Here is a 228,383-nt window from a genome sequence, read left to right as displayed (position 1 = left end):
GGCGAGTCGAACACGCGGTGCATCGCCAGCGTGATCTCGACCATCCCGAGGTTCGGACCGAGGTGGCCGCCGGTGCGGCTCACGGTCTCGACCAGCACATCCCGGATCTCCGCGGCGAGATCGGTGAGCTGCTGATCACTCAGCTTCTTCAGGTCCGCCGGACCGTCAACCGTCTCCAGCACGCCCATCGAGCTCCTCCCGCAGGTCTTCCTCGAATGCTTGAGTCTATGCACGCCTCGCCCGGAATCCGAACTGGGCGACAGCGCGCTGCGCCGGTGTTGCGCAATCTCACACCCCAAGACGTTCCCCGGGAGTCGCTGGTTCGACGTGCTGTGCGTCTCACCTAGGGTGATCGGCATGGAGATGGTGACGACCCTGTTCCGCAAGTACGACGGACAGCCGCACCGCCTGGTCGAGGCGGTCCGCCTCGGCGAGGACGAATACGGCCTCTGGGTCGGCTCCGTCCCCGGCACCCGCGGCCAACGCGCCGACGGCAGCTGGACCACCATCGACCACCACCGCGTGCGGCTGTTCCCACACGGTCAGTGGTGGAGCGCGCTGTTCAACGACACCCCGCACAACACCGCGATCTACTGCGACATCACGATGCCGGCGGAGTTCGGGGTCGACACGGTCACCGCTGTCGACCTGGATCTCGATATCCGGCTGCTCCGCGACGGCACGGTGCACGTGATGGACGAGGACGAGTTCGAGGCCCACCGGGTCCGCTACGGCTACCCACCCCAGGTCGTCGCGACGGCCGAGGCGGTCTGCCACCAACTGGCGGCCACGATCACCACCACAGAACCCTTCACCACGGCCTACAAGCCCTACCTCGAACAAATCCGCTCCCTCGCAACCTGAGCCACGACTCACCGAGCAAGCACCCCTCCAAACCCCATCCACCGCCGAGTCGTGAGCCCTGGCTGACGAAACCACGCCACAACCCACGACTCGCCGATCGGGGCAGGGACCAAACGCCACGACTCGTGGGCGTGAGTGGAGGTTGGAGGGGCGCGGGGAGCTTGGGCGCGGTAATCGACCCCCGTCGGCTAGGAGCCCCCCTGAGCCGACGAGGGCCGATTGCGATGACGGCCAGGGCCGGCACCTCACCCATGCTCCGTCGCATTGCGCTACCGGTCCACTGCCCACAGCAAAGTTGCATCAACCTGCAAAGGTCCGGGGGCGCACCTGTCGCGGGATAGGTTGGGGGCCATGCGTGATGTCCGGGTGGTTTATCGCAAGTACGACGAGAAGCTGCACTGGCATCAGTGGATGCGCTACCTGGGTGAGGACGAGTACGGCGTTTGGCTCGGCGCGCCCGCCGGATCGGTGTCGCAGCGGGGAGACGAACCGGTAGTGACCCAGGAGCAGGCGCACGTACAGCTGTTCCCGCGGGACAAATGGTTCACCGCGATCTTCAACGACGAACCGCGGTACACCGAGATCTACGCCGACATCACGACGCCCGTCGAGTTCTCGGACGACGTGGTGACGATGATCGATCTCGACCTGGACGTGATCAAGCGCCGGGACGGGACCGTGTTCATCGACGACGAGGACGAGTTCGCCGAGCACCAGGTGCGGTACGGGTACCCGGCCGACGTGATCGCCACCGCGCGGCAGACTTGCGACTGGCTGTTCCACGCGGTGTCGACCGACGAGCCGTTCCTGACGGTCTACAAGACCCACCTGGACAAGATCCGCTGACTCAGGGCACTAAGGGCCGAACGCCCAGTCGACCATCAGCGGGAGTTCCTCGCGCCAGAACGGGTCGCCGTGTGAGCCCTTCCGCTCGGTCATGACGACGTCGGCGTCCGCGTCGCGTAGCGCATCGGCCCAGCGTGCCGCGTTCTCCTGGAAGAAGGGCTCTTCCGTGCCTGCCACGAGATACGTCCGCGGCAGCGTGCTCTGCATGTCCCCGGGCGGCTTGTAGCCCCCACCGGGCGACGCGCAGAAGATCGCGCCGTAGAGGTCCGGATGCCGCAGCCCGGCAGCCAGCGCCAGCTCACCACTCGCCGACACCCCGAACACCGCCGTACGGTCGGCCGGCAGCGTGGCGCCGAAACGCGAGCGGACCCAGGCGCGGACGTCCTCGACGAAGAACTTCTCGTGGGCCGCGAACCGTTCCGCGTCGAAGATCGGCGAGTACTCGTGCAGCCGGTCCATCTCGTCGTCCAGCCGGTCCGCGGCGACGATCATCGTCGGTACGCCGGACCTCGCGGCGACGTACTCGCCCCACTGCGAGATCAGCTGACCGTCACCGGCGTACACGATCGCCCCCGGTGTCTCCGACGGCACGTACGCCGTGACGCGGCGGCCGCCGTCGTACTCGAAGGTCTCGGTGACGAGCTCTGCCATCGTGCTACCTCCCCAGATGCACGCTCAAGGTCCCGTTCTTGAGCATCATGGCGCCGGGTAACGGGCCGCGCTGACCGGCGTACATGTCGGCGACCGGCGCGACCGTGAGGTACAGGTTCTGCCCCGCGGGGACGTCGACCGCGATCGCCGGGAGCTCGATCGTGCGCTGCACACCCCGAGCGGTGTGCTTCTCGCGCAGCGGCATGGTGTTGTTCTGGACGACCTTAGCCGTCAGTGGGCTCTTGCCGACGCTGAGCGCGAAGTACGCCGCGGACTGCGGGATCACCGTGTAGACGGTCGCGGTCAGCTTCGGAGTACCGGCGACGGTGAGCGGGCCCTTGGCGATCGGCAGGTTCACCGGCAGGCCGACGCCGGTCGGGACGACGATCTTGCCGAGCGGGTAGCGCTTGTTCGGCGTCAGGCTCCGCTGGGTGAGGCACCGGCCGCCGGCGGTCGACAGGTGGTACGAACCGAACCCGCTCAGCCCGGTCGACTTGTGCTGCAGCCGCAGCTGCATGAACCGGATCGACAGGCTGGAGAAGTTCGCCGACCCGAGTGCGATCGAGCACGGGTCGCCGGCGGTCGCATACCCCGGCGGTACGACGGCGGGCAGCGTGTGACCGCCGTTGTACCCGACGAAGAGCGAGCGGGCCCGGGCTCGGGACGTGAGCGCCCGGTCGAAGTTCGTCAGCCCCTGGTTCAGGTTGAACAGATTGTCCGAGATCCCCTGTCCGAACAACACCGGGATGTCGAGCTTCCGGCCCTCCTTGACGTGCCACGCCGGTCCGTTGTGCGCGAAGAACGCGTCGAGATCCCGCCCGGCCTTCCCCGCGGGCCACGCGCCGGTCGCGATGAGCGCGACGAACGCCGCCGACACCGCGGGCGGTAGGTGCGTCCCACCACCCGCGAACAGGATCGACAGCCACATCGTCCGGGCGGCCTCCTGCGGCGCGAGACTCTGCTTGAGATCCCACCAGGTGATCTCCGGAGCAAGCGCGTCGAACCGGGTCCGGCCGCTGTCCCGCAGCTCGGTGAAGGCGCCGGCGAACTGGTACCCGCCGCCGTACGAGCCACCGATGGCCCCGATCAACGGGTCGCCGGGACCTTGCTTCGTCACCCAGTCCAGCCCGGCGACCAGGTCCACGAGCTTGACCACGTCGCGTCCCTCGAAGTCGGGGTTCATCACGTGCGCGACGCCGGTGCTCTCGCCGAAGCTGCGCTGATCGAAGCTCAGTACGCCGAATCCGGCGTCGAGCCAGTCCTTGAACGCGGCCGGGTCCTTGGTCCGGCTGCCGCCCCACCCGTGGCTGTGGAAGATCAGCGGCACGGTGTGCTGAGCCGAGGCGCCGGCCGGTTCGAAGAGCGAGTAGCAGATCCGTACGGGCGTCGTCGTACCAGGCTCGGGGACCGACTGGATGCATCCATTGGTGACCGTCGTCGCGGCGGCGGCCGGGACGACCGGCGACAGCAGCAGCACGACCACTCCGAGCAGGCTCAGCACACGACGACGCATCAGTCACTCCCGGTGATCCATGGCTTCCGCTCCGCACACGCTAGAGGACCGGCTCTCCGGTGACCAGCCCCGGCGCGGATCGAAGAACCTGCCGCGGGAAGACCAGTGAGGGAACCAGTGAGCGGGCCAGTGGGCGGAACGGCGTCCGCGCTGGGACACTGTGCGCGTGCATATCGCGATCGAGGTCGTGGCCCTCGTCGCCGTCGTCGCGGCGGGCGCCGCGCTGGCGCGGCGGATAGGGATCTCGGCTCCCCTGCTGTTGGTGGTCATCGGGATCGCCGCGTCGTACCTGCCGTTCATCCCGCGGGTCGAGCTCGCGCCCGAGGTGGTGCTGGTCGGCTTCCTGCCGCCGCTGCTGTACTCGGCCGCCATCAAGACCAGCCTGCTGGACTTCACCAAGCACCGGCGATCGATCGGGCTGCTGTCCGTCGGCCTGGTGGTGTTCACCGCGCTCGGCGTCGGTGTGGTCGCCTGGTGGCTGCTCGGCGCGGTCGCGGAGTCGATCGGCCAGGAGCCGCTGCCGTTCTGGGCCGCGTTCGCGATCGGCGCCGTGGTGGCGCCGCCGGACGCGGTCGCCGCGACCGCGATCGCCAAGCGCGTCGGGATGCCTCGCCGGGTGGTCACGATTCTCGAGGGCGAGAGCCTGATGAACGACGCGACCGCGCTGGTCTGCCTGCGGACCGCGATCGCCGCGGCCGTGGTGGCGCCGACGGTGCTGCACGTCGGGCTGGACTTCCTGCGCGCGGCCGGCGGCGGCGTCCTGGTCGGCGTCATCGTCACGTTCGTGCTGGCGAAGATTCGGCGCCGGTTCACCGACCCGGTGCTGGACACCACGTTGAGCCTGACCGCGCCGTTCATCGCCTACATCGCGGCCGAGAACCACTACGTGCACGCGTCCGGCGTACTCGCGGTCGTCGTCACCGGACTCCTGCTCGGGCACAAGGCGCCGATCATCCAGTCGGCCAAGTCGCGGATGTCGGAGCGGACCAACTGGCGGACGTTCCAGTTCCTGCTGGAGAACACGGTCTTCCTGCTGATCGGCCTGCAGACCCGGTGGATCCTGGACGACCTCAGCGCGAGCCCGCTGCCGGGCTGGCTGATCGCGACGTCGACGATCGCGGTGTTCGTCGCGGTGGTGCTGCTGCGGCCGATCTGGATCGTGCCGACGACGCTGTTGTCCCGTCGCTTCCTCGGACCGTCGCGGCCGGGTCCGGTGCCGTTCCGCGCACTGATCGTGGTGTCGTGGGCCGGGATGCGCGGCGTGGTCACGCTGGCCGCGGTCTTCACGCTCCCCGAGGCCACCCCGCATCGCGAAGTACTCGTGTTCATCGCGCTGGCCGTCACCGCGGGAACGCTGCTCGTCCAAGGCTCGACCCTGCCCTGGCTGGTACGGCGCTTGCGGCTGCCCGGGCCCGATCCGGCGGAGGACGCGCTGCAGGAGGCCGCCGTACTGCAGGGTGCGCACCGGGCCGCGATCGAGAGACTCGACGAGCTCGCGACACCATCCGATCCGCCGGCTGTTCTCGACGTACTGCGGCAGCGGGGCGAGGCGCGGGCGCAAGCGGCCTGGGAGCGGCTCGGGCGGCCGGAGAGCGAGTACGAGACCCCGAGTGAGGCGTACCGGCGGTTGCGGATCGCAATGCTCGAGGCGGAGCGCTCACACATCCTCAAGGTCCGCGACGCCGGCCTGGTCGCGGACGAAGTACTGCAGCGGGCGCAGAACGCGCTCGACATCGAGGAGTCGATCCTGGACCGCGACGAGGACGACGACGTCGGCGGGCGCTCGGAGGACCTGCGGCCGAAGACGACGCCCGGCGGGGCCTGCGAGCACCTGGAGCACTCGCCGATCGTGGTCACCCCGAACACGCCGGAAGGCTGCGAGGAGTGCCTGGCCGAGGGCGGGACGTGGGTCCATCTGCGGCTGTGCCTGGGCTGTGGTCACGTCGGATGCTGTGACTCGTCGGTCTCGAAGCACGCCAGTAAGCACTTCGACGCGACCAAGCATCCGGTGATGCGGAGCTTCGAGCCCGGCGAGACGTGGCGCTGGTGCTTCCTCGACGAGAAGCTGGGCTAGGTTGAACTGGTGGCCGACTGTCTGTTCTGTTCCATCATCGCCGGGACCACGCCGGCGCAGATCGTGCTCGACACCCCGGAGGTCGTCGGGTTCCTGGACGTCCGCCCGGTGTTCAAGGGGCACACGCTGATCGTGCCGCGCGAACACGTGCCGACGTTGGTGGAGCTGTCCGACGACCTGACGGTCCCGCTGTTCGGCGCGGCCCGGTCGGTCGCCGCCGCGGTGCGGACCGCGTTCGACGCGCAGGGCTCGTTCGTTGCCGTCAACAACGTCGTGTCCCAGTCCGTGCCGCACCTGCACGTGCACGTCGTACCTCGCACGAAAGGCGACGGTCTGCGCGGTTTCTTCTGGCCACGCACGAAGTACGCCGACACGGCCGAGGCCGAGGAGTACGCCGGCAAGCTCCGCGCGGCCCTGGCCGGCTAACGCGCACCGCGCTCGTACTCGACCTGTGGGAGCGGGTTGCCGTCGCCGAAGTCGCGGGTCTGGGTTGCGCCGGTCTCGGCGAAGCCGCACTTCGTGTAGAAGCGACGAGATTGCGGGGTGTCTCGCAGCGTCCACAGGTGCACCCGGTCGAAGCCGTCCGCCGCAAGTTGGCCGAGGGTGGCTTGCATGAGGGCGACGGAGACACCGCTCCCCCAGCCGTCGGGGTGCGTGTAGAAGCTGTAGATCTCCACGAACCCGGGGCGGGTCTCCGACGGCACGGACCACGACATCGCCAGTGGTCGATCGTCGACGAACCCGAGCATCACCAGTCCCTCTGCACCGGCGAGCCGCTCGTGCCAGCGGGTCTTACGACTCTCGATCCCGGTCCGGGCGAAGTCGTCGGGGAACAGCGGCGCGTAGGCCGCGGCCCACGACGCAGCGTGAATCTCACCCACAACCGCGCCGTCGGCCGGCGTCGCGCGGCGAGCTGAGACTCCACCGGTGATTCCGGGGTGTTCAGTGGACGGGCCGGTCAAGGCGTTCCTCCAGCTTCTCGAGCGCACGCTCGACGGCGGCGCGGACGGTCTGATCGGGGTCCTCGGCCAACGGCCGGATTGCGTCCGCGTGCTCGAACTCCCCCGCCGCTCCGATCGCCCGGACCGCCGCGACCCGAACCCGCGGCAACTCGTGCTGAAGCATCGGCAGCAGCGCGTCGACGAGCTGGCCGAGCTCACGGTGCGCGGTGATCCGCGCGACATGCTCGCGGACCCGCCAGGCCGGATCGTGCGCGGCGACCAGCAGCGCGTCGACCACGTCGTCCCGCCAGACGTACAGGAACGCCCGGGCCGCCCACACTCGGACCCAGTAGTAGTTGACGGGGTCGACCGGCGCCTTCCACCCACCCGGGTTGTCCGAGCCGGTGATCGCGACGAGCTTCGGCAGCTCAACGCCGTACGCCGCCTCGCCGTCGACCTCGCCGGTGAGAAAGGCGACACACCAGTCGATCACCGCGTCCACGCCGTACTCCGCGCACGCCGCAAGGACCACGTCCTTGGGTTTCTCCCGCTCCACAGCCACGACCCCAGTAAACCGGCACCCACCGACAACTGCCGATCCCGCTGACCCGAGTCCTCATCAGGCTCGCCGGACCAACGGGGCCGAGCGGGTGGAGCGTCAGGCCTTGACCCAGTCGGCGCGGTAGTCGTAGCCGTCCTGGCCGGGGTTTTCCCAGCGCACGCGGACGGTGGCGCCCTCGGTCAGGGAGCGGTAGCCGTCGGCCTCGATGACCGAGTAGTGGGTCCAGCAGCCGCCGGGAGTGCTGGGGCAGTCGATGACGCCCCAGCCCTCCTCCTCGTGCCAGAACCTGACGAAGCCGTAGTCCTCGCCGGTCCGGCGATCCATCCGTCAGCCGGCGATCAGCGACCGCAGCACGTACTGCAGGATGCCGCCGTTGCGGTAGTAGTCCGCTTCGCCGGGGGTGTCGATGCGGACGACCGCGTCGAACTCCTGCACCGCGCCGTCGGGCGACGTCGCCTTGACGTGCACCGTGCGCGGGATCGAGCCGTTGTTCAGCTCGGTCACGCCGGTGATGTCGAAGGTCTCCTCGCCGGTCAGACCGAGGGATTCCGCGGTCTCACCCTCCGGGTACTGCAGCGGGAGCACGCCCATGCCGATCAGGTTCGACCGGTGGATGCGCTCGAAGGACTCGGTGATCACGGCCTTCGCCCCGAGCAGCGCCGTACCCTTGGCGGCCCAGTCACGCGACGAGCCCGAGCCGTACTCCTTGCCGGCCAGGATCACCAGCGGGGTGTTCTGCTCGGCGTACGCCTGGGCGGCGTCGTAGATCGTCGTGACCGGGGCGTCGTCCTTGGTGAAGTCCCGGGTGAAGCCGCCCTCGGTGCCCGGCGCGATCTGGTTGCGCAGCCGGATGTTTGCGAACGTGCCCCGGATCATCACCTCGTGGTTGCCGCGGCGGGAACCGTACGAGTTGAAGTCCTTGCGGTCCACACCGTGCTCGGCGAGGTACTTGCCCGCCGGGCTGTCGGCCTTGATCGAACCGGCCGGCGAGATGTGGTCGGTGGTGACCGAGTCTCCCAGCTTCGCGAGCACGCGCGCGCCGGCGATGTCGGTGACCGGCGACGGGTCCTTCGCCATGCCCTCGAAGTACGGAGGCTTCCGGACGTACGTCGACTCGGCGTCCCAGGCGAACGTCTTGCCCTCGGGCGTCGGCAGCGACTGCCAGCGCTCGTCACCGGCGAACACGTCCGCGTAGTCCTTCGCGAACATCTCCTTGTTGATCGAGTTCGCGATCGTCGCCTCGACCTCGTCGGCGCTCGGCCAGATGTCGCGCAGGAACACGTCGTTGCCGTCCGTGTCCTTGCCCAGGGCATCGTTCTCGAAGTCGAAGTCCATGGTGCCGGCGAGCGCGTACGCGATCACCAGCGGCGGGCTGGCCAGGTAGTTCATCTTCACGTCCGGGTTGATCCGGCCCTCGAAGTTCCGGTTGCCGGACAGCACCGACACGACCGCGAGGTCCGCCTCCTGGACACCGGCCGAGATCGGCTCGGGCAGCGGGCCCGAGTTGCCGATGCAGGTGGTGCAGCCGTAGCCGACCAGGTGGAAGCCGAGCTTCTCCAGGTACGGCGTGACGCCGGCCTTCTCGTAGTAGTCGGTGACGACCTTCGACCCCGGCGCCAGCGACGTCTTCACCCACGGCTTCGACGCCAGACCCTTGTCGACCGCGTTCTTCGCGAGCAGCGCGGCGGCCAGCATGACCGACGGGTTCGACGTGTTGGTGCAGGAGGTGATCGAGGCGATCACGACATGGCCGTGGTCGAGCTCGATCTCCTGGCCCTCGAGCGAGACCGTGGTCTTCTTCGACGGACGGTCCTTGGCGGCCGCGACGTCGTGCGGGCTGTCGTCCGGGTGGCCGTGGCCGTTCGGCGCGTCGCTGGCCGGGAAGCTCCCGGTCTCCGACGGGTCGACGTCCTTCTCCTCGGCCGCGTAGTCCGGCAGCACGCCACGGAACGACTCCTTGGCCTTGCTCAGCTCGATCCGGTCCTGCGGCCGCTTCGGGCCGGCGATCGACGGCACCACCGTCGACAGGTCGAGCTCCAGGTACTCCGAGAACCGCGGCTCGACGGCCGGGTTGTGCCAGAGGCCCTGCTCCTTCGCGTACGCCTCGACCAGCGCGACGTCGTCGTCGGAGCGGCCGGTCAGCCGCAGGTAGTCCAGCGTCACGTCGTCGATCGGGAAGATCGCGCAGGTGGAGCCGAACTCCGGGCTCATGTTGCCGATCGTGGCGCGGTTCGCCAGCGGGACCGCCGCGACGCCGTCGCCGTAGAACTCGACGAACTTGCCGACCACGCCGTGCTTGCGCAGCATCTGGGTGATCGTCAGGACCACGTCGGTCGCGGTCGCACCGGCCGGGACCGCCCCGGTCAGCTTGAAGCCGACGACCTTCGGGATCAGCATCGACACCGGCTGGCCGAGCATCGCGGCCTCGGCCTCGATACCGCCGACACCCCAGCCGAGCACGCCGAGGCCGTTCACCATCGTGGTGTGGCTGTCGGTGCCGACGCAGGTGTCCGGATACGCCTGGCCGTTGCGGACCATCACGGTGCGGGCCAGGTGCTCGATGTTCACCTGGTGCACGATGCCGGTGCCCGGCGGGACGACCTTGAACTCGTCGAACGCGGTCTGGCCCCAGCGCAGGAACTGGTAGCGCTCGCGGTTCCGCCCGTACTCGAACTCGACGTTGCGCTCGAACGCGTCCGGCGTACCGAACACGTCGATGATGACGGAGTGGTCGATGACCAGCTCGGCCGGCGCCAGCGGGTTGATCTTGGTCGGGTCGCCGCCCAGCTCGCCGACCGCCTCGCGCATCGTGGCCAGGTCGACCACGCACGGGACGCCGGTGAAGTCCTGCATGATCACCCGGGCCGGGGTGAACTGGATCTCGGTGTCGGGCGCCGCGTTCTGGTCCCAGTTGCCGAGCTTGGTGATGTGGTCGGCGGTGATGTTCGCGCCGTCCTCGGTGCGCAGCAGGTTCTCCAGCAGCACCTTCAGGGAGTACGGCAGCGTGTCCGCACCCTCGATGCCCGCCAACCTGAAGATCTCGTACGACTGCCCGTTGACCTCGAGTGCCCCCTTGGCACCGAAGCTGTCGACGCTCGCCATCAACCCGCTCCTCTGTCAGTCCTGTGTTCGCTCAGGCCCATCCTGCCGAGCGCAGCGCCCGGCCGCGAGGTCAGGTTGCCCTAACCTCGCGCCGCAAACTCTCTCGACATCAAGATACACGACATCGAGTCACTTCCGGTACGACGCTCGGCCAGAAACCGGGGCCGTGAACAGGAACTGGTGGCCTGGGACAGGAAATAACCTGTCCCAGGCCACCGGACGCTGTCCGCGGCCCCGACTCGCGGCGAGTGTCAGGAGACCTGGGGCAGGACCTCGGCCGCGATCACGTCGAGGTGGTCGAGATCCTGCAGGTCCATGATCTGGACGTACTGCCGGTCCGAACCCACCGCGGCGAACCGGCCGAGCCGCTCGACGACCTCGGCCGGGGTGCCGGCGATCGCGTTCGCCTTCAGGTCCTCGACGTCGCGGCCGATCGCCTCTGCACGTTGCTTCACCTGAGCATCGTCCTTGCCGACGACAACGGTGTGCGCGGTCGAGAGGGCGAGCGTCTGCGGGTCGCGACCCACCGCCGTACAGGCCGCGCGGACGCGTTCGAACAGCGTGCTCGTCTCGTCGACGCCGCGGAACCCGGCGTTGAATTCCGCCGCGTACCGCGCTGCGAGAGCCGGCGTACGCTTCTTGCCCGCGCCGCCCACGATGATCGGCGGGTGCGGCTGCTGGACCGGCTTCGGCAGCGCCGGCGAGTCGGTGATCTGGTAGTGCTCGCCCTGGAAGTCGTAGGTCTTCCCGAGCGGCGTGTCCCACAACCCGGTGATCAGCTCGAGCTGCTCGGTGAGGATGTCGAAGCGGCCCTTGGTGTCGGGGAAGGTCAGGCCGTAGGCCTGGTGCTCCCTCTCGTACCAGCCGGCGCCCAGACCGAGCTCGGCGCGGCCGCCGCTCATCTGGTCCACCTGGGCGACCGAGATCGCGAGTACGCCGGGGTTGCGGAACGTGGCCGAGCTGACCAGCGTGCCGAGCTTGATCCGGCTCGTCTCACGCGCCAGGCCGGCCAGCGTGATCCAGGAATCGGTCGGCCCGGGCAACCCGTCACCGCCGCCCATCACCAGGTAGTGGTCCGAGCGGAAGAACGCGTCGAAGCCGTTCTCCTCGGTCTTCTTGGCGACGGCGAGCTGATCATCGTAGGAGGCGCCTTGCTGAGGTTCGATGAAGATCCTGAGAAGCATGGCGCCAACGCTATCTCGCGCTGGTGTACAGCTTCTCCAGGTACGACGGTTGCCACTCCGGGCCGCGGTTGTACAGCCGGCGTACCAGCCCGTCGACGTCGAGGCGCTCCTCGACCGGGTTGTCCCACCAGTCCGGCACCTGGTCGTACCACCGGTCGATCCGCAACGTCCTCCCGGCCGCGTCGATCCGCGCGAACAGCCAGCCACCCTGCTCGTTCTGCGCCTCCGTCAACCAGAGGTCACCGAGCAGACCGGTCAGCTTGCCGGCCGCGAACTCCGGGTCGTCGACCTCCGGCGGCTCCAGGTCGAACCGGTACGACGGCGCGTTCGGATCCAGCACCTGCACCTGGATCGTGAACCCCGACGGCACGATCGCCGTCCGCGCCCGGCACCAGTCGTGCAACGCCCGAAACGCCTCCGACTCCTCAGGCCGCGGCCGAGGCCGCTCCACCTCGGCCCGCATCGCCTCTTCCAGCGATCCGGCCGGCGGCACCACTCGAGGCCCCCCGCCGCCGATCAACCCGAGCCCCGGCACCACCATTCCCGCCACGGCGGCCACAACATCCCCGGCGCCGTCGAACCCGTTGGCATGCCCAGCGCTCTTGTCGCTCCGCGCATCACCTGCGCCGCCGCCCTGCTCCGCTCCCAGGCCGTAGGCATCGCTCTCGCGATCCCTGTCCGCAGCGCGGTAGCTGTCGCCCTGGTGATCCGTGCCGTCGCGGTCCCGCTCGCGGTCCTCGCCACCGTCGGCGGCGTCCCAGGCCGACTCGTCCGGCTCACCGAACTCATCGGCAAACCCGACAGCCTGCATCGCACCGGTGTGCTCGTCGTCCTCCACCACCGGAACGAACCCCGTGGGTACGTCGTCATCCGGATCCGCGCCGTACCCACCAGCCCCATCCGACGCGGACTCGTCGGCGTAGGCCGATGCAGGTTCAACGTCGCCGGACGGCGCGGCCTCCACGTGGCGATCAGGACGCGAGGTTGGGTCGGACCCGGGCTCGGGCTGCGGGATCCGCTCCGGGTCAGGATGCGGCGCAGGCCAAGGCTCGGGCTCCGGCTGGGGAGCCGGCTGCGGCTCAGGCTCCGGCATCGGCTCCGGATCAGGCTGCGGCTCAGGATCGGGCTGCGGTTCCGGATCGGGCTGCGGATACGGCTGTGGTTCAGGCTCCGGCTCCGGCAGTGGTTCCGGCAGTGGTTCCGGTTCCGGATCAGGCACCGGCCGCGGAGTCGGCTCAGGCCCCGGGAACGGCTCAGGCCCCGGTCCCGGAACCGGCGCAGGACTCGGACCCGGACCCGGAGTCGGGATCGGGCCTGGGGTCGGCTCGGGGCGGCCTGGGAACGGCTCGGGAGCCGGTTCCGGGGTCGGCGGAGTCGGCTCGGGCCACGGGGCCGGGTGGGGTTCTGGCTGCGGCCACGGACCCGGCTGGGGTTGCGGCTGCGGCCAGGGCCCGGGTTGAGGGTGAGGTTCTACTTGACCTCGAGCCTCATGCCCCAAGGCATCAAGTCCAGCACCGGCCGCACCAAAGCCCTCATCCTCGCCAGAATCCAACGCGTCAGACCAGTACGTCGGCCGAGCCATCTCATCCGCAGACCCATCCGACTGCCGCTCCGACGCCTCGACCGAGGGCCGCTCGGACGCCTCGACCGACTGCCGCTCGGACGCCTCGACGTACGCCGGTGCATCCAGCGGCTCCGTCTCCCCCGGCACGTCGACCACCGCAGGAATCTCCGCGGTCTGATCCTCCGCATCGAGATCCGCATCCAGCTCCACGCCCACCGGATCCGATGCCTGCTGCCCCGGCACCTGCGCAGACGTCGTGGGCTCGTCCTGCGCTACCGGAGCAAACGGCGACGGACCGGTAAAGGACGCCGGCTCCTCCTCGTCACCTGCCGGCTCGACATCGAGAACCGCCTCGATCTCAGCCGTAGGCGCGTCGTCATCCTCAAGCTCCGAGCCGTCGCCGTACTCCGAGCCCCCCGCCCCCGCGTCCCGCCCCGATGCAAACGGCGAGTCCGTCGGCAGCGCATCGTGAGGTGCCGTCGGCCCGAACGACGAGATCCCGGAGGCCCCGTCACCAGACGAACCCAGCGCGAACGGCGAGCTCGCGGGAGCCGCGTCACCAGCTGAGCCCGGTGCAGACGGTGCATCCGCACGACCCACGTCTCCACGGGCGCTCGGCGCGAAGCGGGAGTCCGCGACCAGCGCGTCGTGAGCCGCGGTCGGCGCGAACGGCGAGTTCGCGGGGGCTGCGTCTCGAGCCGAGCCCGGTGCAGACGACAGCTCTTCACCGTCAGCCTCTCCGCGGGCGCTCGGCGCGAAGCGCGAGTCTGCGGGCAGCGCGTCGTGAGCTGCAGTCGGCGCGAACGGCGAAGTCGCGGGTGCCGCGTCACCAGCTGAGCCCGGCGCGAACGGCGAGTTCGCGGGGGCCGCGTCACCAGCTGAGCCCGGTGCAGGCTGTCCGTCTGCATGGCCTAGGTCGCCGCGGGCGCTCGGTGAGGGGCGGGACTCGGCGGGTACGGCGTCGTGGGGTGCCGTCGGGGCGAAGGGGGAGGTTGTGGGGGTTGTGGGCTCGTTGAGGGCGGCGGGGTCTTCTACCCATTCGCCGTTGATCCAGGCCGGGCCGGTCCACTCCGCGTGTGGGGGGCGGGCCGGGGGCTGGGGGGTGGCGGGTGGGTGGTTGGTGGTGTCTTCGGCGAAGGGGTCGTACTGGCTGGTGGATTCCTGATCGGACCAGGAGGGTTGTTCGGCGGTTTCCCAGTCCTGGTCCGCGGTGGGGGTCGCGGGGGCGGGAGCGTCGGCGAAGAGGCTGTTGTAGAAGTCTTCGCCTTCGTACTGGCCGCCGCCTACGCGTGGAGGTTCGGAGGACGGGAGGATCGGGTTGTACGGCGGGTGCGCGGTGGGGAGGCCGGGCGCGGAGATGCCCTCGGGGAGGTACGCGCCGGGCGCGGCGGGGTCCTGGGGGCGGGGTGGGTACGTTCCGTTCCCGGAGTGCGGGCCGGCGTGGGCCTGAGGATCGTGCTGCGCGTGCGGACCGAAGTACCCCGGATCCTGCTGGGCGTGCGGGCCCGCGTCAGCGCGCGAGTCGTGCTGCGCGTGCGGGCTGAAGTACCCAGGGTCCTGGCGTGAGCCAGGTTGCGCTTGAGGTCCAGCGTCGGCCCGCGGGTCGTGCTGCGGATGCGGACTGGAGAACCCCGGGTCCTGGCGTGAGCCAGGTTGCGCGTGGGGTCCAGCGTCGGCGCGCGAGTCGTGCTGGGTGTGCGGGCTGAATAACCCACGTTCCGGCTCGGAGGATGCGGCTGGGTGGGCGTGGGGGGTGTGCGCCTCGGACTCGGGACCGCGGTTGAGGTCCGCGCCGGAGTCGGGTTTGCGGCGGCGGAGCCAGCCTTGTTTCTTGGATGTGATGCCGTAGTCGTCTTCGGGAGGAGACGACGGGGTGGGTCGGGGACCTGGGGGCGGCGGGTCGTCGATGGGTTGGCCGGTGAAGGGGCTGATGCCAGGAGGTACTACGAAGGACTCTTCGTCCTCCGGCGGCCGCGGGTCTCCGATCACGGGATCTTCAACGACCGAGACCTCGGCCGTGTCAGGGTCTTCGGGGAAACTTGCCGGTACTGCAAAGTTTCGGGTGAAGTCCTCGGCCGCGACCGCACCGGCCGCGAGGTCCGGCTGGACCGGGGACCGCGGGTCGATCCCGAAGTGCGCGAAGAACGCCCCGAGGGCCTCGGCCGGCACCCCCGAACCCTTCGCGGCGTGGATCAGTTCGACGCCGTACGGGCGGAGTTCGTCGAGCCCACCGAGATAGTCGGACCACTCGGCGACCCACTCGATCATCTCGTCCGCGGCGGCCTCGTCGGACGTGATCCATTGCCCGATCGCCGCGAACCCGTCCTCGGCCGGCTGCCACGGATCGCCGGGGTACGACGCCCGCGCCCACGTCCCGTTGAACGCGCCGTACACGAACCCCAGCTCCCCCGCCGACTGCCGCTGCCGCACCTCGGGTTGTGCGATCCAGTCGGGTGAGCCGGCCAGCAGGTCCGCGCCGGCGGTCTGGCTGTGCTGGGTGTGGAAGCCCCACAGCACCACACGCCCGTCACCGAGCCGGACCATCCGGAGCACCGAGGCGGTCTCGTCCTGGTGGTGGTACCCGTCGTCGTCGGCGTACCACCGCCGATCGAAGCCCGTGGCATGGGCGACCGCGGCGAGGGCGGTCCAACGAGCCCGCAACTCCTCCGGGTCGTCCAGGTCAACGAGCGGCATCAGGTCTCCAGCGCATTGGAATCCAGGGCCAGAACGCTACCCGAGGCCCCCTTGACTCACCACTTCCGGTCATGGGGCCTCCCGTCCTGGACTGAGGAGCGGAGGGAGCGAAGCGACCAGAGCGACGAGGGAAGGACGGGAGTTACAGCCCCATGACCCGCCGCGACGGAGTCGCGGCATCAGCAGAGTCCACAGGCTGGAGAACAGCCACGCACTCTATGTGGTGGGTCATGCCGAAGAGGTCGAAGGCGCGTAGTGACGCGATCCCGTAGCCGAGCCGCCCGAACGTCTTCAGGTCCCGCGCCAGCGCTGCAGGATCGCAGGCGACGTACGCGATCCGTCGTGGTCCGAGGGCCGCGATCCGCCGTACGACGTCCTTCCCGGCCCCGGTCCGCGGCGGGTCGAGGACGACCAGATCCACGTGCTCCAGTCCCTGACCGACCGCGGCGTTGAGCACCCGGTCGACGTCGCCGTTCTCCAGGGTCACGCCGTCCAGGTCGTGCAGGTTGCGCCGGGCGTTCCGGACCGCGTCCTTGTCGCCCTCGATCGCGAGCACCGGGCACCCGGCCTCGGCCAGGAAGGCGGCGAACAGCCCGACCCCGGAGTACAGGTCCAGCGCCGTCTCCCCCGCGACCGGTTCCAGCCCGCTCAGTACGGCGTCCACCAACATCTCCGGCGCCGCCGGGTGCACCTGCCAGAACCCACCGGCCTCGACCAGGAACCGCCGATCCCGCACGACCTCGACCAGGCGCTCACCAGGGTCCTGGTCGGTCTGTACGGCGGTCTTCCCCTCCGACGACACCACGGCCTGCACCGAGGACACGCCCGGCCAGCGCTCCGACAGCACGTCGGGTGTCCCCGGGTGCGCGATCAGGCAGTGCTCGACCGGCACCAGGTCGTGCGAGCGGTGCGCGTACATCCCGGGGCGGCCGTCCACCACGGCGTACCGCATGCGGGTCCGCCAGCCGAGCCCGTCGTCGCCGGGTGACTCCATCACGACGGTTCGCTCGATGCCACCGATCCGCCGGAGGGTGTCCGACACCACCGTCGCCTTCAGCCGGCGCTGCTCGACGATGTTCGCGTGCTGGAAGTCGCAGCCGCCGCACAGGCCGGGGCCGGCGTACGGGCATGGCGGCTCGGTCCGTTGCGGCGACGGTGTCAGCACCGAGACCGCGTCGGCCCGCAGGTACTTCGCCGTCTGCTCGGTGATCCGCGCGTGCACCAGCTCCCCCGGCAGCGCGTGCCGGACGAACACCACCTGCCCCTCGTGCCGGGCGACGCAGTGTCCCCCGTGCGCGACTGGCCCTACCTCCAGCTCGACTACCGTCCCGATCAGACTGTCGTCGTCGTTCTCGTCCCTCACCGATCTCCTGACGCCTTGCGGGCACCGCGCCGTACCTGGCCGGCCACCCGTTCCACCCGGTCCTGCCGCTCCTCGGCCCCCTGCGACGAGAGCAGCTGGTAAGGAACGGACGTAACCATCACACCAGGTGTGAACAAGAGCCGCCCCTTGAGCCGGAGTGCGCTCTGGTTGTGCAGGATGTGTTCCCACCAGTGCCCGACGACGTACTCCGGGATGTACACCATCACCACGTCCCGCGGCGACTGCCGCCGGATGTCCTGCACATACTGCAGGATCGGCCGGGTGATCTCCCGGTACGGCGAGGCGAGTCGCTTCAGCGGGATCGGGATACCGCGCGCGTCCCAGTCGGCCTGCAGCGCGTCGGACTCGTCCCGGTCGACGTCGACGGTGACCGCCTCGAGCGTGTACGGCCGGGCCGCCTTGGCGAACGCCAGCGCCCGCAGGGTCGGCTTGTGCAGCTTGGAGACCAGCACGATCGAGTGCACCCGGGACGGCAGCATCAGCGGCTCGGCGTCCTCCGCGGACATCTGCCGGCCGACCGTCTCGTAGTGCCGGCGGATGCCCTTCATCAGCACGAACAGCGCGGCCATCGCGATGATCGCGATGTAGGCGCCGTGGGTGAACTTGGTCAGCAGCACGATCACCAGCACCACGCCGGTCATCGTCAGGCCGATCGCGTTGATCACCCGGGAGCGGTACATCTGCCGCCGCTTGGCGGCGTCGGACTCGGTCTTCAGGTGCCGGGTCCAGTGCCGGATCATGCCGAACTGGCTGAGCGTGAAGCTGACGAACACCCCGACGATGTACAGCTGGATCAGCTTGGTGACCTGCGCGTCGAACGCGACGATCAGGGCCGCCGCGCAGAGCGCCAGCAGGATGATCCCGTTGCTGTACGCGAGCCGGTCGCCCCGGGTGTGCAGCTGGCGCGGCAGGTAGCCGTCCCGGGCCAGGATCGAGCCGAGCACCGGGAAACCGTTGAACGCGGTGTTGGCGGCCAGCACCAGGATCAGCATCGTCGCGCCGATCACCAGGTAGAAGGCCGGCGGGAAGTTCGAGAACACCGAGTCACCGATCTGGCCGATCACGGTCTTCTGGGTGTAGCTGTCGCCGACCGGCTGCCCGTTGCGGTACAGCTGCGTCGCGGGGTCCTCGGCGTACCGGAGCTGGATCTTGTTGGCCAGGAACAGGATGCTCATCAGCATCGTGACGGCGATCGAGCCGAGCAGCAGCAGCGTGGTGGCCGCGTTCCGGCTCTTCGGCTTCCGGAACGCCGGTACGCCGTTGCTGATCGCCTCGACACCGGTCAGCGCCGCACAGCCGGACGAGAACGCGCGGGCGAGCAGGAACACCGCCGCGAGCCCGGTGAACACCTCGTGCCCGGACTCGGCGCGGACCTCGAAGCCGGCGCTCTCGGCCAGCGGCAGGTTCCCGGCGCTCAGCCGGATCAGTCCCCAGATCGCCATCCCGATGATCGAGAACATGAAGATGTACGTCGGGACCGCGAACACGGCTCCCGACTCGCGGACCCCGCGGAGGTTCATCGCGGTCAGCAACAGCACCAGGCCGACCGCGAGCGGTACTTCGTGCCCCTCCAGGAACGGCAGCGCCGACTTGGCGTTCTGGACGCCGGAGGAGATCGACACTGCGACGGTCAGTACGTAGTCGACCATCAGCGCGCTCGCGACGGTCAGGCCGGCGGTAGGCCCGATGTTCACCGTCGCGACCTCGTAGTCACCCCCACCCGACGGGTAGGCGTGCACGTTCTGCCGGTACGACGCGACCACGACCAGCATCACGAACGCGACCAGCAGGCCGATCTTCCAGGAGTAGCTGTACGCCGCCAGTCCGGCGATCGACAGCGTCAGGAAGACCTCGTCAGGTGCGTACGCGACCGACGACAGCGCGTCGCTCGCGAACACCGGGAGGGCGATGCGCTTCGGCAGCAGGGTCTCACCCAGCTGGGTGCTGCGCAGTTTGCGCCCGAGCAGCAGCCGTTTACCGATATCGCCTAGAGCGGGAGTCACACCGGTGATGTTAGAGGGCCCCCCGTTCCGGTGTAGCGTCTATCCCTGCCGAACCGAGCCAGCAGCCCCGCAACGGGGCGAGGAGTGATCACGAAGTGCACGTCGTCATCATGGGCTGCGGCCGCGTCGGGTCGATGCTCGCGCGCGGTCTGGAACGCCGCGGTCACACGGTCGCGATCATCGATCAGACGGCCGACGCGTTCCGCCGGCTGAGCCCCAACTTCACCGGCCGCACCATCGTCGGGATGGGCTTCGACCGGGAGGTGCTGATCGAGGCCGGCATCGAGGACGCCGAGGCCTTCGCCGCCGTCTCGAACGGTGACAACTCGAACATCCTGGCGGCGCGGGTGGCCCGGGAGACGTTCGGGGTCAGCAACGTGGTCGCCAGGATCTACGACCCGGGCCGCGCCGAGGTGTACCAGCGGCTCGGCATCCCCACCGTCGGCACGGTCCGCTGGACCGTCGACCAGATGATGCGCCGGCTGCTCCCCGAGGGCTCCGAGCCGGAGTGGCGGGACCCGTCGGCCACCGTCCGGCTCGCCGAGGTGCATGTGCACGCGGAGTGGATCGGCCGGCTCGCGTTCGACATCGAGAAGGCCACCGGGGCCCGGGTCGCGTTCCTGACCCGGCTCGGCGAGGGCCTCCTGCCCCGCGCCGACACGGTCATCCAGGAGGGTGACCTGGTGCATGTGGTGATGCTGGAGCGGGACGCCGCCGCGATCGAGTCCCAGCTCGGCACCAAACCTGAAGAGGCCTGAGGAGCTGAGATGCGGGTAGCCATCGCCGGAGCCGGCAACGTCGGTCGTTCGATCGCCGGTGAACTGCTGGAGAACGGCCACGAGGTACTGCTGATCGACAAGGACCCGCGGGCGATCAAGGCCGAGTCGGTGCCGCGCGCCGAGTGGCTGCTGGCCGACGCCTGCGAGCTCTCGTCGCTCGAGGAGGCGGCGCTGCAGCGCTGCCAGGTCGCGATCGCCAGCACCGGTGACGACAAGGTCAATCTGGTCGTCTCCCTGCTCGCCAAGACCGAGTTCGGGGTCCCGCGAACCGTTGCCCGGGTCAACCACCCGCGCAACGAGTGGATGTTCAACGAGGCCTGGGGCGTGGACGTGTCGGTCTCGACGCCGCGGATCATGTCCGCGCTGGTCGAGGAGGCCGTCTCGGTCGGCGACCTGGTCCGGCTGTTCACCTTCCGCCAGGGCGACGCGAACCTGGTCGAGCTGACCCTGCCCGAGGACTCCCCGATGATCGGCCAGCGGGTCGGCGACGTCGACTGGCCGCTGGACACCGCGCTGGTGGTGATCCTCCGCGAGGGCCGGGTACTGCGCCCGGACCCGGAGGGCACGCTGGAGCTCAACGACGAACTGCTGTTCGTCGCGGCGGACGAGACCGAGGAACAGCTCGAGGACATGCTGTCCCCGCACCACCGCAAGGCGGAGTGAATGAGAGCGCCCCGGCCGATCGATCGGCCGGGGCGCTCTCATCGAACTACTTGGTCTCGGACTGTTCTTTCTCGGGCTGGACCTCGGGTTTCGTCCCTCGCAGCAGGTGGGTGAAGTTCTCCTTGACCTCGTCCCACTTGTCCTCCGGCATCGAGCCGCGCAGGACGGCGTACGCCGCCCACAGGGTCACCGCGTAGAACGGGAGACCGAGCGCGATCTTCGCGATGCCGAGGGCGTCCACGTTGTGCACCAGGTACAGCGGGACCATGATCGCCAGCCGGGTCCCGACCTGGGCGGCGAACACGATCGTCACCCGGTTCAGCGCCCGGAACAGCACCGGGTCGTCGCGCCAGGCCATCCAGGTCTGGGTGATCGCGCCGTACAGCACGCCGAACAACGGGTACCTGGTCAGGATCGTGACCAGGTAGATCACGCCGAAGACCGCGTTCAGCAGGATGCCGGGCAGGAACGCGTCCTCTGCCTGACCGGTGTGGTGTGCCGTCCAGGCGGAGATCAGGACGCCGACGAAACCGGCGATCACGCTGGCGATCGGCTTGCGCCGTACCAGCCGGAACAAGGCCACCACGCCGGCCGCCGAGATCGCGACGATCAGCGCGAGTTTCAGGTTGTGGTCACTGAACCCGTAGACCAGGGTGAACGCGATCCAGGGCAGGCCGACGTCGACCAGCATCCCGACCCAGCCACCGATCTGCTGCGAGCCGGACTTCTTCGCCGCCTCAGCCATGAGCTTCCTGGGGACGGAGCTCGTAGCGCGGATTGAACATCACCCGGTCGCCGTCGACGACCCCGATCCGGCCGGAGGCGATCAGCTCCGAGCCGGCGTGGATCCCGCCGATCTTGCGGCGGCCGAGCCAGATCAGCTTGACCGTGCCGGTTCCGTCGTACAACTCGCCCTCCAAAGCCGGTACGCCGCCGCGCGGACTGAACGTGATGGTGCGCAGCGTGCCGTACAGCGTGACCAGCTCCCGGTCGTGGCAGCCGGTGATGGACCGCGCGCCGCAGTCGTGCGCGAAGTCCTGAAGGACCTCGGCGTCCTGCTGATCGCGGTCTCCGGCCAGCCCTCGGAAGGCACGCTTCCACAGCCCCGCGGGTTTGTTGCTACCCATGATGTCGAGTGTAATCCGCTCAGGCCTCTTCGGGGACGTTCGGCTGGGCGCCGGGGGGCATCTGCAGCGGCAGCGACTCGCGCGCGATCATCGGCTCGTCGCCGCGGACCACCACGACGTTGCGCAGCGTCTCCTCCATCGGCGCCGCGGCGTCCGGCTCGACCGCGGCGCGGCCCAGCACGGTGCCGCGGAGCAGCCAGCGCGGGCCGTCCACACCGATCACCCGGGAGGTCTGGCTGAAGATCTGTCCCTGCGGGTCCTCGACCGGGACGACCAGCACCAGTTCGGTGCCGAACGTGCCCTCGGTCTCGGTCGCCGTACCGCCCATCCGGCTGGCCTCGGCGGCGATCTCCTGGCGGACCTCGTCCCAGATGCCGCTGGTCTTCGGCGCCGCGAACGCGCGCAGCTCCAGGGCCGAGTCCTCCAGCATCAGCAGCACCGCCTGGACGACACCGCTCTGCTCGTCGACCTGCAGGCCGAGCTCCATGCCGGGCATCCCGGTGATCACCAGGGCGCCCAGGTCGATCCGCTCCTCCGCCTCGAGCACGTCGGCGCCGACCTCGGAGGAGTCGAACGGCCCCTCGGCGCGGACGTCCACCGGCGCCTCGTCGGCGGCGGTCCCCGCGTCCGTCTCGGGATCTTCGTTCTTGCCCTTACGGCGGAAGATCACAGCTGTTGCCTACTTCCTTGATGTTTGTCCGGCCGCTGGTACAGCGCCGTAGTCTCCCGCATCCGCCAGGTCAGCGGGTGCACCTGATCAGCGTGTCACATCTCCGAAGCCACCGGTCGACCCGTGTCCCCCGTCGCCCCGCGCCGATCCGGGCAACGTGGTCACCTCGACGAACCGGGCCTTCTCGACCTGCTGGACGACGAGCTGGGCGATCCGGTCGCCGCGCCGCACCGTCACCTCGGCGTGCGGGTCGAGGTTGATCAGGTTGATCTTGATCTCGCCGCGGTAGCCGGCGTCGACGGTGCCGGGCGCGTTCACGATCGAGACGCCATGCTTGTGGGCCAGGCCGGAGCGCGGGTGCACGAACGCGGCGTACCCGTCCTGAAGGGCGATCGCGATGCCGGTGCCGACCAGGCCGCGCTCCCCCGGCTTCAGGGTCAGGTCGGCGGCCGCCACCAGGTCCGCGCCGGCGTCGCCGGGATGCGCGTACGACGGGATCGGCAGGTCGGGGTCGAGTCGCTGGATCAGTACCTCGGTCACGAGAGGTGACCCTATCGAGCGCGCCGGAGCAGGTTCGTGCCAGGCTGGCCCCGTGGGTACGTATCGGGAGAGTCTGCGGGTGCCGGTGTCCTGGTGGATCATCGCCGCCGCCGCGGTCGTCACGCTGTTCGTCATCGTCGCGGTGCCGGTGTCGGTACCGGCCGGAGCGATCGTCGCCGGACTGGCCGCCGTACTGCTGCTGCTCCTCTTCGTCCGGTACGGCGGTGCGCGGGTCGAGGTCGACGACCGGCACCTGCGCGCCGGACGCGCCGAGATCGACCGCTCGTACCTCGGGACCGTCGAGGCGCTGACGGGTGAACAGGCCCGGCTGGCGTTCGGGCGCGACTGCGACCCGAAGGCCTACCTGGTACTGCGCAGTTACCTGCGTGGCGCGGTCCGGGTCCAGATCACCGATCCGGGCGACCCGACGCCGTACTGGGTGATCGCCACGCGCCACCCCGACCGGTTGGCTGCCGCGCTCAGCGGGCACAGCGTGGGAAGATCCTGACTGTCAGGAGTCGTGTTAGGAGGGTGCAGTGGTCGGAGCGAAGATCGGCTGGAAGCTGGTACAGGCCGCGTTCACGATCGTGGTCGGCCTGGCCGCGAGCAAGGCGGTCAGCACGGCCTGGAAGCTCGGATCCGGTGGGAAGCCGCCGAAGCACGGCGAAGGCGGGTACGCCGAGGTGATCACCTGGGCGGCGACCAGCGCCGCCGCGGCGGCCGCCGCGAAGCTGTTCGCCGAGCGCCGGGCCGCGGCCTATTGGCTGAAGTCCACCGGGTACGCCCCGCCCGGCTACGAGCAGGCCGCCGCTGACGGAACGTTGCTGAAGAGCATCAGCAAGAAGTCGGACGACGAATAGTCAGCGAGTAGTACGTCGATTCAAGCGAGTGGTCGGTTCAAACGCCTGACCGGCCGCGGACGCACAACAGCGGGACCAGCCCACCAGGAGTGGGCCGGTCCCGCTGTTGCGTTCGTGACGAAGCAGGGCCGCTCGGTCAGGCTGCGCAGTCGCGGCAGATCAGCTGCCCGTTCTTCGTTTCGGCGAGCTGGCTGCGGTGATGAACCAGGAAGCAGCTCGAACAGGTGAACTCGTCGGCCTGACGCGGGAGGACCCGGACTGCCAGCTCCTCGTGGCTCAGGTCCGCGCCGGGCAGCTCGAAGCTCTCCGCGGCCTCGGCCTCGTCCTCGTCGACCTTGCCGGAGTTCTTGTCGTGACGGCGAGTCTTCAGCTCCTCGATCGACTCTTCGGAAGCGTCCTCGTCCGTCTTGCGCGGGGCGTCGTAATCAGTCGCCATGGTGTTTCCCTGCCCTCTTCGTACCCGTGGTGTTGCCTGCTGAGCCCTTGAACGGGTGGAGCGGCCGAGAAATTCCGCGTCGGCGCACCGCGCTGAATCTTCGTCCCCCGAAACCCTTGACAGCCAGGCCGGGACCGGCAAACACCGTTCCCGAGGACGGGATTGTGCCCTATAACGCTCCGCAATGCACGACTGGGTCCATGCTGTGGCCCGCGTGTCGCGACAAATGTCAGGACCGAACACCAGAATGCTCGTTAGTGCGCGATACTGCGCATGAACGAGCACTCTTCAACGATCAAGCGCGCAACGGGTTCGCGGCGGCCAGCAGATCGTGGAACGGCCCGAACAGCGCCGGACTGGCCGCGATCGACATCTCCGGCGACACCGGCGCACCGTGCAGCCCGCCGACCGCGGCGCCGGCCTCGGCCGCGATCAGCGCGCCCGCGCCGTAGTCCCACGGGTTCAGACCGCGCTCGAAGACCACGTCCAGCCGCCCGCAGGCGACGTAGCAGAGGTCGATCGCGCCGACGCCGATCCGGCGGATGTCGCGGACCTGGGTGATCAGGTGCTGGATCACCTCCGCCTGCACCTGGCGCCGCGCCGGGTCGTACCCGAACCCGGTCCCGACCAGGGCCTTGGCCAGCTCGGTCTCCCCCGACACCTCGATCGGCTCGCCGTTCGCGAACGCGCCGCCACCCTTGGTCGCGGTGAAGACCTCACCCTTCGGCGCGTCAACCACCACGCCGGCGACGGTCTCCCCGGCGTACTCCACCGCGATCGAGACGGCGTACGTCGGGAGGTCGTAGAGATAGTTGACGGTGCCGTCGATCGGGTCGACGACCCAGCGCACGCCGCTGGGGCCGACCACGTCGTCGCCCTCCTCGCCGAGGAACGAGTCGTCCGGGCGGGCCTGCAGGACCCGGGCCCGGATCAGCTCCTCGGACTCCCGGTCGACGGCGGTGACGACGTCGGTGACGGTGCTCTTGGTGTCGGCGACGGTGATCCGGCCGCGGCGGCGTTCGACGATCAGGCTCGCTGCCTCCTCCGCCACCTCCACGGCCAGCTTCAGCAGGTCCTGGGGGCTCTCGGTGCTCTCAGGGCTCATACGGCTTCCTTCGGGGTCGGTCGGCGCAGGGCAGGGCAGCAGTCGGGGCGGCAGTCGTCCCAGGCGGGGCCGAGCTTGCCGACGCAGGGCCGGACGGGCTGCTCGCCGCGCTCGGCGGCGGCCCGCTCGACGACCAGGTCGCGGAGCATCGTGACGAACTTCTCGTCGGTTCCCGGGGTCGCGGCGCGCGCCATCGGCAGCCCGAGCTTCGCGGCGGTCTTCGCGGCCTCGGTGTCGAGGTCGTAGATGACCTCCATGTGGTCGCTGACGAACCCGATCGGTACGACGGCAACACCGGGCACGCCCGCGGCGGCGAGTTCCTCCAGGTGGTCGTTCACGTCCGGCTCGAGCCACGGCACCCGCGGCGGACCGGACCGCGAGCAGTAGACCAGGTCGTTCCGCAGGGTTCGCCCGGTCCGGCGCTCGAGCTCGGCGGTGATCTCGGCGGCGACGTCCAGGTGCCAGTCGACGTACCCGTTGCCGTCCGGGCCGCTGGTCGCGTTCATCGCGGTCGGGATGGAGTGCGTCACATACGCGATCGCGGAGCCCTCGGGCAGCTTGCTCAGCGCCTCGGCGGTCGACTCCACGAACGACCCGACGAAACCGGGATGGTTCGCGTAGTGCCGGAGCTTGTCGATCCGCGGCGCGTCCGGGACCTCACGGGCGGCGTCCTCGAGGTTCTCCCGGTACTGCCGGCAGCCGGAGTACGACGGGTAGGCGGACGTGACGATGACCACGGCCCGGCGTACCCCGTCGGCGGTCATCTCGCGCAGCGTGTCGGTCAGGTACGGCGCCCAGTTGCGGTTGCCCCAGTAAATCGGCAGGTCCAGCCCGATCTCGTCGAACGACGCCCGCAACGCCGCGAGCAGCGCCCGGTTCTGGTCGTTGATCGGGCTCTTGCCGCCGAACGAGTAGTAATGCTCCCCGACCTCTTTCAGCCGCTCGTCCGGGATGCCCCGGCCGCGGGTCACGTTCTGCAGGAACGGCAGGACGTCGTCGGGCTTCTCGGGGCCACCGAAGGAGAGCAGGAGGACAGCGTCGTACGGGGGTGCGGCGGGTGACATATTCCAAGCTTCTCAGACGGCCATCCCTTAAGGTGTTCCCGGTCTCTCATGCTCAAGCCTTACGTTCACCTCATGCGCCGGCCCGGCGCCGGCGCGTTCTTCTCCGCCGGCATCCTCGGGCGGATGCCGATCTCGATGATCGGGCTCGGGATCGTCATCCTGATCGCCCAGGAGAGCGGCTCGTACGGTCTGGCCGGCGCGATCTCCGGCGTGGCCGTGATCGCCGGAGCCCTGACCGGTCCGATCCAAGGCCGCCTCGTCGACCGCTTCGGCCAGCGCGGCCTGCTGCTGATCGGTTCGGTGGCCTGCACCGTCGCATTGGCCGGGCTGCTGCTCGCGGTGCGTGCCGGTGCGGCTACCTGGGTCCTCTACGCGCTGTCGTTCCTTGCCGGCGGCACCCGTCCCCAGGTCGGCTCGTTCGTCCGGGCCCGCTGGACGCATCTGCTCGGCCGCGGGCGCGCCCTGCAGACGGCCTTCGCGCTCGAGGCTGTCGGCGACGAGGTGGTCTTCATCGTCGGCCCGGTCCTGGTCACCACCCTCGCGACCCAGATGAGTCCGTACGCCGCCCTGTCCGCGGCCGGCGTACTCGGGCTCGCCGGCGGGCTCTGGCTGGCGCTGCTGCGCGGCTCCGACCCGCCGGGACGCGGCAAGTCGAACGGCGCCGAGCAGGCGCCGCTCCCCTGGCTGTCGATCATGCTGCTCAGCCTGATCGGTCTCGGTCTCGGCGCGACCCTCGGTGGCGCAGAGGTCATCACCGTGGCGTTCACCACCGAGAAGGGCCAGGCCGGGCTGTCCGGCGTCGTACTCGCGGTCTGGGCGTTCGGCAGCCTGCTCGCGGGCCTCTGGTACGGCTCGGTGCACTGGCGGGCGCCGGTCGAACGGCGACTGCTGTTCGGGACGATCGCGCTCGCCATCACCCTCGCACCACTCCCCTGGGTCACCAGCGTGCCGATGCTCGGTGTGGTGCTGTTCTGCTGCGGTATGACGATCGCTCCGACGATGGTCGCGGTGACGGCGTGTGTCGAGGAGTGGGTGCCGCCCGAGCGCCTGACCGAGGCGATCACCTGGACGGTGACGGGCATCCTCCTCGGCGTCGCCCCCGGTAACGCGGCGGCCGGTCATGCCGTCGACGTCTGGGGCCCGTCGAACGCCTATTGGGTCCCGTTCAGCGTCGGCATCGCGTGCGCGATCGTCGCCGCGATCTCCATCACCTTCGCTCGGCCCAAGGAAAGGTTCGCCCACAACTGATATGGCGTGAGTTTTTCAAGTGGCAGGTCGTGGCACCGTTTTGGTGGTTCACCTCAGAAATGGTCCGTTCCCCAGCGGCATGCCAACTGCTCAGGGACAACATCAGGGGTGAACCGATAGCGAGCCACAGCACTCAGGGGGATCCTTAGGCTTGTATCTCCTGTTGCGGGAGGTGTGAGGGTGGCTGGCATGGACCACTCGATCGGTGCGGTGGCGCGGTTGGCCGGGGTGTCGGTGAAGACCGTGCGGTACTACTCCGACCTCGGGCTGCTGACGTCGCGTCGTACCAATGCCGGCCACCGGCGGTACGACGGGAGCGCGGTGGCGCGGCTGGAGCTGATCCGCACGCTGCGCGCACTGGGCCTGGACCTGGAGACCGTGCGGACCGTACTGGAGCAGGAGCGGACGCTGGCCGACGTACTCGCGGCCCACGCGGAGGCACTCGCCGTACAGATCCGGACGCTGCAGGCACAGCATGCCGTCGTCGCGGTGGTCGCTCACCATCACTCGACCCCCGAGGAGCTCACTCGCATGCACGACCTGACCGCACAGTCCGAGCAGGACCGCCGCGCGCTGATCGCCGGCTTCCTCGACAGCGTGATCGGCGACGATCCTCGCCTCGCCGCGATGCGTCAGAACCTCACGCCGGTCCTCCCCGACAACGCCGAGCCCCGCCAGGTGCAGGCCTGGCTGGAGCTCGCCACGCTCGCCTCCGACGAGGACTTCCGGGCAGCGGTACGCCGGATGGCAGTGGGCTACCGCGCACTCGCGGGAGACGATCTGCTGTGGTCCGACCCGGAACTGCGCGGGCGGCTGATCGAGTTACGGCGTACCACCGGCGGACCGCGATGGCACCGGTACGTCGAGTTGGTTGCCCTGGTCAACGGATGGGCGGCGCCGTCACGCGTCGCGGGATAAACCACGAGCGCGGCCGGGTCCGTGCTCCTATCGTGTATGGGATGAGCCGCGCCCCCGACGTCGACTACTCCGCCACCTCAGCCCGCCCGGACTGGACCTCGCTGCCCCGGGCGCTCCAGGAGTCGATCGCCGCCGCGCTCGGCGCGAAGGTCAGCGCGGTCGCGCGTCCGGTCAGCTCGGGTTTCACCGGCGGCTTCGCGGCCCGCGCCGAGCTGGCCGACGGCCGCCGCGTCTTCATCAAAGCCGCGCCGGCCGGGCAGCACGCGTACGACGCCTACCGGCGCGAGGCCGAGGTGGTCCCTGAGCTCCCGGCTTCGGTGCACGCTCCGTCCATCGTCGCCACCGTGCAGGAGCACGACTGGTTCGCGGTCGCGTCCGAATGGGTCGACGGCCGGATGCCCGGCGATCCCTGGACCGCGGCGGACTTCGCGCGCGTGACGGCCGCCTGTGAAGCGATGGCCGACGCCTTGCGGCCGAGTCCGCTGGCAGGGCTCGACAGTTTCACGGAGCTGGTCGTGGAGGACATCACGGTTCCGACGGAGATCCTCGCGGGCGACATGCCGCTGCCGGCCGGTCTCCAGGACTGGGTACCGGGAGTGCTCCCGGAGCTGGCCGACCTGACCGCCGCTGTTCCCGACGTACTCGTCGGCGATACCGCGACGCACTCCGACCTGCGCCCGGACAACCTCCTGATCGACGACGCCGGCACCTGCTGGACGGTCGACTGGAACTGGCTGACGCTCGGCCCGCGCTGGGTGGACTGGGTCGGCCTGCTGCCGCTCGCCCAACACCACGGCATCGACACCTTGACCGCGCTCACGCGCAGCCCGCTGACGGCCGACGTACCCGGTGATCAGCTCGACTGCCTGATCGCGGCGATCGCCGCGTGCATGATGCGGAGGGCCGATACGCCCCCGCCACCGGGATGTACGCCGGCGTTGCGCGAGCACCAGCGGCTGTCCGCGTGGACCGCGCTCGACTGGCTCGCCGTGCGCCGGGGCTGGTGAGGCGGCCTACTGTGGGGGCATGAGCAAAGGGCCTACCACCAGGTTCAAGGTCGAGGTGCTCGACGGTGACCGGACGTCGCGCCGGGAGGACCTGGTCACCACCGAGGAGCCGCTGGAGCTGCGCTTGGAGTGGCCGGGCCGGCCGCCCGAGCCGCTCGTCGTCACGATGCGTACCCCGGGCGCGGACTTCGAGCTCGCCGCCGGCTTCTGCCTCGGCGAAGGCTTCGCCGTCCGCCCCGGTGCGATCCATACCGTTGCCTACTGCACCGATGTGGCGCTGACCCGCGAGCAACAGTTCAACACCGTCACGGTCGCCCTCGACGGTCCGCCGGACCGCGAGCCACCCCAGCGGTACGGCGTGACGTCGGCCGCCTGTGGTGTCTGCGGCCAGCAGAGTCTCGACGAGCTCGCCGAGCGTGAGTACGACCCCGTCGATCCGGTCGAGGTCCCGCTCGGCGTCGTACGCCGGCTGCCCGATCTGCTCCGCGAGGCGCAGCCGATGTTCAGCCGGACCGGCGGACTGCACGCGGCGGGCCTGTTCGCCACCGACGGACGGAAGGTCGTCGTGAAGGAGGACGTCGGCCGGCACAACGCGGTCGACAAGGTCGTGGGCTGGACCGTCCTGAACCAACACAGCCGCAGCGGGCTGGTGCTCGCCGTCAGCGGCCGGGTCGGCTACGAGATCGTGCAGAAGGCGGTCGCCGCGGGAGTCGGGATGATCGTGGCGGTGGGTGCGCCCTCGAGTCTCGCCGTCGAACTGGCCCGCCGGTTCGACGTCACGATCGCCGGGTTCACCCGGGGTGAGCGCTGCGTCGCCTACAGCGCACCGGAGCGGATCATCCGCCAGGTCTGATGTGCCCGTCCCCACCGCCGCCGGATCGTGGAGGCGGAGGGGGAATCATGAAACGTCGCTACGCCGCCATCGCCCTACCGATCCTGGTCTGCGGCGCGACAGTCGCCGGCGCGGCCCCGGCCTCGGCCCGCGCCATCGATCCCGACGACCCGCACCATCCGCAGCGGACGATCGTCCAGCACCCGGAGACGACCGTGGTCATCCAGGTCCCGGTGGACGACACCGCCAACGAGATCGCGCAGACCATCGCCGGCGCCGTCGTCGGCGCGGGGCTCGCGAGCGGCGCGCTGTGGTACTACTACCGCCGCCACCCGTACGCCCGCTGATCGGCTCAGTCGTCGAGCTTGATGAAGGTGGCTTTCGGGACGTACTCGTAGCGGTCCGGCATGCAGGTCAGGATGATGATCTGACCGTGGTCCCCGGCGCGGCCGAGGAGCGCGCCCATGTCCCGCAGCCGGGCCTTGTCGGACCAGCCGAGCGCATCGTCGAAGATCACCGGCACGCTGGAGTCACCGGTGCTCACCAGGTGACTGATCGCCAGCCGCGTGATGATCGCGAGCTGCTCCTGCGCACCGGTGGACAGCGCATCGACCCGCAACCGCGTGCCCTCCAGCTCGCGCTCCGCGACCGCGAGATCGTCGTCCAGCCAGACCCGGAACGACGGTCCGTACACGCTCCGCCCGAGCGCCTCGATCCGGCTCTGCAAGGGCTCGGAGTACTTCGTCTGCGCCTCGGCCCGATGCCGGCTCAACGTCTCGTGCACCCGCCGGGCCGCCTCCGCGCGACGCTCCAGGCTGTCGTGCTCCGCCCGTACGGCGGCCAACTCCAACTCGGCCAGATCGCGCCGGGTCGCGAGCCCGTCCCGCCCGGACTGCTCCAGGCGGCCCTCCGTCGTACGCAAGGCGTCGCGCAGCGTGTCCCGCTCCCCCTGCAACCGGGCCGCGACCGCCAGCGCGTCCGCCAGCTCGCCCGCGACCTGATCCGCCCCGGCCGCATCCGCCTGCTGCTGTACGGCGGTCAGCTCCTCGAGCACCGCTTCGACATCGGCCGTCGCCTCGGTCTCCGCCGCGGCCACCGCCTCGTCGTCGAGCACCGCGCGGGCCGCGTCCAGCTCCTCGACCGCGGCCGCCAACCGCTCCCCCGCCAGCTCCGAGCGAGCGCGCGCGTTCTGCGCCTCGGACCGATCCTCGTCGGCCGCCTTGCGGGCCTGCGCGGCCGCGAACTCGGCGTCCGCCAGCAGGCGCTCCGCCTCGGCCAGCCCGTTCCGGGCCGCTTCGAGCGCGCGTTGCGCTCCCGCGAGATCGTCCGGCCGCGGCGCCGGCTCCTCGACATCGTCGAACAACGTGTCGTGCGCCGACGCGAACTCGGTGAACTCCGCGAACAGCGACATCTGCCCTGGCACGCCTTCGACTGCCGGCTGTTTCGGGCCGCTCTCCTCGGCGTCGTCCGCCGGACCGGGCCCGAGCCGCGCCGTCAGCACCGCGATCCGCTCGCCCGGATCGCCGCCGGCCGTCAGGGATTTCTCGGTCCGCCGGGCCTCGTTCAGCTCGGCGCTCGCGGTGTCCGCCTTGCGCAGCAACTCGCGCGCGGCCGCGACATCCTTCACGCCGGCCTTCTTCAGCAGGTCCTTCTCCCGCCGTACGGCGTCGTCGACGCGGGACCGCAGCGTCGCCGCCTCGCCACCCGCGCGGACCGTGACCTCGACCTGCCCCGGCACACCGACGACCAGCTCACCGGAGACCAGCACCTCGGTGGTCTCGTCGAATCCGAGCTCCGACGGCACGGCACCCCGCGACCCGTCGAGCCCGGTCCCCGACAACTCCACCGGCTCCGCGCCAAGCCGCCGTACCGTCACCTCGGGGACGCCGGCGGCGAGCGCCGCGCGGGCCTCGACGACCGCGGCGCGAGCGTCCTCCAGCGCCGCCACGATCGCGTCGTCGACCTTGATCCGGTCCAGGATCGTGCCGGCCGCGGCGATCCGGGCACGGACGTCGACGAGCTCGCTCTGCTGACCGAGCAGCCGGTCGAGCTCGGCGCGATCCATCAGGTCCGAGACCCGCCGCTCCGCCTCCTGGACGTCGGTCCGCCGGAGGTCCTTGAGCTCGACCACCTCGGCCAGCGTCGCCTCGGCGGCGTGCACGGTGTCCGCGGCCGTCTTCGCGACCAGCTCGGCGTCGGCCCGCCGGGTCGCGAGCTCGGCCTCGGCCTTCACGAACCGCTCGACCTCGTCGAGCAGCCGCTCACGTTCGAGCCTGGTCCGGGTGTGGTTCTCCAGCCGGGCCCGCGCGGTCTCCGCCCGCGAGCGGATCGAGTCGCGGCGGAGCAGGATCTCGTCGGTCGCCTGCTTGCGCTCGCGCAGTTCCTCCAGGCCGGCCAGGTGGTCGCCGAGCCGGCTCGACACGTCGTCGAGATCGAGGTTCAGCCGCTCGGCCCGGCGGATGTCGGACTGGACCTCCTCCATCGCCTGCAGGGCCTGCGCGGCGGTGAGCTCGGCCGCGGCGACCGCCTTCGCGGACCTGGCGAAGTCGCCGGTCGGCTTGCCACGCGGCGTCCAGTACCGCAGGTACTCGTGTTCGACCGCCGACACCAGCGGCATCGACGCGCCGTCCACCGGAGTGCCGGACTCCGCGGTGACCGCGGTGATCAACGGCTCGGCATCGGCCGGCGTTGGGAGCACCAACGACTGGCCCTGGCTGACCATCAACGTCTGCCAGAGCACCGGGTCGACGTGCGAGTGGAACAGCCGCTCGGCCTCGTTGTGGGCCTCGCGCCCGGTCCAGGACTGCCGGCGGCCGTCCGGCTCGACGACGGTCAGCTCGGTGGAGCGGTTCTTCAGCCAGCGCTTCGCGTACGTCAGCTCGCGACCACCGAGGCTCAGCTCGACGGTGACCTGCGGACCGACGTCCTGGCCGACCGGCTGGATGTCGCGGATCCGGGTCGACTTCGAGTCGTCGGGCAGCTCGAAGACCAGCCCGAACGCCTCGACCAGGCTCGACTTCCCGACCTCGTTGTCGCCGACCACGACCGTGGTGCCGAGCGTGCGGAACCGGACAATACGGTCCTTGACGCCACGGAAGTCCCGTAGCGCCAAGCTGTGTAATCTCATCCCGCGTCCCGTGCCAATCGGTGCATCAGCGAGAGCGCGGCACCGGCGCCCTCGTCGCCGCCGGCCAACGCCTGCCGCAGCTCCTCCATCGCGGCCCGGGCGGGACCGCTCAGCTGCAGCGACTCCAGGTCGGCCGCGTCCGGCGCGGGCCGCACGGTCCAGAACTTGACCCAGCGCTCGACGCTGGCGAACACCTCGCCCTGCGCGTCGATCATCGCGTCCAGCCGGCTGAGCGACGGCAGCGGCAGCGACCCGTCGCCGGCCAGCCGCACGTACGTCCGCTCCTTGTCCGGCAGCTCGGCGAACCAGTCCTCGAGCGCCTGGATCGCCTCCTCGTCGAACAACTCGACGCGGTGGTCGACCATGTGCCACGCACCGACCCGGACCGGCTCGACGTCGATGTCGCTGTGGCCGACCGTCACCTTGAGGACGTTGCCCGGAGCGTCCTCCTCCGGCGACGTGACCTCCTGCGTCCCCGAGAACCAGATCCGGTCGGTCACCCGAGTGGTCGAGTGCCGGTCGCCGAGTCCGACGTACTGCAGGCGGCCGTCGGCGACCGCGGCCTCCAGCGCCACCTGGTCGATGGTCGGTACGTCGGACATGCCGCCAGACAGACTCGTCAGCTGCCCATGGGCGAGCAGGATCCTGATCGTGCCGGGGTCGGCCGAGAGCTCGGCGTACCCCGGAGCGGCAGGATCCGAGAGCGGGCGCCGCGACCGCCACGGGGCGCCGACGATCTCGACCCCCGGCAGGATCTGGAACGGCGTCGTTTCGGTCAGGACCGTGACGTGCTCCGGTGCGTGCGCCTGCCACTGGCTCGACGTCCACAACGAGCCGGGCTCGAGCGCGTCGTGGTTGCCGGGCAGCAGCACGACCGGGACCGGGATTCGCTTCAGCGCCTCGCAGGCCCGCAGGATCGTCTGCCGCTCGACCTGGTTGTGCTCGAACACGTCCCCGGTGACGACCACGAACGCCGCCCCGGTGCGCTCCGCGACCTCGCCGATCCGCGCGACAGCATCCAGCCGCGCCTGACCCCACCGGGCCTGGCCGTCCGGCCCCAGGAACCGGCGCATCATCCCCAGCTGCCAGTCCGAGCTGTGCAGAAACGTGATCGAGTCGTCCATTGCGGGAAGAACGCTAACCCGAGCCACCGACAGTCGCACACTCAACACACAGAATCGCCACACACCGCCCACACTCCGGACACGCCTTCGCCCGCGCCGACCCGCCCTCACCCGCCCTCTTTGTGCACCAGGTCCGCGGGACGCGGCCCTCGGCATACGGACCTCGTGCACGAAGATGAGAAGGTTCGGGGGTGGCGGCGAGGTTGGAGACGGAGCGGTTGCGGTTGCGGCGGTTCGGGACCGGCGACGTCGAGTTGCTGGTCCTGCTCGACTCGGATCCAGCGGTGATGCGGTTCCTGACCGGTCAGCCGACCCCGCGCGCCGAGATCGAGCGCGTGATCCTGCCGGGGATCCTGCAGGTCTACGCCGAACATCCGGGGCTGGGGACGTTCGCGGCCGAGGAGAAGGTCGGCGGGGCGTTCGTGGGGTGGTTCGGGATGCAGCCGACCGACGACCCGGCGACCGTCGGCGTCGGGTACCGGCTGGTGCGGGCCGCCTGGGGCAAGGGGTACGCCACCGAGGGGACGAAGGCGTTGATCGCGCACGCCTTCGCACTCGGCATGGAACGGGTCGTGGCGGACACGATGGCGGTCAACCACCGCTCCCGCGCGGTGATGCGGCGATCCGGGCTGCGCTTCCTGAAGGTGTACCACGAGCACTTCGACGACCCGTTGCCCGGAACCGAGTTCGGCGAGGTGCTGTACGGGACCGATCGACGGACCTGGGAGGCTGGTACCCATGAGTGACGACCGGCCGTACGCCGTACTCGACATCGACGCGACGCTGTCCGACACCAGCCGGCGGATCCACTTCATCGAGCGGAAACCGAAGGACTGGGACTCGTTCTTCGCCCACGCCAAGGAGGACGCGGTCCTCGACGAGGGTCTCGCCGTCGCGACGACGCTGGCCGCGGACCACGTGATCGTCTACCTCACGGGGCGCCCCGAGCGGCTCCGGCGCGACACCGAGAAGTGGCTGAAGGACAACGGCTTCCCCGACGGCAAGATCTACATGCGCGGCAACACCGACCGCCGCCCGTCCATGCTGATGAAACTCGGCCGCCTGAAACGACTGTCCGAGCAACGCCCGGTGGCCGTGCTGGTCGACGACGACGAGAAGGTCGTCACAGCAGCCCAAAAGGCCGGCTACACGGTCATGCGAGCCGACTGGGGCCTCGACCCCGAGTCCCAGCCCACCCTCTTCGAAGCCCAAGAATCCGAGGGCCGCACCTGAGCCGGATGCCGTCTGTGCCGTGCACTGGTTCGACGCTGCCGGCACCCTCCAGCGCGGCTCGCGCGTAGGCGCCGGCATGAGACGAATCCCCGGAACGAGTGACTTACTCGGGCGCCGCCGGCGAGTCGCGCGCCCCGGCTTTCCGCACGGCGCGGCTTGACAGCTTCGAGGGTTATCCGCTCGTGTTGGGGGTTGTTCGGTGATGTAACAGCGGAGAACCCCCAAGGCGGACGGATAACCCCGCTTGTTGGAGCGGCGGCGAGAGCCTTCGATCCCGGCGCCAGCCTGCAACCTCCCCCACACCACGGCCCTCGGGACAAGTGCTTACTCATCCCGGGGCCGGTGTGGCGTGCCTGTTACTTGCTCAGGCCGATGATCAGTTGGTTGGGGTACGGCGGGTATGAGGACAGGTAGAAGTTCTGCACCTTCGAGCCGTGCAGGAACGCGTTGCGGGCATAGACCAGCGGGACGACCGGCGCGTCTTGCAGGATCTGCTTGTCCAGCGCGGCCCACAGGCCGGCGGCCTTGTCGCGGTCGGTCTCGGCGGTCGCGGCCGCGATCCCGGAGTCGACCGCGGGGTTGGAGTAGCGGGAGATGTTGTACCCGCCGTTGCCGATCTCCGAGGATGCGAACAGCGGCTGGATGTTGCCGATCGCGCTCGGGAAGTCGGGCAGCCAACTGGACACCGTCAGGTCGAAGTCGGGCTTGTTGCCGGTGATCAGGTCGGTCAGCGGCTCGCTGTCGAGCGGCTTGATCTGAACAGTGATGCCGGCCCGCTTCAGACCCTGCTGGATCGCCTGCGCGACGTCCAGCCCGGTGCTGTTGTCGGCCACCAGTACGAGGTTCAGGTTGCTCACCCCGGCCGCCGCCAGCATCTGCTTGGCCTTCTCCGGGTCACCGGCCGGCGGCGCCTGGTACAGGTCGAACTTGTTGTACCCCGGGATGCCCGGCGTGATCAGTGTGCTCGCGATCTCACCGCCGAATTCCGGTCCGCCCTCGGCGACCTGGACCGCCTGCTTGTCGACGGCGTACTCGATCGCCTTGCGGACCGCCGGGTTGGCGAGCGCCGGGCGCTTGGTGTTCATCGCCAGGTACTCGAGCGCACCGGCCGGCGAGGTCGCGACGCGGGCCTTGACGGCAGGGTTGCCGTTGACCGTCGGGATCAGCGAGGCCGGGACCGACGTACCGGTGGTGGCGGCGAACTTGTCGTCGCCGGCGTCGGCGATCAGCCGCTGGTTGACCACGTTGGGCTGCAGGCCCATGTCGAGCACGATCGAGTCCGGCAGGCCGGTGCGGGCCTGGTCGGTGGACTTGTCCCAGTTCGGGTTGCGCTCCAGCTCGAGCTTCGAGCCGGGGGCGTACGACTTCACCTGGTACGGACCGCTGGCGACCGGCTTCTCGCCGTAGTGCGCCGGGTCGGTGTCGGCCTTCTTCGGCACCGGCGAGAACGCCGGCATGCTGGCGACCCACGGCCAGTCGCCGTACGGCTTGTTCAGCTTGAAGACGATCGTGGTGTCGTCGGGGGTCTCGACCGACGCGAGCTCGCCGCCCTTGTACGGACCGGTGTACTTGTCACCGCCGACGAGCAGCGACTTGTGGTAGCCGAGACCGCCGGACAGTTCCGGCGCGAACGACCGCTCGATGCCGTACTTGATGTCAGCGGCAACGATCGGCGAACCGTCGGCGTACTTCAGACCGGGCTTCAGCTTGTACGTCCAGGTCTTGCCGCCGTCGCTGACCTGACCGGTGTCGGTGGCCAGGTCCGGGACCAGTTCGGCCGCCTTGTCCGGCGAGGTCTTCCACGACGTCAGGCCGCGCAGCACCAGGTGGATCGAGCTGATCCCGAGGTTCTGGCTCTTGGCCGGGTCGAGGCTGATCTCCTTGCTGGTGGTCAGGATGTGGAAGGTTCCACCCTGCTCCGCGGCGGCGGTGCTGCCGGCCCCGGAGGTGCTCTTGTCGTTGGCATTGCACGCGGCCGCCGCCAGCGCCAACGCGGCAGCGACCGCTACCGCTCGGGTTATGCGTTTCATGGGGTCCTCTCAGGGGTGGGGGGCTCAGGGAAGTAGCAGGCGGCCCGGTGTTCGGTGGAGCCCTCGACGAGCTCGAGCACCGGTCGTTCGGTCGCGCACACGTCCTGCGCCTTGTAGCACCGGGTCCGGAAGGGGCATCCGGACGGCGGCGAGATGGGGGTGGGTACGTCGCCGGTCAGCACGATCCGATCCCGGACCACTCCGGGTTCGGGCACGGGTACGGCGGACAGCAACGCCTTCGTGTACGGATGCGCCGGGGCGTCGTACACCTCCGCGGCGGGGCCTTCCTCGACGATCGTGCCGAGGTACATCACCGCGATCCGGTCGGCGACCTGGCGTACGACGGCCAGGTCGTGCGCGACGAGCACGTACGACAGACCGAGCTCGTCCCGCAGGTCGGCGAGCAGATTCAGCACCTGGGCCTGCACCGAGACGTCCAGCGCCGACACCGGCTCGTCGCAGACCAGCAGCTCGGGCTTCACCGACAGCGCTCGGGCGATCCCGATCCGCTGCCGCTGGCCGCCGGAGAACTCGTGCGGGTAACGCTCGAGGTGCTGCTCGGCGAGTCCGACCTGCTCGAGCAGTTCGACGAGCTGTGCCCGCGTGGGGCGGATACCCTGCGCGCGGAACGGCGTACTCAGGATGGTGCCGACCGACTGCCGCGGGTTGAGCGAGGCCTGCGGGTCCTGGAACACCATCTGGACCCGGCGGCGGATCGGGCGCAGCCGGCGGCCGCGGACCGTGGTGACGTCCTCGCCGCCGATCTCGACCCGGCCCTGGGTCGGGTCGAGCAGCCGGGTGGCGACCCGGGCGAGCGTCGACTTGCCCGAGCCGGACTCGCCGACCAGGCCGAGCGTCTCGCCCTTGCGGACGAGCAGGCTCACACCGTCGACCGCGCGCACCGCCTGCGCCTTCTGCCACGGCACGCCGCGCAGACCGAAGTACTTCTTGACGTCCTTCAGATGCAGCAGCTCGTCCGTATCCCGCCGAGTACTCACGGTGCTCACAGGATCACCTCCGGACGGCGGCCCAGATGACAGGCGGCCTCGTGGTCGCCCTCACCGGGCCGCGGCGTCAGCTCCGGACGCTCGGTGATGCACCGCTCACCGACCAGATGCGTGTAGGCGCAGCGCGGCTGGAACGGGCAGCCGGTCGTGATCGCACCCGGCGTCGGCGGGCTCCCCGGAATCGTGGTCAGCCGCGGCTTCGGCGGTACGTCGACCCGCGGCATCGCACCGAGCAGGCCCAGGCTGTACGGGTGCGCCGCTCGGAAGAACAGGTCCCGCACGGTGCCACGCTCGGCCGCGCGCCCGGCGTACATCACCAGCACGTCGTCCGCGACCTCGGCGACCACCCCGAGATCGTGCGAGATCAGGATCAGGGCCGTCCCGAACTCCGCCTGGACGTCGTCGAGCAGGCGCATGATCTGCGCCTGCACGGTGACGTCGAGTGCGGTCGTCGGCTCGTCCGCGATCAGCACTCTGGGGTCGTTCACCAGAGCCATAGCAATCACGACCCGCTGCCGCATTCCCCCGGAGAACTCGTGGGGGTAACTGTCCGCCCGCCGGGCGGCGTCCGGGATGCCGACCTTGTCGAGCATCTCGACGGCCCGCTGCCGCGCCACCTTCTTGGAGACGTCGTGGTGCAGCCGGTACGCCTCGGCGACCTGCCAGCCGACGCTGTAGTACGGGTTCAGCGCGGACAGGGCGTCCTGGAAGACCATCGCGATGTCGTTGCCGCGGATCTTGCGCAGGTCGTCGTTCGGCAGGCCGTTCAGCTCGCGGCCGTTGAGCAGCACCTCGCCGGTGACCTCGGCGTTCGACGGCAGCAGCCCCATCACCGCGGCCGAGCTGACGCTCTTGCCGGAGCCGGACTCGCCGACGATCGCCAGCGTCTCCCCCGGCGCGACCGCGAAGTCGATGCCGTCGACGGCCGGCACCGGGCCGCCCTCGGTGCTGAACGTGACGCGCAGGTCGTGGACCTCGAGTACCGGCTCAGCCATGACTCACCCGCGGGTCGAGCACACCGTGCACCACGTCCACCACCAGATTCGCGAGGATGATCAGGAACGCCGAGAACAACGTGACGCCGACGACCACGGCCACGTCGAGCTGACCGACCGCGGTGATCAGCAGGTCGCCGAGACCCTGCATGCTGAACACCTTCTCGGTCAGGATGGCACCGCCGAGCAGCGCGCCGAGATCGAGGCCGAACAGCGTCACCACCGGCACCAGTACGCCGCGCAGACCGTGCGTCAGCACCACCCGCGCCTCGCCGGCCCCCTTCGCCCGGGCGCTGGTGATGTAGTCGAGGTTCAGCTCCTCGAGCATCTGCGACCGGGTCAGCCGGATGTACGACGCCGCCTGCAGGATCGCCAGCACGATCCACGGCGTGATCAGGTGCCAGGCCCAGTCGACCGGGCTCTCGGTCAGCGGCACGTAGCCGTTCACCGGGACCATGTTCAGCCAGAACCCGAACACGAGGATCGCCAGCAGACCGAGCAGGAAGGACGGCGTCGACACCCCGAGCAGCGCGACCCCCACGGCCGCCCGGTCGAGGAAGCGGCCCCGGTTCAGCGCCGCGACCACGCCGAGCGAGACACCGAGCACCAGCCACAGTACGGCGGCACCGAGCGCGATCGAGGCGGTGATCGGCAGCCGGTCGAGGATCAGGGTGGTGACCGGTCGAGCCAGCGGGAACGAGTACCCGAAGCACGGGGCGTCGCAGTGCACAGCCGCCGTACCGTCGCCGAAGGTGCGGCCGGCGAAGATGCCCTTGAGGAAGCTCAGGTACTGCTGCAGGGTGCTCTGGTCGAGCTGCATGAAGTGCCGGGCCTGCTCGAGGCGGTCCGGCGTACAGGGCTTGCCGCACGCGAGGTGGGCCGGGTCGGCCGGGATCGCGTAGAAGACCAGGTAGACGGCGAGGCTCAGCGCGAGCATCACCAGCAGCGCGGCGAACAGGCGCCGGATGACGAACCAGACGAGACCGGGCATCAGTTCGTCCTCCGCAACCGGACGTCGAACGCGTCCCGCACCCCGTCACCGAGCAGCGTGAAGCCGAGCACGGCGAAGAACAGCATCATGCCCGGGAACAGCAGGAACCACGGGTCGGCGCCGGTGTAGACCCAGGCGATCGAGTCCGAGATCGAGCGGCCGAGACTCGGTGTCGGCGGTGGTACGCCGACGCCCAGGAAGGACAGCGCGGCCTCGGCGCCGATGTACCCCGGGATCGCCAGCGTCGCGATCACCAGGACCGGGCCGAGCAGGTTCGGCAGCAGTTCGCGGGTGATCACCATCCAGCCGGTCGAGCCGACGCTGCGGGCCGCCTCGACGAACTCGCGGGCGACCAGCGAGCGCGCCTGGTTCCGGATCAATCGGGCCAGGCCGGCCCAGCCGAAGAAGCTCAGCACCAGGATCAGCAGCAGCCAGCGCGGGAACCGCGCCGGAACGATGATGCCGAGGGCAATCATGAAGACGAGCTGCGGGAACCCGAACAGGAAGTCGAGCAGCCGCGACACGACCGCGTCGTACCAGCCGCCGAGGTACGCCGCGCTGATCCCGACCAGGGTGCCGACCACCGTCGTGATCGCGGTGACCACGACCGCGATGAACAGCGACGTACGGAGGCCGAGGACGACGATCGCGAACAGGTCCCGGCCGGTCAGCGGCTCCACCCCGAACCAGTGGCTGCCGCTCACCCCGCCGAGGGCGCCCTGCGGCGCGTTCCCGCGGGCCGGATCGAGCAGATCGATGTGGTACGTCGTCGCGTCCTGACCCGACAGAGCGACCAGCAGCGGCGCCGCCGCCGCGATCACGACCAGCAGACCGACCAGCGCGACGCCGATCCGCGCGCTGCGGTCGCGCCGTAGCCGGCGCAACGCCTGCCGGGTGGGCGATACGGTCCCGGCGACCGAGGAACTCACAAGTACTCCCGACAGGTTCGAAGCTGCAGCCGACAAAACCTAGGCCGCATCCTTCCACCACCGTGCTCGCATCTCGAATTCCGAGAATCTCAGGTCGATAACTCCAGATTCGGTTAGCTCTGGTCGGCCGGTTACGCTCCGCACGTGGAGGGACTCCTGCAGGTCGGCGACCGGATCGTGCTGTACGCCGTTTACGGCACGGCGGGCGGCCTTCCCGCACTCTCCTTCGGTGGCTCGCCGAGCACGCGCTGGAAGCGCCCGGACGCGGTCGAGGCGATCGAGGCCTCCGGCCTGTGGATGGCAGTGCCGGACCGGCCGGGGTACGGCGGATCCACGCGCCGGCCCGGCCGGACAGTGGCGTCCGTGGTCGACGACGCGGTAGCCCTGGCGGACGCCTTCGGGTGGGAACGCTTCGTCGTCACCGGCGGCTCGGGAGGCGGACCGCACGCGTTGGCCTGCGCCGCCCTGTTGCCGGACCGCGTCACCCGCTGCGCGATCACCGGCAGTATCGCACCGGCCATCGTCGACGGTCCGGAGCCGACCGAGGACGAGGAACGAGCTGATCCGCGCCGCAACCGCACCTCGTGGCTGGCTGCGCCGGTACTACGTGGGCGGTCACATCCCGCCGGCAAATGCGTACCGTGAACTCCTGCGATGGCTGACACTGTCCTGATGGACCTGGCACGCCAACTCGTCGACGAGCTGTATCCGGACGCCCGAGCCGCGTGGCTGGGCGGAAGCGTGGTGCGTGGCGACGCCGGTCCGACGTCCGACCTGGACATCACCGTGCTGCTCGACGGCCCGCCGGCGCCGCGACGACGGTCGCTGGAGTACGGCGGTTGGCCGGTCGAACTGTTCGTGCACACCGAGAAGTCGCTGCGTTATTTCGCCGACAAGGACCACGACCGGCGGCAGCCGACGATGATGCGGTTGGTCGGCGAATCCGTCGTACTGCTGGACACGGATGGAACCGGGGCGCGTCTGCTGTACGAGTTCCGGGCCGAGGTGGTGGCCGGTCCCCGTCCGTTGTCCGCGGACGAGTTGGACCTGTTGCGCTACACGATCACCAACCTGGTGGACGATCTGGCCGATGCGACAGGTGACACCCGCCTGGCGATCGCGTCGGTCCTGTGGCAGGACGCGGCGCGGCTGTTGCTGACCGGCGCCGGCCACTGGTCCGGCACCGGCAAGGGGTTGCTGCGCGAGGTCACGGCGTACGACGTTGCACACGGCACCGATCACGCGGCGGCGCTGATGACCGGCCTCCGATCGACGGACTTGGTGGACGAGGTGGACCGCATTCTGGCGCCGTACGGCGGCCGCTTGTTCGACGGCTTCGAACTCGCGGCTCGGCTGTAAGCCTGGGGATAACCTTCGTGGCTTCGGCGAGCAGCTGTATAAGGTCGGTTTCGTGCCTGATATCGACGCAGCATTCCTCGCTCTCCCCCGGCAGGAGCTGGCCGCGGCCGCCCTGCAGCGCGCCCGCGATCTCGGCGCGACGTTCGCCGAGTTCCGGCTGGAGCGGATCCGGTCCGAATCCATCTCCCTGCGTGACAGCGTGCTGGAGAGCGCCAAGGACGACGAGGACCTCGGCCTCGCGGTGCGCGTCATCCACGACGGCACCTGGGGCTTCGCCGCCGGAGTAGCGCTCACGGTCGACGAAGCGGTCAGTCTCGCCGAGCAGGCGGTGAACATGGCCCAGGTGTCCCGGCCGATCAACGCCGAGACGATCGAGCTCGCCGACGAGCCCGTGTACGACGACGTCACCTGGATCTCGGCGTACGAGATCGACCCGTTCAGCGTGCCGCGGGCGGAGAAGGTCGCGCTGCTCACCGACTACAGCGACCGGCTGCTCACGGCGGACGGCGTCGCGCACGTGAGCGTCCACGTCGCCACGATCCACGAGTGCAAGTACTACGCGAACACGGCCGGGACGTCGTACACGCAGCAGCGGGTCCGGATCGGCCCGGACATCACCGCGCACGCGGTCGCCGAGGACCGGTTCGACTCGATGTCGTCCACCGCTCCCCCGGCCGGCCGCGGCTGGGAGTACATGACCGGCACCGGCTGGAACTGGGACGACGAGCTCGCCCGGATCCCCGGCTGGCTGGCCGAGAAGATGGCCGCCCCGACCGTCGAGGCCGGCGCGTACGACGTCGTCATCGACCCGTCGAACCTGTGGCTCACCATCCACGAGTCGATCGGCCACGCGACCGAGCTGGACCGCGCGCTCGGCTACGAGGCGAACTACGCCGGCACCAGTTTCGCCACCCTCGACAAGCTCGGCACGCTGAAGTACGGCTCACCGGTCATGCACGTCACCGGCGACCGCACCGCCGAACACGGCCTGTCCACCGTCGGGTACGACGACGAGGGCGTGGCCGGCCAGCAGTGGGACCTGGTCAAGGACGGCATCCTGGTCGGCTACCAGGTCGACCGCCGGATGGCGAAGAAGAACGAGGACGTGCTCGGCACCCCGCGCTCCAACGGCTGTGCGTACGCCGACTCCTCGGGCCACATCCCGATCCAGCGGATGGCCAACGTCTCGCTGCAGCCCGCCGCCGGCGGCCCCTCGACGGAGGAGCTGATCAGCCGGGTCAAGAACGGGATCTACATCGTCGGTGACAAGTCGTGGTCGATCGACATGCAGCGGTACAACTTCCAGTTCACCGGCCAGCGGTTCTACAAGATCACCGACGGCAAGCTCGACGGTCAGCTCCGCGACGTCGCCTACCAGGCCACCACGACCGACTTCTGGGGCTCGATGGAGGCAGTCGGCGGCCCGCAGACGTACGTCCTCGGCGGCGCTCTGAACTGCGGCAAGGCCGAGCCGGGTCAGTCCGGCGCCGTCAGCCACGGTTGTCCGTCCGCGCTGTTCCGCGGCGTCCGCATTCTCAACACCACTCAGGAGGCCGGCCGGTGACGGGCATTCAACTCACCCCGCAGGACACCATCGAGCGGGGTCTCGCACTCGCCGCGGCGGAAGGCGCCGACGGCTGCGTCGTGATCGTCGCGGAGACCTCCAGCACCAACCTGCGCTGGGCGAACAACACGCTCACCACGAACGGCGCGATGCGCGGCTCGAGCGTGACCGTGATCGCCACCGTCGGCTCCGGCGAGGGTACGGCGGCCGGCGTCATCGGCCGCTCGTCGGTCACCGAGGACACGTTGCGCGAGCTCGTCTCGGCGGCCATCGCGACCGCCCGCGCGGCCGGCCCCGCCGAGGACGCCCGCCCGCTCGTCGACGGCACCGTGACCGCCGACTGGGACCTGGAGCCCGAGGTCACCACCGTGGGCGTGTACGAGAAGTTCGCGCCCACACTCGGCGAGTCGCTGAAGCGCGCCGACGCGGAGAAGCGCCGCCTGTACGGGTTCGCGAACCACGAGGTCGTCACGCTGTACGTCGGCTCCTCCACCGGACTGCGGCTGCGTCAGGCGCTGCCCCGCGGCTACGTCTCGTCGACCGGCAAGAACGCCGACCTCAGCCACTCGGCCTGGGTCGGCACCGCGACGCGCGACTTCAGCGACGTAGACGCGCTCGCCCTCGACGCCGAGCTGACCCGCCGGCTCGGCTGGGCCGGGCGCTCGGTCTCGGTCGACGCCGGCCGGCACGCGACGATCCTGCCGCCCGCCGCGGTCGCGGACCTGATGACGTACCTGTTCTGGCAGCTCGACGGGCGGGACGCGTTCGAGGGCCGGACGGTGTTCTCGAGGTCCGGCGGCGGCACCCGGCTCGGCGACACCCTGTCGCCGCAGCCGGTGTCCCTGCACTCGGACCCGGCGCTGGCCGGCCTCGAGACGTTCGCGTTCGCGGTGGCCCGCTCGTCCGGCGGTTCGTCGAGCGTGTTCGACAACGGGTTGAGTCTCGCGGCGACGGACTGGATCCGTGGCGGGAAGCTCGAGCACCTGATGACGAGCCGGTTCACGGCTGAGCTGATCGACGTACCGACGGCGACGCCGGACATCGACAACTACGTCGTCACGGTGGACGGCGCGAGCGGTTCCACCGACGACCTGGTGGCCGGACTCGACAACGGTCTGTTGCTGACCTGCCTCTGGTACATCCGGATGGTCGACCCGCAGACGCTGCTGCTCACCGGTCTGACGCGCGACGGCGTGTACCTGGTCGAGAACGGCGAGGTGACCGGAGCGGTGAACAACTTCCGGTTCAACGAGAGCCCGGTCGACCTGCTGGCCCGGTTCACAGGCGCGGGCGCCACGGTGCCGTCGTTCTCGCGGGAGTGGGGCGACTACTTCTCGCGGACGGCGACGCCGCCGCTACTGGTGCCCGACTTCAACATGTCGAGCGTCAGCCAGGCCAACTGACGCAGAACGCCCCCGCGACCGGTTCGGTCGCGGGGGCGTTCTTTTCTGCGCTTGCCGTCGTACTCCGTCAGACGGTCGGGTAGCCCGGCTCGGCCGGCCCCGCCTGGCCCGGGCCGCCGAACCGCTCGGCACCCTTCGGGTCCGGACCGTACTGGTTGTCACCGGCGGTCCCCTCCTGGGCCGCCAGCACGATGAACCAGATGAACCCGACACACGGGATCAGGTTGATCAGGATCCACCAGCCGGAACGGTTGGTGTCGTGCATACGCCGGATCGCGACACCGATCGTGGGCAGCAGGACCGCGAGGCTGTACAGCGTCGAGAGCCAGCCGGACGAGCTGTTGCCGCCGAAGTCGAGCCCGAGGATCTTGTCCAGGATGGACAGGATGATCGAAACGATCGCGCTGAAGAGCACGAACATCCAGTACTCTTTGCGCCGGGCCCGTCCGTCGAACACGGCGTACTTCTTCAGGACGTCGATGTACCACTGCATTGCTGTATCTCCGATGCTTGAAGGTGAGACGCGGACAGAGCCTGTCGGAACCGGTCCGGTTCGTCAATGCAACTTTTCGCTTTGGTGACCACACCGCAATCTGGCGCGCCGAAACCCGAGACAACGTCACCTGTTCGGAACCGGCGCTCCTAGACCCGGCTTCAGCTTTACTCCTGCTTCGTCATCGTGACCCGGAGCATCCGCCGCTGCCCTTCCTGGTACGGCGTCGCGTCGTCGAGCCGCCAGTTCTCGCCGAGCTCGGTCACCAGCGCGTCGTCGAAGAACCGCCCCACGAACCCGTCGTGCATGGACAGGCCACCGTCCAGTTGCTGCCAGTGCTGCGAACACGGGTCGTCGGTCGACCACACGGCGTACACGAACCGGCCACCCGGAGCGAGCACCCGGCGCGTCTCGGCCACCAGCGAACGCAGCTCCGACGGCGAGAACGCCATGTTCAGCAGGAGATTCGCGAACACCGCGTCGACCGTGGCATCGGCCGGCGGCAACGGATCCCGGACGTCGTGCAGCGCGGCGGTCACGCGGTCGTCGAAGCCCTCACGCTGCGCCTCCTGCCGCAACTGGTCGAGCGCCGCCTCGCTGAAGTCGGTGGCGTGCACACTGAATCCCTGTCTGGCCAGGAAGAACGCGTCCCGCCCGTGCCCCGCGCCCAGCTCCAGCACGTCATCGATGCCGGCGGCACCGAAGACGTCGACCGCCCACCGCGCCGCCGCCGAAGGCTCCGTCCCGTGCAACCGCGGCTGCCGCGCGTACGCCGACTCCCACCGCTCCTGCTGAGCTCTCGCAAGCTCGACATGCCCAGTACTCATCGTGCTCCCCGTGTTCGCCCCACCGACCTGGCCGATCGACAGACCGCAGCAGCCTACGTCACAACACCAACCAGACGCACCCAACCGCCATCCCGTTCCCACACCCGAACACCCCGCCTGCATTTGTCCACAGACTTACCCACACCCCGAAAATCTTTGCCTGCCGCAACAAAACGGGATCGGATTTCCGGGCAGCCGATCACTGCGAGCGAAATCGGCAGGAATGGGCGACGCGCTGGCACCGACGGCGACCGGCCCTGCGCCGCCGCATAATGGCTATATTGACCTCGCGGTGCGAGGCGTGCGCGAGACTCGCCAGTCTCATAATATCTCGAAACGGGCCATAGCACACCTGCTCGGTGGGAGCGAATGATCGACGGCAGAGACAGTCAGGCAGACAAGGTGCTGCTGCTCGCCGGCATGCTGGAGAAGCTCCGAACCCATGACGGCCTGACCCTCGAGCGACTCAGCTCGGAACGAGCCGGCCTGACGGCGCCGTTGATCGAACTCGCCGCGACTCGTCATTACGCCACTCTTCACCAGCTCGACGACCTGGCACTGGCGGCTTTCAAGCTGGTCCAGAGCTGTGTTCGTGAAGACCTGGTCGGGACGCAGCAGATCATCGCCGACGCGATTCTCGGCCTCAGGCTGCATTTGGAGGCGTACGCCGCAGCCGGCCTCGAGGTCCACGTCACTCGCTCGCTGTACAACCCTTCGGTGACGCGCCGCCGGCAGGCCTTGCTCAACAACTGGCATCGCATCCACCGGGCCCTCGGCACCGAACCGGAGGCGGCTCCCAGCGACCGCTCATTACGTGGCAGCACCGAGCCCGCCGTACTCCGAAGCCTGGCCGGATCCCTGATCCATCGCAACTACGTCGACGAACCTAGCCACAGTGCGCAGCCCGACACCGTCGTGGCCGGCAACGGAGAATCAGCAGGTAGCGTCGTCATCGTCGGCGGGGCGGTCATGGACGTCATCTTCCGGGCGCGAAGCCTGCCTGATCCGGAGACCTCCACTGAGGCGTACAGCTTCGATCTGACTCCAGGTGGAAAGGGCCTCACCCAGGCCGTCGCAGCTGCTCATCTGGGTCTGGACACCTATCTCGTCGCCGCTGTCGCCGACGATCGCTTCGGCGACGAAATTCTCGAGTACCTGCGGCGCAAGCGCGTCAACACGTCTCTCGTCAAACGCGTTCGCGGCGCTCGCACTCCTTTCACCGGGGTCTTCGAAAAGGAACTCGGCGACAGCATTGCCGTGAACTGGCGTAACGATGCCGAGATCCATCTCTCCCCCGGCGACCTGCGTGACTGCCAGGCTCAGATCGAGGCCTGCGATGCGGTGCTCATGACGTTCGAAGTACCCCGCGATACCGTCCAGGAAGTGCTCTCCATCGCTCATCGCGTGCGGGAGAGCCGTCCGTTGACGATCGTCACTCCGGGCCAGCCCTACAGCAACGAACGCATATCGCACGAGGCGCTCTCCCGGATGGACTACATCGTCGCGCATCCGTGGGAACTCGGGCCGTTCGCTCAGGGGCAAGCACCATTCAACCCGGATCCTGTCGCGCGGAATCTGCTCGCCTTCGGAGTCGACACCCTGTGTCTGCTCGTCAACGGCGGCTGCACCGTCTATTCGAACCGTGCCAAGGATCCGATAGGTGTTCCCACAGTGCCAACGATCTACAAGGAGACCTCCGCCGCACGCGACGCTTTCTGCGCTGCCCTCGCAGCCAAGCTCATCGACAGCAACGGCGTCTTCTCGAGCGAGGTCGCCCTCTGGGCAGCCGCGGCCATGTCCTGTGCGGCGGCCAACTATTCGCAGCCTGACTGGATGCCTGCACGAAGCAGTATCGACGCGCTCCTAGGCCGGTCGTTCCGCATCAACGAAGCCAGCACCACCTCGCCTGCGTCAGCGCCGGATACGGCGCCGCTGGTCGGCCGGAACGGGTTCGGTGACCTCGCGCAGACGGCAGCAGAAGATCAGCGAATCCAGTAGCTTCGCGCGACTCTGCTCGAAGACGGTCTTGCGATACTGCCCACGCAACTGCGTGAGGTTCGCGCCGCCCCAATGGCTGCGAAGTTGCCGCGGGCTGGCGTAGGCACCATCGACGTAGAGATAGGGTCGCGCCTCGATCGACATCCATTGCTGCCAGTTCGCGGCGCGGTAACTGGTCCCCAGGAATCCGAGGTTCGGGTCGACCGCCGTGGTCAGGACCTGCGCCTCCGGAACCTCCCGCGCCATCACCTGCCGAACGCGCGACAAGAGGTGCGAAATCGCGAACTTCGGCGCGACGCTGTGCGAGTAGACACGGGACACATCCCAGGCCGCGCCGCTCGGAACAGCGAACTGCGCCTGTAGCCGTTTGCCCACCTTGGCCCAGTCCAGAGGAGACACGCTGCACAGCGTCACCGGCAGATGATTCAGCGGGTCCACCAGCGCGAAGTTCATCGAGCCGGCCCGTGCGCTGCGCAGGTAGTGAAGCTTGCTGAATATCTGATCCGCTTGTCGCCCGTCGATCGCGGCGAAACGCAGATCGGAAAGCAAGAATTCATCCTCCGGAACGAGATCCTTGATTTCCCAATGGTCGGTCCGCAACCGTTCCGCATTGCGCCTCAGTTCAGCGAATACCGCACCTGAGGACATACTTCCGTCGGCGCGGGCAACGCGCGGTAAATGCAGCAGTGTCCGCACTTCGAGGGCCCGCCAGTAGACGTCGTACTCGGTCGCGACCCGGGACAACAGGCGCTCGAACTCGGGATCTTGCTTTCGGCAATCATCGAGCATAAGTCGGGGACGCCTGGACCTCCGGTCCTCGGACACGGAAGGCAGGCTGACGGACACCTTGATGCCCTGCTCCGGCGCAGTCGTCGACACAGTGGGAGACTATCCGACTGCCGCTCATCCGGAGCAACCATCCGCATGACGAGTTTTGGCCCGCCGGCCACCCGATTCCTGCCAGTTGGCACCGCCGCGTTGCCAACTGGCAGGCAGTAGTACGGCGGCCTTCGCCAGCGTATCGTTCCGCATTCGCCAAATCGTCGGGACCGGCCGCCGGCCGGGCAATACCAAACGCATTTGGCGCGTTCTCCGCCGCCAACTCCTGTGGATTGACAGCCGATTGTCGTCGGGTGGAATAGAAGTGCGGCTACTTGGATGAACGCCACCCTCCGGCCGGACGGTGCCAACGACAACACCTCGAGGAAGTGACAGAGAAGAAGAGAGGGACATCATGCATCACACGCAGATTCTCGCAACACTGGTGGCGCTTTCGAGCGCGGTGCTGATGGTCTCACTGTGGAAGCAGTTGCTCACTCTGGTTCTGGTAGGCATTGTGTTGATCTTCTGCTTCGGTCTTTACAACCTCGCGACCATCATGACGCACTGATCACCTCTTGACAGCCGACGCCCGTCCGGGAATTCCGGGCGGGCGTCGATTCCTCAGGCGAGCGGCGGGATGGGTTTGGCGGCGTGGAGGGGGTTGGGGATGGTGCCGGTGGTGGGGATTGGGGGGCGGGTGGCGAGGTCGGTGTAGCCGAGGGTCAGGCGGTAGGTGTTGAGGGGGTAGCGGGTGAAGGTTTCGGCGGTTAGGGCGGTGGCGGTGAGGCGGGCGGTGTGTTCTGGGTGGGCGGTGGCGTAGCGGTCCACCTCGCCGCGGACCAGGCCCCAGAAGGTTTGTTCAGGGATCAGGGCGAGGGCGGAGAGGGGGTTGAGGACGCCGAGGAGGAGGGCGTCGACGACGTACTGGCGGAGGATGGGCCAGGGTTTGCGTGGGAGGACCCGGGCATGGGAGTCGGGCTCGGGGCCGCGGGCAAGGATCTTGTCGGTGGAGATGTTGATGTCGTCGACCAGGTCCTTGATCACCAGGCGGGCGGGCAGGCCGTTGGGCGCGCAGATGATCGCGAGGTTCTCACCGTGGGGATTGACGGTGATGCCGTAGTGGTGGAGGAGATGGAGAAGCGGCCGGAGGATGGTGGCCAGGAGGTGGCTGAGCCAGGTCTGCGGGTCAGCCCCGCTGTGGCTGATCGCGGTCGCGGTGAAGCCTGGGTGGAGTACTGCGGCCAGCGGCCACACGGTCTCGCCTTCACGCAGGCGAGCGTCGACGGGGTCGCGCCAGATGCAGCCGAGTGTCTCGGTCCACTGGTACGGGATGCCGGCGTGGGTCGAGAGTTGGGGGTGCCGGACGGTCACGGAGGCGACCTCACCGAGGAGTTCGGTGCCAAGGGCACGGAAGGTCTCGTCGCGGGACCACAGGCCGCGCAGCCACTGCGTGATCATTGGTGCGGCCAACGTGCAGTGCTCGGGGATGCCCCGGTACACCGAGGTGTTGAGGATCTTCAGCGGCAGCTTGACCTGGTAGCGGTCGGGCTGCGCGACGTTGACCATGGTGCGGATCGACTGGGTCGGGAGGTAGTCGTCCGGGCTCTCCCCCAGGACGACGATCTCGCCGGTCGCCAGCTCGCGCGCCCATTGGGTCCGGACGACGTGGTCGAGTTGCCAGGGATGACACGGCAGCCAGACGTAGGCGTCCGGATCGTCCAGCTTCGCGCGGAACGCTTCCGCGGTCGCCGGGTCAAGTTCCCGCCCGATGACCGAGTGCTCCGAGAGGTCCGGCGTACCGCGGAACTCGGCCAGGCCGCGGCGTACGGCGAGCCACGTCAAACGCAAGGGTGTGCGGGCCTCGGGAGCGTAGCGTTCGCTGTCGGCGGCGGAGAAGCCGAGACGGCCCTTGTTCGCCACGAGCAGCGGATGACCGGTCAGGTATCCCTCCAGCCGGCTGTGATGCAGGCCCAGGAGTTCCGCGGCCGGCGCAGTTGACGTCGCCATCCGTACGTCGGCCGCCAGCGTGCTCGTCAGCTCGGCGACGTACCCGGCCACCGTGGACCCGTCGAGCCCCAGTACGGCGGCAGCCTCGACGAAGAACTGGATCGGGTCGGTGGCGATCTCGCTCTCGTCGTTGCCGAGAATGCCGGAAGTGGTACGCCGGATCGACTCGGGATCGACCCGCCAGCTGCCGAATCCGCCACGGGTCGCCTCGAAGACATACGACACCGCGCCGAAGCTCAAACGATTGCCCTCAGGTTCCAGCAGTCCCTCGGTGCAGAACTGTGAGATCAGCTTCGCGAGTAGCTCCGACGACGAGCGGGTCCAGACGTCGTTCATGCGGGGATGCCGAACGTCGTGAACGCGGTGGACTTCGGGAGCCGGAAGATCTCCCGGGCGGCGATGGTGTTCAGGATCGTGGCGTTGCGGATGGCACCGATCCCCAGGTCGGGGGCCGCGACACCGTGAGAGTGCAGGTCCGCGTTGGCCACGAAGATCCGGCCCGCGAGCGCCTCGGAGGCATCGACGCTGTGGTCGCGATTGATCACCCACCGACCCGCAGCGTCGTGGTGCAACTGCTCCTGCACGCTGGACAGGAACGGCAGCGGCCGGTTCCGGTACCCGGTCGCGGCGACTACCGCGTCAGTGGTGTGCTGGAATGTCCTCCCGCTGTCTGCGTGCAGCATCGTCAGCTCGAGCCCGTCGGCACGGGCGACTGCCGACACAACCGCCACGCCGCACTGCAGCTGCACCGGTGCAGCGCTCAGATCCCTTGCGTACAACGCATCGTGGATGTCGTCCAGCGTCTCCGACGAGATGCCTTTGTAGTGCCGCCACTGCTCTTTCACCAGGCGGTCACGCGTCGGCTCGTCCAGTCCGTGGAAGTAGTCGACGTACGACGGTGTCGTCATCTCCAGCACGAGCTTGGAGTAGTCCAACGGAGCGAACGACGGTGTACGCGTCAGCCAGGACACCGCTGGGCCTTCGGACCGCAGCAGGTCCAGTGCGCATTCAGCACCCGATTGGCCCGAGCCAACGACAGTCACGTGATCTGTGCGCAGCAGGTTGTCTCGTCGGAACAGGTAGTCCGCCGAGTGCAGGAAGCGTTCAGCAGGCAGTCCGGCTAGCGCTGCGGGCACGGACGGCTCGGTACCGACGCCAACGACCAGATGCCGCGCCTCGAACTGCTCAACGCTGTCACCGCGTTCCACGGTCAGCTCAAACGATGCACCATTCCAGACTGCGTCCCGCACGTGGTGACCGAAGTGCAACGAGTCCAACTGGGCCGCACACCACCGCAGGTACGTCTCGTACTCACGGCGCGTCGGATGGAACTTCTCGCGGACGTAGAACTGATACAGCCGCTCACTGTCCTTCAAGTACGACAGAAACGACAGGTGGTGCGCCGGCTCGACCAACGACACCAGGTCGGCAAGGAACGACACCTGCAGCATCGCGTCTTCGAACATCAGCCCGCGGTGCCAGGTGAACTCCGGCCGACTGTCCAGGACAGCGAGCTCGATGTCGTCGACCTCGGACGCCAGCGCGGCGAGTCCGAGGTTGAACGGCCCGCAGCCGATCGCGATCACGTCGTACATGTCACTCCTCCACAGTCCGGGTGCGGACCATCAGTAGGGCGGTCTTTTCGGGCAGCTGTAGCTCCCCGTGCCGATCGAAGCCCGCTGCGAGGAAGGCCCGGACGGACGGTGTGTTCTCGATGTCAGGCTCGGCGACGACGCGTTGACAGGCCGGTTCGTCCGCCAGCACCGCGTCGGCCACTGCCCGCAGCAGACGACGTCCCAGACCCCGGCCGACGCGGGTGACGTCACCGATCGCCACGTGAACGCCCCAGTCGTTCTCGTCGTACGGGTAGTACTCCGCTAGTCGGTCGTGACGGACGCGGTACAGCTCGACGTACCCGATCTCCTCTGCGTCGGCAGTGGCCACGCAGGGGACGGAGTGGTCGCCTGCCGCCTGTCGCTCGATCTCCTGCGCCCAGCGCTCCACCGACCAGCTCTGGTGCCACCAGCGGAGCACGTGAGGCTGTGACATCCACAGTGCGATGCGAGGCGCGTCAGCAGGTACTGCGGGGCGTAGCTCGAACAGATCACTCATCGCAGCGGGTTCGGGATGTCAAGGTAGACGGACTGCGCGTCCAGCGGCGCTACTACCTCGTCGATACCGCGCAGCCGAGTCAACATGTTCGCCTTGCACGGCAGCGTGTCCGCTTCGAGCCATCGGCGCGCCAGGCGGTCACCGTCCGGCCCAGCTGCCTTCAGCAACGGCAAAGCGAGTGTCAGCCGATCCCGCACCACTCCGAGCAGTTCACCCTCCTCGGCGACGCCATCCGCCGCCAGACAGCCGACGACGGCAAGCGCCTGGTTGTGCAGCAGGTAGTAGGTGAGCCGGTCGTCGACGATCGGGTCGTCCACGACCGCGAGTGTCGAGTCATGCAGCCCGGTGACCGCCAACAGACCCTTCAGGTACGACGACGCGAGGTAGTACCCCTGGTTGTCCCGATACGCACCGCCCGTGATGCGCCCCAGGCCGTCCAGCCGCACCAGGGTGTTCTGCTGATGTGCCTCGAGCCCGATCCCCGTCTCGGCGTACAGGTGCAGCATCGGGATCAGCACGTTGTCGATGTACGCCGCGGTCCACCCGGCCGGATCTTCCGCCGCAAAGGCGCTCAGCCGGCTCGCACCACCTGGACGCGGCGCGACGAGTCCCGCCAGACATTGATAACTGTTGACGTCTGTTGGCACCTCTCGTACCGCAACGTCAAGACCGGTCAATGTGGGTCCACCCTCGTCAAGAGCAACCCAGGCCGGGTCGCGGACGATCGTGAACCGAGGATGCGCCGTCGCCGTCCCCGCGTTGTACGCCGCGTCGAGCAGTCGGTTGATCTCGAGACCACGCCGGAGCTCGGTCGCCGTCGACTCCCGCCGCGAGTTCGTGATCCGCAGACCCAGCGACAGCTTCAGCATCACCGGCAGATCCGGATGGAAGACAGTCCGCAAGGAAGACGTCGGGTACCACTGCGCACCCTGCGGCCCCAGTGCCTTGACCCGACCGGCAGCGATCAGGCCGGCCACCCGCGGCCGCGAGGCCACCGCCGCGGCCTGCCACGGGTGGGCCGGGATCAGCACGCGGCCGGACGACGGAGTGATACCGGCCAGCGCGCCCATCAGCTGCACAGCGTCCTGTCCCTGCAGCGAGGGCGCGCCGGCCACCTGGTCCGACGACACCAGCTCGGCGTCGGCCTCGAACCAGTGCACCGCGAAACGGCCACCAAGCTCCGGCGAGTACGCCGCCAGCTCGGCACCGCTCAGTCCGTCCCGGCTCTTCGGCGCCGGATGATGCAGATGACCGAACAGCAACGCCTGCTCGGTCTCGAGGAACCGCCCCGGCCCGCGCTCGCCGTCGGCCGCGGCGACGAACACGTCGACGTTTCGCACCGACTCCGCCGTCCGCGCCACCAGGTCCTCGATCTCGGCCGGATCCGCATCCGCCGACAGCACCCGCACCAGCTCCTCTGGCGCCGGCTCCACACCGTCCAGCCGGACGTCGCCGAACCGATGCAAACCAGTCCTCGACGCGTGCTCCACCCGCGCGGTCACGGTCGAGCCGCCCACCTGGAAGCTCAGCGGGCCGGCAGCCACAGGCACAGCCGCCTCCCGCGTGTAACACCGCAGGATCGCATTCAAATGCGCAAGAACAGCAGTTGAGGTCATGGGGCCTCCCGGCCTGGACTGAGGAGCGGAGGGAGCCCGGTCGTGGGGCCTCCCGGCCTGGACTGAGGAGCGAAGGGAGCCCGGTCGTGGGGCCTCCCGGCCTGGACTGAGGAGCGGAGGGAGCGAAGCGACCAGAGCGACGAGGGAAGGACGGGAGTCACAGCCCAATGACCACGCCGGCGCCGAAGGCCCGGCCAAAAGCACGGTCACGCTGCTCCTTCGCCGGTCAGGATGTCGAGGCCGGTGGCCACGACCTGGTCGAGCAGGTCGTCGATGTCCGTTGCGGTGGCGTTCGGGTTCAGCAGCGTCAGCTTCAGCGCGACCGCCGCCGGGCGGCTGCCGCGGGCCGGCACCTTGGTCCGGCCGATCAGCACCCGTCCCGACGTCAGCAACCGGCGCCGGACCTCACCCTGGAGCGCGTCCAGCGCGGCACTGTCTGCGCTGTCTGCGCTGTCTGCGCTCTCTGCGCTGTCTGCGGCCCCCAGTCGCTGTCCGGCGACCCGGAACAGCACCGTGGTCAGGGTCACCGGCGCCAGCAACTCGAGGTTGCTGTCGGCAACGACGCGGGCCGCGGCGGCATGCGCGAGCTCGTGGCAGGTGTCCAGCATCGTGCCCAGTCCGGCCCGCCCGTATGCCGTCAGCGTGGTCGCAACCTTGACCGCATCCGGACGCCGGGTCGTCTGCAGGCTCCGCCCGAGCAATCCGTCCAGACCGGAGTCGATGTCGTCGGCCGGGTTCAGGTAGTCCACGGAGCGGTCGAACGCGGAGAAGCGGGTCCGGTCGGCCACCAGCAGCACGCTGGTCGCCGCGGGCTGCCAGCCGATCTTGTGCAGGTCCAGCGTCACCGAGTCCGCCAGCGGGACCTCGGCCAGCAGCGGTGCGAGCCGGTCGGAGAACAGCGCCCCGAACCCGTACGCCGCGTCCACGTGCACCCAGGCGCCGTACTGCCGGGCCAACGCGGCGACCTCCGCGATCGGGTCGACCGACCCGAAGTCCGTCGTACCGGCGGTGGCGACGACCGCGACCGGAGTACGGCCGGGCTTGGCGAGCTCGTCGGCGAGGACGTCGGTACGCATCCGGAAGTTCTCGTCGGAGGCGATCGTGATCGCGGCCTCCTCGCCGAGCCCGAGCGCGGCGCAGGCTCGCTGGACCGAGAAGTGCGCGAGTTCGGAGCAGAAGACGACCGGACGGTCGAGCCCGCGCAGACCGTCCCGCCGTACGTCGACACCCGCGGCGGCGGCCGCACTGTCGCGGGCGATCAGCACCGCGAGCAGGTTCGAGATCGAGCCGCCGGGGGTGAGGACGCCGTCGGCTCGCGGACCGAAGCCGGCCAGGTCGGCGAGGGCCCGAACGACCCACTGCTCGATCGCGAGCGTCGCCGGACCGGAGTCGTAGGTGTCCATCGACGCGTTCGACGCCGAGGCCAACGCGTCCGCGTCGACCGCGACCTGGAGCACCGGCGGTTGCAGGTGCGCCGCCGCGTGCGGGTGGCTGAGGTCGATCCCGGTCTCGTCCAGCAGACCGGCGATCAGGTCCAGCGCGGCGGACTCCCCCACCCCGGTCGACGGCACCCGCGGCTCGCCCAGGACCTCGGCCGCCCGGCGCAGTACCGCTCCCGGCGAACCGTGCGGCAACGGTCCACGCTCACGGTCCGAGACCGCCGAGGCCAGCGGCCAGCGAGCCGCGAACGGGTCACGGACGTGGATGGAGGCGGGGGCGGGCAGCGCGGTCAGGCGCGCGGGCTGCGACATCCAGATCTCCCGGGAAGTTGTCGAGTAAGGCAACCCTTACTAAGGCAGCCCTAACTTTTGCCCGGCTCACTCACCGTGTCAACTCGGGCACCCGAGACGTGAACATCCTCACGGACCCACCGGATCCGGCATGCACCAGTGCGGTCTGGCACTCCAGCCGAGCAGGCGGCGCCCGCCACTCGTCCGGCCCTTCGCGTCGAAGCACTCCCCGGCGAGCACCTGCCGCAGGCCGACGACGGCCGGCGCGAAGCGTGGACCGAGGACACCGGCGCGATCCTCGAGCTCGGCCACGACGTCCTGCTGCGCAACCGGGGTGCAGAAGCTCAGGAAGAAGATCGCCTGTCGCCACGCGTACGCCGTGTTCTTGATGCCCTGGAGCGCGCTGATCCAGGTCGGCGCCGGCTGGGTCTGCCGCTGAACCGCCCACGCGAACGCGCGTCCCGCCAGCTCGGGCGCGGCCGCACGCAGCCAGTCGGTCTGATCCAGGGCGTCGACGAGAGCGGCCAGCTTGTGCGAGGTCAGGATCTGCGCCTGTTCGAGCACGGTCCCGTTCTGGGCGACGTACCCGGGCTTCTCGGCGCTCTGTGCCTCCTGCGCGCGGAGACGGCAGGCCTCGGCGAAGTCGTCCGCGGTCGGCTTGCCCCACCGCTTGCGCCAGCCCTTGGGCTCCTCGACGGCCGGCCAGGCGTGCGGCAGGTCGTAGTACCGCGCGTACGTCGTACCGAACAGCACGCGACTCGCGATGCAGCTCGCGGAACGCCACTTCACGGTGAAGGTGCCCATGAAGATGTCCGCGGCGACCTCCTCGACGAGCGGGAGCTTGAGGTCGGCCTGCGCGGCGAGTGCACCGAGCTCCCGGACCAGCGGGTTCGGCAGGATCGCGTGGGGGAAGGCGCTGAGCGCCACCACCGTCGTTTCGCGCAGCGACTGCGCGGCGGCACGGGCCGACCGCTCACGCCGGTCACGGTACGGCGCGACGGCCTCGACCCACGGCAGTTCGTCGAAGCGCACCTGGTGCTTGAGGTTGAGCAACAGCAGACTGCGCCGGCGCCGGAACGCGGCGTACGTCTGCGCGTAGGCGGCGGCGAGCGATGGGTCCTCGATGTTCGCCGCGAGCAGCTGGGAGGTGATCTGGGGCAGCACGCGGGCCAGGACCTCGCCCGAGCTGATCACGCCGCGATCGACCAGCTCGCCGATCGGAGCCTCGACGGCCCGCGCGGCCTTCGCCAGGAGGTGCGGTGGGATCGCTTCTCCGGCGGCGGCCGGCGCCTCGTGACCGTCGACCTCGCCGGCGATCGGGTCGAGCGACGGCAGGCCGCCGTCGCGCGGGAAGCGGTCGAGGCGGGCGCCGAGGATGTGCGCCAGAGTCGCGTACGCCGGGCGTGCAGCTACCGCGCGTTGCGTCGTACGGAGGGCCGCGCGGGGCTCGGAGCCCGGGGCTCCGTGGGCGCTGACCGTGTTGGCGAGGGCACGCCGGATCCAGCCGACGTCGCGTCCGGTGAGGGCTGAGCTGTCGACCGGGCACAGGTCCAGGGCTGCATGGAGACGGGCGAAGTTGCTCTTGGCGTGACGCTGGGAGGCTCGATGGACGTCGGCCGCGGCCGCGTAGTCGTCGAGCCACTGACGCCGCCGCTGGACCCAGTCATCCGGCCAGACCCGACACGGCCAACCCCCGACGACCGAAGCGCCCGGCACCGGACCTCCGGGCTCTGGGCCGGCTAGTTCTGGGCCGGCTAGTTCTGGGCCGGCTAGGTCTGGGCCGGCTAGTTCTGGGAGGTCGCCGTCGACTGTGTCGCACCAGAGGGCTACCAGGCGGTCGTACAGCGGGTTCCAGACGCGGAGGGTTTCGAGTTGGGCGGCGATCTGCGGCCGGACTGTTGCCCGCCGCAACATGTCCCCGACCTCCCCCACCGACTGTAGCCGGACGACCGCCCCGGACGGCATCGACGACGGGCTGAACGTCGGCGTGAACCGCAACCGATGCAGCAGCGGGCGAAGCTCCGCCACGAGATCGAGTGCCGCGGCGTGATGCCGGTTCTCCAGCAGCCACGCGACGACCAGCAGCGCCGACTCCTCCGGCACATCCACCCGGTACCGCCGGGTCCGCAGCGCTTCCCCGAGCTCGGCCAGCCCTTCATCGCCGAGATACCAGAGGTTGACCCGCTCGCGATCCGTCTCCCCCGGAGCGTCGGCCGGCACCCGGGCGAGCTCCTCCGGATCCACCGGAACCTCTGCGAGGTACCGCCCGGTTGCGAATCCACCGTGCGCCACCTCGAGCGTGACCCACGCGGGAGTGTCGGCGACCGGCGTCCGCGAGCCGACCGCCAGCCGCCCCGACGCCATCCCCTCGAGAACGTTGCGCCAGGCATCGACCCGGGCCGCGGCGCGGCGGCGTACGGCGACATCGTCCGCGACCAGGGCGCGTTCGAGAGCGTGCTGCAGGCGGCCGATCGCGTACTCGGCCGACGCACTCGCCGATGGCTCGTCCGGCATCCGGAACCCCCGTTCTCTGGATGAGACAGCAGACTCACATCAGACATGGAGGCAGGACTCGAACCTGCGCCCTCCCGGTAAGCAGCCGGGTGATCTACCCCTGATCTACTCCATGTGGTGCGTCACAGCATAGTGTCCTGAGTCGGAAGTTGGGCGAGCGATTTCGGTGGTCAGGTGCGTGCATCGCGGTGCGTGGTCAGTGGCCTCGATGCGGAGCATCGTGGGCGCTGGGCACGTGCCGTGAGGTGCGTGCCTGGGCGCCGAAAGCGCCGTCTAACTTCCGACTCAGGACACTAGCTGCCGTACGGCGTCCTGGTCAGGACAAATGTCGCCGCGTCGAGATGCACGATCGTGTCGCCGTCGCGGACGACCCGGACCTTCTCACCCGCCAGGTAGCCGTCACGACCCACGTACAGGTCGGGTCCGAGCGGCGAGAGCCGGGTGCTGAGACCACCGGAGAGCTGCAGAATTCCGGCCGTCGCGGAGATCGTGAGCGGCGTGTTGCCCCAGTACCAGTGCCCGAGCAGCTCGGCGCCCTGCGCGAGTGGCGGCTCCGGGACCCACTCCTGGGCGATCGGCGGTTCGTGACGCATCAGGATCCGCACCAGCTCAGGCGCCAGCGACGCGACCCGGCCGTACGTCGCGTTGCCCAGCGTGACCGCGCCGACCCGCCGTACCCGGTCGACGAACAGCCCCGCGAGGAAGCCCGGCATCGAGCCGGTGTGACCGATCAGCAGATGCGGGTCGTCCGCGATCAACCGCAGCCCCAGCCCGTACGACGCGGTGAGTCCCTCCCGCGGGTCGGAGGCGACCGGAGTGGCCATCTCCTCGACCGACTCCCGGCTGAGCACCTCGTGCACCGGATCGATCCAGAACGTCGCGTACCGCGCCAGGTCCTCGATCGTGCTCCACAGCTGCCCGGCCGGCGCCATCGCCCCCGAGTCGTACGCCGGCTCCGGCACCAACTGCCCGCTGAACGGGTCCACGGAGAACCCCTCGGCCGCCGGGCGCGACGGGAAGTACGTCGTCCGCCTCATGCCGAGCGGGTCGAGGATCCGGGTCTGGGTCAGCTCGAACCACGACGTACCCCGTAGCCGGGCGACGATCTCGCCGAGCAGGCCGTACCCGAGGTTCGAGTAGTGGTGCCGGCGATCCGCCGGCCCGACCGCCTGCGAGTCGTCCATCGCCGCGGTCAGCTCGTCGAACGTGACGCCCGGGTTCCGCTCCCACCACGGACCGGCCGGCTCGGCGTTCATCCCGCCGCTGTGCGCCAGCAACTGCCGGATCGTCCGGTCCCCGAACGCGATCCCCGGCAGGTGCTTGCCCACAGCATCGTTCAACGACAGCAACCCGTCGTCCCGGCACTGCATCACCAGGATCGCCGTCAACGTCTTGGTGATCGACCCGACCCGATACTGCACATCGGGCCCCGGGGCCGCCCCGTCCCCGGTCGCGAACCGCCCCCGCGCCCCGCTCCACACCAAGTCCCCGTCCCGAACCACCCCGGCGTTCACCGACGGCAGCCGCCCCTCACTCTGCGCCGCCGCAATCTCCGCGAACAAAGCGGCGGCAGTGTCCGAACGCAGGGTCATTACTCGAAGGCCTCCGGCGCCGGGCAGGAGCAGATGAGGTTGCGGTCGCCGTAGGCGCCGTCGATGCGGCGGACCGGGGGCCAGTACTTCGAGGCGCGGTCGACCGAGCGCGGGAAGGCCGCCTCCTCGCGGGTGTAGGCGTGCTCCCACTTGTCGTTGATCACCGACTCGGCGGTGTGCGGCGCGTTCACCAGCGGGTTGTCGGCGGCCGGCCACTCGCCTGCCGCGACCCGGTCGATCTCGTGCCGGATCGCGATCATCGCGTCGCAGAAGCGGTCGAGTTCGCCGAGGTCCTCGGACTCGGTCGGCTCGACCATCAGCGTGCCCGCGACCGGGAACGACATCGTCGGCGCGTGGAACCCGTAGTCGATCAGCCGCTTCGCGACGTCGTCGACCGAGATCCCGGTCTCCTTCGTCATCGGCCGCAGGTCCAGGATGCACTCGTGCGCGACCAGCCCGTTCTCGCCTGTGTACAGCACGGGGAACGCACCCTCGAGCCGTTTCGCCACGTAGTTCGCCGTCAGTACGGCGGCCTTCGTCGCGGCGGTCAGCCCCTCGGCACCCATCATCCGGATGTACGCCCAGGAGATCGCGAGCACCCCGGCCGACCCGAACGGCGCCGCGCTGATCGGCCCGACACCGGACTCGGGACCGGCCTGGTCGAGCAGCGGGTGGTTCGGCAGGTACGGCGCCAGGTGCGCCGCGACCGCCACGGGACCAACACCCGGACCGCCACCGCCGTGCGGGATGCAGAACGTCTTGTGCAGGTTCAGGTGGCTGACGTCGCCGCCGAACTCACCCGGCTTCGCCAGCCCGAGCAGGGCGTTCAGGTTCGCGCCGTCGACGTACACCTGGCCGCCGTGCTCGTGGACGATCGAGCAGACCTCGCGGACGCTCTCCTCGTACACACCGTGCGTGGACGGGTAGGTGATCATGATCGCGGCCAGCCGGTCGGCGTGCTCGGCGGCCTTCGCGCGCAGGTCGTCCAGGTTGATCGTGCCGTCGTCGTTGCCCTTGACAACGACCACCTTCATGCCGGCCATCACCGCGGACGCGGCGTTCGTGCCGTGCGCGGACGCCGGGATCAGGCAGACGGTGCGGTCCTGCGAGCCCTGCGCGTGGTGGTAGCCGCGGATCGCGAGCAGCCCGGCGAGCTCACCCTGCGAGCCGGCGTTCGGCTGGATCGAGACCTTCGCGTAGCCGGTCACCTCGGCCAGCCAGCGCTCCAGCTGGTTGATCAGCTTGGCGTAGCCGGCCGCGTCCTCGATCGGCGCGAACGGGTGCAGGTCCGCGAACTCCGGCCAGGTGACCGGCTCCATCTCGGTGGTCGCGTTCAGCTTCATCGTGCAGGAGCCGAGCGGGATCATTCCGCGGTCCAGCGCGTAGTCCATGTCGGACAGCTTGCGCAGGTAGCGCAGCATCGAAGTCTCCGACTGGTGCGTGTTGAACACCGGATGGGTCAGGTACTCCGACGTCCGGGCGACCGCGATCGCCGGCGCGCCGAGCGTGTCGTCGTACTGGCCGCCGAAGGACTGGCAGACCCGGGTCAGCGTGGCGACGTCGGTCTTCTCGTCGCAGGAGATGCCGACGTGGTCCGCGTCCACGAGCCGCAGCCAGATCCCGTTCTGGCGGGCCGCGTCGACAACGTCGGCGGCCTGCCCCGGGACCCGCGCGAGCACGGTGTCGAAGAAGTCGTCGTGCACGACCTCGATGCCACTGGCGCGCAGCGAGGCGGCGAGCTTGCCGGCGTACGAGTGCACGCGCTCGGCGATCGCCCGCAGTCCGTCCGGACCGTGATAGACGGCGTACATCGACGCGACCACGGCGAGCAGGACCTGCGCCGTACAGATGTTGGAGGTCGCCTTCTCGCGGCGGATGTGCTGCTCGCGGGTCTGCAGCGCCAGCCGGTACGCCGGGGCGCCGTCGGAGTCGACCGAGACGCCGACCAGGCGACCGGGCAACGACCGCTCGAGACCGGACCGCACCGACATGAAGCCGGCGTGCGGACCACCGTAGAACAGCGGTACGCCGAAGCGCTGCGAGGAACCGATGACGATGTCGGCGCCGGCCTCACCCGGTGCCTCGAGCAACGTCAGCGCGAGCAGGTCGGAGGCCACGGCAACCAACGTGTCGCGCCCGTGCGCCGCCTCGATCAGCGGCTTCAGGTCGCGGACGGCTCCGTTGGACCCCGGATACTGCACCAGGAAGCCGAAGAAGTCACCGTCCGGCAGACCGCCGGTGGTGTCGGCGACCACGACCTCGATCCCGAGCGCCTCGGCGCGCGTCCGCACCACCGCGATGGTCTGTGCGAAGCAGTCCGCGTCGACGAGGAAGCGGTCGGACTTGCTCTTCTTGTTCGACCGGTGCGCCAGCGTCATCGCCTCGGCGGCCGCGGTGCCCTCGTCGAGCAGCGACGCGTTCGCGGTCGGCAGGCCGGTCAGGTCGGAGACCACGGTCTGGAAGTTCAGCAGCGCCTCGAGCCGGCCCTGGGAGATCTCCGGCTGGTACGGCGTGTACGCGGTGTACCAGGCCGGGTTCTCGACCAGGCGGCGGACGATCACCGACGGCGTGAACGTGCCGTAGTACCCCTGGCCGATCATCGAGGTGGCGACCGTGTTGCGGGCCGCGAGCTGGCGGAGCTCGGTGAGCGCGTCGACCTCGGAGGCCGGTTCGGGCAGCCGCATCGCTTCGGCGGACCGGATCGAGGCCGGGACCGCGGCGTCCACGAGCGCGTCCACGTCGTCGTACCCGAGCAGCTGGACCATCCGGGCGATCTCGTCCGGGCGCGGACCGATGTGCCGGTCGGCGAAGGTTGCCGAAAGGTGGGGTGAGTTGTTCATCTAGAGGCTCCGTTGCTGACAGTGCGTCCGGTCGCCTCCCCCTCTGTCACACCCTGCCGTGCGGGCAGTACGCTCCAGAGTCGCCTGTGACACTCGGTCCATGGGCCTGAGAGGTTCCGGGGAGGAATTGCCCCTTCGGCGCCCGAACACGGGTCTCTCCCGAGTGTTGTGTACGGCTGAACCTGAGGCTACCAGGAATCTTCGAACAGTTCGGGCAGCAGCCGGCGGGCGTCCGGCCGCGCCGCCGCTACCTGCGCTCCGAGCACCTGGGCCTGGGACTCCAGGCGGGTGAAGTCGATCGAGTCGTCCGCGTTCAGCGGTAACAGCAAGGTCGCCCACACACCGCGCAGCGAGTTGGCGGTGAGTGGGCGCACAGGAGGGGCGGAAAAGGGCCGAAGGCTGGGTCAGCCCGTCATCCGGGCGCGGCGGCGGGCGGCGAGCTCGTCGCCCGCGTGGCCGTCCTCGTCCGACTCGTCGTGACCGTCGGCACGTTCGGTGGGCAGCTCGGACAGCGAACCCTCGACCTCGCGCCAGACACCGCCGAGGGCGATACCGAACACGCCCTGACCGCCGGCCAGCAGGTCGATCACCTCGTCGGGCGAGGTGCACATGTACACCGACGCGCCGTCGCTCATCAGCGTGATCTGAGTCAGGTCGTCGAAGCCGCGCTTGCTGAGGTGGGCGATCGCGGTCCGGATCTGCTGCAGCGAGATCCCGGCGTCGAGCAGCCGCTTGATCACCTTCAGCAACAGCACGTCACGGAAGCCGTACAGCCGTTGGGTGCCGGAGCCGGTCGCGGGGCGCACGGACGGCGAGACCAGACCGGTACGGGCCCAGTAGTCGAGCTGCCGGTAGGTGATCCCGGCCGCGGCACACGCGGTCGGACCGCGGAACCCGACATCCTCCGGCATCGGCCGCAGGTCGTCGTCGAACAGCAGACCCTGAACGCCGGCGGTGGCAGTGGCTTCGGCCACGGCCTCGGCATGCGCGTCGGACGTCGACGTCAGATCCGTGTCGCCGGTGCGTGTCACGCCTGAGCCTCCCTGGTACCGATCGGAACGAACCATCTCCGTGGAGTGACAACACCCCACGACTCCTTCACGGTAAGCCGCGGCCTGAACCGGGTCAACGACAACCGCGTCGAGCCGGGAGCGTGTCGCGACTGCCGCACGAATCGTTACCTAGTCGCTCTTGTATCACCCGAGGCACATCGGCGGGTCGCAGTTGACTTCGGACCCGGATCAACTCTTGTCGAAATCCTCCGGGGTGACCTGGTCGAGGAACTCCCGGAACCGCTCGACCTCCTCTTCCTCTTCGACCTCGTCGGCGCCGGTGGTCTCGCTCTCCGGCACCGGGATCCCGGCCTCGGCGAGGATCTCCTCGGTGCAGAACACCGGCGTCCCGGTGCGCAGCGCGAGCGCGATCGAGTCCGACGGCCGCGCGGAGATCTCGGTCTTGTCGTCGAAGACCAGGATCGCCTCGAACACGCCGTCGGTCAGGTTCACGATCCGGACCTGGCTGAGGGTGTGACCGAGCACCCGGATGGTCTCGGCGAACAGGTCGTGGGTCAACGGCCGCGGTGGCTCCATGCCCTGCTGAGCGAACGCGATCGCGCTCGCCTCGGCAGCACCGATCCAGATCGGCAGGTACCGCTCACCTCCGACCTCTCGCAACAGCACGATCGGCTGACTCGAGGGCATCTCCACCCGGACTCCGACCACGTCGACTTCGCGCACACCTTCAGCCTACTCCGCAGTCAACCCACCAGCAGTCCCGCGGGGTGTGCCACGGTCCGCACAACCGTGCGCGCCGTTCGCCAGGTCAGCGGGGCAGGCGGGAGCGGACCAGCGCGGTATGGAGACGCACGGTGAGGGCCGCCAACTCCGCTGTCTGTTCGGTCCGGCGGGGCCCGGTGACCTGCTCGATCAGGCCGACCTCCCGATCGGCCGCCGTACGGAACGCGCGCAGGTGCCGCGGCTCGAGACCGTACGCCGCCAGCTCGGCGGCGACCTGGGCGACCACGATCGCGTCGCCGCCGTAGTGGTTGCCGCTGGCCACCACCAGGCCATGACTCTCCAACTCGCCCAGCAGCTCCGCGGACACGCCCGCGGCGGCCCGCAGCTCGTCGCGGGTCATCCGCAACTCGGTGCCCGCGGCACCGAAGTCGTCCGCGACCGGCTGGCCCGGAGGCTGCGGCGACGAGCTCGGCGCGACCGGTGGGCCCGCGGCCGCCGGCCGCAGGCCGCGATCGATCGCGCCGAGATACTCCTTGATCACCTTCAGCGGCAGGTACTGGTCGCGCTGCGCGGTAAGCACGTAGCGCAACCGCTCGACGTCGGTGGCGCTGAACTTGCGGTAGCCCGAGGGCGTCCGCGCCGGCGTCACCAGACCCTCGGCCTCCAGGAACCGGATCTTGGAGATCGTGACGTCCGCGAAGTCGGCCTGCAGGAGCTGCAGCACCTCTCCGATGCCGCGGCCGTCGACAGGCCCCTCGGCGGTGGGATCAGGCTTGGCCACTGGCGTAGTACACCAACCGGTACTTGCCGATCTGGACCTCGTCGCCGTTGTTCAGCTGGACCTCGTCGATCCGGTCCCGGTTCACGTAGGTGCCGTTCAGGCTGCCGACGTCGCGGACCTTCACGCCGTACGGGTCCCGGCGGAACTCGGCGTGCCGGCGGGACACGGTCACGTCGTCGAGGAAGATGTCGCTGTCCGGGTGCCGGCCGGCGGTGACCACGTCGACGTCGAGCAGGAACCGGCTGCCCGCGTTCGGCCCGCGCTGGACGATCAGCAGGGCGGACCCGGCCGGCAGCGCGCCGACGGCGGCCACGTCGTCGGCCGACAGCGGATCACCGGTGCGCTCCGGCTCCGGCTCGGCGCCGATCGGGGTCAGCATCGCCGTGTCGGTGACACCGGGCTGAGGCTGTGGGTTCGCCGGGGCTGCCGCCGGGCGGTCCGCGCCAGGCAGCATCGCTCCGCACTGCGAGCAGAACCTGCTGCCCTCGGAGTTCTCGTGCCCGCACTGGTTGCAGAACGGCATGCTGTGATCCTCCCGATCGCCGGCGGTCCGGCGACGTTTTCGATAGACCCCGTATGAACAGTGTGACGTGCTGGAACAAGATGAGGGGACCTCAACCCTCGACCAGCGGTTGAGGTCCGGTAACGCTATCAGCTGACGATCAGCTCTGGTCGAGCTGTCCCTGGTAAGCCTCGGCGTCCATCAGCGCCGCGACCTCGGCCGCGTCCTCGACGTCGATGTCGATCAGCCAGCCCTCGCCGTACGGGTCGCTGTTCACCAGGTCCGGCTGGTCGGCGAGCGCCTCGTTGACGGCGGTCACGGTGCCGTTCACCGGGGCGAACAGGTCGCTCACGCTCTTGGTCGACTCCAGCTCGCCGCAGGCGTCACCGGCGCGCACCGTGCTGCCGACCTCGGGCAGCTGCACGTACACGATGTCGCCGAGCTGGTCCTGGGCGAAGTCGGTGATGCCGACGCGTACCGGGCCTTCCTCGCCGGCCTTCAGCCACTCGTGCTCGGCTGTGTACTTCAGGTCTTCGGGGTACACCTTCGTTCCTCTTTCGCTCAGGACAGCTACGAGTACAACTCAGCGTTCGGACTACTTGGTCGGGCTGGGCGCCGGGCGAGCGTAACGATGCTCCTCCGGGGCGTGCAAGGCGGTCACGGTCAGCGAGCCGAGCTCGGTCACCTCGGCGGTTCCACCGACCTGCGGACCGGTCACCTCACTCACCAGGCCGCCCGGGAAGTTGGCCGCCTCGGACAGGTTGTGCGACTCCCCGATCGCCTCCACGACGTACGGCGAGTTCACCTTCCGGCCGTCGATCCGGATCCCCGGCGCGTCGTCCACGAAGTCGGTACTGGCGACCACCCGGACCGCTCCGTTGATCTGGATCGCCTCGGCCCCGGCGTCCCGCAGTTCCTCGATCGCGTCCAGCAGGTTGCTCGAGGTCATCTTGCCCTGCGGGTCGTTCAACGTGATCCGGACCCCCGGGCCCTGCGCGGGCAGCGTGCCGGCCAGGATGCCGAGCGTCCGCACCTGCGCCTCGGCCTGCTCGCGGGCGGTCTGCGCCTTGTCGGCGCTGGAGGACAGCGAGTTCTTCCGCTCCTCCAGGTCGGCGATCTCGCTCTCCAGCCGCCGGGTGTTCTGCCCGAGGCCGTCGAGGATCGCGATCAGGTCCTCGCGGCGGGCGTTCTGGTAGCCGTCGTCGGCCCGGTTGACCCGGACCTGGACGACCGCCACACAGGCGACCAGGGCGAGTACGACGGCGACGATCGCCTGCCCGCGGGACGGCTTGAACCCCGCCCGCAGCCGGCGCAGCGCCAGGTTCGGCGTCTTCGGCTTCGGCATCGGCGTCGGCACCTCGGGCTGCTCCGCCGCGGGCTCCGGCTCGCCCTTCGGCGCCGGCTCCGCGTCGTGCTTCGGCTCTGGCTTCAGATCGGGCCTCGAGTCGGGCTTGGAGTCGGGCTTGGAGTCGGGGGGCTTGGGGCCGGGTTTGTCGTCGCTCATGTCAGGCCCGGAAGATGTGCCGGCGGATCGCCGCCATGTTGGTGAAGATGCGGATGCCGAGCACGACGACCACACCGGTGGACAGCTGCGAGCCGACGCCGAGCTGGTCACCCAGGTAGACGATCAGCGCCGCGATCAGCACGTTGGACACGAACGAGACGACGAACACCTTGTCGTCGAAGATCCCGTCCAGGAACGCGCGCAGCGCGCCGAACACCGCGTCCAGCGCGGCCACCACCGCGATCGGCAGGTACGGCTGCGCCCACTCCGGGACGTCGGGCGCGACCAGCAGACCGATGACGACACCGATCACCAGCCCGAGTACGGCGATCATCTCGTTCCCACCTTCGCGTAGCGCAACGCGATGGTCGCATCGGCCGGCACCAGCAAGGAGTCCTCCGTCGTGATCGTGCTCCGGACATCGAAGTTGCTCACCAGGTACTGCACCCACTGCCCGCCGGAGCTCTGCGCGAACCGGGCCGGCATCGTCGCCGTGTCACCGATCGCGAGCACCGTGTACGGCGGGGTGAGCGAGCTGTAGTCGACCGTGATCGCACTGCCCGCGCCGCGGATCGCGGTCAGCGAGGTGATCCGGTGACCGTTCACCGAGATCGCCTCCGCGCCCGACGTCCACAGACCGTTGACCAGCTGCTGCAGGTCGACGTCGAGCAGCCGGCCTTCCTTGGCGTCGGCGTTCTTCGCGTCGTCGATGACCGCTTTGAGGCCGGGGCCGGTGACCGCGATCGCTCCGGTCTGCAGCTCCAGGTCGTCGAGCTTCTGCTGCAGTGCGGCGCCCGTACTGTCGTTGCTCAGTCCGCTGGCCTGCAACCGGCGTACCTCGTCGGCGAGGTTGGACTGGTTGTTGCGCAGACCGGTCAGCCGGGAGTCGGCCTGGTTGATCCGGTCGACCAGCTCGTTGCGCTGCTTTTCCGCCTCGGGCGCACTGCGGTAGTTCTGCGCCGCGGCGACCGCGAGCAGGAAACCGAGCACGACCGTGGCGGCCACCAGCATCACCCGGTGCCGGGACCGGAGCGGCCGGTCGCCCTGGGTCGACCGGGTCCGGGCGGCGACGGCGTACCCCTCGTCGAGCGGGTGCGCCATCAGGTTGTTCAGCAGCGACATCGACGCGTCGACGCGCCGCGGCTGCTGCGGCGCCCGCTGGTTCGGCGGCTGCGTCGGCTGCTCGGGAGCTTGCTGTGTCACGGGTCTACCCGGCCGCGTCCTTGATCGGTTTCACCGTCTGGACCAGGTGCCGGAGCTGGGCGAAGTACAGCGCGCCGGCCCAGTAGTACAGACCGGTCCCCCAGATCGCGAACGCCCAGCCGAAGACGCGGGCCAGCAGGTTGAGCGTGCTGTCGCCGTCGCCGAGCAGGAGCAGGGGGAACGCGTACAGCAGGCAGAACGTGGCGGACTTGCCGAGGAAGTGCACCGGCAGCGCGTTGAAGCCGCGCCGGTGCAGCGCGGGCAGGGTGAGCGTGAGCAATACGTCCCGCAGCGGCAGCGCGATCGCCAGCCACCACGGGATGATGTCGCGCAGCGCCAGGCCGATCACGGTGGCGAAGATGTACAGCCGGTCGGCGACCGGGTCGAGCATCTGGCCGAGGCGGCTGGTCTGGTTCATCCGGCGGGCGATCTGGCCGTCGGCCCAGTCGGTGAACCCGGAGATCGCCAGCACGAGCAAGGCCCAGCCGTCCTCCTGCGGACCGAGGACGAGCCACAGGAACAGTGGCACCCCCAGCAACCGCAGGAAGCTGAGCGCATTCGGGATCGTCCACACCCGGTCGGACACTTCCAAGTCCGGCACGCGACCCCTCCCTCTCTCACCCTGATACCCGTCGTAACTGTACTGGGGAGCGTCGACAGGTTTACGCCCGGCCATGCCGGGGCAGGCCCGGAGTTTCCCCTGATACCTGAACGCGCCCGGCAGCAGGCCGCTACGGGTACAGCGAACCAGTGACCCGATCGATATCCAAGGGTGATGCTCCGACCCAGGACACTAGGCTGAGGAGATGAGGTTCCTGGTGCTGATTTACGGAAACCCGGAGTCCCGCGCCGTCTGGGACTCGATGACCGACGAGCAGAAGCAGGAAGGCATGGCGGGGTACGCCGCTCTGCACGAGGCACTCGCAGCGCGCGACGAGCTGGTCGCGTCGGAATCGCTCGAAGACCCCGCGCTGACCAAACAGGTGTTGGTCCGCGACGGCAGGCCGATGACGACCGACGGCCCGTTCGCCGAGGTGAAGGAGCAGCTGGCCGGGTTCTACCTGCTCGACTGCGAGTCGATGGACCGCGCCGTGGAGATCGTCGCGCAGATCCCGGAGGCCCCGTTCAGCGTCGTGGAGGTCCGGCCGGTGCGTGATCTCGGCGCGTACACCTGATGCTCGAGGAACTGCTCCGCGAGCAGGCGCCCCAGGTGCTGGGCGCGCTGGTCCGGCGGTACGGCGACTTCGACTCGTGCGAGGACGCCGTACAAGAGGCCCTGCTGGCCGCGTCGCTGCAGTGGCCGGGTGAAGGGGTGCCGGCGAATCCGCGCGGCTGGCTGATCACCGTCGCGTCCCGGCGGCGCATCGAGGTACTGCGGAGTGAGGCGGCGCGCACGCGACGTGAGGAGACTGTCGCGTCGTGGAGCCCGCCAGAGCCCGTGCCGGCGGACGACGACTCGCTGACGTTGCTGATGCTGTGCTGCCACCCGGCGCTGACGCCGCAGTCGCAGGTCGCGCTCACGTTGCGTGCCGTCGGCGGACTGACGACGGGTGAGATCGCCCGTGCGTTTCTGGTGCCCGAGGCAACGATCGGGCAGCGGATCAGCCGGGCGAAGGCGAAGCTGCAGGGCGCGCGGTTCGCGATGCCCCCGGCGTCCGAGCAGCCGGAGCGACTGGCCGCCGTACTGCATGTGCTGTATCTGATCTTCAACGAGGGCTACACGGCGTCGTCGGGTGACGCCTTGCATCGGGTCGAACTGAGCGCCGAGGCGATCCGGCTGACTCGGCTGCTGCGCGCGCAACTGCCGTCCGAGGGCGAGGTCGCCGGACTGCTCGCCTTGATGCTGCTGACCGATGCGCGACGGCCGGCACGGACGACGGCGGACGGTGCGTTGGTGCCGTTGCCGGAGCAGGACCGGACGCTCTGGGATGCCAACTCCATTGCCGAGGGCACCGAGTTGATCACGTCGACGCTGCGGACCGCACCGGTCGGTGCGTACCAGCTGCAGGCCGCGATCGCGGCGGTGCACGACGCGGCGAAGAACGCGGACGACACCGACTGGCGCGAGATCCTGATGCTGTACGAGCTGCTCGAGGCGACCGCGCCGGGCCCGATGGTGACGCTGAACCGGATCGTCGCGGTCGCGATGGTGCACGGCGCCGCGGCCGGGCTGGCGTTGCTCGACGACGTGGATCCGGCGCTCCGGGACCACCATCGGCTGGCGGCTGTCCGTGCGCATCTGTTCGAACTGTCCGGCGACACGGCGGCCGCCCGGGAGGCCTACGAGGTCGCTGCCCGGCTGACCCAGAGCGTTCCCGAGCGGCGCTACCTGCAGTCCCAGGCGGCTAACTTGGGAGCTTCGGCCGGCCCCAACTGAGCTCCGCCTCGATCGTCAGGTCCAGTACGCCGTCGTGTGCGTACGGGCTCAGCGCCTCGGTCACGCCCGCGTCGAAGGCGGCGGCCTCGTCGGCGGGCATCAGGCCACGGGCCAGGCTCGACGTGGAGTGCAGCTTCTCGATGTAGTCGGTGACCTGCTGCTGGTACGTCACGCGCTCGGTTCGCGCCGTACCGCCGAGGTCGAGCAGGCCGCGTTCCCGGATGGCGTCGACGACGTTGTAGTTCGGGTCGTGGTTCTTCTTGCGGGTGTGCCGCTCGATCACCGGGATCAGCCGGTCCCACCAGGGCTCGTCGACGGCTCCGTGCTCGATCACGACGAGCTGCGCGTTCGGCGTCAGGTGCGGGACGATCCGGGCGAACGTCTCCTCCCACGGCATCCAGTGGATGCTCGCGCCGGCCGTCACCAGGGCATACGGCCCGGCGAGGTCCGCGGTCTCGATCGGGTTGACCTGCCAGCTGATGTTCGGGTGGTCGCCGCCCGGACGCCGCCGGCCCGCGTCGACCATCGGCTCCGAGAAGTCGATCGCGTCCACGTGCTCGACCCGCGGCGCCAGCGGCCGCGCGATCGCGCCTTCCCCTGCTCCGATGTCGAGCACCCGGCGCGGCTCGTCGGTGATCAGTGCGACGAGCCGGTCGAACACCTCGTCCGGGTACGGCGGCCGGTGCTGGTAGGCCTCCGCCACTGCCTGCTGCTGGAACGTCGCCGCGAGTTCGGTCATGTTCCGGAGCCTAGACCCGGATCCGTGCTGTTCAGGCGGTTTCTGCTCCCGGCCTAGCCCGGAACTCCGGCCGCTCCAGGCTCGTTGACTCACTCCCAAACGGTCGAGCGCTTCTCGAAATCCTCCGGGTCGCTGTGCACCGGGATGACGCAGAGCAGATGACCGCCCGGCGCCCGGAGCGTGTGGCAGCCCTGCCAGTCGGCGATCTCGACCGCGCCGAGCCCGACCAGCCGGGTGACCTCGGCCGGTACGTCGTCGGTCTCGATGTCGAGGTGGTAGCGCGGCTCGTCGTCGACGGACTGAATGGCGGTCACGTACCCCGGCACCGCGTCGTGCAGCGAGATGAACTGCGGCTCGCCCTCCGGGGACGACGTACGGACGCCCAGGGCCTGGGACCAGAACGTGGCGGCCTGGTCCACCTCGCTCTGCTTGACGTCGATCAGGAACGTGGACACTCGGCTCCGATGCATATCGACCAACCTATCCGGACGCGAGTCGTCCGGAAATGGGATTACCGTGCTGCGCATGCAGGTGATCGAGGCGTCACAGGTGACCGTCGCACCGGCGAACGAGGTGCCGTGGGAGGACCTGCAAACTGTCCTCGGTACGGCGGACGCGGGCCAGTGCCAGTGTCAGCGGTTCAAGATCCGCGGGTGGATCTGGCGGGACTCGACGCTGGACGAGCGGATGACGAGACTCCAGGACGAGACCGCGTGCGGCGTGCCGGACGCGCCGTCGACGAGCGGGCTGGTCGTGTACGTCGACGGCGAGCCGGCCGGATGGGCCGCGGTCGAGCCGCGAACGGCGTACCCGAAGCTGCGAACCTCGCGGGTGCCGTGGACGGACCGCAGCGAGGACAAGGACGACGAGAGCGTCTGGGTGGTCACCTGCCTGGTCGTCCGCAAGGGCTACCGCGGTCGCGGACTCAGCTACCACCTGGCCCGCGCGACCGTGCCGCACGCTCGCGCCCGCGGCGCGCGGGCGCTGGAGGCCTATCCGATGTTCACCCAGCCCGGGAAGACCATCACCTGGGGCGAGTTGCACGTCGGCCCGCACCAGGCCTTCGAGGAAGCCGGCTTTCGCCAGATCAGTCACCCGACGCTCCGGCGCACCGTGATGCGCATCGATTTCGAGTAGGTCAGTCGTAGGTGGCCTGGGCCTGCCAGGCGGCTCGGTGGAGGGTGAAGAGCCAGGCGCGGGTGTCGGCGGTCTGGAACTGGAAGCGGGCCTGCCGGGACTCGCTGCCGGGGTCCCACCAGCGCTCGGACGTGAGCCACGGACCGGCCCAGGCGGTGATCGGATGGATCTTGTTGCTGTCGGCAACTTGGACGCCGCGGGCGGGGCTGGACAACAGGGAGAAGGCGGTGGGGACACCGGACAGCTCGCCCCGGGCACTGACCGACACCTGGGTGCCGTCCGCGGCGAACACCTTCGCGGGGATCGGCTCCGGGAAGACCATGGTCGGTGCGAGCGTCGGCCAGCGCTTCGGGTCCGCGGCGGTGATCGCGCCCGGCCACGGCTGGTCCGGTGATCGGGCCGGCGTCGGCGGATCGCCCCACGGGACCAGCGTCTGCCGCTCGGCGAACCCCCGCCCGCCACCGATCACCACCGAGACCACGGCACCGTGGCCGAGCATGCTCTGCACCCGCGACAACGCGCGGTGGATCCGCTCGTCCGGCCCACCACCCCACAGTCCGTCGACATGGGCGCCGACCGGGTCCGCCTGGTCCGGGATCAGGCGGATCCGGACGACCGGTGACGTCAGCTCGCTAGTCGCCGTACCGCTGCCTTGGAGTTGCCAGCGCACGCGGTCGACCACGTCGGCCGCGGTGAACCAGCGTGGGTGCAGCCATTCGCGCTCGTGGATCCGCCCGGACTCGGTGCCGACCTCGACCCGCAGCGTCGTACACACCAGGCCGAGCTCGGTCAGCCGGGCGATCAGTTCGTCGGCGATCGCGCGGACCGCGAACGCGACCTGGTCGACCCGGTCCACGGCCGGCTCGAAGTCGAGCGACCTGGTGAGCTCCGGCGGGATCTCCCGTCCGGTCACCGGACGATCGTCGCGGCCCCGGGCCAGGCGATGCGCGAAGGCGCCGTCGGGGCCGAACCGGGTGAGCACCTCGGTCCCGGACAGTTGGGCGAACGCGCCGAGCGACCGCAGTCCCAACCGGCGCAGCAGATCGGTCAGTGCCGGCTGCTCGAGCAGGTCGACCGACAGCGGCGCGAGGAACTCCGGTGAACCGCCGGGCGGCACCACCTGCACGCGGGTCTGCGCGGAGCTCACCCGCGCCGCCTGCTCCGCGGCGAACGGGCCGTCGGCGATCCCGATCCGGCCGCCATGGACGTCGTACGTCTCCAGGCGGTCGAGCAGCTTCTCCGCGGCCGCCTCCTCACTGCCGTAGAACCGCGCCGGACCGCGGGCCTTCAACGCACACATCCCCGGCCGGATCACCTGCACACCCGGCGTGATCGCCTCCAGGCAGGAGATCACCGGGTCGAACGCGCGCGCGTCGATCACCGGGTCGTACTTCAGCACCACCAGCTCCGGGCACCTCGACTGCGCGTCCCGGGCCCGCTGCCCGCGACGCACCCCTTCGCGGCGCGCGGCGGCAGAGGTGGCGAGCACCTTGCCCTTCTCCAGCACCGCGATCGGCTCCTCCGGTGACCGTCCGGTCGCCACCGCGGCCGCCGCCACCGGCCAGTCCGGCACCCAGATCACCATCGTCCGGGTCGGTCCACGGCCACTCATCAGCCCACCGCGCCGATCTGTTCCGCCCACTCTCCCTGGCGGCCGGGGGCTTCTTCGCGGGCGCCCTCGGCCGGCCCGGCGGAGCGGATGGTGCCGTCGGGGGCGGGCAGCCAGAGGTGTTGCCGGGCACGAACGGCGGCGCGCCGGCCGGTCACCGCGACCGTCGCCTTCCGGGCGGTGAGCAGGCCTTCACCGTCGCCGAGCCCCGTCCAGGTGCTGCTCTCGATCTCGAACCTGGCTTCGCTGCCGGGCCAGGAACCGTACGCGATCAGCATCGCGCCGCGGGTCCGGAGCCGGGCGGCGAGCCGGGACGCCTCCCCCGGTGTCACCTCGCCGGGCGGACGAACGACGACGACGGTCAGCGCGTCGACCAGCGCGGCGACGACACTGAGCCAGTCGTGGCCCGGATCCGGGACCAGGACGAGGCGGTCGAGGTCGACGCCGAGCCCCCGTGCCGCCTCGGCGCCGAAGGACGGGACACCGACGACACCACACCAGGCCCCCTCCGCCGACGGTCCGGCCATCAGCGCCATCACGAGCGCCGCACTCCCCCGGACGGAGTACGCCGATCCGCCGCGCAGACTCGCCCCGGCCAGCAACTCGCTCACCGCCGGATGGGTCGGCAGCTCGCGATCGACTCCCGCCGTGTCCAACGCCTGCTGCACCTTCGCCACCGATGGCAGCCGGGTCGCCCCGTCCACCGACGCCAGCCGCACTCCGGCGTGCTCCTGCTCGGGATGCGTTGGGTAAGTGTCTGGATCGAAGCTGGTGACAGTCGCGAGCCGGGCGGGCTGATCGTGGTCGTCCGGCAGCGGCTCGGCGGCCAGGAACTCGGCGAACGCAGGCTCGGCCGCGGCCTTCTGCGCCTTGGCCTGGGCAAGGAGCAGGCGGGCCTGGTCGAGCGCCGTGACCCGGCTCCGTGATGCCTCGCTCCCCGTCATAACCCCATGTTCGAACACCTGTTCGAACATGTCAATGTGGTCATCCACAGGGCCCTCGCCTGACTAGAGTCCGGGGTATGCGACGCGTCGAACACCCTCGGTTCACCACCGCTCTCCACCAGATCGAGGCCAGTATCGACGCCGCCTGGGACAGTTTCCGCGCGACCTCCGGGGTACCGGACGGAACCTCGGAAGCCCGCGAACTCGCCGAGATCGTGCTCCAGGACACCTCTGAGTTCGACTGGCGAATCGTGGACGGCGCGCTGAACCAACTGACCTGCTCCGACTGCGGCGCCACCCTCGGCGCCGGCGCCGAGGGATGCCCGAGCTGCGACAAGGCGAACGGCTTCCGTTTCGCGGCACGGGAGACCGACCGTCCCGGCGTACCGCCCGGGAACGAGCACGCGATCCGCGTCTCCTCCGCGGTGGCGCGGACCCGGCACCGGTACACCCCGCGGGCCCGGGCCGGGTACGAGCTGCTCCTTCCGGACCTCCTGCAAGGTGTGCTTCCCACGACCGCGCAGGCGCAGCGACTGAAGCATCTGGTCAATCAGTTGAGCGACGACGAACTGGAGTGCCTGGTCGCGCCGGCGGACCTGACCGGGCGCATGACCGGGCGCATAAGGTGAGACCCATGCCGAGGACTATTGCGACGAACACCAAGGTCGAGCTGGACGGGTTGCTGGAGTTTGTGCGGCCGCGCCATCACATGCTGTTGCTGACGACCCGCGCGGACGGGACCGTGCAGGCGTCGCCGGTGTCGGGTGGGGTGGACACCGAGGGGCGGATCGTCATCTCGTCGTACCCGGAGCGGGCCAAGAGCACGAACGTGAAGCGGAGCGGCAAGGCCAGTGTGGTCGTGCTGTCGGACGAGTGGAACGGCGCCTGGGTCCAGGTGGACGGCAGTGGCGAGGTGATCGAGCTGCCGGACGCGGTGGAGCCGCTGGTCGACTACTTCCGCGCCATCTCCGGTGAGCACCCGGACTGGGACGAGTACCGCGAGGCGATGGTGAAGCAGGGCAAGTGCCTGATCCGCATCACCCCGGAGCGCTGGAGCCCGGTCGCCACCGGCGGATTCCCCGCGCGCCTCGCCGACTGATGCGTACGGCGCTTGTCGTCCATGCGCACCCGGACGACGAGGTGTTCGCCACCGGCGCCGCCACCTCGGTTCTCAGCGAGCAGGGCTGGCGCGTCGTACTGCGAGTCGCGACCGCAGGTATGCATGGAGCCGCCGACCACCTGACACCCTCCTGCGCACTACTAGGGATCGACGAGTGGGACTGGCTCGGCGCTGCGAACCAGTGGATCGACGACGGCGGCAAGGACGGACCACGCACACTGGCCGCCGCACCGACGGAGGACATCGCCGCAGCGATCGAGGCCGCCGCACTGGCGACCAAGCCCGAGCTGATCCTCACCGTCGGCAGCGACGGCCTGACAGGTCACCCGGACCACATCGCCATCTCGCAAGGAGTCCAGCGAGCACTCCGCCGTATTGACTGCCGTGCATTGGGTGCACGCGTCAGAACCCAGGACGTGCGTGCTGGTGAGCAGTTGGTCCAGCAGATCGCCCCAGGCCAGCAGATCGGCTCTGGAAACATCAAGGGCTGCGAAGACGGCACATCGCTCGTCGAGATGAGCGGAGCGTCCGAGCAGCGCAGGCGGCAGGCTCTGGACAAGTACTACGACGGTCTGGGCAGCAAGCCACTCGCAGAGCTGCTCGGCGTCCACCGTTCGACCAGCGACGGCCTGCTGCTCCGGGCCGTGTACGACGCGTCGGGTTGGCAGCTGGACCGGTTCGAGGAGCTCACTGCTTCGAGCGACGCTCCATCGTCTCGGTGATGCGCTGCATAGCGCCCTCGAGGTGTTCGCGGAGCGCAGCCTCCGCGCCCTCCTCGTCGTGCGCCGTGCACGCGTCGAGGATCGCCTGGTGCTCCCGGCGGGTCTGCTCGATCCGGGCCTTCGTCTGCCGGGAGCCGAACCGGTACCGCTCGCTGTTCTGCCAGACCGGCTCGATCGCACGCGGCAGCCACCGCGAGCCGCCGGCCCGGTAGATGGCGAAGTGGAACTCGGTGTGCGCCTGCCGGGAGGCGATGTTGTCACCGGCCTTCGACAACCGGACGTGCTCGGCCAGCGCGGACCGGGCCGTCGACGCATCCGAGTCGGAGAACCGCGTCGCGGCGGCACGCACTGCCAGCGACTCCAGCGCCAATCGCGTCGCGTGCGTGTCGCGCAGGTCTTCCATCGACAGCTCACGGACCCACGCGCCCTTGTGCGGGACGATCTCGACCAGTCCAAGCGCGGCCATCCGGCGCAGCCCTTCCCGGATCGGCATCTGGCTCATGTCCAGCCGTTTGGCCAGCTCCTCGAGCCGGAGCGCCGTACCACTGGGGAGCTCGCCGGACAGGATCAGCTCGTGCAGCTCGGCGGCGGCTTCCTCGGCGAGCGTACGACGGCCGGTCGGCCCCCCAGGCGTGAGCTCGAGTCGTCGGATCATCAGTAGCAGGCTGCCTCTCTCCTCCACGCTGCGTACAACTCTGGAGGTACCGTAGCCGCCGACCGGGTATCTGGAGGCCTTCGACGACGGATTGCTCAGCCCAGGGCCTCACCAACGCCTGTGGTCTAGGCCACCTAGCCGAAAGCAGGCAGCGTCAGCGCAAGGCCGTCAGGTCCAGCAGAACCCGTCCGGTCTGCCGGTCCAGGACGTCGCCGGCGCGGTCCGCCGGGACCACGTCGTAGTCCGCTCGCCAAGGCACCGATGCGATGTCCGCCAACGCCTGACCCACCGCATCCGGTGCCAGCGTGGTCCGCTGCAGATTCACCGGCAGCACCCGCAGGTCACGGCCGATCAGCTGGTGCAGGTCGATCGTGGTGAACTCACCGGACTTGTAGCCCAGTACGGCGATCCGCCCGCCCGGAGCGATATGCCCGAGCACCCCACCGGCCACCGGACCACCCATGGTGTCGATGGCCGCATCGCACCACTGCAGCTCCCGACCGACCTGACCCAGTCCGTCGACTCGGACAACCTGGTCGACCAGTCCGGTCGTGCTGTCCACGGCGTCGCCCTCCGACACCAGACCGATCACCCGAGCCGCGCCGGCCGACCGTGCGATCACTGCACACATCCGCCCGATCAGACCGTTGACGCCAGTGACCACCACAGTCTCGCCGGCCAGCACCTGCGCAACCCGACGTACGGCGGTGTGCGCAGTCAACGCAGGCGTCAGCAGTGCAAGCGCCACGGCCGGCTCCAACGACACAGGCAGCCGATGTACGGCGGTATTCGGCACAACGGCGTACTGGCCCCACACGCCCGGCTTGGTCGCGCCGACACCCTCGCCACGGACGACCACCGCCGTACCGGGCTCGACGACGTCCGAGCTCACCACCACACCGGTCCCCTCGGAACCGGGAACGAACGGCCCGCTCGACCTGGCCGGCTGCTTGCCGGCCAGCGTCGTCCGGTCGACCGGAGTCACGGCAGCCAGCCGCATCTCCACCAACGTCTCACCCGGACCGGCGGCCAGCTCGACCTCTTCGGCCTTCAGTTGCTCCCCCGGTCCGTGACTGCGCAACACAGTCCCCCGCGTACTCATGCCTCATCCCCGTTCAGATCCACCAAGATTTGATATCTGATCACGACCTCGACCAGACGAAACACACGTCTCACCACGCGACAACCTCCGTCGCGAGCGGCCGGGTCAGTACCTCGGCCGCCGCGGACCGCGCGGCGGACACCCCGTCGCTGCCCATCGGGAACGGCCAGTCACTCCCGGCCAGCACCCGTTCGGGCCCGAACGTCTTCGTCAGCAGTTCCAGTACGGCGTCGTCGTGCACCAGATCGTCCACGTAGAACCGGCGCAGCGCCTCGGCCACCGGCAAGGACACCGGCGCGATCCCGGGCCGGGCCTGGTCGATCCCACGCTGCCACCGGCCGGCCACCGCCGCCGTCACACCACCCCCATGGCACAGGCAGAACCGGATTCCCGGAAACCGCCCCGGCACATCCGCGAAGACGAGCGAAGCCGCGGCCACTCCGGTCTCGTACGGATTTCCCAACAGGTTCGACAAGTAAAACGAATCAAGCCGCTTGTCGTCACTGGCCCCCGGGTGAATCAGCGTGAACGCCTCGGCCGCGTCCAGCACGCCCCAGACCGGATCCAGGCCCGCGTAGCTCGGCGTACCGAGCGCGAAACCGCTGAAGACGCCCTCGGCTGCCAGCCCGGCGGCGACACCAGGCGCGGCCGCGTCGAGCAACGGTAGGTGCGCCAGCACGCGCAACTGGGGCGTGGCGAGCTCACGGAGGCCCTGGTTCACCAGCTCGGCCCACTCCACGCCGGCGTCGTACCGGAAGAGCGCAGGGGGCACCGACACGACCGCGCCGTCGAGGTCCTGCTCGGCGATCCAGTGCAGGAGCGCGGCAGGATCGGCGAGCCGGCCGAGCGGGAGCCGCTCACCGTCGACAACCAGGGAACCGTTGTCGACGGTGAGCCCGAACTCGCCCCGGTGCGCCGCCGACAGCACGGTCGGCGGGATCAGGTGCGTATGGACGTCCCATCCGGCCATGTCAGCGGGCGTCCTCGTCGTTGTCGTAGAACTCCGGCCGCTCCGGGTAGTGCGGCCCGTCGTACACCTCCAGCAGGACGGAGGTCTCCTCGGCGCGCGTCGGACCGTGGACGACGCCCTTCGGGTTCCAGTAGAAGCTGCCCTTGGTCAGCGTCGTCCCGGTCGGCAGGTACACATACCGGCCGGACAGACAGAACATGAACTGGTTCGAGGCGTGCTTGTGCTCGGACGGGATGCCCGCGCCCTTCTCGAAACGCACCAGCGCGATCGACGCCTCGGTCTCCGGGTCCCGCCAGAGCATCTTGTGGGACAGCCCGGCCAGCGACTTCTCCACCCACTCCAAGTCGTCCGTCTGCAGCAAGATCTCGCGCAGCGGCTCGTCAAAAGCTCTCATGGCACCTGCCGACCAGTGATGTGGGTGTACAGCTCTTCGGCTACTCCGGTACCCATCGGAGCCACGGCAGCGACGTGTCCGTCCGGACGGATCAGTACGACGCTCTCGGGCGGTACGCCGTACCGCTTGGTAGCGACGCTTCCCGGATCGAACAACGCACGATCGCGCAGACCGGAGTCGTGCGGAGCGTCCCATCGCGACACCGCGTAGTGCTTCAGCGCGGGCGACTCGTTCACCGGAATCTCCGGACGCCGCCGGACGTCGGTGAAGTACAAGGCGACGAACGAGTCGCGGGTCAACTCGTGGATCGACGTACGACCGGTCGGGCTCTGGAGCACCAGGTCGGGCGCCCGGTCACCGGCCCGCACCGCGGGCGGCGTGGCCGCGTTCGCCACCATCGACCAGTCCCCGGACCCGTCCACGTCCAGCCGCACGCTGAGCAGCGTGCGCGTGTACGCCGTCGCCCAGTCGCTGGTGCCTTCGGTGACAGCACCCTGCTGGAAGGACATGTACTTGCGCGCGGCCTCCGCCATCTCGCCCGAGCCCTCGATCGCGACGGGCCGCTGCTCCTGCTCGTACCCGTCCAGCAACTCCGGCGTCGCCCAGCCACGCAGTACCCAGGCCAGCCGCCACGGCAGGTTGGACGCGTCCAACGCACCGGTGTTCAGACCGAGCGCCCACATCGGCGTGATCAGGTGCGCGGCGTCCCCCATCAGGAACACCTTGCGGTCCTTGGTCCACTGCTCGGCGACCCGGTGGTGCACGTTGTAGACGACCGAGCCGAGCAGCTCGATCCGGTCCACCTCACCGATGAACTGCTTCACCTTGACCAGCAGGTCCTCGTCGTCCGGCGCGTCCGCACCCGGCGCCAGCGGGAACAGGAACCGCCAGTTGTCCGGCTGCCGGATCAGCACCATCCACTCGGACTTGTCCGCGAAGTAGGCGAGGTACGGGTAGTCCCTGGCGTTGTTCACGTCCAGGTCCACCACGACGTCGATCAGCATGTACCGCTCGGGCAGGGTCTCCCCGACCACCTTCACACCGAGCGCGTCCCGGATCCGCGACCGCCCGCCGTCACAGGCCAGCAGGTACGACGCCTCCAGCTCCTGCGGACCGTCCGGCGTCTCCAACTGCAGGACGACGCGGTCGTCGCGGACGTCGAACGACGTCAGCCGGTGCTGCGTCCGGACCGGCTCCGGGAGCGCCGCGGCGAGCAGCGGCTCCATCTTCTGCTGCGGCAGGTTGATGACGAACGGGAACTGGGTGTCGTTCACCAGCTCGGCCAGCTGCACCGAGGCGCGCGGGGTGTTGGTGGCCCGGTCGATGTCACCGATCTCGTCGATCCGCAGTGCGGCGCCGAGGATGCGGTCGACCGCGCCGTACCGGTTCCAGATCTCCAGCGTCCGGCTCAGCGTCGTACCGGCCTTGGTGTCGGACGACAGGACCGCGTCCTCCTCCAGCAGCACGTACGGGATGCCGTAGTGCGCCAGACCCAGCGCGGTGGTCAGACCGATCGGTCCGGCACCCACCACGGCAACAGGCAGCTGTTCAGTCACTCATCACTCCGTGCAGATCAGTGAAGCTCGTGAGTTTGGCAAAGGCGCGCTCACGGGTCAGTACTGACCCGGTCATCGCCGCCGCGTCGGACAGCAGGAACAGCAGCGGACCGACCACGTCGTCGGGGTCGCCGATACCAATGGTGTCCTGCCAGTGCTCCCGGTCCGCGCCGACGTTCGCACTGCGGAACTGGTCCGTGTCGATCACTCCGGGCGCGACGACGTTCACCCGCACCCGGTCACCGGCCACCTCGCTCGCCAACGACTTGGCGAACGCCACCAGCGCCGCCTTGCTCGCCGCGTACGCCGCAGCGCCCGCGTACCCGGTCGACGCCATACCGGAGGTGAACACCACCACCGACCCGGACCGCTGCGCCACCATGTGCGGTACGACGGCCTGACACACCCAGACCACGCCGTCGAGGTTCACCTGCAGCGTCCGGCTCCACTCGGCCGCGTCCATCTGCAGCACAGCGGAACGCGGCTGAACGGCCGCACCGGCCACCAGCCCGTCGATCCGCCCGTACCGCTGCAGCACGCCTTTGACGGCCACCTCGACCGCAGCCTTGTCCGCGACATCCACCTCGACGTACTCGATCCCATCCGGCGGTGCAGTCACGTCCAGGACGACCGCCATACCGCCGGCGGCGTTGACAGCTGCGGCCAGCGCGGCGCCGATGCCGCGGGCGCCGCCGGTGACGAGAACGACCTCACCTGTCGCATCGAAGCGCACCTTCATGGCGTCTCCTTCTGCTTGGACGTCATGGTCTCCGTGATCCGCTGGAACGCACCGGCCAGGTGACTGCGCAACGCCAGCTCGGCAGCGTCCGGGTCGCGCGCCACGCACGCGTCCAGGATCGCCTGGTGTTCCAGTCGGCTGCGCTCGATCAGGAACGCGGTCGGCCGGCTCCCGAACCGGTAGCGCTCGCTGTTCTGCCACACCGGTTCGATGGCCCGCGGCAACCACTGCGAACCGCTGGCCCGGTAGATCGCGAAGTGGAAGTCCGCGTGCGCCTCGCGAGCGCCCGCGGAGTCCTCCGCCCGGGACAACCGCAGGTGCTCGGCCAGCGCGGCCGCCGCCTTCACCAGGTCCTCGTCGGTGAACCTGGCCGCAGCCGCCCGTACGGCGAGACTTTCCAGCGCCAGCCTCGTCTCGTGCGTGTCGCGCAGATCCGACACCGACAGGTCACGCACCCAGGCGCCGCGGTGCGGGATGATCTCGACCAATCCGAGCGCCTCGAGCCGCCGGAGTCCCTCACGGACCGGCATCTGGCTCATCTCGAGCCGACTGGCGAGCTCGACGAGACGCAACGGCGTACCGCTCGGGAGCTCGCCGGACAGGATCAGCTGGTGCAGCTCAGCCGCGGCGTGCTCGGCGAGCGTACGGCGACCTCCCTTGCCACCACCCGGCAACAACTCCAGTGGACCGCTCATGCGCGGGTCACCTTGTTCCGCAGCTCGCCGAGCTTGTCGGACCTCGTGACGACCACGTCGCCCTCCTGCAGGAACACCTGCGGTTCGCGGGCGTTGCCGATGCCGGCCGGCGTACCGGTGAGCAGCAGGTCTCCGGGGCGCAGCGTCATACCGAACGAGAGCTCACTGATCAGCGTGGCCACGTCGAACGCCATCTGCCGCGTCGACGCGTCCTGGCGGACCTCGTCGTTGACCAGGCACTGCAGGCGCAGGTCCTGCGGGTCACCCACCTCGTCGGCGCTGACGATCCACGGGCCGAGCGGCATGGTGTCGTCGATGCTCTTGCCCTTCAGCCATTGCCCGCCGTGCGCACGCTGCAGGTCCCGCTGCGACACGTCGTTGGCCAGCAGGTAACCCCAGACGTGGTCGAGCGCCTCACCGACACCGATGTTCTTGCCGGTCCGGCCGATCACCAGCGCGACCTCGGCCTCGTAGTCCCATTTGGCGGAGATCGCGGGATCCCAGGCGATGTCGTCGTACGGACCGATCACCACGTCCGGGCCCTTGGTGAAGAACGTCGGGTGCTCGGGCCGGTCGACGTCCTGGCCCTCGCGCTTGCCCTTGCTCTCCTCGAAGTGGTCCCAGTAGTTCCAGCCCGTGCAGAGGATGTCCCGCCGGAACCGCCGCAACGGCGCCCGCAGGGCGCTTTCACTGAAAGGGATTTCCACCCCGGTGGGCGATCCACCACCGGTGATCACTTCCGTCAGATCTGTTGCCTCAAGCAACACAACGGTGTCACCCCGGAGCACACCGGGCACGTCCCGCCCGGCATGCTCCACCATCACGTACCGCATCTCAGGTCCACTCGACGCCGCGCACAACATCACCCCTCACTCGTCCACGTCCTCGCTCCGCTCCGGGCGCGGACGAGGCACCGAGCGGACTGCGTTCGATGATGAACTCGCTCCGCTCGTTCATGCGATCACCGCGATCGCGTTGATCTCGATCAGATAGTCGGGATGCGCGAGCTTGCTGACCTCGACCATCGTCGAGGCCGGCAGCGGCTCCGCGAAGTACTGCGCCCGGATCTCGTGGATCTTGGCGAAGTCCTCCATGTTGCGCACGTACACGTCGACCCGGCACACGTCCGCGAGCGTGCCGCCGGCGGCCTCGACCGCCGACTTCACGTTCTCGCACACCTGCCGGGTCTGCTCCCGGACGTCCCCGACCCCGGCGATACTCCCGTCGGGGCGGCGCGCGGTCATCCCCGAGACGAACACCAACCGGCCGGTCGCCTCGATCGTGGTCGCCTGCGAGAACACCCCGTTCGGGCTCCGCAGCGCCTCGGTGGACACCTGTGTCTTCGGCATCAGCTCAACACCCCTCCTGCCGGGACGACGGCACCGACCGCGCGGGCGGCCGCCAGCAGTCCGTCCAGTCCCGATCGCTCGATCCGTACGCCGTTCCGCCGCTGCTGTTCGGCGCGCTCGGCCTCGATCTCCCCCGGCAGGTACAGCCGGTTCACCCCGGGAGCGGTCGCGCTCCCGCGGACCCGCGCGGCGAGTCCCGAGGACCGCCGCCGGAAGTCCTCCACGCCACCCATCAGCTCCGGGTCGATCGCCAGGAACAGGTGCGCGCAGTCGTTCGGCCGGTCCGGCTCCCGGTACAGCGGGCGGACCTCGTCACCCCAGCCGCCACCGCTCAGCACCCCGGTGAGTACGTCGATCATCAACGCCAGCCCGAAGCCCTTGTGACCGGCGGCCGGCAGCAACATGCCGAGGACCGCCTCGTCCGGATCCGTGGTCGGCGTACCGGAGGCGTCGGTCGCCCAGGTCTCCGGGATCGTCCGTCCCGCCGACGCCGCCAGCCGGATCTTGCCCAGCGCGACGGCCGACAGCGCCATGTCCAGGACGATCTCCACTCCCGCGGTGGTCGGCACGGCGATCGCGAGCGGGTTGTTGCCGACGATCCGCTCGGCGCCACCCGGGGCAGGCATCAGCGGGGTGGTGTTCGACATTGCGATACCGATACACCCGGCTTCGCCGGCCTGCATCGCCCAACGGCTCGCGGCCCCGAAATGGTGCGCGTTGCGGACCGAGACGATGCCGATCCCGTACCGGCCGGCCCGCTCGATCGCGTGCCCCATCGCCTGCGGGCTGGAGAGCTGGCCCATCCCGCCGCGGGCGTCCACCACCATCGCGGCGCCGGCGTCGAAGAGGATGTCGAGCTCCCGCTCCCGGGTCACACCGCCGGCGTTCAGGCGTTCGACGTACATCGGGACGAGCATCACGCCGTGCGAGCTGACCCCGCGCAGGTCGGCCTCGACCAGCGCCGCGGCGATCACGGCCGCATCCTCGGACTCGAACCCGAGCGCACCGAACACGGCGGTGACAGTCGCTTCGAGCCACTCGGGCCGGACCAGCACCCGCCGATCCGCGTCGGACGCCTGCGCGGTCATCGGGCCTCCCAGCCTGGACTGAGGAGCGCAGCGGCCGGAGCGACGAGGGAAGGCTGGGAGGTGCAGCCCGATGACCATGCCGGCGCCGGAGGCCCGGCCACAAGTACAGTCATCGGATTTCCCGGGCCCAAGGCAGGAGCAGGTGCTCCAGCAGGGCCAGGCCGTAGAAGAGCACGATGCTCATGATGCTCAGCAGGGCGATCGCGGCGAACGCGAGCGTGGTGTCCGCGCTCGCTCCGGACTGCTGGATCACGTACCCGAGCCCCTTGGTGGCACCAACAAATTCGGCGATCACCGAACCGATCACCGCCAGCGAGATCGCGACCTTGAACCCGGTGAAGATCTGCGGCATCGCGTACCGCAGCCGGAGCTTGAAGAACTCCTGCGACCGGCTGGCGTTCAGCGAGCGCATCAGCTCGACCAGCTCGGTCGGCGTCGACTTCATCCCCTGCGCGGTCGAGATGACGATCGGGAAGAAGCACATCAGCAGCACCATCACGACCTTCGGCCACTGACCGAAGCCCATCCACACCACCAGCAACGGCGCGACCGCGACCTTCGGGATCGAGTTCACCATCAGCAGCAGCGGATACACCAGCCGCTCGAGGATCACCGAGCGGACGATCACCAGCGCGATCGGTACGCCGATCACGATCGCGAGCAGGAAGCCCTCGATCGTCTCCAGCATCGACGTCCAGGTCTCGGACAGCAGGCTGCCGGGCTGCTCGAAGAACTTGGCCGCCACGTCACCCGGGCTCGGCACCAGGAAGGGCTCGATCGCGAACACCACAACGGCGGCCCACCACAGCCCGATCGCGAGCACCAGGCCGATGGCCGGCAACAGGATGGCCGCACCGGTCGAAGTGGCCAGCCAGGATTTGCGCTTCATCGCGACCGCACCTCGTCCACCGGGCGGACCTCCTTCTCGGCGAGCAGCGCGTGCAGCCGCGCGCTGATCGTGGCGACCTCGGTGACGTGGTCATCCTGGCCGAGGCTGCGCGGCCGCGGGATGTCGATGTCGACGACCTCACGCATCCGGCCCGGCCGCGGCGTCAGCACGACGACCCGGTCGGCCAGTACGACGGCCTCCTCGATCGAGTGCGTGACGAACACGATCGTGGTGGACAGCTCCATCTTGATCCGCTGCAGTTCCTCGGACAGCTCGGTCCGGGTGAGCGCGTCGAGCGCCGAGAACGGCTCGTCCATCAGCATCACCTGCGGGTCGCGGATCAGCGACCGGCACAGCGACACCCGCTGCTGCATACCACCGGACAGCTCGTGCGGCAGCCGCCGCTCGAACCCCTGCAGCCCGACCAGCTCGAGCAACTCGTGGGCCCGGTCCCGGTACGCCGCCTTGCTGCGATCGCCGGCGCCCTTGTCGATCTCGACCGGCAGCAGGACGTTCGACAGCACCGAACGCCACGGCAGCAGCGCCGGGCGCTGGAACATGAAGGACACGTCCCGGCGCGGTCCGGTGACGGGCTCGCCCGCCACCTGGACCGTGCCGGACGTCGGGGGCAGCAGTCCCGCGATCAGCCGGAGCAGCGTGGACTTGCCACAGCCGGACCGGCCGATCAGCGTGACGAACTCACCGCCGCGAACGTGCAGGTCGATCTTCTCGAGGGCAGTCACCTGGCCCTCGCGTCCGTCGAAGACCTGTCCCACGCCGTCCAGGCGAATCATCTGTTGCCGGTTCTCCTAGCTCGTCGGGGCCAGGCTGGTGGTGACGACGTCCTGCGGGGTGAGGGCGCCGGCCGGGACCGCCTTGGACTTCTCCAGCAGCGCGATGATCTTCTTCACCCGCTCCACGTCGACCTCACCGAGCGATCCCTTGAAGGTGGACGGCTTGGTGTAGTCCTTCATGATCTGGAGTTCCTTGGTGGCGACCTCGAGATCGGTGTCCGGGACGTACTTCTTCAGGATCGCCGCCGACCCGGCCGGGTCGTTCACGGTGTCCTGCAGGCCCTTGAGCAGCGCGGCGGTGAACTTCTTCACCTGGTCCGGGTGGTCCTTGGCCAGGTCGCTGCGGGTGATGATCGCGTTGCCGTACAGGTCCGGCAGTTCCTTGCCGTAGGACAGGAAGACCGCCTTGCGGTGCTGCGGGTCGGCCTTCTCGATCAGCGGCTGGCCGACCACGAACTGGCCGATCACCGGGACCTTCTTGGTGGCCAGCAGCTGCGGCAGCGCGGGCGGCGGCGACGGGATGAAGGTGACCGACTTCGCCGGGATGCCGACCTTCTCCGCGTAGACGCCGAACATCACCGTGTTGGTCGAGCCGGGCTGGTCGCCGACGCTCTTGCCGACCAGGTCCTTCGGCGTGTTCACGCCGTACCCCTCGAGCGACATCAGACCGGCCAGCGAGGCCTGGTGGATCATCCCGACCGTGGTCACCGGCAGCTTCTGCTTGGCGAGCGTGATCGCGACCGCGGTGAAGTCGCCGATGCCGTAGTCGGCCTGACCGCCGGCCACCAGCTTCATCACGTCGACGGTGCCGGATCCGGGGCTGATCTTGACGTCGAAACCGGCGTCCTTGAAGTACCCCTTGTCCAGGGCGACGTACGCGTACGCCTCCCGGCCGAAGGTGTTGAAGGACGTCAGGTAGTTGACCTTCTGCAGGCCGCTGCCCGCGTCCTTGCCGTTGTCGTCGCCGGAGTTGCACGCACTGACCAGGGCGAGCCCCAGGACCGTCACCAGCGCGATGACGGAACGCCTCAACCTCATATCGACCTCTCTCGTCCCGATATTTGATCAAACATCAAATATTGAAAGGTGGTCAATCCGCCCGCGGGGTCTTCACGGGGACTTAACGTCCGCCGCGCCGGGCCCTCGCAGACCTGCTGGCCACCCGTCCTGGAGCTTTTCCCCATACCCGTCCGTCACCGACCGGGCACCCGCCCCGACCACAGACCGTACCTGCCTGAGCAGCAGATCGCGACGCCCGCGAGGGCAGAACCGGGCCGGACACCGTCAAATTTGCGTAAACCCTCAACTTCTTGGTGAGACAGCACACGTCCGGCGGCCGCTCCCTCGGCGGAGGGAGGTGACGCGCCCCCGGCTTTGACACGATGTCACTGTGACAGACGTGGTGCGACAGCTGTGGCGGGCGCTCGGCAGCCTGTGGCGCCCGTCGACGTACCTGCGCTGGGTGTACCTGCTGCTCGGGGCGGCGCTCGTCCTGGCGTTCATCCTGGTCGACAGCGCACTCGGTGCCGTGGTCTCCGATCTCGGGCTGCCGAAGGTTGCCACCGGCATCATCTGGGTGGTGATCGGGCTGCTGCCGCCGATCGCGCTCGGGCTGCTGCCGGCGGTCCGCGAGGTGGAGGGCATCGCGGTCGAGTCGCTGCTCGCGGTGCGGTTCGAGGAGCGGCCGCTCGGCCCGGCGCGGACCTGGGCGCAGCGACGGCGGACCGCGCTGTGGTTCTGCCTGCATCTGCTGGCCGGTGGCGTGGTCGGGATCATCAGCACGATCGTGGTCGGTCTCGGCGCGGTCTGGCTGGCGGCGCCGTTCCGCTCCCCCGGTTCCCGCGACATCGTCCCGGGCTGGGCGTACGACGTCCGCGGCGACTGGACCGATCTCTGGATGCCCGCGGCAGCGATCGGCGGACTCGCCGGGCTGTTCTTGTTGTCCGCAGCCGTCGGCGCCCTGCTGGCGTACCTCGCGCCACAGGTCCTCGGGCCGACCGCGGCGGAGCGGATCGAACTGCTCGAGAAGCAGACCGCGACACTTGCCGAGCGCAACCGTCTCGCCCGTGAGTTGCACGACAGCGTCGGGCACGCGCTCAGCCTCGTCACCATCCAGGCCGCGGCCGCCCGGCGGGTACTGGCCAGCGACCCGGAGTTCGCCGAGAACGCGCTGGCCGCGATGGAGACCTCGGCGCGCGCCGCGCTCGCGGACCTCGACCATGTCCTCGGCCTGCTCCGGGACGACCGCCATCCGGGTTCACGGACCACGCCACAGGCGACGCTCGGCGGTCTGGACCGGCTGGTCGAGGCCACCGAGGCCGGCGGGATCACCGTCGAGGTCGAGCGCTCCGGCGACCTCGACCAACTCCCCGCAGCGGTCTCGCGGGAGGCGTACCGGATCGTCCAGGAAGGTCTGACCAACGCGATCCGGCACGCCGGTCGCCCGGCCGGCGAGCTCGCCGTCGACCTGTCGATCCAGCTCGACACATCCGGTCTGCGGCTCGCCGTCACCAATCCGGTCAGCGGCCGGCCCGACCACTCCGTGCACACCGACCGGTCCGGTGGTGGCCGTGGCCTGGCCGGGATCCGTGAAAGGGTCGCCGTACTGCGGGGCACGGTCGACGCCGGCCCGGTGAGTTGGCGGGACGGCCCGGGCTGGCGGTTGGCGGTCCGGTTACCGGTGAGCATGACGACGAAGGGATGACATGAACCTGTCGGTGGTCGTGGTCGACGACGAGCCGCTGATCCGCAGCGGGCTGCGCGCCATCATCAACGCCGAGCCCGACCTGACGGTCGTCGGCGAGGCCGGTGACGGCGCGGAGGTGCTCCCGGTGGTCCGCCGGACCGGCGCCGACGTCGTACTGATGGATGTCCGGATGCCCGCGGTGGACGGCATCCAGGCGACCCGGCTGCTGCTCGAGAGCCTCGACCCGGCGCCCCGCGTCCTGGTCGTCACGACGTTCGAGAACGACGACTACGTGTACGACGCGCTCCGGGCCGGCGCGTCCGGCTTCCTGCTCAAGCGGACCCCGCCGGACGACATCATCGCGGCGATCCGGACGGTCGCACGCAGCGAGTCGCTGCTGTTCCCGGAAGCGATCCGATCACTGGCGATCGCGCACGCGGGGTCGCGGACGCCGACCGGTCTGGACGAGTACCAGCTGACCGACCGCGAGCAGGAGGTGCTCCGGCTGATGGCCCGCGGGCTGTCCAACGCAGAGATTGCCGGCGAGCTGATCCTCGGGCTGCAGACGGTCAAGACCCACGTCGCCAACGTGCTCGCCAAGCTCAACGCCCGGGACCGCACCCAAGCCGTGATCCGCGCCTACGAATCAGGCTTCGTACCGCTGCACTGAAGGGCTCCGCCGCCGGTCGGCGGCCTCGGCCAGAGCGCTACGTCCGCGCCGGGTCCTCTGCCTCGGCCAGGGTGCACGCGTTGTGGAGCGGGTCGACGGCGTTGGCCTTCATCGCGAGCCGCTGCAGCAGCATCCGGAAGCTCGCCCGCTCGGACTCATCCAGGATGCCGAGCATCTCGTCCTCGGTCGCGCGCAGCCGGCGCTCCAGGTCGCAGAGCGCTTCCGTCCCCTGGTCGGTCGGCGCGATCAGCCGCGCCCGCCGGTCGGCCGGGTCGGGCCGGCGCTGCACCAGACCCGCCTTCTCCAGGTCGTCCAGCAGGTAGGTCATCACGGTCCGGTCGACGCCCAGCTGCGCAGCCAGGTCGAGCTGCCGCTTCGGGCCCTCGGCCGAGGTCGTCGCGAGCACCTGGTAGCCGCGCGGACCGCCGGGCAGGCCCTCGAGCGCCGCCGCGGACGCCTTCGCGTACCGCCGGAACATGACGCCCAGCGCCCAGCCGAGATCGGCCTCCACGGGCGCACCGCCGGCCTCACCGGGCTCGACACCGCGCGCACCCCGGGCCGCGACCTCGGGCGAAGTACTGGACATGTCCCCATCGTACGTGGTCTACGCCACCCGGAATACGATCTGACTTGTATATGTTCTGCCACACAGATTATCTTGGAGGCAGCTCAACCCGAGCACGCCCCTCAACTCGATGGAGACAGAACGTATGAGCACCCTGCTACGCGTCGACGCCAGCATCCGGCTGGACGGTTCGGTGTCCCGCGCCCTGGCGGACAGCGCGGAGGCCGCCTGGAAGGCGGAGCACCCGGACGGTGTCGTGGTACGGCGTGACCTCGGGCAGCACCCGCTGCCCGCGACCCTGTGGCCGACGCTGGCCGCCGCGCAGGTCGGTCAGGAGCCGGTCGCCGATTCCGAGCGGATGCCGCTCGCGGAGGCCCAGGCGCTCGCGGACGAGCTGAAGGCCGAGATCGTCAACGCCGACGCCGTCCTGCTCGCCGTGCCGATGTACAACTACGGCATCGCGCAGAACGTGAAGACCTGGATCGACGTGCTGGTGATCGACAAGGACCTCGCCTTCGGTTCACGCCCGCTCGCCGGTCGGCCGGCGATCTTCGTGATCGCCCGGGGCGGTGGCTACGGACCGGGTTCGCCGAAACACGGCTGGGACCACGCCACGCCGTACCTGGAGCGGATGTTCGGTGACGTGTTCGGCATGAACATCCGGACCGCCGCGGCCGAGCTCACCCTCGCCCCGGTCACCCCCGGCATGGAGGAGCTGATCGACGCGTCCAAGGTCTCGGAGTCCGAGGCCCACGGGCACGCCGAGAACCACGGCACGGTCGTCGCCCGCGAAGTGATCGGGCGCGCTGCCTGACGGAGCGGACCTCCAGCACTCCACAACCTGCGTCGGCGAGCGCCGCTGAGCGTGGGCTGCCGGCCGTCATGCCGATTGATGAGTGCTGGAGGTCCGCATCCACGTCGAGAGCGTCACCGACAACGTCACGATCGCCGGCTCCGGCAGGACGGCGATCCGCTGCAACAGCTCGCGGTAGTTCAGGTGCCGCGCACTCGGCGTCATCAGCACCAGCTGCTCCACAGCGGTCCGGTCGAGCGCCATCGTCTCCTCGACCACTTCGCTGCCGGTCCGGACGAACTCCTCCTCCAGCGACTGCCGCAGCCGCCGCTCCTTCTCGTCGTCCACACTGACCATCCCGAGCACGTCGACCAGCTCGATCAGGTGCCGTTGGTTCGGCGTGACCACGAGCAGGCGGCCGGTCGGCGCGAGTACGCGCGCCATCTCGGCGGCGTTCCGCGGGGCGAACACGTTCAGCATCAGCTGCGCCGACCCGTCGACCAGCGGGAGCTCACGCCAGGCGTCGCAGACGACCGACGCGATCCGCGGATCCACCTTCGCTGCCCGCCGGGCCGCGTACTTCGACACGTCGAGGGCGATGCCCCGGCGCTGCGGGGACAGCCCGAGAACACCCGCCAGGTAGTAACCGGTGCCGGCGCCGACCTCGACGACCAGGTCGTCCTCCCCCAGCTCGGCGTTCAGGATCAACGCGTCCCGGATCGGGCCGTAGTGGCCGGTGCCGAGAAACACCGTGCGGGCGCCCACCATCGCGGCCGAGTCACCGTCGATCCCGTTCGAGGCCGCGGGCAACAGGTTCAGGTACCCCTGCTTGGCGAGGTCGAAGGCGTGGCCGCGCGGGCATCGCGCCGTACGGTCGTCCAGCGCCAGCCCGTCGGCACAGACCGGGCAGCGCAGGACGGCAACGAGGTCGGCTTCCATGCCGCCTACGTTATGTCGCGACTCGTGATCCTCGCCCAGGCAGCGGCGTAGAAGACGACGACGTAGCCCGCCTGGAGCAGCAGGTTGCGCCCGATCTCGTGCCAGTACGGCGGATCTCGGAGCAGGTCGGCGAAGGACTGCCAGCGGAACATCAGCAGCCACGGGTGGATCGCGTGCAACTGCGGGATGGCGGTCAGGATGCCGAGCATGATGAAGCTGCCGAAGGTCGCTGCCATCGCGGCCAGCGGGGTCGAGGTCAGCGACGAGACGAACAGTCCGATGGCGGCCAGGCCGAGCAGCGACAGCGAGATCACCAGCGCGATCCCCAGCGCGCGGAGCAGGCCGTCGCCGAGCGAGACCGTCGTACCGGAGAGCAGCAGGACGTCGCCGACCGGGAACAGGATGAAGCCGACGATCAGGCCGGAGATCCAGATCGTCATCGTCGCGACCAGGCAGAAGACCGCGAGCGCGACCATCTTCGCCGCGAGCAGGCGGGAGCGGCCGGCCGGTGCGGTGAGCAGGTTGCGCAGGGTGCCGAGGCTGGCCTCGCCGGCCAGTGACTCCCCCGAGATCACGGTCACCGCGGTCGGCAGGAAGAACGGCAGCGACAGGCCGAGGCTGGCGACGATGAGGAACAACCCGTTGCCGGCGATCTGTGCGATGAACCCGCCGGCATCACCGCCGGCGCCGGCGATCTTGACCGCGACCCCGATCAGCACCGGCACGGCGGCGAGCACCCCGAGCCCGACCTGCGTCCGCGCCCGCCCGAACACCAGCCGCAACTCCGAGAGGAACAAAGCCAAAGCATGCCGCCCAGCACTCGGCCCCACGCCCGACCCGGCGGCAACAACTGCGGCGGGACGAGCAGCAGCCGCACCCGCGAAATCGGCGGTGGTGGAGTGGGTGGACCCGGGCTCGGAGCCGGCGGTGGAGTGGGTGGGCTCGGCTGTCGTGGAGGCGGGCTCGGCGGTGGAGCGGGTCGGCTCGGTGGGCGCGGGGCGCGAGGGGGCCGTGGTGGGTGGGGTGGGGTCGGGTGAGAGTTCACTCGGCGACATCGAAGCCCTCCCCGGTGAGTGCTACGAAGGCGTCTTCCAGGCTGGGGCGTTCCAGGCCGAAGCCGTGGATGCGGACGTCCGCGGCCACCAGCGCGGCGGCGAACTTCTCGATCGGCAGGTCGCCCGGATCGCCTTCAACGGTCTCGGGCGTCGTCTTCAGGTCGGTGACCCCCAGACCCTGCAGCGTCTCGGCGGCCGGTGCGAGATCCGGCGTACGGACGACCAGGCGGGGGCGGAGCTCGGCGCGCAGATCCGCGACGGTGGACTGGCGCAGGAGTTTCCCGCGGCTCATCACCGCGGCGTGCGTGCAGACCTGCTCCACCTCGGCGAGCAGGTGGGTCGAGGTGAAGACCGTCGTACCGTCGTCGGCCAGCTCGCGGATCAGATGCCGGACCTCGCGGGTGCCCTGCGGGTCCAGTCCGTTGGTCGGCTCGTCCAGCACGAGGAGCTCGCGGCGCTGCATCAGCGCGACCGCGATCGCGAGCCGCTGGCGCATCCCGAGCGAGTACGCCCGGACCTTCTTCCCGGCCGCGTTCGACAGGCCGACCCGCTCGAGCGCCTCTCCCGCGCGCGCCTTCCGGGTCTTCGGGTCGGCGGTCCGGTCGGCGGCGTCGAAGCGGAGCAGATTCGCCTGGCCGGTCCAGAACGGGTAGAACGCCGGCCCCTCGACGAGCGCCCCGACCCGCGGCAGCACCCGCAGGTGTGCCTTCGGCATCGGCTCACCGAGCAGCTCGACGGCACCGGACGTCGGCGCGATCAGTCCGAGCAGCATCCGGATCGTGGTGGTCTTCCCCGACCCGTTCGGGCCGAGGAAGCCGTACACGCTGCCGGCCGGGACTTCCAGGTCGACCGCGTCGACCGCCACCTGCCCGCCGTGGAACCGTTTGGTCAGGCCGTGGGTGACGACCGGCGCGCTCGTCATCGTGCTGTTCAGCGCGGAGCCTTCGCCGCGGCGGCCTGCAGGGTGTCCGGGGTGACCAGGCCGACGAAGACCCGGCCGTCATCGGTGATCAGCGCGCTCACCATCTTGCTGGTCAGCACCTTGCCCTTGCCCCACGAGCCCTGGACGGTCGGCGCCTTCGCGAGCAGCTGGGCCAGCGGGCCGTTACCGGTCAGGCCGGCGGTCTGCACGCCCTTGACCATCGCGACGCTCTCCCAGCCCGTGCCGATCACGGTCGGTTTGGCCTCGGCCGCCCCCTGCGGGGTGACCTGCTTCGGCATGACCGGCTTCGGCGTGAGCTTGCCCGGGGCCGCGCCCTTCGACGGGAGCTTCTGGTCGGTGACCTTCACACCCTGCGGCGGGGTGAAGGTGAAGGTGCTCGCCGCCGGTGCGCCGAACGAGACCGAGGTGAAGCCCACCTCGACCGCCGGGTCGTTGCCGCTGCGCGGCATCACGGTCACGTCGAGCGGGACCCAGGTCTTGGAGTCGATCGCGAGCGTCACCGAGCCGACGGTCGTCTTGTCGGTCTTCGGCACCAGGCGCAGCTTGTACGCGTCCCGGCCGGCGACCTTCTCGGTGCCGCTGACCTGGACCGTGGTGGTCGGGTCGATCGCGGCGAGGAACCGCTTGGCGACTGCCTGCGGGTCGTAGTTGCTCGGCTTCGCCTTCTCCGGCGCGGTGGAGTGCGCCGGGACGGTCAACCTGGTGGCCTCCCGCTTGGCCGAGTCGTACGCCCAGGCGGTCTTGCCGTCTGTCGTCCAGACTCGCTCCGACTGGTTGTCCAGGATCGAGACGCGGGCCTTGTCCGGGCTGGCAAGCGCGACCCGCGCGGTGTGCTCACCGCTGAGCAGCTCGGTGACCTGCTCGCTACCGGCCGGTGCGCCCGGGATCGCGGGCAGGCCGAGGTCAGCGGTCGAGCGGACCGTGCCGCTCAGGCCGTCGACCTTCGCGGTCTGCACCTTGGCCAGCAGATCCTGCGCGGTGATGGTCGGCAGCTTGGGCGAAGCGTCCGCGACCATCGGCCCCAGCGTCCCCACCCCCGCGACCACCGCGACTGCCGCAAACGGAACCAACCACCGTCGACTGCGCTGTGCTACGCCCATGGGTACAGCCTCGCACCGGCGGCAAGCGGAACCAAGGGTAGTCAGGGAAGGTTCACCCGAAAGAGTGAGACCGGCGTACGACCGTGGTCGTACGCCGGGGTCTCAGCGTGACTGCAACGCGTCCAGGGCGACCGTCATCGCGGCGGCGACCCGGAAGTCCAGCCGCTGGTCCTGGACCGTGATCCGGTACCGGTCCCGGACCGAGATCTTCCGCTCCACCGAGAGCACCGCGTTGCCCGACTCGGCGTCGGTGAAGTCGAAGTGGAAGATGAACGGCAGCGGGATCTCCCCGACGAACGGGACGAACTCCCAGATCCGGCGGACGACCGCGATCGTCGCGTTTCGCTCGGTGCCGCTCGCGTTCAGCTGCCCGCTGGACAGCAGCCAGCTGGATCGGAGCAGGCTCTTGCCGAACTCCTTCTTGAACCAGCCGATCGGCTGCCCGTCGGCGTCGAACACGTCGTACCCGGAGCCGAGGTCGATGGTCTTGCGGGCCTTGAACGAGAACACCGGCTGCGTCTTGGTGTCGTCGGTGTAGAACGTCACCTGCTCCTTGAACGCCATCCGCTTCTGCTGCGCGAACGCGAGCAGCGGCCCGTCGCTCCCGTCCGGATTGGTGGCGATCAGCTCGTACTTGTTCGCCATCAACGTCACCCGCTGCTTCATCGAGAACGCGGGCACATACGTGGGTGCTTGCGAGGTCATGCGGAGGAGTGTGACAGACCAGAGGCCGACGCCCCGGCCGCCAGACCTTGGGCCAGGGCCTGAGCGGTGGCTGAGAGGTCGGCCAGGTGTACGACGAGTTCGCCAACGCCTTGCAGGGCCAGGTCGCGGGCGATCTCGACGCCCAGCTCGACCGCCTCGGCGGGAGTACGGGCAGGTCGCCACAGCACTCCGAAGTCGGCGTGCGGGCGCTCGGCGGAGAGGTCGACGACCAGCGCGTCGCGCTGCCGCAGATCCATCGCGTTGCCGCCGACGACAACGCGAACCTTCTGCCCCGTCGCCGGTACCGCGTTCGCGCCCGCCCGCACCGCGTCGTCGACGATCGACGTCGTACGGCGTCCCCATGCCTCGTGGTGGACCGCCCAGGTCAGCGGCCGGCGTCTCGCCCACCCGGAGCGCACCAACTCGGGTGCCGCCGCGAACTCGTCGACGTACCCGACGCAGAGGTAGCCGACCAGCTCGATGTGGGCGGGCAGGTCGAGTACGGCGGCGACCTCGGACGGCTCGAAGAAGGAGACCCAGCCGACGCCCAGTCCCTCGGCGCGGGCGGCGAGCCAGAGGTTCTGGATCGCGATCGCGGCGGAGAACCAGGTCGTCCGCGGATCCGCGTGCCGGCCGAGGACGTGCCGGCCGCCGCGACCGGGGTCGCAGGTCACGGCGATGTTCAGCGGGGTGTCCAGGATCGCCTCGATCTTGAGCCCGTCGAACGCGGCCCGGCGGTCCTGCGGCAGCGACGCGGAGAACGCGTCCCGCTGCTCGACTGCGAGATCGTGCACCTTGCGGCGGGTCGCGAGATCGCGGATCAGCAGGAAGTCCCAGGGCTGGCTGAGTCCCACGCTCGGCGCCCGGTGCGCGGCCTCGAGGACGCGGGTCAGCAGGTCGTCGTCGATCGGGACGTCCAGGAATCCCCGGCGTACGTCGCGGCGCTCGGCGATCACGCGATGGACAACCGACCGGTCGTCTTCCGGGTACCCGGGCGCGGGGAGGCGGCCGACGGCGATGGTCGCGTTGGTACTGCGTTGTTTCGGGGTGACAAGGTGCGCGCCGCTGGCGAGGACGGCTGCTTCGGCGACGCTGGGAACGCCGGCGAGTTGCTCGACCTGTTCGCTCGGGGTTGGTGCGGGTTGGCCGGCGAGCTCGTCGGTTGTGAAGGTGCGTAGCTCTGCGCCGAGCTGTTCGACGAGTTGCTGGAGTGCGGGTTCGGTCTCGCGTCCGGCGATGGTTACCACCAGCTGTACTTCGGCGTTGACGGTCTCGCTGACCAGGCCGGCGAGCTCGGAGTACGGCGTACCGGAGCGGAGGCCGACGCCCAGTACCAGCCTCATCGGACCCGCTCGCGGGCGGCGGCGACCAGGCGGGCCGGGACGTCGGGGGTGGCCGTCCAGTGCAGGTGCAGGTACGACGCGTGGACGTGCGGGAGCGTGACGCCTTCGACGCCGGCTGGGAGATACCAGGCCGGGTGTACGTCGGTGTCGAGGTCGACCGTGGTGCGGTGAAACTCGTGACCGTGGACTCGGCGGCCCTCGTCGAAGAAACTCGTGGTCGTCGCGGCGATCGCCGTGCGGTAGCCGAGGGTCAGGCGCGGGGTCATCCGGGCGGTTGCCGGGAGTACGCCGGTCATGGGGTGGCCGTCGAGTTCCCGGCAGAGGTAGAGGAGGCCGGCGCACTCGGCGATCACGGGGAGACCGGCGGCGACTTCGGTGGCTACCTGGTGGCGCAGTTCCTTGTTGGCGGACAGGGCCTCCGCATGCAACTCCGGGAAGCCGCCGCCCAGACAGAGCGCCGCCGTTGCCTCAGGCAACGTGTCGGTCAAGGGGTCGAACGTGACAACCTCGGCCCCGGCCGCGGTCAGCAACTCCGTCGTCTCGGTATACCGAAAAGAAAAGACAGGACCCCCCGCAACCGCAACCACCGGCCGCCCGCGTGATGGGGCGGGAGGGGGCGCGTTCTCGGACCCCCGAGCTGCGTGCGGCGCGGCGAAAGCGGGCGGGGCTTCTCGCCCCGGGGCGGCCTGTGGTGGGGTGGCGGGCTCGTTCAGGGCGGCTAGTTCGGTGGAGGGGTTCCAGGGGGTGGCCTGGTGGTGGGGGGCGGAGTTGGCGGTGCTTATCACTTCTTGCAGGTCGACACCTTGGCGGACGAGTTCGGCGGCGGCTTCCACCGCGGCCTCGGCTTGGGCTCGTTGTTCCTCGGCGGGGATCAGGCCGAGGTGGCGGCTCGGGACAGTGAGCCTCGTGTCGCGGCGCAGGACGCCGAGGACCGGGACGCCGGTCGGCGCGACACCGGCGCGTACTTCGGTCTCGTGCCGGTCCGAGCCGACCTTGTTCAGGATCACCCCCGCGATCCGAACTTCGGTGTCAAAGGCAACAAAACCCTGAACGACCGCTCCGACACTCCGCCCCGCCGCCGACGCGTCGACCACCAGCACCACGGGCGCCTTCAACAGCTTCGCGACATGCGCGGTCGACGAGAAACCCTCGGTTCCGAGCGCACCGTCGTACAGACCCATCACGCCCTCGACGACCGCGAGGTCCGCGCCGGCCGAACCATGCGCGAACAGCGGACCGATGCGCTCCTCCCCCGACAGCATCGGGTCGAGATTGCGTCCCGGCCGCCCGGTGGCGACCGCGTGGAACCCGGGGTCGATGTAGTCCGGTCCGACCTTGAACCCCGCGACCACGTGCCCGGAGTTCCGCAGCGCGGCCATCAGCCCGACCGCGACCGTCGTCTTCCCGGCCCCGGACGCCGGTGCCGCGATCACCACCCGCGGGATCACCACTCGATACCCTTCTGACCCTTCTGGCCGGCGTCCATCGGGTGTTTCAGCTTGGTCATCTCGGTCGCGAGATCCGCCGCGTCGAGGAGCTTCGGATGGGCGTCGCGGCCGGTGATCACGACGTACTGATGACCGGGCCGGTCGACGAGGGTGCCGACGACCTCGTCCACGTCGACCCAGCCCCACTTGATCGGGTACGTGAACTCGTCGAGGACATACAGGTCATGGGTCTCGGCGGCGAGCCGGCGCTGGATCTCCCGCCAGCCCTCGAGCGCGTCGGCGGCGTGATCCGCCTCGGTACCGGCCTTGCGGGACCAGCTCCAGCCCTCACCCATCTTGTGCCACTCGACGGGCCCGCCCTGCCCGGTCGCCGCGTGCAGCTCGCCGAGCGCCTTGAACGCGCTCTCCTCGCCGACCTTCCACTTCGCGCTCTTCACGAACTGGAAGACCCCGAGGTTCCAGCCCTGGTTCCAGGCCCGCAGCGCCATCCCGAACGCGGCGGTCGACTTCCCCTTCATCTCGCCGGTGTGCACCATCAGCAGCGGCCGGTTGCGGCGCTGCCGGGTGGTCAGGCCGTCCTCCGGTACGGCCACCGGCTGCCCCTTCGGCATCAGGCCACCTTCCGTTCCGTGACCGTCCGCACGAGGTTGCCGGCGGCAACGTCTCCGAGGTCGAGGTACTCCGCGCCGAGGTCGGCCGCGAGCTCGGCGGCGAGACCGAGGCGGACACCACGACGCGGTTCGCAATCCACGACGACGGTCGCCAGGCCGTGCTGCGCCAGCCAGCCGGCTGCCTCACGGGCCCGGGCGAAGGCGTTCTCGCCGTACGTGGCACGGCCGTCGGTGACGAGCACGAGGAGCGGACGCCGGCGCGGGTCGCGGATCGCGGCGATCCGCAGTACCTCGCCGGCCTGCAGGAGACCTTCGGCGAGCGGGGTACGGCCGCCGGTCGGGAGGGCTTCGAGGCGTCGTACGGCGGTCTCGACACTGCCCGTCGGCGGCAGCGCGACCGTGGCGGTGGGGCCGGCGAACGTGACGAGACCGACCGTGTCGCGGCGCTGGTACGCGTCGAGGAGCAGCGAGACGATCGCGGTCTTCACCTCGCCCATCCGCTTCTTCGTGCCCATCGAGCCGGACGCGTCGACGCAGAACAGGACGAGGTTCCCCTCGCGGCCTTCGCGAACCGCCAGCCGGACGTCGCCGGTGCGCACCACCAGACCCGGGCCGCTGCGGCCGCGAGCGTGCTGGTGCGGGGCGGCGGTCCAGATCGTGCCCAGTAGGTGCGGTCGGCCCGGCTCGCGGCCGACGCGTGCGCGGTCGCCGACGACTCGGCCGGCCTCGGTGATGGCGCGGGAGCGGCGGCCGGCTACGCCGAAGCCTGCCGCCTGCACGCGCAGGAGGCGCGCTTTGTAGGGCTCGGAGCTCCCGGCGACCTCTCCGGCAGGAGTCGCGCCTGGCTGACCGCTCTCGCCGTCGCCGGGCGCGCCTTTCGTGGACCGGCCGCTCGGATCCCCAGGCGCGGCGTGGTCCTGGCCGTCGTGGGTCGGCTCCTGGCGCGTCGAGTCCCCGAGCTCGGAGTCGTTCGCAGCATCGTTCGCCGGGCCGCCGAGCGCCGCGTCGCTCGCCCCCTGCGCGTTCGTGCCGTCTGCCTTCGCCTCCGCGTTCGCCGGGTCCTCGGCGCCGCCCGATCCGCCCGGGCCGCCGGAGGGATCGTCGTCGGGGTCCTCCGGTGGCGTGCTGTTGTTGATCGCGTCCTCGAGCTGCTGCTCGTCCAACCCCGGTGCGTCGAACGGGTTCCGCCGCCGCCGATGCGGCAACGCCAGCTTCGCCGCGGCCCGCACATCCTCGACCTCGACCACGGTGCGCCCGGACCACGCCGCATGAGCCACTGCGGTCCGAGCCGTCACGAGGTCGGCCCGCATGCCGTCCACGTCGAAGGACGCGCAGATCTCCGCGATCTGCCGCAGCGCGGAGTCGGTCAGGATCACCTCGGACAGCAGGTCGCGCGCCTTCACGATCCGCTCGGCGAGTTCCCGCTGCGGACCGTCGTACCGGGCGACGAACGTCTCCGGATCCGCCTCGTACGTCAGCCGCGCGCGCATCACTTCCACGCGGACGGCGGGATCGCGGCTCGCCACCACGTCCACGGTGAGACCGAACCGGTCGAGCAACTGCGGCCGGAGCTCGCCCTCCTCGGGGTTCATCGTGCCGACCAGCACGAACCGCGCCGGGTGCGTGACCGAGACGCCGTCCCGCTCGACCGTCGCCCGTCCCATCGCGGCGGCGTCGAGCAGTACGTCGACCAGATGATCGTGCAGCAGATTGACCTCGTCGACGTACAGCAAGCCCCGGTGCGCGGCAGCCAGCAGCCCCGGCTCGTACGCCGTGACGCCTTCCGCGAGCGCCTTCTCCAGGTGCAACGACCCGAGCACCCGGTCCTCGGTCGCGCCGACCGGCAACTCGACCAGCCGGGCAGCTCGCATCTCGGCACCGTCGTGAGGCGCATCCGGGCACGCCGGGTCGGGGCGTTCCGGATCACAGGAGAACCGGCAACCGGGGACGACGTCCACCGGCGGCAGGATCTCGGTGAGCGCGCGGACGGCCGTCGACTTCGCCGTACCCTTCTCGCCCCGGATCAGCACGCCGCCGATCGCCGGCGAGATCGCCGCGAGGATCAGCGCGAGCTGGAGATCGTCCATCCCGACGATCGCGGTGAACGGAAAGCTGGTCGACTGACCCGGTGAACGCACGGCCCGCATCGGCGGAGATCCCTTTCGTCGAGCGGGTGTCCACGCCCGCTGCGGCACTGGTACGCCGACCGAGCGGAACTCCGTAGGCCGGCGGACGACCGCGGATGTCCTGGCTCCCAAGCCGCAGCGTCAGCTGGGCCTGGTCACAGTGGCGGGACCGCCCCGGATTCACACCGGTGTTCCTCCACGAATCGTCCGCCCGATCATGGCACACCTCCCCACCCCACAACCCACCCCGGCCACGTGGGAATCACCACGTCGCCGAGTGGCGGCTTGTGTGACCGCTGGCGGGTTGCAGGGCGCTGGCGGTGCAACAACCCGCCAGTCGGGTCAGCGGTTCAGGCGTTTGGCCAGGGCGTTGGCGGCGGTGTCGTCGGCGACCTCGCGGATGCCGACGATCGGCGTGACGGTGACGAACCCGGCGGCGAGGAGGGCCACGTCGGAGTCCGGGTCCGGATCCGGATACGCCGGCCCCAGCAGGATCATCGGCTCCCCGGTCGGCGCCGTCGAACGGACCAGCCGGGAGTGCGTCAGCGGCGCCAGCGAGGCGTGGCGGACCCCTGCCACCTGGTCCAGCGGACGGTCCGGAACGTTGATCGTCACGACCGTGCCGGCGGGCTCGGCCGCGATCCACCCGAGCGCCTCACCCGCGATCGTCGCCGCGGTCGGCCAGTACTGCGGGTCGTCCGAGTCGAGGCTGACGGCGACCCCCGACGTACCGTAGCCGGACGCGGTCACGGCCGCCGCGACGGTGCCGGAGTGGAAGATCGACACGCCGACGTTGAGCCCGCGGTTGATCCCGGACAGCACCAGGTCGGGCGCCGGACCGAACGCGCCGAGGGCTGCCAGCGTCACCGCACCCGCGGGCGTTCCCTCGATCCCGATGTAGGTGACGCCGTTCTCCTCGTCGGACGCGGTCCGGATCGGGCGGCCGAGCATGGCGGCGCGGGCCGAGCCGACGCCGCTCTCGTCGAGCAACGGTGCGACCACGACCACGTCGTACCCGAGCTGGGCGATCGTCGGTGCCAGCGCCCGGATTCCCGGCGCGAGATACCCGTCGTCGTTGGTGATCAGGACCCGCGGTCGCTCAGGCAGCATGCCTCAACCCAATCAGCCGCGGTCCTCGATGTCACCTTCCGTCTCAAGTACTGCGCTCCGTAGCGTCTCGAGGGCCTCGTCCGACGGCTCCGCCCAGAGTCCGCGCTGCGCGGCCTCGAGGAGCCGTTCGGCGATGCCGTGCCGGGCCCACGGGTTCGACTTCCGGAAGAACTCGGCCATCTCGGTATCCGCGACGTACTCGGTGGTCAGCGACTCGTACATCCAGTCGTCGACCACGCCCGCGGTCGCGTCGTACCCGAACAGGTAGTCGACGGTCGCCGCCATCTCGAACGCGCCCTTGTACCCGTGCCGCCGCATCGCCGCCATCCAGCGCGGGTTCACCACCCGCGCCCGGAAGACCCGCTTCGCTTCCTCCTCCAGCGTCCGGGTCTTCACCTGCGCGGGGACGGCGGAGTCGCCGACGTACGCCTTCGGGTTGGCGCCGGTGAGGTGCCGGACCATCGCGATCATGCCGCCGTGGTACTGGAAGTAGTCGTCGGAGTCCATGATGTCGTGCTCGCGGGTGTCGGCGTTCTTCGCCGCGACCTGGATCCGGGCGTAGGCGCGTTCCATCGAGCCGCGGGCCTCGGCACCGTCCAGGTCCTTGCCGTACGCGTACCCGCCCCAGACGGCGTACACCTCGGCGAGCTCGTCGTCGGTCCGCCAGTTGCGCGCGTCCACGAGCGGCAGCAGACCGGCGCCGTACGACCCCGGCTTGGAGCCGAAGACCCGAGCGGTCGACTGCCGTACGTCGTTGCCCGCGGCAACGTCAGCGTCGACGTGCGCCTTCAGGAAGTTGCCGGCCGGCGACTCGTCCAGCGCGGCGACCGTCCGGACCGCCTCGTCGAGCAGCGCGACGACGTGCGGGAACGCGTCCCGGAAGAACCCGGAGATCCGGATCGTGACATCGATCCGCGGCCGGCCGAGCTCCTCGAGACCGACCACCTCGAAGCTCGTCACCCGCCGGGACGCCTCGTCCCAGACCGGGCGGCAGCCGAGCAGCCAGAGCACCTCGGCGAGGTCGTCGCCCTGCGTCCGCATCGCCGACGTACCCCAGACGGTCAGGCCGACCGAGCGCGGATACTCCCCCGTCTCGGCCCGGTGCCGCGCGAGCAGCGAGTCGGCGAGCGCGACGCCGACGTCCCAGGCGTTGCGGCTCGGGATCGCCTTCGGGTCGACCGCGTAGAAGTTCCGGCCGGTCGGCAGTACGTTCACCAGACCGCGGGTCGGCGACCCGGACGGTCCGGCTTCGACGAACCGCCCGTCGAGGGCCCGCAGTACGTTGGCCAGTTCGTCGCCGGTGCGCGCCAGCCGCGGGACGACCTCTTCGGCCGCGAACGTCAGCGACGCCGTCACCTGAGCGGATTCCCGGCCGAGCACCTCGGCGACGACGACCGGGACCTTCGTCGCGTCCCAGCTCAGCGTCTCCATGCCGACGACGAGCTTCCGGGCGACGGCTTCCAGGATGTCCACGCCGTCGGCACCACTGACCGCCGGCAGGTCGGCCAGCGTCGCGAGGTCGGTGAGGTCGGCGGACGCACCGGGGTCGGCGAGCAGCTCGGCCTCGTCCACGCCGAAGGTCTCCCCCAGCGCGGTCCGCAGCCCCGGGATCGAGTACGACCCGCCCCACAGCTGCCGCGCGCGGAGAACGGCGAGCACCAGGTTCACCCGCGCCTCGCCGTCCGGTGCCCCGCCCAGCACGTGCAGCCCGTCGCGGATCTGCACGTCCTTGATCTCGCACAGATACCCGTCCAGATGCAGCACGAACTCGTCGAAGTCCTCGTCCGAGGGCTTGTCCGAAGTGTGCAGATCGTGGTGCAGCTGCGCCGCCTGGATGAGCGTCCAGATCTGCGCGCGCAGCGTCGGCACCTTCTCCGGGTCGAGCGCCTGCACAGTGGCGTACTCGTCGAGCAGATACTCGAGTTTGGCCATGTCGCCGTACGTCTCGGCCCGCGCCATCGGCGGCACCAGGTGGTCGACGACCGTCGCGTGCGCGCGCCGCTTCGCCTGCGTGCCCTCACCGGGGTCGTTGACGATGAACGGGTACACCATCGGCAGGTTCCCGAGTACGGCGTCCGGCGCGCAGTCGGCCGCCATCCCGATCCCCTTGCCCGGCAGCCACTCCAGCGTCCCGTGCTTGCCCAGGTGCACGACGGCCTGGGCGCCGAATCCGCCCTCTTCGACGGGTGCTTCCAGCCAGCGGTACGCCGCGAGGTAGTGGTGCGACGGCGCCATGTCCGGATCGTGGTAGATCGCCACCGGGTTCTCGCCGAACCCGCGCGGCGGCTGGATCATCAGCACCACGTTCCCGAACCGCAGCGCGGCCAGCGCGATCGCGGGTTCGGCACCCGAGCTGTCGACGTACAGGGAGCCGGGGGCCTCGCCCCACGCCTCGGTCATTGCCGCACGCAACGTTTCGGGGACTCGCTCGAACCAGGTCGAGTACGTCGAGAGCGGGACCTTGGCCACGGCGGTCTCGAGCTGCTCGTCGGTCAGCCAGTCGACGTCGTGACCGCCGGCCGCGATCAGCCGGTGGATCAGCCCGTCCGCGCCATCCGCACCCTGCAGCTCGCTCAGCTCGAGCCCACCGAGGTCGTATCCGGCCTCCTCGAGCTTGCCGAGCAGCTGGACCGCGGAGGCCGGGGTGTCCAGGCCGACCGCGTTCCCGATCCGCGCGTGCTTGGTCGGGTACGACGACAACACCAGCGCGATCCGCTTCTCGGCGGCCGGCACGTGCCGCAACCGGGCGTGCGCGACCGCGATCCCGGCCAGCCGCGCGCACCGCTCGGTGTCCGGCGCGTACCGGGCCAGCCCGTCGGCGTCGTACGACTTGAACGAGAACGGGATCGTGATCAGCCGGCCGTCGAACTCCGGGATCGCGACCTGCGTCGCGGCGTCCAGCGGGCTGATCGCCGCGTCGCTGTCGACCCACTGCTCGCGGGTCGAGGTGAGCGCGAGGCCCTGGATCAACGGGATGTCGAGTGAGGCCAGCGCACCGGCGTCCCAGGCGTCGTCGGCACCGCCCGCGCTCGCGTTGGCCGCGACCGAACCGCCGGCGGCGAGCAGCGTCGTGACGAGCACGTCGCACTTGCGCAGCAGCTCGAACAGGCCCGCGTTCTCGTCGCTGGTCGGGTCGAGCCCGCGCAGCGTCCCGCAGTACACCGGCAGCGGCTGGGCGCCGGTCGCCTCGACCGCACTGGCCAGCGCATCGACGAAGGCGGTGTTTCCGGAGATCTCGTGGGCGCGGTAGTAGACGATCCCGACCACCGGCCGGTCGTCCTCGATGTACGTCCCGCGCACGCCGTACGCCGGGAGCGCGCGCGGCGGCTCGAACTCGTCGCCGGTGAGCAGCAGCGTGTCGCGCAGGAAGCCGGCCAGGTTCCGGAGGTTGTCCGCGCCGCCCTCGCGCAGGTACGCCAGCGCCTCGGTGACAGCGCCGGCCGGCACGGTCGACAGCGACATCAGCTCCGCGTCAGGTGCGGCCTCGCCACTGACCACCACCGTCGGTTTGCCCGCCGCGAGCACCGCGTCAAGCCCCTCCTCCCAGACCCGGCGACCACCGAGCAGCCGGACCACCACGACGTCGGCCGTCGCCAGCAATCCAGCAAGCTCACTGAGCTCGAGGCGGGCCGGGTTCGCGACCTTCCACCCCGCGCCGGACTCGGCGGCCGCCAGCAGATCGGTGTCGGCGGTGGACAACAAGAGCAGGTTCGCAGGCATGCGCGACCGTTCCTTCCCGGGGTATCCACGCCCCGATTCCAGGTACGACGGCGGCAGTTCCTGACTTCCCTCGCGGGTCACAGTGGCGGGACCGTCCCGGACTCACACCGGGTTCCTGCTGATGCCGTCGAATGACTTAGGTGACTCTAGCGGTGCATGGCGTAGTGGGCGGCCAGTAGGTCGGTGCCCCAGTCGTTGCGGAGGTCTCGCCAGACGGAGTGGATGTGGTTGGCGTTGTCCTGGGTGTTGTCGTACTCGGCGAGGAAACTGGGGCCCGCGATCGAGTAGTAGTGCCGGTGGCCCACGCCGGGCTGGGTCTCGCCGGCCCAGGCGAAGGTGAGGCGTTCGATGCCGTGCTCGGTGATGTCCTGCCAGGTCTGCAGGCCGATCGGGCCGGCGGCGCGGCCGACGTACTGGCCGATGAGCAGGCTGAGGAGCTGACGCTGGTTCTCGGTCATGTCGCCGTACCCGAGGCCGCGGTGCAGGAGCGAGGCGTCGGCGACCGGGTCGTGACGGGTCAGCATGTCGTCGGGGGCCTCCGGTGAGACGTGCGCGATCTCCAGCTGGCCCGGCTCGAGGGCGTGCAGGAGCTGGAAGCCAAGGTCCTGCTCGGCCGCGAGGAACCGCCGGCCCGCCTCCGGCCCGGTCAGTACCTCGGCCGGGTTCGACCCGATGAACTGCGGGGTGAATGCGACCGCGCCGTCGACGAAGGTCACGTGCAGCGCGAGGTGGTGCCCGTTCAGCCGCCAGGCCCACGGCTCGGTGCCGGACGGGTCGCCGAGCACCCGGAGGAAGTACCGGCCGCCGAGGACGGAGCCCTCCCAGTCACCCGACTCCGGCAGCGCCGGGATCCCGCGCAGGATCACCTCCGCGTCCAGGACCGCCCACGAGTCGGCCGCGCCGCGCTCACTGCACCCGAGCTCGACCAGGCGCTTCGCCAGCAACTGCTGCGCCGGTGTCAACTCGGACAACGGCAGACCGGGCCGGTCCCCCGGCAGGTACGTCCACTCCTTGTGGTCCGCGGTGTCGAACGGCGCCCTGATCTTGTCCAGCTGCGCGGGCGTGAGGCTCGCCAGCAGGTCGAGTACGGCGTCCCGCGTCTGCGCTACAACCATGCCGATCGCTCCCGTTCCGTCGGTTCGTAGGCTGTCCACTGCTCGAACGGCCGGTCCAGCTTGTACCGGAAATCGGGTTGCCGCAGCAGGACGCGTGTTTCCGCGTTGCCCGGGTTACGCAGCGACTCGACGAACCCGACCGACCAGTGGAACCACCGCATGCAGAACAGCCTCATGGTCAGCCCGTGCGACACCAGCAGCACGTTCCGCGGCGCGTTCGGCGACTCGAAGTCGCGGTGCATCGTTTCCAGGAACGTCGACACCCGGTCGTACACGTCCGCGCCGGACTCGCCGTGCGTGAATCGGTAGAAGAAGTGCCCGAACGAGTCCCGCAGCTGCTCCTGCCGCTCGATGTCCTCGGTGTCCTGCAGGTTCGCCCAGTCCTGCTCGCGCAGCCGCGGCTCCTCGCACGGCATCCCGATCAGGTCGTCCAGCCCGAGTGAGTCCAGCGTCTGCAGGGCCCGCAGGTACGGCGAGACGTACACCCGGACCGGCTCGTTCTCGAACACCTCCCGCAGCTCCTTGCCGGCTCTGGCCGCCTGCTCGTGCCCGCGCGGCGTCAGCCGGACCGCGTGGTCCGGGACGCGTTCGTAGATCCGCTTGTCCAGGTTCGCCTCGGACTCGCCGTGCCGGATCAGCGCGATCCGCAACGGCCGGTGACTCAGCCCCATCGCTCTCCCTTTCGGAGTACGGCCACGATCGCTGCCAGCCCGGCCGCCGCGATCCCGACCCGGGTCGCGAGTGCCGCCGTACGCCGGACGTCGGTCACCGTCGGCGCCGGCCCGTCACCGAGCGTGCCCCGGTCCTCCCGGTAGCTCCCGTAATCGTTCGTCCCACCGAGCGTCAGCCCGAGCGCCCCGGCGAACGCCGCCTCGACCGGACCCGCGTTCGGACTCGGATGCCGACCCGCGTCCCGCTGCCACATGCTGATGGCATCCCGCGGCCGACCCGCCACCAGACCGGTGAGCAACGCGCACACCCGAGCCGGGAGCAGATTCAGTACGTCGTCCAGTCGCGCCGCCGCCCACCCGAAGTTCTGGTACTTCGGCGACCGGTAACCGACCATCGCATCGAGCGTGTTGGCCGCGCGGTACCCGAGCAGTCCCGGGATGCCGAAGACGCCACCCCACAGCAGCGGCGCGACGCAGGCGTCCGAGGTGTTCTCGGCGACGGACTCGACAGTCGCCCGGGCGAGTTCGCCGGCCTCGAGATCGGTCGCGTCGCGGGCGCACAGGTGACCGAGGCGGTCGCGGGCCGCCGGGATGTCCTTCTCCTCGAGCAGACCGGCCATCGTCTCGGCCTCACGGTGCAGACTGCGCGCGCCCAGCACGGTCCACGTCGCGGCGGCGGTCGCGATCGTGTGCAGCACCGGATGATCGCGGGTGGCGCGTTCGGCGGCCATCCCGGCCGCGGTGGTCGCGCCGACCAGCAGCACCGTGTACGCGGCACCGGCCGGACGCGAATCGGCGTACAGGTGCTGCTCCAGCCGTGCGGCGGTCCGGCCGAAGCCGGCCACCGGGTGGAAGCGCCGGGGGTCGCCGAGAAGGCGGTCGGCGGCGAAGCCGAGGAGAACACCGAAGGCCCGGGACACCCTTGGAAGTCTGCCAGGTCCCTGCCTGTGATTGGGTGAGCGCCATGGGAATCGCGGAGCTGCTCCGAGAGGTCGACGGGAGCGGGGAGTTCGGGGTCTGGCTGGGCCGCTTGGACGGCGTACCGGTGTTCGAACACGAGGCGGAGCGCGGGCACTACTCCGCGAGCACGATGAAGCTGCCGGTGGCGATGGCGATGCTGCGCAAGGTCGACGCGGGCGAGTTGGCGCTCGACCAGCCGGTGACCGTGCACAACGACTTCGAGTCCGCGGCCGGCGGCCGGTTCGGGGTGAATCCGGACGAGGACGAGGCGCAAGCGACCTGGGAGCGGATGGGTTCCGAGGTGCCGCTCAGCTGGCTGGCCACCGAGATGATCACCCGCTCCAGCAACCTGGCGACAGACCTGGTGCTCGAGCAGGTCGGCGTCCCGGCCGCCCACGCGGTTCTCGCCGAGTCGACGCTGCCGGGTTCACCGGCGCCGGAGTCCAAGATCCAGCGCGGGATCGATGACTCGGCCGCCCAGCGCGCCGGGATCAGCAACCTGATGAGCCCGGCCGGCCTGGCCGGCGTACTCGTTGCGGTGGGCAACACCGAAGGTGCCTCCGGCGACTACCTGCGCGACCTGTTGGCCGGCAATCAGTGGAACGGCGAGATCCCGGCGCAACTGCCGGCCGGCACCCGGGTCGAGCACAAGAACGGCTGGGACACCCGCATCCGGCACGACGGCGGCATCGTCCGCCCCGCGGACGCCGACCCGTTCGTCCTGGTCGTCTGTACGACGTCCGACCTGCCGGACGCGGCCGCGCAGAAGCTGATCGCGGCGATCGCCCTCGAGGCGTGGAACCATCGGCACAACCTGGAGGCAGTTCGGTGAAGATCACCACCCACCTGGTCTCCGCACCGCTGCACACTCCCTTCGTCACCGCCCTCCGCACCGCGACGCACGTCGAGTCGCTGCTGGTCGAGGTGAGCGACGGTGAGCTGAGCGGCTGGGGCGAGGCTCCGCAGGTCTGGAAGGTGACCGGCGACTCACTCGCCGGTGCACAGGCCTGCATCGAGGGCCCGATCACGACCGCTCTGGACGGGCTCGGTCCGGACGACCTGACCGAGGCGCTGCGCCGGGTCCAGGGTGCGGCGGTCGGCAACCTCGGCGCGAAGGACGCGGTCGACGTCGCGTTGCACGACCTCGCGGCCCGGCGGCGCGGTCAGACGTTGCACGAGTTCCTCGGGTCGACGGCCGACGTGGTGCAGACGGACGTGACGTTGTCGGTGGGCGATGCCGCCGCGCTCGCCGAGGCCGGCCGGGCGCGGATCGCGGACGGGTTCGACGTGCTGAAGATCAAGGTCGGGACCGACGCGGCCGGCGACATCGAGCGGGTACGGCGGGTTCGCGAGGCGATCGGTCCGGAGCCGCGACTGCGGCTGGACGCCAACCAGGGATGGACGCGTCGCGAAGCGGTCACCGTGATCCGGGCGCTCGAGGACGCCGGTTGCGCGATCGAACTCGTCGAGCAGCCGGTCGCCGCGGCCGACCTGGAGGGGATGGCCTGGGTGACCGACCGGGTCTGGACGCCGATCCTCGCCGACGAGTCCGTGTACGGCGTCCGCGACCTGGTGGCGGTGATCCGGCACGGCGCGGCCGACCTGGTGAACGTGAAGCTCGCGAAATGCGGCGGCCTCGCGCCGGCGCGCACCCTGCTCGAGCTGGCCCGTGAACACGGGCTGGGCGCGATCGTCGGCTGCATGATGGAGAGCCACGTCGGCGTCGGCGCGGCGGCCGCGCTGGTGTCGGCGTACCCGACGACCACGGTCAACGACTTGGACGCCGCCTGGTGGCTGCGCGCGGCGCCGGTGACCGGCGGGATCCGGTACGACGGGCCTCTGATCCACCTGCCTTCTGCTCCTGGACTGGGCGTGACAGGCTTGACCGCATGAAGTTAGCCGCCACCAAAGTCCCGGTCAGCACGGTCTGGACCTCGCCGGACGCGCCGCGCGACATCGACGCCCCGGCGGCCGCCGCCCAACCCGACGTCGCCGGCTGGGCCAAGTCGATGGACACCGAGACCCGCCTCGGCCTGCACGGCCGGACCCTCACGCAGCTCCTGTTCGCCGAGCCCGTCCTGGTGCGCTCCGAACGGGACGGCTGGTCCGAGATCGTCGCGCCGTGGCAGCCGTCGTCCCAGGACGAACTCGGGTACCCGGGCTGGGTCCCGTCGAGTCATCTGGGCGAGCTGCCGACCAGCGCGACCGACCCCGTGGCGGTCGCCGTACCGACCGCGCCGCTGCTCGCCGAGCCTGGCGGCCAGCCGTTGGCGGAGCTGTCGTTCGCGACCGTGCTCGCGTCCGATGAACACACCGACGGTTACACCCGGGTGGCCACGCCCGATGGTGGCTCGGGCTGGCTCGCGGACGCCGTACTGCGCTCTGTGTCGGAGCCGTCGGACGTCGAAGAGCGCCTGCGCCTCGGCCGGCAGTTCCTCGGCCTCGAATACCTGTGGGGCGGTACGTCGGCATACGGGCTGGACTGCTCCGGGTTGATCCACGCCGTCAGCCGGGTGCTCGGGCTGCGGACGCCGCGCGACGCGCACGATCAGGCGGACACGCTCCCGAACATCCCGATCGACGAGGCCCGGCCGGGCGACCTGTACTTCTTCGGCCGCCCCGGCAAGGTCGTGCACCACGTCGGGTTCGTCTCCACCGCCGGCATGCTGCATGCGTCGGAAACCGGCAAACGCCTGGAGGACGGCCCCCTCACCGACGACCGCCGCGCCACTCTGGTCCGAGCCGCCCGCTTCTAGACGCGGCGTGCGATCAGTTGGCGGAGTTCGCGGAGTTGGCGCGGGGGGCAGTTCCAGCCGAGGACGCCGACGACTGTTCCGTTCTCGCTGTAGGTGGCGGCGAACGTGAGGTCGTCCAGGTCGCCGTACACGATGGTCACCGCGGCCCCGGCGGGGAAGATCCCGTAGGCCTGGAGGCGGGCGTCGTACTGGTTGCTCCAGAAGTACGGGACGGAGGCGAACGGGCGGTTCGCGCCGAGCAGGTTCGCCGCCACGGCCGCTCCCTGCTCGGTCGCGTTGAGCCGGTGTTCCACCCGCATTCGCCTGTCGAACAAGGGGTTGTACCAGGACGCGACGTCACCCGCAGCGTAGATCCCGGGCGCTGCCCGGCACTGGGCGTCACACTCCACACCGTCCCCGATCCGCACACCGGAGCCCGCGAGCCATTCCGTCGCCGGCTCCGCGCCCACCGCGACAACCACCACGTCCGCACCGACCGCTGTCCCGTCGTGGAGCTCGAGTCCCGTCACCCGGCCGCGTACTGACGTGAACCGCCGTACGCCGCTGTTCATCAGCAACCGCACCCCACGATCACTGTGCGTCGTGGCAACCAGGTCCGCGATCCGGGCCCCCAACGGACGCTCCAACGGAGCGCTCCGCCGGCCGACGAGCGTGACGTCGAAGCCGAGCCCCCGGGCAGCCGCCGCGATCTCGGTCCCGAGAAAGCCTGCCCCGACCACGACCACCTTCGCTCCGGCCCACAACGCAGCACGCAGAGCCAAGGCATCATCCAGACCCCGGACGGAGTAGACGCCCTCCAGTCCATCCCCGGGGAGCCGCCGCGTCCGCACTCCAGTAGCAACAACCAGCGCATCGAACCCAACCTCCCCTTGCTCCAGCAGCAGTTCACGACGAGCCAGGTCGAGGCCAACTGCCGTGTCGCCCAGGCGAAGGGTGATGTCCAGCTCGGCGATCTTCTCCTCGTCGCGGAGCCGCAGGCGAGCCGGTTGCCACTGGCTGGTGAGGAACTGTTTGGACAGGGGTGGTCGGTCGTACGGCAGGTGCGGTTCTGCTCCGACCAGGGTGAGCGTGCCGTCGTACCCCTTGGCTCGCAGGGATTCGGCCGTGGCGAGTCCCGCGGCCGAGGCGCCGACGACGACGATGCGTCGAAGCACAGGCCGAAGCACAGGTCGAAGCACCGTCAGCCCTCGAGCGTGATCGCCAGGGCGGGACAGCCGGCTGCCGCATCCTCGACGTCGGGCCGGCGGTCGTCGGACGGGCTGTCGTCCAGCACCGTCGCGATCCCGTCCTCAGCACGCTGCCCGAACACGTCGTCCGCGATCAGTGCACACTGCCCGGACGCCATACACCGGTCCTGGTCCACGAAAACCTTCATCACTTGCCTCCTCGGTCGGCACGGGCGGGGGTGGGCTTACGGCGTTCCAGCAGGTAGTCCGCGAACACCAGCAACAGCAGCGGACTGAGCCAGACGCCGATACTCGTGGCGGCGAAGTGCAGCATCTTCTCGTCGCCGCCGAAGGTGCTGTCCAGGCTCGGCATCAGCGCGATCGTGGCCGCGATGTTGAACACCCGGCTGAGCGCGATCGACATCGCCAGCGCGAAGCTCCGCGACATCCACCGGCGGTGCGCGTCGAACCGCTTCTGGCGGGCGGCGCGCAGACCGGCGTACGTGAAGATCAGCCAGAGTGCCGAGCCGGCCAGGTTGGCGACCCGGACCGACGGGCCGGCCGCGGTGTGCCAGCCGATGTAGAACCCGAGCAGCCCGGCCGGCAGCACTCCGGCGAATACGTAGATCCGGCCGGTGATCCGGTGACCACGCCGGTAGCGGGCACGGAACGCGGGCCAGACCTGGAAGCACGCGGTCGTCATCGCGACCGTGCCGAACAGGACATGCGCGGTCAGCAGCGGGAAGTAGATCGAGTTGCCCGGCGGCGGCTCCAGCCGGGAGTTCGCCGGGTCGAAGGTCAGGTAGGGCGGGACGGAGAACGCCAGGAACGCCGCCACCACCGTCATCAGCGGGGCGATCCACGGGCGGCGCCACCAGACCACCCGGCGGCTGTGGGCGGCCGGTGAGCGCGGCGGATTCAGGGTCGAGGTCATAACTGTCCGTTCGTGATGGAGTCGGGCAGTAACTATGTATAGCATACGTTTTATGTATGGCGTACATAGATTTAGGATGACCTGGAACCGAGAGCGACCCCGGGATGGTGGATGACAACCGAACCGAACAACCCAGACCTCGAGCGCAGCCTGACGTTGCTGTGGTCCGGACGGGGGCGCGGCCGGCGCGGCCCGCGGGCGCAGCTGAGCGTGGAGCGGATCGCGCAGGCGGCGGTCGACATCGCGGACGCCGACGGGCTCGAGGCGCTGTCCATGCAGCGGATCGCCAAGGAGCTCGGCTACTCGCCGATGTCGCTCTACAACCACGTCCCGAACAAGGACATGCTGCTGGAGGTCGCCGCGGACATCGGAGCCGGTACGCCGCCTGACCTGACCGGCGTCGACGACTTCCGGCAGGCGGTCCGCAGCTGGGTCTCCGCGTTGTGGAGCGGTCTGCAGCAACGCCCCTGGATGATGCGGGTGCCGCTCGACCACGCGTCGATGGGGCCGCACCAGTTGGCCTGGCTGGAGCAGCTGATGCGACACCTGCTGGCTGCCGGCCTCGCGGGCCGTGAGGCCACCGTCGCGGCACTGCACCTGACCGGTGTCGTCCGCGGTACGGCGCAGATCAGCGTGAACCTGACGAGTGCACGCAAGGCCGGTGACGGTACTCCGCGCCCGATGACCGACGTGGCGCACCTGCTCGCCGGGTATCTCGACACGGAGCAGTTCCCGGCCCTGACCGCCGTACTGGCTGGTGAGACCGCGCCGCCGGAGGTCGACGAGGATGGGTTGCCGTTCGAGCTGAGCTTCGGGATCGACCGGTTCCTGGACGGCGTCCAGTCCTGGGTCGAACGCCGGTCGAACTGACCGGAAGGGCCCCGGACCAGGTCCGGGGCCCTTCCGTCAGGACTCCTTGTGGTGCAGCTCCTGCTCCTGCACTGCCGCCTGCTCCTGTGCCGGTGCTTCGACGGCCAGCTTGCGGGACTTGTGCAGGCTCAGGATCGTCGTGATGCCGAGCGTCACGATGATGAAGCCGAGGGAGAACCAGATCGGGATCTCCGGCGCCCACTCGATGTGGTGGCCGCCGTTGATGAACGGCAGCTCGTTCACGTGCATCGCGTGCAGGACCAGCTTCACGCCGATGAAGGCCAGCACCACCGACAGCCCCAGCGACAGGTACACCAGGCGCTTCAGCAGGTCACCGAGCAGGAAGTACAGCTGCCGCAGACCCATCAGCGCGAACACGTTCGCGGTGAAGACCAGGAACGGCTCCTGCGTCAGGCCGTAGATCGCCGGGATCGAGTCGAGCGCGAACAGCAGGTCCGTGGTGCCGAGGGCAATGATCACGATCGCCATCGGGGTGACGAGGCGCTTGCCGTTCTTCTTCAGCGTGAGCTTGACGCCGTTGTACTCGTCGGTCGCGTTCAGCCGCTTCTTCGCGAACCGGATGACCGCGTTCTCCTTGAAGTCGTCGTCGTTCTCACCCTGCTTGGCGAGGTGGATCGCGGTGTAGACCAGGAACGCGCCGAACAGGTAGAAGACCCAGGAGAACTGGTTGATCGCGGCCGCGCCGACGGCGATGAAGATGCCGCGGAACACCAGCGCCAGGATGATGCCGACCAGGAGGGCGGTCTGCTGGTATTTCCTCGGCACTCCGAACCTGGCCATGATGATCAGGAAGATGAACAGGTTGTCGACGCTCAGGCTGTACTCGGTGAGCCAGCCGGCGAAGAACTCCCCGGCGTACTGCCCACCGGAGAACCACCAGACGCCGAGGCCGAAGACCACCGCGAGGCCGATGTAGAACGCGATCGCGGTCGCCGACTCTTTGGTGCTCGGCTCGTGCGGGCGGCGGCCGATGACGAAGACGTCGAACGCGAGCAGCGCGAGCAGCACGCCGACGGTGATGTACCAAACGTAGTCAGCAACGTGCACAGAATCCTCCGGAGCTCAGACGAGAACATCTACTCCGAAGGTCTCTTCCGCGTCACGCTGAGTGACGCCGGGGGCACCGGGTCCGGGATGACCTGGACCGTGATGACGATGCCGCCGCGTAAGGAATACTCCCCTTCTCAGCACCCATTCTGACGGCTGAATGTCCACAACTCCAAATCCGGCAGGCCGTGTCCGCCTGTCGACATCGTCACAGCTTGATCAGGGAATAGTTGCAGCGCGTGATCTATTGGCCGGTAATCAATCGCCACCGGCCGGTCGCGACCGTGGCATGACTGTCGTCCGTCAACTGTGGGAGACGACCTCGACGTTGTTTCCGTCCGGGTCGCGCAGGAAGACCGCGTAGTACCCGGGGTGGTACTCCGGCCACTCCTTCGGCTCGTGGAGCACCTCGGCGCCGAGCTCGCCGACGGCCCGGTGGACGGTGTCGACGGTTCCCCGGTTCGGCGCGGTGAACGCCAGGTGGATCTCGCGCTGCGCCCCACCGGTGTTGTGTCCACCGAGCCAGAACTTCGGTACGCCGTCCGCACCAGCGAGCCCGAGTACGTCCCCGAAATCCAGCGACACGCTGATGCCGAGCGGACCCAGCACGGTCTCGTAGAACCGCCGGCTCGCGGCCAGATCGTCACACTGCAGCGACACGTGGTCGAACATGCTTCCTCCCCTGAACGCCGTCCCCTGAAGGCCCCGTTTCTGCAGACTAGACCGCGGCGGCGACAGAACTACGCTGCTCGCCATGACCTCAACTGTCGTCGTTGCCGCCGTCCAGGCCGGATCCACGCTGTTCGACACGCCCGCGACGCTGCAGAAGGCGGAGCAGTACGTGCGCGAGGCGGCGGCCGCCGGCGCGCGCCTGATCGTGCTGCCGGAAGCGTTCCTCGGCGGCTATCCGAAGGGCGAAGACTTCGGCATCGTGGTCGGCTCGCGGTCGCCGGAGGGCCGGGAGCTGTTCCGTCGTTACCGGGAGGCAGCGGTCGCGTTGGACGGGCCGGAAGTGGCGCGGCTGGCCGAGCTCGCCGCCGAACTCGCGGTCCACCTCGTCGTCGGCGTGATCGAGCGCGACGGCGGAACGCTGTACTGTACGGCGGCGTTCATCTCACCCGAGGCCGGTCTGGTCGCGCACCACCGCAAGCTGATGCCGACGGCCGCCGAACGCTACCTGTGGGGTCAAGGCGACGGCTCGACGATGCCCGCCGTACGGACCGACGTTGGTGTGCTCGGCGCGGCGATCTGCTGGGAGAACTACATGCCGCTGTTCCGGCAGTCGATGTACGCCAAGGGTGTTCAGCTCTGGTGCGCGCCGACGGTCGACGACCGCGACCAGTGGCAGGCGACCATGCGCCACATCGCGCTCGAAGGCCGGTGCTTCGTGATCAGCGCCAACCAGTACCTGACCGGCGACGAGGGCGCCGTCCTGATCAACGGCGGCAGCACGATCATCTCCCCGCTCGGCGAGATCCTCGCCGGTCCGTTGCGCACCGGCGAGGGCATCCTGGTCGCGGAACTCGACCTGGCCGAACTCGATCGCGGGTACTTCGACTTCGACTCCGTCGGCCACTACGCCCGGCCGGACATCTTCATGCTGTCCGTGGACGAGTCACCACACCACACCGTCGTACGCCGGAGCTGACCCTCGGCCCCGGCGTACGGGCCCTCCTCTGGGCTACTTGGCGCCGGCGTTCGTCATCTGGCGGAGCTCCTTCTTCAGTTCGGAGATCTCGTCGCGGAAGCGGGCCGCGACCTCGAACTGAAGCTCGGCGGCGGCGTTGTGCATCTGGTCCGTCAGCTGCTGGATGAGGTCGGCCAGGTCGGACGACGGCAGGCCGCCGGCCAGCTCCTTCGCCTTCTCCCCCGCCTTCGCCTTACCACCACCCGGCACCGGAGCCTTGCCGCGCGACTGCGTGCGGCCGGAGCCGAGCAGCTCGGCGGTGTCCGCGTCCTCGCGGGCCAGCATGTCGGTGATGTCGGCGATCTTCTTCCGCAGCGGCTGCGGGTCGACGCCGTGCTCCTCGTTGTACGCGATCTGCTTCGCGCGCCGCCGGTTCGTCTCGTCGATCGCCTGCTCCATCGACGGCGTGATCTTGTCGGCGTACATGAACACCTGGCCGGAGACGTTTCGCGCCGCACGGCCGATGGTCTGGATCAGCGAGCGGCCGGACCGCAGGAAGCCTTCCTTGTCGGCGTCCAGAATCGCGACCAGCGACACCTCGGGCAGGTCCAGGCCCTCACGGAGCAGGTTGATACCGACCAGGACGTCGAACTCGCCCATCCGCAGCTCACGCAGCAGCTCGACGCGGCGCAGCGTGTCGACCTCGCTGTGCAGGTACCTGGTCCGGATCCCCATCTCCAGCAGGTAGTCGGTGAGGTCCTCGGACATCTTCTTGGTCAGCGTCGTGACCAGCACCCGCTCGTCACGCTCGACCCGGAGCCGGATCTCGTGGATCAGGTCGTCGATCTGGCCCTTGGTCGGCTTCACGATCACCTCGGGGTCGACCAGACCGGTCGGCCGGATGATCTGCTCGACGTAGCCGTCGGACTTGTCCTGCTCGTACTGCCCCGGGGTCGCGGACAGGTACACGGTCTGGCCGATCCGCTCCAGGAACTCCTCCCAGCGCAGCGGCCGGTTGTCCATCGCGGACGGCAGCCGGAACCCGTGCTCCACCAGGGTCCGCTTCCGGGACATGTCGCCCTCGTACATCCCGCCGATCTGCGGGACGGTCACGTGCGACTCGTCGATGACCAGCACGAAGTCCTCGGGGAAGTAGTCCAGCAGGCAGTGCGGCGCCGACCCCGGCTCCCGGCCGTCGGTGTGCCGCGAGTAGTTCTCGATCCCGGAACACGTCCCGATCTGCCGCATCATCTCGATGTCGTACGTCGTCCGCATCCGCAGCCGCTGCGCCTCCAGCAGCTGCCCGTTGCGCTCGAGCTCCGCGAGCCGCTCCTCCAGCTCGGCCTCGATCGAGGTGATCGCCCGCTCCATCTTCTCCGGCGCGGTCACGTAGTGCGTCGCGGCGCCGATGTAGAGCTCGTCCTCCTCGCTCAGCACCTCACCGGTGAGCGGGTGCAGCGTCATCAGCCGCTCGATCTCGTCACCGAAGAACTCCACCCGGACCGCGAGCTCCTGGTACACCGGGAAGACCTCGAGGGTGTCGCCGCGGACCCGGAAGGTCCCGCGGGTGCCGGCCAGGTCGTTGCGCGCGTACTGCACCCCGACGAGCTTGCGGAGCAGGCCGTCGCGGTCCATCTCGGTGCCGACCTTCACGTGGATCATCCGGTTCAGGTACTCGTCCGCGGAGCCCAGGCCGTAGATGCAGGAGACGGTCGCTACCACGATCACGTCGCGGCGGGTCAGCAGTGACCACGTGGCCGAGTGCCGGAGCCGCTCGACCTCCTCGTTGATCGAGGAGTCCTTCTCGATGTAGGTGTCCGTCTGCGGGACATACGCCTCGGGCTGGTAGTAGTCGTAGTACGAGACGAAGTACTCGACGGCGTTCTCGGGGAAGAACTGGCGCAGCTCGTTCGCGAACTGGGCGGCGAGCGTCTTGTTCGGCTGCAGGATCAGCATCGGGCGCTGCACCCGCTCGGCCAGCCAGGCCACCGTCGCGGTCTTACCCGTACCCGTCGCGCCGAGCAGCACCACGTCCTGCTCGCCCGCGTTGATCCGCCGCTCGAGGTCCGCGATCGCGGCGGGCTGGTCACCCGCCGGATCGAAGTCCGACACCACCTTCAACGGGGCGACCATCCGCTGGAGATCCGACACCTGTCTCATGCCCTCCACCGTACGGTGGCCCGCCGACAATTTCTAAAGAACCCCAGGTCAGGGCCCGGCCAAGGTGCCGTCAGAAGCTCTTCACGAGGGTGTTGTTCATGTAGATGAGCTCGTTGACGCGGCGCTTGTAGACCCGGGTCTCGAGCGCCGCGTCGGTCGCCGTGACCCGGTCGAACTGGTCCTGGTACGCCGTCACGAACCCCTGCATCGCGATCTTCCGGCCGTTCTTCGCGACCCAGACACCCGTGTACGAGAGCGCGTAGCAGGCCTTGATGTTCTTGCTCGGCGACTTACAGACCACGCCCTTGCCGATCCGGACGCCCTGCATGCCGTTGGACTCGACGTCGACCAGGTGCTCCGCGAATCCCTTCGCGTCGTACAGCTCGGTCTGGCGGACCCAGTAGTACCCGTCGATCAGCCCGCGCGCGTTGAACTGCTGCAGGATGTAGTTCTTCCCGGCCTTGGACTTGTCCCAGTCCGGCAGCCAGCCCTTGGCCGGCGTGAACCAGACGCCCCAGCCGACCTCGACGCCGACGTCGTTCGCGCCCTTGGAGTCGTTCGGCGTCGGGGTCGGTGACGGCGTGTACAGCGTGCCGACCGGGTTCGGGGTCTGCTGCGAGGCCGGCTTGTCGTCCTTGCCGCCGCCGGTGACGAGCAGCACCACTCCGGTCGCCACCAGCAGCGCCGCGACGATCGCACCGGCCATCAGGATCCATGCGGTCCGGTTCGACTTCTGCGGCCGGTTCGGGCGCGTCGGCCCGGGGCCCCAGGCACCAGGGGTGGCGGGCGCGGGCGGCGGGCCCGGCTGGGTGCCGTACTGCTGACTCATGGCTGTTCCTCGCGGTAGTTCTGTGGATCCGTCACAGGCTGTCGAGCACGGACTTCTTCATCGCCGCGGCGTCCGCCTCGGCCTTCGGTGCGAAGTCGACCCGGGTCCGGAAGTCCAGCGCGGTGACCACGTTGTCCTTGCGCCGGTACACCTCGACCGAGCCCTTGACCTTGACGTCCTCGCCGTTCTGCTTGGCCGTGGACGTGTAGTCGATCGCGACGCACTCCACCAAGACGTCCTTGGGGCACGGCAGGTTCCGTACGTTGCCGAGTTGCGCGACCTCTTCCTCGGTCTCGCCCTCGACGATCCCGAGCAGGTACGCGTTCGCGGTGACGTTCTGCTTCTGGCGCACCCAGAAGAAGGCCCGCGCGTTGGTCTTGTCGTTCGGTGGGTAGGTCGCGACCTCCTTGCCCTGGGTCTCCGCGGTGACCACGACCCAGCCCTGCGCGGGCACGAGCGACACCCCGAACCCGACCGGGAGCGCGTTCGGTGGCGGCTGGTACGACGACTTCGGCGCGGTCGGCGTAGCGGCCTGGGTGCTCGGCGTCGGGGTCGGGCCGGCCTCCTTGTCGCCGCCGGACAGCAGCACCAGCGCGACCGCGACCAGCACGACCACGATCAGGCCGGCGCCGACCGGGATCATCAGCGGCGGGACCTGGAACTTCTTCTTCACCGGCGGCGGCCGCCGCAGTGACGGCGGCCCGACCTTGTCACCCCATGCCGACGAGGTCTCGGTCGCCGGGCCCGGCCCCGGACCAGGTCCGGGGCCGGGTGCCTCGTTGCTCCACGGCGACGGCGGCGGCTGGACCTCGAGGTTCCACGGCGACGGCGGGAGCTGGTTCTCCGGTTCGCCGGTCTCCAGCTCCGGCCCTGGGTCGTTGACCCAGGGATTGCTGCCGCTCTTGTCGCGCTTGCCGCTCACTGACTCTTGACCACCGACAGCAGCATGGCGTCGGAGTCCGTCCGGATCGACGCCACCTTGTCCTTACGCCCGTACACCCGCACGATCGTGATCACACCGTCGTTGCGCTCGATCACGCCGACGAAGCCGACCACCGGCATACTGCCGTTCTGGCTGGTGGAGACCGCGTCGAAGTTCTGGGTGGTGACGACCTTGACCGGGGTCTTGTCGTCCGGCCCCGGCTTGGTCACCTTCGGATCGCCGGTCTTCACCGAGGACAGGTCCTTGGTCTCGGCGTTCAGCAGCTTCGGCAGCACCGTGTCGGTGGTCTCGCCGTCCTCGGCCTTCCAGGCGTTCACCATGAAGTACGCCTCGCCCTGCTTCAGCAGGTAGACGCCGTTGAACCCGTCCAGGCTCTTGCGGATGTAGCCCGGCTGCGGCTTCACATAGACGCCCTCGGCAACCTCGATGCCCTCGTCGCCGCTCGACGGCTCGGTGGTCTGGCCCGTCGTCGGCTTCGTGGTCGGCTGACCCGTCGGCTGGGTGGTCGGGGTCGGACTCGGGTCGGCCTTCTTGTCGTCGCCGCCGAAGACGAACGCCAGGATGACACCGATCACCGCGACGACCAGGAAGCCACCGCCGGCGAGCAGCAGGGTCTTGTTCGGGCCGCTCTTACGCTGCGGCCGCTGACCGAACTGCTGACCGCCCCACTGCTGCTGGCCGCCGTACTGCTGCTGACCCTGGTACCCCTGCTGGTACTGCTGCTGCCCCGGGAACGTCTGTCCCTGCTGCGGACCCTGCTGCGGGTACTGCTGCTGCTGTCCAGGCTGCTGGCCGTAGCCCGGCTGACCCTGTGGCTGCTGGCCGTAGCCAGGCTGTCCCTGAGGCTGGCCCTGCGGTTGCTGCCCGTACCCCGGCTGCTGGCCGTACCCGGGCTGCCCCTGGGGCTGCTGGCCGTAGCCAGGCTGGCCCTGCGGCTGCTGGCCCGGTCGGCCCTGCGGAGCGGGCTGCCCCGGCTGACCGCCGTACGGCGGTTGTCCACCCTGACCGCCGTACGGCGGCTGCTGGTTGCTCATGCCTGCGTCTCCCCAGTCGTCGCTTCGTACCCACTGGCGCCGATCGGTGCCGCCACTCCGCGAGCGGACTTCGGCACCGACCGCACCGAGTTGCCACAGGCGGAGCAGAAGTCGGACTGCGGAAGCAGCGGCATCTCACAGCGCGAGCAGAACGCCAGGTCGCCGGACGCGTGGTTGGAGCCACCGCGGGCAGCCGACTCCAGCGCCGCCTCGAGCAGACCCTTGTGCAGCACGGTCCGGACCCGGATGATCAGCGCGCCGAGCAGCATCAGGCCCCAGACGACTCCGAGGACCGAGCCGATCGTCGAGCCGTGTCCGCCGACGAAACCGAGCAGGTAGACACCGCCCTGGAACAGCGCGTTGACCACCATCGCCTGGAGCAGACCGGCCACCCAGCGCGGCGTGAACCCGTCGTACCCCTCGCCGAGGCCGGAGAACTCCGCGCCGGCCAGACCGGTGGCCGAGCCGTACACCAGCGGCTTGATGAAACCGTGCAGCAGCACGATCGAGATCCACGTGCCGGCGCTGCTGCCCGGACCGGCGAAGCCGCCGCTGATCCAGCCCCAGTGCAGGACGAGCGTCTCGAAGCAGGCGTACCCGACGCCGGCGACCACACCGAAGGTGAAGCCGTCCATCAGGTCGTCGTACCGCGGCCGCGAGGCCAGGTAGAGCGGGCCGATCTGCCGGATCAGCTCCGACACCACCGGTACCAGCAGGAGCAGGATCAGCAGGTCCCGCACGGACGGACCGGCGCTGTTGCCGCCGATCGTGTCCAGCGAGAGCGCCAGCTTGTCCTTCCACAGCCAGGTGAAGACAGCCGCCAACACGCCGGTCAGCACGAACGCCGCCGCGACGACCGGGATCGGCTCGTCCTCCCAGAGGTTCACGTCGTACAGGTAGATGATGTAGACGATCGGGATGGCGAAGGCCGCGATCATGATGGCGACCGGCAGCGCGCCGAGCGCGGCGGTCAGCACGGTCAGCACCAGGGCCAGGCCCAGCGCGACCTTGTAGGTGTACGGCTGTTTGCCGGACCCCTGGGGCATGATGGTCGAAACCAGTTTGAACGACGCCACCGGCTCATCTGGCCTGGCGGCGTACGCCTTCTTGCGCTCGGCATCCCCGGTACGCATGTCGTTGCCACAGTGGTGGCAGAAGTGCGACACCTCGGGGACGTCAGAGCTGCAGCGCGGACAAACCACGCCATCCTCCCAACCTCGGACGTCCGGACCGGCGCGGGGCGCGCCGTCGGTGGCCGGCCGGGACGCGCAGGGTCGCACCGGGCCGAACCGGGACAGATTCTCTAACAGCCGGTCCCGGAATCATCATTTACCGCGCGAGGGTCACCTTTTCGTGTCCGGACCGTGGCCTTGGCGGTCTTCGAGTGTGGCCCACACCTCGTCCAGGCGGCGGTCCAGGTCCGCCAGGCTGCCGGAGTTGTCGACGACGACATCCGCGGCGGCGAGCCGGTCGGTCCGGGAGGCCTGGCTGGCGATCCGCCGTTCCGCTTCCTCGGCGGCCATGCCGCGCTGGGTCGTCAGCCGCTCCACCTGGACCTCGACCGGTACGTCGACGACCAGGACCAGGTCGAACGAGCCCGCCTGGCCGGTCTCCACCAGCAGCGGGATGTCGTGCACGACGATCGCGTCCGGCGTGGCGGCGGCCTCGATCTCGGCGGCCCGGGCGCGCACCCGGGGATGGATGATCGCCTCGAGCTTCCGCCGCGCGGGCTCGTCGCCGAACACGATCTGCCCCAGCGCCGGCCGGTCCAGGTCGCCGTCGGCCGTCAGCACGCCGGGCCCGAACGCCGCGACCACCTCGGCCAGCCCGTCGGTGCCCCGCGCAACCACCTCGCGCGCGAGCACGTCGGAGTCGATCACCACCGCACCCCGCGCGGCCAGCCGCGCCGACACCGCACTCTTGCCGGCGCCGATACCCCCGGTCAGTCCCACTCTCAGCACGCCAGCACCCTATCGACCCACTCCGGACGGCGGATGAGCCCACCGTCCCGGAGAATGTTCATCAGGGGTTTGGTCAGGGGAGAGTCCGACGGTCGCAGGGGGCGAGGCGTGGAGATCCGGCTTCTGGGACCGGTCGAGGTGATCCGCGACGGCACGCCCGTCGCACGGCTCACCGGGCGGCCCCGGGCCTTGCTCGCGGTGCTCGCGCTGGCAGCACCCGAGCCGATCCCGGTCGACGCCATCGGTCGCCGGATCTGGGGCGACGACCCGCCCGAGAACCTGCGCCCGAGCGTGCAGTCGCTGGTGTTCCGTCTGCGCCGGCTACTCGATCCCGACGCGGCCATCGAGCACGTCGGCGGCGGCTATGCCCTCCGGATCGCGCCGGAGCAGGTGGACACGTCACGCTTCGCCCAGCTGACCGCAGCGGCCGCCCGGGCCGCCGAGCCGGCCGAGCAACGCGAGCTGCTCAGCGCGGCGCTCGCGCTGTGGCGAGGCGAGCCGTTCGGCGGTGTCGAGTCGGAGTGGCTCGACCAGCTCCAAGTGCCCAGGCTGACCGAGAGCTACCTGTCCGCCGTCGAACGCCGACTCGACCTGGACATTGCCGCCGGCGAGTACGAGCACGTCCTGCCGGAGTTGCGTGAGCTCGCGGCAGCCCATCCGCTCCGCGAGTCGCTGTGGTTGCGGCTGCTCACCGCGCTGGACAAATGCGGCCGGCCGGCCGAGGCGCTCACGCAGTACGAGGAACTGCGGCGCCGGTTGGCCAACGAGCTGGGCACCGATCCCGACGCGCGCCTGCAGGCCCTGTACGCCGAGCTGCTGGCGGCAGCCCACCCTCGGACACCCGACCGGACCACGCCGGTACCTCGCCAGCTCCCACCCGCGCCGGCGGGATTCACAGGACGGGAGACAGAGCTCGCCGAACTCGACCACCTGACCTCCGCACCGCGGCCGTCGAGCGCTCCGGCGATCGTCGCCGTCCACGGACCGGGCGGAGTCGGCAAGACGGCACTGGCACTGCACTGGGCACACCGCGCCGCCGACCAGTTCCCCGACGGTCAGCTCTACCTCAACCTGCAGGGCTACGGCCCGGGCAGTCCGCTGGACGCCGACGCCGCGCTGGACCTGCTGCTGCGCGGTCTCGGGGTCTCCGGCGCCCAGATCCCGTCCGGCCGCCAGGCTCGGTCGGCGCTGCTCCGCACCGTCCTGGCCGACCGTGAGGTGCTGATCGTGCTCGACAACGCACGGGACGCCGACCACGTCCGCCCGCTGATGCCTGGGCCCGCCGGACTGGTCCTGGTCACCAGCCGCAGCCAGCTGCGTTCGCTCGCAGCGCGGGAGGGTGCGCAGCGCATCCGTCTCGAACCGTTCGACGACCAGGACGCCGCGGCGTACCTGAACCAGACCCTGGCCTCGCACGACGTCCACTGCGACGCGGAGGAGCTGGCAGAGCTGACGCGTCTGTGCGGTCACCTGCCGCTGGCCCTGGCGATCGCCGCCGAGCGCCTCACCCGAGAACCGACGGACAGCGTCCGGGCGTTGTCCGCCGAGCTGGCGCATCATCCGGACCGGCTGGCGCTGCTCGATGTCGGAGAGGACGCCGACGGTGCGCTGCGGGCGGTCTTCGACTGGTCGTACGACGTACTCACGCCGCCGCCGGCCAGGGCCTTTCGGCTGCTCGGGCTGCACCCGGGGCCGGATGCGAGTCTGGAGGCCGTCGCCGCGCTGGTCGCCGTACCGCCTGACGAGGCCCGGCAGACGCTCGACCAACTGCTCGGTGCGCACCTCGTCGACCAGCCCGCCCAGCGGTACCAACTGCACGACCTCCTGCGTGAGTACTCCGTCCGGCTCGGCCACGAGCTCGAACGACCTGAGGAGCTCACCGCCGCTCGCACGCGCCTGCTGGACTGGTACACGTTCTCGGCCCTGAACGGGAAAGTCACCCTCGAGAGAACCGAGTCGATGCTCGATTTCGGCCGTCCGGTCGACGGTGTGCGGCCGATGTCCTTCGAGTACCCCGGAGCGGCCGTCGAGTGGTTCACCGGCGAGCGGCAAGGTCTGGTCGCCGCGGTGCACAGCGCGATCGAGCACGGGCACGACCGAGCGGCGTACCGGCTCGGCTACGCGCTGTGGCCGTACCTCGTCTATCTGCGCGCGCTCGACGACCTGTTCGAGACCCAGTGCCTGGCGTACGACGCCGCGCGGCGAGCCGGCGACGACGACGCCGAGGCAGTGACGTCGCATTCGCTCGGTCGGGCCTACCTGTTCCGGTCCGACGCGGACGCCGCCTCCAAGCTGCTCGACGAGGCCCTGCGGCTGTTCGAACTGCTCGGCGACGAGCGCGGCCGCGGCGCGACGCTGACCGATCTCGGCCGGACGGCCCGTCGCCGGGGCGAGACCGACGCGGCCGTCCGGTACCACCGCTCGGCGATCGAGGTGCTCGGACCGCTGCACGACACGGCCAAGGTCGCGCACAACTACCTGAGCGTGGCCGAGACGTACCTGATGGTCGACCGTCCCGGCGACGCGGTCGAGGCGGCCCGCGAGTCGGTCGCGCTGAACCGGCTCGCGGGTGAGCGGCGCGCCGAGTCGTTCGCGCTCGAGACCCTGGCGAGTGCACTGCTGCGCCGCGGCGATCACGACGACGCCGCCCGCGTCGCATCGGAGGCGCTGGAGCTGAGCCGCGACCTCAACGATCGCTGGTCCGAGGTCGGGGCCCTGACCAGCCTCGGTCAGGCGCTGAACGCCCGCGGCGACACCAGCCAGGCACACCGGCAGTGGCAGCAGGCACTCGACATCCTCGAGGAGACCGGCATGCCCGGCGCCGACCACCTGAACCGCACGACCCTCACACAGCTGCTCGGCGGCACCAGCTGACGGCAGCTTGGACACGCGAGACCCCCGCACCCAGAACTGGATGCGGGGGCCTCGAAGGGTGGAACTGATCAGCCCTGGCCGGTCAGCTTCTCGCGGAGCGCCTGCAGCGCCTCGTCGGAAGCGAGCGCACCCTCGACGGGAGCGTCGTCCTTCGGGGCAGCGGCCGAGGAGTACGACGATGCCTCGCCGGCCTCCACGTCGGCCGTCTTGGCGTCCTCGATCTGCTTCTTGTGGGCCTCCCAGCGCGTGTGGGCCTCGGCGTACTGCCGCTCCCACTCCTCGCGCTGCGCGTCGAAGCCCTCGAGCCACTCGCCCGTCTCCGGGTCGAAGCCCTCCGGGTAGATGTAGTTGCCCTGGTCGTCGTACGTCGCCGTCATGCCGTAGAGCGTCGGGTCGAAGTCGTCCGAGACCGGGTCCACACCCTCGTTCGCCTGCTTCAGCGACAGCGAGATCCGGCGCCGCTCCAGGTCGATGTCGATGATCTTGACCATGACGTCGTCGTTGACCTGGACGACCTGCTCCGGGATCTCGACGTGCCGCTCGGCCAGCTCGGAGATGTGCACCAGACCCTCGATGCCCTCCTCCACGCGGACGAACGCACCGAACGGAACCAGCTTGGTGACCTTGCCGGGCACGATCTGGCCCATCTGGTGGGTCCGGGCGAACTGCTGCCACGGGTCTTCCTGGGTCGCCTTCAGGGACAGCGAGACACGCTCGCGGTCCATGTCGACGTCCAGCACCTCGACGGTGACCTCCTGGCCGACCTCGACGACCTCGGTCGGGTGGTCGATGTGCTTCCAGGACAGCTCCGAGACGTGCACCAGACCGTCGACGCCGCCGAGGTCCACGAACGCACCGAAGTTGACGATCGAGGAAACGACACCCTTGCGGATCTGGCCCTTCTGCAGCTGGGTCAGGAAGTTCATCCGCACCTCGGACTGGGTCTGCTCCAGCCAGGCGCGGCGGGACAGGACCACGTTGTTGCGGTTCTTGTCCAGCTCGATGATCTTCGCCTCGATCTCCTGGCCGACGTACGGCTGGAGGTCGCGGACCCGGCGCATCTCGACGAGCGAGGCCGGGAGGAAGCCACGGAGGCCGATGTCGAGGATGAGTCCACCCTTGACGACCTCGATGACGGTACCGGTGACGACGCCGTCCTCTTCCTTGATCTTCTCGATCGTGCCCCAGGCCTTCTCGTACTGGGCGCGCTTCTTCGAGAGGATCAGGCGGCCTTCCTTGTCCTCCTTCTGGAGAACGAGGGCCTCGACGTGATCGCCGACGTTGACGACCTCGTTCGGGTCGACGTCGTGCTTGATCGACAGCTCGCGGGAGGGGATCACGCCTTCGGTCTTGTAACCGATGTCGAGCAGGACCTCGTCCCGGTCGACCTTGACGATGGTGCCCTCGACGATGTCGCCGTCGTTGAAGTACTTGATGGTCTGATCGATCGCCGCGAGGAAGTCTTCCTCCGACCCGATGTCATTGACCGCTACCTGCGGGGTGCTGCGTACTGCGGGGTCGAGGGGAGCCTCGATGCTGGCCGTCATGTGGTGGGTTGCTCCGTGGACTGGTGGTGTCGTGCGGTTGCGTCATGAACCTTTGGATCGCACCAAACCGCGGGATTGCCTGAAGACGACAGATTCACCACCGACTGCTGCGAGTCACGAGCCTGCTCGGTCCGAGGTCGCGCGGGCCCATAGCGCATCTCACAGAATACCGGCCTTGACGAAGACAGCACAACCTGGGGCCTCCGGCTACTGCCGGACGCCCGCCGAGGCCTGTCGACGTATCACTGATCTCAATGTACGACGTCCACGCCAGGCCGGCCGCCGGCGAGTGTTTCGGTGTCCGCCATCCGGGAGACCAGGCGGTGCGCCGCGGCCGCGACCTCGTGCTCGGCGGCCCGCGCGGCGAGGTCCAGCAGCGCCCACAGGTCGGCCGCCCGGCCGAGGTCCAGCAGCGGTTCCCCGAGGCCCAGTCCACCGAGTGGGTCCAGCACGGCCCGGGCGAGGATCGGGTCCTCGTTGAACCGCAGCAGGTTGCCGAGATCGGCGTACGGCGATCCCGCGTGGCTGAACTCCCAGTCGATCAGGCCGGTGATCCGCGCCGTACCGGGGTCGACGAGCAGGTTCTTCGGGTTGAAGTCGCTGTGCACGAGGCAGACCCGGTCGACGCCGCCGGCCAGCAGGTCCTCCGCCTCGTCGATCACGATGGCGAACCCGTCGCCAAGGTCCAGGTTCAGTCCCGCGATGTATTCGGTGAGGTCGCCGAGGCCGAACGGCTCGATCGCCAGCTCACCGCCGCGGAACATCCCGCTCCGGAGGAACGGCATCCCGCTCAGCCGCGCCAGCAACTCCCCCAGCTGCGTCCCGACCGACCGCCGCTGGTCCTCCGTCGCGGTCTCCAGGAACACCTGCAGGTTCACACCGGGCAGCCGCTCGGTCAGCAGGTACGGCGGGTCCTCGTACGACCCCTCCCGCTTCAGCTCGAGCACCTTTGGCACCGGCAGCAGCCCCCGCACGAGCTGGAGCAGCGCGGCGTCGACAACAGCCCGCTCCGGGTCCTTCGCGTAGAACTTCAGTACGGCGTCCTCACCACCCGCGCTGACCGCGAACGTCTGTCCGCCGTACCCACCCGTCAACGGAACGGCACTGGCTGCGAAGTCGGTCATGTCGCCGACACTAGAGTGTGCGGCGTGAATGAGCCGGTACGGGTTGAGTTGAGCGAGGTGGAGACCTCGCTGGCCAGTCGGACGTACTGGGACCAGGCGGCGCACGAGTACCTGGCGGAGCACGGTGAGTTCCTCGGGGACGACAGGTTCATCTGGTCGCCCGAGGGCGTCGACGAGGAGTCGGCGCAGCTGCTCGGGCCGGTGCGTGGCAAGCGGATCCTCGAGGTCGGCTGCGGCGCCGCCCAGTGCTCCCGCTGGCTCGTCACCCAGGGCGCCGACGTCGTGGCGTTCGACATCTCGGTCGAACAGCTCCGGATCGCCAAGACGCTCGACGAGCGCACCGGCACCGCTGTCCGCACAGTGGCCGCCGACGCCGTCGCACTCCCCTATCGCGACGCAGCGTTCGACACCGTCTGCTCGTCGTTCGGCGCCCTCCCCTTCGTGGCCGGCGCGGGTACGGCGTTCCGCGAGATCGCGCGCGTACTGAGGCCAGGTGGTCTCCTGGTCTTCTCGGTAACCCACCCGTTCCGCTGGACCATGCCCGACGACCCCTCACCGGCCGGTCTGCGGATCACCCACTCGTACTTCGACCGGACGCCGTACGTCGAGGTCGACGCCGCCGGTACGCCGGTCTACGCCGAGCACCACCGCACCACCGGCGACTGGATCCGTGAACTCACCGGCGCCGGCTTCGTCGTCGACGACCTGCTCGAACCGGAGTGGCCGGCCGGACATCAGCTGATCTGGGGCGGCTGGGGCCCCGAGCGGGGGCAGTTCGTCCCCGGGACAGCGATCTGGACCGCTCACAAGGGAGCAGGCGGATGACCCGCTTCCCAGCGGTGGACGGGCTACGGGTGATCGCCGCGCTGGCAGTGGTCGTGTCGCAGGTCGGGCTGCAGACGCATGCTCCGTTCGCGGGCGTGGTGTCCCGCCTGGACGTCGGCTGGGCGATCTTCTGCGCGGTGTCCGGGTTCCTGCTCTACCGCCCGCACGTGCTGGCGTGGTTCTCCAGCACCGAGCCGCCGCTGATGTTGCCGTACCTGCGTGGGCGCGCGCTGCGCATCCTTCCCGCCCTGCTCATCACCGTGGCGCTCTCCGTGGCGTTCGTCGAGCACCCCGCGACGACGTACCTCGAGTGGGCGGTTCTGACGCCGTTCCTCTTCTACCTGCTGCTGCCCGGTCTGGGCCGGCTGCTGACCGGGTACGAGCGGCCCACGCGCCGGAGCGTCCAATGGCGACTCCTCGTCCTGGTCGCCCTCACCGTCCTCGGTCCGGTCTGGATGGCCGCGGTCACTGCCACCGACCACCCAGATGCCGGCCTGTGGCTGCCTGGGTACCTCGGCTGGTTCGCGGTCGGCATGGGAATGGCGCTCTGGCAGGTCGCCCGCGCCACAGGCCGGCTCGGACCGTCCACACTCGACACACTGACCAGAGTCCCTGGAACGCTCTGGGGAATCGCCGCCGCGCTCCTCCTGATCGCTGCGACCCCGATCGCCGGGCCGTACGACCACGCCCCGGCCACACCGGCGCAGGCACTCGTCAAGAGCCTGCTCTACACGCTCATCGTCGCCTGCGCGCTCTTCCCGATCCTCACGCCGACCGCCGGCACGGTCCGCCTCCTCGGCGGTCGCCCGGCGCGGATCGGCGCGCGACTGTCGTACGGCGTCGTGGCGTACCAGTTCGTCGTACTAGGACTGTTCAAGGGACCGCTCGCGCTCCAGCTACCTCTGACGCTGCTGCTCGCCGCGCTGCTCGCAGCGGTGAGCTACCGCTTCGTCGAGCGTCCGGTGGTGCGCTTCGGCGTACGACGGAAGAACAGCGCCGTCGCCAAGACCGACAACAGTGCGACGAGTCCGAGCAGCAGTCCGGCCCGGTAGGTCCGGTCGGGCATGAATCCGGCCGTCACCGCCTGCTCCGGGCCGGGCGGCACGATCCACCCCTGCTGCCACCCGCCGACGCGGATCGGCGTCAGCTTCCGGCCGCTGCCGTCGTACGCCTTCCAGCCGTCGCTGTAGTTCTGTGCGATCGTCAGCACCGACTGCTCGGTCGCACCCGGCACCTCGGCCGTCAGCTCGGTCGGGTTCGGACGCCAGACCTCCACGCCCTGCACCGGAGTCACCGACACGTCACCGAACCCTGCCTTCGCCAGTGTGGTCTCGGTCGGCACCAGCCCGCCGTTGGCCAGGACCTCGACCTTGTGATGCCCGGACCGCAGCGGGAGGGCCGGAGCCGGAGCACACAGGCTGTAGGTCACCGGTCGGCGCTGCAGCAGGTCCCGCATCGTCGCCGCGACCTCGGTACGTGCCTGTACGCCGTCCACGCGGACAGCCGGCCCGTTTCCGCAGTACGACGGCACTCGCCGGCTCGGGTCGACGGCCTTACGCAGGTCGTCCGCGCCGAGCACCTCGATCTCGGTCACTCCGACCGGGCTGCGCCGGGTGTCCTGTAGCTGCTTCGTCGCGGTGAAGTCGATCTGGATCGTCCGCACCGGCCGGGCGGTGAACCGCACGGACCCGTCGGCGCCGACCGTGAGCCGGACCGGCGCGCCGCCGTCGAAGCGCAGGCTGACCTCGGCCGGCTCGGAGCCGTTCAGGTAGGCGTCGGACCCGAACCGCAGCCCGTGCACAACCCTTGCCGCCGGCAACTGCAGCGTCAGGCTCGGCGTCGGGTCGTCGGGACTCGCCGTCCAGCTCGTCCCTGGATCACGGTCGACGGCCGCCCTGGGCCGCCCCTCCGGCGCCGGGACCGCCCGCGAGGACGCCGTGGCAGTGATCGCCCCCGGCACCGCCAGCAGTCGTTCCAGCGTCTCGCCGTCCTGGGGCATCGCGATCCCCCGCAGCTGGTACGACGCGGCTTGCGGCAGCTCCACGCTCCGGGACAGGCCGTTCGGCTCGTCCGAGTCCTTGGCCTGGTCCGGATCGCACACCGCGCGCGCACCGACGTGCAGACAACTGGACCGGCCGATCTCGCGGTTCCGCAGGACCACCGCGCTCGGCGGCTTGCCGCTCGCCTGGTCTGGAGCGTCGGTCGCGATCTGCGGCAGACCCTCGAGCTTGCCGTCCGCGTCGGCACCTAGTACCGCTCCCCCGTCACCGCCGAGCGCGGTCACCACGGTCGGTACGTCGTCAGCGGTGCCGCCGACCGCCACGATCCGGGACTGCGGGATCAACCGCCCCGCCGAAGTCGCACCGACGTCGTAGATCTCGACACTTGGGTACGGCAGGCGGGTCTGGCCGGCCGGACCGAAGTACGCGACCCGCGAGATGCCTGCGTCGGCCAGGCTCTCGTGGATCGCCAACGACGGCGTACCGTCCTCGGCGTCGTTGCGTACCACGACGTAGCGGACTCCGTTGCGGGTGAGTTCCTGCCGCAGCGCCTCGTCGCCGACAGCAGAGTCGACGCGGCTCCTGACGTCCTCCGTGAGCGCTGCCATCGGCCGATCGACCAGCGCGGCAAGCGGTTCGGTCTCCGTCGACAGGAGCAGCACGCTGCCCGGAGCAGACTGCGCGTCCAGCCACGCCGCTGCCTCCTCCCAGTGCTTCGGAATCGCTGCGAGCGCCGCGTCCTGCCGGGTGAAGACGACCGGCACGGCCGCCGCGACTGCCAGGCAGGTGGCCAGGACGGGTACGGCGCGGCGGTGCAGTCCTCGTGAAACCGGCACAGTGGCCAGTCGCCGTAGGTAGTGCGCGACGACAAGCGCCAGCGGCAGCCCGAGGACCACACCAACGACCGGCGCCCACCGCGGTCCTGCAGGCGCCGCGTCGTACCGGATCAGCAGTGCGAGTGGGACCAGCCACCAGATCGATGCCGCGACGACGAAACCGAGCCAACCGAGCCCGAGTCGCAGCTTGTGGTGCCGCGCCAACCAGACCGCCGGTACGACGAGAGTCGCCGCGCTCGCGACCGGATTGGCCGCACCGATCAGTGCGAACGCCACAGCGGACCAACTGGCCCGCCACCAGCCGGACCGGACGCGCGGTGAGACGAGAGGCAGCAGCACCCACGGAGCCATCGCCATCGGCCACACCTCGATCGGGAGCTCACCGAACGTCCGAGGAACGAGTGCGTAGAGCAATGCGGCGACGAGACGCGTCCACGGGACGCCGTACTGCAGGACGTTGCAGAGCTTCCAGATGCCGAGGAACGCGACGCAGACGACCAGAGACCACCAGAGGCGCTGGATGACCCAGTCCGGTACGGACAGGGTGTCGAGCAGCCAGTGGAACGGGCCGATCGGGAACAGATAGCCATAGGCGTCGTTTTGCAGCTGCCCGAACGCGGTGTGTGGATCCCACAGGTGCAGAGCGCGAGTCAGGACACCGCGGGGACCAGCGGTCAGTTCGAGCCTGCTGTCCGGAAGAACTTTGCCGGGAGCCTGCTGGAAGCACAGGGCGATCAGAGCCAGGCATCCGAGCACCAGACGTGCCCGCCAGACGACCTGCTCCGAACTACCCGCTTTCAGCCTCCTCACCGGCGGGACATTAACGGATCCGGCGGCTCCCCGTGGGCATCGTTGCCGTACCGTGAGGTCCGGCAACGTCATCGAACGATCCGAGGCAGCGGCAGTATGACTTCTGGCACCACCCCGACGCCGCAACCGCAGGCTCCCCGCACCTCCTTCCTGCGCAGTGCCACGGTCGTCGCCGTCGCGATGGCGATCATGAACATCGCCGCCTACGGATTCACGCTGATCGCCTCCCGCCGGCTGATGCCGGAGCAGTTCGGGGCGATCACCGCACTGCTGGGTCTGCTGCTGATCGGGAACGTCGCGTCGCTCGGTCTGCAGGCCACCGGCGCCCGTCAGCTGGCCACTCACACCGGCGAGGGCGCCAAGGAACTCGCCGACGCGACGCTGCGCGCAGGCCGCCGCTCCGCGCTCGGCCTGACGCTCCTCTGCTTCGTGCTCACGCCGCTGTTCATGTGGCTGCTGAACATCGACTCGTTCGTCGCGATCGTGCTGCTCGCGCCGACGCTCGGCGGCCTGACGCTGATGGGCTCGCAGCTGGGCGTACTGCAGGGCAGCCAGCGCTGGACCGAACTCGCCGCCGTCTACACCGCGAGCGGCATCGGCCGGCTGGTGCTCGGCGGTGGGGCGCTGATCGTGCACCCGTCGCTCGACTGGGCCATGGCCGGTCTCGCCCTCGGTGCCGCCGTACCGGCCCTGCTGGGGCAGTTCTTCCTCCGCGGCTCGACCGGCGCGACCCGCAAGGAGATCCGCGAGGTACTGCGGGAGACCGTGCACGGCACGCACACCCTGCTCGCCTTCTTCGCACTCGCGAACGCCGACGTACTGATCGCGCGCGCCCTCCTCGACGAGAAGGACAGTGGGTACTACGCGGCGGGTCTGATCATCGCCAAGGCCTGTCTCTTCCTGCCCCAGTTCGTGATCGTGCTGGTGTTCCCGTCACTCGCCAACTCCCCCGGCGACACCGGCCGGCTGCGGCGCGCGATCGTCGCCGTCGCGGGCCTGGGCGCCTGCGCCGTCGCCGGGACACTGATCCTGCCCGGACTGGTCGTGGAGGTGATCGGCGGCAAGGAGAAGTACGCGCCACTCGGTCCGTACACCTGGCTGTTCGCGGTCGCCGGCTCCGCGTACGCCGTACTCCAGCTGGTCGTGTACGCCGCCATCGCGCAGCAGGAGAAGCGCGCGGCGCTCGCGATCTGGATCGGGCTGGTCGTTCTCGTGGTGGCTGCCGTGATCGTGCTCGGCACCGGCACCGCCACCGGTCTGAACGGGGTGAAGGTGCTGGCCGCCATGACCAGCACCTGCGCCCTGCTCCTCGCAGCCGGCCTCGCGACCGGTCTGCATCGTCAGTCCACCGAGTCCAGCTGACTCACCACAGGCTGGACTTCGAGAACCGCCGCGCGATCGTGTTCGCCATCACCAGCAGCGCGAGTCCGATCACCGACCGGAAGAGCCCGATCGCCGCGGCGTAGCTGAACTGCGGCACCTGCGACGCGAAGCCCAGCTTGTAGACGTAGGTGTCGATGACCTCCGACGTCTGCAGGTTGAGCGTGTTCTGCAGTAGCAGGACCTTCTCGAAGCCGCCGGACATGATCGACCCGATGCTCAGGATCAGCAGGATCACCGCCACCGGCCGGATCGCCGGCAGGTCGATGTGCCAGATCCGCCGCAGCCGGGACGCGCCGTCGACGATCGCCGCCTCGTGCAGCTCCGGCGACACACTGGTCAGCGCGGCGAGGTAGATGATCGCCGAGAAGCCCATCGTCTGCCACGCGCCGGACCAGACGTACAGGTGCCGGAAGTAGCTCGGGTCGCTGAGGACGTCGATCGGCCCGATCCCGAAGTGCCCGAGGAACTGGTTCAGTACGCCGCTGTTCGGGTCGACGATCACCACGATCAGCCCGACCACGACCACCGTGGAGATGAAGTGCGGCGCGTACGTGATCAGCTGCACCGACCGCCGGAACCAGCGCCGGCGCGCCATGTTCAGCCCGAGCGCCAGCAGGATCGGCGGCCAGAACGTGGCCAGCAACTCGTAGGTGTAGAGGACCAGCGTGTTCTTCAGCAGCCGCCCGAACTGGTACGACTCGACGAACCGCTCGAAGTGCTTGAGGCCGACCCACCGGCTGCCGAAGATGCCGTCGACCACGTTGTAGTCCTTGAACGCGATGATCGCGCCGTACATCGGCCAGTACGCGAACAGCGCCAGCCAGATCAACGGCAGCGCGAGCATCGCGTACAGCTGCCAGTGCCGCCGCATCCGCGCACCGAGCCCGACGCCTTCCTTCTTCGACGGCCGAGCCGAGCTGTGCGCCGGCGTACGTCGTACCAGGGTGTCTGTAGCCATGGCGTGTCAGCCCTTCAACGAGCCGACCATGGCCCCCTTGACGAAGTGCTTCTGCACGAAGGGGTAGATCAGCAGTGGCGGAATGGTGGCGATCACGATCAGCGAGTACTTCAGCTGCTCCTGCAGTTCCTTCATCCGGATCAGCTCGGCGGTGTCGCGGACCTGGGACGGGTCGAACTGGTTCTGGATCAGGATCTGGCGGAGCACCATCTGCAACGGGAAGAGGTGCTCGTTGGTCAGGTAGATCAGCGCGCTGAACCAGGAGTTCCACTGGGCGACCGCGTAGAACAGCAGGTTCACCGCGATGATCGGCTTGCTCAGCGGCATCACGATCCGCCAGAAGAAGCCGAAGTCGGTGCAGCCGTCGACCTTCGCGGCCTCGACCAGCTCCTCCGGGATCGTCGACTGGAAGAACGTCCGGGTGATGATCATGTTCCAGACCGCGAGCGCGCCCGGCAGGATGATCGCCCAGCGGGTGTTCATCAGCCCGAGCCGGTCCACCACCAGGTACGTCGGGATCAGCCCGCCGCTGAACATCATCGTGAACACGAACAGCCCCATGATCAGGCCCTTGCCCGGCAACCCCTTCCGGGACAACGGGTACGCCGCGAGCAGGGTCAGCGCGGTGGCGACCAGCGCACCACCGATCGCGTAGATCACCGAGTTGCTGAAACCGCTGACGATCGAGTCGTAGTCGAAGATCGCCTTGAAGGCCTCGGTGCTCCAGCCCACCGGCCAGAGCCAGACCTTGCCCGAGACAACGTTCTTCGGGTCGCTCAGCGACGCGCTCAGGACGTAGACCAACGGATAGAGGACCGCCAGCGTGAACAGGCCGAGGGCGGTGTAGTTGCAGATCGACACGATCCGGTCGGACCGGGTTTCCTTCACCGGAGCGGGCGCGCCGCCCGGTGTGGCGGTTGCGGTGGCCATCAGATCACCCCTGGTAGGTCTCGTAGGCGGCTTGCTGGATCTCCAGGTAGGGCGCGAGTCCGATCCGGTTGATGCGGTCCTTGTAGTCGTTCCACTGGCCGTCGTCGTTGGGGTCGAGCTTGCCGGTGACGAACTTCGCCAGGGACGTGGTCACCTCGCCCTTCAGGTTCAGGCCGATCTCGGCGTCCTGCGCGGCCTGGTCGGCCTCCAGGGTGACCGGCGGGAACTGCTGCTCCATCGGCTGCTTGTGCGGGAACAGGTAGTCCCGGCTCTGCTCGTAGAGCGGCGACTCGAACGTCGGCTTCTTCGGGTTCACCCGCTCCGCCAGCCGGAAGTCGCCCGAGCGGTACATCACGCCGAACTGGTCCCAGGTCTTGCCCTTGGTGGCGTCGGTGTTCCAGGAGTCGTACCCGTAGATCGACTGCTTGCCGTTGATGCCCTTGTCACCCTTCGCGGACCAGCGGATGTCCGGACCGGCGTACGAGCGGAGCACGACCTCGAGGTCCATCTGGTAGTCGGCCCAGCGGACCAGCAGGTCGGGGCGCTTGCACTTGCGGGTGACGACGAGCGTGGAGACCTCGAGCCCGACCTTCAGGTAGTCCCACGGTGCGACCTGGACGCCCTCCGGCCCCTTCAGCGGCTCCATCGTGCGGTACTGCCGCCAGCGGGCGTTCGGGTCGGACAGGTCGAGCGTCATGCACGAGCCCCAGTAGTAGACCCGGGCGCCCCCGAGGATCGGGCCGCCCGGGTTGTCGCCGTACCGTTTGATCTGGTCCTCGTTCGCGGTGAAGATGTCCTTCGCCAGCAGGCCGTCCTGGTACAGGCCGTGCAGGTACTTCAGGCCCTCGCGCCACTCGTCCTTCAGGTAGCTGACGCCGACCTTGCCGTCGTCGACGACCAGCCACGGGTCGCCGGGGTTGTAGACGAACGCGTTCATGAAGTACGTGTCGAGCGGGGCGTCCTTGTAGCCGCCGAACGGGATGCTCTTGCCGCCACCCGCGAGATCGGCCTTCTTGAACGCGGTCAGCACCTCACGGAACTCGTCGGTCGTCGTCGGCATGTCCAGGCCGACCTTGCGAATCCACTCGGTGTTCAGCAGCGCGCGGCCGTTCGACGCGCGGCAGTGGTAGCAGTCGTTGATGTCCGGGAAGCTGTAGATGCCCTTGTCCGGCGACACCATCAGCTTGCGCGCCTCGGGGTAGTCCTTCATCGCGTGCTGCAGGTTCGGCGCGTACTTGTCGAGGTACGGGTTCAGGTCGACGAACAGGTTCTGCGCGCCGTACAGGTACAACTGCGAGCGGGTGAAGGTGATCCCGAGGAACGCGTCCGGTACGTCGCCGGCGGCGATCATCGCGTTGATCTTGGTCATCGTCTCGGCGTCGTTGCCCTTGCCGGCCACCTGACGCCACTGGATCCGGATGCCGGTCTGCTGCTCCATCCAGCGGGTGAACTCGTTCTTCGCCCAGTCGCCGACGGTCAGGCTCTGCGGTACGACGATGGTGAACGTAGTCGGTTCGGTCACGATGGCGCGGCGCTCGCGGGCCCGCGGGCCGACGTACCCCGGCGGGTAGTTGATGCCGGTCCGCTCTCGGCCGAGCTCGGTGGGCGGCGCGCTCAGGCTGTCCGCGGCGGCACCGGTCGCGGCCGCACCGGAGCTGCAACCGCTCAGCAGGCCACTGCCGCCCGCTGCCGCGATCCCGAGCGCTCCGGTGACGACTGCCCGTCGTCTCACCGGAGTGGTCCTCAGGTCTTCCCGCATCCCGCCTCCCGATGCTGATAGGGGATATCCGATAGGATCTCGGATCTTTGCCCGGGAGGATGACATAGATCAGGACGCTACGGAAGAGGTTGGCGGTCACCGACCGGAATCGGCCGGCCACTGTCCGGATCTTGCATGAAAGCGTTTGCCGCTGAACGTTTCACCGGTCACTTTCTTGCAGCCGCCACCCAAGCTGGACCTGCGACCTGGCGGGCGGTGAGAAGGACGGACAGCGCAACCCGTGCTGGACGCGTCAGGCTGTGGGCAGGACGGTCTTCGTGAGCTCCTCGGAGATTCGCCAGCTGTGCTCGGCGTCCGCGCGGCTGCGGAGCGGCCGGTACAGCTGATGCTCGGCCGGAGCTCCGCCGAGCTGGCCCAGGCCGCCGGGCCCGTAGAAGGTGCCGGGGCCGGTGGCGGCCATCAGGGCCGGGAGCTTCGCGGTCTCGACAGTGCCGATCAGGACGCCGCGGGCCGAGAGTGCCCGGATCAGACGGACCTGCGGCGTGTCCTGGCTCCGGCCGAGCTCGGGGCGCGCGGCGAGCAGGCTGGTCGGAGCAACGCCGGGGTGGGACAGGTTGCTGGTGATACCCCACCCGAGCGCCTTGCTCCGACGGTCCAGTTCGAGGCCGAACAGCCCGAGCGCGATCTTGGACTGGCGGTACGCGCGCATGCCGTCGTACGAGCGTTCCCAGTTCACGTCGTCCCAGTTGATGGCGCCCCGACGAGCAGCGATGCTGATCTGCGACGTGACGCGGGCGCGGCCGGCGCGAAGCAGCGGGAGGATCTGGCCGACGAGGGCGAAATGACCCAGGTGGTTGGTCCCGAACTGCAACTCGAACCCGTCGGCCGTGGTCTGCCGGCTCGGCGGCGTCATCACGCCGGCGTTGTTGATCAGGAGGTGGATCGGCTGCCCCTCGTCACGCAGACGCTCGCCGAGGGCCGCCACGGACTCCAGCGACGACAGGTCGAGGCTGCGCAGCGACACGCTCGCAGCCGGTACCGCCCGCCGGATCGCGGCGATCGCGGCCTCGCCCTTGCGCGGGTTGCGGACGGGCAGGACCACCTCCGCGCCGGCCGCGGCCAGCCGCGTGGCCATCCCCAGTCCCATTCCGTCGCTCGCGCCGGTGATCACGGCGCGCTTCCCCGACAGGTCCGGAACGCTGATGTCGATCGGCGTACGTCGCATTGGCTGTGCTCCTTCTCGTGGTGGTCCCCGTACCGATCCTCGGGCGGCGGCGGAGCGGTAACCACGGCCTCCTGATCCCAGGCTCGTCACAGCACCGACCCGCCGGGCACAGGGGGATCGGCAATCCGTGGCTACTACTGCCCGCAGACGGTAGAAACGAGGCAGCACCCCGAGGAGGAGATGCGTCGTGATCGATCGCACCGGGCTGGCGGAGTTCCTCCGCCGCCGTCGCGAGCTGCTGCAGCCCGAGGACGTCGGCCTGCCGCGCGGGCAGCGCCGCCGGACGAGCGGGCTCCGGCGCGAGGAGGTCGCCGTGCTGTGCCACATGTCGACCGACTACTACTCGCGCCTCGAGCGGGAGCGCGGACCGCAGCCGTCCGAGCAGATGATCGCCTCGATCGCGCAGGGCCTCCACCTCTCGCTCGACGAACGCGATCACCTGTTCCGGCTGGCCGGGCACAACCCACCGACCCGCGGTACGACGAGTGAGCACATCAGCCCCGGTCTGCTCCGCATCCTCGACCGCCTCGACGACACCCCGGCGGAGATCGTCACCGAGCTCGGCGAGACGCTGCGGCAGACCACGCTCGGCGTCGCGCTCACCGGCGACACAACGAGCTACACCGGCCCGGCCCGCAGCATCGGGTACCGATGGTTCACCGACACCACCACCCGGCAGCTCTACGCTCCGGAGGACCATCCGTTCCTGACGCGCATGTTCTGCTCTGGCTTGCGGCAGATCGTCACGCTCCGCGGGCCGGATTCCCGCGCCGCGGAGTACGTCCGGCTCCTGCTGGCGCAGAGCGAGGAGTTCCGGCGGGTGTGGGACGACCACGAGGTCGGCGTCCGTCCGAACGACGTCAAGCGCTTCGTCCACCCCGAGGTCGGCGCGCTGGAGCTGACCTGCCAGTCGTTGCTGGACCCGGAGCAGTCACACCGCTTGCTCGTCTACACCGCCCATCCCGGCAGCGAGAGCTACGAGAAGCTGCAACTGCTGTCCGTCATCGGAGCGCAGGCGATCCACTGACAGCGACGCCGGTAGGGTCGGGCGTATGCCGACCCCGAAGTTCATCCTCGAGCTGCGCGAGAAGATCGGGCATGACCTGCTCTGGCTCACCGGCCTGACCGCGGTGGTGCTGAACGACGCGGACGAGGTGCTGCTGGTGCGGCGCGCGGACAACGGTCGCTGGTCCCTGGTGGCAGGAATCCTCGAGCCCGGAGAGCAGCCGGCGATCGGTCTGATCCGCGAGATCCAGGAGGAAACCGCGGTCGAGGCAGCCATTGACCGCCTCGTCAGCCTCGAGTCGCTCCCACCCGCCAGCTACCCCAACGGCGACCAGGTCCAGTTCCTCGACATCTGCTTCCGGTGCCGCCCCCTCCGCGGCGCGCCCCGAGTCAACGACGACGAATCCGTCGACGTCCGCTGGTGGCCCCTGAACGCCCTGCCTGACCTGACGGACCGAGAACACACCTGCATCAAGCACGCCCTCTCCCCCGACCCAACCCCGATCTACCTCACCCCCGAAAGCTGACCCAGCAGGTCCGTCCCGGCGCGCGTGGCGGGTTATGTGACCGCTGGCGTGCTGCAGGGCGTCATTGAACACATAACCCGCCAGCGGCTCGGTCGGCCGGCTCGGTCGGCTCGGTCGGCCGGCTCGGCGTCATGGGTCAGTGGGCGGCCTCGTGCCAGGTGCGGCCTACGCCTACCGAGACGTCGAGGGGGACGGCCATCTCGACGGCGTGGCCCATGTCGTGGCGGACGAGTTCTTCCAGGGCCTCGCGTTCGCCGGGGGCGATCTCGAAGACCAGTTCGTCGTGGACCTGGAGGAGCATCCGGGACTTCAGGCCGGAACCGCGCAGCGAGCTGTCGACCTTGAGCATCGCCATCTTGATGACGTCCGCCGCCGAGCCCTGGATCGGGGCGTTCAGGGCCATCCGCTCGGCCATCTCGCGGCGCTGGCGGTTGTCGCTGGTCAGGTCCGGCAGGTAGCGCCGGCGGCCCAGGATCGTCTCGGTGTACCCGGTCTTCCCGGCGTCGATCACGATCGACCGCAGGTAGTCCCGGACCCCGCCGAAGCCCTCGAAGTACTCGTCCATCAGGCCCTTGGCCTCGTCCACACCGATCTTCAGCTGCTGACTCAACCCGTACGCCGAGAGGCCGTACGCGAGCCCGTAGTTCATCGCCTTGATCTTCGCGCGCTGCTCCTGCGTCACGTCGGACGGCTCCACGGAGAACACCCGGGACGCGGTCACCGAGTGGAAGTCCATCCCGGAGTTGAACGCGTCGATCAGGCCCTGGTCCTGCGAGACGTGCGCCATGATCCGCATCTCGATCTGGCTGTAGTCCGCCGACATCAGCGACTCGTTGCCCTCGCCGACCACGAACGCCTGCCGGATCCGGCGGCCCTCCTCGGTGCGGATCGGGATGTTCTGCAGGTTCGGCTCGGTGGAGCTCAGGCGGCCGGTCGCCGCGATGGTCTGGTTGAACGTCGTGTGGATCCGGCCGTCCCGCGGGCTGATGGTCTTCAGCAGCCCCTCGACCGTCTGCCGCAACCGGGTCGCGTCCCGATGCGCCAGCAGGTACGCCAGGAACGGGTGCTCGGTCTTCTCGAACAGCGCCTGCAGCGAGTCCGCGTCCGTGGTGTAACCGGTCTTGGTCCGCTTCGTCTTCGGCATCTGCAACTCGTCGAACAGCACCACCTGCAGCTGCTTCGGCGACCCGAGGTTGATCTCCTTCCCGATCACCTCGTACGCCGCCGTCGCCGCCTCCCGCACTCCGGTGGCGAACCGCTCCTCGAGCTCCTGCAGGTACGCCCGGTCGACCGCGATCCCGTCGCGCTCCATCGAGGCGATCACGTGGATCAGCGGCAGCTCGACGTCCGCGAGCAGCGCCGTACCGGCCTGCTTCTCGAGCTCGGCGTCCAGGGTGTCGGCGAGATCGGCGATCGCACGGGCGCGGAGCATCGTGTGGTCCGCGGCCGGGCCACCCTCGACGTCGTCGAAGCTGAGCTGGCCGTTCTCCGCCTCTTCGTTGCGCAGCTCGCGCTTGAGGTACCGCACGGTCAGGTCGGCGAGGTCGTAGGCACGCTGGTCCGGACGGACCAGGTACGCGCTGAGCTGGGTGTCGGAGCTGAGGCCGCCGAGCGTCCAGCCGCGCTCCAGGAAACCGAGCAGCGGACCCTTCGCGTCGTGCAGCGCCTTCGGGTACTTCTCGTCCGCGAGCCAGGCCTGCCAGGCCGACTCGTCGTCGGGCGTCATCGCGGTCGGGTCGAACCAGGCCGCCGCGCCGGACGTCGTCGCCAGCGCGAGCCCGGTGATCTCGCCGGTGCCGCCGCCCCAGCTGCCCTGCACCGCCACGCCGACCCGGTCGCCGCCACTCACGTGCTCCTTGAGCCAGGCCGCCACCTCGCCCGGCTTCAGCTGCACACCGTCGAGCTCGAAACCGTGGTCGACGGTCGCGTCGACCTCCTCGTGCTCGGCGACCAGCCGCTCGCGCAGCACCCGGAACTCGAGGCTGTCGAACAGCGTGTGCACCTTGTCCCGGTCCCACGGGACGCGGGCCAGGTCGTCGACCGTGACGTCCAGGGACAGGTCGCGGACCAGCTCGTTGATCTGCCGGTTCCGGATCACGTCGGCGAGGTGCTCACGCAGCGACTCACCAGCCTTGCCCTTGATCTCGTTCACCCGGTCGATCACGTCGTTCAGCGAGCCGAACTGGTTCAGCCATTTCGCCGCCGTCTTCGGACCGACACCGGGAACGCCCGGCAGGTTGTCGCTCTGCTCGCCCACCAGCGCGGCGAGATCCGGATACAGCCGTGGGCCGACGCCGTACTTCTCCTCGATCGCGGCCGGGTCCATCCGGGCGATCTCGGACACGCCGCGCTTCGGGTACAGCACCGTGACGTCCTCGCTGATCAGCTGGAACGAGTCCCGGTCACCGGAGCTGATCAGCACCTCGAAGCCCTGCTCGGACGCCTGCGTGGCGAGCGTCGCGATGATGTCGTCGGCCTCCCAGCCGTCGATCTCCGTGGTCGGGATCCGGAGCGCCTCCAGCACCTCCTTGACCAGCGAGATCTGGCCGCTGAACTCGTCCGGCGACTTCGACCGGCCGGCCTTGTACTCCGCGTACTGCTCGGTGCGGAAGGTCTTGCGGGAGACGTCGAACGCGACGCAGATGTGGGTGGGCTGCTCGTCGCGGAGCATGTTGATCAGCATCGAGGTGAACCCGTACACCGCGTTGGTGTGCTGGCCGGTGGTGGTGGAGAAGTTCTCCACCGGGAGCGCGTAGAACGCCCGGTAGGCCAGCGAGTGCCCGTCCAGCAGCAGGATCCGCGGTCGCCCGGTGCCCGGGGCCGCAGTGTCCCCCGCGGACGGAGCTGTCATCGTCGAGGTGTTGGTATCTGGAGCCACACACCGACTCTAGTGGGTCCCACGGACACTTCTGGCACACTGCTTCCGTGACAGATGAAATGAGCCTCGGGCCAGGGATGGGCATGGAGGGCACGCTCCTCCAGCTGATGGGAATCGTTGTCACCGAGGCGGCACCGGACCGGGTGGTCGCCACGATGCCGGTCAAGGGCAACACCCAGCCGTACGGTCTGCTGCACGGCGGTGCGTCCTGCGTGCTGGCCGAGAGCCTGGGCTCGATCGGGTCCGCACTGCACGCGGCGACGTACGGGAAGGTCGCGGTCGGCGTCGACATCAACGCCACCCACCACCGGGCGGTCCGCGAAGGCGTGGTGACCGGCGTGGCGACCCCGATCTACCTCGGCCGGACGACGACGTCGTACGAGGTGGTCGTCACCGACGAGCGGGACAAGCGGGTCTGCACCGCGCGGATCACTTGCCAGCTGATTCAGGCTCCGCCGGGGAGCTGACCGCGCCGAGCTGCGCGCGCCGGGCCACCGCGGAGCGTCGCGACGAGAGCAGGGCGAGCAGGCTCGGCGCCTGCTCGGACGCCAGCCGGCGACGCACCGTGTGCGTGTTCGCATACCGCAGTACGCCGGCCTGGCCGAGACCGAGACGGGCCAGGAACCGGTTCGCCTCGCGGGCGCTGGCGGGCGCGACGACGGCGAGATGGGCGCAGTTCTCGTGCTCGGCCCAAGCGACCGCCTCCGCGATCAGCGCCTTGCCCAGGCCGTGCCGGCGGGCAGTGTCACTGACGTGCAAATACTCGACGGTGACTGTGGTGTCCTCGTGCAGCGGGCTGACCGCCGTACGGCGCAGGTACGCCATCGCGTGCACCTGACCGTCCAGCTCGCCGACCAGCAGCCGGCCGAACGGATCTCCCAGGTGTTTGCTGACGGCAACCTCCGCGGCGGCCGGCGACGGCGCGGCGGGGAGCCGGGACGGCAGCCCGGCGGCGGTGGTCAGCTCACCCCACAAAGTGACGAGGGCGCCGGCATCCCCCGGCTGGGCGTCCCGCACCTCGATGGCTGCCACCACAGCGACCCTCCTGCTCAGGTCCACCCCCGAGGTGAACAGACGGGCCGATACGCTCGTCCTCGCGCAACAGTAGGCCGTCGGGGGTCACATGCAAAGCTGACCAGAGCTGTCCGGAGGGACCAGGGTGTTCATCGGAATCGGGACCGTCGTGAACGTCGCGACGGTGCTCGTCGGATCGGTACTCGGCGTACTCGTCGGGCACCGTCTCAGTCACCGCACCAGGGACCTGGTCACCGACGCGATCGGACTCGTCACACTGCTGATCGCCATCTCCTCCGCGCTCACTGTCGGGGACAAGGCGCTCAGCGACGCGGTCGGCGACAGCGCACCGATCCTCATCGTGCTGGGCGCGATGCTGATCGGCGGGATCATCGGCTCGTTGCTGCGGATCGAGGAACGGCTGGAGGAATTCGGCGGCTGGATGCAGCGCCGGTTCGACCGCGGCGAGGGGCGGAGCACGTTCGTCGAGGGCTTCGTCTCGTCGTCGATGGTGTTCTGCGTCGGGCCGCTGACGTTCCTCGGCGCGCTCTCCGACGGTCTCGGGCGCGGGGCGGACCAGCTGTTCCTGAAGGCGGTCCTGGACGGGTTCACGTCGATCGCGTTCGCCGCGTCGTTCGGCTGGGGAGTCGCGGCATCCGCGCTGGTGGTGCTGGTGGTCCAGGGGTCGATGACCGCGGTCGGTGCGCTCCTGGGCGACGTATTGCCGGATGCGCACGTGACCGCCCTCGGCGCGACCGGTGGGGTGATGCTCATCGGCGTGGCACTCAGACTGCTGAAACTCAAGCAGGTCGCGGTCGCCGACCTGCTGCCGGCGCTGATCGTCGCGCCGCTGCTGGTTCAGTTACTCGTTGTCATCCGCAACTGAACCAGCAGCAACGCCTCGTCAGTCCTCGCCGAGGTAGGCCTTGCGGACCTCGTCGTTGACCAGCAGGTCCCGGCCGCTCCCGGACAGCACGATCTTCCCGACCTCGAGCACGTACCCGAAGTCGGCGCGCTTCAGGGCCGCCTGCGCGTTCTGCTCGACCAGCAGGATCGTCGTACCCTGCTTCTGCAGCTCGGTCACCGTGGACATGATCCGCTTCATCATGATCGGCGACAGACCCATGGACGGCTCGTCCAGCATCAGCAGCTTCGGCCGGCTCATCATCGCCCGGCCCATCGCCAGCATCTGCTGCTCACCACCGGAGAACGTCCCGGCCGGCTGCTTACGCCGCTCCCCCAGGATCGGGAACAGGTCGTACGCCGACTGCAGGTCGGTCCGCACGCCCGCGGGATCGCGGCGCGCGAACGCCCCGAGCATCAGGTTCTCCTCGACCGACAGCCGCGGGAAGATCCGCCGGCCCTCGGGCGAGTGCGCCAGACCGCGGGTGACGATGTCGTGCGCCGCCACGTGGTCGATCCGCTCGCCCTGGAACCAGATCTCCCCGCCGGTCGGCCGGAGCAGACCGGAGATCGTCTTCAGCGTGGTGGTCTTGCCGGCGCCGTTGGTGCCGATCAGCGACACCACCTGCCCCTGCTCCACGCTGAAGCTGATCTTCTTCACGGCCTGGATCTTGCCGTAGGCAACTTCCAGGTCCTTGACCTCGAGCATCGCGGTCATGCGCCCGCCTCCCCCGGCGTCGAGTCCTGCGCCCTCGAGTCCTGCGGTTCGTCGTCCTCGTCGTCCTCGCCGGTGCCGATGTAGGCCTCGATCACCCGCGGGTCGGACTGCACCTCCTCCGGGGTGCCCTCGATCAGGGCCTGCCCCTGGACCAGGCAGAGCACCCGGTCACACAGGTTGAAGATGAACCGCATGTCGTGCTCGATCACCACGACCGACAGCCCGGAGTCCCGGATCTTGAAGATCAGGTCCATCGCCTGCCGGGTCTCCTGCGGGTTCATACCGGCCGTCGGCTCGTCCAGCAGGATGAGCTTCGGGTCGGTGGCCAGCGCCCGCGCGATCTCGAGCCGGCGCTGGTCGCCGTACGGCATGTTCCGGGCCAGGTGCTCGGCCGACCGGCCGAGGCCGACGAACTCGAGCAGCTCCTGCGCCCGGACCCGGGTGGCCGCCTCCTCGCGGCGGAACTTCGGCCCGCGCAGCACCGAGGTGAGCGCGCCCGCGCTGGTCCGGCAGTACCGCCCGACCATCACGTTCTCCAGCGCGGTCATGTTCGCGAACAGCCGGATGTTCTGGAACGTCCGCGCCATCCCCGCCCGGACCACGGCCCGCGGCTTCGGCGGCAACGGCGTCAGCGGGGCGAGCGGCTGCACCGGCACCGCCGCGCTGCCCTCGGCCTCGGTCTTCGAGACCTTCGGGGCCTTCGGCGCCTTCCGCGGTACGCCGGCGAACCGGACCTGCCCGCTGGTCGGCTTGTAGAGCCCGGTGAGGCAGTTGAAGAACGTCGTCTTGCCGGCGCCGTTCGGGCCGATCAGACCGACGATCTCGCCCTCGCGGACGGTCAGGTTGACGTCGTTCACCGCCAGCAGACCACCGAACCGCATGGTCACGCCGGAGGCCTCCAGGACCGGCTCGCCGATCGGCCGTGCGGCCGCGGGCCGGCTTTCGGTCACCGTCATCTCGCCTCCTCGACAGCCAGCCGTTCCTCTTCGACTTGGACGGCGAGTTGCTCGTCCTCCTCGTGGAACTCCAGTTGCCGGCGTTTACTCGCGACCAGACCCTCCGGCCGGAACCGCATCATGAGCACCAGCAGCAGACCGAACAGCAGCAGCCGGTACTCCGAGAAGAACCGCAGCTTCTCCGGCAGCAGCTTCAGGATCGTGGCACCCAGCAGGACACCGGCGATGGTGCCCATACCGCCGAGCACGATCGCGGCGAGCAGGAACGCCGACTCCAGGAACTGGTACTGGTCCGGACTGACCGCGGCGTCCTGGTGGGCCTTGATGGTGCCCGCCAGACCGGCCAGGAACGCGCCGACCGCGAACGCCAGCAGCTTCAGCCCGAACGTGTTCACGCCCATCGCCTCGGCGGCCTTCTCGTCCTCCCGGATCGCCACCCAGCCACGGCCGATCCGGCTGTTGTTCAGCCGGGCGAAGACCAGGATGACGAAACCGATCAGCAACAGCAGGAGGAAGTAGTAGTTCGAGAAGCGGCCGAGGTCGATCCCGGCGATCGTGTGGTCCTTACCGAAGTCGAACCCACCGACCTTCAGGTCCGGGATACCGGGCACACCGTTCGGTCCGTTGGTCAGGTTCGGGCCGTTGTTGCCGTCCAGGTTGCCCATCGAGAACCTGAAGATCTCACCGAAGCCGAGCGTCACGATCGCCAGGTAGTCACCCGAGACCCGCAGTGTCGGCGTACCGATGATCAGGCCCAGGATCGCGGCCACGCTGGCACCGACCAGCATCACGACCAGGAACGGCGGCTTCCACCCGACGGTGGCGAACGCCGAGTTCGACAGTACGGCGGCCGTATAGGCACCGGCGCCGAGGAACGCGACGTACCCCAGGTCGAGCAGACCGGCCAGCCCGACGACGATGTTCAGGCCCATCGCGGTGGCGCCGAAGATCAGCACCTGGTTCGCGATCGACATGTTCGCGTCGGACCCGTTCTGGGTGAACGGGAACAGGAACGCGACCACGAACGCCGCGAGCGTCAGCACCCGCTTGTGCCGCTGCGAGGCGAACCCGAGCCACGTCAGTACCCCGGTCCGGAACAGCGCCACGGCGACCACCGCGACGAACACCAGACAGAGGATGAACGACCACGCGTCCTGCAGGCCGAGCGCGTACGCGGCGACGAACAGGATCGCGGCCATCAGTACGGCGATCGCGAGGATCTCGAACCAGCCCGGAAGCTTCGCCTCGCTCAGGTCCCGCAGTTGCCGCAACGGCATCAGCCAGCCCGACACCGCGATCAGCAGCGCACCGACGAGCGAGACGTACGCGCCCGGGTTCACGTTGATCAGGCCGGCGGACTCGGTGCCGATGGCAACGAGGATCAGGACCATGTAGAGGGAGAGACCGGCCCCGAGGGTCCGCAGTCCGAGGGTCGCGTCCAGCCAGGACCCGAGCCTGGTCAGCGGGCCCTTCTCGGCCAGCAACAGCACGAGCGCCAGCAGCGCGCCGACGATCGTGAGGATCTGCAGGCCGCCCGGGTAGAAGTTGATCGACAGGTCGTTCAGGATCGTGCCGTCGTAGCTCCACGACAGGAACGAACCAACGATCACCAGCGCCACGCCGGCCAGACCCAACGGCCAGGCGATCGGCTTGCCCGGCTTCTTCACCGCGCCCGCGGTCGCCTGATCCACAGGCGTCTTGACGTCCGTCATGCCCGGTCCACCACCCTCGCGCCGAGCAGGCCCTGCGGCCTGAACACCAGAACCAGAATCAGGATCACGAACGCCCAGACGTCCTTCCAGGTGCTCCCACCGAACTGGCCCGGAATGTACTGCGTGGCCATCGCCTCGATCACGCCGAGCACCAGACCGCCGACGACCGCGCCGAACACGTTGCCGATACCGCCCAGAACCGCGGCGGTGAACGCCTTCAGACCGGCCAGGAAGCCCATCCGGAACTCGATGTTGTTGTTCTGCAGACCCTGCGAGACACCGGCGATCGCCGCCAGTACCGCACCGAGGGCGAACGCGACCACGATGATCCGGTCGACGTTGATACCCATCAGGCGGGCGGTGTCCGGGTCCTGCGACACGGCCTGCATACCGCGACCGAGCCGGGTCCGGTTGATGAAGAACCACAGGATGACCGAGCACACCACGAGCGCCCCGACCGTGAAGATCGCGGACCGCTGGATGGTCACTCCGCCGACCTGCAGCGCCTGGCCGGTGACCACGTCGATCTGCGGGAACGGGATGCGCTGCTTCGCGCTGGGCCAGTCGACCTGGTTGATGAACTGCTTGAACAGGATCCAGCCGAGCTCCGCGGCGACCGCGGACACGACGGCCGTGACGGCCACCGTCTGGGCGCTGATCTGTACCTGCGCCCGCGGCTTGGTCAGGATGCCGGTGAGCAGACCCAGCACGGTGCCGATGACCGCGCCGCCGACCATGGCGACCGCGACGTACAGCACGGTCACGTCAGGGCTGAGCAGCCGCAACACGATCCAGAACGCGATCGCACCACCCGCGGCGCCGAGCAGCGGGCCACGGTCGTACCACTTGGTGACCGGGTGGTCGAGGTTCGACTTCACCTGCCGGCTGCCGATGAAGTACCCGCCGCCGAGCGCCAGACCGGCGAACACCACCGCGGTCCAGCCCGGACGTTCGTAGAACAACCGGACGAACTCCTGCAGGAACACCGAGATACCGATCGCGGTGATCAGTGGTGCCAGGCGTGGCGCGTTCCGCAGGGGACGGTACGCGACACGTTCCATCGACACCGCCGTGCCGACCGACGCGATCATGGCGCCGACGATCATGATCGGCAGGATCCACAGGTTGGTCTTGCCGTTGAAGAACAGCAGGTACGTCGTCAGTGCGCCGAACGCACCGATCATGAACACCTCGCCGTGGGCGAAGTTGATGAGCTGCACGATGCCGTAGACGACGGTGTATCCGACGGCGATCAGGGCATACAGCGAGCCCAAGGTCAGCCCGTTGACGAGCTGCTGGAAGAACTGGTCCACGTCGACCTCCCATCTGCCTCAGTTATGACACGCCACGGGGGTGGGAGGATCGCTCCCACCCCCGAGACATGAGGTCGACTTTGCTTACTTGTCTTCGAACGCCTTGGTTTCGACGGTGGCCCACTTGCCGCCGGCAACCTTGTAGACGGTCAGCACCTTGGAGGTGGTGTCGCCGTACTGGTCGAAGGCGACCTTGCCGGTCACACCGTCGAACGAAACCTTGCTCATGGCATCGACCGTGGCCTGACGCGCGGACTCGACGTCCTTGGCGTCCTTCAGCGAGGTCTTCAGCGCGTTGATGATCGCGTTCGCGGCGTCGTAGGAGTAGCCACCGTAGGCGGCGTACGGCTCCTTGTAGTTCTGCGCGTTGTAGTCGGAGACGAACTTCTTCGCCGACTCCAGCGTGTCGACCGGGGCACCGACCGAGGTGGCCAGGTCACCGTCGCTGGTCTTGCCGGCCAGGCTGATGTACTTCGGGTCGAAGATACCGTCACCGCCCATCAGCGGGACGTTCAGACCGGCGGCCTTCATCTGCTGCGAGAGCGGACCGGCCTGCGGGTACTCACCGCCGTAGTAGACGGCCTGCGGGTTCGACGGCTTGATCGCCGAGATCACGGCCTGGTAGTTCGAGTCGTCCGGGTTGATGGTCTGGGCCTGGACGACCTGACCGCCGAGCTTCTTGAACTCCTCGGTGAAGGTGCCGACCAGACCCTGGCCGTAGGCCTTCTTGTCGTGGATGGTGGCGACCTTGGTGATCTTCGCGGTCTCGTACAGGTACCGGGCCGCGAACGGGCCCTGGACCGCGTCGGTCGTGCAGGTCCGGAAGTACGTCGGGTACGGGCGCTTCGGGTCCGTCTGCCAGTTCGCACCCTGGGTCAGACCCGGGCCGGTGTTGGCCGGCGAGACCTGGACGATGTTCTTCGGCGCGAGCACCGGCTGCACCTGCTGGCTGACACTGGTGTTCAGCGTGCCGACCACACCGATCACGTCGGGGTCACCGGCCAGCGCGGTGGCGGCGTTCTTACCGGGGTCCGGCTTCGCCTCGTCGTCCTTCGGCACGACCTCGAGCTTCCAGCCCGGGATCGCGTTGGAGTCGTTGGCCTGCTTCACGGCCAGCTCGACGGAGTGCTGGATACCCAGACCCAGGGCCGACAAGTCTCCGGACAGCGGTGCGATGACGCCGATCTTGGCAGTCTTCGTCGACCCTCCGGAGCTCCCCCCGGAGTCGTTGCCACTGCGTGAACCGCAGGCAGTCAGGGCCAACGACGCAACGATCAGCGACGCGCCGACCCTTACTACGGAACGCTGGTGCACTGTTCCTCCCATGTCTGGATAGTCCGGCAAATCCCCGGACTCTCGCGTTTGCCGCGAGCACCCGCAGGTTAGACCTCGGGCGGCTCTTCAAGCGATGTCACGGAACGTGTGTTGTGAGGTCGTTACAGCGGTAAGCAGCATGGGTTCAATTGGTTGCTGTACGCCCGCTCAGCGCTGATGAGCGGAGAGTGATTCAGTCGCTACTGCCCGCCTCGTCAACCACCAACTGCGCGACCTGGCGCATCGAAACTCTTTTGTCCATGGCGGTTTTCTGGATCCACCGGAACGAGTCCGGTTCGGACAGCCCGAACTTCGTCTGCAGGATCGACTTCGCCCGGTCGACCAGCTTGCGGGTCTCCAGCCGGTCGGCCAGGTCCGCGACCTCACGCTCCAGCTCCGCGAGCTCGACGTACCGGGACGCGGCGATCTCGATCGCGGGCAGCAGGTCGGCCTTGGAGAACGGTTTCACCAGGTACGCCATGGCGCCGGCGTCGCGGGCCCGCTCGACCAGCTCCCGCTGCGAGAACGCGGTCAGCATCAGCACCGGCGCGATCCGCTCCCCCGCGATCTTCTCGGCGGCACTCAGCCCGTCCAGCTTCGGCATCTTCACGTCGAGGATCACCAGGTCCGGCCGCTGCTCGATCGCCAGCCGGATCGCTTCCTCGCCGTCCCCCGCCTGCCCGACGACGTCATACCCCTCTTCCGCGAGCATCTCGGCCAGATCCATCCGGATCAACGCCTCGTCCTCAGCGATCACCACACGCTTAGCAGTCACACCCGACACCTTATCGATCCCCCACTCACGACTTCGGACCGACGAACGTGTCGAGCCTCGCGACCCCCTCCTTCCGGCTGACCGCGATCACGTTCCGTCGCGACTGGCGCCAGGCGATCCCGAGCAGGTCCAGAGCGTCGGTGAGAATCCCGCGAATGTCCTCCGACTCGTTCGAGAACATGTACCGCGGGTAGTAATACCGCTTGCCGTCCGCCGTACTCGCCCAGTTCAGGAACCGGCACCCGTCGGAGTGGAACAGCCCGCGCAGCAACTGTTCGGGGTACTTGGCGACAATCTCCCGCTGCCAGTCGACCAGCTCGATCTTCCGCAAGTGCTTCCGCCCCGGCCCGTGCTGCGGAAACAGACAGGGCCAGTGCTTCCACCTGGCCTCGACCCGGATCGCGCCCCTCCCGCCGCGCAGACACGGACTCGCGGTCGGCTTGACGCGCCGGATCGTCGCGGCAATCTCCTGATTGAGATCGGCGTACCGCTCGTCGTTGATGATCTGCAACGTGAACACCCCGCGTCTGGCCCGAGCGATCGACCCGTCTCCCAGGTACCACCCCAGCAACAACGCGTACGCCGCCTCATCGAGCTCGGCGCCGTCGCACCGAGGACAAGGCGTTCCCTGGAACCCCGTCCCCCGCGGCAGCCCGCGCCGCTGATACAGCCGCCGCCACCGCCGGATGGTCTTGATCGCCACACCATGGATCTCGGCGTTGACCCGATCAGTCACCCCCGCGTCGGACATCCGCAACGCGGAGTCCACCGTCTCCTGCGACCTGATGTACCCCATGCCTCATGCTCCAGGAGAGCACCGACAGTTTTTGGACGTCGTGCCGATGCACGAGCACCGATGGCGATGCGCTAACATCTGATTCACCACGCCCTGGTATTCCAATTGGCAGAGAATGCGGATTCAAAACCCGTAAAGTGTGGGTTCGAGTCCCACCCAGGGCACAGAAAGTGTCGGCGGCGCCCGCGAGACTTCGTTCATGTACGACGAACGCGTGCGGGCGATCGCACTCGCGGCGATCTCCGCAGGCGAGAGTCTCAACTCGATCAGCAAACGTCTCGGGCCGAGTCGATCCACCCTGCGTGACTGGCGCGATGGCGATCGGTGCCCGCCGCGTCCGAATGACTGTCCGATCTGCAGTGACGAGACGCCGCCTGCGCCGTCGTACTCGCATCTGCTCGGGTTGTATCTGGGCGACGGCTGCCTGTCCGAACACAGGCGCGGCGTCTATGCGCTACGGATCGCGTGCGACGACGCGTACCCGCGGCTGATCGATGAGGCCGCCGGCGTCATGTCCGCCGTACATTCAAGTCGGCCGGTCCACCGGGTCCAGGCGATCGGCTACACCTCGGTCGTTTCGTACTGGAAGCACTGGCCCTGTCTGTTCCCGCAGCACGGGCCGGGACCGAAGCACCAGCGGACGATCGAGCTGGCGCAGTGGCAGCGCCAGATTGTTGCCGAGTACCCCGAAATGTTCCTGCGCGGGCTGTTCAACTCGGACGGTTGCCGGGTTGCCAACTGGGCGACGCGCAGGGTCGGCGGTCAGACGAAGCGGTACGAGTATCCGCGGTACCAGTTCTCCAATGAGTCCGCGGACATCATGGGCCTGTGTCAGTGGGCGCTCGATCTGCTCGGCATCCCCTGGCGGATGCCGAGGCCGAACGCACTCTCCGTAGCCCGCCGCGAAGGAGTCCGCAGGCTCGACGCCTTCATCGGGCCCAAGGGCTGAACATGCGCGAGGCGGACGGTCCGTGGACCGTCCGCCTCGGCTTCAGCCGTCTGTGCTTACGGGTTGGGGCTGCGGTAGGCGGGGGCGATGCCTTCGATGGCGTCGCCCATGCGGTGGACTCGGAGGGCGTTGGTGGAGCCGGGGATGCTGGGCGGGGAGCCGGCGACGATGACGACCAGGTCGCCCTTGGAGAGGATGCCGAGTTCGAGGAGGCGCTGGTCGACCTGGCGGACCATCTCGTCGGTGTGGTCGACGGTCGGGACGATGTGGGTCTCGATACCCCACACCACGCTCAGCCAGGAGCTGACCGACGGGACCGGCGTGAACGCGAGCAGCGGGACCTCGGTGCGGTAGCGGGCCAGCCGGAGCGCGGTGTCGCCGGACTGGGTGAACGCGATCAGGTACTTCGCGTCCAGCCGCTCGGCCACGTCGGCGGCCGCCCGGGCGATCACGCCGCCCTTGGTCTTCGGCTCCCACTCGATCGACTGGACCCGGCTGAGGCCGTGCTCCTCGGTCGACTCCACGATCCGGGCCATCGTCTTGACGGTCTCGATCGGGAACCGGCCGACGCTGGTCTCACCGGACAGCATCACCGCGTCGGCACCGTCGAGGACGGCGTTCGCGACGTCGGACGCCTCGGCGCGGGTCGGCCGCGGCGCGGAGATCATCGACTCCAGCATCTGGGTGGCGACGATCACCGGCTTCGCGTTCAGCCGGGCCTGGTCGATGATCAGCTTCTGGACCAGCGGGACCTCCTCGAGCGGGAGCTCCACGCCGAGGTCACCGCGGGCCACCATGAACCCGTCGAACGCCTCGATGATCTCGTCCAGGTTGGCGACCGCCTGCGGCTTCTCGATCTTGGCGACGACCGGGAGCCGCAGCCCCTCCTCGTCCATGATCTTGTGCACCAGCTTGATGTCCGACGCGTCGCGCACGAACGACAGCGCGATCATGTCGGCCGGCAGGTGCAGCGCCCAGCGCAGGTCCTCGGCGTCCTTCTCGGACAGCGCGGGCACGCTGACCGACACACCCGGCAGGTTGATGCCCTTGTGGTTCGAGACCGGGCCGCCGACGGTGACGCGGCAGACCACGTCGGTCTCGGTGACCTCCTCGGCGACGAGCGCGATCCGGCCGTCGTCGATCAGCAGCTGGTCCCCCGGGTTCACGTCACCCGGCAGACCGTCGTACGTCGTCCCGCAGATGGTCTGGTCACCAGGCACCTCCCGGGTGGTGATCGTGAAGCGCTCGCCGTAGGTCAGTGTTGCCTTGCCTTCGGCGAACTCGGCCAGCCGGATCTTCGGGCCCTGCAGGTCGACGAGGATGCCGACGTTGCTCCCGGTCTCCGCCGCGGCGGTACGGATCCGCTGGTAGATGCGCTCATGCTCGGCATGGGCGCCGTGACTCAGGTTGAGCCTTGCGACGTCCATACCTGCTTGGACGAGTTCCGTGATGCGCTCCGGGGCGGCCGTAGCCGGGCCGAGCGTACAAACGATCTTTGCGCGACGCACGTCACACAACCCTACTCCTGCAAACCACTGGGCCTGCTGGTCCGCCCCCGTTACTGGACGGTTAACGGCTGATGGCAATCGACCACAAAGCCTGAATCGTCAAGAAGACAAGGGGGTGTAGGCCCCGACGGTGACGTCGCCACTCGGCTGCGCGGTGACCGTCTGGAGGCCGACCGGCGCGCCTTTCAGGTAGGTGAGCAAGGTGACCTCACCGGGTTTGCGCAGCGTGTACCCCAGCGCGAACGCGTACGCCGCTCCCCCGGTCGTCCCGTTCGTGTACGTCGTGACCGCGCGCCCGTCGACCACGTTGTGCTCGGGACCGACCTGGCGGTGCAGATGACCGGACACCAGCAGGCTCGCACACCCGCGCTCGGCGGTGTCGGCGTACGACGACGGGTCGTGCACCACCATCGTCGAGATCCGCTTGTTGTCAGGCTGGTCACAGGCGACGTCCGCGAGCCGCTTCGACTGGTGCTCGATCGTCTCGTCACCTGGACTGTCCGCGCTGCCGAGCCCGGTCCGCGTCGGGTCGCTGTCGCCGAGGAAGCGAATCCCCTCGACCTCGACCGGCTTGCTGTCGAGCACCGTGAACCCGCTCTTGCGCATGAACTCCTCGACGTGCCCGCCGGCGTCGTGGTTGCCGGCCACCGCGACCACCTTGAAGTCCTTGAAGTGCTGCTTCAGCGAGTTGATGCTGAACGCTTCCCAGCTCTGGCCGGACGACGTGTCGTCGCCGGCGTCGATCAGGATCTTCGCGCCGCCGGCCTTCGCCACGGCGGCCGCGAACCCGTCGATACCGATGTTGTCGTGCCGGTCCGAGACCAGCAGGGCGACCTTCTCGTCCTTGCTCGGCTCGTGGATCTGCGGCGCGACGTCGGCCACCCGGTCCTTCAGCCGGCCGTACAGCTCGGTCGACCTCCGGTACGTCTCGACCAGGGTCCGGATCACGCCGACGCCGCCGGTGGTGGAGAACCCGGAGGCGACCTCCACACTCTTCAGCCGGTCGTCGAAGGACAGCTCGGGAAGCAACTTGGACAACGGCTGCCACTGCGTCGGCGGTACTTCGGCCTGCCGCATCCGCCCGGGTCCGTAGATCGAGGCGATGGTGATCAGCATCGCCACCAGCACCACGATCGCGCGGTGCTCGAACCGCCGCTCGTGCCGGTGTACCAGGTGCCATAGCTCGCGCCGTCGCCGTTTGCCGACGGCCGTCCAGAGGGTCGCGACCAGCACCACGACGAGCAGGCCCGTGCCGGCGCCGGCGACCGCGTTGTCGACCGCCATCTCCTGGATGACCTGCTTGATCCGCCCGATCTCGCCGTCGGGCTGCGAGGCGATCAGGGTGTCGCGGGTGAGCAACTCGGTGAGGTTGGCGGCGTCGGTCTCCTGGACGTCGATGTTGACGCCGATGCCGGCCGGGGCGTCGGACGGGATCCGCAACCGCGGCAGCACCGCGCCCAGGTCGAGGGTCGCGTGCCCGTCGAACGTCGGTGACACGGTCGCCGCGTGGGCGCCGATCGTGACCCGCTCGGAGTCGTTGACGAATCCGAGCAGCCCGACCAGCACCGAGGTCACGACGAAGAGCAGACTGAGCCCGGCCCACGGCGCCATCGCACGGAGCCGGGCCTTGGTCACCAGGCGCGTATCCACCGTTCCAACCTACCGAGCGGCACCACCCCGGGCACCGACCACCGTCGCGGGTCGGGGCCCGAGGTGATCTCCTCAGACCGCCAGCGGGCGGGCGGTCGGCGGGATCGGGGTGGGCAGGGTCGACGAACCGGTCAGGTGGGCGTCGACGCCGCCGGCGCAGGACCGGCCCTCGGCGATCGCCCAGACGATCAGGGACTGACCGCGACCGGCGTCGCCGCAGGCGAACACCCCGTCGACCGTGGTCTGGTACCGCTTGTCCCGCTTCACGTTGCCGCGCTCGTCGAGCTCGACGCCGAGCTGCTCGAGGAAGCCCTCGCGCTCCGGGCCGACGAAGCCCATCGCGAGCAGCACCAGCTGCGCCGGGATGGTCCGCTCGGATCCCTCGACGGGGTTGAACTTCCCGTCCTTGAACTCGACCTCGACCAGGTTCAGCCCCGCGACGTTGCCGTCGGCATCGGCCTCGAAGTTCACCGTGGAGACGGCGTAGACCCGCTCGCCGCCCTCCTCGTGCGCGGACGCGACCCGGTAGATCATCGGGTACGTCGGCCACGGCTGGTGCCCGGGCCGGTCGTCGCCGGGCCGCGGCATGATCTCCAGCTGGGTCACCGACCGCGCGCCCTGCCGGTGCGCCGTGCCGAGGCAGTCGGCGCCGGTGTCACCGCCGCCGATGATCACCACGTCTTTGCCGGTGGCAACGATCTGGTCCTCGACGGTCTGGCCGAGCGCGACCCGGTTGGCCTGCGGCAGGTACTCCATCGCCTGGTGGATGCCGCCGTACTCACGACCCGGCACCGGGAGGTCGCGGGCCGCTGTCGACCCGGTCGCGATCACCACCGCGTCGTAGCGCTGCTTGAGCTGGGTGCCGGTGACGTCCACGCCGACGTTGACGCCGGAGCGGAAGACCGTGCCCTCTTCCTTCATCTGCTGGATCCGGCGGTCGACCTGAACCTTCTCCATCTTGAACTCCGGGATGCCGTACCGCAGCAGGCCGCCTGGAGCGTCGGCGCGCTCGTAGACCGCGACCGTGTGGCCGGCGCGGGTGAGCTGCTGGGCGGCGGCCAGGCCGGCCGGACCGGAGCCGACGACGGCGATCGTCTTACCGGTCAGCCATTCCGGCGGCTGCGGCTTGACGTCGCCGGTCTCCCAGGCCTTGTCGATGATCGCGACCTCGACGTTCTTGATCGTCACCGGGTCCTGGTTGATCCCGAGTACGCACGCGGTCTCGCAGGGCGCCGGGCAGAGCCGGCCGGTGAACTCCGGGAAGTTGTTGGTCGCGTGCAACCGCTCGATCGCGCTCGACCAGTCGTCCCGCCAGACCAGGTCGTTCCACTCCGGGATCAGGTTGCCCAGCGGGCAGCCGTTGTGGCAGAACGGGATGCCGCAGTCCATGCAGCGGCCGGCCTGCTTGGTGATGATCGGCAGCAGCGCCTTGCCGGGCCCGCCGGGGTAGACCTCTTTCCAGTCCTGCACCCGCTCGGCGACCGGCCGCCGGTCGGCGACCTCCCGCCCGGTGGTCAGGAATCCCTTGGGGTCAGCCATCAGATGGCCTCCATCATCGCTCGCGTGGTGGCGTCCTCGTCCAGGCCGTCGCGCTCGGCGGCCGCCTTGGCCGCCAGCACCCGGGCGTAGTCGCGGGGCATCACCGTGGTGAACCGGGAGGCGGCCGCGGGCCAGTCGGCGAGCAGCTTGGCCGCCCGTTCCGAACCGGTCTCCTCGTGGTGCCGCCGGACCAGGTCCTGCAACAGGTCGGACTCCTCCTCGTCGGCCGGCCGCAGATCGACCAGCTCCGGGTTGACGAGGGCGGGGTCCAGGTCGAGCACGTGGGCCACGCCGCCCGACATGCCCGCCGCGAAGTTCCGGCCGACGGCGCCGAGTACGACGACGCGCCCACCGGTCATGTACTCGCAGGCGTGGTCGCCGACCGCTTCGACGACCGCGGTCGCGCCGGAGTTCCGGACACAGAACCGCTGGCCGGCGCCACCGCTGATGAACAGTTCGCCGGACGTCGCGCCGTACGCGATCACGTTGCCGGCGATGATCTGGTCGGCCGCGTCGAACCGGGCGTGCCGGTCCGGGCGGATGACCACACGGCCACCGGACAGACCCTTGCCGACGTAGTCGTTGGCGTCGCCCTCGAGTCGCAGGGTGACCCCGCGCGGCACGAAGGCCGCGAACGAGTTGCCGGCCGACCCGGTGAAGGTCAGGTCGATGGTGCCGTCGGCCAGACCGGCCGCGCGGTACCGCTTGGTGATCTCGTGGCCGAGCATGGTGCCGACGGTCCGGTTGACGTTCCGGATCGCGAGCTGCGCCCGGACCGGTTCACCGTTGTCCAGCGCGGGTGCGCAGATCCGGATCAGCTCGTTGTCGAGCGCCTTGTCCAGGCCGTGGTTCTGCTCGACGGTCTGGTGCCGGGACGCGCCCTCGGGCAGCGACGGCACGTGCAGGATCGGCGTCAGGTCCAGGCCGTCGGCCTTCCAGTGGTCGACCGCGCGCTGGATGTCCAGTACTTCGGCGTGCCCGATGGCCTCGTCCAGGGTCCGGAAGCCGAGCTCCGCCAGGTACTCGCGGACCTCCTCCGCGATGAACTCGAAGAAGTTCACCACGAACTCCGGCTTGCCCGAGAAGCGCGACCGCAGGACCGGGTTCTGGGTGGCGACGCCGACCGGGCAGGTGTCCAGGTGGCAGACACGCATCATGATGCAGCCCGACACGACCAGCGGCGCGGTGGCGAAGCCGTACTCCTCCGCGCCGAGCAGCGCCGCGATGACGACGTCCCGTCCGGTCTTCAGCTGACCGTCGGTCTGTACGACGATCCGGTCCCGCAACCCGTTGAGCAGGAGGGTCTGCTGGGTCTCGGCCAGACCGAGCTCCCACGGACCACCCGCGTGCTTCAGCGAGGTCAGCGGCGCCGCGCCGGTACCACCGTCGTGACCGGAGATCAGGACGACGTCCGCGTGGGCCTTGGAGACACCCGCGGCGATCGTGCCGACACCGACCTCGGAGACCAGCTTCACGTGGACGCGCGCCTGCGGGTTCGCGTTCTTCAGGTCGTGGATCAGCTGCGCCAGGTCCTCGATCGAGTAGATGTCGTGGTGCGGCGGCGGCGAGATCAGGCCGACGCCGGGCGTCGAGTGCCGGGTGCTCGCCACCCACGGGTACACCTTCGGGCCGGGCAGCTGCCCGCCCTCGCCGGGCTTCGCGCCCTGCGCCATCTTGATCTGGATGTCGTCGGAGTTCGTCAGGTACTCCGCGGTGACGCCGAAGCGGCCGGACGCGACCTGCTTGATCGAGCTCCGCCGGGCCGGGTCGTACAGCCGGTCGGGGTCCTCGCCACCCTCACCGGTGTTCGACTTGCCGCCGAGCTGGTTCATCGCGATCGCCAGCGTCTGGTGCGCCTCCATGCTGATCGAGCCGTAGCTCATCGCGCCGGTGGAGAACCGCTTGACGATCGCACTGACCGGCTCGACCTCGTCGATGGGGATCGGCTGCCGGTCGGACTTGAAGCCGAAGAGTCCGCGCAGCGTCATCAGCCGCTCGGACTGCTCGTCGACCTTCGACGTGTACTGCTTGAAGATGTCGTAGCGCCCGGTCCGGGTGCTGTGCTGCAGGCGGAACACCGTGTCCGGGTCGAACAGGTGCGGCTCGCCCTCGCGGCGCCACTGGTACTCGCCACCGATCTCGAGCTTGCGGTGCGCGGGCAGGATTCCGTCCGCCGGGTATGCCCGCAGGTGCCGGCGACGGACCTCCTCGGCGACCGTGTCCAGGCCGACGCCGCCGAGCTTCGACGACGTACCGGTGAAGTAGCGCTCGACCAGCTCGGGAGCCAGCCCGTTCGCCTCGAAGATCTGGGCACCCGTGTACGACGCGACGGTCGACACACCCATCTTCGACATCACCTTGAGCACGCCCTTGCCGAGCGACTTCACCACGTTGCGGACTGCCTGCTCCGGCTCGACGCCCGGCAGGTAGGTGCCCCGGCGCGCGAGGTCCTCGACGGACTCCAGCGCGAGGTACGGGTTGATCGCGGCCGCGCCGTACCCCATCAGGAGCGCGACGTGGTGGACCTCACGGACGTCACCGGCCTCGACGACCAGGCCGACCTGGGTCCGGGTCTTCTCCCGGACCAGGTGGTGGTGTACCGCGGCGGTCAGCAGCAGCGACGGGATCGGAGCGCTGTCGGCGTTCGAGTGCCGGTCGGACAGCACCAGGATCCGGGCGCCGTCGTTGATCGCGGCGCTCGCCTCGGCACACAGCTCGTCGAGCCGGGCCCGCAGCGCCTCGCCGCCGCCCTCCACGTCGTACACGCCGCGCAGGACCGTGGTGGCCAGGCCGGGCATGTCGCCGTCGAGGTTGATGTGCCGGAGCTTGGCCAGCTCGTCGTTGGTGATCACCGGGAACGGGATCACCACCTGCCGGCAGGACGCCGGGCTCGGGTTGAGCAGGTTCGACTCCGGGCCGAGGCTGGACGACAGCGAGGTCACCAGCTCCTCGCGGATCGCGTCCAGCGGCGGGTTCGTGACCTGGGCGAACAGCTGCGCGAAGTAGTCGAACAGCAGCCGCGGCCGGTCGCTCAGGACGGCGATCGGCGTGTCGGTGCCCATCGAGCCGATCGGCTCGGCGCCGGACTTCGCCATCGGGGTGAGGATGACGCGCAGCTCCTCCTCGGTGTACCCGAAGACCTGCTGGCGCCGGGTCACCGACGCGTGGCTGTGCACGACGTGCTCACGCTCGTGCAGGTCCTCGAACCGGATCAGGCCGGCATGCAGCCATTCGTCGTACGGGTGCTCGGTGGCGAGCGCGTTCTTCACCTCGGCGTCGGTGATGATCCGGTGCGCGTCGACGTCGACCAGGAAGATCCGGCCGGGCTCGAGGCGGCCCTTCTCGGTCACCGTCGCCGGGTCGATGTCCAGGACACCGGCCTCGGACGCGAGGACGACGAGACCGTCCTCGGTCACCCAGTACCGCGAGGGGCGCAGACCGTTGCGGTCCAGCACCGCGCCGACCTTGGTGCCGTCGGAGAAGACCACGGACGCCGGGCCGTCCCACGGCTCCATCAGCGTCGAGTGGAACTCGTAGAACGCGCGCCGCTTCGGGTCCATCGTGGCGGCGTTCTCCCACGCCTCCGGGATCATCATCAGCATCGCGTGCGGCAGCGAGCGGCCGCCGAGGTGCAGCAGCTCGAGCACCTCGTCGAACGACGCCGAGTCCGAGGCTCCCGGCGTACAGATCGGGTAGAGCTGCTCGAGGTCGCCCGGGATCAGGTCGCTGGCCAGCAGCGCCTCACGGGCGCGCATCCAGTTCCGGTTGCCCTGGACGGTGTTGATCTCACCGTTGTGGGCGATGTACCGGTACGGGTGGGCGAGCGGCCAGGACGGGAACGTGTTCGTCGAGAACCGCGAGTGCACGACGCCGATCGCCGAGGCGAGGTCGGGGTCGGTCAGCTCGGGGAAGAACTTGTCCAGCTGATCGGTCGTGAGCATCCCCTTGTAGGTGATGGTCCGGCCGGACAGCGACGGGAAGTAGGTCTCGGTCTCCTTCTCGGCGCGCTTGCGCAGCCGGAAGGCCATCCGCTCCAGCGCCAGGCCCAGCACCCGGCCGGCCTTCGCCGCGACGAAGAGCTGCTTGAACGTCGGCATCACCGAGCGCGCGGTGGCGCCGAGCAGGTCCGGCGTGGTCGGGATGTCCCGCCAGCCGACCACCGTCAGCTGCTCCTCGGCCGCCAGCTCCTCGATCCGGGCGACTGCCTTCGCGGCGTCGTCGGGATCGGCCGGCAGGAACGCGATACCGGTCGCGTAACTGTGCGCGGCGGGCAGCTCGAACTCGCACACCTTGCGGTAGAAGGCGTCCGGCACCTGGATCAGGATGCCCGCGCCGTCGCCGGAATCCGGTTCGGCGCCGGAGGCACCGCGATGTTCCAGGTTCCGCAGGGCGGTCAATGCCTTGGCCACGATGTCGTGGCTCGGTTCACCGGTCAGGGTCGCGACGAAGGCAACACCACACGCGTCGTGCTCGTGCAATCCGTCGTAGAGACCCTCGCTCGGGAATGGGGGGCGACCAAACATTCAGGAGCTCCCGTCGTCCTACGGTCAACACAACTGGCCGCGGGACAACACTGGCCCAAGCCGGGAGTCCCGAGACTACCTCATGACGCCCGCCTGACGGACTTTCTGTCCACCGCGAAACGCCTTGATGACCCACAGTAAGCAAGCGCTCACTACTAGCCTCCTATCTTCCCAGCAGAGGGCACCCGCAACCACCCACGCCACCTGAAATTCACCTGCTGAGACCCGCCTGGTGCTGATAGGCCGGTGCCATGCCGTGGCACCCCTCCCCCGACTGGCAAGCGCTCACCCCAGGCACCGGACAGGCCACCGGTGGCGTGTGGCGAACGCCTGACGGCGCGGTGGTCAAGCGCCTCCTCCCCGGCGTCGAGGACCCGCGCCACCACGCCTACTGGGAGCGGCAGGCGCTGGTCGCATCGTCGCGGATCGTGGCCGGCACGCGAGGCCTCCGTACGGCGGAATGCCTCGGGGTCGAGCGCGATGTGGACGGAATCACGGTGCGGATGGCGTACGTCGCTCCGTCGGCGTGGGCTCCGGAGGGCCTGGCTGCGGCTCTGGGGCGGTTCGCAGCGTGTTCGGTGGCCGAGCCTGCCTGGGGTGCCCGGGACGTACTTCGGGACCGCCTGGCGACCGTAGAGCGGCGCGGCGGGTGGTCTGTACTGACGCGGGCGAGCCGGGCGACGCCGGCGATCGAGGCGCTGTGGAAGCACCGGGACAACGCGCTCGCCGTTCTCGACGCGCTCCCCCAGGTCCCGACGCACGGGGACGCCCATCCGGTGAATCTGCTCGGCCGCGACGGGGACGACGTGGTCGCGATCGACTGGGAGCAGTTCGGCCTCGGCCCGGTCGGCTTCGATCTCGCCTACCTGCTCCTCGGGGTCGAGGTACCGATGGACGAGCTCGTCGCCGCGCATGGCGGAGAGGGCAGAGAGGTACGACGCGGTACGGCGATCGTCGCGGCGTACACCGGGGTGTCTCGGGCAGCGTGGGCGTTGACGCAACCAGACCAGGGCGACCATCTCGCGCGGCTGGCCCGGCTGTCGGGAGTGGTGGAGGAGGCGGCGCAGATCGTCGTACCCCGATGATGAGCCTGGCCGGTGGTAGACCTGCGCGATGCGATGGGAACCTGGGCGGGACTGGACGCTGCTCGCCGCCGGTACCGACATCACCCACGGCGGGGTGTGGCGGACGCCGGACCGGCAGGTCGTCAAGCGGCTGATCCCCGGCGACGATCGGCCGAGCCGGTACGCGTACTGGCGCCGTCAGGCCGAGCTGGCGAGCTCCGGGCTCCTCGAGCTGACGAGCGGCCTGCGCGCGCCGCGGTTCCTCAAGGCAGAGACCGATCCGGACGGCATCACCCTGTGGTTCGAAGCGGTCGCGCCGAGCCCGGTGACGCCTGAGGAGGCAGCTGCCGCGCTCGGGCGGTTCGGGTTGAACCAGCTCGAGCCCGCCCGTTGGTTCTCGCGGCAGATCCTGCGGGATCGGCTGGCGGACGACGCAGTACACGGCGGTTGGGCGGCTTGTGCCACGGCCGAGGACCTGCCGGCCGGCGTACGGCGGTCCTGCGGCCTGCTGTGGACTCGGCGGGAGGAGGTACTGGCGGAGCTCGATCGGCTCCCGCAGCTGCCCGTCCACGGTGACGCGCACCCGCTCAACCTGCTCCGGCGCGACGGAAACGATGTGATCGCGGCGGACTGGGACCAGTTCGGCATCGGCCCGTTGGGGTTCGATCTGGGCTATCTCCTGCAGTCCACCCGCGCACCGGCCGAGAACCTCGTCGCCGCGTACCAAGCAGGCAGTTCGTCCGCGTTCCCGGCGGAGCAGGTACGGCGCGGCGCCGTCCTGACCGCCGCGATCACGCTCGTCGCGCGAGCCGCGTGGGCCCTCGCGCAACCCGATCCCGTCGATCACGTACTGCGCTTGACCGAGCTGTCCCCGATCGTCGAAGAAGCCGTCAACCACCCGTCGTAGAAGGCCGAATCGCGGGTGAAGATGGTTCCTGGCCGAGCGAGCACCTGGAGGATGGTAGCCATGGCGTTGACCGATTTTCCCCGCTATCCGTTGTTGTTCGGGCCGAGCCCGGTGCACCCGCTGGAGCGGCTCAGCGCCGCTCTCGGGGGCGCGAAGATCTGGGCGAAGCGGGAGGACTGCAACTCCGGGCTCGCGTACGGCGGGAACAAGACGCGAAAGCTCGAGTACCTGCTGCCGGACGCGCTCGCCCGCGGCGCCGACACGCTCGTGTCGATCGGTGGGTACCAGTCGAACCACACCCGGCAGGTGGCCGCGGTGGCGGCGAAGGCCGGGATGAAGGCCGTCCTGGTCCAGGAGAACTGGGTGAACTGGCCGGACGCGCTCAACGACCGGGTCGGGAACATCCTGCTCAGCCGGATCATGGGCGCCGAGGTACGGCTCGACCCGTCCGGGTTCGGGATCGGGTTCAAGGACAGCTGGAAGCAGGCCCTCGCGGACGTCGAGGCCCGCGGCGGTACGCCGTACGCGATCCCGGCCGGCGCCTCGGACCACCGGCTCGGCGGACTCGGCTTCGCGAACTGGGCGTACGAGGTCGAGCAGCAGGAACGCGAACTCGGGGTGTTCTTCGACACTGTGGTGGTCTGCTCGGTGACCGGCTCGACGCATGCCGGGATGATCGCCGGGTTCGCCGGCCAGGAGCGGCCGCGGCGGGTGATCGGGATCGACGCCAGCGCCAAGCTCCAGGAGACCCGCGACCAGGTCGAGCGGATCGCGCGCGCCACCGCCGACCTGATCGGCCTCGGCCGGGACCTCCGCGACGACGAGATCACCGTCCTCGAAGGCTGGGCCGGCGACGAGTACGGCATCCCCGTGCAGTCCACGCTCGACGCGATCCGCCTGACGGGTCAGCTCGAGGGCATGATCATCGACCCGGTCTACGAGGGAAAGTCGATGGCCGGGCTGATCGACCTGATCCGCACCGGCGACATCCCCAAGGACTCAACGGTCCTCTACGCCCACCTCGGCGGCCAGCCCGCGCTGAACGCCTACAGCGGACTGTTCGCGTCGAGTCAACCGATCCCCGGGCCGACCAGCGTGCCGACGAAGTAGGTCAGGCCGGCGGCTGCCGCGCCGAGGAGCAGTTGGCGAAGGCCGGAGTACCACCAGGAGCGGCTGGTGACGCGGGAGACGACCGCGCCGCAGATGAACAGGGCGGTCAGGGACAGGATCAGCGACGGCAGGACGTTGCCCGCGCCGACGAGGTACGGCGCCAGCGGGACGAAGGCACCGACGGCGAAGCAGACGAACGAGGACGCGGCCGCGACCACCGGGTTCGGCAGGTCGCCCGGGTCGATGCCGAGCTCCTCGCGGACGTGCTCCTCGAGGGCCTGGTCGGGGTCGGCGTGGAACTGCTTGGCGACCTTGCTGGCCAGGTCCGGGTCGAGGCCCTTGGCGCGGTAGGTCTCGGCGAGCTCGATCTCCTCGTCGACCGGGTGTTTCTTGATCTCCGAGCGCTCGACCTCGATCTCGGCGTGCGCCAGCTCCCGCTGGGAGGCGACCGAGGTGTACTCGCCCGCGGCCATCGAGAACGCTCCGGCCGCCAGCCCGGCGAGGCCGGCCAGCACGATGAACTTGGAGCCGGAGCTGGTGCCGCCGTCCATGCCGGCGATCAGCGCGAAGTTCGAGACCAGCCCGTCCATCGCGCCGAACACCGCCGGCCGCAGCCAGCCGCCGTTCACATCGCGGTGCGTGTGATCACCGTGATGCTCCGGGGAAACCTGCGGATACTCAGTCACGGGACCCGTCGGGTGACTCGGACTTCGGGGAACCGTTGGTACTGCCCGCATCCACCTTGCCGGACTCCTCGAGCGGATCGGACTCTTCCACCTTCTCAGACTCCTCCGTCCGAGCCGGTTCCGCAGCCTTCTCCGGCTCGGCGGTTCCGCCGGAGGCCGTGCCCGTGGAGATGTCTTCCTGGCCGGGGCGTTTCCAGGCGCTGATGGCGAAGGCGACGACGGCGATCACGAACAGGATGATCGCGGTCCACACGTTCAGCCGGAGGCCGAGGAAGTGGTTCACGGTGTCGATCCGCATGTTCTCGATCCACGCGCGACCGGCGGTGTACGCCGCGACGTACAGGAAGAACGCCCGTCCGTGGCCCAGTTTGAAGCGGCGGTCGACGATCAGTAGCAATGCGACCACACCGAGGTTCCAGACCGCTTCGTAGAGGAACGTCGGGTGGAACGTCGCGAAGTCGGCGTACCCGGCGGGGCGGTGCTCCGGCGCGATCTCCAGGCCCCACGGCTTCGTGGTCGGGCGGCCGAACAGCTCCTGGTTGAAGTAGTTCCCGAACCGGCCGAACACCTGCGCCAGCGCGATCCCGGGCGCCATCGCGTCCGCGACCGCCAGGAACGGCACCTTGGCGCGCCGGCAGGCGATCCACGCGCCGAGCGCGCCGAAGCCGACCGCGCCCCAGATACCGAGCCCGCCGTGCCAGATCTTCAGCGCGTCGATCGGGTGCTTGCCCTCGCCGAAGTACAGCTCGGCGTCGGTGACCACGTGGTAGATGCGGGCACCGATCAACCCGAACGGGATCGCCCAGAACATGATGTCGGCGAGCACCGGCGCGGACCCGCCACGCGCCACCCAGCGCCGGCGACCGAGCCAGTAGCCGACGAAGATGCCGGCCAGGATGCACAGCGCGTACGCCCGGATCGGTACGCCGAGGACGTGCCAGACACCCTGGCTCGGACTAGGGATGAACGCCGGAACCATCACGGCGGGAATCAGACTAGACATGGCAAAGGGGAACGCTACTCGACCCACCAGAACACGGCCAGGAACGCACGGTCACGATGGGGCCTCAGCTTGCGACCGCGTCAACGGCCTTCTGCAGCCCTTCGGCGGACAGTTGGTCGGCGGCGAGCTGCTTACCGTTCACGTAGACGGTCGGCGTCCCGGTCACACCGCGGTCGTCGGACGCCTTGCTGACGGACTCCAGCCAGCCTGCGTAGGTGTTGTTCTGCAACGCCTGCTGGAACTTCTGGTCGCCGACCCCGAGCTGCTTGCCGAGCTCGATCAGCTGGTCGGTGGTCCAGGACTTCGAGAAGTCGCCGTACATCTCGTCGGCGAAGCTCAAAGCCTTGCCGTTCGCGGCGGCCGCGGCGAACGCGTTCGCCAGCCGCGGCGAGGCGTCCGGGTTCACGAACTGCAACGGCCAGTACGTGAGCGTCGCCGTACCGTCCTGGACGAGCTCGTCGACGGTGGCGCCACTCTCCTTCTCGAACTCCGCGCAATGCGGGCAGCGGAAGTCGAGGTACAGGTCGATGTTCACCTTGGCGCCGGCCTTGCCGACCGTGACGCCCTTGCCGTCCGTGCCCGGACCGGTGATCACGGCCGGCTCGGCGCGGCCGTTCGAGCTCACCTCGACCTTGGAGTGACCGCGGTAGTACTGCACGCCGACCCCGGCGGCGAGCGCCAGGACCAGGACGATCACCACGACGATCCCGGGCGAGACCCGGCGCTTCTGCGGCTGCAGCAGCGGATTCCCGGGGGAATTGGTCTTGCTCACGACGCGGCGACTCCTTGTGCTTCGGATACGACGGCGAACTTGCTCGCCGGGAACAACCACAGCCACCCCGCCAGCACCAGCAGCCCGAGATCACGGAGGATCTCCTGCAGGTACTTCGTCTGGCCGGGTGCGACCGCGCCGCCGCCGCCGAAGCAGCCGCAGTCGATCGACAGACCGCGAGCCCAGGCGGACGACACCGCGGCGATGAACACCACCAGGAAAACACCCGCGGCCGCGGCGGACGCGCGGACACCGAAGCCGACGATCAACAGCAACCCGATCGCGATCTCCAGGAACGGCAGCCCCCAGCCGACCGGTTGCACCAGCGCCGACGGGAGCAGTTCGTACGCCCGGACCGCCTGCGCGGCCGTCTCCGGATCGGTCACCTTGAGCGCGCCCGCGACCAGCATCACACCGCCGAGCAGCAGCCGAGCCCCGAGCGAGACCCATCCGAACCAGGAGCGACGCTTCACTGGTTGTCCTCGACCAGCTTCCCGAAGTCGTGGGCGAGGTCACCGATCGCGGCGTTCGACAACCAGATGATGGTCGCCTTGTCGTTCTTCCCGAACCCGATCACCTGCGCTCCGTGACCGACCTCGTACCCACCGGAGGGCAGTTTCTGCATCCCCTCCACCGGCACGCCGACCGCCTTGGCGACGTCCTTGATCGACGTCAGCGATCCGGTCAGCCCGGTGAACGCCGGGTCGAACCGGTCCAGGTACTTGCGGATCACCGGGCCGGTGTCGCGGGCCGGATCCGTGGTGATGAACAGCATCTGGATCTGGTCCTGCACCGGCTTGTCCAGCTTGGTCAGCGCGGACGCCACGTCGGCCATCACCGTCGGGCACACGTCGGGGCAGTTCGTATACCCGAAGAACACCAGCGTGACCGGCTTCTTCGTCGACGTGACCAGGTTGAACGGGTTGCCGCCGGTGTCGGTCAGGGTTGCCGCGGGCATCGAGTACGGCCGGTCCAGCGTCGCGCCGCGCAACCCGTTCGGGTCCTGGCTGCTGCGGATGATCGCACCGCCGGGGTTGTCGGGTTTCTCGTCCTTGCCACTGCAGCCCGCGAGGGCGAGCAGAGCCACCGCGGTCAGCAGGAGCACCGCGTTCCTGGTTCGACTCACGGCGGTACTAACGCTCAACGGTGCCGCGAGGTTCCCGGCGGACGCCGCCGGCCAGATCCTCGGTGAGCGTGCGCACCCCGGCCGGGCCGCCGTCGGTGAGCGCCTTGACGAGGGCCGCGCCAACGATCGCCGCGTCCGCGAACGCCACCACACCGGCTGCCTGGTCGCCGTTCGAGATGCCGAGACCGACGCCGACCGGCACACCCGTCGCTGCCTTCACGCGGGCGACCAGCGGCGCCGCGAGGTCCGACGGCTTGTCCCGGGCGCCGGTGACACCCATCACAGCGGTCGCGTAGACGAAGCCGCGGCAGGCCGCCGTCGTCATCGCGATCCGCTCGTCGGTCGACGACGGCGATACCAGGAACACCTTGTCCAGGTCGTGCTTGTCCGCGGCCGCGATCCACTCCGCGCCCTCGTCCGGGATCAGGTCGGGGGTGATCAGCCCCGCTCCCCCGACCCCGGCGAAATCGGCCGCGAACCGGTCCACGCCGTACCGCTCGATCGGGTTCCAGTACGTCATCACGAGCACCGGGACATCGGAGTACGCCGCGACCTTCTCGACCGTACTGAGGACGTCACGCGTCCGCAGGCCGCCGGCGAGGGCGATCTCGGTGGCGCGCTGGATGGTGACGCCGTCCATCACCGGGTCGCTGTACGGCAGGCCGATCTCGATCACGTCGACGCCGCCGTCGACGAGCGCCTTGATCCCGTCCACGCCCCCGTCGTACGTCGGGTACCCGGCGGGGAGGTAGCCGACCAGAGCGCCGCGGCCCTCGTCGTTCGCCTTCCGGATCGCCGCGCCGGCCTTGCCCAGGGCAACGAGCTCACTCATCGCCGGCCCCCTTCTCACCCAGGCCGAACCAGCTGGCCGCCGTGTCCATGTCCTTGTCCCCGCGACCGGACAGGTTCACCAGAATTGTTGCCTCAGGCCCCAGTTCCTTGGCGACGTCGAGCGCGCCGGCGACCGCGTGCGCGGACTCGATCGCCGGGATGATGCCCTCGGTCTTGGACAGCAGCCGGAACGCCTCCATCGCCTCCGCGTCGGTGATCGGCCGGTACGACGCCCGCCCGGTCTCCGCCAGCCACGCGTGCTCCGGACCGACGCCGGGGTAGTCCAGCCCGGCCGAGATCGAGTGCGACTCGATCGTCTGCCCGTCCTCGTCCTGCAACAGGAACGACCGCGCACCGTGCAGTACGCCGACCTGCCCCGCGCTGATCGTGGCGGCGTGCCGGCCGGTCTCGAACCCGTCGCCGCCCGGCTCGATGCCGTACAGCCTCACGCCCTCGTCCGGGATGAACGCGGTGAACAGGCCGATCGCGTTCGACCCGCCGCCGACCGACGCGACCGCGGCGTCCGGGAGCTTGCCGAGCAGCGCGAGGGACTGCTCGCGGGCCTCGTCACCGATACCGCGGACGAAGTCGCGCACCATCGCGGGGAACGGGTGCGAACCGGCCGCCGTACCGAGGATGTAGTGCGTCTTGTCGACGCTCGCGACCCAGTCCCGCAGCGCCTCGTTGATCGCGTCCTTCAGCGTCCGGCTGCCGGTCTTGACCGAGATCACCTCGGCGCCCAGCAACCGCATCCGGGCCACGTTCAGCGCCTGCCGCTCGGTGTCGACCTCGCCCATGTAGACGACGCACTCGAGACCGAGGTACGCGCAGGCGGTCGCCGTCGCGACACCGTGCTGACCGGCGCCGGTCTCGGCGATCACCCGCGGCTTGCCCATCCGCTTGGTGAGCAGCGCCTGGCCGATCGCGTTCCGGATCTTGTGCGCGCCGGTGTGGTTCAGGTCCTCGCGCTTCAGCAGGATCCGCGCGCCGGCCACGTCGGACAGCCGGGTCGCGTCGTACAGCAGGCTCGGGGCGCCGATGTACTCGCGCAGCATCCGCTCGAACTCGTCGGTGAACTCGCGGTCGGCCATGGCGTCGCGCCAGGCCTGCGTCAGTTCGTCGAGCGGCGCGATCAGCGCCTCCGGCATGAACCTGCCGCCGAAACGGCCGAAGTGCCCGAACTGGTCGGGCAGCACAGTACTCATCCGAAAAACCTTCCAAGCCCGGCCCAGACGGCGCGGGAGAGTTTCTTTCCCAGTGCCGTTTGGACCGGTTGGGATTGCTAGTGCCGCTGCTGGATGGCGGGGTGCGATCCGGCGGCGACGAGGTCGGCGACCGAGGCGCGAGGATCGCGGCCGGTCACCAGGGTCTCACCGACGAGGACGACATCGGCCCCGGCGCGCGCGAACTCGATTACATCATGCGGGCCGCGGACACCGGACTCCGCCACCCGGACCAGCTCGGTCGGGATCGTCGGCGCCACCCGCGCGAAGGTGTCCCGGTCGACCTCGAGAGTCTTCAGGTTCCGGTTGTTCACGCCGATCAGCTGAGCGCCGGCGTCCACCGCACGCCGGGTCTCCTCCTCGTCGTGCACCTCGACCAGCGGGCACAGACCGATCGAGTGGGCCCGCTCGATCAGCGAGACCAGCGCCTCCTGCTCCAGCGCCGCGGCGATCAGCAGCACCATGTCGGCGCCGGCCGCCCGCGCTTCCCAGAGCTGGTACGACGAGACCACGAAGTCCTTGCGCAGGACCGGCACGTCGACCCGGCCGCGGACCGCGCGCAGGTCGTCCAGGCTGCCGTTGAACCGGCGCTCTTCGGTCAGCACCGAAATCGCCGCGGCGCCACCCAGCTCGTACTCCCCGGCCAGCGCGGCCGGGTCGGTGATCTCGGCCAGCTCGCCCTTGGACGGGCTGGACCGCTTCACCTCGGCGATCACCGCGATCCCGTCGCCGCGGAACACCGGCATCGGGTCCTTGGCGTCGGGCTTGCGCTGGGCCTCCAGCTTCAGGTCGTCCAGGCTGACCCGCGCCTGGCGCTCCGCGAGGTCCGCACGGACCCCGGCGAGAATGTCGTCAAGCACAGTCATGTCCGTCCGCCCCTCAGTGGTCGCCGTCGCTCGGGACCCCGAAGCCCAGCAACTGCAGCACCTTGCCGGCCAGCGCGCCTACCACCGCGATGCCGACAGAGATCCAGAACAGCACCCAGTTCGGGCCGAGCACCATCGCGATGGCCCCGAGCGTGAACGCGACCAGCACGATCGCCACCGCGGTCCAGGCCGCCGGACTGTTGCCGTGCAGATCGTGAGGTGCTTCCTCCTCGATCCGGGCTGATGTTTGATCGGCCACCGTATTGTCCATAGTTGGCGCCACTCCTCCTCGTCGTCCCGGTCCTATTGTGGCGGTAGCCCGCCGCGATCAGAGAGTCGGGTCCTCCCCGGCGTCGATCGCCTTCCACTGATCGGCTGGTGAGGCAGCCGGATCACGCTCGTAACGCTGGGTCGCGCGACGCCAGCGATGCGCGGTCAGGATCGCGATCAGACCCGCCGCGACCAAAGCGATCCCGCCGCCGAGCGCGAACCACGGCGCCGGGCCTCCGCTCTGCGTCACCCGGTCCGCGAGTACGTCGCTGATCTCCGGCCGCAGCCGGCTCAGTTCTGCACTGCTCGGCCGCACGGTCAGGGCGACGACGACCGCGATCGCACCCATCACCAGGACCAATCCCCCGAGCACCCGGCGCAGCGCCGTACCGGCGAGTTTCATCACCACGACCGCGACCACCGACGCGAGCGCCAGCGTGACCGGGGCCTTGGTGATCGTGTAGCCGTTGAAATGCACCGGTAGCCGGCCGTTGCCCGGGTCGACCGTGACCCAGGTCAGGTACGCCGACAACGCGAGCAGCGCGAGCGCCAGCACCGTGAGGGCGTCGACCAGTCGCTGCGGTTTTCCCATCAGACGTCCCGGAACGTTCCCGCGACGGCGATCGCGTTCAGCACCGCCGCTGCCTTGGTGCGGCACTCGGCATCCTCCGAGTCCGGGTCGGAGTCGGCCACGATGCCCGCACCGGCCTGCACGTACGCCGTCCCGCCGCGCAGCACCGCGGTCCGGATCGCGATCGCGGTGTCGGCGTCCCCGGCGAAGTCCAGGTACCCGACGACGCCGCCGTACACGCCGCGGCGGGTGATCTCGAGCTTGTCGATGATCTCCATCGCCCGCGGCTTCGGGGCCCCGGACAACGTGCCGGCCGGGAACGCCGCGGTGAGCGCGTCGAACGCGGTCCGGCCGGCGGCCAGCCGGCCCGTCACCGTGGACTCCAGGTGCATGACGTGGCTGTAGCGGCGGACGTCCATGAAGTCGACGACCTCGACCGTGCCCGGCGCGCAGACCTTGCCGACATCGTTGCGGCCGAGGTCGACCAGCATCAGGTGCTCGGCGCGCTCCTTCAGATCCGCGCGCAGCTCCTCCTCGAGCGCGTGGTCCTCCTCCGGCGTCGCGCCGCGGCGTCGGGTGCCCGCGATCGGGTGCAGGATCACCTTGTTGTCGGTGACCTTGACCAGCGCCTCCGGGCTGGAGCCGACGATGTCGAAACCGTCCAGACGGACCAGGTACATGTACGGGCTCGGGTTCGACCGGCGCAGTACCCGGTAGATGTCCAGCGCCGACGCGGTGGTCGGCAGTTCGAACCGCTGGGAGACGACGATCTGGAACGCCTCGCCGGCCCGGATCTCCTCCTTGGCGTGCTCGACGGCCTCCCGGTACTCCGCGCTGGAGCGCTGCCGGTGCGGGTCCGGCTGGGCCTGGCGGTCCGCCTGGACGACGTACGACGGGGTGGGCTGCGCGAGGTCGCGCTCCATCGCGTCGAGTCGGCGTACGGCGTCCGCGTAGGCCTCGTCGACGCGGTCGTCGGAGTCGTCCCAGTTGACCGCGTTCGCGATCAGCCAGATCTCGCCGGTCTCGTGGTCGAGCGCGGCCAGGTCGGTGGCGAACAGGAACGTCAGCTCGGGCAGACCGAGGTCGTCGGTGGTTGTGTCCGGCAACCGCTCCAGGCGGCGGACGGCGTCGTACCCGAGGAAGCCGACCATGCCGCCGGTCAGCGGCGGCAGGTCCGGCAGCCGCGGCGTGTGCAGGATCTCGAGGGTCTCGCGGAGCGCCTGCAGCGGGTCACCGGTCTGCGGCAGGCCGACGGGCGGGTTGCCGGTCCAGATCGCTTCACCGTCGCGCTCGGTCAGCGTCGCGGCGGAGCGGACGCCGATGAACGAGTACCGCGACCAGACGCCGCCGTTCTCCGCCGACTCGAGCAGGAACGTCCCCTCGCGCTCGGCGGCGAGCTTGCCGTACACCCCGATCGGCGTCTCGGCGTCGGCCATCAGCCGCCGGGTGACCGGGATGACCCGGCGGTCCTTCGCGTACTCGCGGAAGGTCTCCAGCTCCGGAACCGTCACGCCCCCACCTCGATCTCGCCGTGCTCGAAGCAGCTGCGGGTACCGGTGTGGCAGGCCGGTCCTTCCTGGTCGACGAGCACCAGCAGGGTGTCCGCGTCGCAGTCGACGAGGATCTGCTTGACGTGCTGACGATGGCCACTGGTCTCGCCCTTGACCCAGTACTGCTGCCGGCTCCGCGACCAGAACGTGCTCCGCCCGGTCTGCGCGGTACGGCGTACCGCCTCGGCGTTCATCCAGCCCACCATCAGGACCTCGCGCGTGTCGTACTGCTGCACCACTGCGGGGATCAGCCCGGCCGCGTCGAAGGTCAACTCGTCGATGTCCACCGGCCTATTGTCTCCGATGAGGACGAGTGCCCCGACCACGGGAGGCCGCAGTGGACCTGAACGCGTACTACGCCGAGAACCGGCGACGCCGGGACCTGGCTCAGCAGGAGTTCGCCGAACGGACGCACAAATGGCGCTTCGCGCTGTCCGCGGACGCGTCGGCCTGGGCCGAGAGCTGGGACGGCCCGGTCGTCGCCGGCAATCTCAGCGCACTCGTCCACGACGCGGACGCCTCCGGCTTGTTCCTCACCCCGGAGCCCGGATCGATCCGGACCGCGTTCAGCACCCGTGACCCGCGCACCGAGGAGAACACCGGCGAGGGCTTCGGCTTCTGGCCGACCGTCGCCGAGCACCTGATCGTGCAGGCCGGGACAGCGATCGGGTACGACGAGTTGCCCGGGCTCGGCGTACTGGAGGTGCTTCGGCGGGTTGTTGACACGTTCGCCACCCCGCGGGCGAGCTACCAGCAGGCCTGACAGGATGAGGGAATGACGACGAGTGAGGCGCGGGTCGAGGCGGTGCTGGGCGAGCATCCGGTGGTGGACGGGCACAACGACCTGCCGATTGCGTTCTACGAGCTGTGTGGGTACGACCTGGATGCCCACGACCTCTCCGGGCCGGTGCCGGAGCTGAACACCGACCTGCCGCGGCTGCGCGCCGGTCACGTCGGCGCCCAGTTCTGGTCGTTGTGGGTACCGCAGGACGAGCACGCGGTACGGCGTACCTTCGAGCAGCTCGACTTCGTCCGGCGGTTCGTGGCGCGGTTCCCGTCCGAGCTCCAGCTCGCGGACACCGCCGACGACGTGGACGCGGCGATCAAGGCGGGCCGGATCGCGTCGCTGATGGGTATGGAGGGCGGCCACTCGATCGGCGAGTCGCTCGGAGTGCTGCGGGTGATGCGCAGCCTCGGCGTCCGGTACATGACGCTCACCCACAACAACAACGTCTCCTGGGCGGACTCGGCGACCGACGAGCCGGTGCTCGGCGGGCTGAGCGAGTTCGGTGCGGACGTCGTCCGGGAGATGAACCGGATCGGCATGCTCGTCGACCTCTCGCACGTCTCGGCGGACACCATGCGGCACGCCCTGCGGGTGACGAGCGCACCGGTGATCTTCAGTCACTCGTCGGCGCGCGCGGTCTGCGACGTACCGCGGAACGCGCCCGACGACGTCCTCGAGACGCTCGCCCGCAACGACGGCGTCTGCATGGTCACCTTCGTCCCGTACTTCGTCTCCCAGCGGTACGTCGACTGGCTCGACGGACTGCGGGCGCTCGCGAAGGAACATGACATGGAAGGCCGCGAGCACCGCGAACAACTGGAGGCGATGTACGGCCTCCCCGAGCCGGCCGTCACGCTCGCGGACGTGGTGGAGCACGTCGAACACGTCCGCGAGGTGGCCGGCGTCGACCACATCGGTCTGGGCGGCGACTACGACGGCTGCCCGGATTTCCCGGTGGAGCTGCCGGACGTGGCGTCGTACCCGGTGCTGTTCAGGGCGCTGGCCGACCGCGGCTGGAGCGACGAGGAACTCGGAAAACTTGCCGGTGGCAACATCCGCCGCGTGCTCCGGGCCGCGGACGACGCCGCTGCCTAGGCCTCCCGGTACTGCGAGCGGATCTCGTCCAACGCCTCGAGGCCCGCGGCCTGGTACGTCGCGACCGCGCCGACGTTGAACGCCGGCGTGCAGGTGTAGATGCTGGACGCGCCCAGCTCCCGCATCGCCCGCGCGCACGCGAGCACCATCGCCGTACCGTATCCACGCCCGCGGTGCAGCCGGTGGACACCCATCGGCTCGATGTACCCGGGCTTGCCCGCGCCCGCCGACAGATCGTCGCGGCGGCGACGGACTCGCCGATGTCGTTCCGCAGGACCAGGCACTGTGCGTCGTCGTACGGCAGACCGTCCGCCATCGCGAACCAGCGCTCGTTGGTGAACGTCGACCCGTCGAACGACGCGCGCTGTACGCCGGCCCGCTCGTGCGCCTCCTCGGCGCCGATCACGTCGACCCGGACACCCGGGTCCGGAACCGGGTCGGTGAGGTCGCGGCGGAGCGGGATCCACGGCTGGTCCGGGTTCCACCCGTCCTTGAAGAGCAGGTCCTGGACCAGAGCGCCCATCGGTGTCTCGACGAACACCTTGCCCTCGATCAGGACGCCGGCCGCCGGGTCGGACACGTCGGCGACGATCCGCTGCGCGAGCTCCTCGTCGCGCTGCGCGTCCGGCGCGATCGACATCCGCACCCAGTCCGGCTCGTCGAGCATCCCGATCGCGACGATCTCCCCGTCCCGCCGCCAGATCCGCGTCGCGGCCGCCGTCCGCTCGATCCCGAACCGCCAGAACCACCCGAGATCCCCCGGGTGCAATTGCAGCGGCACCCCCTCCCGCGTCCAGTCCCGCAACGCCCCCACAACATCCCCGAGCTCCCCGACCCCCGCAGTACCCATCGCAATCGCCATACCCCCGATCCCACACCATCCCCCCACCCCTCCGCACACCGGTTTCACTCCCGTTTCCACTTTGTGCACCGCGTCCGCGTCTTGCGCGTACCGGCGTACGGCAACCGTGCACAAGGCGGGTTATCCACAGGCGGTCGAGCGAGGTGGTGGCCTGGTCGGCGAGGATCGAGGGGTGGAGAGGCTGTCGGCTGGGGTTCGGGCGGCGCTGGTACGCCGGTGGAGCCGGCCGATGCAGCACGCGGAACTGCTGGCGATCGGCCTGCAGAAGTTCGAGATCGAGCGACTCGTCCGGCGCAGCCACCTGCAGCACGCGCACGGCCGGTACGTCGCCGGCGCCGTCGACCGCCGACTCGCCGTCGCCGCCTGCGCCCAGGCGGCGCATCCGCGGTCGGTGATCAGTCATTTCACCGCAGCCGAACTCGTCGGGCTGCGGACCTGGTCCGACCGCGACTCGCGATCGGCTGCGGAGCCGATGTGGCTGAGCTGCGAACCCGGGCCGCGCCGGAACCTGAAACGCCCGGACGTCGTCCTGCGCCGGGCCGGACTGACCGAGGCCGATCTCGAACTTCGGCGCGGGCTCTGGCTGACCTCCGTGCCGCGCACCACGGTCGACATCGCGCGCGAGCTTCCACTGCCCGAAGCCGTGGTGACCGTCGATCACGCCCTGGCCGGTCCGGTACTCCGCGACGACCTCGACGCCGTACTGGCGCGGCAGTACCGATGGCCCGGGATCGTGAACGCGCGAAGGGCCGTCGCGCTCGCCGATCGGCTGTCGGAGTCCGCACTGGAGTCGTTCGCGCGAATCGTGTTCGTCGAAGGCGATCTGCCGACGCCGATCCTGCAAGCACAGTTCTGGGACGGCGCACGCTGGCTGACGGAACGGGTCGACTTCTGGTGGCCGCACTTCCGCACGGTGGGTGAGGCCGACGGACTGGAGAAGTTCGAGGCGCCGACCGCGACCGAGCGCCGCGCGCGCCTGCGCCGGTCGTTCGAGCGCGACCAGCGGCTCGCGGATCGTGGACTCGAGCTCGTGCATTTCGGCTGGGAGGACGCCGTACTGCGGCCCGCCGAGCTGATCCGCCGCTTCCACGCCGCCTTCGCCCGCGGCTCCCGCCGTACCGGCCCCACCCCCGCCTGGCGTCCCGCCCCCACGCGCCCCGCCCGCCCGGCCGCCTAACCGCCCCCAGCCCCCAGCCCCCAGCCCCAGCACCCGCCACCCGATCGCCTGTATGCGGCGACTTTGTGCATGAGGTCCGTGGAGGGGGCGCGGATCGGCACGGAGTGCATGCACAAACTCGCGGGGAGAGAAGGGTGGGCCGGGTGGGTTTGTGATTTGGCGGGGAGGGCACGGGACGGGCTCAAGTGACAACCGACGGATGGAGTGGCTGTGCTGACCCTGACTGAGAACGCGACACTGGTGATCAAGAGCATCACTGGGGTCGAGGGCGCGCCGGAGGGAGCCGGTGTGCGGATCTCGCAGGAGAACCCGGCGGATCCGGCACTGGCGGTGACCACGACCGAGGCACCGCAGCCGGGTGACCAGGTCGTCGAGGAGGCGGGTGCCCGGGTCTTCCTCGAGCAGAACGCCGCGAACGCCCTCGACGACAAGATCCTGGACGCGGCGGTCGACGACAAGGGCGGTGTCGAGTTCCTGCTGGTCCCGCAGCCCGGGGCCGGTCGGGAGAACGGTGCCGCCCCGACCCCCTGACACCGGGCAGGTGTAACCGAGAACGGGTAGTGCTCCCGATCCCGCCCGCCGGCCGGCCGCGCCCAGCGCAGCCTCCGCCGCGGGCGGCGGGACACTACCCGTTCTGCTGTCCGCCGCCTCGCACCACACCTGCGGTACGCCGCCTCGCACCAGACCTGCTGTACGACGACTCGCACCAGACCTGCAGTACGCCGCCTCGCACCAGACCTGCAGTACGCCGCCTCACCAGACCTGCAGTACGCCGACTCGCACCGAACGCCGCTGCGCTGCACGATCCAGCCGCGGCTTGCACTGCCCGTTCGGCGTCCGGCTGACCGCGCCGTAGCAGCAGGGCGCCTGTACGCCGGCTCGCGTCAGACGGCGTCGCGTTGGGCGATCCAGCTGTCGTGTAGTCGTGTGTAGACCCCGCCCGCACCGACGAGCTCGGCGTGCGGGCCGCGTTCGACGATCTCTCCCTCGTCGAACACCAGCACCTCGTCCGCGGCTTCGGCCGTCGACAGACGGTGAGCGATCGTCACCGACGTACGCCCGGCCATCAGCCGCTCGAGCGCAGCGTTCACCCGCACCTCCGTCCCGGGATCGACGGCCGAGGTCGCCTCGTCGAGCACCAGGAGATCCGGGTCCGCGATGTTCGCGCGCACCAGTGCGACCAGCTGCCGCTCCCCCGCCGACAGCGACTCGCCGCGCTGACCGACCGGGGACTCCAGCCCGTCCGGCAGTGACTCCAGCCAGTCGGCCAGACCGAGCGAGTCGAACGCCGTCACGAGCTCCGCGTCGGTGACGTCCGGCCGCCCGAACCGCACGTTCTCCGCGAGCGACGCGTCGAACAGGTACCCGTCCTGCGGCACCATCACGACCCGCTCCCGCAGCGACTCGAACGAGATCTCCTTGGCGTCCACCCCGTCCAGCTTCACCGCCCCGGACGTCGGATCCATCAACCGGGTCAGCAACTTCGCGAACGTCGTCTTCCCCGACCCGGTCTCGCCGACCACCGCGACCCGCCGGTGCGGCTCGATCCGTACGTCGACGTCGCGCAACACCAACTCACCCTCCGGATACGCGAAGTCCACGTCGTCGAACTCGACCGTGATCGGCCCGCGCGGCTGCCGCACGCCTTCGCTCCCCGGGTCCACGACGTCGGCCGGCGTCGCGATCACGCCGAGCACCCGCCGCCAGCCGGCGAACGCGCTCTGTGCGTCGGTCAGCACCTGCGTCGCGATCTGCACCGGGTCCGAGAACAGGGCCACCAGGAACATGAACGCCAGCAGCTCACCCAGCGTCGCCTGCTTGTCCACACCCAGCAGCACGCCGACGGTCAGCACGCCCGCGTTCGCCAGGCCGGCCGCCAGACCACCGATCGAGAACGTCAGACCGGTGATCGCCTGCGCCTTGGTCGCGGTCTTGCGGTAGTCCTCGATGGACGCGTCGATCCGGTCCTGCGTGCGCTTCTCGATCGCGTACGAGCGGACCACCTGCGCGCCGACGACCGGCTCCGCGATCGCCGACAGCATCTCGCCGACCTTCGCGCGGACCACGCCGTACGCCGCCGACATCGCGCGCTGCAGGTACTTGAGGCTGCCGAACAGCGGGACGAAGCAGACCAGCACCACCAGCGCGAGCTGCCAGGAGTAGAAGAACATCACGATCGTCGCGAGCAGCATCTGCCCGAGACTGACCAGGAAGATGAACCCACCGAACTGCAGGAACTGCGACACCGTGTCGACGTCCGAGGTGACCCGGCTGACCAGCGCGCCGCGCCGCTCGGTGCTCTGCGTCAGCACCGGCAGGTCGTGCACATGCCGGAACGCCTTGATCCGCATCGTCGCCAGCCCGTGCTCGGAGTTGACCGCCAGCCGCACGGTCGTCAGGTACGACGCTCCCGCGGTCAGGATCACGCCGAGCGCACAGACCAGGCACATCCAGGCGACATACGACGTGTCCGGACCGCCCGGGCCGGACAACCCCTTGTCGATCGTCTGCTGCACCGCGATCGGTACGACGATCCGCCCGGCCGTCATGGTCAGCGCCAGGATCCCGGTCAGCCACCACCCGCGCGCCAGCTCGGGCGAGACCTTCAGGCCCTCCTTCAGGGTCTGCAGACCGCCCGCGTTGTCGCCGTGATCCAACCGGCTCGCCTCGGCCGCGCTCACGCGGATACCCCTTCCTCGTCGAGTTCCGCTTCTTCCTGACGGCGCTCGGCGTCCTTCTCGTACGCGTCGACCAGGTCCCGGTAGGCGGGTGTGCTCTGCTGCAGTTCGGTGTGCGTGCCGTGCGCCAGGATCCGGCCGTGGTCGAGGAACAGCACCTCGTCGGCCAGCGAGATCGTCGCCTTCCGGTACGCGATCACCAGCACCGTCGTCGCGGCGCCCTCGTCGGCCTGGACCGCGGACCGCAGTCCGGCGAGGATCCGGGCCTCGACCTGCGGGTCCACCGCGCTGGTCGCGTCGTCGAGGATCAGCAGCCGCGGCCGCCGGACCAGCGCCCGCGCCAGCGCGATCCGCTGCCGTTGCCCACCGGACAGCGTCGTACCGCGTTCGCCGACCTTGGTGTCGAGTCCGTCCGCCAGGGACTTCACGAACCCGTCGCCCTGGGCGATCCGCAGCGCGTCCCAGACGTCGTCGTCGCTGTAGTCGCCGCCGAGCGTGATGTTGCCGCGGATCGTGTCGTCGAACAGGAACGCGGTCTGCGCCACCAGCGCGACCGAGCCGGCCAGCTCGTCGCGCGCCAGTTCGCGCAGGTCGATCCCGTCCACCTTGACGGCTCCGGACTCCGGATCCACGAGCCGGGTCAGCATCGTGGTCAAGGTGGACTTGCCTGCCCCCGTCGGGCCGACGACCGCGACCGTGCGGCCCGGCTCGATGGTGAAGTCGACACCGGCGAGTACGTCGCGCTCGGGCAGGTACCCGAACCGGACGCCGGCCACCTGCAGCCGGGCCGCCTTCGCCGACGTCAGCTTCGCCTCGCCGTACTCCATCCCGCCCTCGGCGGTCAGCACCCGCTGCACCCGGTCCCAGCCGACGACCGAGCGTGGGAGCTCGCCGAGCACCCAGCCGAGCGCGCGGATCGGGAACCCGATCAGCGTGAACAGGAACGCCACCTGGACCACGTCACCGGCGTCGGCGCCGCCGGACTTGACCCGCGCGACGCCGACCAGCAGCACCGCGAGCACCCCGAGCCGGGGTAGTCCGTCGATCACCGGGTCGAACATGCCGCGGGCCTTGTTCACCGCGATGTTCGCGTCCCGGAGCGCGTACGTCGGGCCGCGGAAGCGCTCGGTCTCGGCGGCCTCCCGGCCCAGCGTCTTCACCACCAGCGCGCCGTCGAACGACTCGTGCGCGACCTCGGAGACGTCGGCGCGGAGCTGCTGCGCGCGGGTCGCGAGCGGCTGCAGGTAGCGCTGGAAGATCACGTTCGCGACGAAGACCAGCGGGAAGACCAGGCAGCCAACCAGCGCCAGCCAGACGTCGGCGGCGAACATCGCGATGGTCGCGAACACCAGCATCGCGATCACCCCGATCGCCATCGGCAGCGGCGCGATCACGAACCAGGTGGACTCCACGTCGGCGTTCGCGTTCGACAGCAACATGCCGGTCGAGTGCTGGTGGTGCCACTCCAGCGGGAGCTTCAGGTACTGCCGGGTGACCCGGCGGCGGTACGTCGCCTGCAGCCGGAACTGCATCACGCCGGCCCCGAGCCGCCGGCCGACGACGCCGATCGCGTTCAGGATCGCGATGCCGATGAACAGCGAGATCAGCGTCGCGATCGCACCGGCGCTGGTGTCACCGCTCTCGAACGCGGGCCGGATGACGTGGTCGGTGGACCAGCCGAGGGCCCAGCCGCCGGCGACGGTCATCCCGCCGTACAGCATCGAGGCGAGCACGGACAGCGCGAAGATGCCCGGCTCCTCCCAGATCGCGACCCGCAGGACCCCGAACCCCCGCCGGGTGACGCTGCCCTTGTCGGGGACTCTCGGGACAGGCAAGACACGCTCCAGGACAGTCAGGTGCATCTATGAACCACAGACATGACAACGAATGACATTCTGCCTCACCGTTCCGACAACTACGATCGAGTATGTGACCGACTACAGCCGGGTAGAACGACTCGCTCTGTGTGAACTGTTCGACCACGTCGGACCAGCCGCCCCCACCTTGTGCGAGGGCTGGGACGCCTACGACCTCGCGGTGCACCTGTACGTCCGCGAGGCCGACCCGATGGCCGGGCCGGGGATCATGATCCCCGCGCTCGCGGACACCACCGAACGGCGGATGAAACGCGTCAAGGAACGCTTCGGGTTCGCCGAGGTGGTCGACAAGGTCCGCAACGGACCGCCGCCGGTCTCGATCTACGCCCTCCCGAAACTCGGCCACCAGCTGAACACCACCGAGTACTTCGTGCACCACGAGGACGTCCGTCGCGCGCAACCGGAGTACGACGTCCGTGAGCTGCCCGCCGAGCAGCAGGAGGGCCTGTGGAAGGCGGTCCGGCTGGCGGCGAAGACGATGACCCGCAAGTCGCCGACCGGGCTGGTACTCAGCCGGCCCGACGGTACGTCGTCCGTCGCGAAGCGGCCGAACGAACTCGGCTCGGTGACGGTGACGGGTGAGCCCGCCGAGCTCGTGCTGTTCTGCTTCGGACGGCAGCAGGTGGCCGACGTCCAGCTGGACGGTGACGCGGAGGCCGTGGAGCAGCTCCGCAACGCCTCATTTGGAGTGTGACCGCCCGCGCCGGGCGCGCTGCACCAAGCCGCTGACCACAGTGGTCAGGATGACCAGCACGATCGCCGCGAGCACGCCCTGCCACGGCTCGTCGAACAGTGCGTACCCGAGCAGCCCGATCGCCATGTAGACCGCCGCCCACAGCGACGACGCGATCAGGTCGACGACCGCGAACCGCTCCCACTTGTACCCGGCGAGCCCGGCCGCCAGCAGCACCGGAACCCGGCCGCCCGGGATCAGCCGCGAGGTGAGCAGTACGCCGATCTCGTGGTCGGCCAAGCGTTGCCGCAGCGAGTACAGCGAGGCGTTGTCGCGCAGCCAGCCGACCCGCTTGGCCAGCCGCTCACCGCCGAACCGGCACCCGGCGTACACGATCAGGTCGCCGACGTACGCCCCAGCCGCACCGGCGATCAGCACGCCCACGAGCCCGATCGGGTTGCTGTGCGACGCCAGTACGGCGCCTGCCGACACCGCGGCCCCGGTCGGAAGCACCGGGAGCACCGCTCCGACCAGGACTGCCCCGGCCAGCGCGACCAGATACCAGAGATCGAACTTGGTATCGCCCGTCATGCCGATACCTCGATCGAGTCGCCCGGCACCAGGACCTCCACCGTCACCGCGGGATCCACCTCGGCCATCGCGGCCCGGAACCTGTCCCCCGGTGGCAGGAACAGCTCGGGTTTCATCCAGTCGCAGCCGATCGGCCAGAACGTCCCGAAATGGACCGGGATCGCCGTCGACGCCCCGACCCGCCGCACCGCCTCCGCGGCGCGGACCGGATCCAGGTGGCCCGGACCGAGCGACGGCCCCCACCCCCCGACAGGCACCAGCGCCAGGTCGACCACGCCGGCCTCGGCCGCGAGACCGTCGTACAGGTCGGTGTCGCCGGCGAACCAGACGCTCGGCGATCCGTCGATCCGGTAGCCGAGCGCGGGACCGGCGTACGACGACCAGGGCAGCCGGCGACCGTCGTGATGGGCCGTGATCACGGTGATCTCGAGCCCGCCGATCCGCACTCGGTTGCCGGGAGCAACTTCAATGCAACGGTCCGAGTACGCCGCTCCGCTGTCCGCGTGGATCAGCTTGGCCGCACCACGTGGGACCACCAGCGCGGCGTCCGGCGAGATGAACGGCAGCGAGGTGAGATGCAGGTGGTCGGCGTGCATGTGTGACACCAGGACCGCGTCGCAGTCCCCGGCCGCAGGCAACGGCGCCGGGCCGCGGCGCCTGCGCAGGTGCGCGATCCGCTGGGTCAGCACCGGGTCCGTCAGCAGTCGCGTGCCGTTCGCCTCGATGGTGGTGGTGGCATGCCCCCACCATGTCACTCGCATGTCACTCGCATGTGACTCGCACGCTTCAGGCCTCCATCCAGCGGGTGTCCGAGTGCCGCGCAGTAGGCGCAGGGTCCTCAGACGCCCGCTCGGGCTCGACGGGATCTTTCAGATCCTTGCGGTGGCCGAGTTTCTCGAGCCAGTCGATCAGGACCTGATGGACCGCATCGGAGCCTACGGGAGGCTCGTTCAGGACCCAGCGGCACGGGTGCACCAGGACCGCCTCGGTCTGCCAGCCGCCGATCCCGCCGTGGCAGCCGACCAGCTCCTCGAACGCCGCCACCTCCTGGGTGTAGTCGTCGAGCCGGCTCACCACCACGAGGTCACCGTTGTGCGGCATCTCGGCCTGCCGGAGCAGCGACGCCGCCGCGTGCTCGCCGTACGGCGGCAGCGGGTCCTCCCCCTCGACACGTCCGGTCCGCAGCACATGGACCCCGGCCCGCCCGATCGCGACCGGTCCCTCGGCCAGCGAGTCGACGACCACGAACCCGATCCCGGGATGCGTCGCCAGGCCCGGAATCAGCTTCGGGTGCAGCAGCTCGATCTCCTCCAGCGGCACCCGGCCGGGCGTGGTCGCGAGGTAGATCAGAGCCAGGTTGCCGGACGCGGTGACGACCATCTGCTCGTCGGCGGCGACCGTCGGCTCGCAGTCCTTCGGGCCGAGCTCGACCTCGCCGGTCTTCACGTGCAGCGCCTTCCGGGTGACCGATCCGGCCACACTGCGGCGCATGCTCAGCTCGGTGAGGAACGCGTTCACCGGTCCCCAGCCCTCGGACTTGCCGACCGCCTGGACCGGTTCCTTGGTGGTGTCGACCAGATCGTCGACCACCTCGGCGAGGGTCCGCCCGTACCGCTGCAGGAAGGTCGCGCCCTGGCTCTGCCCGTGATCGGACAGCACGACGATCTCGTACGAGTGCGGGAGGATGTCGATGATCCGCTGCAGCGCGCCGAGCACCCGGTCCAGCCCTTCGAGGGTCTGCAGCGACTCCGCGCGGGTCGGGCCGGCGTGGTGCGCGACCTCGTCGTAGTCCACGAAGTCGCAGTAGATCACCGGCGTGCCCTTGACCAGCTCGTCGGTGATCAGCGAGACGTTCAGGTCGCGGAGCAGGACGTTGGTGACCGCGCGCAGGAAGATGTACGCGCCGCCGCGTTTCACCCGCGGCACGAGGCGCCGGACCCGCTGCCGGCGGGCCTGGTGCAGCTCCTTGATCATCTCCGCGACGCACAGGACCAAGCCGCGGGCAGCACCCTGCGGGCTGGAGAAGAACCGCACGTACCCGCGGCTGCGGCTGTCCGGCAGGCCGGCCCGGCTGAACACCAGCTCGCACCGGTCCGCGTCGCCGGACCAGTTGTTGCTGATGCTGACACCGCCGTCGGCGAGCAGGCCACGACCGGTGGACATCCTGTTCTCGATCTCCGCCGCGTCCCGGCCGCGGTTGGTGACCATCACCCGGCCGGTCTCCTTCTCGTACCACCGGAAGGCCGGGATATGCCGCGAACCGCCGTGCAGGATCCCCGCCTGACTCGCCGGCGTCGTCGCCGGGACACCGGTGTGCCAGGACAGCATCGAGTGGTTCCCGTCCCGGATCCAGCCCCCGAGGTTCGGGAGATTCCCGGCCAGGACCATCCAGTTCAGCAGCGGCGCGGACAGGCCGTCGATCTGGACGATCAGCAGGCCGGTCTTCGGTGCCGGCTGGATCCGCCGGGCCCGGCGATGCACGACCCGCATCACCTCCGCGACGTACGCGTCGTCACTGCCGGCGTACGCGACCCAGCCGACGAAGGCGCTCACCGAGGACATCACGATCGCGACCAGCAGCGGCGCTTCGACACCGCCGTGCAGGTCGACGCCGGGGTCGACGGTGATCCCGAGATACACGACCGCGAACTGCGACAGCAGGCCGCCGACCAGGACGCCGATCGAGCCGATCAGCACCGCGATCCCGGCAAGCACCCAGCGCATCAGCACCGAGAACACCGCGAGCAGGACGACCAGACGCAGGATCGCCAGCCGGCCGTCACTGCTGATCTGCGGCAGCAGCCAGAACGTGACGACGAGTGAGATCAGCGAGGCAAGGCCGCCGTACAGCATCGCCTGCAGGCCACGTCCGGTGCGGCGTAGATCAAGCCACACCGGACGTCGCCGCCGGTCTCCGGAGACCTGTTCTGGTGGTTTCGCCATCGCCTGCTTCGTGCTCCCCGTTCCGTACTGCCAGTGGCTGCTGGTGCCAGTACGAGAGTACGGGGTCGCACGGACGGGGTTACTGCACCTCGAGGTAGTCGACCTCCGTGTACTGGTCGCCCTTGGTCAGCCGGATCGTGTTCCACCCCGCGTTCAGCGTCACCGGCACCGAACTCTCGTGCCAGTTGTCCCAACCGGTGACCGGGTAGCTGACCGACCCGGCGTCGTTGCCGTTGACAACGAGGCCGTGACTCGCGGTGGACGCCGAACCGTTGGCGTACCCGACGTGCAGCGTGTAACCGCCCGCGACCGGCGCGAACACGGTGTTCTCAACCCACGAGTCGGCGTAGTCGATGTACGCGACCACCTTCCCGTCGGACGCGCCGGCGGCGTTCTCGCGGACCGTGCAGTGGTTCAGCGTGCCGCGCTCCCCCTCGTACCGGACGCGGCTGCCGCGCACCACCGGGTAGTCGTTCGCCCACCCGACGTCGGCGACGTACAGGTGCCGCGACCCGTTCACCCAACCGTGCATGAACACCTTGTCCCCGACAAAGTCGGCACCACCGGGACCGCACACGTGGCTGTCGAACGTCGCGGTTGTCATCAGCGGCCGGTACGCCGTGGTCCACGGCCCGCCGAGGCTCTTCGAGGTCGCGTACGACGTGAGGTAGTTGCAGTCGTTGTAGCCGCCGCCGGAGAAGAACAACACGTACTGGCTGCCGCGCTGGACCAGGTCCGGCGCCTCGATCACGCCGCTCGAGGTGAGCATCGCGGTGTTGCCGCCGACCAGGGTGCGGCCGTTGTCCGTGGTCCGGGTCAGCCAGAGCGTCGACGGCCGGCTGATCGCGTTGCCGTCGTTCTTCCACACCAGGTAGCGGGTGCCGTCGTTGGCGACGAACGTGTTCGGGTCGATCGCGCCGCCGAGGTCGAGCGGGCAGATCAACGGCTCCGTACCGACCGGCTGGAACGGGCCGAGCGGCGAGGTGGCGGTGGCGACGCCGATGCACTGCCGGCCCGACGCCTTGTGCCAGGCGGTGTAGGTCAGCGTGTAGGTGCCGTCGGCGTTCGGGTAGACGTCCGGCGCCCAGGTGCGGCCGGGCTCGGCCCACGCGCTGGACGGGCCGCCGGGCATCGCGTCGCCGCGGACCGTCCACGGGCCTTCGGCACTCGGCGCGGTGGCGACCGGGACGGTGCCGCGGCCGTTGTTGGTCGAGTACGCGTACCAGGTGCCGTTCTGCTGGAAGACGTCCGGATCCGGGAAGTCCTCGCCGATGATCTCGCTCGGGAACACCGCGGCGGTGGTCGTGGCGTGCACCGGAACCGAGAGGAACGTGGTCAAGCTCAGGGCTGCGACAACGGCAGCCAGAAATCGTCGCATCGCGACTCCTCAGGTGGGGGCGGATACCTGTACGGCGAACTTTTCCATCGATTCACCTGAAACGCGAGAGCTGAATCACTGGACCCTGGCGAACGCGGGGTGGAGACTCCCGCTAGTTGGTTTCCGCCTGGATCGAGGGAGTGTCTCGTGAGTGGTTTACCAAGAGTGTCGGGGCGTGGCCTGGTCGCCGCCGTCGCCGCGGTCGCGGCCGTGGCCGGAGGCTTCGTGGGGCAGTCCGCCGCCGCGCCGACCGCAGTACAAGCAACGCCCTTGCAACAACGGCTGGATGGTCTGCTGAACGACAGCCGGTACGACGGTTCGCAGGTTGCGCTCGTGGTCCGCGACGCGACCACCGGCGAGACGCTGTACGACCGGAACGGCGCCGAGCGGCTGCTGCCCGCGTCGAACACCAAGCTGTTCACCTCGACCGCGGCGATGCACGTCCTCGGCCCGGCGTACCGCTTCCACACCGACGTGCTCGCCACCGCACCCGTCCGCGGTGGGAAGCTGCGCGGTGACCTCTACCTCAAGGGGTACGGCGACCCGACCGCGCTCGAGTCGGACTACGTCGGCCTGGCCAAGCAACTGAAGACGGCCGGCGTACGGCGCGTCGACGGCGACCTGATCGCCGACGACACCTACTTCGACCACGTCCGGCTCGGCGACACGTGGTCCTGGGACGACGAGCCGTACTACTACAACGCCCAGATCTCCGCCCTCACGCTCGCCCCGAACACCGACTACGACTCCGGTACGGCGATTGTGGAGAGCCGGCCCGGCGCGGCTGCCGGGGCACCGCTCCAGTTGAACCTGGTGCCGGCCAACGGCGTGCTGAAGATCGTCAACACCGCGACGACCGGCGCGGCCGGGTCGTCGAACACCCTCAACGTCGAGCGCGACCACGGCACGAACGTCGTCCGGGTCAGCGGCTCGATGCCACTCGGCGCAGCGGTCGACCAGGAATGGACGACCGTCTGGGAGCCCGAGTTGTACGCCGCCGACGTGTTCCGCCGCGCGCTCGCCGCGCAAGGCATCACGGTCAGCGGCCAGATCAAGAACGCAGCCACCCCGACCGGCGCGACCCGGATGGCCCGGGACGAGTCGATGACGGTCGGCGAACTCCTGACGCCGTTCCTGAAGCTGTCGAACAACATGCACGCCGAGACGCTCGTGAAGGCGATGGGTGCGGTCGCCGAGGCCGACGGCAGTTGGCCGGCGGGGCTGGACGTGGTGACGAACTACGCGAAGTCCCTCGGCGTCGACACCAGCCGGATCCGGCTCTCCGACGGCTCCGGCCTCTCGCGCAAGGTCAACGTCACGGCCGGCTCGATCACCGACGTACTGATCGGTGCGCAGAAGGAGTCGTGGTGGAAGCAGTGGTACGACGCGCTGCCGATCGCCGGTAATCCGGAACGGTTCGTCGGCGGGACGCTGCGCAGCCGGATGGCGAACACGCCCGCCGCCAACAACCTGCACGGCAAGACCGGCTCGCTGACCGGCGTCACGTCGCTGTCCGGCTACGTGACGAACAAGGACGGCCGCAAGCTGGTGTTCTCGATGATCAGCAACAACTACCTGAGCAGCCCCCGCTCGATCGAGGACGCGGTCGGCGTAACCCTCGCCTCCTGGTCCGACCAGACACCGCCGGCACCGGTCGCCCAGCTGAAGACCGCCCCGGCGACCACCTGCGACCTGGAGTGGGACAAGGCCTGTTGATCGCCCTGCCTGTTAATAGCCCTGCCTGTTAATGGCTTGGACAGTACGGCGGTCGTTCATCACGATGTGGGGATGACCGTCGTACTGCCCTCGTCGTACACCGTCCGCCCACCGTCGCCACGGGACGCGCAGGCGGTTCTCGACCTGGTGTCCGCGTACAACACCGCGGTGATCGGCTTCGCCGACTACACGCTCGAGGACGCCGAGGACGAGCTGTCCGAGCCCGGCTTCGACCCGGCGACCGAGGGGTGGCTGGTGTCCGAGGGCGACCGGCTGGTCGGGTTCGGGTCGGTCGTCGGCAAGGGCGACCACAGCAACCTCGACCTGGAGATCGTCACCGCCGACCCGCTCGTCGAGCGCTGGCTGCTCGACCGGATCCTGGCCCGCGCGGCCCAGTTCGCCCGTGCGTACGGTCACTCGGCGGTGCAGCTCGACGCGGTCGCCTACCAGGCCGACGCCGTCCGCCGGGAACGCCTTGCGGACTGGGGATTCGAGCGCGGGACCGTGTTCCACCGGATGCGGATCGACCACGACGGTTCGGCCGCCGTGCCCGAGGTCCCGGCCGGAGTGACGGTACGCCGGGGTGCGCCCGACGAGGCGATCCGGCGGGCCGGGCACGCCGTACTGAATGCGTCGTTCGACGGGCAGTTCGGGTTCACACCGCGCTCGTACGACGAGTGGCACGCGTCGCACGAGAACTTCTCGGCGTTCGACTGGTCGCAGCTGACGGTGCTCGAACTGGACGGTGAGGTCGTCGCGATGCGCTCGTGCTCGAACCAGTTCGTCGAGGACGAGAACTGCGGGTACGTCGGCCGCCTCGGCGTACTCGAGAAGGTTCGGGGGCGCGGGCTGGCGAAGTTCCTCCTGCGCGACCAGTTCGCGCTCGACGCGGCAGCCGGGCGGACCGGCACGATCCTGCACGTGGACACGAACAACCCGACTCCGGCGCTCGGCGTGTACCTCTCGGTGGGGATGCGGGCGGTGCTGGTGATGGAGGTCTGGCGGCGCGAGGTGACGGCCGCATGAACCTGCCGCCTGGCTACACGGCCCGGCCGATGGTGCTCGCGGACGCGACAGTGATCGCGGAACGATCCGCGGCGTACACCTCGGCGCTGCTCGGATTCGAGAAGCACAGCCCGGAAGACGTCGCGAACTACCTGCGGGATCCCGGCACCGATCTCGCGACCGACGGCTGGGTGGTGGCCGGCCCGGACGGCGAGTTCGCGGGCTCGGCGACCGCGGTCCCGATCACCGGTGGCACGCACGTGAACGTCGACATCCTGAGCTCGGACATCGCGATCCTCGACTGGCTGCTCGACCAGGCGGAGCGGCGAGCCCGGCTCGTCGGCCGCGACGACGTCGTGGTGAAGGTCGGCGTGATCCGCGAGGACGAACTGCTGCCGAAGGTGCTCGCTCCGCGCGGGTTCACGGTCGGCACCTCCGTGCACCGGATGCGCATCAGCTTCGACGGCCCGATGCCAGTGCCTGATGTGCCCGAGGGCGTCGTCGTACGCCGTGGTGCCCCGGACGAGGCGAGTCGGCGGGCCGCACACGGCGTACTGATGGAGGCGTTCCAGGACCAGCCCGGGACGCTGCCCCGGCCGTTCGAGGAGTGGGCGGCGTCGCGGGAGAGCCGGTCGACGTTCGACTGGTCGCAGGTCACGATCGCCGAGCTCGACGGGCGGGCGGCCGGCGTGACCGAGTGCAACGACAACTTCGTCAGCACCGTCAACTGCGGGTACGTCGGGCGGCTCGCCGTCGTACCGTCCGCTCGGGGACGCGGGCTGGCCAAGTTCCTCCTGCGGGACGCCTTCGCGGTCGACGCCGCCGCTGGGCGCAGCGGCACGATCCTGCACGTCGACACCAGCAACCCGACGCCGGCCGTCGCCCTCTACACCGGCGTCGGCATGCGCCCGGATCTGATCAGCGACATCTGGACCCGCACGATCACCGCCTGAGGATTGCCCCCAGGAGATCTGAGAGATTACTCTCGAAACATGTCTCTCAGAAATCCGTACGGCGATTTCGAGATCACCGACCCGCAGGCGATGCGGGCGCTGGCTCACCCGGTCCGGCTCGCCGCGCTCAGCTACCTGCAGAAGAACGGCCCAGCGACAGCGACTCAGCTGTCCGAGCACGTCGGCGCCTCGCCGTCGGTGACCAGCTGGCATCTCCGGCACCTGGCGAGCTTCGGCCTCGTCACGGACGGCCCACCGCCGACCGGCTCGGACCGGCGGCAGCGCTGGTGGCACGCGGTCGCGCGCGGGTTCCGGTACGAGATGCCGGACACCCCCGACGGCGCCGAGGCCGGCCGGCTGCTGCGCACCGAGATGATGAACCAGGCGCTGGAGGCGGCCCAGCAGTGGCTCGTCGACACCGAGCCGAATCTCTCCCCCGAGTGGAGCCGACTGGCCGGCTCGGCGAACACCCTGCTGGTCGTCACGCCCGCGGAAGCCGAGGCCATCGAGTCGGCGATCGAGGAACTGCTGGCGCCGTACGTGCAGCGTCGGGACAGCGGCGGAACGCCGGACGACGCGCGTCCGCTCCGGCACCTCCGCATCTCCTTGCCTGAAGCAACGGACAGCGAGTGAGCACCACAACCGCCACGAGTCTGTGGCGCGACCGCAGGTTCCGGACGTTCTGGTCCGCGCAGGGCGTCTCCGAGTTCGGCGACCGGATCACCGAACTCGCACTGCCGCTGATCGCGGTCACGCTGCTCGACGCCTCCCCCAGCCAGGTCGGCTTCCTGACCGCTGCGGTCTGGTTGCCGAACCTCGCCTCGCTGTTCATCGGCGCATGGGTCGACCACCGCCGCGACAAGCGCCCGCTGATGATCGCCGCCGACCTGACCCGGACCGTCCTGCTGCTCACGCTTCCGGTCGCCTTCTGGCTCGACCTCCTGACCCTCGGCCAGCTCTACGCGGTCGCGATCCTGGCCGGTACGGCGCATGTCGTGTTCAACACCGCCTACGCGGCGTTCTTCGTCCGGCTGGTCGATCGGGACCAGTTCCTCGAGGCGAACAGCAAGTTGTCGGCGACGCGCTCGATCTCGTTCATGGGTGGGCCCGCGGTCGGCGGTCTGCTGGTGCAATGGCTGAGCGCGCCGATCGCGTTCGTCGTCGATGCGTTGACGTTCGTGTTCTCCGCCGTACAGATCAGCCGGCTGAAGATCGGGCCCGGGGCGTCGGAGGAGTCGAGTGAGCCGCTCCTCAAGCGGGCAGCGGCCGGGATGCGGTACGTGTTGAAGCACCCGTACCTGAGTCGCAGCCTGGCGTGCGCGACGACGGTCAACTTCTTCAACCTGATGAGCATCGCGCTGCTCGTACTGTTCGCGAGCCGCAACCTGGGTCTGTCCGCGGGGACTATCGGTCTGGCGTTCGGAGTCGGGGCGACGGGCGGATTGCTGGGAGCCGTCACCGCATCGCCGCTCAGCCGGCGGTTCGGCGCCGGTCCGGTGATCGCGCTGGGCGCCGTCGTCTTCCCCGGTGCGATCGCGATCGCGGCACTCGCCGGTGGGCCGACGTGGCTCAAGGCCGTCGCGGTGGCGGCGTCCGAGTTCATCGGGGCGTTCGCGGTGATGTGTTTCGACGTACCGCTGAACTCGTTGCAGGCGGCGGTCATCCACGACCACATGCGGAGCCGGGTCGCGGGGGCCTTCAGCAGCATCAACTACGGCATCCGGCCGCTCGGCGCGGTCGCCGGCGGATTCCTCGGCACCTGGATCGGTGTCCGCGAGACCCTCCTGGTGTCCGCGGCCGGCGGCCTGTTGTCCGTACTGTGGCTGGTCGGCTCCCCGATCATCCGCACCCGCTCACTGGACGACCTGGAGCCACCACCTCTGCAGCCAAGCCTCTGAGGATCCGGCGACACAGAGGACGAGGTACTCCGAGAGAGTCCTCGGAGTACCTCGTCGGGGTTGTTCGTCAGTCCTCGATCAGTTCCTCGACCACCTGGACCTTGGCGACGGTCTTGCGGAGCGGGACCTCCTTGATCAGCAGGACCGAGATCAGGCTGACCACGGCACATGCGGCCGCGATCAGGAAGACCCGGCCGGTCGCGTCGCCGTACGCGTGCCGGACCAGCTCGGCGAGCTGCGGCGGCAGGTGGTTCACGTCCAGCAAGCTGGTGCCGCCACCTTCCTGCAGCTTCCGGGCCGCCTCGGCACCGTTCGGACCGGCCAGCAGTCCGGCGACGATCAGGTCCTTGACCCGCGCGGCGAGCACCGCACCCAGCGCCGAGACGCCGACCGCACCGCCCAGGCTGCGGAAGAACGCGACGGTCGCGGACGATGCACCGATCTGCGTCACGTCGACGGTGTTCTGCACGGCGAGCACCAGGTTCTGCATCGTCATCCCCATGCCGAGACCCATCGCCAGCATGCCCAGTCCGACGAACCAGTACGGCGTGGTGTGGTCGATCGTGCCGAGCAGCAGCAGACCGGCGAGCAGCAGGATGCCACCGGCGACGAGGTACCGCTTCCACTTCCCGTACCGGGTGATCAGCTGACCCGAACCCGCCGAGCCGACGAACGACCCGAGCATCATCGGGATCGTCAGCAGGCCGGCCTCGGTCGGGCTGTAGCCGCGGGCGATCTGGAAGTACTGCCCGAGGAACAGCGCGCTGCCGAACATCGCGACACCGACCGCGAGGCTGGCGATGATCGCCAGTGCGGTGGTGCGCTCCCGGACGACCTTCAGCGGGACCAGCGGCTCCGCGACCCGGCTCTCCACCAGGACCGCGAGGAAGCCAACCACCAAGGTGCCGCCGACGAACAGCGCCGACTGCCAGGACATCCAGGCGAAGTCACTGCCGGCGAACGAGACCCACAGCAGCGGCAGGCTCGCCGCGATGCTGATCAGGACGGCGCCGAGGTAGTCGATCTTCACCTGACGCTTGATGACCGGGAGCCGCAGGTACTTCTGCAGGACCACCAGGCTGACCACGGCCAGCGGGACACACACGTAGAAACACCAGCGCCAGCCGAGCCACGAGGTGTCGACGATCACGCCACCGATCAGCGGGCCGCTGACGGTCGCGACCGCCATCACGGCACCCATGTAACCGGAGTACCGGCCCCGCGACCGGGGTGGGATCGCGGCGCCGATGATGGCCTGGGCGAGCGCCATCAGACCGCCCATCGCAAGGCCCTGCAGGACGCGGGCGCCGAGCAGGAACGGCACGTTGTGGGACAGACCGGCCAGCGCCGACCCGATCACGAAGACCGAGATCGCCAGCTGGACCAACAGCTTCTTGCTCACCAGGTCCGACAACTTGCCCCAGATCGGGGTGGACACCGTGGTGGCCAGCAGGCTCGCGGTGAGGACCCAGGTGTACTGCGTCTGGGAGCCTTCGAGGTCGGCGATGATCGTCGGCAGGGCGTTGCTGACGATCGTCGAGCTGAGCATCGCCGTGAACAGCGCGGCGAGCAGCCCGATCAGGATCTCGAGGATCTCGCGGTGGGTGAGTTCCGGCGCAGCGGGCGTCTGCTGCTGCCGGGTCTCGGTGACAGTCATTACTCTCCAGTCTTGGACGTTTGCCTCACGGCCTGGTTCGCCTCGGTGATCGCGCGGGCGACCCGCTGCAGGGTCTGCCCCGCAGCGACCAGCGCGTCGTCGTCGAGGTCTTCCAGGGCGTTCCGAAGTTGCTGGGTGTAGGACGAGTACATCGCCTGGAGCCGGGACCGGCCCTGCGGCGCCAGGCTGACCAGCCCGACCCGCGCATCGGCCGGATCGGGCCGACGGCTCACCAGACCGTCGGCCTCCAGCGTGGTCAGTTGGCGGCTCACCACCGACGGATCGACACCGAGCTTCGCGGCGATCTCCCCGCCACGCTGCTCACCGTCCTTCGCCAGCACCTTGAGCACACTCGCATCGGACCGCCGCAGCCCGACATCGGGCATCAGATTCCGGTGCTCGATACACCGCACGGCCCGAATCAGGGAGCTGACCCCTTCGATCAACTCATGAGCAGCCGGATCCCGCTCTACCCCCGGGACAAGGGGTTGCTGAGCTAGTTGCATAACCCAACTATATACCCGACTAGTTGGTTTCCACAACCATATGCACACCCTGTGGAAAACCCACTACCCCCAGTACGCCCCCGCCGCAGTACGCCTCTCCGGCCCCGCCGCGCCCTGCCGCCCGGAGCGACAGCACCCGGGGCTAGGCACACCCAATCGTGGGTGGAGGCAGGAAATAACAGGTCCCCACACACCATTTCTTGTCCCCAGCCCCCACGACCGGCAGCTCAGGGGTACGCAGGCTCGGAAGGCACCCCACCTCGGGAGGCACCCCACCTCGGGAGGCACGCCGGCTCCGGAGGTACGCCGGCTCGCGCCGTACCCCGAGCCCCGCCGTACCTCAGCTTGCGCGACGGCCCAGCACCACACCACCCGCCCCGAGCGACAGCACCCGGGACCAGGCACACCCAATCGTGGGTGGAGACAGGAAATAACAGGTCCCCACACACCACTTCCTGTCCCCAGCCCCCACGACCCGGCGGGCTCAGGGGGTACACAGGCTCGGGAGATACCTCAGCTCCGGAGGCACACCGGCTCGCGCCGTACCCCGAACCCCGCCGTACCCCAGCCTGCACGACAGGCCAGCACCACACCACCCGCCCCGAGCGACAGCACCCGAGACTAGGCACACCCAATGGTGGGTGGAGACAGGAAATAACAGGTCCCCACACACCATTTGCTGTCCCCGGTCCCCACGACCGGCGGCTCCGGGGGTATGCAGGCTTGCGAGGTACGCCAGCTTGGAGGTACGCCAGCTCGGGAGGCACGCCAGCTCGGGAGGCACGCCGGCTCGCGCCGCGCCCCAAACCCCGCCGCACCTCGCCTTGCGCGACGGGCCAGCACCACACCACCCGCCCCGAGCGACAGCACCCGGGACTGGAGACCCCAACAGTGTCTGGCGACAGGAAATAGCAGGTCTCCACACACCAGTTGTTGTCCCCAGCCCCCTCGGCCGGCGGGCTCGGGGGTACGCCGGCTCGCGCCCTACCGCGTGCCTTGGCGTACCTCAGCTTGTGCGGCGGATCGGCGCCGCTGCGTCCGCCAGTGGGACAGCGCTCGGGAGTGGAGACAGCCAATGGTGGGTGGGGACAGGAAATAGCAGGTCTCCACCCACCAGTTGTTGTCTCCAGTCACCACGAGCGGATGGCGCGGGTGGCGTGCTCCGGCTCGTGGGCTGGTGGGCTTAGCCGAGGTCGGTGTTCAGGCGGGTCAGGAGGCGGGAGAGGTCTGCCAGGTCGGTGGGGGTCCAGCGGTCGAGGATGGCGCGGAACTCGGTTTGGCGTTGAGTGCGCATGGCTTCGTAGCGTTCGGCGCCGGTGGTGGTGAGGCGGAGGAGGCGGGCGCGGCCGTCGTCGGGGTCGCCTACGCGTTCGATCAGGCCGAGGTTCTCGAGTTGGGTGATGCCGCGGCTGACGGTCGACTTGTCGAGGCCGAGGACGTGCGCGACGTCGGAGGCGCGAACGCCGGCGCCGTTCCCGGTGCCCAGCTCGATCTGCGAGATCAGGGCGTAGCCGGCGGCGTCCATCTCGGGGTGTACGCGGCGGGCCAGGCGGAGGGAAGCCGACCGCGAGCGGCGGAACAGCGCCGAGAGTTCCTGCTCGACCGCAGCCACCAACTCCTCCGACCGTTCACCGTCTCCCGAGCGGGTGCGGTTGGGGGTTTGGTCGGTGTGGGCGGGGGTGGTCATCGGACGACGATCCCGGCGTCTCGGAGGGCTTTCTTGACGTCCGCGATTCGGAATTCGCCGAAGTGGAAGACGGTGGCCGCCAGTACGGCGTCCGCGCCGGCCTGGACCGCCGGCGGGAAGTGCTCGGGGGCGCCCGCTCCGCCGCTGGCGATCAGCGGTACGTCGACCACCGCCCGGACCGCCTTGATCAGCTCCAGGTCGAAGCCCTGCTTGGTCCCGTCGGCGTCCATCGAGTTCAGCAGGATCTCGCCCGCACCGAGCTCGCATCCGCGCTGGACCCACTCGATCGCGTCCAGCCCGGCCGACCTCCGGCCACCGTGGGTGGTGACCTCGAACCCGCTCGGCTGCTCCGCGGACCGCCGTACGTCGAGGGACAGTACGAGCACCTGATTGCCGAACCGGTGCGCGATCTCGCGAATCACCTCCGGCCGCGCGATCGCACCGGTGTTGATCCCGATCTTGTCCGCACCCGCGCGCAACAGGCGGTCCACGTCAGCCGCCTCGCGCACCCCGCCGCCGACCGTCAGCGGGATGAACACCTGCTCGGCGGTACGCCGGACGACGTCGTACGTCGTCTCGCGCGACCCGGACGACGCGGTGATGTCGAGGAAGGTGAGCTCGTCCGCGCCCTCACCGTCGTACACCTTCGCCATCTCGACCGGATCGCCCGCGTCGCGCAGGTCGATGAAGTTGACGCCCTTGACCACGCGGCCGGCGTCGACGTCCAGGCAGGGAATGACTCGTACGGCAAGGCTCACGCGGCCAAGCGTAGCGGTCAGACCGAAGCCACCAGACCGATGACCGCCCCGAGCACGATCACAGCGGACAGCACGCCGATGATCAGCAGCATCCGATTGCCGCCGCCCGGCGGAGCCCCCGGGAAATCGGGCAGGTTGAACATCCTGGTGACCCGCTGCGGCAACGGCACGCCGCGCTGCCCCGCTGCCAGCAACGCATCCCTCAGCAGCGGAAGCACCTGCGGCGATACCGGCAAGGTGATCAGTACGTCGGTCACGTCGTCACGCAGGCCCAAACCGGTGGTCCCGCTCTGGCTGCGCTCGCAGCGCACGCCGGCGATCCTGGCCAGGTCCAGCGACTGCCGCCCGAGCAACGTCCATACCTCGAGGTAGTGTCCACGGATCCGTGGACGGAACCCAAGGTTCGCGACGAGCAGAGTCGCCGCGGCAAGCCCGAGCGCAGTCGCGACCATCACGACGGTTGCGAGGCGCGCAGCGGCGACGCCGTCAGGCTGCAAGGAGGGGACAACGGCAAGCACCAGCGTGACCGCACCGGCGACGGCGTACCGGACCTTCGCCGGAATCCGCCGTGGCTTCACTTCGTCCAGATCCGGGCGATGAGCGGCCATGCGATCAGGATGCCGACTGCAGAGGTCACCAGCCGCGTCAGGACGAACCGCACGCCGCGCTGCCGCAGCGCGGGATCGACACCGATCTCACGCGGCAGGTCCATCGCCCGCATCGTCGCCCGCCGCTCGATCGGCAGGCCGGTCAGTGCCGCCACTTCCTCGAGCGTCCCGGTCGGCCAGAGCCAGCGCGGCGCCGCGATCCGGTTCCCGTCGGCGGCGAGCAGCACCAGCGCGCCGGGCATCAACGGCGTGAACCGATCGACCAGCAGCACCCGCCGCACCTGCCCGCGCGGCAGCACCTTGCGGACTCCCCAACCGCTCGCGCGGTAGCTGATCGACGCGTCGTCGACGGTCAGCTCAGCGCCGCGGGCCGCAGTCCAGAACACGAGCGCCGTCGCGGCGAGCAGTACGACGAACAGCACGGCAGCCACCGCCGGACTCACGGCCCACGCCGCGAGCGAGACGCACAGGATGGCGATCAGTACGCCGTACTGCCCGAGGAGGTACCAGAACGAGCCTCCGGCCGAGGCGATGCTCGGCCGGAGGACGATCGGGGTCACTTACTTCCAGGCCCGGCGACGGTCGTCGGTGGACCTCATCGGCCGGGTCGACTCCCAGACGCGGCGCCAGCGCGCGGCCTCCGGGCCGGTCTGCGACGGGGACGCGCCGATCGCCGCGCGGCGGCGGGCCTCGTACCAGGTGGTCGATTCCTCGTCGAGGAGCGCCGACACCGCGGCCGAGATGCGGGGAGCGAAGTCGCGAGCGCTCTCCCCCTCGGCGGGCCGCAGCGGGTCGCCGTACCGGACGTGCACTGCCGGGCGGCCGGGGATCGGCCAGCCGCGGCCACGCGGCATCGCGGCGAACGAGCCCTTGATACCGACCGGGATGATCGGCACGTCGTGCTCGACGGCGAGGTACGCCGCTCCCATCCGGAACCGCTGCACCCAGCCGTCCGGTGAGCGGGTGCCCTCCGGGAACACGACCACGTTCCACCCGTCCGCGAGCAGGTCACCCGGGGTCGAGCTCATCTTGCCGCCGCGGCGCTCGATCGGGAACGTGTTGAACACGATCGCCGACCCGGCCGCCCGCCACCAGGTGTCGAAGAAGTAGTCGGCGGCGGCGGCGAACGCGGTCTTGCGGCGCATCGCGTCCGGAAGCGACAGCAGCAGCAACGGGGTGTCGAGGTGCGAGGAGTGGTTCGCGACGATGATCGCCGGACCGTCCAGCTTGAGCAGCGAGTCCAGTCCGCTGACCTGCGGGCTGACCTCGAAGTTCAGGACCGCGTTCAGCGGGCCCTTCTGGATCAGGTCGCGGACGGCGATCGCGGCCGGCGTCCGCGCCCACTTGGTCGGGAAGACCGAGGTCTCCTTGGGGATCACGTACGGCTCGGCGGACCGTGGTACCTGCGGCCGCCGGCCCCAGCGCCACCCGCGCGCGACCTGCTTCACGTCCCGCGCGGTGTCGCGGGAGAACTTCACCAGACTGGTGCCCATCAGCGCACGTCCGCGAGCAGGTGCGGCGGGTTGTGCAGGTAGGTGATGGACGGCGACCGGCCGACCGAGTGGCTGACCATCTCGAGCGCGTCCTGCAGCGTCGACGCGGACCGGAAGCCCATCCGCTCGACCGCCTTGCGGTTCCCGCCGACCCAGACGATGTCGCCGCAGTGGTCCAGCGCGTGCGAGATCCAGTACCACATGTAGAACGGGTGCACGCCGTGATACGCGTACGACGTCCGGTACAGGTGGATGTACCACGGGTCCTCGGCGTACTGCTTCTCGAACTTCGCCTCGATCGTCGCCGGGTCGGTGCTCTCCGAGAGCACCTCCTCGAAGAAGTCGACGTACGACGGGTGGTGCAGCTGGCTGAACTCGTAGTCAACCGGGTGGTACAGGATCACCGCGCCGTCCTTGCGGACGACCGGGTTGCCCCGGTACGAGTTGAAGTAGTACCCGAGGCCCATGCAGGCGGCCAGGATCGGGTTCATCACCGAGTTCACGTTGTACGGGCCGATGAACGGCACGCCCATGATCGCGACGTCGGACTGGCCCTGCACCTCGACCAGGTGCTGGCGGTGGACGGCCTCGATGGTCTTCTCGTGCACCGGCTCGATGGCGCCGGCGTTGATCCCGGTCAGGCCGTAGTTCGAGCGGACGTCGGTGAAGATCTTGTGCCGCAGCTTGGCCGGCGCGGCCGCGAGCGCCCGCTTGGTGCCGAGCATCGAGGCCTGGTCCTTGATCGACCACTCCCACTCGCGCTTCTGCAGGAACTCCAGCGGTCCGCCGAAGATGTCGTTGTTCAGCGTGGTCTCGATCTGGAACACCTTGACGTGCTGGGTGAGGATCTCGCCCATCCGCCAGGCGGAGTGGTGCATCTTCGACGCCTTGTGGTCCATGAACGACCGCGAGTGGATCATCGTGTGGCTGTTGTGGTGGTGCTTCAGCGACTTGTACGACGCCAGTCCGATCGAGGTGGACTTGTGGCCACCGTCCATCGCCACCAGGTTCACGTTCACGTAGACCAGCAGGTCGGACTCGGCCGCCCGCTTCGAGATCTCCACGTCCTCGCCGTGCCGGGTCTGACCCAGGTGGGTCAGGTTGTCGGCGTCCTCGGCGTCGAAGTTGTAGAGCTTCCCGTCGGGGAAGAACGAGCGGAAGACGCGCTCGCCGACGATCTCGCGCAGCTCGTTCGGGGTCAGCCGGCGGTGCAGCGCGTTCGCCGAGATCAGCTCGACGTCGTCGACACCGGCCCGCGCGGCCAGCTCCAGCACGGCCTCGATGACCCGCTGCCGGATGTCCGGCTTCTTCATCGGCGGCAGCGGCAGCGAGATGTCGTCGAACGCGATCGTCAGCTTCATCCCGGCGCGCAGCAGCTCGGGCAGCGGCTCGGAGTCGATCGGGTTCAGCAGCGCGTTCTGGATCGCCTCGTCGACGTCGCGGACGGGGGGCAGCGCCTCGGGCGGGTACACCACACGGGTGCCTTGCGGGAAACGCTCCAGCAGGAAACCCTCACCGTTGTGCACGAGCAGCGGGGGCGTCCGGTCGTCCACCTCGAGCACGAAACCTGGCCGGGACATGTCAGAACCTCTCTCGTCGTACGAACTGCACTGCCATCGTCACGGCCCTCATGAGGCCCTCACATCGAATGCGACCTTGACTGTTCCCAGTCGGCCGGCCGAGTGCGCGTGGTCGAGCGCCTCGCGCCAGCGGTAGAGCGGGTACCGCGCGCCGACGATCCCGTCCAGCGGGGCGCGGCCGGCGAGCTCCAGCGCGGTCTCGAACGCCGGGCGGCCGTTCGGTTCCTCGCGCGCGGAGGCGTAGGTGCCGGTGACCTCGAGCTCGCGGAACCACACCGGCGACAGGTCGGCGCCGCTGGCCGGCATCCCGGACAGCACCACCCGGCCGCCGGCCTTGGTGACCCGCAGCACGGTGTCGATCGAGTCCTTGCTGCCGACCGCGTCGACCGCGACGTCCACGCCACCGAGCAGGAACTCGGGAGCGCCGAAGTCCGGCTTCAGCCGGAAGGCACCGGTGGCGCGGCGGACGCCCCGGAACACCTCGTCCGGCGCGACGACGTCACTGGCGCCGAAGGCGCGGGCCAGCTCGCGCTGCTTCGCGTGCTTGGCGACCACGGTGATCCGGCCGGCCTGGGTCAGCTCACGCAGCGCGAGCGTCGCGAACAGCCCGACCGCGCCGGCGCCGCTGACCAGCACGGACTGGCCCGGCTCGACCTTGGCCCGCAGCGCGGCGTGCACAGCACCGGCCAGCGGCTCGACCAGGACCGCGCGCTCGTCGGACATCTCGTCCGGTACGGCGTACAGCTGGCTGCGGTGCGCGACCATCACATTGCCCCAACCGCCACCGGTGTCCTGGCAGAACCCGGTCTGCAGCCCCGGCGCCACGTGGCCGACCGTGATCCGGTCGCACCGGTTGGTGTTCCCGGACACGCAGCCCTGGCACGGCTCGACGCCGCGCGCTGCGCAGGTCAGGACGCTGTCCATCACCACGCGGGTGCCCTTCGGCAGGTCCTCACAGTCGTCGAGCAGCTCGCCGACCACCTCGTGACCGGGCACGAACGGCAGCGACACGACGGCGGAGAAGTACAGCTTCGTCGAGCCGGTCACCATGCCGAGGTCCGAGCCGCAGATGCCGGACAGGATCGGGCGGATCCGCGCCCAGCCCTCCCGGTCGGCCCTCGGCTCGTTGATCGTGACGAGGCGCAGCGGCGCGGCCGGACCGGTCAGGATGCCGGGGATGCGGCCGCCGACCGCCTTGGCCGCCAGGAACTTGGCCGGCGACCGGTACATCTCGAGAGCGAGCATCATCGCGCGTTCACCCCGGGAAGCTCCAGACGAGACGTGGTGGATGAGGTCTTCCAGTCGACGATCTGCCAGCGCGCGGCCCGGGCGGCCCGGAACAGCGACACGTCCGGCGAGACCGCGACCGGGTTGCCGACCACGGACAGCATCGGGAGGTCCGAGTGGCTGTCGGCGTAGGCGTAGGACTTGGACAGGTCGATGTTGGTCACCCGCGCGTGGTGCTTGATCCACGCGGCCCGCGACTCACCGACCAGTGGCGGACCCGAGAGGAACCCGGTGCACCGGCCACGGTCGTCGACGGCGAGCTCGGCCGCGACGATCTCGTCGAACAACGGCTCCAGCGGCCGGGTCAGCGGCCGGACCGCGCCGGTGATCAGGATCGTCTTGTGCCCCGCCGCGCGGTGCTCGCGAATCCGGCGTACCGCGGCGCCGCTCAACCGCTCGAGGACGTGCTCCGCGAGGATCTCGTCGACGATCTGGTTCAGCTCTTCCAGGTCCGCACCGGCGTACCGGCGGTAGATGGTCCGGAGGAAGGTGCCGCGGTCCTTACGCTCGGCCGCGATCAGCTTCGGCAGCTTGCGCAGCATCGCGCCGATCTCGCCGACCCGCTGCGGGCCGTCCAGCTCGGGCAGGCGCATCCACAGGTAGGTCTCGATCACGTTCGACGACAGCAGCGTGCCGTCCATGTCGAACGCAGCGATCACCTGCGCGTCCTGGTTCGGCTCGACCTTCTTGAGCAGACCGGCGGACTCGGCCAGCGCCTTGTTCCGCTTCTTCCGGACGACGTCGAGCCGGCGCATCGATTCGGTGACGCTCGGGCAGTGCAGCTCCTGCAGGTAGTACTGCCAGTCGACGACCGAGGTGTCGCAGGCGAACTTCTCCTTGTCGTCACCCTCGAGCGCGTTGTGCAGCGCGAGCACGTTGTCGTCGATGAACTGCAGCTCGGCCTGCGCGTACTCGGAGTACAGGTCCATGTAGCGGCGCAGGAAGTCCAGCCGGCGCTTCTGTACGTCGAGTTCGCGCGCGTACTTGCGGGTGCGCTCGCCGCGCGGGACCCGGGTGATGACCGCGTCGGCGAGCTTGTGCGCGCGTTCGCCGTACCGCAGCATGCTCTCGACCGAGTCGCCGCCGGGGAACTTCCAGACCGGGAGCCGGACGGCGCCACGCTCGCCGAGGTCGAACGGGTGTTTGGAGAAGTACGCGCGGACCCCGGCGTAGAGCTGCTCGAAGGTCAGCGGGTTCCGGGCGCCGGAACCGATGTGGTAGTACTCCGGCTTGCTCAGCTCGGGCTCGGTCGTCATCACCGCGCAGATCGCACCGACCACGTGGTCGACCGGGATGATCTCGATCACCGAGTCGGGGCTCGCCGGGAACTCCGGCAGCTCGCCGCGGCCGTAGGCCAGGATCAGCGGCTCGGCCATCTTGAAGCCCTCGATCCAGCCCGGGTGCGGGCTCTGCACCGCGGACTCGATGATCGCCGGCCGGACGATCGAGGTCGGCAGCTTCGACGAGAACTCCTCGACGACACGCTCGCCGAGCGCCTTGGTGAACGTGTAGCAGTCGGTCCAGCCGAGGCTGCGGGCGCGCTCGGTGCCGGTCTCCACCAGCTTCTTCGCGACCCACTCGGTACGGCGCCGCTCGGTGTCGGCCGCGGCGGTCAGGTGACCCGCGCGGCGGTGCAGCTTCTCGGCCTCCTTGCGGAACTTCGCCAGCATCACCGCGGAGCGGGACTGCTCCTCGACCCGGGCCTTCATCGCCATCCCGGCCTCGGCCTCGGTCCGCCAGTCGACGAAGTGGTCGACCGGCGCCTCCGGGATCGCACCGCGGCGGCGTCCGGCGGTGTACGCGGTCGAGATGTGCACGTAATGCACCGGGCGCTCGGTCTCGACGATCCGCTCGAGCAGGCTCTTGGTGCCGAGCACGTTGGTCGTGAACGCCTCGTGAATCGGCGGGTCGAAGCTGACGTCGCCGGCGCAGTGCACGACGATGTCGAGATCCTTGGGCAGCTCCGGCACGTCGGACAGGTCGCCGTCGATCACCTGGATCCGGGCCGCGGTCAGTGCCTCGGCGTCGGCGTACTCGGTGCCCTCGCCGTAGAACGGCTTGAAGATGTCCTTCCGGAGCAGCTGCGCCATCCGGTCGGTGCCGGTCAGCGAGCCCTTCGGACGGATGATCGCGACCACGGTGGTCCCGGGGAGCTCGCCGATGATCCGGTGCAGCAGGGCCTCACCGACGAAACCGGTGACGCCGGTGACCAGGACCTTCTTGTCCTTGAGCTTGTCGGCCAGACTCACTTGTCGCCTCCACGCGTGAGCTCGAGTGCCTGGGTCAGGGTGAACGCGCCGGCGTACAGCGCCTTGCCGACAATGACGCCCTCGACGCCGTCGCCGACCAGCGTGCTCAGCGCACGCAGGTCGTCGAGGCTGGAGACGCCGCCGGAGGCGATGATCGGCTTGTCGGTGCGCGCGCACAGGTCGCGGTACAGGTCCAGGTTCGGGCCCTGGAGCATGCCGTCCTTGGTGACGTCGGTGACCACGTACCGCTCGCAGCCGGCGGCTTCCAGCCGGGCGAGTACCTCGTACAGGTCGCCGCCTTCCTTGGTCCAGCCGCGGGCCGCCAGCGTGCGGCCGCGGACGTCCAGGCCGATCGCGACGCGGTCGCCGTACTGCTGGATGATCCGGTCGCACCACTGCGGGTCCTCGAGGGCGGCGGTGCCGATGTTTACCCGGCGGGCACCGGTGGCAAGAGCAGCTTCCAGGGAGTCGTCGTCGCGGATGCCACCGGACAGCTCGACCTGGACGTCGAGCTTGCCGGTCACCTCGGCGAGCAGCTCACGGTTGCTGCCGCGGCCGAACGCGGCGTCGAGGTCGACGAGGTGGATCCACTCCGCCCCGGCGTCCTGCCAGGCCATCGCGGCCGCGAGCGGATCGCCGTACGACGTCTCGCTGCCGGCCTCGCCCTGCACCAGCCGGACCGCCTGCCCGTCCGCCACATCGACGGCAGGCAGCAGCACCAGGTTCTCAGACATGGCCCACACCCTAGAGGGCGTTGCTGAGAGAACCGTAACCCGGAGCCCTCCTGAGTCGTTTGAAATCGATCTGTCTCAGCAATACCAGTATAGCCAATGGTCTTACACCTACGCTGGTCGCGTGCTGACCGTCGACGACCTCGCGAACGACCCCCATCCGACCCTCGCGCGGATCCGGCCGATCGGCTGGGTCGGGCCACTGAGTTCCTGGGTCGTGACCGGCCGCGCGCTCGCTGTCCAGGTGCTGCGCGATCCGGCGACGTTCACGGTCGACGACCCGCGGTTCTCCACGGCACAGGTCGTCGGGCCGTCGATGCTGTCCCTGGACGGCGTTCCGCACAAGGCGCATCGGGACCCGTTCGAGGGGCCGTTCGGGCTCGCCGAGACCCGTCGGCGTTTCACGCGGCCGGTGCAGCAGACAGTCGGCGGGTTGATGGCCGAGGTCCGGCAGAGTGCATCACCGGCGACCGGCGGCGCGCGCCTGACCGCCGACCTGCGCCTGGGACTTGCCGGTCCACTGTCGGTCGCGGTGGTCGCGCTGTCGCTCGGGCTGCCGCAGGCGTCGGCCTCGACCGTGCTCGACTGGTACACCGCGATCTCGACGTCGGTGTCCGGCGTCTCGGCCGGCCATCCGGTCACGGCCGAGGGGGCAGCAGCGTTCGCCGAGTTGCACAAGCATGTTGCCGGAGGCATCGACTCGGCCGACTCGCTGCTCGCGGTCGCCGCACATGCCGGGCTCGGCGTCGACGAGGTGGTCGCGAACGCCGCGGTGTTCATGTTCGGCGGGATCGAGACCACCGAGGGGATGATCACCAACGCGCTCTGGCACCTTCTCACTCATCGCGACCAGCTGGACCTGGTCCTCGCCGACCCGTCGCTGCTCCCGAACGCGATGGAGGAGTCGCTCCGTCTCGAACCGGCCGCGGCCGTCGTCGACCGGTACGCCACCCGCGACGTCGAGCTCGCCGGCGCGCAGATCCGCCGCGGCGACATGGTCACCGTCTCGCTCGCGGGCGCAGGCCGGGACCCCGAGCTGTTCGAGTCGCCCGGCACCTTCGACGTACGGCGGACCAACGCGCGCCGTCATCTCGCCTTCGCCAGTGGACCGCACATCTGCCTCGGTATGCACCTGACCCGCCTGGAGACGCTCACCGCACTGGAGGCAGTCCTCCGCCTCCCCGGTCTCCGTCTCGCCGAGGACTCGCCACCGCCGTACGGCCTCGTGTTCCGCAAGCCGGCGGCGCTGCGCGTCACCTGGGACGCGTAAGCACCAGCAGGGTCCCGGCGTACACCGGCATGGCCCGCTCCGGATCATGCTCGGCGTCCTCTGCGAACCTGGCGAATCCCGGCTCGAGCTCGTCGGCCGGCAGGTGCTCGAACGTCGACAGCGCCCGGAGACTGATTCGCTCGTAGCTCTCCCGCAGCGTCCGCGGCTCTTCAGCAGTGATCCGTACGACGTCGTCGGCCGGCGCCAGCCCGGCTTCGATGGCGAGCGCCTTCGCCGCGCTCAGCGAAACGTACATCGCGGCGTCGGCCTCGCGCGCGGACGGGAAGTACTCGTACCAGAACAGGTCCGGCATCAGGTCGGAGAACTGGCTACGCAGGAACGCCACTCCCCCCGGCCGCAACACCCGGCGCACCTCGCGGAGCCCTTCCAGCGGGTCCGGGAAGTGGTGGAACGACAGGAACATCAGCACCGCGTCAACCGATGCCTCGGGCAGCGGAATGTCTTCGGCGCTGCCCTTCAGATAGGTCACGCCCGGGTGCGGCGTCTGCTCGGCGGTGTTCCGCATCCGGTCCGATGGCTCCACGCCGTACACCTGGCCCTGGAACTCCGCGGCCAGACCGGGCGTCAGCCGGCCGGTCCCGCTGCCGAGGTCGAGGACGTCGAGCGGGCGGTGCTCCGGGAGATGCGTGGCGAACGCCGACGTCCAGCGCCGTACCTCTGCGGGAGGCATGCCCCGACCTGCGGCGTACACACTGCCCATCCGACCGTCGTAGTCGACCATGGCTCGACCCTACCGACCGACGTGGCCGGCGCTCGGCAGCGGACAGCTGCTTTTGACATCGACCGGCCGGGCGCACAATGTCTGAATGACGGAAACGCTGATGGCCCTGGAGACGGCCGCGACCCTGGACGAGGTCGGGCAGATCGTCCGCCGGGAGGCCCGGAGTCGCACCGGCGCGCAGGGAGCGACGTTCGTCCTGCGCGAGGAGAACTACTGCTTCTACGCCGACGAGGACGCAATCGCGCCGCTCTGGAAGGGACAACGCTTTCCGATCACCTCCTGCGTCAGCGGCTGGGCGATGCTCCACGACGAGACAGCCGTGGTTCCGGACATTTCCGTCGACGAGCGGATCCCGCTCGAGGCGTACCTGCCGACCTTCGTCCGCAGCCTCGCCATGGTCCCGGTCGGTTCACCGACCCCGGTCGCGGCGATCGGTGCGTACTGGTCCCGCCACTACCAGGCCTCGCCCGACGAGATCGCCGCGCTGCAGAGTCTCGCCGGCCAGACCGCGGCCGCCATCAAGCGCATCGGCCTCGACGACGCCCCCTGGGCACCGACCTTCAGCCGGCGGCGCTGAGCTCAGAACACATCGAACGCGAGCCGGACGATCAGGGCCGATACCACCACCAGGAAGATGACCCGGACGAACCTGCTACCGCGCGCCACCGCGGTCCGGGCGCCGAGCAGGCCGCCGAGCATGTTGGCCGCACCCATGATCAGCCCGAGCTTCCACAGCGGAGCGCCGTGCAGCGCGAAGACTCCGATCGCGCCCAGGTTGGTGGCGACGTTGGCGATCTTCGCCTTGGCGCTGGCCTGCAGGAAGTTGTATCCGAGCAGGCCGACCAGCGCGAAGATCAGGAACGAGCCGGTCCCCGGCCCGACCGCTCCGTCGTAGAACCCGATCAGTACGCCGACCCCGCTCGCCGCGAGGTAATGGTCGCGACCGTCGAACCGCAGCGCGGTCCGCGCACCGAGTGAAGGCTTCAGCGCGGTGTAGATCGCGACCGCCACCAGCAGCACCAGCACGATCGGCTTGAACCACGACATCGGGATCTTGGTCGCCACCAAGGCACCGGCCGCGGCGCCGAGACCGGCCAGGATCGCCAGCGGCAGCACCGTCTTGCGATCCGGCCGGACCTTCACGCCGAACGTGACCGCGCTGGTCGTCGTACCGCACAACGACGAGATCTTGTTCGTCGACAGGATCTGGGCCGGCGACGCGTTCGGCAGGCCGAGCAGCATCGCGGGCAACTGCAGCAGCCCACCACCTCCGACCACCGCGTCGATCCACCCCGCCGCGAAGGCCGCGACCACCAGGAACAACACCGTCCACAACGAGACATCAGGCACCGCAGCACATCCTCACGGCCCGATGATCAGGTAATGGCGTTATTTCGCTCAACCCTTACACCGACGACTGAGAGACAAACCACATCCCCGATATCAGAGTGGATGGATGGCGTCCTCGATCCTGCCTCCGGAGGGTGCAGACCTCGCCACCGGCTGAGAGCCCGGGTTTCGGCAGAATGGCCTGGTGAAGTTCCTACTGCTGATCCACAACAATGTCGAAGCGCTCAAAGCGTTCACCGAGGAGCAGCTGACCGCGATGGCCGGCGGTCGGGAGCGGGTCGCCGCCACCGCGCGCGAACTCCGGGACAGTGGCGAACTGGTCTCGATCCTCAACCTCGGGGACTCGCCGGCCATCACCGACGTCGAGTTCGCCGCCGGTACGCCGGTGATCTCGGACCGGTCGCTGCTGGAGACGAAGGAGTATCTGGCGGGCGCTCTCGTGCTGGACTGCGCGTCGATCGAGCGGGCGGTGGAGATCGCGGCGCGGATCCCGCTGGTGGAGTTCCGCCGGGTGGAGATCCGTGAGGTCGTGGCCACCGAGCAGGACTTCTTCGCGCAGATCGCCGAACTGTAGGCGCGGCCGGCGCGCAGCGGACGTGAGGGAGGCGGTGTGACGGGAATGGATCTCGAGGCGGCGATCCGGGCGGCGGCGCCGCGTGCGCTGGCGGTGCTGGTCCGGCGGTACGACGCGTTCGACCAGTGCGAGGACGCGGTCCAGGAGGCGCTGCTCGACGCCATCGTGCAGTGGCGCGAAAACGGCGTACCCGAGCAGCCGATCGGGTGGCTGATCAGCGTGGCGTCGCGGCGGCTGATGGACGGCTGGCGGCGGGACAACGCGCGGCGGCAACGTGAGTTGAACGACTTCCTGCGGGCGCTGGCCGAGGTCGATCCCGACGAGTACCACGAGGACACTGACGACACGATTCGGCTGCTCGTGCTCTGCTGCCATCCCGCGTTGACTCCCGCATCGCAGGTCGCGCTGACGCTCCGGTCGGTCGGTGGATTGACGACGGCCGAGGTCGCCGCGGCGTTGCTGGTCGGCGAGAGCACGGTCGCGCAGCGGATCAGCCGGGCGAAGCGACTCATCCAGGACGCGGGAGCACGCTTCGAGCTGCCGACGGCGGACGAGTACGACGTACGACTCCGCGCCGTACTGCACGTGCTCTACCTGATCTTCAACGAGGGCCACACGGCCAGCGCCGGTGACGAACTGCAGCGCGTCGACCTCGCCGAGGAGGCGTTGCGGATCACCCGGCTGCTGCGGCACGCCGTCGGCGGATCCGGCGAGGTGACCGGGCTGCTGGCGTTGATGATCCTCACGCACGCCCGCCGGGACGCGCGGACCGGCCCCGGCGGCACCCTGATCCCCGCCGACCGGCAGGACCGCTCCCGCTGGTACGCCGACGAGATCGCCGAGGGCACGCGGCTCGTCGAGGAGACGTTGGGCTCCGGCGCCGTCGGGCCGTACCAGCTGGAAGCGGCGATCGCCGCGGTGCACAGCGAGGCGGACTCGGTCGAGACCACCGACTGGGAACAGATCGCCGGTCTCTACCGGCTCCTCGAGAAGGTCGACCCGAGTCCGATGGTGACGCTCGGCGCGTCCGTGGCGGTCGCGATGACCGAGGGTCCGGACGCCGGCATCGCGATCGCCGAAGGGCTGGCCGACGATCGGTACCTCGGCGACCACCACCGCCGGTTGTCGGTCCTCGCCCATCTCCACGAACTCGCCGGCCGCCCGGACCTCGCCCGCGAGAACTACCTCGCGGCCCTCGATCGCACCCGCAACACGGCCGAACAGAACTACCTGCGCGACCGCATCGCCCACCTCATCAAGTGACGCCGGCCGCCGGTCCACTCCGGCCGTGGCGGAACACTCACCGTATTCCGGAACACGTGCCCCGGGTCGACCGATTGCTTCAGCGTGGCGAGCCGCGCGCGATGGGCCTTCGGGTAGCACAGGTCCAGGTCGTCGTCGGTCGGGTGTGACAGGAAGTTCAGGTACGCGCCCTTCGGCCGGAGCGACGTCCAGAGGTCGTCGAAATCGTCAGCCTGCTCCGACGGTCCCATCAGCACGGAGTTGACCAGGAACCGCGCGTCGCGATGCCCGAACGCGGTCGCGTCCGCCGGCATCGCGCCGTACGCCCCACCGAGCGCCCGGATCTCCATCGCCAGCCCCGGAATCCGCGGCCGGGCGGCGAGCAGCCGCCGACCGAGATTCGGCGTCCACTCGTCGTAGAAGCCGTTGCGGATCCGCGGACGGATCCCCGGCGGCATCGACATGTCGCTGAACACCTCGGCGTACGGCGTCTCGACCACCTTGTCGGTCAGCAACGAGCCGAGGTTGCGGAGCGGTTCGAGGACGGCGCGGTCGCCCGTCGCGCAGACCGCCACCGCGACCGGCACCTGTCGATCGGCCATCATCGTCGGCGCCAGCTGCAACGACGACGTGAGTTCCGCGGGCGCGTCGCTCATGTACTCCGCCCACTTCTCGAGCACCTGTTCCGCTTCCGTCCACGGATACAACAGGGTCCCGAAGTGCACGGTCTTCTGCGGTACGGCGGTGATGTCGTACGACGTGACGACGCCGAGGCTGCCCGCTGCGCCGCGCAGTCCCCAGAACAGTTCCGGCTCGGTCGCGCTGTCGACCCGCCGTACCGCACCGTCCGCGGTGACGACCTCGGCGGCGACCACGTTGTCGATCGCGAGCCCGTGCTTGCGCACCATCCAGCCGATACCGCCACCCGCCATCAAGCCGCCAACTCCGACGGCCGCCGTGTCGCCCGCGGAGATCGCCAGGCCGACCTTCGCGAGCCGCGCGGCCACCTGGCCCCAGGTCGCTCCGGTGCCGACCCGAACGACGTTGTCCGGCAGCAACCGCACCTCGTCCATCGGCCGTACGTCGATCACGACACCGCCGTCCCTCGTCCCGAACCCGGCCGCATGATGCCCGCCGCTGCGCACCGCGATCGGGAGGTCCTCCGCCTCGGCGTACCGCAGCGCCGCGACCACGTCACCGGCCCCCGCACACCGCACCACCACCCGCGGCCGCCCCTCGGCCGTCACCACACGTGCCGCCTCCGCGAGCCCCGCGTCCCCGTCGGCGAGCACCTCCCCCGCCACCACGCCCCGCAGTCCGTCCAGCCCACCCTGGGCCGTCACCGATTCCGTCATCGCCACTCCCTAGATCCCAGACGCCCCCTCAGGCGCCTCACCCCTGGATCGGAGCCACCCGCTCCCCCTCGACATCCCACGACCAACAAATCCCACCGATTCGCCAGCCACAGGAACACGAGTACCCGGCACCACGAGTTGGGTCCGCCAACGCCAACCAGGCACCAGCAGCCCGACGAGGCAAGGTGGCCAGGCAACATCAGGCACCAGCAACAGGCACCAGCAACAGGCACTGACAACAGGCACTGACAACAGGCACTGACAACAGGCACTGACAACAGGCACTGACAACAGGCACTGACAACAGGCTCCGGTGACTGTGCACAGGCAATACCAGGTCGCCAGTCCCCATCACCCACCCCAGCCCACGCGAACACCCCGCACGGCGCGCCATCCGGCCGCGTACTTCGCCGACTCGTGGAACTCGGTCCCCTTCCAACAGCCACACCCCACGACTCGCCGCCCACCCTCGCCACCAATCACCACGACTCGGCACCGAGCCCCCACCAACCGAGCGACCCAAACCGAGCGACGCAAACCGAGCGCTGCGCAGCCGAGCGCCACAAGCGGGCGCTGCGAGCGCCACAAGCCGAGCGCCGCACCACGGAGTACGCCCAGGCCCGCCGCGCACGCCAGCTCCGGGCGGGGAGAGCACTGACCGCCCGGCACGCTCAAGCCCCACCCACCACCGGCATCTGCTCCCACCGCTCCGGCACACCCACCACCCGCGTCCGCGTCGGCAACCACCCCGCAAGCACCGCAACCGGCACTGAGCACAGGCACCGAACACTGTGAACAGGCACCGAACACTGTGAACAGGCAATACCAGGCGCCCAGTCCCCACCTGCTATCGCCAGTCCCCACAACTGCTCCACCCAGCCGAATCCAGCCCGCGAATTCGCCGACTCGTGGAAACCGGTCTCGTTCCAACAACCACACCCACGACTCACCACCCCGCCCCCCACGCGGCGCGACCCGGGCCGTCGGTTCGCGAGTCGTGGAAAACGGCCGCGCTTCACCAGCCACGAGTCACGACTCGCGGTTCACCAGGCCCGCCAAACGCCACAACTCGACGCCAAGCGACCCACACGGCGCGACCCGGGCCGTCGATTCGCGAGTCGTGGAAAACGGTCGCGCCTCACCAACCACCAGTCACGACCCGCCGTTCACCAGGCCCGCCAAACGCCACGACTCGACGCCCAGCGACCCACGCGGCGCGACCCTGGCCGTCAGTTCGCGAGTCGTGGAAAACGGTCGCGCTTCACCAGCCACCAGTCACGACCCGCCGTTCACCAGGCCCGCCAAACGCCACGACTCGACGCCAAGCGACCCACGCCGCGCGACCCTGGCCGTCGGCTCGCGAGTCGTGGAAAACGGTCGCGCCTCACCAACCACGAATCACGACTCGCGCTTCACCAGGCCCGCCAAACGCCACGACTCGACGCCGAGCGCGCCGCGGAACCGGCGCCGGATCAGCCCGGGCCGAGGCCGACGTAGCACGATCAGACCTCGCCGAGACCGGGGTAGCACGATCAGACCGCGCCGAGAGCCGGGTAGCGCGATCAGCCCGCGCCCAGGCCCACGCACCCAGCTCTGTGCGTCCACAGCAGGCCGGGCCGAGGTCCGTGGATCGGGATCGGCTCGGGCTACCTGGGTTGCGGGCCTGGCTGCGCCGGCCCCGCTCCCACGAGGGGAACGGGGCCGGAGGAAACGCCTTGGGTCAGCCTCGGACGACCGAGACCAGGTGGTCCACGACCTCGGCGACCGGGATGTCCGAGCGGTCGCCGGAGCGGCGGTCCTTGACCTCGATGGTGCCGTCGGCGAGGCCCTTGCCCACGACCGCGATCGTCGGGATGCCGATCAGCTCGGCATCCTTGAACTTCACGCCCGGCGAGACCTTCTCGCGGTCGTCGTAGATGACGGACAGCCCGCGGGACTCCAGCTCGGCGGCGATCTCCGCGGCCTTGGCGAAGACCTCCGAGTCCTTGCCGGTGGCAACCAGGTGGACGTCGGCCGGCGCGATCTCCCGCGGCCACACGAGCCCGAGCTCGTCGTGGTTCCCCTCGGCGATCGCGGCGACCGCGCGGGTGACGCCGACGCCGTACGACCCCATCGTGACCGTGACGAGCTTGCCGTTCTGGTCGAGGACCTTGAGGTCGAGCGCGTCGGCGTACTTGCGGCCGAGCTGGAAGATGTGGCCCATCTCGATGCCGCGCGCGGTCTCCAGCGCGCCGGAACCGTCGGGAGCCTGGTCGCCGTCGCGGACCTCGGCGGCCTGGATCGTGCCGTCGGCGGTGAAGTCGCGCCCGTGCACCAGGTTGATGACGTGGAACCCGGACTTGTCCGCACCGGTCACCCACGCCGAACCCTCAGCGACCCGCGGGTCGAGCAGGTAGCGGATGCCGGACGTGTTCTCCTTGCCCAGTACGCCGGGCCCGATGTACCCCTTCGCCAGCGCCGGGTGCTTCTCGAAGTCGGCCTCCTCGAAGGCCGCGACCTCGGCCGGCTCCACCTGCGCACCGAGCCGCTTCTCGTCGATCGCCCGATCGCCCGGTACGCCGATCGCCAGCGGCTCACGCGAGCCGTCGGGGTGCACCAACATCACGAGCACGTTCTTCAGCGTGTCCGCAGCGGTCCACTCGCGACCGTCGGTGCGCGCGTGCTTCGCGTTCAGCGCGTCGACCAGGGTCTCGATCGTGGGCGTGTCCGGCGTGTCCACGACCTCGGCGGCCGGTACGGCGGACGCGTCGACCGGCGCCGCCTGCGGAACCACGACCGCCTCGACGTTCGCGGCGTACCCGCCCGGCGAGCGGACGAAGGTGTCTTCACCGTTCTCCGCGATCGCCAGGAACTCCTCTGACCGCGACCCGCCCATCGCGCCGGACATCGCCTGCACGATCACGTAGTCGAAACCGAGCCGGTCGAAGATCTTGATGTAGGCGTCGCGGTGCTTCTCGTACGACGCGGAGAGGCCCTCGTCGTCGACGTCGAACGAGTACGAGTCCTTCATCACGAACTCACGCCCGCGCAGGACGCCGGCCCGCGGCCGCGCCTCGTCGCGGTACTTGTTCTGGATCTGGTAGATCGACAGCGGGAGGTCCTTGTACGACGAGTACAGGTCCTTCACGACGAGGGTGAACATCTCCTCGTGGGTCGGACCGAGCAGCATGTCGGCGCCCTTGCGGTCCTTCAGCCGGAAGATGTTCGGCCCGTACTCCGTCCAGCGGCCGGTCGCCTCGTAGGGCTCGCGCGGCAGCAGCGCCGGGAACACCAGCTCCTGCGCGCCGATCGCGTCCATCTCCTCGCGGACGATCCGCTCGACGTTGCGCAGCACCCGCAGACCCAGCGGCAGCCAGGTGTAGATACCGGGTGCGGCCCGCCGGATGTAGCCGGCGCGGACGAGCAGCTTGTGGCTCGGGACCTCCGCGTCCGCCGGGTCCTCGCGAAGGGTGCGGAGGAACAACGACGACATACGCAAAATCACGGGAGTCTCCAAGCGTGCAAAAGTCGAGAAACAGGACGTCACAGAGAATATCCGTCCGCCGGACATGCTCTCACCACGTTATCCACAGGACCACACCGGCTACACCTCGCGGGCGGCCTTCAGTGCCCAGCGGATCAACGGAATCTGCAGCGGCAACCGCCCGAAAGCGATTGCCTGCGCCCGCGGCGAGCCTTTCCGCCGCAGGTCCGCGGCCATCTGGACGTTCGCCGGGAACACCGCGACCAGCAGCCCGGCGCTGGCCAGCCCGGCCAACCGCCGGGTTCGCGGGTGCAGCAGTCCGGCCGCGCAGGCCAGCTCGGCGACGCCGGAGGCGTACACCAGCTCCTTCTTGCGTGGCAGCACCTTCGGCACGATCTTCTCGAACGGCTCGGGTTTGGCGAAATGCAGCGTCCCGAGGACCCCGAACAGAACGGCCAGACCCTTGGTGCTTCGCGAAGGCATGGGCCGGAGCTTAGAACAGAATGGTGGCGAAGGTCTCGATCGTGCGGAAGCCGACCCGTTCGTACGCCGCCCGCGCGGGCAGGTTGAACGCATTCACGTACAGCGTCACGACCGGCGCGATCTGCCGGGCCAGTTCGACCACGGCCGCCATCCCTGGCGCCGCCAGCCCGCGACCGCGGTACTCCGGATCCACCCAGACCCCCTGGATCTGGCAGACGCCGGTGCCGACCGAGCCGACCTCGGCCTTGAACACGACCCGCCCGTCCTCGATCCGCGCGAACGCCCGCCCGGCCCGGATCAGCTCCGCGACCCGTGACCGGTAGAACGTCCCGTCCGGCCCGGTCTGCGGCGGTACGCCGACCTCCTCGGTGTACATCGCCACGCACGCCGGGTACAGGACCGGCAACTCGACCGGCTCCACCGCCCGGACCAGCGGATCCGGCGTCACCAGCGGCGACCCGTCGATCACCATGAAGGGCTGGTCGTCGCGCACCTCGCGGGCCGGACCCCAGTGCGGTTCGAGGATCTCCCACAGCTGTGCGACCGCCCGCGCCTGGCCGAGGATCTGGAAACAGTTCCGCCCGCGCCGCATCGCGTACGCCGCGAACGCCCGCAGTGCGGCATCGTCCGCGCCGACCGGCACCATGTTCCCGCCCGCGTGGCACAGGGCCTCGAGCGCGCCCTTCTCGACGTACCCCCAGACCTCCGCACCGCGCCGCGGGTCGAGCCCGGACGCCTGCACGAGGCTGTCCACGAACACGTTCACCACCGGATCGCGAGCGATGACCGCGCGCGCCGCCGCGAGGTCACGAGGACCGAGAACCCGTACGCCCACGCGCAGAACCTAGCGGATGACCGAGGTTCCCGTATGCAACGGGGCCGACTCAGCCCGCCTCGACATCCACGCCGGCTTCCGCACCGGCATCCGCGCCGGCGGCGATCCGGCGCAGTGGCGAGGTCCACGCGACGACCACGCCGGCACATCCGAACAGGCCCATCAGGACCATCCCGGTCCGCGGCCCGAAGGCGTTGCCGAGCACTCCACCGACCACGGAACCCAGCGTCCACCCGACGCCCCACGACAGCATGCGGCCCGCGGTGTTGACCCGGCCGAGCAGGTTCTCCGGTGTCACCTGCTGTCGGTACGACACCGCATTAACGATCACCAGGACGTACGCCGAACCCCACACGAGCAACGCCAGCGCGGCCACGACCCAGTGCGGCGACAACGGCGACAGCACCCCGAGCAACGCGGACACCGGCAACGCGTAGAGCGTGATCGCCGCCGGCGAGACGCGCTTCAGCAACCGCGGGAGGCTGAGTGCCGCGATCAGACCGCCGATCCCCCACGTCCCCCAGACGAGTCCGAACCGAAGTCCCGACGTACCCACGTGCAGGACGCGGTCGCACCAGACCACGATGAGCGCCATGAACCCGCCGCCGGCGAACGACTGGATGCTGCCGACGAGCGTCATCGTGCGGACGCCGGCGTGCCGGACCAGGTACCGCAGGCCGTCGCCGATGTCGTTCAGCACCACCCGCGGGCGCAGCGGCGGCCGCCCGTCGCGCGCCTCCGACATCGCCCGTACGATCCCGCGGACGGCGAACGCGGACGCCGCGAAACTCAACGCGTCGAGCGTCAGCAGACTCGCCGGATCCAGCACGGCGAGGAGCAGACCGGTCAGCGGTGGCACGAACAGCTCGATCAGACTCGACGCGGTCCAGACCGCCGAGTTGGCCTGCGCGACCCGCGCCCGGCCGACCAGGACCGGCAACGCACCGAAGTTCGCACCGTCGAAGAAGGTGTAGACGGCCTGGACCGTGAACGCGACCACGAGCACCTGCGCGACCGTCAGCAGTCCGAGCAGATGCGCGACCGGCACGGACCCGACCAGCACCGCGTTCACGGTGTCCGCGGCGACCATCACCCGCCGCCGGTTCCACCGATCGGCGAGCGCCCCGGCGAACAATCCGGTCAGCAGGTACGGCGCCGATTCCAGCGCGGTCACCACCGCGGTGAGCACCGTCGAACCGCTGAGCCGATACACCAGCACCGGCAGCGCGATCGCCGTCACCATCGACCCGGTGACCGACAGCGCGCGGGCCAGCCAGTACCGCCGGAAGTCCGGATCGTCGCGCAGCCGCTCAGGCACCCCCGTTGTCATGACGGGCATCTTGCATCCTCAGGTGCACTGGAGGTCAAGACCCATCCACATCACATCGGCTCCGAGGTCGCGATCGGGCGTCCGTCGCGGCTCGCCGAAGCCCTGGGAGCGGTAGAACCCGATGGCCTTCTCGTTCGCGACGAACACGTCCAGCAGGAGTTCCGGCGTACCTTCGGGGAGGGCTGCGACGGCGGCGTCCAGGAGTGCTTTGCCGATGCCCTTGCCTTGATGGCCGGGCAGCACGTACAGCTTCCACATCACCCAGAAGTCGGCCTGCCGACCCAGACCCACCATGCCGACGAGGTCGTTGCCCTCGGCAGCGACCAAGGTGATGCCGGTGCGGATCCCGCGCTCGACCATCTCCGGGGACCACCACTGGGCGAGGCCGTCCGCGATGGACTCGGCGGACATCAAGCCGCCGTACGCGGCCGGCCAGGTGGTCAGACCGATCGCTCGGACGGCGTCGACGTCGGCGAGTTCGGCCTTCCGAATCATCCGTGCACCACCACGAGCCGGCCGTCCGGATCGATGATCTCCAAACCGGCCTCGCTCGGCGTCACCTGCAGATCACCGAGACGGCTCTGGACCGCGTCGAGGTCCTCGGTCGTTGTCAGGTCGAGCCGGACCGTGAACTCACCTTCGGCCGGGCCGAACAGCGCGGTCGCATCCGTTCCGACCGCTCGGAAGAAGCTGCGCCATGCCGTCTCGTCGGCGCCGGTCAGGTACGGCGTGACGGACCAGCGGGCGTCCGGACTCGCGTCGTGGACCTTGTAGCCGTAGAGGTCCTCGCTGCGTTCGTCGATCCAGATCACGGCCGCGTCCGGGCCGGTCACCGACAACACCCGCCCGTACGCCTCGTCGAAGACCGTCGCGTCGTCGAACCCGGCCTGTTCCAGCCGATCCTTCAGCGTGTCGATCTCGTTCGCCTCGAACGACAGCGACGTCTGCCCCGGCTGCCCGCCGGTCGAACTCGACGCCGCGTCGTGCAGCGCCACCATCCCCCTCCCGGTCAGCATGTCGACCCACCCGCCGCGCTCGGACTCGATCCGCGACCGCAGTCCCAGCGTCTCCAGGAACGCCCGCATCGCGTCCACGTCCGCCGTGAACCGCAACGGCCTGATCACCACGTCGTTCATCCTCGCGCCTCCCCATGGTTGTCCAGGTACTCCGCCAGCGCCTGCTCGACCAGCGCGGACAAACTCGCGCCCTCGTCGATCGCCTTGTGCTTCACCCGCCGCACCAGCCCGGGCGGCAGATAGACGTTGAACTGCACCTTCTTGCCACCGTCATCAGCCATGGCTATATTGCTAGCATCCTAGAAAGCTGAGCGTCAACCGACAGGGAGCGCCCATGAACCTCCGTTTCGACCACCTCGGCCTGCTCACCCGCACCCGCGAGCAGAACCAGGAGCTGGCCGACTTCTTCTCCGGCGTCCTCGGCCTCGAGGTCACCGGCACCGCGAGCGAGGGGTACGCCGAGGTGAAGGCCGGCGCGATGACCATCGCGCTGCACACCGGCGCGATGGTGGACGACTTCGGGGCGATCGGCGGGACGCTCCTGCAGTTCAGCAGCGACGACGTCCGCGCCGACATCGAGGAGATCCGCCGTCGCGGCGGCACCATCGGCCTCGACCCTCGTGACACCGACTGGGGCACAACCTCGGCGTACATCTCCGGCCCGCACGGCGTACTGATCGAACTCTACGAGTTCAACCAGCCGCACTAGTGCCGCGTCAAGAAACCTTCGGTTTGTCAGGCCCATGCCGTCCCCGACAGCGATGACCCCAGCCGGCTCTGCACCCGCCGTCGCGGCACCGTTTGGGTGGTTCACCTCAGAAATGGCCCGTTCCCACGCGGCATACCAACTGCACAGGGACAACATCAGGGGTGAACCGCCCGAATGCCTGGACCTTGGGACGCCTAGTACCTCCGGCGGCGCGAGGCCAGGGATCACACGGCGGCGAGGAGGGCGTCGTCGAGTTCCTTGAGGAGTTTGGCCTTGGGGCGGGCGCCGACGACGGACCAGATCATCTCGCCGCGGTGGAAGAGGATCAGGGTCGGCAGGGCCATCACGCGGTAGCGGGCGGGGACGGCCGGGTTCTCGTCGGAGTTCAGCTTGACCACGGTCAGCTGGTCGTTGCGCTCGGCACCGATCTGGGCGAGGACCGGGGCGATCGCGTGGCACGGCGGGCACCACTCGGCCCAGAAGTCCACGAGGACGGGTTTCTCAGAACGCAGTACCACCTCGTCGAAGGTTGCTTCGTCGACAGTGCGCAGTTCGGTCATCGTTGGTTCCTCCAGCTCTCGGCATCGGTCAGGAGGTCGGTCAGCCGGGCCCGCAGATCGGTGAGCTCGGCGATCCGCCGGTCCACCTCCGCGATCCGGGTCCGGTACGCCGTCAGCGACGCCGGGCACACGTCAGCGCGCGCGTTGCCGGCCCGCAGGCACTCGATGAACGGGTACGTCTGCTCCGCGGTCAGCCCGAGACTCAGCAACGCCTTCACCTCGCGCACCACGACCACGTCGTCCGCGTCGTATGCGCGGTAGCCGTTGGCCTCCCGGCGCGGCTTCAGCAGTCCCTGCGCCTCGTAGTACCGCACTGCCTTGACCGTCACACCGGCCTCGGCCGCCAGATCCCCGATCCGCATCCCGCCTCCTTCGTCACCGACGCTAAACCTTGCCCCCAGGGTCAAGGTCAAGTCAGCTTAGCCAGGATCCGGTCAGTGACCCCGGAAGGCCTCTTCCAGCCACCACGACGGATAATCGGCGACGACCTTCGCGTCCACGAGCATCGGCGCCGAGCGCGGACCGCCCAGCCAGTCCTCGACGGCCGCGAGGTCCGCGACAGTGCGGACCGTGGCCGCCTCGAAGCCGTAACCCCGGCCGATGGCGGCGATGTCGGTCGGCGGGAACGTGACGGTGTCCATCGGCTGCCCGCCGAAATGGTGCACCTCAGCGCCGTACGCGTCGTCGTTGTACACGACCACCAGCATCGGCAGGCCGAGCCGGCGCACCGTGTCCAGTTCCGCGGCGCTCATCAGCGCACCGCCGTCACCGAGCGCGGCGACCGGCAGCCGGTCCGGCTGCGCCAGCGCGGCACCGATCGCGGTGGCGAGCCCGAGCCCGATGGACTGGAACGCCTGGGTGAAGCACATCCCGTTCTCGTCCGGTACGTCGAGGTAGGCGCTCGGATAGCCCATGAAGTTCCCGGAGTCGACGGCGAGCACGCGCTCCGCCGGGAGTACGTCGTCCAGCGCGATAGTGAGTGTCCGTGGGTCGATGCGGTCCGCCGTACTGGTGTCGTCGTACTCGACGTCTCGCCAGCGGACACTTCCCACATCGACGGCGCGATAGCCGACCCGCTGCTCACCCAGAGCGTCGATGGCCAGTGTGGCGGTGCGGTGGACATCGCCGGTGATGCCGAGGTGGATCTCGCGATGGGCGCCGAGCGCGGACGCGTCGTCGTCGACCTGGACGACTGTGGTGTCCGGTCCGATGAGTTGGCCGTGGCGGATCGTCCACATGTTCAGTGCGCAGCCCCAGCCGACGATGAGGTCGGCGGCGCGGATCAGTTCGGCGGTCCGGGCCGAGGCGAAGCCGCCTGAGATGCCGAGTGACCACGGGTTGCCGTGGAACAGGCCGTGCGCGACGGCCGAGGTCGCGAGCAGCGCGCCACATTGCTCCGCCAGCAGTTCGAGGGTCCGCCGAGATCCTCGGGCTCCCCGCCCCGCGACGAACACCGGTCGCTGCGCGCGCCGCAGCAGGTCCGTCAGCGCAGCGACCTCGCCGGCGCCCGGCACAAC

General features: G+C 69.5%; 214 protein-coding genes, 2 tRNA genes, 1 pseudogene and 3 riboswitches (2 of these 220 cut by a window edge). Of the genes and pseudogenes, 63 read left to right on the top strand and 154 right to left on the bottom strand.

Annotated elements, in window-relative coordinates; all coding sequences use genetic code 11:
- Positions 1-188 carry the 5' portion of a 1-deoxy-D-xylulose-5-phosphate synthase gene (gene dxs, locus ACFYRH_RS14755; protein ID WP_387773825.1) on the bottom strand. The gene continues 1,705 nt to the left of window position 1, outside the view, so the window shows 188 of its 1,893 coding nt (coding positions 1-188); it begins with the start codon at positions 186-188; the stop codon falls past the left edge of the window.
- A gap of 169 nt (positions 189-357) precedes the next feature.
- Between dxs and ACFYRH_RS14750 the strand changes: the two genes are divergently transcribed.
- Positions 358-864, top strand: coding sequence for a DUF402 domain-containing protein (locus tag ACFYRH_RS14750; RefSeq protein WP_387773822.1), 507 nt, complete (start codon positions 358-360; stop codon positions 862-864).
- 351 nt (positions 865-1,215) lie between these two features.
- Positions 1,216-1,710, top strand: coding sequence for a DUF402 domain-containing protein (locus tag ACFYRH_RS14745; RefSeq protein WP_387773819.1), 495 nt, complete (start codon positions 1,216-1,218; stop codon positions 1,708-1,710).
- A gap of 9 nt (positions 1,711-1,719) precedes the next feature.
- Here the strand turns inward: ACFYRH_RS14745 and ACFYRH_RS14740 are convergent, their stop codons facing one another.
- On the bottom strand, positions 1,720-2,361 hold the full coding sequence (locus ACFYRH_RS14740) for an alpha/beta hydrolase-fold protein (protein ID WP_387773816.1): 642 nt from the start codon (positions 2,359-2,361) through the stop codon (positions 1,720-1,722).
- 4 nt (positions 2,362-2,365) lie between these two features.
- Positions 2,366-3,874, bottom strand: coding sequence for an alpha/beta hydrolase family protein (locus ACFYRH_RS14735; protein WP_387773813.1), 1,509 nt, complete (start codon positions 3,872-3,874; stop codon positions 2,366-2,368).
- Positions 3,875-4,040: 166 nt separating this feature from the next.
- On the opposite strand from ACFYRH_RS14735, the gene ACFYRH_RS14730 reads away from it, so the two are divergent.
- On the top strand, positions 4,041-5,948 hold the full coding sequence (locus tag ACFYRH_RS14730) for a Na+/H+ antiporter (RefSeq protein ID WP_387773810.1): 1,908 nt from the start codon (positions 4,041-4,043) through the stop codon (positions 5,946-5,948).
- A 9-nt stretch (positions 5,949-5,957) separates the two neighbouring features.
- Positions 5,958-6,374: an HIT family protein gene (locus tag ACFYRH_RS14725; protein WP_387773808.1), complete on the top strand. Its 417-nt coding sequence runs from the start codon at positions 5,958-5,960 to the stop codon at positions 6,372-6,374.
- On the opposite strand, the gene ACFYRH_RS14720 is transcribed toward ACFYRH_RS14725, so the two are convergent.
- The 8 genes from ACFYRH_RS14720 to ACFYRH_RS14685 all read right to left on the bottom strand — a co-directional run bounded on the left by ACFYRH_RS14720 (position 6,371) and on the right by ACFYRH_RS14685 (position 19,382).
- Entirely contained in the window at positions 6,371-6,829 is a 459-nt protein-coding gene (locus ACFYRH_RS14720; protein WP_387773805.1) for a GNAT family N-acetyltransferase, read from the bottom strand. The genes ACFYRH_RS14725 and ACFYRH_RS14720 overlap by 4 nt on opposite strands.
- 61 nt (positions 6,830-6,890) lie before the next feature.
- A complete protein-coding gene (locus ACFYRH_RS14715; protein WP_387773802.1) occupies positions 6,891-7,451 on the bottom strand; it encodes a HEAT repeat domain-containing protein in 561 nt (186 codons plus the stop codon).
- Positions 7,452-7,547: 96 nt separating this feature from the next.
- Positions 7,548-7,775, bottom strand: a complete 228-nt coding sequence (locus ACFYRH_RS14710; protein WP_387773799.1) for a cold shock domain-containing protein — start codon at positions 7,773-7,775, stop codon at positions 7,548-7,550.
- Between the two features lie 3 nt (positions 7,776-7,778).
- Positions 7,779-10,553: an aconitate hydratase AcnA gene (gene acnA, locus ACFYRH_RS14705; protein ID WP_387773796.1), complete on the bottom strand. Its 2,775-nt coding sequence runs from the start codon at positions 10,551-10,553 to the stop codon at positions 7,779-7,781.
- Between the two features lie 251 nt (positions 10,554-10,804).
- A complete protein-coding gene (locus ACFYRH_RS14700) occupies positions 10,805-11,737 on the bottom strand; it encodes an LLM class F420-dependent oxidoreductase (protein WP_387773793.1) in 933 nt (310 codons plus the stop codon).
- A gap of 10 nt (positions 11,738-11,747) precedes the next feature.
- Complete coding sequence (locus ACFYRH_RS14695) at positions 11,748-15,995, bottom strand: hypothetical protein (RefSeq protein ID WP_387773790.1); 4,248 nt, start codon at positions 15,993-15,995, stop codon at positions 11,748-11,750.
- A gap of 142 nt (positions 15,996-16,137) precedes the next feature.
- Entirely contained in the window at positions 16,138-17,358 is a 1,221-nt protein-coding gene (locus ACFYRH_RS14690) for a class I SAM-dependent RNA methyltransferase (RefSeq protein WP_387773787.1), read from the bottom strand.
- A complete protein-coding gene (locus ACFYRH_RS14685) occupies positions 17,355-19,382 on the bottom strand; it encodes an APC family permease (RefSeq protein ID WP_387773784.1) in 2,028 nt (675 codons plus the stop codon). Before ACFYRH_RS14685 ends, ACFYRH_RS14690 begins: the two co-directional genes overlap by 4 nt.
- A 95-nt stretch (positions 19,383-19,477) precedes the next feature.
- On the opposite strand from ACFYRH_RS14685, the gene ACFYRH_RS14680 reads away from it, so the two are divergent.
- Positions 19,478-20,140: a potassium channel family protein gene (locus tag ACFYRH_RS14680; RefSeq protein ID WP_387773781.1), complete on the top strand. Its 663-nt coding sequence runs from the start codon at positions 19,478-19,480 to the stop codon at positions 20,138-20,140.
- A gap of 9 nt (positions 20,141-20,149) precedes the next feature.
- On the top strand, positions 20,150-20,824 hold the full coding sequence (locus ACFYRH_RS14675; RefSeq protein WP_387773778.1) for a potassium channel family protein: 675 nt from the start codon (positions 20,150-20,152) through the stop codon (positions 20,822-20,824).
- Positions 20,825-20,870: 46 nt separating this feature from the next.
- On the opposite strand, the gene ACFYRH_RS14670 is transcribed toward ACFYRH_RS14675, so the two are convergent.
- From ACFYRH_RS14670 to dut, 4 genes are all read right to left on the bottom strand, one after another.
- The gene (locus ACFYRH_RS14670) at positions 20,871-21,569 is read right to left on the bottom strand and encodes a DUF3159 domain-containing protein (protein WP_387773776.1); all 699 of its coding nucleotides are present in this window, start codon (positions 21,567-21,569) and stop codon (positions 20,871-20,873) included.
- Positions 21,562-21,951 carry an OB-fold nucleic acid binding domain-containing protein gene (locus ACFYRH_RS14665; protein ID WP_387773773.1) on the bottom strand — a complete coding sequence of 130 codons (390 nt, stop codon included), beginning with the start codon at positions 21,949-21,951 and terminating at the stop codon, positions 21,562-21,564. The genes ACFYRH_RS14670 and ACFYRH_RS14665 overlap by 8 nt, the downstream gene beginning before the upstream one ends.
- A 19-nt stretch (positions 21,952-21,970) precedes the next feature.
- Positions 21,971-22,621, bottom strand: a complete 651-nt coding sequence (locus ACFYRH_RS14660; RefSeq protein ID WP_387773770.1) for a DUF3710 domain-containing protein — start codon at positions 22,619-22,621, stop codon at positions 21,971-21,973.
- An 87-nt stretch (positions 22,622-22,708) separates the two neighbouring features.
- Positions 22,709-23,161 (bottom strand): dUTP diphosphatase, encoded by a 453-nt coding sequence (dut, locus tag ACFYRH_RS14655; protein WP_387773768.1) that lies wholly within the window; start codon positions 23,159-23,161, stop codon positions 22,709-22,711.
- 52 nt (positions 23,162-23,213) lie between these two features.
- Here dut and ACFYRH_RS14650 point away from each other — a divergent pair, with 52 nt between their 5' ends.
- On the top strand, positions 23,214-23,669 hold the full coding sequence (locus ACFYRH_RS14650) for a DUF3093 domain-containing protein (RefSeq protein ID WP_387773765.1): 456 nt from the start codon (positions 23,214-23,216) through the stop codon (positions 23,667-23,669).
- A gap of 28 nt (positions 23,670-23,697) precedes the next feature.
- A complete protein-coding gene (locus ACFYRH_RS14645; RefSeq protein WP_387773762.1) occupies positions 23,698-24,021 on the top strand; it encodes a DUF4235 domain-containing protein in 324 nt (107 codons plus the stop codon).
- 136 nt (positions 24,022-24,157) lie between these two features.
- On the opposite strand, the gene ACFYRH_RS14640 is transcribed toward ACFYRH_RS14645, so the two are convergent.
- From ACFYRH_RS14640 to ACFYRH_RS14630, 3 genes are all read right to left on the bottom strand, one after another.
- A complete protein-coding gene (locus ACFYRH_RS14640) occupies positions 24,158-24,457 on the bottom strand; it encodes a DUF4193 domain-containing protein (RefSeq protein ID WP_130379292.1) in 300 nt (99 codons plus the stop codon).
- A gap of 295 nt (positions 24,458-24,752) precedes the next feature.
- On the bottom strand, positions 24,753-25,562 hold the full coding sequence (locus ACFYRH_RS14635) for an inositol monophosphatase family protein (RefSeq protein WP_387773759.1): 810 nt from the start codon (positions 25,560-25,562) through the stop codon (positions 24,753-24,755).
- Positions 25,559-26,626 (bottom strand): ferrochelatase, encoded by a 1,068-nt coding sequence (locus ACFYRH_RS14630; RefSeq protein WP_387773756.1) that lies wholly within the window; start codon positions 26,624-26,626, stop codon positions 25,559-25,561. The genes ACFYRH_RS14635 and ACFYRH_RS14630 overlap by 4 nt, the downstream gene beginning before the upstream one ends.
- A gap of 72 nt (positions 26,627-26,698) precedes the next feature.
- Between ACFYRH_RS14630 and ACFYRH_RS14625 the strand changes: the two genes are divergently transcribed.
- The 5 genes from ACFYRH_RS14625 (at position 26,699) to ACFYRH_RS14605 (ending at position 30,978) form a co-directional block, all read left to right on the top strand.
- Entirely contained in the window at positions 26,699-27,874 is a 1,176-nt protein-coding gene (locus ACFYRH_RS14625) for an MFS transporter (protein ID WP_387773753.1), read from the top strand.
- A gap of 189 nt (positions 27,875-28,063) precedes the next feature.
- Positions 28,064-28,792: a MerR family transcriptional regulator gene (locus ACFYRH_RS14620; protein ID WP_387773750.1), complete on the top strand. Its 729-nt coding sequence runs from the start codon at positions 28,064-28,066 to the stop codon at positions 28,790-28,792.
- A 41-nt stretch (positions 28,793-28,833) separates the two neighbouring features.
- On the top strand, positions 28,834-29,799 hold the full coding sequence (locus tag ACFYRH_RS14615) for a phosphotransferase family protein (RefSeq protein WP_387773747.1): 966 nt from the start codon (positions 28,834-28,836) through the stop codon (positions 29,797-29,799).
- A 19-nt stretch (positions 29,800-29,818) separates the two neighbouring features.
- On the top strand, positions 29,819-30,652 hold the full coding sequence (gene fdhD / locus ACFYRH_RS14610; RefSeq protein ID WP_387773744.1) for a formate dehydrogenase accessory sulfurtransferase FdhD: 834 nt from the start codon (positions 29,819-29,821) through the stop codon (positions 30,650-30,652).
- A gap of 47 nt (positions 30,653-30,699) precedes the next feature.
- Positions 30,700-30,978 (top strand): hypothetical protein, encoded by a 279-nt coding sequence (locus tag ACFYRH_RS14605; protein ID WP_387773741.1) that lies wholly within the window; start codon positions 30,700-30,702, stop codon positions 30,976-30,978.
- Between the two features lie 5 nt (positions 30,979-30,983).
- Here the strand turns inward: ACFYRH_RS14605 and ACFYRH_RS14600 are convergent, their stop codons facing one another.
- Positions 30,984-33,758, bottom strand: coding sequence for an AAA family ATPase (locus tag ACFYRH_RS14600; protein ID WP_387773738.1), 2,775 nt, complete (start codon positions 33,756-33,758; stop codon positions 30,984-30,986).
- Positions 33,755-34,882, bottom strand: coding sequence for an exonuclease SbcCD subunit D (locus ACFYRH_RS14595; protein ID WP_387773736.1), 1,128 nt, complete (start codon positions 34,880-34,882; stop codon positions 33,755-33,757). Before ACFYRH_RS14595 ends, ACFYRH_RS14600 begins: the two co-directional genes overlap by 4 nt.
- A 191-nt stretch (positions 34,883-35,073) precedes the next feature.
- Here ACFYRH_RS14595 and ACFYRH_RS14590 point away from each other — a divergent pair, with 191 nt between their 5' ends.
- Both ACFYRH_RS14590 and ACFYRH_RS14585 read left to right on the top strand, forming a co-directional pair.
- The gene (locus ACFYRH_RS14590) at positions 35,074-35,628 is read left to right on the top strand and encodes a GNAT family N-acetyltransferase (RefSeq protein WP_387773733.1); all 555 of its coding nucleotides are present in this window, start codon (positions 35,074-35,076) and stop codon (positions 35,626-35,628) included.
- Positions 35,621-36,115, top strand: a complete 495-nt coding sequence (locus ACFYRH_RS14585) for an HAD family acid phosphatase (protein ID WP_387773730.1) — start codon at positions 35,621-35,623, stop codon at positions 36,113-36,115. The genes ACFYRH_RS14590 and ACFYRH_RS14585 overlap by 8 nt, the downstream gene beginning before the upstream one ends.
- A 356-nt stretch (positions 36,116-36,471) precedes the next feature.
- Here ACFYRH_RS14585 and ACFYRH_RS14580 read toward each other — a convergent pair whose 3' ends face one another.
- Genes ACFYRH_RS14580 through ACFYRH_RS14560 form a run of 5 tightly spaced genes read right to left on the bottom strand, consistent with a single transcriptional unit; the run spans position 36,472 to position 42,067 of the window.
- Entirely contained in the window at positions 36,472-38,145 is a 1,674-nt protein-coding gene (locus ACFYRH_RS14580) for an ABC transporter substrate-binding protein (protein WP_387773727.1), read from the bottom strand.
- Positions 38,142-39,152, bottom strand: coding sequence for an ABC transporter ATP-binding protein (locus ACFYRH_RS14575; RefSeq protein ID WP_387773724.1), 1,011 nt, complete (start codon positions 39,150-39,152; stop codon positions 38,142-38,144). Before ACFYRH_RS14575 ends, ACFYRH_RS14580 begins: the two co-directional genes overlap by 4 nt.
- Complete coding sequence (locus ACFYRH_RS14570) at positions 39,149-40,147, bottom strand: ABC transporter ATP-binding protein (protein WP_387773721.1); 999 nt, start codon at positions 40,145-40,147, stop codon at positions 39,149-39,151. The genes ACFYRH_RS14575 and ACFYRH_RS14570 overlap by 4 nt, the downstream gene beginning before the upstream one ends.
- Positions 40,140-41,138, bottom strand: coding sequence for an ABC transporter permease (locus ACFYRH_RS14565; protein WP_387773718.1), 999 nt, complete (start codon positions 41,136-41,138; stop codon positions 40,140-40,142). Before ACFYRH_RS14565 ends, ACFYRH_RS14570 begins: the two co-directional genes overlap by 8 nt.
- Positions 41,138-42,067 carry an ABC transporter permease gene (locus ACFYRH_RS14560; RefSeq protein WP_387773715.1) on the bottom strand — a complete coding sequence of 310 codons (930 nt, stop codon included), beginning with the start codon at positions 42,065-42,067 and terminating at the stop codon, positions 41,138-41,140. The genes ACFYRH_RS14565 and ACFYRH_RS14560 overlap by 1 nt, the downstream gene beginning before the upstream one ends.
- A 144-nt stretch (positions 42,068-42,211) precedes the next feature.
- Between ACFYRH_RS14560 and ACFYRH_RS14555 the strand changes: the two genes are divergently transcribed.
- Genes ACFYRH_RS14555 through ACFYRH_RS14540 form a run of 4 tightly spaced genes read left to right on the top strand, consistent with a single transcriptional unit; the run spans position 42,212 to position 46,393 of the window.
- Entirely contained in the window at positions 42,212-42,712 is a 501-nt protein-coding gene (locus ACFYRH_RS14555) for an alpha/beta fold hydrolase (RefSeq protein ID WP_387773712.1), read from the top strand.
- A gap of 9 nt (positions 42,713-42,721) precedes the next feature.
- Entirely contained in the window at positions 42,722-43,426 is a 705-nt protein-coding gene (locus tag ACFYRH_RS14550) for a nucleotidyltransferase domain-containing protein (RefSeq protein ID WP_387773709.1), read from the top strand.
- A 52-nt stretch (positions 43,427-43,478) separates the two neighbouring features.
- The gene (locus tag ACFYRH_RS14545; RefSeq protein ID WP_387773706.1) at positions 43,479-44,990 is read left to right on the top strand and encodes a TldD/PmbA family protein; all 1,512 of its coding nucleotides are present in this window, start codon (positions 43,479-43,481) and stop codon (positions 44,988-44,990) included.
- A complete protein-coding gene (locus ACFYRH_RS14540; protein ID WP_387773703.1) occupies positions 44,987-46,393 on the top strand; it encodes a metallopeptidase TldD-related protein in 1,407 nt (468 codons plus the stop codon). Before ACFYRH_RS14545 ends, ACFYRH_RS14540 begins: the two co-directional genes overlap by 4 nt.
- Before the next feature lie 67 nt (positions 46,394-46,460).
- Here the strand turns inward: ACFYRH_RS14540 and ACFYRH_RS14535 are convergent, their stop codons facing one another.
- Together ACFYRH_RS14535 and ACFYRH_RS14530 are read right to left on the bottom strand one after the other, a co-directional pair.
- Positions 46,461-46,886 carry a DUF805 domain-containing protein gene (locus tag ACFYRH_RS14535; RefSeq protein WP_387773700.1) on the bottom strand — a complete coding sequence of 142 codons (426 nt, stop codon included), beginning with the start codon at positions 46,884-46,886 and terminating at the stop codon, positions 46,461-46,463.
- A gap of 167 nt (positions 46,887-47,053) precedes the next feature.
- Positions 47,054-47,713: a class I SAM-dependent methyltransferase gene (locus ACFYRH_RS14530; RefSeq protein WP_387773697.1), complete on the bottom strand. Its 660-nt coding sequence runs from the start codon at positions 47,711-47,713 to the stop codon at positions 47,054-47,056.
- Between the two features lie 369 nt (positions 47,714-48,082).
- On the opposite strand from ACFYRH_RS14530, the gene ACFYRH_RS14525 reads away from it, so the two are divergent.
- Positions 48,083-49,711 (top strand): PfkB family carbohydrate kinase, encoded by a 1,629-nt coding sequence (locus ACFYRH_RS14525; protein ID WP_387773694.1) that lies wholly within the window; start codon positions 48,083-48,085, stop codon positions 49,709-49,711.
- On the opposite strand, the gene ACFYRH_RS14520 is transcribed toward ACFYRH_RS14525, so the two are convergent.
- Positions 49,625-50,590, bottom strand: coding sequence for a hypothetical protein (locus tag ACFYRH_RS14520; RefSeq protein WP_387773691.1), 966 nt, complete (start codon positions 50,588-50,590; stop codon positions 49,625-49,627). The two genes, ACFYRH_RS14525 and ACFYRH_RS14520, sit on opposite strands and share 87 nt — an antisense overlap.
- 355 nt (positions 50,591-50,945) lie before the next feature.
- On the opposite strand from ACFYRH_RS14520, the gene ACFYRH_RS14515 reads away from it, so the two are divergent.
- The gene (locus ACFYRH_RS14515; protein ID WP_387773688.1) at positions 50,946-51,101 is read left to right on the top strand and encodes a hypothetical protein; all 156 of its coding nucleotides are present in this window, start codon (positions 50,946-50,948) and stop codon (positions 51,099-51,101) included.
- Positions 51,102-51,154: 53 nt separating this feature from the next.
- Here the strand turns inward: ACFYRH_RS14515 and ACFYRH_RS14510 are convergent, their stop codons facing one another.
- The 19 genes from ACFYRH_RS14510 to ACFYRH_RS14420 all read right to left on the bottom strand — a co-directional run bounded on the left by ACFYRH_RS14510 (position 51,155) and on the right by ACFYRH_RS14420 (position 71,271).
- Complete coding sequence (locus tag ACFYRH_RS14510) at positions 51,155-52,876, bottom strand: IucA/IucC family protein (protein ID WP_387773685.1); 1,722 nt, start codon at positions 52,874-52,876, stop codon at positions 51,155-51,157.
- Complete coding sequence (locus ACFYRH_RS14505; RefSeq protein ID WP_387773682.1) at positions 52,873-54,135, bottom strand: lysine N(6)-hydroxylase/L-ornithine N(5)-oxygenase family protein; 1,263 nt, start codon at positions 54,133-54,135, stop codon at positions 52,873-52,875. Before ACFYRH_RS14505 ends, ACFYRH_RS14510 begins: the two co-directional genes overlap by 4 nt.
- A gap of 1 nt (position 54,136) precedes the next feature.
- A complete protein-coding gene (locus ACFYRH_RS14500) occupies positions 54,137-54,652 on the bottom strand; it encodes a GNAT family N-acetyltransferase (RefSeq protein WP_387773679.1) in 516 nt (171 codons plus the stop codon).
- Complete coding sequence (locus tag ACFYRH_RS14495) at positions 54,649-56,202, bottom strand: IucA/IucC family protein (protein ID WP_387773676.1); 1,554 nt, start codon at positions 56,200-56,202, stop codon at positions 54,649-54,651. Before ACFYRH_RS14495 ends, ACFYRH_RS14500 begins: the two co-directional genes overlap by 4 nt.
- Positions 56,203-56,474: 272 nt before the next feature.
- Positions 56,475-58,019, bottom strand: a complete 1,545-nt coding sequence (locus ACFYRH_RS14490; protein WP_387773673.1) for a pyridoxal phosphate-dependent decarboxylase family protein — start codon at positions 58,017-58,019, stop codon at positions 56,475-56,477.
- A 108-nt stretch (positions 58,020-58,127) separates the two neighbouring features.
- The gene (locus tag ACFYRH_RS14485; RefSeq protein ID WP_387773670.1) at positions 58,128-60,512 is read right to left on the bottom strand and encodes a hypothetical protein; all 2,385 of its coding nucleotides are present in this window, start codon (positions 60,510-60,512) and stop codon (positions 58,128-58,130) included.
- Between the two features lie 43 nt (positions 60,513-60,555).
- Positions 60,556-60,627: transfer RNA gene (locus tag ACFYRH_RS14480), tRNA-Ser, on the bottom strand.
- 178 nt (positions 60,628-60,805) lie between these two features.
- Entirely contained in the window at positions 60,806-62,104 is a 1,299-nt protein-coding gene (locus tag ACFYRH_RS14475) for a serine hydrolase domain-containing protein (RefSeq protein WP_387773667.1), read from the bottom strand.
- On the bottom strand, positions 62,104-64,944 hold the full coding sequence (gene gcvP / locus ACFYRH_RS14470; RefSeq protein ID WP_387773664.1) for an aminomethyl-transferring glycine dehydrogenase: 2,841 nt from the start codon (positions 64,942-64,944) through the stop codon (positions 62,104-62,106). The genes ACFYRH_RS14475 and gcvP overlap by 1 nt, the downstream gene beginning before the upstream one ends.
- A gap of 84 nt (positions 64,945-65,028) precedes the next feature.
- Positions 65,029-65,116, bottom strand: a riboswitch (glycine riboswitch).
- Positions 65,117-65,132: 16 nt separating this feature from the next.
- On the bottom strand, positions 65,133-65,318 hold the full coding sequence (locus ACFYRH_RS14465) for a hypothetical protein (RefSeq protein ID WP_387773662.1): 186 nt from the start codon (positions 65,316-65,318) through the stop codon (positions 65,133-65,135).
- Between the two features lie 30 nt (positions 65,319-65,348).
- Positions 65,349-66,011, bottom strand: coding sequence for a MerR family transcriptional regulator (locus tag ACFYRH_RS14460; RefSeq protein ID WP_387773659.1), 663 nt, complete (start codon positions 66,009-66,011; stop codon positions 65,349-65,351).
- Positions 66,012-66,185: 174 nt separating this feature from the next.
- Entirely contained in the window at positions 66,186-66,680 is a 495-nt protein-coding gene (locus tag ACFYRH_RS14455) for a bifunctional nuclease family protein (protein WP_387773656.1), read from the bottom strand.
- A gap of 85 nt (positions 66,681-66,765) precedes the next feature.
- Positions 66,766-67,461 (bottom strand): MerR family transcriptional regulator, encoded by a 696-nt coding sequence (locus ACFYRH_RS14450; protein WP_387773653.1) that lies wholly within the window; start codon positions 67,459-67,461, stop codon positions 66,766-66,768.
- On the bottom strand, positions 67,448-67,984 hold the full coding sequence (locus ACFYRH_RS14445; protein WP_387773650.1) for an FHA domain-containing protein: 537 nt from the start codon (positions 67,982-67,984) through the stop codon (positions 67,448-67,450). The genes ACFYRH_RS14450 and ACFYRH_RS14445 overlap by 14 nt, the downstream gene beginning before the upstream one ends.
- Before the next feature lie 139 nt (positions 67,985-68,123).
- Entirely contained in the window at positions 68,124-68,507 is a 384-nt protein-coding gene (gene gcvH / locus ACFYRH_RS14440) for a glycine cleavage system protein GcvH (protein WP_387773647.1), read from the bottom strand.
- Between the two features lie 51 nt (positions 68,508-68,558).
- Entirely contained in the window at positions 68,559-69,467 is a 909-nt protein-coding gene (locus tag ACFYRH_RS14435; protein ID WP_387773644.1) for a DUF881 domain-containing protein, read from the bottom strand.
- A 1-nt stretch (position 69,468) separates the two neighbouring features.
- Positions 69,469-69,801, bottom strand: coding sequence for a small basic family protein (locus ACFYRH_RS14430; RefSeq protein ID WP_131352136.1), 333 nt, complete (start codon positions 69,799-69,801; stop codon positions 69,469-69,471).
- Positions 69,798-70,670 (bottom strand): DUF881 domain-containing protein, encoded by an 873-nt coding sequence (locus tag ACFYRH_RS14425; protein ID WP_387773639.1) that lies wholly within the window; start codon positions 70,668-70,670, stop codon positions 69,798-69,800. The genes ACFYRH_RS14430 and ACFYRH_RS14425 overlap by 4 nt, the downstream gene beginning before the upstream one ends.
- A 4-nt stretch (positions 70,671-70,674) precedes the next feature.
- Positions 70,675-71,271, bottom strand: a complete 597-nt coding sequence (locus tag ACFYRH_RS14420) for a CDP-alcohol phosphatidyltransferase family protein (RefSeq protein WP_387773636.1) — start codon at positions 71,269-71,271, stop codon at positions 70,675-70,677.
- 205 nt (positions 71,272-71,476) lie between these two features.
- On the opposite strand from ACFYRH_RS14420, the gene ACFYRH_RS14415 reads away from it, so the two are divergent.
- Both ACFYRH_RS14415 and ACFYRH_RS14410 read left to right on the top strand, forming a co-directional pair.
- Entirely contained in the window at positions 71,477-71,845 is a 369-nt protein-coding gene (locus ACFYRH_RS14415) for a YciI family protein (RefSeq protein ID WP_387773633.1), read from the top strand.
- Positions 71,845-73,047, top strand: a complete 1,203-nt coding sequence (locus tag ACFYRH_RS14410) for an RNA polymerase sigma factor (protein ID WP_387773630.1) — start codon at positions 71,845-71,847, stop codon at positions 73,045-73,047. The genes ACFYRH_RS14415 and ACFYRH_RS14410 overlap by 1 nt, the downstream gene beginning before the upstream one ends.
- On the opposite strand, the gene ACFYRH_RS14405 is transcribed toward ACFYRH_RS14410, so the two are convergent.
- The gene (locus ACFYRH_RS14405) at positions 73,016-73,786 is read right to left on the bottom strand and encodes a class I SAM-dependent methyltransferase (protein WP_387773627.1); all 771 of its coding nucleotides are present in this window, start codon (positions 73,784-73,786) and stop codon (positions 73,016-73,018) included. The two genes, ACFYRH_RS14410 and ACFYRH_RS14405, sit on opposite strands and share 32 nt — an antisense overlap.
- Positions 73,787-73,875: 89 nt before the next feature.
- Entirely contained in the window at positions 73,876-74,256 is a 381-nt protein-coding gene (locus tag ACFYRH_RS14400) for a VOC family protein (protein ID WP_387773624.1), read from the bottom strand.
- A 55-nt stretch (positions 74,257-74,311) separates the two neighbouring features.
- Here ACFYRH_RS14400 and ACFYRH_RS14395 point away from each other — a divergent pair, with 55 nt between their 5' ends.
- The gene (locus ACFYRH_RS14395) at positions 74,312-74,923 is read left to right on the top strand and encodes a GNAT family N-acetyltransferase (RefSeq protein ID WP_387773621.1); all 612 of its coding nucleotides are present in this window, start codon (positions 74,312-74,314) and stop codon (positions 74,921-74,923) included.
- A 1-nt stretch (position 74,924) separates the two neighbouring features.
- Here ACFYRH_RS14395 and ACFYRH_RS14390 read toward each other — a convergent pair whose 3' ends face one another.
- Positions 74,925-76,535, bottom strand: a complete 1,611-nt coding sequence (locus ACFYRH_RS14390) for a DNA polymerase Y family protein (RefSeq protein WP_387773618.1) — start codon at positions 76,533-76,535, stop codon at positions 74,925-74,927.
- Positions 76,535-77,476: a hypothetical protein gene (locus ACFYRH_RS14385; protein WP_387773615.1), complete on the bottom strand. Its 942-nt coding sequence runs from the start codon at positions 77,474-77,476 to the stop codon at positions 76,535-76,537. The genes ACFYRH_RS14390 and ACFYRH_RS14385 overlap by 1 nt, the downstream gene beginning before the upstream one ends.
- 77 nt (positions 77,477-77,553) lie before the next feature.
- On the opposite strand from ACFYRH_RS14385, the gene ACFYRH_RS14380 reads away from it, so the two are divergent.
- From ACFYRH_RS14380 to ACFYRH_RS14370, 3 genes are read left to right on the top strand one after another with little or no spacing between them, the layout of a single operon-like run.
- Positions 77,554-78,105, top strand: a complete 552-nt coding sequence (locus ACFYRH_RS14380; RefSeq protein ID WP_387773612.1) for a hypothetical protein — start codon at positions 77,554-77,556, stop codon at positions 78,103-78,105.
- Positions 78,106-78,110: 5 nt separating this feature from the next.
- Positions 78,111-78,575 (top strand): PPOX class F420-dependent oxidoreductase, encoded by a 465-nt coding sequence (locus tag ACFYRH_RS14375; RefSeq protein ID WP_387773609.1) that lies wholly within the window; start codon positions 78,111-78,113, stop codon positions 78,573-78,575.
- Complete coding sequence (locus ACFYRH_RS14370) at positions 78,575-79,318, top strand: PIG-L deacetylase family protein (RefSeq protein ID WP_387773606.1); 744 nt, start codon at positions 78,575-78,577, stop codon at positions 79,316-79,318. The genes ACFYRH_RS14375 and ACFYRH_RS14370 overlap by 1 nt, the downstream gene beginning before the upstream one ends.
- Here the strand turns inward: ACFYRH_RS14370 and ACFYRH_RS14365 are convergent.
- The 13 genes from ACFYRH_RS14365 to ACFYRH_RS14305 all read right to left on the bottom strand — a co-directional run bounded on the left by ACFYRH_RS14365 (position 79,284) and on the right by ACFYRH_RS14305 (position 90,587).
- On the bottom strand, positions 79,284-79,973 hold the full coding sequence (locus tag ACFYRH_RS14365) for a GntR family transcriptional regulator (RefSeq protein WP_387773603.1): 690 nt from the start codon (positions 79,971-79,973) through the stop codon (positions 79,284-79,286). The genes ACFYRH_RS14370 and ACFYRH_RS14365 overlap by 35 nt on opposite strands.
- A gap of 154 nt (positions 79,974-80,127) precedes the next feature.
- Positions 80,128-81,075 (bottom strand): zinc-binding alcohol dehydrogenase family protein, encoded by a 948-nt coding sequence (locus ACFYRH_RS14360; protein WP_387773600.1) that lies wholly within the window; start codon positions 81,073-81,075, stop codon positions 80,128-80,130.
- Positions 81,076-81,145: 70 nt separating this feature from the next.
- Positions 81,146-82,045, bottom strand: coding sequence for an amidohydrolase family protein (locus ACFYRH_RS14355; RefSeq protein WP_387773597.1), 900 nt, complete (start codon positions 82,043-82,045; stop codon positions 81,146-81,148).
- 1 nt (position 82,046) lies between these two features.
- Positions 82,047-82,439: a cupin domain-containing protein gene (locus ACFYRH_RS14350; protein WP_387773594.1), complete on the bottom strand. Its 393-nt coding sequence runs from the start codon at positions 82,437-82,439 to the stop codon at positions 82,047-82,049.
- On the bottom strand, positions 82,436-83,995 hold the full coding sequence (locus ACFYRH_RS14345; protein WP_387773591.1) for an FAD-dependent monooxygenase: 1,560 nt from the start codon (positions 83,993-83,995) through the stop codon (positions 82,436-82,438). Before ACFYRH_RS14345 ends, ACFYRH_RS14350 begins: the two co-directional genes overlap by 4 nt.
- The gene (locus tag ACFYRH_RS14340) at positions 83,988-84,734 is read right to left on the bottom strand and encodes an SDR family NAD(P)-dependent oxidoreductase (RefSeq protein WP_387773588.1); all 747 of its coding nucleotides are present in this window, start codon (positions 84,732-84,734) and stop codon (positions 83,988-83,990) included. The genes ACFYRH_RS14345 and ACFYRH_RS14340 overlap by 8 nt, the downstream gene beginning before the upstream one ends.
- Positions 84,731-85,429: a GntR family transcriptional regulator gene (locus ACFYRH_RS14335; RefSeq protein WP_387773585.1), complete on the bottom strand. Its 699-nt coding sequence runs from the start codon at positions 85,427-85,429 to the stop codon at positions 84,731-84,733. Before ACFYRH_RS14335 ends, ACFYRH_RS14340 begins: the two co-directional genes overlap by 4 nt.
- A complete protein-coding gene (locus ACFYRH_RS14330) occupies positions 85,426-86,136 on the bottom strand; it encodes a fumarylacetoacetate hydrolase family protein (RefSeq protein ID WP_387773582.1) in 711 nt (236 codons plus the stop codon). The genes ACFYRH_RS14335 and ACFYRH_RS14330 overlap by 4 nt, the downstream gene beginning before the upstream one ends.
- Positions 86,137-86,382: 246 nt before the next feature.
- The gene (locus ACFYRH_RS14325) at positions 86,383-86,778 is read right to left on the bottom strand and encodes a RidA family protein (protein ID WP_387773579.1); all 396 of its coding nucleotides are present in this window, start codon (positions 86,776-86,778) and stop codon (positions 86,383-86,385) included.
- The gene (locus ACFYRH_RS14320; RefSeq protein ID WP_387773576.1) at positions 86,778-87,866 is read right to left on the bottom strand and encodes an Ldh family oxidoreductase; all 1,089 of its coding nucleotides are present in this window, start codon (positions 87,864-87,866) and stop codon (positions 86,778-86,780) included. Before ACFYRH_RS14320 ends, ACFYRH_RS14325 begins: the two co-directional genes overlap by 1 nt.
- A gap of 109 nt (positions 87,867-87,975) precedes the next feature.
- Entirely contained in the window at positions 87,976-88,755 is a 780-nt protein-coding gene (locus ACFYRH_RS14315) for an ABC transporter permease (protein ID WP_387773573.1), read from the bottom strand.
- Positions 88,752-89,549 (bottom strand): ABC transporter ATP-binding protein, encoded by a 798-nt coding sequence (locus ACFYRH_RS14310; protein WP_387773570.1) that lies wholly within the window; start codon positions 89,547-89,549, stop codon positions 88,752-88,754. Before ACFYRH_RS14310 ends, ACFYRH_RS14315 begins: the two co-directional genes overlap by 4 nt.
- 15 nt (positions 89,550-89,564) lie before the next feature.
- Positions 89,565-90,587: an ABC transporter substrate-binding protein gene (locus ACFYRH_RS14305; protein WP_387773567.1), complete on the bottom strand. Its 1,023-nt coding sequence runs from the start codon at positions 90,585-90,587 to the stop codon at positions 89,565-89,567.
- 352 nt (positions 90,588-90,939) lie between these two features.
- Between ACFYRH_RS14305 and ACFYRH_RS14300 the strand changes: the two genes are divergently transcribed.
- Together ACFYRH_RS14300 and ACFYRH_RS14295 are read left to right on the top strand one after the other, a co-directional pair.
- Entirely contained in the window at positions 90,940-92,253 is a 1,314-nt protein-coding gene (locus ACFYRH_RS14300; RefSeq protein ID WP_387773564.1) for a sensor histidine kinase, read from the top strand.
- Between the two features lies 1 nt (position 92,254).
- Positions 92,255-92,905: a response regulator gene (locus tag ACFYRH_RS14295; protein WP_387773561.1), complete on the top strand. Its 651-nt coding sequence runs from the start codon at positions 92,255-92,257 to the stop codon at positions 92,903-92,905.
- 37 nt (positions 92,906-92,942) lie between these two features.
- Here the strand turns inward: ACFYRH_RS14295 and ACFYRH_RS14290 are convergent, their stop codons facing one another.
- The gene (locus ACFYRH_RS14290; RefSeq protein WP_387773558.1) at positions 92,943-93,491 is read right to left on the bottom strand and encodes a MarR family winged helix-turn-helix transcriptional regulator; all 549 of its coding nucleotides are present in this window, start codon (positions 93,489-93,491) and stop codon (positions 92,943-92,945) included.
- Between the two features lie 124 nt (positions 93,492-93,615).
- On the opposite strand from ACFYRH_RS14290, the gene ACFYRH_RS14285 reads away from it, so the two are divergent.
- Positions 93,616-94,284 carry an FMN-dependent NADH-azoreductase gene (locus ACFYRH_RS14285; RefSeq protein ID WP_387773555.1) on the top strand — a complete coding sequence of 223 codons (669 nt, stop codon included), beginning with the start codon at positions 93,616-93,618 and terminating at the stop codon, positions 94,282-94,284.
- 66 nt (positions 94,285-94,350) lie between these two features.
- On the opposite strand, the gene ACFYRH_RS14280 is transcribed toward ACFYRH_RS14285, so the two are convergent.
- The 14 genes from ACFYRH_RS14280 to ACFYRH_RS14215 form a co-directional block, all read right to left on the bottom strand.
- On the bottom strand, positions 94,351-95,202 hold the full coding sequence (locus ACFYRH_RS14280) for a putative RNA methyltransferase (RefSeq protein ID WP_387773552.1): 852 nt from the start codon (positions 95,200-95,202) through the stop codon (positions 94,351-94,353).
- A gap of 5 nt (positions 95,203-95,207) precedes the next feature.
- Positions 95,208-95,999, bottom strand: a complete 792-nt coding sequence (locus ACFYRH_RS14275) for an ABC transporter permease (RefSeq protein WP_387773549.1) — start codon at positions 95,997-95,999, stop codon at positions 95,208-95,210.
- Between the two features lie 244 nt (positions 96,000-96,243).
- Positions 96,244-97,179 carry an ATP-binding cassette domain-containing protein gene (locus ACFYRH_RS14270; RefSeq protein ID WP_387773546.1) on the bottom strand — a complete coding sequence of 312 codons (936 nt, stop codon included), beginning with the start codon at positions 97,177-97,179 and terminating at the stop codon, positions 96,244-96,246.
- Positions 97,180-97,187: 8 nt separating this feature from the next.
- Positions 97,188-98,216 (bottom strand): outer membrane lipoprotein carrier protein LolA, encoded by a 1,029-nt coding sequence (locus ACFYRH_RS14265; protein ID WP_387773543.1) that lies wholly within the window; start codon positions 98,214-98,216, stop codon positions 97,188-97,190.
- Positions 98,217-98,402: 186 nt separating this feature from the next.
- Entirely contained in the window at positions 98,403-99,005 is a 603-nt protein-coding gene (locus ACFYRH_RS14260; RefSeq protein ID WP_387773540.1) for a hypothetical protein, read from the bottom strand.
- Positions 99,002-100,348 (bottom strand): 5,6-dimethylbenzimidazole synthase, encoded by a 1,347-nt coding sequence (gene bluB, locus ACFYRH_RS14255; RefSeq protein ID WP_387773538.1) that lies wholly within the window; start codon positions 100,346-100,348, stop codon positions 99,002-99,004. The genes ACFYRH_RS14260 and bluB overlap by 4 nt, the downstream gene beginning before the upstream one ends.
- A complete protein-coding gene (locus tag ACFYRH_RS14250) occupies positions 100,345-101,799 on the bottom strand; it encodes a cobyrinate a,c-diamide synthase (protein WP_387773536.1) in 1,455 nt (484 codons plus the stop codon). Before ACFYRH_RS14250 ends, bluB begins: the two co-directional genes overlap by 4 nt.
- A complete protein-coding gene (gene cobO / locus ACFYRH_RS14245; protein ID WP_387773533.1) occupies positions 101,793-102,407 on the bottom strand; it encodes a cob(I)yrinic acid a,c-diamide adenosyltransferase in 615 nt (204 codons plus the stop codon). The genes ACFYRH_RS14250 and cobO overlap by 7 nt, the downstream gene beginning before the upstream one ends.
- Complete coding sequence (locus ACFYRH_RS14240; RefSeq protein ID WP_387773530.1) at positions 102,407-104,554, bottom strand: magnesium chelatase subunit D family protein; 2,148 nt, start codon at positions 104,552-104,554, stop codon at positions 102,407-102,409. Before ACFYRH_RS14240 ends, cobO begins: the two co-directional genes overlap by 1 nt.
- A 96-nt stretch (positions 104,555-104,650) precedes the next feature.
- Positions 104,651-104,727, bottom strand: a riboswitch (cobalamin riboswitch).
- A gap of 148 nt (positions 104,728-104,875) precedes the next feature.
- On the bottom strand, positions 104,876-105,643 hold the full coding sequence (gene surE / locus ACFYRH_RS14235) for a 5'/3'-nucleotidase SurE (RefSeq protein ID WP_387773527.1): 768 nt from the start codon (positions 105,641-105,643) through the stop codon (positions 104,876-104,878).
- Positions 105,644-105,655: 12 nt separating this feature from the next.
- Positions 105,656-109,363 carry a cobaltochelatase subunit CobN gene (gene cobN / locus ACFYRH_RS14230; protein ID WP_387773524.1) on the bottom strand — a complete coding sequence of 1,236 codons (3,708 nt, stop codon included), beginning with the start codon at positions 109,361-109,363 and terminating at the stop codon, positions 105,656-105,658.
- A gap of 33 nt (positions 109,364-109,396) precedes the next feature.
- Positions 109,397-109,508: riboswitch (cobalamin riboswitch) on the bottom strand.
- A gap of 1 nt (position 109,509) precedes the next feature.
- Positions 109,510-110,478, bottom strand: a complete 969-nt coding sequence (locus tag ACFYRH_RS14225; protein ID WP_387773521.1) for a DUF3500 domain-containing protein — start codon at positions 110,476-110,478, stop codon at positions 109,510-109,512.
- Complete coding sequence (locus tag ACFYRH_RS14220) at positions 110,469-111,149, bottom strand: phosphoglycerate mutase family protein (protein ID WP_387773518.1); 681 nt, start codon at positions 111,147-111,149, stop codon at positions 110,469-110,471. Before ACFYRH_RS14220 ends, ACFYRH_RS14225 begins: the two co-directional genes overlap by 10 nt.
- Positions 111,140-112,069 (bottom strand): cobalamin biosynthesis protein, encoded by a 930-nt coding sequence (locus tag ACFYRH_RS14215; protein ID WP_387773515.1) that lies wholly within the window; start codon positions 112,067-112,069, stop codon positions 111,140-111,142. The genes ACFYRH_RS14220 and ACFYRH_RS14215 overlap by 10 nt, the downstream gene beginning before the upstream one ends.
- A 44-nt stretch (positions 112,070-112,113) precedes the next feature.
- Between ACFYRH_RS14215 and ACFYRH_RS14210 the strand changes: the two genes are divergently transcribed.
- From ACFYRH_RS14210 to ACFYRH_RS14200, 3 genes are read left to right on the top strand one after another with little or no spacing between them, the layout of a single operon-like run.
- The gene (locus tag ACFYRH_RS14210; protein ID WP_387773512.1) at positions 112,114-112,941 is read left to right on the top strand and encodes a serine hydrolase; all 828 of its coding nucleotides are present in this window, start codon (positions 112,114-112,116) and stop codon (positions 112,939-112,941) included.
- Entirely contained in the window at positions 112,938-114,002 is a 1,065-nt protein-coding gene (locus tag ACFYRH_RS14205; RefSeq protein ID WP_387773509.1) for a mandelate racemase/muconate lactonizing enzyme family protein, read from the top strand. Before ACFYRH_RS14210 ends, ACFYRH_RS14205 begins: the two co-directional genes overlap by 4 nt.
- On the top strand, positions 113,999-114,865 hold the full coding sequence (locus ACFYRH_RS14200; RefSeq protein ID WP_387773506.1) for an NlpC/P60 family protein: 867 nt from the start codon (positions 113,999-114,001) through the stop codon (positions 114,863-114,865). The genes ACFYRH_RS14205 and ACFYRH_RS14200 overlap by 4 nt, the downstream gene beginning before the upstream one ends.
- Here the strand turns inward: ACFYRH_RS14200 and ACFYRH_RS14195 are convergent.
- The 3 genes from ACFYRH_RS14195 to ACFYRH_RS14185 are packed head-to-tail and all read right to left on the bottom strand — an operon-like array spanning position 114,862 to position 116,965.
- Complete coding sequence (locus ACFYRH_RS14195; protein WP_387773503.1) at positions 114,862-116,019, bottom strand: NAD(P)/FAD-dependent oxidoreductase; 1,158 nt, start codon at positions 116,017-116,019, stop codon at positions 114,862-114,864. The genes ACFYRH_RS14200 and ACFYRH_RS14195 overlap by 4 nt on opposite strands.
- Positions 116,020-116,045: 26 nt before the next feature.
- A complete protein-coding gene (locus tag ACFYRH_RS14190) occupies positions 116,046-116,240 on the bottom strand; it encodes a ferredoxin (protein ID WP_387773500.1) in 195 nt (64 codons plus the stop codon).
- Entirely contained in the window at positions 116,240-116,965 is a 726-nt protein-coding gene (locus tag ACFYRH_RS14185) for a DUF2306 domain-containing protein (protein WP_387773497.1), read from the bottom strand. The genes ACFYRH_RS14190 and ACFYRH_RS14185 overlap by 1 nt, the downstream gene beginning before the upstream one ends.
- A gap of 111 nt (positions 116,966-117,076) precedes the next feature.
- Here ACFYRH_RS14185 and ACFYRH_RS14180 point away from each other — a divergent pair, with 111 nt between their 5' ends.
- Positions 117,077-117,835, top strand: coding sequence for a TetR/AcrR family transcriptional regulator (locus ACFYRH_RS14180; protein WP_387773495.1), 759 nt, complete (start codon positions 117,077-117,079; stop codon positions 117,833-117,835).
- A 36-nt stretch (positions 117,836-117,871) separates the two neighbouring features.
- Here ACFYRH_RS14180 and ACFYRH_RS14175 read toward each other — a convergent pair whose 3' ends face one another.
- Positions 117,872-118,903 (bottom strand): TerC family protein, encoded by a 1,032-nt coding sequence (locus ACFYRH_RS14175; RefSeq protein WP_387773493.1) that lies wholly within the window; start codon positions 118,901-118,903, stop codon positions 117,872-117,874.
- 303 nt (positions 118,904-119,206) lie between these two features.
- A complete protein-coding gene (locus ACFYRH_RS14170; protein ID WP_387773490.1) occupies positions 119,207-119,575 on the bottom strand; it encodes a VOC family protein in 369 nt (122 codons plus the stop codon).
- A gap of 82 nt (positions 119,576-119,657) precedes the next feature.
- On the opposite strand from ACFYRH_RS14170, the gene ACFYRH_RS14165 reads away from it, so the two are divergent.
- Positions 119,658-120,551 carry a carbon-nitrogen hydrolase family protein gene (locus ACFYRH_RS14165; protein ID WP_387773487.1) on the top strand — a complete coding sequence of 298 codons (894 nt, stop codon included), beginning with the start codon at positions 119,658-119,660 and terminating at the stop codon, positions 120,549-120,551.
- Between the two features lie 33 nt (positions 120,552-120,584).
- On the opposite strand, the gene uvrB is transcribed toward ACFYRH_RS14165, so the two are convergent.
- From uvrB to coaE, 6 genes are all read right to left on the bottom strand, one after another.
- Entirely contained in the window at positions 120,585-122,690 is a 2,106-nt protein-coding gene (uvrB, locus tag ACFYRH_RS14160; protein ID WP_387773484.1) for an excinuclease ABC subunit UvrB, read from the bottom strand.
- A 70-nt stretch (positions 122,691-122,760) separates the two neighbouring features.
- Positions 122,761-123,519, bottom strand: coding sequence for a hypothetical protein (locus tag ACFYRH_RS14155; protein ID WP_387773481.1), 759 nt, complete (start codon positions 123,517-123,519; stop codon positions 122,761-122,763).
- 31 nt (positions 123,520-123,550) lie between these two features.
- Entirely contained in the window at positions 123,551-124,441 is an 891-nt protein-coding gene (locus ACFYRH_RS14150; protein WP_387773478.1) for a hypothetical protein, read from the bottom strand.
- Entirely contained in the window at positions 124,438-125,496 is a 1,059-nt protein-coding gene (locus tag ACFYRH_RS14145; RefSeq protein WP_387773475.1) for a hypothetical protein, read from the bottom strand. Before ACFYRH_RS14145 ends, ACFYRH_RS14150 begins: the two co-directional genes overlap by 4 nt.
- The gene (locus tag ACFYRH_RS14140; RefSeq protein WP_387773472.1) at positions 125,493-126,629 is read right to left on the bottom strand and encodes a PrsW family glutamic-type intramembrane protease; all 1,137 of its coding nucleotides are present in this window, start codon (positions 126,627-126,629) and stop codon (positions 125,493-125,495) included. Before ACFYRH_RS14140 ends, ACFYRH_RS14145 begins: the two co-directional genes overlap by 4 nt.
- 210 nt (positions 126,630-126,839) lie before the next feature.
- Positions 126,840-127,457, bottom strand: coding sequence for a dephospho-CoA kinase (gene coaE / locus ACFYRH_RS14135; protein WP_387773469.1), 618 nt, complete (start codon positions 127,455-127,457; stop codon positions 126,840-126,842).
- Between the two features lie 108 nt (positions 127,458-127,565).
- Between coaE and ACFYRH_RS14130 the strand changes: the two genes are divergently transcribed.
- Positions 127,566-130,331, top strand: a complete 2,766-nt coding sequence (locus tag ACFYRH_RS14130) for a BTAD domain-containing putative transcriptional regulator (RefSeq protein ID WP_387773466.1) — start codon at positions 127,566-127,568, stop codon at positions 130,329-130,331.
- A gap of 68 nt (positions 130,332-130,399) precedes the next feature.
- On the opposite strand, the gene rpsA is transcribed toward ACFYRH_RS14130, so the two are convergent.
- Positions 130,400-131,878: a 30S ribosomal protein S1 gene (rpsA, locus tag ACFYRH_RS14125; RefSeq protein ID WP_387773463.1), complete on the bottom strand. Its 1,479-nt coding sequence runs from the start codon at positions 131,876-131,878 to the stop codon at positions 130,400-130,402.
- Positions 131,879-132,129: 251 nt separating this feature from the next.
- Positions 132,130-133,002 (bottom strand): phosphotransferase family protein, encoded by an 873-nt coding sequence (locus tag ACFYRH_RS14120; RefSeq protein ID WP_387773460.1) that lies wholly within the window; start codon positions 133,000-133,002, stop codon positions 132,130-132,132.
- Between the two features lie 24 nt (positions 133,003-133,026).
- Between ACFYRH_RS14120 and ACFYRH_RS14115 the strand changes: the two genes are divergently transcribed.
- Together ACFYRH_RS14115 and ACFYRH_RS14110 are read left to right on the top strand one after the other, a co-directional pair.
- Positions 133,027-133,827: a class I SAM-dependent methyltransferase gene (locus ACFYRH_RS14115; protein ID WP_387773457.1), complete on the top strand. Its 801-nt coding sequence runs from the start codon at positions 133,027-133,029 to the stop codon at positions 133,825-133,827.
- Positions 133,824-134,879, top strand: a complete 1,056-nt coding sequence (locus ACFYRH_RS14110) for an acyltransferase family protein (protein ID WP_387773454.1) — start codon at positions 133,824-133,826, stop codon at positions 134,877-134,879. The genes ACFYRH_RS14115 and ACFYRH_RS14110 overlap by 4 nt, the downstream gene beginning before the upstream one ends.
- Here the strand turns inward: ACFYRH_RS14110 and ACFYRH_RS14105 are convergent.
- On the bottom strand, positions 134,768-137,473 hold the full coding sequence (locus ACFYRH_RS14105) for an alpha-(1->3)-arabinofuranosyltransferase family protein (RefSeq protein WP_387773451.1): 2,706 nt from the start codon (positions 137,471-137,473) through the stop codon (positions 134,768-134,770). The genes ACFYRH_RS14110 and ACFYRH_RS14105 overlap by 112 nt on opposite strands.
- Before the next feature lie 96 nt (positions 137,474-137,569).
- Here ACFYRH_RS14105 and ACFYRH_RS14100 point away from each other — a divergent pair, with 96 nt between their 5' ends.
- Positions 137,570-138,835: an oligosaccharide flippase family protein gene (locus ACFYRH_RS14100; protein WP_387773448.1), complete on the top strand. Its 1,266-nt coding sequence runs from the start codon at positions 137,570-137,572 to the stop codon at positions 138,833-138,835.
- A 1-nt stretch (position 138,836) separates the two neighbouring features.
- On the opposite strand, the gene ACFYRH_RS14095 is transcribed toward ACFYRH_RS14100, so the two are convergent.
- The 4 genes from ACFYRH_RS14095 to ACFYRH_RS14080 form a co-directional block, all read right to left on the bottom strand.
- Positions 138,837-139,814 carry an ABC transporter permease gene (locus ACFYRH_RS14095; RefSeq protein ID WP_387773445.1) on the bottom strand — a complete coding sequence of 326 codons (978 nt, stop codon included), beginning with the start codon at positions 139,812-139,814 and terminating at the stop codon, positions 138,837-138,839.
- A gap of 6 nt (positions 139,815-139,820) precedes the next feature.
- Positions 139,821-140,744: a carbohydrate ABC transporter permease gene (locus ACFYRH_RS14090; protein WP_387773442.1), complete on the bottom strand. Its 924-nt coding sequence runs from the start codon at positions 140,742-140,744 to the stop codon at positions 139,821-139,823.
- Positions 140,745-140,748: 4 nt separating this feature from the next.
- A complete protein-coding gene (locus ACFYRH_RS14085) occupies positions 140,749-142,476 on the bottom strand; it encodes an extracellular solute-binding protein (RefSeq protein WP_387773439.1) in 1,728 nt (575 codons plus the stop codon).
- Positions 142,477-142,756: 280 nt separating this feature from the next.
- Positions 142,757-143,689, bottom strand: a complete 933-nt coding sequence (locus ACFYRH_RS14080) for an SDR family oxidoreductase (RefSeq protein ID WP_387773436.1) — start codon at positions 143,687-143,689, stop codon at positions 142,757-142,759.
- A 187-nt stretch (positions 143,690-143,876) separates the two neighbouring features.
- Between ACFYRH_RS14080 and ACFYRH_RS14075 the strand changes: the two genes are divergently transcribed.
- Complete coding sequence (locus ACFYRH_RS14075) at positions 143,877-144,716, top strand: helix-turn-helix transcriptional regulator (protein ID WP_387773433.1); 840 nt, start codon at positions 143,877-143,879, stop codon at positions 144,714-144,716.
- A gap of 25 nt (positions 144,717-144,741) precedes the next feature.
- A complete protein-coding gene (locus ACFYRH_RS14070) occupies positions 144,742-145,221 on the top strand; it encodes an NUDIX domain-containing protein (RefSeq protein WP_387773430.1) in 480 nt (159 codons plus the stop codon).
- 136 nt (positions 145,222-145,357) lie between these two features.
- Here ACFYRH_RS14070 and polA read toward each other — a convergent pair whose 3' ends face one another.
- Complete coding sequence (polA, locus tag ACFYRH_RS14065) at positions 145,358-148,072, bottom strand: DNA polymerase I (RefSeq protein WP_387775282.1); 2,715 nt, start codon at positions 148,070-148,072, stop codon at positions 145,358-145,360.
- Positions 148,073-148,158: 86 nt separating this feature from the next.
- Here polA and ACFYRH_RS14060 point away from each other — a divergent pair, with 86 nt between their 5' ends.
- Entirely contained in the window at positions 148,159-148,566 is a 408-nt protein-coding gene (locus ACFYRH_RS14060; RefSeq protein WP_387775279.1) for a hotdog fold thioesterase, read from the top strand.
- On the opposite strand, the gene ACFYRH_RS14055 is transcribed toward ACFYRH_RS14060, so the two are convergent.
- Complete coding sequence (locus ACFYRH_RS14055; RefSeq protein ID WP_387773428.1) at positions 148,529-149,131, bottom strand: GNAT family N-acetyltransferase; 603 nt, start codon at positions 149,129-149,131, stop codon at positions 148,529-148,531. The two genes, ACFYRH_RS14060 and ACFYRH_RS14055, sit on opposite strands and share 38 nt — an antisense overlap.
- Before the next feature lie 127 nt (positions 149,132-149,258).
- Here ACFYRH_RS14055 and ACFYRH_RS14050 point away from each other — a divergent pair, with 127 nt between their 5' ends.
- Complete coding sequence (locus ACFYRH_RS14050; protein ID WP_387773425.1) at positions 149,259-149,999, top strand: DUF554 domain-containing protein; 741 nt, start codon at positions 149,259-149,261, stop codon at positions 149,997-149,999.
- A gap of 18 nt (positions 150,000-150,017) precedes the next feature.
- Here ACFYRH_RS14050 and ACFYRH_RS14045 read toward each other — a convergent pair whose 3' ends face one another.
- From ACFYRH_RS14045 to ACFYRH_RS14010, 8 genes and pseudogenes are all read right to left on the bottom strand, one after another.
- On the bottom strand, positions 150,018-150,734 hold the full coding sequence (locus ACFYRH_RS14045; RefSeq protein ID WP_387773422.1) for an ABC transporter ATP-binding protein: 717 nt from the start codon (positions 150,732-150,734) through the stop codon (positions 150,018-150,020).
- Positions 150,731-151,690: an ABC transporter ATP-binding protein gene (locus ACFYRH_RS14040; RefSeq protein ID WP_387773419.1), complete on the bottom strand. Its 960-nt coding sequence runs from the start codon at positions 151,688-151,690 to the stop codon at positions 150,731-150,733. Before ACFYRH_RS14040 ends, ACFYRH_RS14045 begins: the two co-directional genes overlap by 4 nt.
- Complete coding sequence (locus tag ACFYRH_RS14035) at positions 151,687-153,402, bottom strand: branched-chain amino acid ABC transporter permease (protein ID WP_387773416.1); 1,716 nt, start codon at positions 153,400-153,402, stop codon at positions 151,687-151,689. Before ACFYRH_RS14035 ends, ACFYRH_RS14040 begins: the two co-directional genes overlap by 4 nt.
- A complete protein-coding gene (locus ACFYRH_RS14030; RefSeq protein ID WP_387775276.1) occupies positions 153,399-154,280 on the bottom strand; it encodes a branched-chain amino acid ABC transporter permease in 882 nt (293 codons plus the stop codon). The genes ACFYRH_RS14035 and ACFYRH_RS14030 overlap by 4 nt, the downstream gene beginning before the upstream one ends.
- An 81-nt stretch (positions 154,281-154,361) precedes the next feature.
- A pseudogene (locus ACFYRH_RS14025) lies at positions 154,362-154,715 on the bottom strand (branched-chain amino acid ABC transporter permease); the annotation flags it as partial.
- An 84-nt stretch (positions 154,716-154,799) separates the two neighbouring features.
- Positions 154,800-156,041, bottom strand: coding sequence for a branched-chain amino acid ABC transporter substrate-binding protein (locus ACFYRH_RS14020; protein WP_387773413.1), 1,242 nt, complete (start codon positions 156,039-156,041; stop codon positions 154,800-154,802).
- Positions 156,042-156,222: 181 nt separating this feature from the next.
- Complete coding sequence (locus tag ACFYRH_RS14015; protein WP_387773410.1) at positions 156,223-156,813, bottom strand: ANTAR domain-containing response regulator; 591 nt, start codon at positions 156,811-156,813, stop codon at positions 156,223-156,225.
- Between the two features lie 16 nt (positions 156,814-156,829).
- Positions 156,830-157,600: a transcriptional regulator gene (locus ACFYRH_RS14010; protein ID WP_387773407.1), complete on the bottom strand. Its 771-nt coding sequence runs from the start codon at positions 157,598-157,600 to the stop codon at positions 156,830-156,832.
- 90 nt (positions 157,601-157,690) lie between these two features.
- On the opposite strand from ACFYRH_RS14010, the gene ACFYRH_RS14005 reads away from it, so the two are divergent.
- Together ACFYRH_RS14005 and ACFYRH_RS14000 are read left to right on the top strand one after the other, a co-directional pair.
- Positions 157,691-157,764 (top strand) — tRNA-Leu (locus ACFYRH_RS14005).
- A 35-nt stretch (positions 157,765-157,799) separates the two neighbouring features.
- Positions 157,800-158,549, top strand: a complete 750-nt coding sequence (locus tag ACFYRH_RS14000; RefSeq protein WP_387773405.1) for a transcriptional regulator — start codon at positions 157,800-157,802, stop codon at positions 158,547-158,549.
- Positions 158,550-158,605: 56 nt separating this feature from the next.
- Here ACFYRH_RS14000 and pyk read toward each other — a convergent pair whose 3' ends face one another.
- From pyk to gltB, 4 genes are all read right to left on the bottom strand, one after another.
- Positions 158,606-160,057, bottom strand: coding sequence for a pyruvate kinase (gene pyk / locus ACFYRH_RS13995; RefSeq protein ID WP_387773402.1), 1,452 nt, complete (start codon positions 160,055-160,057; stop codon positions 158,606-158,608).
- A gap of 99 nt (positions 160,058-160,156) precedes the next feature.
- On the bottom strand, positions 160,157-161,707 hold the full coding sequence (locus ACFYRH_RS13990) for a metallophosphoesterase (RefSeq protein ID WP_387773399.1): 1,551 nt from the start codon (positions 161,705-161,707) through the stop codon (positions 160,157-160,159).
- 72 nt (positions 161,708-161,779) lie between these two features.
- A complete protein-coding gene (locus tag ACFYRH_RS13985) occupies positions 161,780-163,246 on the bottom strand; it encodes a glutamate synthase subunit beta (protein ID WP_387773396.1) in 1,467 nt (488 codons plus the stop codon).
- A complete protein-coding gene (gene gltB, locus ACFYRH_RS13980) occupies positions 163,246-167,769 on the bottom strand; it encodes a glutamate synthase large subunit (RefSeq protein ID WP_387773393.1) in 4,524 nt (1,507 codons plus the stop codon). Before gltB ends, ACFYRH_RS13985 begins: the two co-directional genes overlap by 1 nt.
- A 251-nt stretch (positions 167,770-168,020) precedes the next feature.
- Here gltB and ACFYRH_RS13975 point away from each other — a divergent pair, with 251 nt between their 5' ends.
- The 3 genes from ACFYRH_RS13975 to ACFYRH_RS13965 are packed head-to-tail and all read left to right on the top strand — an operon-like array spanning position 168,021 to position 170,850.
- The gene (locus ACFYRH_RS13975) at positions 168,021-168,854 is read left to right on the top strand and encodes a phosphotransferase family protein (protein ID WP_387773390.1); all 834 of its coding nucleotides are present in this window, start codon (positions 168,021-168,023) and stop codon (positions 168,852-168,854) included.
- Positions 168,855-168,882: 28 nt separating this feature from the next.
- Positions 168,883-169,740 (top strand): phosphotransferase family protein, encoded by an 858-nt coding sequence (locus ACFYRH_RS13970; RefSeq protein ID WP_387773387.1) that lies wholly within the window; start codon positions 168,883-168,885, stop codon positions 169,738-169,740.
- 60 nt (positions 169,741-169,800) lie between these two features.
- Positions 169,801-170,850: a 1-aminocyclopropane-1-carboxylate deaminase gene (locus tag ACFYRH_RS13965; protein WP_387773384.1), complete on the top strand. Its 1,050-nt coding sequence runs from the start codon at positions 169,801-169,803 to the stop codon at positions 170,848-170,850.
- Here the strand turns inward: ACFYRH_RS13965 and ACFYRH_RS13960 are convergent.
- From ACFYRH_RS13960 to hisI, 12 genes are all read right to left on the bottom strand, one after another.
- A complete protein-coding gene (locus ACFYRH_RS13960) occupies positions 170,811-171,536 on the bottom strand; it encodes a VIT1/CCC1 transporter family protein (RefSeq protein ID WP_387773381.1) in 726 nt (241 codons plus the stop codon). The genes ACFYRH_RS13965 and ACFYRH_RS13960 overlap by 40 nt on opposite strands.
- A complete protein-coding gene (gene lgt, locus ACFYRH_RS13955; protein ID WP_387773378.1) occupies positions 171,529-172,539 on the bottom strand; it encodes a prolipoprotein diacylglyceryl transferase in 1,011 nt (336 codons plus the stop codon). The genes ACFYRH_RS13960 and lgt overlap by 8 nt, the downstream gene beginning before the upstream one ends.
- 64 nt (positions 172,540-172,603) lie before the next feature.
- Positions 172,604-173,311 carry a DsbA family protein gene (locus ACFYRH_RS13950; protein ID WP_387773375.1) on the bottom strand — a complete coding sequence of 236 codons (708 nt, stop codon included), beginning with the start codon at positions 173,309-173,311 and terminating at the stop codon, positions 172,604-172,606.
- Positions 173,308-173,784: a MauE/DoxX family redox-associated membrane protein gene (locus ACFYRH_RS13945; RefSeq protein WP_387773372.1), complete on the bottom strand. Its 477-nt coding sequence runs from the start codon at positions 173,782-173,784 to the stop codon at positions 173,308-173,310. The genes ACFYRH_RS13950 and ACFYRH_RS13945 overlap by 4 nt, the downstream gene beginning before the upstream one ends.
- Positions 173,781-174,437 (bottom strand): SCO family protein, encoded by a 657-nt coding sequence (locus tag ACFYRH_RS13940; RefSeq protein ID WP_387773369.1) that lies wholly within the window; start codon positions 174,435-174,437, stop codon positions 173,781-173,783. The genes ACFYRH_RS13945 and ACFYRH_RS13940 overlap by 4 nt, the downstream gene beginning before the upstream one ends.
- A 7-nt stretch (positions 174,438-174,444) precedes the next feature.
- Complete coding sequence (trpA, locus tag ACFYRH_RS13935) at positions 174,445-175,269, bottom strand: tryptophan synthase subunit alpha (protein ID WP_387773366.1); 825 nt, start codon at positions 175,267-175,269, stop codon at positions 174,445-174,447.
- On the bottom strand, positions 175,262-176,473 hold the full coding sequence (gene trpB / locus ACFYRH_RS13930; protein WP_387773363.1) for a tryptophan synthase subunit beta: 1,212 nt from the start codon (positions 176,471-176,473) through the stop codon (positions 175,262-175,264). Before trpB ends, trpA begins: the two co-directional genes overlap by 8 nt.
- Before the next feature lie 77 nt (positions 176,474-176,550).
- Positions 176,551-177,357: an indole-3-glycerol phosphate synthase TrpC gene (gene trpC, locus ACFYRH_RS13925; RefSeq protein ID WP_387773360.1), complete on the bottom strand. Its 807-nt coding sequence runs from the start codon at positions 177,355-177,357 to the stop codon at positions 176,551-176,553.
- A 13-nt stretch (positions 177,358-177,370) separates the two neighbouring features.
- The gene (locus ACFYRH_RS13920; RefSeq protein WP_387773357.1) at positions 177,371-177,628 is read right to left on the bottom strand and encodes an HGxxPAAW family protein; all 258 of its coding nucleotides are present in this window, start codon (positions 177,626-177,628) and stop codon (positions 177,371-177,373) included.
- A gap of 57 nt (positions 177,629-177,685) precedes the next feature.
- Positions 177,686-178,219 carry a Trp biosynthesis-associated membrane protein gene (locus ACFYRH_RS13915; protein ID WP_387773354.1) on the bottom strand — a complete coding sequence of 178 codons (534 nt, stop codon included), beginning with the start codon at positions 178,217-178,219 and terminating at the stop codon, positions 177,686-177,688.
- The gene (locus ACFYRH_RS13910; protein ID WP_387773351.1) at positions 178,219-179,709 is read right to left on the bottom strand and encodes an anthranilate synthase component I; all 1,491 of its coding nucleotides are present in this window, start codon (positions 179,707-179,709) and stop codon (positions 178,219-178,221) included. Before ACFYRH_RS13910 ends, ACFYRH_RS13915 begins: the two co-directional genes overlap by 1 nt.
- The gene (gene hisI / locus ACFYRH_RS13905) at positions 179,706-180,035 is read right to left on the bottom strand and encodes a phosphoribosyl-AMP cyclohydrolase (protein WP_387773348.1); all 330 of its coding nucleotides are present in this window, start codon (positions 180,033-180,035) and stop codon (positions 179,706-179,708) included. Before hisI ends, ACFYRH_RS13910 begins: the two co-directional genes overlap by 4 nt.
- Before the next feature lie 50 nt (positions 180,036-180,085).
- On the opposite strand from hisI, the gene ACFYRH_RS13900 reads away from it, so the two are divergent.
- Complete coding sequence (locus tag ACFYRH_RS13900) at positions 180,086-180,511, top strand: hypothetical protein (RefSeq protein WP_387773345.1); 426 nt, start codon at positions 180,086-180,088, stop codon at positions 180,509-180,511.
- Positions 180,512-180,523: 12 nt separating this feature from the next.
- Entirely contained in the window at positions 180,524-181,630 is a 1,107-nt protein-coding gene (locus ACFYRH_RS13895) for a dipeptidase (RefSeq protein WP_387773342.1), read from the top strand.
- On the opposite strand, the gene ACFYRH_RS13890 is transcribed toward ACFYRH_RS13895, so the two are convergent.
- Positions 181,627-181,824 (bottom strand): GNAT family N-acetyltransferase, encoded by a 198-nt coding sequence (locus ACFYRH_RS13890; RefSeq protein WP_387775273.1) that lies wholly within the window; start codon positions 181,822-181,824, stop codon positions 181,627-181,629. The two genes, ACFYRH_RS13895 and ACFYRH_RS13890, sit on opposite strands and share 4 nt — an antisense overlap.
- A gap of 840 nt (positions 181,825-182,664) precedes the next feature.
- Between ACFYRH_RS13890 and ACFYRH_RS13885 the strand changes: the two genes are divergently transcribed.
- Together ACFYRH_RS13885 and ACFYRH_RS13880 are read left to right on the top strand one after the other, a co-directional pair.
- The gene (locus ACFYRH_RS13885; protein ID WP_387773340.1) at positions 182,665-183,669 is read left to right on the top strand and encodes a hypothetical protein; all 1,005 of its coding nucleotides are present in this window, start codon (positions 182,665-182,667) and stop codon (positions 183,667-183,669) included.
- A gap of 210 nt (positions 183,670-183,879) precedes the next feature.
- Positions 183,880-184,200, top strand: coding sequence for a Fe-S cluster assembly protein HesB (locus ACFYRH_RS13880; protein ID WP_387773337.1), 321 nt, complete (start codon positions 183,880-183,882; stop codon positions 184,198-184,200).
- Positions 184,201-184,553: 353 nt separating this feature from the next.
- Here the strand turns inward: ACFYRH_RS13880 and ACFYRH_RS13875 are convergent, their stop codons facing one another.
- Together ACFYRH_RS13875 and ACFYRH_RS13870 are read right to left on the bottom strand one after the other, a co-directional pair.
- Positions 184,554-186,350: an ABC transporter ATP-binding protein gene (locus tag ACFYRH_RS13875; protein WP_387773334.1), complete on the bottom strand. Its 1,797-nt coding sequence runs from the start codon at positions 186,348-186,350 to the stop codon at positions 184,554-184,556.
- On the bottom strand, positions 186,347-188,182 hold the full coding sequence (locus ACFYRH_RS13870) for an ABC transporter ATP-binding protein (protein WP_387773331.1): 1,836 nt from the start codon (positions 188,180-188,182) through the stop codon (positions 186,347-186,349). Before ACFYRH_RS13870 ends, ACFYRH_RS13875 begins: the two co-directional genes overlap by 4 nt.
- A 94-nt stretch (positions 188,183-188,276) precedes the next feature.
- On the opposite strand from ACFYRH_RS13870, the gene ACFYRH_RS13865 reads away from it, so the two are divergent.
- Positions 188,277-188,918 carry a TIGR03085 family metal-binding protein gene (locus ACFYRH_RS13865; protein WP_387773328.1) on the top strand — a complete coding sequence of 214 codons (642 nt, stop codon included), beginning with the start codon at positions 188,277-188,279 and terminating at the stop codon, positions 188,916-188,918.
- On the opposite strand, the gene ACFYRH_RS13860 is transcribed toward ACFYRH_RS13865, so the two are convergent.
- The 4 genes from ACFYRH_RS13860 to ACFYRH_RS13845 all read right to left on the bottom strand — a co-directional run bounded on the left by ACFYRH_RS13860 (position 188,904) and on the right by ACFYRH_RS13845 (position 193,809).
- Entirely contained in the window at positions 188,904-189,488 is a 585-nt protein-coding gene (locus ACFYRH_RS13860) for a DedA family protein (RefSeq protein ID WP_387773325.1), read from the bottom strand. The genes ACFYRH_RS13865 and ACFYRH_RS13860 overlap by 15 nt on opposite strands.
- Complete coding sequence (locus ACFYRH_RS13855; RefSeq protein WP_387773322.1) at positions 189,485-190,249, bottom strand: MBL fold metallo-hydrolase; 765 nt, start codon at positions 190,247-190,249, stop codon at positions 189,485-189,487. The genes ACFYRH_RS13860 and ACFYRH_RS13855 overlap by 4 nt, the downstream gene beginning before the upstream one ends.
- 25 nt (positions 190,250-190,274) lie before the next feature.
- On the bottom strand, positions 190,275-192,431 hold the full coding sequence (locus ACFYRH_RS13850; protein WP_387773319.1) for an alkaline phosphatase family protein: 2,157 nt from the start codon (positions 192,429-192,431) through the stop codon (positions 190,275-190,277).
- 79 nt (positions 192,432-192,510) lie between these two features.
- Complete coding sequence (locus ACFYRH_RS13845; protein ID WP_387773316.1) at positions 192,511-193,809, bottom strand: family 43 glycosylhydrolase; 1,299 nt, start codon at positions 193,807-193,809, stop codon at positions 192,511-192,513.
- 147 nt (positions 193,810-193,956) lie between these two features.
- Here ACFYRH_RS13845 and dacB point away from each other — a divergent pair, with 147 nt between their 5' ends.
- The 5 genes from dacB (at position 193,957) to ACFYRH_RS13820 (ending at position 199,381) form a co-directional block, all read left to right on the top strand.
- Positions 193,957-195,525 (top strand): D-alanyl-D-alanine carboxypeptidase/D-alanyl-D-alanine-endopeptidase, encoded by a 1,569-nt coding sequence (gene dacB / locus ACFYRH_RS13840; protein ID WP_387773313.1) that lies wholly within the window; start codon positions 193,957-193,959, stop codon positions 195,523-195,525.
- 72 nt (positions 195,526-195,597) lie between these two features.
- Positions 195,598-196,551, top strand: a complete 954-nt coding sequence (locus tag ACFYRH_RS13835; protein WP_387773310.1) for a GNAT family N-acetyltransferase — start codon at positions 195,598-195,600, stop codon at positions 196,549-196,551.
- Complete coding sequence (locus ACFYRH_RS13830; protein ID WP_387773307.1) at positions 196,548-197,483, top strand: GNAT family N-acetyltransferase; 936 nt, start codon at positions 196,548-196,550, stop codon at positions 197,481-197,483. The genes ACFYRH_RS13835 and ACFYRH_RS13830 overlap by 4 nt, the downstream gene beginning before the upstream one ends.
- 39 nt (positions 197,484-197,522) lie before the next feature.
- The gene (locus ACFYRH_RS13825) at positions 197,523-198,116 is read left to right on the top strand and encodes an ArsR/SmtB family transcription factor (RefSeq protein ID WP_387773304.1); all 594 of its coding nucleotides are present in this window, start codon (positions 197,523-197,525) and stop codon (positions 198,114-198,116) included.
- Positions 198,113-199,381 (top strand): MFS transporter, encoded by a 1,269-nt coding sequence (locus ACFYRH_RS13820; RefSeq protein ID WP_387773301.1) that lies wholly within the window; start codon positions 198,113-198,115, stop codon positions 199,379-199,381. Before ACFYRH_RS13825 ends, ACFYRH_RS13820 begins: the two co-directional genes overlap by 4 nt.
- A gap of 67 nt (positions 199,382-199,448) precedes the next feature.
- Here the strand turns inward: ACFYRH_RS13820 and ACFYRH_RS13815 are convergent, their stop codons facing one another.
- The 11 genes from ACFYRH_RS13815 to priA all read right to left on the bottom strand — a co-directional run bounded on the left by ACFYRH_RS13815 (position 199,449) and on the right by priA (position 211,940).
- Positions 199,449-201,038 (bottom strand): MDR family MFS transporter, encoded by a 1,590-nt coding sequence (locus tag ACFYRH_RS13815; RefSeq protein WP_387773298.1) that lies wholly within the window; start codon positions 201,036-201,038, stop codon positions 199,449-199,451.
- Entirely contained in the window at positions 201,038-201,424 is a 387-nt protein-coding gene (locus ACFYRH_RS13810) for a MarR family winged helix-turn-helix transcriptional regulator (protein WP_387773295.1), read from the bottom strand. The genes ACFYRH_RS13815 and ACFYRH_RS13810 overlap by 1 nt, the downstream gene beginning before the upstream one ends.
- Before the next feature lie 1,303 nt (positions 201,425-202,727).
- Positions 202,728-203,231, bottom strand: coding sequence for a MarR family winged helix-turn-helix transcriptional regulator (locus tag ACFYRH_RS13805; protein WP_387773292.1), 504 nt, complete (start codon positions 203,229-203,231; stop codon positions 202,728-202,730).
- Positions 203,228-203,989 carry an imidazole glycerol phosphate synthase subunit HisF gene (hisF, locus tag ACFYRH_RS13800; RefSeq protein WP_387773289.1) on the bottom strand — a complete coding sequence of 254 codons (762 nt, stop codon included), beginning with the start codon at positions 203,987-203,989 and terminating at the stop codon, positions 203,228-203,230. Before hisF ends, ACFYRH_RS13805 begins: the two co-directional genes overlap by 4 nt.
- 17 nt (positions 203,990-204,006) lie before the next feature.
- Positions 204,007-204,597 carry a hypothetical protein gene (locus ACFYRH_RS13795; RefSeq protein WP_387773286.1) on the bottom strand — a complete coding sequence of 197 codons (591 nt, stop codon included), beginning with the start codon at positions 204,595-204,597 and terminating at the stop codon, positions 204,007-204,009.
- Positions 204,564-205,157 (bottom strand): hypothetical protein, encoded by a 594-nt coding sequence (locus tag ACFYRH_RS13790; protein WP_387773283.1) that lies wholly within the window; start codon positions 205,155-205,157, stop codon positions 204,564-204,566. The genes ACFYRH_RS13795 and ACFYRH_RS13790 overlap by 34 nt, the downstream gene beginning before the upstream one ends.
- The gene (locus ACFYRH_RS13785) at positions 205,158-206,090 is read right to left on the bottom strand and encodes a lysophospholipid acyltransferase family protein (RefSeq protein ID WP_387773280.1); all 933 of its coding nucleotides are present in this window, start codon (positions 206,088-206,090) and stop codon (positions 205,158-205,160) included. It lies immediately after the preceding gene.
- Entirely contained in the window at positions 206,090-207,670 is a 1,581-nt protein-coding gene (locus tag ACFYRH_RS13780) for a lactate racemase domain-containing protein (RefSeq protein WP_387773277.1), read from the bottom strand. The genes ACFYRH_RS13785 and ACFYRH_RS13780 overlap by 1 nt, the downstream gene beginning before the upstream one ends.
- Positions 207,671-207,718: 48 nt before the next feature.
- Positions 207,719-208,918: a zinc-binding dehydrogenase gene (locus ACFYRH_RS13775; RefSeq protein WP_387773274.1), complete on the bottom strand. Its 1,200-nt coding sequence runs from the start codon at positions 208,916-208,918 to the stop codon at positions 207,719-207,721.
- Positions 208,915-211,206: an HAD-IB family hydrolase gene (locus ACFYRH_RS13770; protein WP_387773271.1), complete on the bottom strand. Its 2,292-nt coding sequence runs from the start codon at positions 211,204-211,206 to the stop codon at positions 208,915-208,917. The genes ACFYRH_RS13775 and ACFYRH_RS13770 overlap by 4 nt, the downstream gene beginning before the upstream one ends.
- On the bottom strand, positions 211,203-211,940 hold the full coding sequence (gene priA / locus ACFYRH_RS13765) for a bifunctional 1-(5-phosphoribosyl)-5-((5-phosphoribosylamino)methylideneamino)imidazole-4-carboxamide isomerase/phosphoribosylanthranilate isomerase PriA (RefSeq protein WP_387773268.1): 738 nt from the start codon (positions 211,938-211,940) through the stop codon (positions 211,203-211,205). The genes ACFYRH_RS13770 and priA overlap by 4 nt, the downstream gene beginning before the upstream one ends.
- Positions 211,941-212,061: 121 nt before the next feature.
- On the opposite strand from priA, the gene ACFYRH_RS13760 reads away from it, so the two are divergent.
- The gene (locus ACFYRH_RS13760) at positions 212,062-213,207 is read left to right on the top strand and encodes a cytochrome P450 (protein ID WP_387773265.1); all 1,146 of its coding nucleotides are present in this window, start codon (positions 212,062-212,064) and stop codon (positions 213,205-213,207) included.
- Here the strand turns inward: ACFYRH_RS13760 and ACFYRH_RS13755 are convergent.
- The gene (locus tag ACFYRH_RS13755; protein WP_387773262.1) at positions 213,191-213,949 is read right to left on the bottom strand and encodes a class I SAM-dependent methyltransferase; all 759 of its coding nucleotides are present in this window, start codon (positions 213,947-213,949) and stop codon (positions 213,191-213,193) included. The two genes, ACFYRH_RS13760 and ACFYRH_RS13755, sit on opposite strands and share 17 nt — an antisense overlap.
- Before the next feature lie 85 nt (positions 213,950-214,034).
- Between ACFYRH_RS13755 and ACFYRH_RS13750 the strand changes: the two genes are divergently transcribed.
- Positions 214,035-214,526, top strand: a complete 492-nt coding sequence (locus ACFYRH_RS13750; RefSeq protein WP_387773259.1) for a GAF domain-containing protein — start codon at positions 214,035-214,037, stop codon at positions 214,524-214,526.
- 2 nt (positions 214,527-214,528) lie between these two features.
- On the opposite strand, the gene ACFYRH_RS13745 is transcribed toward ACFYRH_RS13750, so the two are convergent.
- On the bottom strand, positions 214,529-215,299 hold the full coding sequence (locus ACFYRH_RS13745; RefSeq protein ID WP_387773257.1) for a sulfite exporter TauE/SafE family protein: 771 nt from the start codon (positions 215,297-215,299) through the stop codon (positions 214,529-214,531).
- Positions 215,300-215,483: 184 nt separating this feature from the next.
- On the opposite strand from ACFYRH_RS13745, the gene ACFYRH_RS13740 reads away from it, so the two are divergent.
- Together ACFYRH_RS13740 and ACFYRH_RS13735 are read left to right on the top strand one after the other, a co-directional pair.
- Positions 215,484-215,873 carry a YciI family protein gene (locus ACFYRH_RS13740; RefSeq protein WP_387773254.1) on the top strand — a complete coding sequence of 130 codons (390 nt, stop codon included), beginning with the start codon at positions 215,484-215,486 and terminating at the stop codon, positions 215,871-215,873.
- Between the two features lie 45 nt (positions 215,874-215,918).
- Positions 215,919-217,136 (top strand): RNA polymerase sigma factor, encoded by a 1,218-nt coding sequence (locus ACFYRH_RS13735; RefSeq protein ID WP_387775270.1) that lies wholly within the window; start codon positions 215,919-215,921, stop codon positions 217,134-217,136.
- On the opposite strand, the gene ACFYRH_RS13730 is transcribed toward ACFYRH_RS13735, so the two are convergent.
- From ACFYRH_RS13730 to ACFYRH_RS13695, 8 genes are all read right to left on the bottom strand, one after another.
- The gene (locus ACFYRH_RS13730) at positions 217,100-218,470 is read right to left on the bottom strand and encodes an FAD-binding oxidoreductase (protein ID WP_387773251.1); all 1,371 of its coding nucleotides are present in this window, start codon (positions 218,468-218,470) and stop codon (positions 217,100-217,102) included. The genes ACFYRH_RS13735 and ACFYRH_RS13730 overlap by 37 nt on opposite strands.
- A 1,720-nt stretch (positions 218,471-220,190) precedes the next feature.
- Positions 220,191-221,954, bottom strand: coding sequence for a proline--tRNA ligase (locus ACFYRH_RS13725; RefSeq protein WP_387773248.1), 1,764 nt, complete (start codon positions 221,952-221,954; stop codon positions 220,191-220,193).
- A gap of 99 nt (positions 221,955-222,053) precedes the next feature.
- On the bottom strand, positions 222,054-222,416 hold the full coding sequence (locus ACFYRH_RS13720; RefSeq protein WP_387773245.1) for a DoxX family protein: 363 nt from the start codon (positions 222,414-222,416) through the stop codon (positions 222,054-222,056).
- A gap of 10 nt (positions 222,417-222,426) precedes the next feature.
- Positions 222,427-223,251: a GNAT family N-acetyltransferase gene (locus ACFYRH_RS13715; protein ID WP_387773242.1), complete on the bottom strand. Its 825-nt coding sequence runs from the start codon at positions 223,249-223,251 to the stop codon at positions 222,427-222,429.
- Between the two features lie 49 nt (positions 223,252-223,300).
- Complete coding sequence (locus ACFYRH_RS13710) at positions 223,301-224,581, bottom strand: MFS transporter (RefSeq protein WP_387773239.1); 1,281 nt, start codon at positions 224,579-224,581, stop codon at positions 223,301-223,303.
- Positions 224,582-224,599: 18 nt separating this feature from the next.
- The gene (locus ACFYRH_RS13705; RefSeq protein WP_387773236.1) at positions 224,600-225,076 is read right to left on the bottom strand and encodes a GNAT family N-acetyltransferase; all 477 of its coding nucleotides are present in this window, start codon (positions 225,074-225,076) and stop codon (positions 224,600-224,602) included.
- On the bottom strand, positions 225,073-225,717 hold the full coding sequence (locus ACFYRH_RS13700) for a VOC family protein (RefSeq protein WP_387773233.1): 645 nt from the start codon (positions 225,715-225,717) through the stop codon (positions 225,073-225,075). The genes ACFYRH_RS13705 and ACFYRH_RS13700 overlap by 4 nt, the downstream gene beginning before the upstream one ends.
- The gene (locus tag ACFYRH_RS13695) at positions 225,714-225,878 is read right to left on the bottom strand and encodes a CopG family transcriptional regulator (RefSeq protein WP_387773230.1); all 165 of its coding nucleotides are present in this window, start codon (positions 225,876-225,878) and stop codon (positions 225,714-225,716) included. Before ACFYRH_RS13695 ends, ACFYRH_RS13700 begins: the two co-directional genes overlap by 4 nt.
- A gap of 53 nt (positions 225,879-225,931) precedes the next feature.
- Here ACFYRH_RS13695 and ACFYRH_RS13690 point away from each other — a divergent pair, with 53 nt between their 5' ends.
- Positions 225,932-226,306, top strand: a complete 375-nt coding sequence (locus tag ACFYRH_RS13690) for a VOC family protein (RefSeq protein ID WP_387773227.1) — start codon at positions 225,932-225,934, stop codon at positions 226,304-226,306.
- Positions 226,307-226,530: 224 nt separating this feature from the next.
- Here the strand turns inward: ACFYRH_RS13690 and trxA are convergent, their stop codons facing one another.
- From trxA to ACFYRH_RS13675, 3 genes are all read right to left on the bottom strand, one after another.
- Positions 226,531-226,866: a thioredoxin gene (gene trxA, locus ACFYRH_RS13685; protein WP_387773224.1), complete on the bottom strand. Its 336-nt coding sequence runs from the start codon at positions 226,864-226,866 to the stop codon at positions 226,531-226,533.
- Positions 226,863-227,228, bottom strand: a complete 366-nt coding sequence (locus ACFYRH_RS13680) for a MerR family transcriptional regulator (protein ID WP_387773221.1) — start codon at positions 227,226-227,228, stop codon at positions 226,863-226,865. Before ACFYRH_RS13680 ends, trxA begins: the two co-directional genes overlap by 4 nt.
- 72 nt (positions 227,229-227,300) lie before the next feature.
- A protein-coding gene (locus tag ACFYRH_RS13675) for a thiamine pyrophosphate-binding protein (protein WP_387773218.1) crosses the window boundary here: on the bottom strand, positions 227,301-228,383 show its 3' portion. It continues 528 nt past the right edge of the window; only the last 1,083 of its 1,611 coding nucleotides appear in the window; its start codon lies beyond the right edge, outside the window — the gene reads right to left on this strand; it ends in the stop codon at positions 227,301-227,303.

This window comes from Kribbella sp. NPDC004875 (assembly GCF_042873375.1).
In the GTDB taxonomy this organism is placed as follows: domain Bacteria; phylum Actinomycetota; class Actinomycetes; order Propionibacteriales; family Kribbellaceae; genus Kribbella.
The sequence above is the reverse complement of the archived record's forward strand: the minus strand, read 5'-3'. Positions and strand labels throughout refer to the sequence as shown.

Coding starts and splice junctions, on each gene's coding strand:
- ACFYRH_RS14750 (WP_387773822.1), top strand. CDS start 358: ATGGAGATGGTGACGACCCTGTTCCGCAAGTACGACGGACAGCCGCAC.
- ACFYRH_RS14745 (WP_387773819.1), top strand. CDS start 1,216: ATGCGTGATGTCCGGGTGGTTTATCGCAAGTACGACGAGAAGCTGCAC.
- ACFYRH_RS14740 (WP_387773816.1), bottom strand. CDS start 2,361: ATGGCAGAGCTCGTCACCGAGACCTTCGAGTACGACGGCGGCCGCCGC.
- ACFYRH_RS14735 (WP_387773813.1), bottom strand. CDS start 3,874: ATGCGTCGTCGTGTGCTGAGCCTGCTCGGAGTGGTCGTGCTGCTGCTG.
- ACFYRH_RS14710 (WP_387773799.1), bottom strand. CDS start 7,775: ATGGATCGCCGGACCGGCGAGGACTACGGCTTCGTCAGGTTCTGGCAC.
- acnA (WP_387773796.1), bottom strand. CDS start 10,553: ATGGCGAGCGTCGACAGCTTCGGTGCCAAGGGGGCACTCGAGGTCAAC.
- ACFYRH_RS14700 (WP_387773793.1), bottom strand. CDS start 11,737: ATGCTTCTCAGGATCTTCATCGAACCTCAGCAAGGCGCCTCCTACGAT.
- ACFYRH_RS14695 (WP_387773790.1), bottom strand. CDS start 15,995: ATGCCGCTCGTTGACCTGGACGACCCGGAGGAGTTGCGGGCTCGTTGG.
- ACFYRH_RS14675 (WP_387773778.1), top strand. CDS start 20,150: ATGCGGGTAGCCATCGCCGGAGCCGGCAACGTCGGTCGTTCGATCGCC.
- ACFYRH_RS14670 (WP_387773776.1), bottom strand. CDS start 21,569: ATGGCTGAGGCGGCGAAGAAGTCCGGCTCGCAGCAGATCGGTGGCTGG.
- ACFYRH_RS14665 (WP_387773773.1), bottom strand. CDS start 21,951: ATGGGTAGCAACAAACCCGCGGGGCTGTGGAAGCGTGCCTTCCGAGGG.
- ACFYRH_RS14640 (WP_130379292.1), bottom strand. CDS start 24,457: ATGGCGACTGATTACGACGCCCCGCGCAAGACGGACGAGGACGCTTCC.
- ACFYRH_RS14635 (WP_387773759.1), bottom strand. CDS start 25,562: ATGAGCCCTGAGAGCACCGAGAGCCCCCAGGACCTGCTGAAGCTGGCC.
- ACFYRH_RS14630 (WP_387773756.1), bottom strand. CDS start 26,626: ATGTCACCCGCCGCACCCCCGTACGACGCTGTCCTCCTGCTCTCCTTC.
- ACFYRH_RS14625 (WP_387773753.1), top strand. CDS start 26,699: ATGCGCCGGCCCGGCGCCGGCGCGTTCTTCTCCGCCGGCATCCTCGGG.
- ACFYRH_RS14620 (WP_387773750.1), top strand. CDS start 28,064: ATGGACCACTCGATCGGTGCGGTGGCGCGGTTGGCCGGGGTGTCGGTG.
- ACFYRH_RS14615 (WP_387773747.1), top strand. CDS start 28,834: ATGAGCCGCGCCCCCGACGTCGACTACTCCGCCACCTCAGCCCGCCCG.
- fdhD (WP_387773744.1), top strand. CDS start 29,819: ATGAGCAAAGGGCCTACCACCAGGTTCAAGGTCGAGGTGCTCGACGGT.
- ACFYRH_RS14605 (WP_387773741.1), top strand. CDS start 30,700: ATGAAACGTCGCTACGCCGCCATCGCCCTACCGATCCTGGTCTGCGGC.
- ACFYRH_RS14600 (WP_387773738.1), bottom strand. CDS start 33,758: ATGAGATTACACAGCTTGGCGCTACGGGACTTCCGTGGCGTCAAGGAC.
- ACFYRH_RS14595 (WP_387773736.1), bottom strand. CDS start 34,882: ATGGACGACTCGATCACGTTTCTGCACAGCTCGGACTGGCAGCTGGGG.
- ACFYRH_RS14585 (WP_387773730.1), top strand. CDS start 35,621: ATGAGTGACGACCGGCCGTACGCCGTACTCGACATCGACGCGACGCTG.
- ACFYRH_RS14580 (WP_387773727.1), bottom strand. CDS start 38,145: ATGAAACGCATAACCCGAGCGGTAGCGGTCGCTGCCGCGTTGGCGCTG.
- ACFYRH_RS14570 (WP_387773721.1), bottom strand. CDS start 40,147: ATGGCTGAGCCGGTACTCGAGGTCCACGACCTGCGCGTCACGTTCAGC.
- ACFYRH_RS14565 (WP_387773718.1), bottom strand. CDS start 41,138: ATGCCCGGTCTCGTCTGGTTCGTCATCCGGCGCCTGTTCGCCGCGCTG.
- ACFYRH_RS14550 (WP_387773709.1), top strand. CDS start 42,722: ATGGCTGACACTGTCCTGATGGACCTGGCACGCCAACTCGTCGACGAG.
- ACFYRH_RS14535 (WP_387773700.1), bottom strand. CDS start 46,886: ATGCAGTGGTACATCGACGTCCTGAAGAAGTACGCCGTGTTCGACGGA.
- ACFYRH_RS14530 (WP_387773697.1), bottom strand. CDS start 47,713: ATGAGTACTGGGCATGTCGAGCTTGCGAGAGCTCAGCAGGAGCGGTGG.
- ACFYRH_RS14525 (WP_387773694.1), top strand. CDS start 48,083: ATGATCGACGGCAGAGACAGTCAGGCAGACAAGGTGCTGCTGCTCGCC.
- ACFYRH_RS14515 (WP_387773688.1), top strand. CDS start 50,946: ATGCATCACACGCAGATTCTCGCAACACTGGTGGCGCTTTCGAGCGCG.
- ACFYRH_RS14510 (WP_387773685.1), bottom strand. CDS start 52,876: ATGAACGACGTCTGGACCCGCTCGTCGTCGGAGCTACTCGCGAAGCTG.
- ACFYRH_RS14505 (WP_387773682.1), bottom strand. CDS start 54,135: ATGTACGACGTGATCGCGATCGGCTGCGGGCCGTTCAACCTCGGACTC.
- ACFYRH_RS14500 (WP_387773679.1), bottom strand. CDS start 54,652: ATGAGTGATCTGTTCGAGCTACGCCCCGCAGTACCTGCTGACGCGCCT.
- ACFYRH_RS14490 (WP_387773673.1), bottom strand. CDS start 58,019: ATGTCGCAGCCCGCGCGCCTGACCGCGCTGCCCGCCCCCGCCTCCATC.
- ACFYRH_RS14485 (WP_387773670.1), bottom strand. CDS start 60,512: ATGCCGGACGAGCCATCGGCGAGTGCGTCGGCCGAGTACGCGATCGGC.
- ACFYRH_RS14475 (WP_387773667.1), bottom strand. CDS start 62,104: ATGACCCTGCGTTCGGACACTGCCGCCGCTTTGTTCGCGGAGATTGCG.
- gcvP (WP_387773664.1), bottom strand. CDS start 64,944: ATGAACAACTCACCCCACCTTTCGGCAACCTTCGCCGACCGGCACATC.
- ACFYRH_RS14460 (WP_387773659.1), bottom strand. CDS start 66,011: ATGGTTCGTTCCGATCGGTACCAGGGAGGCTCAGGCGTGACACGCACC.
- ACFYRH_RS14445 (WP_387773650.1), bottom strand. CDS start 67,984: ATGCCGTTCTGCAACCAGTGCGGGCACGAGAACTCCGAGGGCAGCAGG.
- ACFYRH_RS14435 (WP_387773644.1), bottom strand. CDS start 69,467: ATGAGCGACGACAAACCCGGCCCCAAGCCCCCCGACTCCAAGCCCGAC.
- ACFYRH_RS14430 (WP_131352136.1), bottom strand. CDS start 69,801: ATGATCGCCGTACTCGGGCTGGTGATCGGTGTCGTCATCGGTCTGCTG.
- ACFYRH_RS14415 (WP_387773633.1), top strand. CDS start 71,477: ATGAGGTTCCTGGTGCTGATTTACGGAAACCCGGAGTCCCGCGCCGTC.
- ACFYRH_RS14410 (WP_387773630.1), top strand. CDS start 71,845: ATGCTCGAGGAACTGCTCCGCGAGCAGGCGCCCCAGGTGCTGGGCGCG.
- ACFYRH_RS14405 (WP_387773627.1), bottom strand. CDS start 73,786: ATGACCGAACTCGCGGCGACGTTCCAGCAGCAGGCAGTGGCGGAGGCC.
- ACFYRH_RS14400 (WP_387773624.1), bottom strand. CDS start 74,256: ATGCATCGGAGCCGAGTGTCCACGTTCCTGATCGACGTCAAGCAGAGC.
- ACFYRH_RS14395 (WP_387773621.1), top strand. CDS start 74,312: ATGCAGGTGATCGAGGCGTCACAGGTGACCGTCGCACCGGCGAACGAG.
- ACFYRH_RS14390 (WP_387773618.1), bottom strand. CDS start 76,535: ATGAGTGGCCGTGGACCGACCCGGACGATGGTGATCTGGGTGCCGGAC.
- ACFYRH_RS14385 (WP_387773615.1), bottom strand. CDS start 77,476: ATGACGGGGAGCGAGGCATCACGGAGCCGGGTCACGGCGCTCGACCAG.
- ACFYRH_RS14380 (WP_387773612.1), top strand. CDS start 77,554: ATGCGACGCGTCGAACACCCTCGGTTCACCACCGCTCTCCACCAGATC.
- ACFYRH_RS14375 (WP_387773609.1), top strand. CDS start 78,111: ATGCCGAGGACTATTGCGACGAACACCAAGGTCGAGCTGGACGGGTTG.
- ACFYRH_RS14370 (WP_387773606.1), top strand. CDS start 78,575: ATGCGTACGGCGCTTGTCGTCCATGCGCACCCGGACGACGAGGTGTTC.
- ACFYRH_RS14365 (WP_387773603.1), bottom strand. CDS start 79,973: ATGATCCGACGACTCGAGCTCACGCCTGGGGGGCCGACCGGCCGTCGT.
- ACFYRH_RS14360 (WP_387773600.1), bottom strand. CDS start 81,075: ATGAGTACGCGGGGGACTGTGTTGCGCAGTCACGGACCGGGGGAGCAA.
- ACFYRH_RS14355 (WP_387773597.1), bottom strand. CDS start 82,045: ATGGCCGGATGGGACGTCCATACGCACCTGATCCCGCCGACCGTGCTG.
- ACFYRH_RS14350 (WP_387773594.1), bottom strand. CDS start 82,439: ATGAGAGCTTTTGACGAGCCGCTGCGCGAGATCTTGCTGCAGACGGAC.
- ACFYRH_RS14340 (WP_387773588.1), bottom strand. CDS start 84,734: ATGAAGGTGCGCTTCGATGCGACAGGTGAGGTCGTTCTCGTCACCGGC.
- ACFYRH_RS14335 (WP_387773585.1), bottom strand. CDS start 85,429: ATGAGCGGTCCACTGGAGTTGTTGCCGGGTGGTGGCAAGGGAGGTCGC.
- ACFYRH_RS14325 (WP_387773579.1), bottom strand. CDS start 86,778: ATGCCGAAGACACAGGTGTCCACCGAGGCGCTGCGGAGCCCGAACGGG.
- ACFYRH_RS14320 (WP_387773576.1), bottom strand. CDS start 87,866: ATGACCGCGCAGGCGTCCGACGCGGATCGGCGGGTGCTGGTCCGGCCC.
- ACFYRH_RS14315 (WP_387773573.1), bottom strand. CDS start 88,755: ATGAAGCGCAAATCCTGGCTGGCCACTTCGACCGGTGCGGCCATCCTG.
- ACFYRH_RS14310 (WP_387773570.1), bottom strand. CDS start 89,549: ATGATTCGCCTGGACGGCGTGGGACAGGTCTTCGACGGACGCGAGGGC.
- ACFYRH_RS14305 (WP_387773567.1), bottom strand. CDS start 90,587: ATGAGGTTGAGGCGTTCCGTCATCGCGCTGGTGACGGTCCTGGGGCTC.
- ACFYRH_RS14295 (WP_387773561.1), top strand. CDS start 92,255: ATGAACCTGTCGGTGGTCGTGGTCGACGACGAGCCGCTGATCCGCAGC.
- ACFYRH_RS14290 (WP_387773558.1), bottom strand. CDS start 93,491: ATGTCCAGTACTTCGCCCGAGGTCGCGGCCCGGGGTGCGCGCGGTGTC.
- ACFYRH_RS14285 (WP_387773555.1), top strand. CDS start 93,616: ATGAGCACCCTGCTACGCGTCGACGCCAGCATCCGGCTGGACGGTTCG.
- ACFYRH_RS14280 (WP_387773552.1), bottom strand. CDS start 95,202: ATGGAAGCCGACCTCGTTGCCGTCCTGCGCTGCCCGGTCTGTGCCGAC.
- ACFYRH_RS14270 (WP_387773546.1), bottom strand. CDS start 97,179: ATGACGAGCGCGCCGGTCGTCACCCACGGCCTGACCAAACGGTTCCAC.
- ACFYRH_RS14265 (WP_387773543.1), bottom strand. CDS start 98,216: ATGGTCGCGGACGCTTCGCCCAAGCTGCCGACCATCACCGCGCAGGAT.
- ACFYRH_RS14260 (WP_387773540.1), bottom strand. CDS start 99,005: ATGACCTCGCAAGCACCCACGTATGTGCCCGCGTTCTCGATGAAGCAG.
- bluB (WP_387773538.1), bottom strand. CDS start 100,348: ATGAGGCTGGTACTGGGCGTCGGCCTCCGCTCCGGTACGCCGTACTCC.
- cobO (WP_387773533.1), bottom strand. CDS start 102,407: ATGCCGAAGGGGCAGCCGGTGGCCGTACCGGAGGACGGCCTGACCACC.
- ACFYRH_RS14240 (WP_387773530.1), bottom strand. CDS start 104,554: ATGCGGGCCGTGCGTTCACCGGGTCAGTCGACCAGCTTTCCGTTCACC.
- surE (WP_387773527.1), bottom strand. CDS start 105,643: ATGCTGCCTGAGCGACCGCGGGTCCTGATCACCAACGACGACGGGTAT.
- cobN (WP_387773524.1), bottom strand. CDS start 109,363: ATGCCTGCGAACCTGCTCTTGTTGTCCACCGCCGACACCGATCTGCTG.
- ACFYRH_RS14225 (WP_387773521.1), bottom strand. CDS start 110,478: ATGGTTGTAGCGCAGACGCGGGACGCCGTACTCGACCTGCTGGCGAGC.
- ACFYRH_RS14220 (WP_387773518.1), bottom strand. CDS start 111,149: ATGGGGCTGAGTCACCGGCCGTTGCGGATCGCGCTGATCCGGCACGGC.
- ACFYRH_RS14210 (WP_387773512.1), top strand. CDS start 112,114: ATGGGAATCGCGGAGCTGCTCCGAGAGGTCGACGGGAGCGGGGAGTTC.
- ACFYRH_RS14200 (WP_387773506.1), top strand. CDS start 113,999: ATGAAGTTAGCCGCCACCAAAGTCCCGGTCAGCACGGTCTGGACCTCG.
- ACFYRH_RS14190 (WP_387773500.1), bottom strand. CDS start 116,240: ATGAAGGTTTTCGTGGACCAGGACCGGTGTATGGCGTCCGGGCAGTGT.
- ACFYRH_RS14185 (WP_387773497.1), bottom strand. CDS start 116,965: ATGACCTCGACCCTGAATCCGCCGCGCTCACCGGCCGCCCACAGCCGC.
- ACFYRH_RS14180 (WP_387773495.1), top strand. CDS start 117,077: ATGACAACCGAACCGAACAACCCAGACCTCGAGCGCAGCCTGACGTTG.
- ACFYRH_RS14170 (WP_387773490.1), bottom strand. CDS start 119,575: ATGTTCGACCACGTGTCGCTGCAGTGTGACGATCTGGCCGCGAGCCGG.
- ACFYRH_RS14165 (WP_387773487.1), top strand. CDS start 119,658: ATGACCTCAACTGTCGTCGTTGCCGCCGTCCAGGCCGGATCCACGCTG.
- uvrB (WP_387773484.1), bottom strand. CDS start 122,690: ATGAGACAGGTGTCGGATCTCCAGCGGATGGTCGCCCCGTTGAAGGTG.
- ACFYRH_RS14155 (WP_387773481.1), bottom strand. CDS start 123,519: ATGAGTCAGCAGTACGGCACCCAGCCGGGCCCGCCGCCCGCGCCCGCC.
- ACFYRH_RS14145 (WP_387773475.1), bottom strand. CDS start 125,496: ATGAGCAACCAGCAGCCGCCGTACGGCGGTCAGGGTGGACAACCGCCG.
- ACFYRH_RS14140 (WP_387773472.1), bottom strand. CDS start 126,629: ATGCGTACCGGGGATGCCGAGCGCAAGAAGGCGTACGCCGCCAGGCCA.
- rpsA (WP_387773463.1), bottom strand. CDS start 131,878: ATGACGGCCAGCATCGAGGCTCCCCTCGACCCCGCAGTACGCAGCACC.
- ACFYRH_RS14120 (WP_387773460.1), bottom strand. CDS start 133,002: ATGACCGACTTCGCAGCCAGTGCCGTTCCGTTGACGGGTGGGTACGGC.
- ACFYRH_RS14110 (WP_387773454.1), top strand. CDS start 133,824: ATGACCCGCTTCCCAGCGGTGGACGGGCTACGGGTGATCGCCGCGCTG.
- ACFYRH_RS14100 (WP_387773448.1), top strand. CDS start 137,570: ATGACTTCTGGCACCACCCCGACGCCGCAACCGCAGGCTCCCCGCACC.
- ACFYRH_RS14095 (WP_387773445.1), bottom strand. CDS start 139,814: ATGGCTACAGACACCCTGGTACGACGTACGCCGGCGCACAGCTCGGCT.
- ACFYRH_RS14090 (WP_387773442.1), bottom strand. CDS start 140,744: ATGGCCACCGCAACCGCCACACCGGGCGGCGCGCCCGCTCCGGTGAAG.
- ACFYRH_RS14080 (WP_387773436.1), bottom strand. CDS start 143,689: ATGCGACGTACGCCGATCGACATCAGCGTTCCGGACCTGTCGGGGAAG.
- ACFYRH_RS14070 (WP_387773430.1), top strand. CDS start 144,742: ATGCCGACCCCGAAGTTCATCCTCGAGCTGCGCGAGAAGATCGGGCAT.
- polA (WP_387775282.1), bottom strand. CDS start 148,072: ATGACAGCTCCGTCCGCGGGGGACACTGCGGCCCCGGGCACCGGGCGA.
- ACFYRH_RS14060 (WP_387775279.1), top strand. CDS start 148,159: ATGAGCCTCGGGCCAGGGATGGGCATGGAGGGCACGCTCCTCCAGCTG.
- ACFYRH_RS14045 (WP_387773422.1), bottom strand. CDS start 150,734: ATGACCGCGATGCTCGAGGTCAAGGACCTGGAAGTTGCCTACGGCAAG.
- ACFYRH_RS14040 (WP_387773419.1), bottom strand. CDS start 151,690: ATGACGGTGACCGAAAGCCGGCCCGCGGCCGCACGGCCGATCGGCGAG.
- ACFYRH_RS14035 (WP_387773416.1), bottom strand. CDS start 153,402: ATGACGGACGTCAAGACGCCTGTGGATCAGGCGACCGCGGGCGCGGTG.
- ACFYRH_RS14020 (WP_387773413.1), bottom strand. CDS start 156,041: ATGGGAGGAACAGTGCACCAGCGTTCCGTAGTAAGGGTCGGCGCGTCG.
- ACFYRH_RS14010 (WP_387773407.1), bottom strand. CDS start 157,600: ATGGGGTACATCAGGTCGCAGGAGACGGTGGACTCCGCGTTGCGGATG.
- ACFYRH_RS14000 (WP_387773405.1), top strand. CDS start 157,800: ATGTACGACGAACGCGTGCGGGCGATCGCACTCGCGGCGATCTCCGCA.
- ACFYRH_RS13985 (WP_387773396.1), bottom strand. CDS start 163,246: ATGGCTGACCCCAAGGGATTCCTGACCACCGGGCGGGAGGTCGCCGAC.
- gltB (WP_387773393.1), bottom strand. CDS start 167,769: ATGTTTGGTCGCCCCCCATTCCCGAGCGAGGGTCTCTACGACGGATTG.
- ACFYRH_RS13975 (WP_387773390.1), top strand. CDS start 168,021: ATGCCGTGGCACCCCTCCCCCGACTGGCAAGCGCTCACCCCAGGCACC.
- ACFYRH_RS13970 (WP_387773387.1), top strand. CDS start 168,883: ATGCGATGGGAACCTGGGCGGGACTGGACGCTGCTCGCCGCCGGTACC.
- ACFYRH_RS13965 (WP_387773384.1), top strand. CDS start 169,801: ATGGCGTTGACCGATTTTCCCCGCTATCCGTTGTTGTTCGGGCCGAGC.
- lgt (WP_387773378.1), bottom strand. CDS start 172,539: ATGTCTAGTCTGATTCCCGCCGTGATGGTTCCGGCGTTCATCCCTAGT.
- trpA (WP_387773366.1), bottom strand. CDS start 175,269: ATGAGTGAGCTCGTTGCCCTGGGCAAGGCCGGCGCGGCGATCCGGAAG.
- trpB (WP_387773363.1), bottom strand. CDS start 176,473: ATGAGTACTGTGCTGCCCGACCAGTTCGGGCACTTCGGCCGTTTCGGC.
- trpC (WP_387773360.1), bottom strand. CDS start 177,357: ATGACTGTGCTTGACGACATTCTCGCCGGGGTCCGTGCGGACCTCGCG.
- ACFYRH_RS13920 (WP_387773357.1), bottom strand. CDS start 177,628: ATGGACAATACGGTGGCCGATCAAACATCAGCCCGGATCGAGGAGGAA.
- ACFYRH_RS13915 (WP_387773354.1), bottom strand. CDS start 178,219: ATGGGAAAACCGCAGCGACTGGTCGACGCCCTCACGGTGCTGGCGCTC.
- ACFYRH_RS13895 (WP_387773342.1), top strand. CDS start 180,524: ATGACGACGAGTGAGGCGCGGGTCGAGGCGGTGCTGGGCGAGCATCCG.
- ACFYRH_RS13890 (WP_387775273.1), bottom strand. CDS start 181,824: ATGGGTGTCCACCGGCTGCACCGCGGGCGTGGATACGGTACGGCGATG.
- ACFYRH_RS13860 (WP_387773325.1), bottom strand. CDS start 189,488: ATGACGGGCGATACCAAGTTCGATCTCTGGTATCTGGTCGCGCTGGCC.
- ACFYRH_RS13855 (WP_387773322.1), bottom strand. CDS start 190,249: ATGCGAGTGACATGGTGGGGGCATGCCACCACCACCATCGAGGCGAAC.
- ACFYRH_RS13850 (WP_387773319.1), bottom strand. CDS start 192,431: ATGGCGAAACCACCAGAACAGGTCTCCGGAGACCGGCGGCGACGTCCG.
- ACFYRH_RS13845 (WP_387773316.1), bottom strand. CDS start 193,809: ATGCGACGATTTCTGGCTGCCGTTGTCGCAGCCCTGAGCTTGACCACG.
- ACFYRH_RS13835 (WP_387773310.1), top strand. CDS start 195,598: ATGACCGTCGTACTGCCCTCGTCGTACACCGTCCGCCCACCGTCGCCA.
- ACFYRH_RS13830 (WP_387773307.1), top strand. CDS start 196,548: ATGAACCTGCCGCCTGGCTACACGGCCCGGCCGATGGTGCTCGCGGAC.
- ACFYRH_RS13825 (WP_387773304.1), top strand. CDS start 197,523: ATGTCTCTCAGAAATCCGTACGGCGATTTCGAGATCACCGACCCGCAG.
- ACFYRH_RS13815 (WP_387773298.1), bottom strand. CDS start 201,038: ATGACTGTCACCGAGACCCGGCAGCAGCAGACGCCCGCTGCGCCGGAA.
- ACFYRH_RS13810 (WP_387773295.1), bottom strand. CDS start 201,424: ATGCCCGATGTCGGGCTGCGGCGGTCCGATGCGAGTGTGCTCAAGGTG.
- ACFYRH_RS13805 (WP_387773292.1), bottom strand. CDS start 203,231: ATGACCACCCCCGCCCACACCGACCAAACCCCCAACCGCACCCGCTCG.
- ACFYRH_RS13795 (WP_387773286.1), bottom strand. CDS start 204,597: ATGGCCGCTCATCGCCCGGATCTGGACGAAGTGAAGCCACGGCGGATT.
- ACFYRH_RS13785 (WP_387773280.1), bottom strand. CDS start 206,090: ATGGGCACCAGTCTGGTGAAGTTCTCCCGCGACACCGCGCGGGACGTG.
- ACFYRH_RS13780 (WP_387773277.1), bottom strand. CDS start 207,670: ATGTCCCGGCCAGGTTTCGTGCTCGAGGTGGACGACCGGACGCCCCCG.
- ACFYRH_RS13775 (WP_387773274.1), bottom strand. CDS start 208,918: ATGATGCTCGCTCTCGAGATGTACCGGTCGCCGGCCAAGTTCCTGGCG.
- priA (WP_387773268.1), bottom strand. CDS start 211,940: ATGTCTGAGAACCTGGTGCTGCTGCCTGCCGTCGATGTGGCGGACGGG.
- ACFYRH_RS13755 (WP_387773262.1), bottom strand. CDS start 213,949: ATGGTCGACTACGACGGTCGGATGGGCAGTGTGTACGCCGCAGGTCGG.
- ACFYRH_RS13750 (WP_387773259.1), top strand. CDS start 214,035: ATGACGGAAACGCTGATGGCCCTGGAGACGGCCGCGACCCTGGACGAG.
- ACFYRH_RS13735 (WP_387775270.1), top strand. CDS start 215,919: ATGGATCTCGAGGCGGCGATCCGGGCGGCGGCGCCGCGTGCGCTGGCG.
- ACFYRH_RS13730 (WP_387773251.1), bottom strand. CDS start 218,470: ATGACGGAATCGGTGACGGCCCAGGGTGGGCTGGACGGACTGCGGGGC.
- ACFYRH_RS13720 (WP_387773245.1), bottom strand. CDS start 222,416: ATGCCTTCGCGAAGCACCAAGGGTCTGGCCGTTCTGTTCGGGGTCCTC.
- ACFYRH_RS13710 (WP_387773239.1), bottom strand. CDS start 224,581: ATGACAACGGGGGTGCCTGAGCGGCTGCGCGACGATCCGGACTTCCGG.
- ACFYRH_RS13705 (WP_387773236.1), bottom strand. CDS start 225,076: ATGATTCGGAAGGCCGAACTCGCCGACGTCGACGCCGTCCGAGCGATC.
- ACFYRH_RS13700 (WP_387773233.1), bottom strand. CDS start 225,717: ATGAACGACGTGGTGATCAGGCCGTTGCGGTTCACGGCGGACGTGGAC.
- ACFYRH_RS13695 (WP_387773230.1), bottom strand. CDS start 225,878: ATGGCTGATGACGGTGGCAAGAAGGTGCAGTTCAACGTCTATCTGCCG.
- ACFYRH_RS13690 (WP_387773227.1), top strand. CDS start 225,932: ATGAACCTCCGTTTCGACCACCTCGGCCTGCTCACCCGCACCCGCGAG.
- trxA (WP_387773224.1), bottom strand. CDS start 226,866: ATGACCGAACTGCGCACTGTCGACGAAGCAACCTTCGACGAGGTGGTA.
- ACFYRH_RS13680 (WP_387773221.1), bottom strand. CDS start 227,228: ATGCGGATCGGGGATCTGGCGGCCGAGGCCGGTGTGACGGTCAAGGCA.